Source organism: Stenotrophomonas sp. YAU14D1_LEIMI4_1, from assembly GCF_003086815.1.
Taxonomy (GTDB): domain Bacteria; phylum Pseudomonadota; class Gammaproteobacteria; order Xanthomonadales; family Xanthomonadaceae; genus Stenotrophomonas.
This window is the reverse complement of sequence record NZ_CP025997.1, coordinates 115,344-338,935: the sequence shown is the minus strand read 5'-3', so window position 1 is coordinate 338,935 and position 223,592 is coordinate 115,344. Positions and strand designations below refer to the sequence as shown.

The 223,592-nt window shown below is 67.1% G+C and carries 207 protein-coding genes, 1 tRNA gene, 2 pseudogenes and 2 riboswitches (2 of these 212 cut by a window edge); of the genes and pseudogenes, 91 read left to right on the top strand and 119 right to left on the bottom strand.

Features of this window, described 5'->3' with window-relative positions; translation table 11 throughout:
• Positions 1-630 carry the 5' portion of an ABC transporter ATP-binding protein gene (locus tag C1932_RS01485; protein WP_108760984.1) on the bottom strand. It extends 267 nt beyond the left edge of the window, so 630 of the gene's 897 nt are visible here — the first part of the coding sequence; it begins with the start codon at positions 628-630; its stop codon lies beyond the left edge, outside the window.
• A 203-nt stretch (positions 631-833) separates the two neighbouring features.
• Here C1932_RS01485 and C1932_RS01480 point away from each other — a divergent pair, with 203 nt between their 5' ends.
• The 5 genes from C1932_RS01480 to C1932_RS01460 all read left to right on the top strand — a co-directional run bounded on the left by C1932_RS01480 (position 834) and on the right by C1932_RS01460 (position 8,588).
• Positions 834-2,081, top strand: a complete 1,248-nt coding sequence (locus tag C1932_RS01480; RefSeq protein ID WP_108760983.1) for an efflux RND transporter periplasmic adaptor subunit — start codon at positions 834-836, stop codon at positions 2,079-2,081.
• Between the two features lie 104 nt (positions 2,082-2,185).
• Positions 2,186-2,875: an ABC transporter ATP-binding protein gene (locus tag C1932_RS01475; protein ID WP_099551499.1), complete on the top strand. Its 690-nt coding sequence runs from the start codon at positions 2,186-2,188 to the stop codon at positions 2,873-2,875.
• A gap of 14 nt (positions 2,876-2,889) precedes the next feature.
• Positions 2,890-4,047: an ABC transporter permease gene (locus C1932_RS01470; RefSeq protein ID WP_108760982.1), complete on the top strand. Its 1,158-nt coding sequence runs from the start codon at positions 2,890-2,892 to the stop codon at positions 4,045-4,047.
• A gap of 12 nt (positions 4,048-4,059) precedes the next feature.
• Entirely contained in the window at positions 4,060-5,376 is a 1,317-nt protein-coding gene (locus C1932_RS01465) for an ABC transporter permease (RefSeq protein WP_108760981.1), read from the top strand.
• A 386-nt stretch (positions 5,377-5,762) separates the two neighbouring features.
• Positions 5,763-8,588: a TonB-dependent receptor gene (locus C1932_RS01460; RefSeq protein ID WP_108760980.1), complete on the top strand. Its 2,826-nt coding sequence runs from the start codon at positions 5,763-5,765 to the stop codon at positions 8,586-8,588.
• A gap of 159 nt (positions 8,589-8,747) precedes the next feature.
• Here the strand turns inward: C1932_RS01460 and rarD are convergent, their stop codons facing one another.
• Positions 8,748-9,674 carry an EamA family transporter RarD gene (gene rarD / locus C1932_RS01455; RefSeq protein ID WP_108760979.1) on the bottom strand — a complete coding sequence of 309 codons (927 nt, stop codon included), beginning with the start codon at positions 9,672-9,674 and terminating at the stop codon, positions 8,748-8,750.
• A gap of 23 nt (positions 9,675-9,697) precedes the next feature.
• Entirely contained in the window at positions 9,698-10,603 is a 906-nt protein-coding gene (gene yedA / locus C1932_RS01450) for a drug/metabolite exporter YedA (RefSeq protein WP_108760978.1), read from the bottom strand.
• 427 nt (positions 10,604-11,030) lie between these two features.
• On the opposite strand from yedA, the gene C1932_RS19760 reads away from it, so the two are divergent.
• The 6 genes from C1932_RS19760 to C1932_RS01420 all read left to right on the top strand — a co-directional run bounded on the left by C1932_RS19760 (position 11,031) and on the right by C1932_RS01420 (position 16,872).
• Positions 11,031-11,174, top strand: coding sequence for a hypothetical protein (locus tag C1932_RS19760; RefSeq protein ID WP_159094476.1), 144 nt, complete (start codon positions 11,031-11,033; stop codon positions 11,172-11,174).
• A 68-nt stretch (positions 11,175-11,242) separates the two neighbouring features.
• Complete coding sequence (locus tag C1932_RS01445; protein WP_234412260.1) at positions 11,243-12,175, top strand: HEAT repeat domain-containing protein; 933 nt, start codon at positions 11,243-11,245, stop codon at positions 12,173-12,175.
• Between the two features lie 6 nt (positions 12,176-12,181).
• On the top strand, positions 12,182-13,108 hold the full coding sequence (locus tag C1932_RS01440; protein WP_108760976.1) for a HEAT repeat domain-containing protein: 927 nt from the start codon (positions 12,182-12,184) through the stop codon (positions 13,106-13,108).
• 765 nt (positions 13,109-13,873) lie between these two features.
• Positions 13,874-14,950: an ABC transporter permease gene (locus C1932_RS01430; protein ID WP_234412258.1), complete on the top strand. Its 1,077-nt coding sequence runs from the start codon at positions 13,874-13,876 to the stop codon at positions 14,948-14,950.
• Positions 14,951-15,170: 220 nt separating this feature from the next.
• Positions 15,171-16,505 (top strand): MFS transporter, encoded by a 1,335-nt coding sequence (locus C1932_RS01425; protein ID WP_108748172.1) that lies wholly within the window; start codon positions 15,171-15,173, stop codon positions 16,503-16,505.
• Positions 16,506-16,518: 13 nt separating this feature from the next.
• A complete protein-coding gene (locus tag C1932_RS01420; RefSeq protein WP_234412256.1) occupies positions 16,519-16,872 on the top strand; it encodes a hypothetical protein in 354 nt (117 codons plus the stop codon).
• 266 nt (positions 16,873-17,138) lie between these two features.
• Here the strand turns inward: C1932_RS01420 and C1932_RS01415 are convergent, their stop codons facing one another.
• The 4 genes from C1932_RS01415 to C1932_RS01400 all read right to left on the bottom strand — a co-directional run bounded on the left by C1932_RS01415 (position 17,139) and on the right by C1932_RS01400 (position 21,771).
• Positions 17,139-18,791, bottom strand: a complete 1,653-nt coding sequence (locus C1932_RS01415) for a M28 family metallopeptidase (RefSeq protein ID WP_108760973.1) — start codon at positions 18,789-18,791, stop codon at positions 17,139-17,141.
• A gap of 78 nt (positions 18,792-18,869) precedes the next feature.
• Positions 18,870-19,802 carry an MBL fold metallo-hydrolase gene (locus C1932_RS01410; protein ID WP_108760972.1) on the bottom strand — a complete coding sequence of 311 codons (933 nt, stop codon included), beginning with the start codon at positions 19,800-19,802 and terminating at the stop codon, positions 18,870-18,872.
• A 183-nt stretch (positions 19,803-19,985) separates the two neighbouring features.
• The gene (locus tag C1932_RS01405) at positions 19,986-20,282 is read right to left on the bottom strand and encodes a hypothetical protein (protein WP_108760971.1); all 297 of its coding nucleotides are present in this window, start codon (positions 20,280-20,282) and stop codon (positions 19,986-19,988) included.
• Between the two features lie 196 nt (positions 20,283-20,478).
• Positions 20,479-21,771 (bottom strand): tryptophan--tRNA ligase, encoded by a 1,293-nt coding sequence (locus C1932_RS01400; RefSeq protein WP_108760970.1) that lies wholly within the window; start codon positions 21,769-21,771, stop codon positions 20,479-20,481.
• A gap of 108 nt (positions 21,772-21,879) precedes the next feature.
• Here C1932_RS01400 and C1932_RS01395 point away from each other — a divergent pair, with 108 nt between their 5' ends.
• A complete protein-coding gene (locus C1932_RS01395; RefSeq protein ID WP_108760969.1) occupies positions 21,880-22,704 on the top strand; it encodes a hypothetical protein in 825 nt (274 codons plus the stop codon).
• Between the two features lie 79 nt (positions 22,705-22,783).
• On the opposite strand, the gene C1932_RS01390 is transcribed toward C1932_RS01395, so the two are convergent.
• From C1932_RS01390 to C1932_RS01375, 4 genes are all read right to left on the bottom strand, one after another.
• A complete protein-coding gene (locus C1932_RS01390) occupies positions 22,784-23,005 on the bottom strand; it encodes a CsbD family protein (RefSeq protein WP_108748166.1) in 222 nt (73 codons plus the stop codon).
• 202 nt (positions 23,006-23,207) lie between these two features.
• Positions 23,208-23,345, bottom strand: a complete 138-nt coding sequence (locus tag C1932_RS01385) for an entericidin A/B family lipoprotein (RefSeq protein WP_108748165.1) — start codon at positions 23,343-23,345, stop codon at positions 23,208-23,210.
• Positions 23,346-23,512: 167 nt separating this feature from the next.
• Entirely contained in the window at positions 23,513-24,433 is a 921-nt protein-coding gene (gene rocF, locus C1932_RS01380; RefSeq protein WP_108748164.1) for an arginase, read from the bottom strand.
• An 80-nt stretch (positions 24,434-24,513) separates the two neighbouring features.
• The gene (locus C1932_RS01375; RefSeq protein ID WP_108760968.1) at positions 24,514-25,272 is read right to left on the bottom strand and encodes a DUF3011 domain-containing protein; all 759 of its coding nucleotides are present in this window, start codon (positions 25,270-25,272) and stop codon (positions 24,514-24,516) included.
• 331 nt (positions 25,273-25,603) lie between these two features.
• Between C1932_RS01375 and C1932_RS01370 the strand changes: the two genes are divergently transcribed.
• Together C1932_RS01370 and C1932_RS01365 are read left to right on the top strand one after the other, a co-directional pair.
• On the top strand, positions 25,604-25,900 hold the full coding sequence (locus C1932_RS01370; protein ID WP_108760967.1) for a hypothetical protein: 297 nt from the start codon (positions 25,604-25,606) through the stop codon (positions 25,898-25,900).
• A 310-nt stretch (positions 25,901-26,210) separates the two neighbouring features.
• On the top strand, positions 26,211-26,972 hold the full coding sequence (locus C1932_RS01365; RefSeq protein WP_234412254.1) for a PHB depolymerase family esterase: 762 nt from the start codon (positions 26,211-26,213) through the stop codon (positions 26,970-26,972).
• Positions 26,973-27,018: 46 nt separating this feature from the next.
• Here C1932_RS01365 and C1932_RS01360 read toward each other — a convergent pair whose 3' ends face one another.
• The 6 genes from C1932_RS01360 to birA form a co-directional block, all read right to left on the bottom strand.
• Complete coding sequence (locus C1932_RS01360; protein WP_108760966.1) at positions 27,019-27,321, bottom strand: addiction module antidote protein; 303 nt, start codon at positions 27,319-27,321, stop codon at positions 27,019-27,021.
• A 63-nt stretch (positions 27,322-27,384) separates the two neighbouring features.
• Complete coding sequence (locus C1932_RS01355; protein WP_108763314.1) at positions 27,385-27,672, bottom strand: type II toxin-antitoxin system RelE/ParE family toxin; 288 nt, start codon at positions 27,670-27,672, stop codon at positions 27,385-27,387.
• A gap of 619 nt (positions 27,673-28,291) precedes the next feature.
• Positions 28,292-28,367, bottom strand: a tRNA-Thr gene (locus C1932_RS01350).
• Positions 28,368-28,419: 52 nt separating this feature from the next.
• Positions 28,420-29,274 carry an SPOR domain-containing protein gene (locus C1932_RS01345; RefSeq protein WP_108760965.1) on the bottom strand — a complete coding sequence of 285 codons (855 nt, stop codon included), beginning with the start codon at positions 29,272-29,274 and terminating at the stop codon, positions 28,420-28,422.
• A gap of 9 nt (positions 29,275-29,283) precedes the next feature.
• Complete coding sequence (locus tag C1932_RS01340; RefSeq protein WP_108760964.1) at positions 29,284-30,015, bottom strand: type III pantothenate kinase; 732 nt, start codon at positions 30,013-30,015, stop codon at positions 29,284-29,286.
• Complete coding sequence (birA, locus tag C1932_RS01335; RefSeq protein ID WP_108760963.1) at positions 30,012-30,977, bottom strand: bifunctional biotin--[acetyl-CoA-carboxylase] ligase/biotin operon repressor BirA; 966 nt, start codon at positions 30,975-30,977, stop codon at positions 30,012-30,014. The genes C1932_RS01340 and birA overlap by 4 nt, the downstream gene beginning before the upstream one ends.
• Before the next feature lie 131 nt (positions 30,978-31,108).
• On the opposite strand from birA, the gene C1932_RS01330 reads away from it, so the two are divergent.
• A complete protein-coding gene (locus C1932_RS01330) occupies positions 31,109-31,384 on the top strand; it encodes a hypothetical protein (RefSeq protein WP_108748150.1) in 276 nt (91 codons plus the stop codon).
• A gap of 8 nt (positions 31,385-31,392) precedes the next feature.
• Entirely contained in the window at positions 31,393-32,139 is a 747-nt protein-coding gene (locus C1932_RS01325; protein WP_108760962.1) for a M90 family metallopeptidase, read from the top strand.
• A gap of 155 nt (positions 32,140-32,294) precedes the next feature.
• Here the strand turns inward: C1932_RS01325 and C1932_RS01320 are convergent, their stop codons facing one another.
• The 5 genes from C1932_RS01320 to C1932_RS19755 all read right to left on the bottom strand — a co-directional run bounded on the left by C1932_RS01320 (position 32,295) and on the right by C1932_RS19755 (position 37,086).
• The gene (locus C1932_RS01320) at positions 32,295-33,719 is read right to left on the bottom strand and encodes a sensor histidine kinase (protein ID WP_108763313.1); all 1,425 of its coding nucleotides are present in this window, start codon (positions 33,717-33,719) and stop codon (positions 32,295-32,297) included.
• A gap of 25 nt (positions 33,720-33,744) precedes the next feature.
• A complete protein-coding gene (locus C1932_RS01315) occupies positions 33,745-34,428 on the bottom strand; it encodes a response regulator transcription factor (RefSeq protein ID WP_053520384.1) in 684 nt (227 codons plus the stop codon).
• A 71-nt stretch (positions 34,429-34,499) separates the two neighbouring features.
• Positions 34,500-34,874, bottom strand: coding sequence for a hypothetical protein (locus C1932_RS01310; protein ID WP_108748148.1), 375 nt, complete (start codon positions 34,872-34,874; stop codon positions 34,500-34,502).
• A 212-nt stretch (positions 34,875-35,086) separates the two neighbouring features.
• The gene (dusA, locus tag C1932_RS01305; RefSeq protein WP_108760961.1) at positions 35,087-36,082 is read right to left on the bottom strand and encodes a tRNA dihydrouridine(20/20a) synthase DusA; all 996 of its coding nucleotides are present in this window, start codon (positions 36,080-36,082) and stop codon (positions 35,087-35,089) included.
• Between the two features lie 548 nt (positions 36,083-36,630).
• Positions 36,631-37,086, bottom strand: coding sequence for a hypothetical protein (locus C1932_RS19755; RefSeq protein WP_159094475.1), 456 nt, complete (start codon positions 37,084-37,086; stop codon positions 36,631-36,633).
• A 28-nt stretch (positions 37,087-37,114) separates the two neighbouring features.
• On the opposite strand from C1932_RS19755, the gene C1932_RS01295 reads away from it, so the two are divergent.
• The 3 genes from C1932_RS01295 to C1932_RS01290 all read left to right on the top strand — a co-directional run bounded on the left by C1932_RS01295 (position 37,115) and on the right by C1932_RS01290 (position 38,357).
• Positions 37,115-37,423: a hypothetical protein gene (locus tag C1932_RS01295; RefSeq protein ID WP_159093926.1), complete on the top strand. Its 309-nt coding sequence runs from the start codon at positions 37,115-37,117 to the stop codon at positions 37,421-37,423.
• A 27-nt stretch (positions 37,424-37,450) separates the two neighbouring features.
• Entirely contained in the window at positions 37,451-37,591 is a 141-nt protein-coding gene (locus C1932_RS19750) for a hypothetical protein (RefSeq protein ID WP_159094474.1), read from the top strand.
• A gap of 292 nt (positions 37,592-37,883) precedes the next feature.
• Positions 37,884-38,357 carry an XVIPCD domain-containing protein gene (locus C1932_RS01290; RefSeq protein WP_234412252.1) on the top strand — a complete coding sequence of 158 codons (474 nt, stop codon included), beginning with the start codon at positions 37,884-37,886 and terminating at the stop codon, positions 38,355-38,357.
• A gap of 143 nt (positions 38,358-38,500) precedes the next feature.
• Here C1932_RS01290 and C1932_RS01285 read toward each other — a convergent pair whose 3' ends face one another.
• From C1932_RS01285 to C1932_RS01275, 3 genes are read right to left on the bottom strand one after another with little or no spacing between them, the layout of a single operon-like run.
• On the bottom strand, positions 38,501-40,894 hold the full coding sequence (locus tag C1932_RS01285) for a peptidoglycan-binding domain-containing protein (protein WP_108760959.1): 2,394 nt from the start codon (positions 40,892-40,894) through the stop codon (positions 38,501-38,503).
• Positions 40,895-40,935: 41 nt separating this feature from the next.
• Positions 40,936-41,535, bottom strand: a complete 600-nt coding sequence (locus C1932_RS01280) for a lysozyme inhibitor LprI family protein (protein ID WP_108760958.1) — start codon at positions 41,533-41,535, stop codon at positions 40,936-40,938.
• 25 nt (positions 41,536-41,560) lie between these two features.
• Positions 41,561-42,409 (bottom strand): DUF1311 domain-containing protein, encoded by an 849-nt coding sequence (locus C1932_RS01275; RefSeq protein WP_108760957.1) that lies wholly within the window; start codon positions 42,407-42,409, stop codon positions 41,561-41,563.
• A 267-nt stretch (positions 42,410-42,676) separates the two neighbouring features.
• Here C1932_RS01275 and C1932_RS01270 point away from each other — a divergent pair, with 267 nt between their 5' ends.
• Positions 42,677-43,078: a lysozyme inhibitor LprI family protein gene (locus C1932_RS01270; protein WP_234412250.1), complete on the top strand. Its 402-nt coding sequence runs from the start codon at positions 42,677-42,679 to the stop codon at positions 43,076-43,078.
• 110 nt (positions 43,079-43,188) lie between these two features.
• A complete protein-coding gene (locus C1932_RS01265; RefSeq protein ID WP_234412248.1) occupies positions 43,189-43,389 on the top strand; it encodes a hypothetical protein in 201 nt (66 codons plus the stop codon).
• A 69-nt stretch (positions 43,390-43,458) separates the two neighbouring features.
• Here the strand turns inward: C1932_RS01265 and C1932_RS01260 are convergent, their stop codons facing one another.
• The 3 genes from C1932_RS01260 to C1932_RS01250 all read right to left on the bottom strand — a co-directional run bounded on the left by C1932_RS01260 (position 43,459) and on the right by C1932_RS01250 (position 46,054).
• On the bottom strand, positions 43,459-43,911 hold the full coding sequence (locus C1932_RS01260) for a hypothetical protein (protein WP_108763312.1): 453 nt from the start codon (positions 43,909-43,911) through the stop codon (positions 43,459-43,461).
• A gap of 120 nt (positions 43,912-44,031) precedes the next feature.
• Complete coding sequence (locus C1932_RS01255; RefSeq protein ID WP_108760955.1) at positions 44,032-44,496, bottom strand: hypothetical protein; 465 nt, start codon at positions 44,494-44,496, stop codon at positions 44,032-44,034.
• A 103-nt stretch (positions 44,497-44,599) separates the two neighbouring features.
• Positions 44,600-46,054: a SulP family inorganic anion transporter gene (locus C1932_RS01250; protein WP_108760954.1), complete on the bottom strand. Its 1,455-nt coding sequence runs from the start codon at positions 46,052-46,054 to the stop codon at positions 44,600-44,602.
• 208 nt (positions 46,055-46,262) lie between these two features.
• Here C1932_RS01250 and C1932_RS01245 point away from each other — a divergent pair, with 208 nt between their 5' ends.
• Together C1932_RS01245 and C1932_RS01240 are read left to right on the top strand one after the other, a co-directional pair.
• On the top strand, positions 46,263-47,243 hold the full coding sequence (locus tag C1932_RS01245; RefSeq protein WP_108755126.1) for a cation transporter: 981 nt from the start codon (positions 46,263-46,265) through the stop codon (positions 47,241-47,243).
• A 109-nt stretch (positions 47,244-47,352) separates the two neighbouring features.
• On the top strand, positions 47,353-47,778 hold the full coding sequence (locus C1932_RS01240; protein WP_108760953.1) for an organic hydroperoxide resistance protein: 426 nt from the start codon (positions 47,353-47,355) through the stop codon (positions 47,776-47,778).
• A 196-nt stretch (positions 47,779-47,974) separates the two neighbouring features.
• Here C1932_RS01240 and mmsB read toward each other — a convergent pair whose 3' ends face one another.
• The 5 genes from mmsB to C1932_RS01215 are packed head-to-tail and all read right to left on the bottom strand — an operon-like array spanning position 47,975 to position 53,514.
• On the bottom strand, positions 47,975-48,865 hold the full coding sequence (gene mmsB / locus C1932_RS01235; RefSeq protein ID WP_108760952.1) for a 3-hydroxyisobutyrate dehydrogenase: 891 nt from the start codon (positions 48,863-48,865) through the stop codon (positions 47,975-47,977).
• Positions 48,862-50,037, bottom strand: a complete 1,176-nt coding sequence (locus C1932_RS01230; protein ID WP_108760951.1) for an enoyl-CoA hydratase/isomerase family protein — start codon at positions 50,035-50,037, stop codon at positions 48,862-48,864. Before C1932_RS01230 ends, mmsB begins: the two co-directional genes overlap by 4 nt.
• Positions 50,034-50,831 carry an enoyl-CoA hydratase gene (locus tag C1932_RS01225; RefSeq protein ID WP_108760950.1) on the bottom strand — a complete coding sequence of 266 codons (798 nt, stop codon included), beginning with the start codon at positions 50,829-50,831 and terminating at the stop codon, positions 50,034-50,036. The genes C1932_RS01230 and C1932_RS01225 overlap by 4 nt, the downstream gene beginning before the upstream one ends.
• On the bottom strand, positions 50,828-51,994 hold the full coding sequence (locus C1932_RS01220) for an acyl-CoA dehydrogenase family protein (protein ID WP_108760949.1): 1,167 nt from the start codon (positions 51,992-51,994) through the stop codon (positions 50,828-50,830). The genes C1932_RS01225 and C1932_RS01220 overlap by 4 nt, the downstream gene beginning before the upstream one ends.
• 14 nt (positions 51,995-52,008) lie before the next feature.
• A complete protein-coding gene (locus C1932_RS01215) occupies positions 52,009-53,514 on the bottom strand; it encodes a CoA-acylating methylmalonate-semialdehyde dehydrogenase (RefSeq protein WP_108751851.1) in 1,506 nt (501 codons plus the stop codon).
• Positions 53,515-53,628: 114 nt separating this feature from the next.
• Between C1932_RS01215 and C1932_RS01210 the strand changes: the two genes are divergently transcribed.
• Complete coding sequence (locus C1932_RS01210) at positions 53,629-54,996, top strand: short-chain fatty acyl-CoA regulator family protein (protein WP_108760948.1); 1,368 nt, start codon at positions 53,629-53,631, stop codon at positions 54,994-54,996.
• An 83-nt stretch (positions 54,997-55,079) separates the two neighbouring features.
• On the opposite strand, the gene C1932_RS01205 is transcribed toward C1932_RS01210, so the two are convergent.
• Both C1932_RS01205 and C1932_RS01200 read right to left on the bottom strand, forming a co-directional pair.
• Complete coding sequence (locus C1932_RS01205) at positions 55,080-55,517, bottom strand: hypothetical protein (protein WP_108760947.1); 438 nt, start codon at positions 55,515-55,517, stop codon at positions 55,080-55,082.
• Between the two features lie 43 nt (positions 55,518-55,560).
• The gene (locus C1932_RS01200; protein WP_108760946.1) at positions 55,561-57,453 is read right to left on the bottom strand and encodes a patatin-like phospholipase family protein; all 1,893 of its coding nucleotides are present in this window, start codon (positions 57,451-57,453) and stop codon (positions 55,561-55,563) included.
• Positions 57,454-57,595: 142 nt separating this feature from the next.
• Between C1932_RS01200 and C1932_RS01195 the strand changes: the two genes are divergently transcribed.
• The 4 genes from C1932_RS01195 to C1932_RS01180 all read left to right on the top strand — a co-directional run bounded on the left by C1932_RS01195 (position 57,596) and on the right by C1932_RS01180 (position 61,691).
• Positions 57,596-59,002 carry an FAD-binding oxidoreductase gene (locus C1932_RS01195; protein ID WP_108760945.1) on the top strand — a complete coding sequence of 469 codons (1,407 nt, stop codon included), beginning with the start codon at positions 57,596-57,598 and terminating at the stop codon, positions 59,000-59,002.
• Positions 59,003-59,087: 85 nt separating this feature from the next.
• Positions 59,088-59,305: riboswitch (cobalamin riboswitch) on the top strand.
• A 140-nt stretch (positions 59,306-59,445) separates the two neighbouring features.
• On the top strand, positions 59,446-60,117 hold the full coding sequence (locus C1932_RS01190; protein WP_108751847.1) for an epoxyqueuosine reductase QueH: 672 nt from the start codon (positions 59,446-59,448) through the stop codon (positions 60,115-60,117).
• A gap of 56 nt (positions 60,118-60,173) precedes the next feature.
• The gene (pncA, locus tag C1932_RS01185; RefSeq protein WP_108760944.1) at positions 60,174-60,800 is read left to right on the top strand and encodes a bifunctional nicotinamidase/pyrazinamidase; all 627 of its coding nucleotides are present in this window, start codon (positions 60,174-60,176) and stop codon (positions 60,798-60,800) included.
• Positions 60,801-60,986: 186 nt separating this feature from the next.
• Complete coding sequence (locus C1932_RS01180) at positions 60,987-61,691, top strand: NYN domain-containing protein (protein ID WP_108760943.1); 705 nt, start codon at positions 60,987-60,989, stop codon at positions 61,689-61,691.
• An 83-nt stretch (positions 61,692-61,774) separates the two neighbouring features.
• On the opposite strand, the gene purU is transcribed toward C1932_RS01180, so the two are convergent.
• Positions 61,775-62,626 (bottom strand): formyltetrahydrofolate deformylase, encoded by an 852-nt coding sequence (gene purU / locus C1932_RS01175; protein ID WP_108748124.1) that lies wholly within the window; start codon positions 62,624-62,626, stop codon positions 61,775-61,777.
• A gap of 60 nt (positions 62,627-62,686) precedes the next feature.
• A complete protein-coding gene (locus tag C1932_RS01170; protein WP_108760942.1) occupies positions 62,687-62,941 on the bottom strand; it encodes a DUF2798 domain-containing protein in 255 nt (84 codons plus the stop codon).
• A 122-nt stretch (positions 62,942-63,063) separates the two neighbouring features.
• Between C1932_RS01170 and C1932_RS01165 the strand changes: the two genes are divergently transcribed.
• On the top strand, positions 63,064-63,975 hold the full coding sequence (locus C1932_RS01165) for a LysR family transcriptional regulator (protein WP_108760941.1): 912 nt from the start codon (positions 63,064-63,066) through the stop codon (positions 63,973-63,975).
• A 6-nt stretch (positions 63,976-63,981) separates the two neighbouring features.
• On the opposite strand, the gene C1932_RS01160 is transcribed toward C1932_RS01165, so the two are convergent.
• The 3 genes from C1932_RS01160 to C1932_RS01150 all read right to left on the bottom strand — a co-directional run bounded on the left by C1932_RS01160 (position 63,982) and on the right by C1932_RS01150 (position 66,654).
• Complete coding sequence (locus C1932_RS01160; RefSeq protein WP_108760940.1) at positions 63,982-65,085, bottom strand: NADH:flavin oxidoreductase/NADH oxidase; 1,104 nt, start codon at positions 65,083-65,085, stop codon at positions 63,982-63,984.
• A gap of 302 nt (positions 65,086-65,387) precedes the next feature.
• Positions 65,388-66,206, bottom strand: coding sequence for an NAD-dependent protein deacetylase (locus tag C1932_RS01155; RefSeq protein ID WP_108760939.1), 819 nt, complete (start codon positions 66,204-66,206; stop codon positions 65,388-65,390).
• A 43-nt stretch (positions 66,207-66,249) separates the two neighbouring features.
• Positions 66,250-66,654, bottom strand: coding sequence for an acyl-CoA thioesterase (locus C1932_RS01150; protein WP_108760938.1), 405 nt, complete (start codon positions 66,652-66,654; stop codon positions 66,250-66,252).
• Positions 66,655-66,745: 91 nt separating this feature from the next.
• Here C1932_RS01150 and C1932_RS01145 point away from each other — a divergent pair, with 91 nt between their 5' ends.
• Positions 66,746-67,381 (top strand): LysE family translocator, encoded by a 636-nt coding sequence (locus tag C1932_RS01145; protein ID WP_108760937.1) that lies wholly within the window; start codon positions 66,746-66,748, stop codon positions 67,379-67,381.
• A 125-nt stretch (positions 67,382-67,506) separates the two neighbouring features.
• Here the strand turns inward: C1932_RS01145 and C1932_RS01140 are convergent, their stop codons facing one another.
• From C1932_RS01140 to C1932_RS01115, 7 genes are all read right to left on the bottom strand, one after another.
• Positions 67,507-68,046: a hypothetical protein gene (locus C1932_RS01140; RefSeq protein ID WP_234412245.1), complete on the bottom strand. Its 540-nt coding sequence runs from the start codon at positions 68,044-68,046 to the stop codon at positions 67,507-67,509.
• Positions 68,047-68,274: 228 nt separating this feature from the next.
• Entirely contained in the window at positions 68,275-69,024 is a 750-nt protein-coding gene (locus C1932_RS19985) for an RHS repeat-associated core domain-containing protein (RefSeq protein WP_234412243.1), read from the bottom strand.
• A gap of 176 nt (positions 69,025-69,200) precedes the next feature.
• Positions 69,201-69,332, bottom strand: a complete 132-nt coding sequence (locus C1932_RS20100; RefSeq protein ID WP_267895881.1) for a hypothetical protein — start codon at positions 69,330-69,332, stop codon at positions 69,201-69,203.
• A gap of 402 nt (positions 69,333-69,734) precedes the next feature.
• On the bottom strand, positions 69,735-70,754 hold the full coding sequence (locus C1932_RS01130) for a ribonucleotide-diphosphate reductase subunit beta (RefSeq protein WP_049433139.1): 1,020 nt from the start codon (positions 70,752-70,754) through the stop codon (positions 69,735-69,737).
• A 119-nt stretch (positions 70,755-70,873) separates the two neighbouring features.
• On the bottom strand, positions 70,874-73,258 hold the full coding sequence (locus tag C1932_RS01125) for a ribonucleoside-diphosphate reductase subunit alpha (protein ID WP_108751839.1): 2,385 nt from the start codon (positions 73,256-73,258) through the stop codon (positions 70,874-70,876).
• A 587-nt stretch (positions 73,259-73,845) separates the two neighbouring features.
• Positions 73,846-74,946 (bottom strand): cell division protein ZapE, encoded by a 1,101-nt coding sequence (gene zapE / locus C1932_RS01120; RefSeq protein ID WP_108755111.1) that lies wholly within the window; start codon positions 74,944-74,946, stop codon positions 73,846-73,848.
• Positions 74,943-75,614 (bottom strand): alpha/beta family hydrolase, encoded by a 672-nt coding sequence (locus tag C1932_RS01115; RefSeq protein WP_108751836.1) that lies wholly within the window; start codon positions 75,612-75,614, stop codon positions 74,943-74,945. The genes zapE and C1932_RS01115 overlap by 4 nt, the downstream gene beginning before the upstream one ends.
• Positions 75,615-75,657: 43 nt before the next feature.
• On the opposite strand from C1932_RS01115, the gene C1932_RS01110 reads away from it, so the two are divergent.
• Positions 75,658-76,515, top strand: coding sequence for a hypothetical protein (locus tag C1932_RS01110; RefSeq protein WP_108751835.1), 858 nt, complete (start codon positions 75,658-75,660; stop codon positions 76,513-76,515).
• 118 nt (positions 76,516-76,633) lie between these two features.
• Here the strand turns inward: C1932_RS01110 and C1932_RS01105 are convergent, their stop codons facing one another.
• The 3 genes from C1932_RS01105 to C1932_RS01095 all read right to left on the bottom strand — a co-directional run bounded on the left by C1932_RS01105 (position 76,634) and on the right by C1932_RS01095 (position 79,679).
• Positions 76,634-78,079, bottom strand: coding sequence for an ExeM/NucH family extracellular endonuclease (locus tag C1932_RS01105; RefSeq protein WP_108760936.1), 1,446 nt, complete (start codon positions 78,077-78,079; stop codon positions 76,634-76,636).
• A 285-nt stretch (positions 78,080-78,364) separates the two neighbouring features.
• Positions 78,365-78,883: a c-type cytochrome gene (locus C1932_RS01100; protein ID WP_108760935.1), complete on the bottom strand. Its 519-nt coding sequence runs from the start codon at positions 78,881-78,883 to the stop codon at positions 78,365-78,367.
• A gap of 181 nt (positions 78,884-79,064) precedes the next feature.
• The gene (locus C1932_RS01095) at positions 79,065-79,679 is read right to left on the bottom strand and encodes a TetR/AcrR family transcriptional regulator (RefSeq protein WP_108760934.1); all 615 of its coding nucleotides are present in this window, start codon (positions 79,677-79,679) and stop codon (positions 79,065-79,067) included.
• A gap of 158 nt (positions 79,680-79,837) precedes the next feature.
• Between C1932_RS01095 and C1932_RS01090 the strand changes: the two genes are divergently transcribed.
• The 4 genes from C1932_RS01090 to C1932_RS01075 all read left to right on the top strand — a co-directional run bounded on the left by C1932_RS01090 (position 79,838) and on the right by C1932_RS01075 (position 85,133).
• Complete coding sequence (locus C1932_RS01090; RefSeq protein WP_108760933.1) at positions 79,838-81,001, top strand: isovaleryl-CoA dehydrogenase; 1,164 nt, start codon at positions 79,838-79,840, stop codon at positions 80,999-81,001.
• Between the two features lie 10 nt (positions 81,002-81,011).
• The gene (locus tag C1932_RS01085; RefSeq protein WP_108760932.1) at positions 81,012-82,622 is read left to right on the top strand and encodes a carboxyl transferase domain-containing protein; all 1,611 of its coding nucleotides are present in this window, start codon (positions 81,012-81,014) and stop codon (positions 82,620-82,622) included.
• Between the two features lie 41 nt (positions 82,623-82,663).
• Positions 82,664-84,646 carry an acetyl/propionyl/methylcrotonyl-CoA carboxylase subunit alpha gene (locus C1932_RS01080; protein WP_108763310.1) on the top strand — a complete coding sequence of 661 codons (1,983 nt, stop codon included), beginning with the start codon at positions 82,664-82,666 and terminating at the stop codon, positions 84,644-84,646.
• 154 nt (positions 84,647-84,800) lie between these two features.
• Entirely contained in the window at positions 84,801-85,133 is a 333-nt protein-coding gene (locus C1932_RS01075) for an NHLP-related RiPP peptide (protein ID WP_159094473.1), read from the top strand.
• A gap of 38 nt (positions 85,134-85,171) precedes the next feature.
• Here the strand turns inward: C1932_RS01075 and C1932_RS01070 are convergent, their stop codons facing one another.
• A complete protein-coding gene (locus C1932_RS01070; protein ID WP_108760930.1) occupies positions 85,172-86,350 on the bottom strand; it encodes a putative peptide maturation dehydrogenase in 1,179 nt (392 codons plus the stop codon).
• Between the two features lie 92 nt (positions 86,351-86,442).
• Between C1932_RS01070 and C1932_RS01065 the strand changes: the two genes are divergently transcribed.
• Together C1932_RS01065 and C1932_RS01060 are read left to right on the top strand one after the other, a co-directional pair.
• Positions 86,443-86,781, top strand: coding sequence for an NHLP-related RiPP peptide (locus C1932_RS01065; RefSeq protein ID WP_108760929.1), 339 nt, complete (start codon positions 86,443-86,445; stop codon positions 86,779-86,781).
• A 410-nt stretch (positions 86,782-87,191) separates the two neighbouring features.
• On the top strand, positions 87,192-87,506 hold the full coding sequence (locus C1932_RS01060) for an NHLP-related RiPP peptide (RefSeq protein ID WP_108760928.1): 315 nt from the start codon (positions 87,192-87,194) through the stop codon (positions 87,504-87,506).
• A 322-nt stretch (positions 87,507-87,828) separates the two neighbouring features.
• Here the strand turns inward: C1932_RS01060 and C1932_RS01055 are convergent, their stop codons facing one another.
• Entirely contained in the window at positions 87,829-88,986 is a 1,158-nt protein-coding gene (locus tag C1932_RS01055) for a putative peptide maturation dehydrogenase (RefSeq protein ID WP_108760927.1), read from the bottom strand.
• Between the two features lie 155 nt (positions 88,987-89,141).
• Entirely contained in the window at positions 89,142-90,317 is a 1,176-nt protein-coding gene (locus tag C1932_RS01050) for a putative peptide maturation dehydrogenase (protein ID WP_108760926.1), read from the bottom strand.
• A gap of 133 nt (positions 90,318-90,450) precedes the next feature.
• On the opposite strand from C1932_RS01050, the gene C1932_RS01045 reads away from it, so the two are divergent.
• Positions 90,451-90,762 (top strand): NHLP-related RiPP peptide, encoded by a 312-nt coding sequence (locus C1932_RS01045; RefSeq protein WP_108760925.1) that lies wholly within the window; start codon positions 90,451-90,453, stop codon positions 90,760-90,762.
• A gap of 6 nt (positions 90,763-90,768) precedes the next feature.
• On the opposite strand, the gene C1932_RS01040 is transcribed toward C1932_RS01045, so the two are convergent.
• The 4 genes from C1932_RS01040 to aceB all read right to left on the bottom strand — a co-directional run bounded on the left by C1932_RS01040 (position 90,769) and on the right by aceB (position 97,641).
• Positions 90,769-93,297 carry a putative peptide modification system cyclase gene (locus C1932_RS01040; protein ID WP_108760924.1) on the bottom strand — a complete coding sequence of 843 codons (2,529 nt, stop codon included), beginning with the start codon at positions 93,295-93,297 and terminating at the stop codon, positions 90,769-90,771.
• Between the two features lie 15 nt (positions 93,298-93,312).
• Positions 93,313-94,353 (bottom strand): GGDEF domain-containing protein, encoded by a 1,041-nt coding sequence (locus tag C1932_RS01035; protein WP_108760923.1) that lies wholly within the window; start codon positions 94,351-94,353, stop codon positions 93,313-93,315.
• Between the two features lie 293 nt (positions 94,354-94,646).
• A complete protein-coding gene (gene aceA, locus C1932_RS01030) occupies positions 94,647-95,948 on the bottom strand; it encodes an isocitrate lyase (protein WP_108760922.1) in 1,302 nt (433 codons plus the stop codon).
• Between the two features lie 70 nt (positions 95,949-96,018).
• Positions 96,019-97,641 (bottom strand): malate synthase A, encoded by a 1,623-nt coding sequence (aceB, locus tag C1932_RS01025; protein ID WP_108760921.1) that lies wholly within the window; start codon positions 97,639-97,641, stop codon positions 96,019-96,021.
• Positions 97,642-97,751: 110 nt separating this feature from the next.
• Between aceB and C1932_RS01020 the strand changes: the two genes are divergently transcribed.
• Both C1932_RS01020 and C1932_RS01015 read left to right on the top strand, forming a co-directional pair.
• Positions 97,752-98,720, top strand: a complete 969-nt coding sequence (locus C1932_RS01020) for a LysR family transcriptional regulator (RefSeq protein WP_108748102.1) — start codon at positions 97,752-97,754, stop codon at positions 98,718-98,720.
• A 131-nt stretch (positions 98,721-98,851) separates the two neighbouring features.
• A pseudogene (locus tag C1932_RS01015) lies at positions 98,852-99,759 on the top strand (LysR substrate-binding domain-containing protein).
• A 231-nt stretch (positions 99,760-99,990) separates the two neighbouring features.
• Here the strand turns inward: C1932_RS01015 and C1932_RS01010 are convergent.
• From C1932_RS01010 to arfB, 5 genes are all read right to left on the bottom strand, one after another.
• A complete protein-coding gene (locus C1932_RS01010; RefSeq protein ID WP_108760920.1) occupies positions 99,991-101,247 on the bottom strand; it encodes an MFS transporter in 1,257 nt (418 codons plus the stop codon).
• Positions 101,248-101,367: 120 nt separating this feature from the next.
• Positions 101,368-101,994, bottom strand: a complete 627-nt coding sequence (lepB, locus tag C1932_RS01005; RefSeq protein ID WP_108760919.1) for a signal peptidase I — start codon at positions 101,992-101,994, stop codon at positions 101,368-101,370.
• A 167-nt stretch (positions 101,995-102,161) separates the two neighbouring features.
• A complete protein-coding gene (gene dcp, locus C1932_RS01000) occupies positions 102,162-104,318 on the bottom strand; it encodes a peptidyl-dipeptidase Dcp (protein ID WP_108760918.1) in 2,157 nt (718 codons plus the stop codon).
• 111 nt (positions 104,319-104,429) lie between these two features.
• Complete coding sequence (locus tag C1932_RS00995; protein WP_233614934.1) at positions 104,430-104,990, bottom strand: lysophospholipid acyltransferase family protein; 561 nt, start codon at positions 104,988-104,990, stop codon at positions 104,430-104,432.
• A gap of 46 nt (positions 104,991-105,036) precedes the next feature.
• Positions 105,037-105,468 (bottom strand): alternative ribosome rescue aminoacyl-tRNA hydrolase ArfB, encoded by a 432-nt coding sequence (gene arfB / locus C1932_RS00990; RefSeq protein ID WP_108748096.1) that lies wholly within the window; start codon positions 105,466-105,468, stop codon positions 105,037-105,039.
• A 134-nt stretch (positions 105,469-105,602) separates the two neighbouring features.
• Between arfB and C1932_RS00985 the strand changes: the two genes are divergently transcribed.
• On the top strand, positions 105,603-106,130 hold the full coding sequence (locus C1932_RS00985; protein ID WP_108748095.1) for a DUF2059 domain-containing protein: 528 nt from the start codon (positions 105,603-105,605) through the stop codon (positions 106,128-106,130).
• 82 nt (positions 106,131-106,212) lie between these two features.
• Here the strand turns inward: C1932_RS00985 and C1932_RS00980 are convergent, their stop codons facing one another.
• Both C1932_RS00980 and C1932_RS00975 read right to left on the bottom strand, forming a co-directional pair.
• On the bottom strand, positions 106,213-106,950 hold the full coding sequence (locus C1932_RS00980; protein ID WP_108760917.1) for a pseudouridine synthase: 738 nt from the start codon (positions 106,948-106,950) through the stop codon (positions 106,213-106,215).
• Positions 106,951-107,039: 89 nt separating this feature from the next.
• A complete protein-coding gene (locus tag C1932_RS00975; RefSeq protein WP_108763309.1) occupies positions 107,040-107,621 on the bottom strand; it encodes a class I SAM-dependent methyltransferase in 582 nt (193 codons plus the stop codon).
• A 231-nt stretch (positions 107,622-107,852) separates the two neighbouring features.
• Here C1932_RS00975 and C1932_RS00970 point away from each other — a divergent pair, with 231 nt between their 5' ends.
• From C1932_RS00970 to C1932_RS00955, 4 genes are read left to right on the top strand one after another with little or no spacing between them, the layout of a single operon-like run.
• The gene (locus tag C1932_RS00970; RefSeq protein WP_108760916.1) at positions 107,853-108,464 is read left to right on the top strand and encodes a PIG-L deacetylase family protein; all 612 of its coding nucleotides are present in this window, start codon (positions 107,853-107,855) and stop codon (positions 108,462-108,464) included.
• Positions 108,464-109,603: a glycosyltransferase family 2 protein gene (locus C1932_RS00965; protein WP_108760915.1), complete on the top strand. Its 1,140-nt coding sequence runs from the start codon at positions 108,464-108,466 to the stop codon at positions 109,601-109,603. The genes C1932_RS00970 and C1932_RS00965 overlap by 1 nt, the downstream gene beginning before the upstream one ends.
• Positions 109,590-110,195, top strand: a complete 606-nt coding sequence (locus tag C1932_RS00960) for an acetyltransferase (protein WP_108760914.1) — start codon at positions 109,590-109,592, stop codon at positions 110,193-110,195. Before C1932_RS00965 ends, C1932_RS00960 begins: the two co-directional genes overlap by 14 nt.
• Before the next feature lie 5 nt (positions 110,196-110,200).
• On the top strand, positions 110,201-110,986 hold the full coding sequence (locus C1932_RS00955) for a YaiO family outer membrane beta-barrel protein (protein ID WP_108760913.1): 786 nt from the start codon (positions 110,201-110,203) through the stop codon (positions 110,984-110,986).
• Between the two features lie 50 nt (positions 110,987-111,036).
• Here the strand turns inward: C1932_RS00955 and ubiB are convergent, their stop codons facing one another.
• Both ubiB and C1932_RS00945 read right to left on the bottom strand, forming a co-directional pair.
• Complete coding sequence (ubiB, locus tag C1932_RS00950; protein WP_108760912.1) at positions 111,037-112,692, bottom strand: ubiquinone biosynthesis regulatory protein kinase UbiB; 1,656 nt, start codon at positions 112,690-112,692, stop codon at positions 111,037-111,039.
• The gene (locus tag C1932_RS00945) at positions 112,689-113,324 is read right to left on the bottom strand and encodes an SCP2 sterol-binding domain-containing protein (protein WP_108760911.1); all 636 of its coding nucleotides are present in this window, start codon (positions 113,322-113,324) and stop codon (positions 112,689-112,691) included. The genes ubiB and C1932_RS00945 overlap by 4 nt, the downstream gene beginning before the upstream one ends.
• A gap of 365 nt (positions 113,325-113,689) precedes the next feature.
• Here C1932_RS00945 and ddlA point away from each other — a divergent pair, with 365 nt between their 5' ends.
• Positions 113,690-114,739 (top strand): D-alanine--D-alanine ligase, encoded by a 1,050-nt coding sequence (ddlA, locus tag C1932_RS00940; RefSeq protein ID WP_108763308.1) that lies wholly within the window; start codon positions 113,690-113,692, stop codon positions 114,737-114,739.
• Between the two features lie 124 nt (positions 114,740-114,863).
• Here ddlA and C1932_RS00935 read toward each other — a convergent pair whose 3' ends face one another.
• From C1932_RS00935 to oleC, 3 genes are all read right to left on the bottom strand, one after another.
• Positions 114,864-115,019, bottom strand: coding sequence for a DUF1328 domain-containing protein (locus tag C1932_RS00935; protein ID WP_107231440.1), 156 nt, complete (start codon positions 115,017-115,019; stop codon positions 114,864-114,866).
• A gap of 121 nt (positions 115,020-115,140) precedes the next feature.
• Positions 115,141-116,127: a 2-alkyl-3-oxoalkanoate reductase gene (gene oleD / locus C1932_RS00930; RefSeq protein ID WP_108760910.1), complete on the bottom strand. Its 987-nt coding sequence runs from the start codon at positions 116,125-116,127 to the stop codon at positions 115,141-115,143.
• Positions 116,124-117,782 (bottom strand): olefin beta-lactone synthetase, encoded by a 1,659-nt coding sequence (gene oleC / locus C1932_RS00925; protein ID WP_108760909.1) that lies wholly within the window; start codon positions 117,780-117,782, stop codon positions 116,124-116,126. The genes oleD and oleC overlap by 4 nt, the downstream gene beginning before the upstream one ends.
• 103 nt (positions 117,783-117,885) lie before the next feature.
• Here oleC and C1932_RS00920 point away from each other — a divergent pair, with 103 nt between their 5' ends.
• Positions 117,886-118,257, top strand: a complete 372-nt coding sequence (locus C1932_RS00920; protein WP_108760908.1) for a YkgJ family cysteine cluster protein — start codon at positions 117,886-117,888, stop codon at positions 118,255-118,257.
• Positions 118,258-118,308: 51 nt separating this feature from the next.
• Here the strand turns inward: C1932_RS00920 and C1932_RS00915 are convergent, their stop codons facing one another.
• The 4 genes from C1932_RS00915 to C1932_RS00900 form a co-directional block, all read right to left on the bottom strand.
• On the bottom strand, positions 118,309-119,199 hold the full coding sequence (locus C1932_RS00915) for an alpha/beta fold hydrolase (protein ID WP_108760907.1): 891 nt from the start codon (positions 119,197-119,199) through the stop codon (positions 118,309-118,311).
• Positions 119,200-119,338: 139 nt separating this feature from the next.
• The gene (locus C1932_RS00910) at positions 119,339-120,355 is read right to left on the bottom strand and encodes a 3-oxoacyl-ACP synthase III (RefSeq protein ID WP_108748081.1); all 1,017 of its coding nucleotides are present in this window, start codon (positions 120,353-120,355) and stop codon (positions 119,339-119,341) included.
• 102 nt (positions 120,356-120,457) lie between these two features.
• The gene (locus tag C1932_RS00905) at positions 120,458-120,775 is read right to left on the bottom strand and encodes a DUF4156 domain-containing protein (protein ID WP_087921159.1); all 318 of its coding nucleotides are present in this window, start codon (positions 120,773-120,775) and stop codon (positions 120,458-120,460) included.
• 164 nt (positions 120,776-120,939) lie between these two features.
• Positions 120,940-123,789, bottom strand: coding sequence for a pitrilysin family protein (locus C1932_RS00900; protein WP_108763307.1), 2,850 nt, complete (start codon positions 123,787-123,789; stop codon positions 120,940-120,942).
• Between the two features lie 394 nt (positions 123,790-124,183).
• Here C1932_RS00900 and C1932_RS00895 point away from each other — a divergent pair, with 394 nt between their 5' ends.
• Together C1932_RS00895 and C1932_RS00890 are read left to right on the top strand one after the other, a co-directional pair.
• On the top strand, positions 124,184-124,660 hold the full coding sequence (locus C1932_RS00895; RefSeq protein WP_108760906.1) for a hypothetical protein: 477 nt from the start codon (positions 124,184-124,186) through the stop codon (positions 124,658-124,660).
• Positions 124,661-124,729: 69 nt separating this feature from the next.
• Positions 124,730-125,209 carry a tRNA (cytidine(34)-2'-O)-methyltransferase gene (locus tag C1932_RS00890; protein WP_108751811.1) on the top strand — a complete coding sequence of 160 codons (480 nt, stop codon included), beginning with the start codon at positions 124,730-124,732 and terminating at the stop codon, positions 125,207-125,209.
• 163 nt (positions 125,210-125,372) lie between these two features.
• On the opposite strand, the gene C1932_RS00885 is transcribed toward C1932_RS00890, so the two are convergent.
• Entirely contained in the window at positions 125,373-126,536 is a 1,164-nt protein-coding gene (locus C1932_RS00885) for an acyl-CoA dehydrogenase family protein (RefSeq protein ID WP_108760905.1), read from the bottom strand.
• A gap of 315 nt (positions 126,537-126,851) precedes the next feature.
• Here C1932_RS00885 and C1932_RS00880 point away from each other — a divergent pair, with 315 nt between their 5' ends.
• The gene (locus tag C1932_RS00880; RefSeq protein ID WP_108760904.1) at positions 126,852-128,528 is read left to right on the top strand and encodes an electron transfer flavoprotein-ubiquinone oxidoreductase; all 1,677 of its coding nucleotides are present in this window, start codon (positions 126,852-126,854) and stop codon (positions 128,526-128,528) included.
• 64 nt (positions 128,529-128,592) lie between these two features.
• Complete coding sequence (locus C1932_RS00875) at positions 128,593-128,991, top strand: c-type cytochrome (RefSeq protein ID WP_108760903.1); 399 nt, start codon at positions 128,593-128,595, stop codon at positions 128,989-128,991.
• A gap of 11 nt (positions 128,992-129,002) precedes the next feature.
• Here the strand turns inward: C1932_RS00875 and C1932_RS00870 are convergent, their stop codons facing one another.
• The gene (locus tag C1932_RS00870) at positions 129,003-132,614 is read right to left on the bottom strand and encodes a transporter substrate-binding domain-containing protein (RefSeq protein ID WP_108760902.1); all 3,612 of its coding nucleotides are present in this window, start codon (positions 132,612-132,614) and stop codon (positions 129,003-129,005) included.
• Between the two features lie 75 nt (positions 132,615-132,689).
• Here C1932_RS00870 and C1932_RS00865 point away from each other — a divergent pair, with 75 nt between their 5' ends.
• The 4 genes from C1932_RS00865 (at position 132,690) to C1932_RS00850 (ending at position 137,214) form a co-directional block, all read left to right on the top strand.
• Positions 132,690-133,328 (top strand): response regulator transcription factor, encoded by a 639-nt coding sequence (locus C1932_RS00865; RefSeq protein WP_108748073.1) that lies wholly within the window; start codon positions 132,690-132,692, stop codon positions 133,326-133,328.
• A 359-nt stretch (positions 133,329-133,687) separates the two neighbouring features.
• Positions 133,688-134,470 carry a hypothetical protein gene (locus tag C1932_RS00860; RefSeq protein WP_108760901.1) on the top strand — a complete coding sequence of 261 codons (783 nt, stop codon included), beginning with the start codon at positions 133,688-133,690 and terminating at the stop codon, positions 134,468-134,470.
• 104 nt (positions 134,471-134,574) lie between these two features.
• The gene (locus tag C1932_RS00855; RefSeq protein WP_108760900.1) at positions 134,575-136,572 is read left to right on the top strand and encodes an XVIPCD domain-containing protein; all 1,998 of its coding nucleotides are present in this window, start codon (positions 134,575-134,577) and stop codon (positions 136,570-136,572) included.
• Positions 136,573-136,851: 279 nt separating this feature from the next.
• Positions 136,852-137,214 (top strand): glycine zipper 2TM domain-containing protein, encoded by a 363-nt coding sequence (locus tag C1932_RS00850; protein WP_108760899.1) that lies wholly within the window; start codon positions 136,852-136,854, stop codon positions 137,212-137,214.
• 55 nt (positions 137,215-137,269) lie between these two features.
• On the opposite strand, the gene betT is transcribed toward C1932_RS00850, so the two are convergent.
• Together betT and C1932_RS00840 are read right to left on the bottom strand one after the other, a co-directional pair.
• Entirely contained in the window at positions 137,270-139,243 is a 1,974-nt protein-coding gene (betT, locus tag C1932_RS00845) for a choline BCCT transporter BetT (RefSeq protein ID WP_108760898.1), read from the bottom strand.
• A gap of 62 nt (positions 139,244-139,305) precedes the next feature.
• Complete coding sequence (locus tag C1932_RS00840) at positions 139,306-140,406, bottom strand: hypothetical protein (RefSeq protein ID WP_234412237.1); 1,101 nt, start codon at positions 140,404-140,406, stop codon at positions 139,306-139,308.
• A 157-nt stretch (positions 140,407-140,563) separates the two neighbouring features.
• Between C1932_RS00840 and C1932_RS00835 the strand changes: the two genes are divergently transcribed.
• From C1932_RS00835 to pnuC, 3 genes are all read left to right on the top strand, one after another.
• Positions 140,564-141,691, top strand: a complete 1,128-nt coding sequence (locus C1932_RS00835; RefSeq protein ID WP_108760897.1) for a phosphotransferase — start codon at positions 140,564-140,566, stop codon at positions 141,689-141,691.
• A gap of 101 nt (positions 141,692-141,792) precedes the next feature.
• Positions 141,793-141,888, top strand: a riboswitch (TPP riboswitch).
• 72 nt (positions 141,889-141,960) lie between these two features.
• On the top strand, positions 141,961-144,141 hold the full coding sequence (locus C1932_RS00830) for a TonB-dependent siderophore receptor (protein WP_108760896.1): 2,181 nt from the start codon (positions 141,961-141,963) through the stop codon (positions 144,139-144,141).
• 8 nt (positions 144,142-144,149) lie between these two features.
• The gene (gene pnuC / locus C1932_RS00825; RefSeq protein WP_108763305.1) at positions 144,150-144,722 is read left to right on the top strand and encodes a nicotinamide riboside transporter PnuC; all 573 of its coding nucleotides are present in this window, start codon (positions 144,150-144,152) and stop codon (positions 144,720-144,722) included.
• A gap of 65 nt (positions 144,723-144,787) precedes the next feature.
• Here the strand turns inward: pnuC and C1932_RS00820 are convergent, their stop codons facing one another.
• Both C1932_RS00820 and C1932_RS00815 read right to left on the bottom strand, forming a co-directional pair.
• Complete coding sequence (locus C1932_RS00820) at positions 144,788-145,762, bottom strand: Dyp-type peroxidase (protein WP_108760895.1); 975 nt, start codon at positions 145,760-145,762, stop codon at positions 144,788-144,790.
• Between the two features lie 268 nt (positions 145,763-146,030).
• Positions 146,031-146,603, bottom strand: a complete 573-nt coding sequence (locus C1932_RS00815; protein ID WP_199911434.1) for an Ax21 family protein — start codon at positions 146,601-146,603, stop codon at positions 146,031-146,033.
• Between the two features lie 259 nt (positions 146,604-146,862).
• Between C1932_RS00815 and C1932_RS20095 the strand changes: the two are divergent.
• The 4 genes and pseudogenes from C1932_RS20095 to C1932_RS00795 all read left to right on the top strand — a co-directional run.
• A pseudogene (locus tag C1932_RS20095) lies at positions 146,863-147,102 on the top strand (helix-turn-helix transcriptional regulator); the annotation flags it as partial.
• 115 nt (positions 147,103-147,217) lie between these two features.
• Entirely contained in the window at positions 147,218-147,652 is a 435-nt protein-coding gene (locus C1932_RS19910) for a hypothetical protein (RefSeq protein WP_199912043.1), read from the top strand.
• An 82-nt stretch (positions 147,653-147,734) separates the two neighbouring features.
• Positions 147,735-148,115, top strand: a complete 381-nt coding sequence (locus C1932_RS00800) for a hypothetical protein (protein WP_234412236.1) — start codon at positions 147,735-147,737, stop codon at positions 148,113-148,115.
• Between the two features lie 66 nt (positions 148,116-148,181).
• Positions 148,182-148,496: a hypothetical protein gene (locus C1932_RS00795; protein ID WP_108760893.1), complete on the top strand. Its 315-nt coding sequence runs from the start codon at positions 148,182-148,184 to the stop codon at positions 148,494-148,496.
• A gap of 29 nt (positions 148,497-148,525) precedes the next feature.
• Here C1932_RS00795 and C1932_RS00790 read toward each other — a convergent pair whose 3' ends face one another.
• On the bottom strand, positions 148,526-148,900 hold the full coding sequence (locus C1932_RS00790) for a hypothetical protein (RefSeq protein WP_108760892.1): 375 nt from the start codon (positions 148,898-148,900) through the stop codon (positions 148,526-148,528).
• A gap of 506 nt (positions 148,901-149,406) precedes the next feature.
• Here C1932_RS00790 and C1932_RS00785 point away from each other — a divergent pair.
• Positions 149,407-149,781 (top strand): hypothetical protein, encoded by a 375-nt coding sequence (locus C1932_RS00785; protein WP_108760891.1) that lies wholly within the window; start codon positions 149,407-149,409, stop codon positions 149,779-149,781.
• A 14-nt stretch (positions 149,782-149,795) separates the two neighbouring features.
• Here C1932_RS00785 and C1932_RS00780 read toward each other — a convergent pair whose 3' ends face one another.
• The 6 genes from C1932_RS00780 to C1932_RS00755 all read right to left on the bottom strand — a co-directional run bounded on the left by C1932_RS00780 (position 149,796) and on the right by C1932_RS00755 (position 153,996).
• Positions 149,796-150,359 carry an Ivy family c-type lysozyme inhibitor gene (locus C1932_RS00780; RefSeq protein ID WP_234412234.1) on the bottom strand — a complete coding sequence of 188 codons (564 nt, stop codon included), beginning with the start codon at positions 150,357-150,359 and terminating at the stop codon, positions 149,796-149,798.
• A gap of 545 nt (positions 150,360-150,904) precedes the next feature.
• Positions 150,905-151,930: an NAD(P)H-dependent glycerol-3-phosphate dehydrogenase gene (locus C1932_RS00775; protein ID WP_108748051.1), complete on the bottom strand. Its 1,026-nt coding sequence runs from the start codon at positions 151,928-151,930 to the stop codon at positions 150,905-150,907.
• A 20-nt stretch (positions 151,931-151,950) separates the two neighbouring features.
• On the bottom strand, positions 151,951-152,469 hold the full coding sequence (gene secB / locus C1932_RS00770; protein WP_004153553.1) for a protein-export chaperone SecB: 519 nt from the start codon (positions 152,467-152,469) through the stop codon (positions 151,951-151,953).
• A 100-nt stretch (positions 152,470-152,569) separates the two neighbouring features.
• Entirely contained in the window at positions 152,570-153,007 is a 438-nt protein-coding gene (locus tag C1932_RS00765; protein WP_108748050.1) for a rhodanese-like domain-containing protein, read from the bottom strand.
• Between the two features lie 56 nt (positions 153,008-153,063).
• Complete coding sequence (locus tag C1932_RS00760) at positions 153,064-153,495, bottom strand: hypothetical protein (RefSeq protein WP_108751794.1); 432 nt, start codon at positions 153,493-153,495, stop codon at positions 153,064-153,066.
• Between the two features lie 33 nt (positions 153,496-153,528).
• Entirely contained in the window at positions 153,529-153,996 is a 468-nt protein-coding gene (locus tag C1932_RS00755; RefSeq protein ID WP_108760889.1) for a YiiD C-terminal domain-containing protein, read from the bottom strand.
• Positions 153,997-154,031: 35 nt separating this feature from the next.
• On the opposite strand from C1932_RS00755, the gene C1932_RS00750 reads away from it, so the two are divergent.
• The 3 genes from C1932_RS00750 to C1932_RS00740 all read left to right on the top strand — a co-directional run bounded on the left by C1932_RS00750 (position 154,032) and on the right by C1932_RS00740 (position 157,212).
• Positions 154,032-154,820, top strand: a complete 789-nt coding sequence (locus C1932_RS00750; RefSeq protein WP_108760888.1) for a uroporphyrinogen-III synthase — start codon at positions 154,032-154,034, stop codon at positions 154,818-154,820.
• A 103-nt stretch (positions 154,821-154,923) separates the two neighbouring features.
• Complete coding sequence (locus tag C1932_RS00745) at positions 154,924-155,904, top strand: uroporphyrinogen-III C-methyltransferase (RefSeq protein ID WP_108760887.1); 981 nt, start codon at positions 154,924-154,926, stop codon at positions 155,902-155,904.
• Between the two features lie 6 nt (positions 155,905-155,910).
• On the top strand, positions 155,911-157,212 hold the full coding sequence (locus C1932_RS00740) for a heme biosynthesis HemY N-terminal domain-containing protein (protein ID WP_108760886.1): 1,302 nt from the start codon (positions 155,911-155,913) through the stop codon (positions 157,210-157,212).
• 69 nt (positions 157,213-157,281) lie between these two features.
• Here the strand turns inward: C1932_RS00740 and C1932_RS00735 are convergent, their stop codons facing one another.
• Positions 157,282-158,577 carry an acetyl-CoA C-acetyltransferase gene (locus C1932_RS00735; protein WP_108748044.1) on the bottom strand — a complete coding sequence of 432 codons (1,296 nt, stop codon included), beginning with the start codon at positions 158,575-158,577 and terminating at the stop codon, positions 157,282-157,284.
• 93 nt (positions 158,578-158,670) lie between these two features.
• On the opposite strand from C1932_RS00735, the gene C1932_RS00730 reads away from it, so the two are divergent.
• Together C1932_RS00730 and C1932_RS00725 are read left to right on the top strand one after the other, a co-directional pair.
• Positions 158,671-159,558 (top strand): hypothetical protein, encoded by an 888-nt coding sequence (locus tag C1932_RS00730; protein ID WP_108760885.1) that lies wholly within the window; start codon positions 158,671-158,673, stop codon positions 159,556-159,558.
• A gap of 144 nt (positions 159,559-159,702) precedes the next feature.
• Complete coding sequence (locus tag C1932_RS00725; RefSeq protein WP_159094471.1) at positions 159,703-160,143, top strand: hypothetical protein; 441 nt, start codon at positions 159,703-159,705, stop codon at positions 160,141-160,143.
• A gap of 81 nt (positions 160,144-160,224) precedes the next feature.
• On the opposite strand, the gene C1932_RS00720 is transcribed toward C1932_RS00725, so the two are convergent.
• The 4 genes from C1932_RS00720 to C1932_RS00705 all read right to left on the bottom strand — a co-directional run bounded on the left by C1932_RS00720 (position 160,225) and on the right by C1932_RS00705 (position 164,065).
• Positions 160,225-160,860, bottom strand: coding sequence for a superoxide dismutase family protein (locus tag C1932_RS00720; protein WP_108760883.1), 636 nt, complete (start codon positions 160,858-160,860; stop codon positions 160,225-160,227).
• Between the two features lie 33 nt (positions 160,861-160,893).
• On the bottom strand, positions 160,894-161,463 hold the full coding sequence (locus C1932_RS00715) for a superoxide dismutase family protein (RefSeq protein WP_108760882.1): 570 nt from the start codon (positions 161,461-161,463) through the stop codon (positions 160,894-160,896).
• 93 nt (positions 161,464-161,556) lie between these two features.
• A complete protein-coding gene (gene ntrC / locus C1932_RS00710; RefSeq protein WP_108760881.1) occupies positions 161,557-163,011 on the bottom strand; it encodes a nitrogen regulation protein NR(I) in 1,455 nt (484 codons plus the stop codon).
• Positions 163,004-164,065, bottom strand: a complete 1,062-nt coding sequence (locus tag C1932_RS00705) for an ATP-binding protein (RefSeq protein WP_108760880.1) — start codon at positions 164,063-164,065, stop codon at positions 163,004-163,006. Before C1932_RS00705 ends, ntrC begins: the two co-directional genes overlap by 8 nt.
• A gap of 138 nt (positions 164,066-164,203) precedes the next feature.
• Here C1932_RS00705 and C1932_RS00700 point away from each other — a divergent pair, with 138 nt between their 5' ends.
• The gene (locus C1932_RS00700) at positions 164,204-164,485 is read left to right on the top strand and encodes a type II toxin-antitoxin system RelE/ParE family toxin (protein ID WP_108760879.1); all 282 of its coding nucleotides are present in this window, start codon (positions 164,204-164,206) and stop codon (positions 164,483-164,485) included.
• Positions 164,486-164,497: 12 nt separating this feature from the next.
• The gene (locus C1932_RS00695) at positions 164,498-164,794 is read left to right on the top strand and encodes a HigA family addiction module antitoxin (protein WP_108760878.1); all 297 of its coding nucleotides are present in this window, start codon (positions 164,498-164,500) and stop codon (positions 164,792-164,794) included.
• Between the two features lie 93 nt (positions 164,795-164,887).
• Here the strand turns inward: C1932_RS00695 and C1932_RS00690 are convergent, their stop codons facing one another.
• The 7 genes from C1932_RS00690 to glnA form a co-directional block, all read right to left on the bottom strand.
• Positions 164,888-166,933, bottom strand: a complete 2,046-nt coding sequence (locus C1932_RS00690; protein ID WP_108760877.1) for a TonB-dependent receptor — start codon at positions 166,931-166,933, stop codon at positions 164,888-164,890.
• A gap of 157 nt (positions 166,934-167,090) precedes the next feature.
• Positions 167,091-167,384 carry a hypothetical protein gene (locus C1932_RS00685; protein WP_108751784.1) on the bottom strand — a complete coding sequence of 98 codons (294 nt, stop codon included), beginning with the start codon at positions 167,382-167,384 and terminating at the stop codon, positions 167,091-167,093.
• 89 nt (positions 167,385-167,473) lie between these two features.
• Positions 167,474-168,628, bottom strand: a complete 1,155-nt coding sequence (locus C1932_RS00680; RefSeq protein WP_108760876.1) for an MltA domain-containing protein — start codon at positions 168,626-168,628, stop codon at positions 167,474-167,476.
• Between the two features lie 82 nt (positions 168,629-168,710).
• Positions 168,711-169,457 (bottom strand): N-acetylmuramoyl-L-alanine amidase, encoded by a 747-nt coding sequence (locus tag C1932_RS00675; RefSeq protein WP_108763304.1) that lies wholly within the window; start codon positions 169,455-169,457, stop codon positions 168,711-168,713.
• A gap of 113 nt (positions 169,458-169,570) precedes the next feature.
• Positions 169,571-170,998: an ammonium transporter gene (gene amt / locus C1932_RS00670; protein ID WP_108760875.1), complete on the bottom strand. Its 1,428-nt coding sequence runs from the start codon at positions 170,996-170,998 to the stop codon at positions 169,571-169,573.
• Positions 170,999-171,020: 22 nt separating this feature from the next.
• Positions 171,021-171,359, bottom strand: a complete 339-nt coding sequence (locus tag C1932_RS00665; RefSeq protein ID WP_164275288.1) for a P-II family nitrogen regulator — start codon at positions 171,357-171,359, stop codon at positions 171,021-171,023.
• A 318-nt stretch (positions 171,360-171,677) separates the two neighbouring features.
• A complete protein-coding gene (glnA, locus tag C1932_RS00660; protein WP_108760874.1) occupies positions 171,678-173,087 on the bottom strand; it encodes a type I glutamate--ammonia ligase in 1,410 nt (469 codons plus the stop codon).
• Positions 173,088-173,310: 223 nt separating this feature from the next.
• Between glnA and C1932_RS00655 the strand changes: the two genes are divergently transcribed.
• Both C1932_RS00655 and C1932_RS00650 read left to right on the top strand, forming a co-directional pair.
• Positions 173,311-174,105: an undecaprenyl-diphosphate phosphatase gene (locus tag C1932_RS00655; RefSeq protein ID WP_108760873.1), complete on the top strand. Its 795-nt coding sequence runs from the start codon at positions 173,311-173,313 to the stop codon at positions 174,103-174,105.
• Between the two features lie 72 nt (positions 174,106-174,177).
• The gene (locus tag C1932_RS00650) at positions 174,178-175,011 is read left to right on the top strand and encodes an META and DUF4377 domain-containing protein (RefSeq protein ID WP_108760872.1); all 834 of its coding nucleotides are present in this window, start codon (positions 174,178-174,180) and stop codon (positions 175,009-175,011) included.
• Positions 175,012-175,146: 135 nt separating this feature from the next.
• On the opposite strand, the gene C1932_RS00645 is transcribed toward C1932_RS00650, so the two are convergent.
• The 12 genes from C1932_RS00645 to C1932_RS00590 form a co-directional block, all read right to left on the bottom strand.
• A complete protein-coding gene (locus tag C1932_RS00645; protein WP_108760871.1) occupies positions 175,147-175,755 on the bottom strand; it encodes a YbhB/YbcL family Raf kinase inhibitor-like protein in 609 nt (202 codons plus the stop codon).
• 10 nt (positions 175,756-175,765) lie between these two features.
• Positions 175,766-177,844 (bottom strand): tetratricopeptide repeat protein, encoded by a 2,079-nt coding sequence (locus C1932_RS00640; RefSeq protein ID WP_108760870.1) that lies wholly within the window; start codon positions 177,842-177,844, stop codon positions 175,766-175,768.
• Between the two features lie 56 nt (positions 177,845-177,900).
• Positions 177,901-178,935, bottom strand: a complete 1,035-nt coding sequence (locus C1932_RS00635; RefSeq protein WP_108751775.1) for an alpha/beta fold hydrolase — start codon at positions 178,933-178,935, stop codon at positions 177,901-177,903.
• 7 nt (positions 178,936-178,942) lie between these two features.
• Positions 178,943-179,734 carry a lysophospholipid acyltransferase family protein gene (locus tag C1932_RS00630; protein ID WP_108760869.1) on the bottom strand — a complete coding sequence of 264 codons (792 nt, stop codon included), beginning with the start codon at positions 179,732-179,734 and terminating at the stop codon, positions 178,943-178,945.
• Positions 179,735-179,922: 188 nt separating this feature from the next.
• Complete coding sequence (locus C1932_RS00625) at positions 179,923-180,756, bottom strand: MBL fold metallo-hydrolase (RefSeq protein WP_108760868.1); 834 nt, start codon at positions 180,754-180,756, stop codon at positions 179,923-179,925.
• Positions 180,743-181,750 carry an NAD-dependent epimerase/dehydratase family protein gene (locus C1932_RS00620; RefSeq protein WP_108760867.1) on the bottom strand — a complete coding sequence of 336 codons (1,008 nt, stop codon included), beginning with the start codon at positions 181,748-181,750 and terminating at the stop codon, positions 180,743-180,745. Before C1932_RS00620 ends, C1932_RS00625 begins: the two co-directional genes overlap by 14 nt.
• Entirely contained in the window at positions 181,750-182,769 is a 1,020-nt protein-coding gene (locus tag C1932_RS00615; RefSeq protein ID WP_108760866.1) for a 3-oxoacyl-[acyl-carrier-protein] synthase III C-terminal domain-containing protein, read from the bottom strand. The genes C1932_RS00620 and C1932_RS00615 overlap by 1 nt, the downstream gene beginning before the upstream one ends.
• Positions 182,770-182,774: 5 nt before the next feature.
• The gene (locus C1932_RS00610) at positions 182,775-183,209 is read right to left on the bottom strand and encodes a hotdog fold thioesterase (protein ID WP_108748021.1); all 435 of its coding nucleotides are present in this window, start codon (positions 183,207-183,209) and stop codon (positions 182,775-182,777) included.
• Positions 183,210-183,218: 9 nt separating this feature from the next.
• Entirely contained in the window at positions 183,219-185,270 is a 2,052-nt protein-coding gene (locus C1932_RS00605) for a phospholipase D family protein (protein WP_108760865.1), read from the bottom strand.
• Complete coding sequence (locus C1932_RS00600) at positions 185,267-185,893, bottom strand: YceI family protein (protein ID WP_108760864.1); 627 nt, start codon at positions 185,891-185,893, stop codon at positions 185,267-185,269. The genes C1932_RS00605 and C1932_RS00600 overlap by 4 nt, the downstream gene beginning before the upstream one ends.
• Before the next feature lie 4 nt (positions 185,894-185,897).
• Positions 185,898-186,374 carry a histidine phosphatase family protein gene (locus C1932_RS00595; protein ID WP_108748018.1) on the bottom strand — a complete coding sequence of 159 codons (477 nt, stop codon included), beginning with the start codon at positions 186,372-186,374 and terminating at the stop codon, positions 185,898-185,900.
• Positions 186,375-186,426: 52 nt separating this feature from the next.
• On the bottom strand, positions 186,427-187,056 hold the full coding sequence (locus C1932_RS00590; protein WP_108748017.1) for a ParA family protein: 630 nt from the start codon (positions 187,054-187,056) through the stop codon (positions 186,427-186,429).
• A 122-nt stretch (positions 187,057-187,178) separates the two neighbouring features.
• Between C1932_RS00590 and C1932_RS00585 the strand changes: the two genes are divergently transcribed.
• Positions 187,179-188,663, top strand: a complete 1,485-nt coding sequence (locus tag C1932_RS00585) for an AAA family ATPase (RefSeq protein ID WP_108755042.1) — start codon at positions 187,179-187,181, stop codon at positions 188,661-188,663.
• Between the two features lie 617 nt (positions 188,664-189,280).
• Here the strand turns inward: C1932_RS00585 and C1932_RS00580 are convergent.
• A complete protein-coding gene (locus C1932_RS00580) occupies positions 189,281-190,186 on the bottom strand; it encodes an AEC family transporter (protein WP_108760863.1) in 906 nt (301 codons plus the stop codon).
• Positions 190,187-190,204: 18 nt separating this feature from the next.
• The gene (locus C1932_RS00575; RefSeq protein ID WP_108755040.1) at positions 190,205-190,840 is read right to left on the bottom strand and encodes a hypothetical protein; all 636 of its coding nucleotides are present in this window, start codon (positions 190,838-190,840) and stop codon (positions 190,205-190,207) included.
• Between the two features lie 165 nt (positions 190,841-191,005).
• On the opposite strand from C1932_RS00575, the gene C1932_RS00570 reads away from it, so the two are divergent.
• The 3 genes from C1932_RS00570 to C1932_RS00560 all read left to right on the top strand — a co-directional run bounded on the left by C1932_RS00570 (position 191,006) and on the right by C1932_RS00560 (position 196,553).
• Complete coding sequence (locus C1932_RS00570) at positions 191,006-194,692, top strand: indolepyruvate ferredoxin oxidoreductase family protein (RefSeq protein ID WP_108760862.1); 3,687 nt, start codon at positions 191,006-191,008, stop codon at positions 194,690-194,692.
• 181 nt (positions 194,693-194,873) lie between these two features.
• Positions 194,874-195,233, top strand: coding sequence for a helix-turn-helix transcriptional regulator (locus C1932_RS00565; RefSeq protein WP_070488755.1), 360 nt, complete (start codon positions 194,874-194,876; stop codon positions 195,231-195,233).
• A 33-nt stretch (positions 195,234-195,266) separates the two neighbouring features.
• Positions 195,267-196,553, top strand: a complete 1,287-nt coding sequence (locus tag C1932_RS00560) for a type II toxin-antitoxin system HipA family toxin (RefSeq protein ID WP_108760861.1) — start codon at positions 195,267-195,269, stop codon at positions 196,551-196,553.
• Here C1932_RS00560 and C1932_RS00555 read toward each other — a convergent pair whose 3' ends face one another.
• The gene (locus tag C1932_RS00555) at positions 196,554-197,168 is read right to left on the bottom strand and encodes a DUF938 domain-containing protein (protein ID WP_108763303.1); all 615 of its coding nucleotides are present in this window, start codon (positions 197,166-197,168) and stop codon (positions 196,554-196,556) included.
• Between the two features lie 771 nt (positions 197,169-197,939).
• On the opposite strand from C1932_RS00555, the gene C1932_RS00550 reads away from it, so the two are divergent.
• Genes C1932_RS00550 through C1932_RS00510 form a run of 9 tightly spaced genes read left to right on the top strand, consistent with a single transcriptional unit; the run spans position 197,940 to position 210,262 of the window.
• Positions 197,940-199,571: a TldD/PmbA family protein gene (locus C1932_RS00550; protein ID WP_199911993.1), complete on the top strand. Its 1,632-nt coding sequence runs from the start codon at positions 197,940-197,942 to the stop codon at positions 199,569-199,571.
• 31 nt (positions 199,572-199,602) lie between these two features.
• Complete coding sequence (locus C1932_RS00545) at positions 199,603-201,237, top strand: TldD/PmbA family protein (protein ID WP_108760860.1); 1,635 nt, start codon at positions 199,603-199,605, stop codon at positions 201,235-201,237.
• 21 nt (positions 201,238-201,258) lie between these two features.
• The gene (locus tag C1932_RS00540; RefSeq protein ID WP_108760859.1) at positions 201,259-202,593 is read left to right on the top strand and encodes a TldD/PmbA family protein; all 1,335 of its coding nucleotides are present in this window, start codon (positions 201,259-201,261) and stop codon (positions 202,591-202,593) included.
• The gene (locus tag C1932_RS00535) at positions 202,593-203,300 is read left to right on the top strand and encodes a DUF4159 domain-containing protein (RefSeq protein ID WP_108760858.1); all 708 of its coding nucleotides are present in this window, start codon (positions 202,593-202,595) and stop codon (positions 203,298-203,300) included. The genes C1932_RS00540 and C1932_RS00535 overlap by 1 nt, the downstream gene beginning before the upstream one ends.
• A gap of 13 nt (positions 203,301-203,313) precedes the next feature.
• Complete coding sequence (locus C1932_RS00530) at positions 203,314-204,297, top strand: MoxR family ATPase (protein WP_108760857.1); 984 nt, start codon at positions 203,314-203,316, stop codon at positions 204,295-204,297.
• Between the two features lie 7 nt (positions 204,298-204,304).
• Entirely contained in the window at positions 204,305-205,201 is an 897-nt protein-coding gene (locus tag C1932_RS00525; RefSeq protein ID WP_108760856.1) for a DUF58 domain-containing protein, read from the top strand.
• Positions 205,198-206,319, top strand: coding sequence for a BatA domain-containing protein (locus C1932_RS00520; protein WP_108760855.1), 1,122 nt, complete (start codon positions 205,198-205,200; stop codon positions 206,317-206,319). The genes C1932_RS00525 and C1932_RS00520 overlap by 4 nt, the downstream gene beginning before the upstream one ends.
• On the top strand, positions 206,316-208,457 hold the full coding sequence (locus C1932_RS00515) for a hypothetical protein (RefSeq protein ID WP_108760854.1): 2,142 nt from the start codon (positions 206,316-206,318) through the stop codon (positions 208,455-208,457). Before C1932_RS00520 ends, C1932_RS00515 begins: the two co-directional genes overlap by 4 nt.
• Positions 208,454-210,262 carry a hypothetical protein gene (locus C1932_RS00510; protein WP_108760853.1) on the top strand — a complete coding sequence of 603 codons (1,809 nt, stop codon included), beginning with the start codon at positions 208,454-208,456 and terminating at the stop codon, positions 210,260-210,262. Before C1932_RS00515 ends, C1932_RS00510 begins: the two co-directional genes overlap by 4 nt.
• 103 nt (positions 210,263-210,365) lie before the next feature.
• On the opposite strand, the gene C1932_RS00505 is transcribed toward C1932_RS00510, so the two are convergent.
• Together C1932_RS00505 and C1932_RS00500 are read right to left on the bottom strand one after the other, a co-directional pair.
• Positions 210,366-211,040: a hypothetical protein gene (locus C1932_RS00505; protein ID WP_108760852.1), complete on the bottom strand. Its 675-nt coding sequence runs from the start codon at positions 211,038-211,040 to the stop codon at positions 210,366-210,368.
• A gap of 37 nt (positions 211,041-211,077) precedes the next feature.
• Entirely contained in the window at positions 211,078-211,566 is a 489-nt protein-coding gene (locus C1932_RS00500; RefSeq protein ID WP_108760851.1) for a hypothetical protein, read from the bottom strand.
• 236 nt (positions 211,567-211,802) lie between these two features.
• On the opposite strand from C1932_RS00500, the gene C1932_RS00495 reads away from it, so the two are divergent.
• From C1932_RS00495 to C1932_RS00485, 3 genes are all read left to right on the top strand, one after another.
• Entirely contained in the window at positions 211,803-214,292 is a 2,490-nt protein-coding gene (locus C1932_RS00495) for a DEAD/DEAH box helicase (RefSeq protein ID WP_108751753.1), read from the top strand.
• A complete protein-coding gene (locus C1932_RS00490; protein ID WP_108760850.1) occupies positions 214,289-215,311 on the top strand; it encodes a ribonuclease H-like domain-containing protein in 1,023 nt (340 codons plus the stop codon). Before C1932_RS00495 ends, C1932_RS00490 begins: the two co-directional genes overlap by 4 nt.
• An 85-nt stretch (positions 215,312-215,396) precedes the next feature.
• Entirely contained in the window at positions 215,397-215,720 is a 324-nt protein-coding gene (locus C1932_RS00485; protein WP_108760849.1) for an I78 family peptidase inhibitor, read from the top strand.
• A gap of 72 nt (positions 215,721-215,792) precedes the next feature.
• Here C1932_RS00485 and C1932_RS00480 read toward each other — a convergent pair whose 3' ends face one another.
• The 3 genes from C1932_RS00480 to C1932_RS00470 form a co-directional block, all read right to left on the bottom strand.
• Positions 215,793-217,691, bottom strand: coding sequence for a M56 family metallopeptidase (locus C1932_RS00480; RefSeq protein ID WP_108760848.1), 1,899 nt, complete (start codon positions 217,689-217,691; stop codon positions 215,793-215,795).
• A 3-nt stretch (positions 217,692-217,694) separates the two neighbouring features.
• On the bottom strand, positions 217,695-218,081 hold the full coding sequence (locus C1932_RS00475; RefSeq protein WP_108751749.1) for a BlaI/MecI/CopY family transcriptional regulator: 387 nt from the start codon (positions 218,079-218,081) through the stop codon (positions 217,695-217,697).
• A 163-nt stretch (positions 218,082-218,244) separates the two neighbouring features.
• On the bottom strand, positions 218,245-219,351 hold the full coding sequence (locus C1932_RS00470) for an SDR family oxidoreductase (protein WP_108760847.1): 1,107 nt from the start codon (positions 219,349-219,351) through the stop codon (positions 218,245-218,247).
• 197 nt (positions 219,352-219,548) lie between these two features.
• Here C1932_RS00470 and C1932_RS00465 point away from each other — a divergent pair, with 197 nt between their 5' ends.
• On the top strand, positions 219,549-219,893 hold the full coding sequence (locus C1932_RS00465) for a hypothetical protein (protein WP_108747990.1): 345 nt from the start codon (positions 219,549-219,551) through the stop codon (positions 219,891-219,893).
• A 22-nt stretch (positions 219,894-219,915) separates the two neighbouring features.
• Here the strand turns inward: C1932_RS00465 and C1932_RS00460 are convergent, their stop codons facing one another.
• On the bottom strand, positions 219,916-220,980 hold the full coding sequence (locus C1932_RS00460) for a DNA topoisomerase IB (protein WP_108763301.1): 1,065 nt from the start codon (positions 220,978-220,980) through the stop codon (positions 219,916-219,918).
• 118 nt (positions 220,981-221,098) lie between these two features.
• Here C1932_RS00460 and C1932_RS00455 point away from each other — a divergent pair, with 118 nt between their 5' ends.
• Complete coding sequence (locus C1932_RS00455; RefSeq protein ID WP_108760846.1) at positions 221,099-221,488, top strand: I78 family peptidase inhibitor; 390 nt, start codon at positions 221,099-221,101, stop codon at positions 221,486-221,488.
• Between the two features lie 172 nt (positions 221,489-221,660).
• On the top strand, positions 221,661-223,592 hold the 5' end (the start) of the coding sequence (gltB, locus tag C1932_RS00450; protein WP_108760845.1) for a glutamate synthase large subunit. The gene runs 2,523 nt beyond the window's last position; the window shows 1,932 of its 4,455 coding nt (coding positions 1-1,932); it begins with the start codon at positions 221,661-221,663; its stop codon lies off the right edge, out of view.

Genomic DNA, 223,592 nt, shown 5'->3' with positions numbered 1-223,592 from the left:
TACCCGGCCGCCTTCCAGCACCACCACGCGCTGCGCCAGCGCCTCGGCCTCTTCCAGATAGTGTGTCGTAAGCAGCACGCCGCAGCCTTCGGCCACCAACTGCCGCACCGCCTGCCACATGCCCTGGCGGGCCTGGATATCCAGGCCAGTGGTGGGTTCATCCAGGAACAGCACGCGCGGCCGGCCGCAGATGGCAATGGCGAACTGCACGCGGCGCTGCTGGCCGCCGGACAACTGGCCATAGCGGCGCCGTGCCACGTCCTGCAGGCCGGCGCGCTGCAGCACTTCGGGCAGCGGCCATGGGTCGGGATAGCAGGCACGGGCCTGCTGCACCAGTTCGTCCACGCGCAGCATCGGCGGCAGGTTGGTGCTCTGCAGCATCACGCCCAGGCCAAGGCGGCTGGCGCGCTGCTGCGGATCACCGCCCAGCAGCTCCACCTGGCCGGCGTCGGCGCGGCGCAGGCCCAACAGCACGCTGATCGCGGTACTCTTGCCGGCACCGTTGCGGCCCAGCAGCGCCAGCACCTGGCCAGCGCGCACCTGCAGGTCGATACCGTGCAGCGCGGTGTGGTTGCCGTAGTGCACCTGCACCTGCTGCAGGCGGGCCAGCGACGGGGGAATCGGATCCATGGGCAGTGCCGGTAGCGGGGACGTTGCCATCCTGTGCCGCCGTGGTCACATCCGGCAGTTGCCGCCGTCAGGAACTTCCAATGACAGCTGTCACTGCCCCTGCCGCCGTGCCTGCCGTCATGCTGTGCCGCACGCTCCACCGCCGGAACCGCCGCTGTCCGCGCTTCCGGTCACACCCGCCCGAACGCCTGTGATGGAACGCAATGAACGCTTCTGCCGAATTGTTGAAAGAACTCCGTATCGACCGCGGCGCGCCGCCGCCCCCGCGCGGTGGCGGTGGTTCGCGCCGCTGGCTGTGGATCGTGCTGGCGCTGCTGGTGCTGCTGCTCGGGGGCGCGGCCTTCCTGCTGTTCGGCCGCGAACCGGCGGTGGAAGTGAGCACCGCCCCGGCCGTGGCCATCCAGCAGGGCAATGCCAGCAGTTCGGTGCTCGATGCCAGCGGCTACGTGGTGGCCCGGCGCATGGCCACGGTGTCGGCCAAGATCACCGGCAAGGTGCGCGAGGTCATGATCGAAGAAGGCATGCGGGTGGAGGCCGGGCAGATCATGGCCACCCTGGACCCGATCGATGCCGATGCGCAGCGCAGCTTGTCGGCGTCACAGGTGCAGGCGGCGCGTGCGCAGGTGGCCGGGCTTGAGGCGCAACAGCGCCAGGCCACCGCCGAAGCCAGCCGCCTGCAGGCCCTGGTGGGCCAGCAGCTGGTCTCGCGTTCGCAGTACGACCAGGCCGTGGCCCAGCGTGACAGCCTGCGCGCGCAGCTGGAAACGGCCCAGCGCAACGTCAAGGTCGCCAGCGACCAGTTGGCCATTGCCGATCTGGGCGTGGACAACAACATCGTGCGCGCGCCGTTTTCCGGCGTGGTGACCGCCAAGGCGGCGCAGCCGGGCGAAATCGTCTCGCCGCTGTCGGCGGGCGGTGGCTTCACCCGCACCGGCATCGGCACCATCGTCGACATGGATTCGCTGGAAATCGAAGTGGAAGTGGGCGAGGCCTTCATCGGCCGCGTGCAGCCGAAGATGCCGGTGGAAGCCACGCTCAATGCCTACCCGGAATGGAAGATTCCGGGCGAGGTGATCGCCATCATTCCCACCGCCGACCGCGGCAAGGCCACGGTGAAGGTACGGGTGGCGCTGAAGGTGAAGGACCCGCGCATCGTGCCGGAAATGGGCGTGCGGGTCAGCTTCCTGGAACAGGCGCAGCCGCAGGCCGCCGCCAGCACGGCGCAGGGTGTGCGCGTGCCGGACAACGCCGTGGTGCAGCGCGACGGCGCGTCGGTGGCGTTCGTACTGGGCGATGACAACCGCGTGCAGCAGCGCAGCGTGCAGGCCGGCCAGGCCATGGGCAAGGACCGCCAGCTGCTGAAGGGCGTGAGCGCCGGTGAAGCGGTGGTGCTGAGCCCGCCCGACACCCTGCACGACGGCAGCAAGGTGCAGCAGAAACAAGCGCAGTAACGGCCTGGCGCCCGCGTGGCGCCGCCGGCAACACCGCTCGACGCCTGCCCTCCGGCCTGCAGCCGGCGCGCATTCCTGTTTCCCGCCTCTGTGGAGAATCCCCGATGTCGACCCTGGTTTCACTGCGCAACATCACCAAGACCTACCAACGCGGCCCGGAAAAGGTGCAGGTGCTGCACGGCATCGACCTGGACATCGCCCGCGGTGACTTCGTTGCCCTGATGGGCCCGTCTGGTTCGGGCAAGACCACCCTGCTGAACCTGATCGGCGGGCTGGACAACCCCAGTGGCGGCGAGATCAGCATCGAGGGTGAACGCATCGACCAGATGAGCGGCGGCCAGCTGTCCACCTGGCGCAGCCACCACGTCGGCTTCGTGTTCCAGTTCTACAACCTGATGCCGATGCTGACCGCGCAGAAGAACGTGGAACTGCCGCTGCTGCTGACCCACCTCAGCGCGGCCCAGCGCAGGCGCAACGCCGAAATCGCGCTGACCCTGGTCGGCCTGGCCGACCGCCGCAGCCATCGCCCCAACGAACTGTCCGGTGGCCAGCAGCAGCGCGTGGCGATCGCCCGCGCCATCGTTTCCGACCCCACCTTCCTGATCTGCGACGAACCCACCGGCGATCTGGACCGGCAGTCGGCCGAGGAGATCCTGGGCCTGCTGCAGCAGCTCAACCGCGAACACGGCAAGACCATCATCATGGTCACCCATGACCCGAAGGCCGCCGAGTACGCCACCCACACGGTGCACCTGGACAAGGGCGAGCTGGCCGACGCCCCGCTGGCCCACTGACGGAGGCTGCGGCGATGAAATACTTCTCCCTGGTGTGGGCACAGCTGTTCCGCAGCCGTACCCGCACCCTGCTGACCCTGCTGTCGGTGGTGGCCGCGTTCCTGCTGTTCGGCATGCTCGATTCGGTGCGCGTGGCCTTCAATTCCGGCGGCAGCGTGGAAGGTGCCAACCGCCTGATCGTCGCCTCGCGCCTGTCCATCACCCAGTCGCTGCCGATCCGCCTGGAAACCCAGGTGCGGCAGGTGGCCGGCGTGCGCGACGTGGCCTATGGCATGTGGTTCGGCGGCATCTACCAGGACCCGAAGAACTTCTTCCCCAACTTCTCGGTGTCGCCCAACTACTTCGATGTGTACCGCGAACTGCAGATCGACCCGGCGCAGCTGGAAGACTGGAAGCAGACGCGCACCGGCGCCATCGTCGGCGAAACGCTGGCCAATCAGTTCGGCTGGAAGATCGGCGACACCATTCCGCTGCAGGCCACCATCTTCCCGCGCGGCGGCAGCAACGACTGGCCGCTGGAACTGAAGGGCATCTACCGTTCCAAGGACCGCGCACAGGCCGGCAACGAAGAACGCCAGTTGATGATGAACTGGAAGTACTTCGACGAATCCAACGACTACATCAAGAACCAGGTGAGCTGGTACACGGTCACCCTGGACAACCCGGACCATGCCTCGCGCGTGGCCCAGGCCATCGATGCGATCTCGGCCAACTCCGACCACGAGACCAAGACCCAGACCGAATCGGCGTTCCAGCAGGCCTTCGTCAAGCAGTTTGCTGACATCGGCATGATCGTGACCTCGATCATGGGCGCGGTGTTCTTCACCCTGCTGCTGCTGACCGGCAACACCATGGCCCAGGCCGTGCGCGAACGCGTGCCGGAACTGGCCACGCTGAAGACGCTGGGCTTCAAGGACAGCACCGTGCTGGCGCTGGTGATGGTGGAATCGGTGCTGCTGATCGGCCTGGGCGGCCTGATCGGCATGGGCCTGGCCGCGCTGATCCTGCCGGCCATCGGCCCGAAGAGCATGGGCCTGCTGCCGCCCCACGTCCCCACGCCCACCTGGCTGGTGGGGCTGGGCCTGATCGTGGTGATCGGCATCATCGTCGGCCTGCTGCCGGCGTTGCGCGCCAAGCGCCTGAAGATCGTCGACGCACTGGCCGGCCGCTGAGGAGGACACCCCATGAACAAGCTCAAGAAGTGGTTCGCCAACGCCTTCACCGTGCTGCTGCTGGCGGTGGGCCTGGTGCTGTGGATCGGCCTGCCCTGGTTCGGCGTGCTCGCCGTGGCGGTGCTGCTGGCGCTGTGGCTGCTGCTGACCCGTGGCGGACGGCTGGCGCTGGCCGCCACCCGCATCGGCGTGGCCAGCCTGCCGCAGCGCTGGGGCGCGTCCTCGGTGATCGTGGTCGGCATTGCCGGCGTGGTCGGCGTGCTGGTGGCCATGCTGGCCATGGGCGAAGGCTTCCAGGCCACGCTCAGCAACACCGGCGATGACACCACCGCCATCGTGCTGCGCGGCGGTTCGCAGGCGGAAACCAACTCGGTCATCACCCGCGAACAGGTGCCCACCCTGTCCACCCTGCCCGGCGTGGCGCGCGACGGCGAAGGCCGCCCGCTGCTGTCGCCGGAACTGTCGCAGGTGGTGAACCTGGTCTCGCGCGCCGACGGCACCGACGTCAACGCGCAGTTCCGCGGCGTTGGCCCGCAGGCCTGGGCCGTGCATGACAAGGTGAAGATCGTGCAGGGCCGCAAGTTCAGCGCCGGCCTGCGCGAAATCGTGGTCGGCCAGGGTGCGCAGGGCCAGTTCCGCGATATGGAAGTGGGCAAGACCCTCACCCTGGGCAACCAGAGCTGGACCGTGGTGGGTGTGTTCGCCACCGGCGATGCGCACGACTCGGAGCTGTGGACCGACGCCGATACGCTGGCCACCACTTACCAGCGCAGTGCCTGGCAGTCGATCAGCGTGCGTACCGAAGGCAAGCCCGGCTTCGAGCAGTTCAAGGCCGCCGTTGCCGCCGATCCGCGCCTGAAGCTGGATGTGGAAACCACCCGTGCGTACTACAGCAAGCAGGGCGGTGGCCTGACCAAGCTGATCGACATCCTTGGCAAGGTGATCGGCACCATCATGGCGGTGGGCGCGGTGTTCGGCGCGCTCAACACCATGTATGCAGCAGTGGCTACGCGTGCGCGCGAGATCGCCACCATGCGCGCGATCGGCTTCCGCAGCCTGCCGGTGGTGACCGCAGTAATGCTGGAAACCATGCTGCTGGCGCTGCTGGGCGGCCTGCTCGGCTGCGCCGTGGCGTGGCTGGTCTTCAATGGCTACAGCGTGTCCACGATCGGCAGCAACTTCAGCGCGGTGGTGTTCAAGTTCCACGTGTCGCCGGAACTGCTGTGGACCGGGTTGAAGTGGGCGCTGGGCATCGGTCTGGTCGGCGGCTTGTTCCCGGCGCTGCGCGCGGCGCGGTTGCCGATCACCACGGCGCTGCGCGAGACCTGATCAACGCACGGGTGTAGGTAGTGATGGATGTGAGCGGGCGAAGCGAAGGCTTCGCCCGTTTTTTTGGCGCGCCATCCACGCATGGCGTGGATCTACCGTTGCACACGCCATGCGTGGATGAACCACCGCACACCACGCACATTACAGATCACCCAACACCTGCCGCTATCGATGCCTCTGCGCATGCAAAACAGCGCGCGCGTGATGCTGCGCACATCCAGCCTGTGGATTGTTGGTTGCGATTCATCTTCGCGCGCATGTGACACGCCGGGACAAACAGTTACGAATGAAAACACTCTAGAATCGCGCCCCCCACGTTGGTTTGCAGCACCCTCCGCGCCCACAGAACGGGCGCATGTTTTTTTCTGAAACACGAGATTTCACGGATGTTCCTGAAGACCACCCCGCTGCGCAACGCGATCACCCTCGCGCTGGCCGCCAGCTGCACCACCCCCGCCTTTGCACAGGATGCAGGCGACAACACCACCAACCTCGACCGCATCGAGATCACCGGCTCGCGCATCCGCCAGGCCAGTGTCGAAACCGCCCAGCCGGTGGTTGCGCTGAACCGCGCCGAGATCGAGAAGAAGGGCTACGTCAACGTTGCCGACATCCTGCAGGACGTGACCGCTGCCGGTTCGCCGAGCATGAGCCGCGCCTCCTCGCTGACCTCCTCGCGCGACTTCGGCGGCATGTATGTCAGCCTGCGCAACCTGGGCCCGGAACGCAGCCTGGTGCTGATCGACGGCCGCCGCATGGGCGTCAGCGCCGGCGGTTATTCGGACCTGGCCTCCATTCCTTCGGCCATCGTCGAGCGCGTGGAAGTGCTGACCGACGGCGCTTCGGCGCTGTACGGCTCGGACGCCATCGCCGGTGTGGTCAACATCATCACCCGCAAGAACTTCGACGGTGGCGAAGCCAGCGTCTACGTCGGCCAGTACGGTGAAGGCGACGGCCAGAAGCGCTCCTACAGCGCTACCTTCGGCAAGACCTTCGACCGCGGCTGGTTCAGCGTGGGTGCCGAGCGCACCAAGGAAGACGAAGTGATGGGCGGCGCGCGCGAGTTCAGCCGCTACGTCAACGGCCCGCGCCACCCCAATGACGGTCTGAACGGCACCACGCCGTGGGGCAGCGTCACCGTCGGTGGCAAGGCACTGACCGTCGGCCCGGGCGGTGACCCGACCGATTCGGCGAACTTCCACACGCCGAACCCGGCCGATGGTGCCAACACCAAGACCAACATGAGCCTGCTGACCGGCCTGGAGCGCACCTCGGTGTTCGCCAACGGTGGCTTCTCGTTCACCGACAACCTGCGCCTGGTTGCCGATGCGATGTACAGCAAGCGCGAATCGACCAAGCACCTGGCCGGCTACCCGTACTCGGTCACCGCCGCGCAGTCGCGCAATGGCACCCGTGCCGCCCTGTCCAAGGACAGCGCGTTCAACCTGTGGGGCCAGGACGTGCTGTTCTCGCACCGCACCGAAGAGATGCTGCGCGGCACCGAAAACACCCTGGAAACCAAGCGCGGCAGCCTGGGCCTGGAAGGCAGCTTCGAAACCGGTTCGCGTTACTGGGACTGGAACGTCAGCTACACCTACAACCGCAATGAAGGCGAGCGCGTCGGCACCGGCAGCATGTACCAGCCGAACGTGAACCTGGCCGTGGGCCCGTCGTTCATCGAAAACGGCGTTGCCTACTGCGGCACCCGCGATGCGGTGATCGCCGGCTGCGTGCCGTGGAACCCGGCCGCGCCGATGGGCTACACCGGCCCGGGCTCGCTCAGCAACCAGGACGTGCAGGACTACCTGTTCGCCCGCTTCGTGGACAAGAGCCAGACCACCACCAAGGTGGCCAGCGCCAACATCTCCGGCTCGCTGTTCTCGCTGCCGGCCGGTGACATCATGGCCGCCATGGGCTTCGAGCACCGCACCGAAGAAGCACGCTACACCCCGGACCTGATGGTGCAGAACGGCCAGATTGCCGGCACCAGCGGCCAGCCGACCCAGGGCGACTACTCGCTCAACGAGGTCTACCTGGAACTGCAGGTGCCGCTGCTGGCCGACATGGCCTTCGCCCGTGAACTGTCGCTGGACGTGGCCGGTCGCTATTCGGACTACAACAACTTCGGTTCCACCACCAACAGCAAGTTCGGCCTGAAGTGGAAGCCGATCGACAGCCTGCTGGTGCGCGCCACCTACGGCACCGGCTTCCGTGCGCCGACCGTTGACGACCTGTACGGCGGCACCGTCAGCAGCCGCGATTCGTTCACCGATCCGTGCGATACCTCCTTCGGCACCGCCGCCACCAGCGCCACCGTGGCTGCACGCTGCAAGGCCCTGAACGTGCCGGCCAACTTCCGCCAGCTCAACAGCGATGGCAGCGTGGCCAGCAAGCCGGGCCAGCAGGCCACCACCGATTTCAATTCGGGTTCCAACCCGAACCTGAAGCCGGAAACCGCCAAGACCTGGACCGTCGGCCTGGTCTACAGCCCCGACTTCGTGCAGGGCCTGGACCTGAGCCTGGACTGGTGGAAGATCCGCATCGACAACGCCATCGTTGGCGAGTCGGCCACCAACATCCTGGAACAGTGCTACGTGCAGGGTTCGGACGCTGCGTGCGGCCGCTTCACCCGCGGCAGCAACGGCCAGGTCAATGCGCTGGACCGTTCGCTGGTCAACGCCGGCTACCGCGAAACCGCCGGCTATGACATCAGCGCGCGCTACCGTCTGCCGGAAACCGCGTTCGGCAAGTTCGCCGTCACCTGGAACACCACCTACACCGACTACCTGGAGCAGCGTAACGACAACGCTGCGACCACCCCGGTGGAACAGCTGACCAGCTGGGGCGGCAACTTCCGCGTGCGTTCGACCTTCAACCTGGACTGGCAGTACGGCAACCTGGGCATCGGTTGGACCGCGCGTTACTACTCCAGCATGAAGGAGAAGTGCTCCTACATGGACGAGTGCAACATGCCGGGCTTCAGCTCGGCCTACACCGATGCCTCGCCGACCAACAAGGTGGGTTCGAACACCTTCCACGACCTGCAGGTGCGTTACGCCCTGCCGTGGGATGGCACCGTTTCGCTGGGCCTGAACAACGTGTTCGACCACCAGGGTCCGATCATGTACAGCCAGCCGAACAGCAGCTTCGTCTACTACGGCGGCTTCGACATCGGTCGTTTCATGTACATGAAGTACCAGCAGCGCTTCTAAGCCTGCACCCGCGTTCCCGTTCCGGCCAACTCTCTCCTGGCCGGAGATGGAAGCAGAGCGGCGCCCCTCGGGGCGCCGTTCTTTTTTCCGCGGTCCCGGGGTCGGATCCCTTCGCCAAGCGAAGGGCTCTGACCCCATCGCTTTCCCAGGGTCCCGGGGTCAGAGCCCTTCGCGCTGCGAAGGGATCCGACCCCGCGCTGCGCGCATCGCCCGCACGTTCTCGGCCACGAACAGCACCAGCCCGGCCCAGATCACCGCAAAGCCGATCGCCTTGCCGGTATCGAACGCTTCATGGAAGAAGAACACGCCCAGCAGCAGCTGCAGGCTGGGCGCGATGTACTGCAGGATGCCGACCAGCGACAGCGGAATGCGCTTCACCCCGTAGGCAAAGCCGATCAGCGGCACCGCAGTGACCACGCCACCGAACACCAGCAGCAGATCGTTGCGCCAGCCCCAGCCGTGGAAGAATGCGCCGCCGTGGCCGTTCTCGGCCCAGATCGCAAAGGCCAGCGCCGGCAGGAACAGGTACAGGCTCTCCACGCCCAGGCCGGCCACCGGATCGACCGACACCAGCTTGCGCAGCAGCCCGTACAAGCCAAACGAGCAGGCCAGGCCCAGCGCGATCCAGGGCGGCGTGCCCGCATCGATGGTCAGCCAGGCCACGCCCACCGCAGCCATGCCCACCGCCACCCACTGCAGGCGGCGCAGCCGTTCCTTCAGCACCAGCACGCCCAGCAACACGTTCACCAACGGATTGATGAAGTAGCCCAGGCTGGTTTCGATCACATGGCCAGCGTTCACCGCCCAGATGTACAGGCCCCAGTTGAAGGCGATGGTCAGGCTGGACACGGCAAGGATCGGCAGCGCGCGCGGCTGCGCGGCGATCTTCTGCCACCAGCCCAGGCGTGCGCTCAGCAGCAGCCAGGCCACCACCAGCACGGTGGACCAGATGATGCGGTGGGCGATGATCTGGAACGAAGGCACCTCGTTGAGCAGGTGCCAGTACACCGGCACCAGCCCCCACAGCACGAAAGTGGAGGCGGTGACCAGCAGGCCGCGGCGTTGTTCTTTTTCGTCCATGCTCACTTCTTCATGCTCACTTCGTCAGTTCACTTGTTTCGGGTCCGGGCCATGGTCAGCACCACCACGCCCAGCAGGATGACCGCCATCGCCAGGAAATCGCGCCAGCCGAAGCGCTCGCCATTCAATGCCGCGCCCAGCAGCACCGCGATCACCGGGTTCACGTAGGCGTAGCTGCCGGCCAGCGCCGGGCGCACGTTGTGCAGCAGCCAGACATAGGCAGTGAAGGCCACGATGGAGCCGAACACGCACAGGTAAGCCATCGCCAGCAGGCCACCGGTATCGGGCAGGGTGGTCGGGCGTTCGCCCACGGCCAGGCCGATCAGCACCAGCAGCACGCCACCGCACAGCATCTGCCCGGCGGCGGTCATGAACGGGCCGGGCAGATCCAGCCCGCGCGCCCAGACCGAGCCGAACGCCCAGCCGATGGGCGCGATCAGCAGCAGCACCAGCCCTGTGGGCGAAGCGGTCAGGCTGCTGCCCGCGTTCAGCCACACCACGCCAACGAAGCCCACCGCGATGCCCAGCCACTCGCCGCGGCTGGCGTGCTGGCCACGCAGCGCGGAAAACAGCGCCATCCACAGCGGCACCGAGGCCACCGCCGTGGCCGCCAGGCCCGACGACACCTCGCGTTCGGCCAGCACCACCATGCCGTTGCCCAACACCAGCATGGTCACGCCCATGATGACCAGGTTGCGCCACTGCCGCAGGGTCGGCCGGGGCAGCTTCCAGAATACCCGCAAGGCCAGGTACATCAGCCCGCCGGCAATGATGAATCGGCTGCCAGAGACCATGGTGAGCGGCAGCGCGCCGCCGTGCAGGGCCTTGGCGATGCCAAGGTAGGTAGACCCCCAGACCACGTAGACCAGCAGCAACGCCAACGCAACAAGGCCGCCCCGGGGGGCAGCCGCAGAAGAAACAGGGGGAGCCGACATGACGCACCAGAAAGCCGGGGGAAGCCGGATTCTAGAGGGTTCGGCTGACGGAAATCACCCTGATCGTGGACCTGCGTATGTACGCCTACCAATCAGGCGGATTTTCCCGCGCCGGAGGTCTGAAGAAACCTGAAGCCTGACGCCGCTTCAGGGGACGGCACCGACACTGCGTGTGACGCATTGGAGCGCACCGAACGCAAATGCGACGGAGGTCAAGGAAGCAACATCGCTCAGTCACTGAAAACGGACATGCCCAGCGTGTGCTGGGCCAATGACCCAAAAAGGAGAATCATCATGATCTGTACACCTCCACCGCTTGCAATGCCGGTGGGGATCGCTGGCGCTTCCCTGCTGTACTCCCCAATCGAACCCGTTGTGATTGCCGTGGCAATCGTCATCGCTGTCATACCTGTCTGAGGAAAAGCCCATGCAACCGAAAGTACTGCCCATGCAGGCAAGGTCGGTGGGAATGCACGGTTCCTGCATCCTGATCGAAACATCAGGTACAGGCTGCGCGGCGGTCGGCATCGTTGTCGGCATCCTTATCAACCGGGGCATCCATCCGAACTGAACTACCACTCAGGGTGGGTCGGAGCGTCTGACCCACTCTCCGGAGACCACATGAGAAATCCTGGTCGAATGTTGAGCCTCGCTGATGATCCTTCAGCACTATCCGCACTGACTGGCATATTCAGAGAAAGGACGTCACTCCTAGATGTGCTGCGCGCCACAGGGCGTGCAGCTCGTATCCGACACTTTGGATCGCTTATCGAAGGAACCGGTGACGCGTCGACCAACCTTCGATTGATGCATTCAATATGCCGTCAGTTCGACGAAGAAATTCTGCATGACTTCTTCAAGAAGGAGTGTCGAAATCACATTGGCAGCCCCTTGTATGGCACCCCGGGAAGATTCTTCATAAAACCGCCACTTGCCGGCATGGTCATCTACAAGGACGAGTTCGTAGATGTGCACTACATAAGGAGCATGCCGCTGCTTGCCGTTGCGGAATCCCAACCCGGGGCAGAGACGGGAATCACCATCAATGGCGCGGACTCGCTAGTACTGTTCCTGGACACATGCAGTGTCGAACATCAGGTATACGACGCACGTGTCGGTGATGGCCTGGAAGCGCGGCTACACCCGCTGGCTCGCAGAAGATCGGCTTCTGGCGAACATCTATTTCTGGAAGGGGGAAGGCAGGGAATGCACCTGCTGCCCGGCTCGGGTTCAACATCCATGATCGTCTGTCTCTCCGCCGCGCCGAGGCCCGAGGTTACGCAGCACTTCTCGATACGCACCGGGCGACTGGCGGGTTACACAGCGGCGAACGTGACCGACTCGCGCCTGCAGATCATCGCGACCGCGCTGTCCAACATTCCCGGGGTGGGAAACAGCACCTCATTGCTGGACCTGTCACGTCATCCGACAACATTTGTTCGTTGGGGTGCAATCAGATCTCTCTACCAGATCGATCCCCGTGCAGCATACGCTCGACTGCGGGAGATGAGAGAAGGCGACGAGAACGAAGAGATAAGGACGCTCGCCACACGCTCACTGGAACAAGGATGAACAATCATGCCAATCCGAATTGAAGACCCTTCCCAGGATCGGATCAGTCTCTTGGATCTGGTTGACTACCTTGACGGCTCAGGGTTTGACCCGCGCGATCAGGAATCCATGGCTTCAATTTCCCCCATGCTCAGGAAGCTTGGAAACAACGAAACGTTTCTGAGCGAAATGATCTGCAATGAACTCAAGGACGCAAAGAACCTTCAGATCAATAACGACTATACACCACAGGTCCTGATGCTTCATGCCCCGCAGGCTTCTGGCCAGAGCTACTTCATTCGCGCCTGCTTCTGGCCAGGTCGCAATGACGAAGTGCTTGGTGCCAGCGGGGACCGAACGTTCTTCTACGGAGTCCCGCACGACCACAATTTCAACTTCTTGACGATCGGATATCAGGGACCGGGATACGAAAGTGACTACTTTGAGTACGACTATGCGTCGGTTTGCGGGATACCCGGTGAAAAGGTCGACCTGAAATTCATGGAGCGATCCCAGCTGCAGAAAGGCAGCATGATGCTGTACAGAGCATTCCAGGATGTTCACCAGCAGATGGCACCTGAGCGCTTCTCCGTCAGTCTCAACATCATGGAGCACTCTTTGAGAAGTGTGACGATGGATCAGTACGAGTTCGAGCCGACAACCGGCACGATCTCCCAGATCATCAACCGCTCCAGCGCTGCAGCCGTCTTCATGATTGCGGCGTCAGAGAAGAATGGGGAGTCGCAACAGCTGCTGCGGGACATTTTCAGAGGTCACGCGATAGATCGGGTAAGAATGGCTGCACTTGAGGCCCTTATCGCGAACTCGCCTTCTCGCGACGCTGCCAAGCGGCTGACGTCCATGGTGCAGACCAGGCATAGCGCATTCATGCGCTCCAGGGCCCGCCAACTTGCTGCCGATCTGGAACAAGGAGCAGGCGATGCTTCACGCTGAGCAACTGTGCAAGCAGTATGGCCAGAGGACAGTGTTGCGGAACCTCGATCTTAGCGTCCCCTCGGGAGAGATCGTTGGCATCATCGGAGCGAACGGCGTTGGCAAGACAACTCTGTTTCGTGTTCTCTGTGATCTTATCCCAGCCGACTCGGGGACCATCGTCCTTGGATCCGGAACACGAATGAACGGCGCTCCGTGCGCGGACCTGGGCTACCTGCCAGAGTCACGCAGTCTCTTCTCCGATGTCACCGTCGGAGCGACACTCGATTTTTGGGCGCGCCTGCGGGGTATACCAGGAAGATCGGTGGCAGGCGTCCGCAACTTTTGGCTTCAAAAAATAGGACTTCTAGACCGGTCATCTCATCGAGTTTCCAGCTTGTCCAAAGGAAATCTGCAGAAACTCCAACTCGCCGCGAGCATGCTCCATGAGCCGGCTGTTCTGATACTCGATGAGCCATTCTCAGGACTGGACCCCGTGAACCAGATTGCAGTTGCTGACCTGCTCATCCGTGCATCAGATCAAGGCGCGGCAGTTGTTCTCTCGGCACATCACATTGAGTTGCTTCAACGCCTAGCCAGCAGAATCTTGGTGCTGAGAGAAGGAAGGCTTCACCCTGCAACCTCTCGGGACCTTCATCCCCCTCGAGCCGACGCGTCTGGTCAAACGCAGCACTGCGAACCTCATCCGCATGGCCGCCGATCGGAGGGCAGCATATGCGGTTAGGAACGTTTTTCACGATCAGCCTGTTCGAGTTCAGGAGACACTTGGACGTCCGTGGCGAAATTGCAGGTCTGCTTCTACTCGCAGTGATCTCGCTGGTGAAGCTGGGTGGGGACGCAATTGTTGCCAGGGAATCTGCGGTCCCCATCCAAATTCACGCGGGGGGAACTCCAGCAGCGGGGCTGGGTGAGGGCCGTTTCCACTTCAATGACACGCGAGGAGATGCAGGGTCAGGAGAATATCCGGTACTTTCTTATGCTGCAGGCAACTACACCCTGCACATCGATCGACCGCCCGCATGGTTTGGCGAACTGCAACGAACTCTGGATACGTTGCATCGGCAGCGTTCAATGTCTCTACTGGGCGTCACCGGCGATCAGCTTCGCTGGGTGGACTCGCCAGTGTCGTTGCGAATCCAGGATTCCCAGGGAAACCCAATCCTCGCATCGACCTCCCTGACTGCGATCTCAATTGCAATGGTTGTACTTACAACGCTCGCCATTCTTGGCTGCCTTGGCATGATCTTCCAGGGCCTCTTGGGGGAGCGCTTTGGTCACGCTACGGAAATGATTCTTGGTGCTGCACCACCTGAGCTCTGGCTCGACTGCAAGGTTGCCGCGTCCATCCTCCACGGGTTGAAGACAGTAGCCGTCTATGGCACCTACGCTGCAATCGGGTGGATACTGATGTCAGGCTCGATAGGCGGAATCGCGGCGTTTCGTGAAGACGGTTGGAAGGTGATTCTCTGCCTGCTGGTGTTCTGCTTTCTAGGCTTGGCGCTCTGGAACTGGTTCTTCGCTGCCTGCGCTACTGCCATCCGTTCGCCCCATTCAGCATTCCGCAATACGCTCCCCGCGTTCCCGCTCACGATGATCATGATCGGATTTGCTGGACTGCGGACGCCAGAGGGCGCATTCATGCATGCAATGTCCCTGTTTCCATTTACGTCGATGGCAGCGATGCCGGTCCGGTTGATGTACGTGAATGTTCCGTTCTGGGAGATCGTTCTGTCTCTCATGCTTTTGGCCATCACAGCGGTGATATTGCGGCTCTGGGCAGGCAGAAACTTCAGAACTGCAATTGTTTGTCCGGCTGAGCCAACGCCTGCCACGATCGACTGACTCCGCCAGGATCCCCGTTACGCATCGCATACGACGATCTAGCTATGGTCCCTCCCCCCCGCCGCTGTCATCCTGTGCGGTCCCATGCCCTGCCCCGCCTGTTCCGGCACCTGGCGTTGACATGGGATGCAGTACCCAGGAGGCTGACCGCCAGCGCCCCGCGCGCGGCTGGCACCGATCTTTCCCGCACGGAAGCGCCGCATCGAGGATCCCCAACCGGATGAGCACCACGTCCCATTCCGCTGTCCCCAGCACCGACGGCGCCGCGCTGCGCCGGTCGATCTCCAATACCCTCAAAGGCTCCGCCGGCAATCTGGTGGAGTGGTATGACGTCTACGTGTACTCGGTGTTCGCCGTGTACTTCGAATCGCAGTTCTTCTCGCCCGAAGACAAGAACTCCACGATGTACGTGTGGGCGATCTTCGCCGCCACGTTCCTGATGCGCCCCATCGGTGCCTGGTTCTTCGGCCGCTTCGCCGACCGCCATGGCCGCCGCCTGGCGCTGACCGTGTCGGTCACGCTGATGGCCGTCTGCTCGTTCCTGATCGCCATTACCCCCACCGCGGCCAGCATCGGCATCTGGGCGGCGATCATCCTGCTGTTCGCGCGCCTGCTGCAGGGCTTCGCCACCGGTGGTGAGTACGGCGCCAGCGCCACCTACATGTCCGAGGCCGCCATTCCCGGCCGCCGCGGCTTCCTGTCCTCGTTCCACTACGTCACCCTGGTCGGTGGCCATGTGCTGGCCCAGCTCACCCTGTTCCTGATGCTGAGCGTCTGGGGCAAGCCGGAAATCTCGGAGTTCGGCTGGCGCATCGCCTTCGGCATCGGCGGTATCGCTGCCGTGGTGGTCTTCTGGCTGCGCCGTGGCATGGACGAGACGATGGAAGAATCGTCGATCGAGGCCGCGCGCGAAGGCAAGGCGAAGAAGTCCGGTTCGATGTACGAACTGTTCGTGCACCAGTGGCGCCCGCTGCTGCTGTGCTTCCTGATCACCGCCGGCGGCACCATTGCCTTCTACACCTACTCGGTGAACGGCCCGAAGATGATCCAGAGCGCGTTCGCCGCCGACGACCCGATGACCGCCACCCTGGTCAACCTGGGCGTGCTGACGTTCCTGATGGTGCTGCAGCCGGTGGGCGGCTGGCTGTCGGACATCATCGGCCGCAAGAGCCTGCTGGTGTTCTTCGGCGTGGGCGGTGTGCTGTACAGCTGGTACCTGATCACCCAGCTGCCGCACCAGCATGATGCCACCCTCGCCTTCCTGACCCTGGCGCTGGGCTTCGTCATCCTCACCGGCTACACCTCCATCAACGCCGTGGTGAAGGCCGAACTGTTCCCCGCCCACATCCGTGCACTGGGCGTGGGCCTGGGCTACGCGCTGGCCAATTCGCTGTTCGGTGGTACCGCGCCGCTGCTGTACCAGGGCGCGCTGAAGACCGGCCACGTGGACTGGTTCGCCATCTACGTGACCGCCACGATCGCGGTATCGTTGGTGGTCTATGTGTTCTTCCTTACCAACAAGGGCCCGAACTGGCTCGACGGCACCCGCAAGTAACGGTGCGGTTCTGATGGCAGCCACCGGTGCAATGCCGGTGGCTGCGGTTTACCCGGCCACCCCACTGATGTGGGTGGCCCTGGGTACGGCCCTGGCCACGACGGTGGCCTGGCTGCTGCGACGCCCACCCGCGCAGGCCCAATGGCCGCGTATCGGTTTCGGCATCGCCCTGCTGCTGTTCTGCCTTGCCCTGCTGGTGGCGCTGGCCACGGTGCTGGGCGGTGATGCCACGCCCATGAACCTGCAACTGCATCGCGGTGAGAATCCCGGCCGCGCGCTTGCGTCCGGTCCGCGGGCCGGCCTGTATGTAGTTGCCCTGTTCGCCAGCGCCTGGTGCGCATGGCGGCTGCTTCGCGGCCGCCGGTAACGGCGACGCGATTGATGGCGGCTGGGTAGAGTCGACTGGGTAGAGTCGACTGTTAGTCGACTGCCTTCCCGTCCGACGCATGAAACCCGCGCTTCGCGCGAAGTCGACTAACAGTCGACTCTACCGCAGGCGTCATTGCGCCGTTGCCGTATCACCGACGTCATGGCGCCGATGCCATATCGCCGACGACATGACGCCGATCCCATTTCACCGCCGTCATGGCGACGTGGTCATACCCACATCGCCACCGCCCATGCCCCGACCCATCAGCGGCGGGCGGCTTCGCTCTTCTCGCGGGCGCCGCGGAATTCGGACGCTTCTTCCCAGGTCGGCCAGCGGCGGCTGTTGGCCAGTTCGGCGCCTAGGTCGTACACCAACAGGGTATCGGCGGCGTGGCCGGCCGGGTCCCAGCTGGGGGTCCAGGCATCGCAGGCCTGGTGGTAGCAGTCGGCGAAGTACTTCTCGCGCAGCGCGCGGCCGGCTTCCACGCCGCCTTCCAGCTTGTCCAGGCCCGGGCCGATGGTGATGGCCGGCACGCCCAGGCGGGCGAAGGCGAAGTGGTCAGCGCGGTAGAAGAAGCCGGCTTCCAGATTGGGGTCCGGGCTGTAGCTGCGGCCGCGGGCCTTGGCGACGCGTTCCAGATCCCCTTCCAGCGACACGCGGCCCTTGCCCCACGAGGCAATATCGCGGGTGGCGCCATCGGGGCTGAACATTTCGATGTTCAGCACGGCGGCGGTCTTTTCCAGCGGTGCCAGCGGGTGCGCCGCGTAGTAGCTGGCGCCCAGCAGGCCCTTTTCTTCAGCAGTAAGGGCCACGAAGAACAGCGTGCGCTGCGGCTGCGGGCCGGCGGCGAACACCCGGCCCAGTTCCAGCACGGTGGCGACGCCGGTGGCGTTGTCGATTGCACCACGGCGGATGCGGTCGCCCTTGGCGTCGGGCTGGCCAATGCCGAAGGCATCCCAGTGCGCCGAGAAGATCACGGCTTCATCGCCGTGCTCGCCACCGGGCAGCTTGGCCACCACGTTGCGGGTCACCACCTGCTCGCGCTTCAGCGCGAATTCCGCGCTGAGACGGGCGTTGTCCAGCAGCACCGGGCGGAAGTCGGCCTGCATGGCCTTGCGCTTCTCGGCGTCGAAATCCAGGCCGGCGTCAGCGAAGATCGCCTCGGCCAGCGAGCGCTGCATCCAGCCGCGCAGCGGCGTGTGCTGGGCCATCGCTTCGGCGTTGCTGCGCTCGATGTCGAACAGCGGCGAGGTGCCCGAACTCTTCACCGTGGCCCAGCCGTAGGCGGCCGGCGCGGTCTCGTGCACGATCAGCACACCCTCGGCGCCTCGGCGCGCGGCTTCTTCGAACTTGTAGGTCCAGCGGCCGTAGTAGGTCACCGCCTTGCCGTCGAACGCACCCGGCGCATCGGCTTCGAAGTCGGCATCGTTGATCAGCACCACGGCGATCTTGCCGTGCAGATCCACATCCTTGTAATCGTTCCAGTGGCGTTCCGGCGCATCGATACCGTAGCCGACGAACACCAGCGGTGCGTTCTTGATCTGCACGCGCTTGCGCGGCTGCAGGCTCTGCAGGGTCACGTCTTCGCCGTTCACCAGCGCGCGGGTGCCGCCCTTCAGGGCCAGGCTGGCGTTGGCCGCGCCATCCAGCTGCGCACGCACCAGCGGTACCGGCTGCACCCAGCTGCCATCGGCGCCACCGGGCTGCAGGCCATAGCTGCGGAACTGTTCAATCAGGTACTGCACGGTGCGCTCTTCGCCTGCCGTGGCCGGCGCGCGGCCTTCGAACTCGTCCGAGGCCAACACACGCACGTGGCGCGACAGCGCCTGCGGATCGATGCCGCCACCGGGAAGATCATTGGCCGCATGGGCCAGGCCCCCGACAAACAGGCAGGATGACAGCAGCAACACGCGCATCGGATTCACGGCAATACCACGGCAGGAAGGGATGCCCTGAAGTGTAGCGTGACAGTGCGACGACGGCGTGCGTTGCGTTCAGCGACGCACGCGGTCCAGCCAGCAGGCCAGGCCCTGCGCGTTCAATTCGATATCCATGGCCAGCACCTCGGCCACCGCAGCCTGGTCCAGTGCGCAGCCATGCGCCTGCGCGCGTTCCAGGTACAGCGCCTGCAATGCCGCCAGCAGGCAGCGGTGGCGATCGGGCCGTCCATCGCATTGGCGGCCGATGGTGGCCATGGCATCGATCTGCTCGATCAGATCGGCGGCCAGCGCCGGCACCTGCTGCACCCGCCCGTAGTGGGTCAGGTACATCGCCTGCGGGTCGTAAGCCAGCATGCGCTGGATCGACGCCTTCATGGCCTCGGGATCGAACTGCACCGGCGAGGACGTCGGGAAGATGAAGGCGCCTTTGGCGCTGTCCAGTTCGCGGTAGGAAATACCGAAGGTATCGCCAGTGAACCAGCTGCGGCTGCGCGCATCCCACACACAATAGTGGTGCAGCGCATGGCCGGGGGTGTGCAGCAGCAACAGCTCGCGGCCGGCCAGATCGATGCGGTGGCCGTCGTCGGCCACCACCACGCGATGTTCGGCAATGGGCTCGATGCGGCCATAGCTGCGTGCGATTTCCTCGGCGCCGTACACCGCGGTGGCGCCGGCAATCAGCCGGGTGGGGTCGATCATGTGCGGCGCGCCGCGCGGGTGCAGCACGGCACGGGCATTGGGCAACTGCTGCATCAGCAGGCCGGCGCCGCCGGCGTGGTCCAGGTGCACGTGGGTCAGCAGCAGCCAGTCCACCGCTTCCGGACCCAAGCCGGCATCGGCCAACGCCTGCAGCATCGCCGGCACCGACAGTCCGGTACCGCAATCGACGAAGGCGGCGCGACCGTTTTCCTCGATCAGGTAGGCAGCATCGAACTGCGCCCGCTGGAAACCGGTATCGATGGTGTGGATGCTGGGGTCGGCGGTCATCGGCACGCACCTGGCAGAAGGCGGAACAGATGCCCATGGTAGGCCGCCGCGGGGGCGCGGTTCGATGCGGCTTTGGTCGGAGGGGTACGGGGGCCGGGGGTAGAGTCGACTGTCAGTCGACTTCGCGCGAAGCGCGGATATTTGGCAATGCCCTGCAGGAGCGCAGTCGACCAACGGTCGACGCTACCTTTCCAGGAACCTCGGCCGCAGCAGCAGTGCCAGCCCCAGCACTGCCAGGAACGCGCCGTAGGCGTACAGCACGGCCAGCACCTGCGGCCAGATCGGGCCGGCACCGGCCTGCACCAGGCCGATATGGTGGCCCCACAACATGGCCACGATGCTCAACAGGAAGGCCAGCACCAGGCTGGCGCTTTCGAACACGCGCCGCCGCAGGGTGCGCGGCTGGCGCGGGAAGAGCCAGTACAGGCTGCCCAGCAGCAGGAACCAGGGCAGGAACAGCAGCAGCGACAACCAGGCCATTGCAGACTCCCCCTATGTTTGCGTGTGGTACGTAGCGTTGAGCTTGTTCGACGGCCCTTCTGTAGAGTCGAGCCATGCTCGACTGGCGGATCAACAGCAGTCGAGCATGGCTCGACTCTACATCAGGGCGAAGTCGAGCATGGCTCGACTCTACATCAGGGCGAAGTCGAGCAAGCTCGACGCTACAAGGGCCACGTTACTCGTCGCGCAGCGCCGCCAGTGCGGCCAGCACGGCCTCTACGTCGGCTTCCAGCTTGAACAGCTCGCTCTGCAGTGCGTCGCCCTGCTCGGCCTGCTTCAGCACGGCAATCAGCTGGCCGGCATCACGCGGCGAATCGAAGCCTTCGCTCTGGATCAGCAGCGTGCCGTCGCCGGCGGTCAGCTTGAAGTAGAAGCGGCCGTCCTTCTCACGGTACTGCTTGAACAGCGGCGGGGCCACGCGGGCCACGCCGGCGTCTTCGCTGGCGATATCGCCGGCGCTGGACAGATCGCGCAGGCCCACGGCGTGGCGCAGTTCGTCCAGCAGCGGCATGGCCAGCTGTTCGCGCAGCTGCTGGCCACGGCGCTTCAGCAGCGCTTCGATCTTTTCCGGCTCGGCCATCAGCGCGTTGTAGCGCTCGCGCAGCGGCGACAGTTCGCTGTCGATGCGCTCGAACAGCTGCTGCTTGGCATCGCCCCAGCTGATGCCCTCGGCGAAGGCCTGCGCAAACGCGGCGGTCTGCTGGGCGCTGGCGAACGCCTGGTACATCTGGAACAGCGCCGAACCTTCGGTGTCCTTCGGTTCGCCCGGTGCGCGCGAATCGGTCAGGATCGAGAACACCAGCTTCTTCAGCTCTTCGCGCGGGGCGAACAGCGGAATGGTGTTGTGGTAGCTCTTGCTCATCTTGCGGCCGTCCAGGCCGGCCAGAGTGGCCACCTGCTCGTCGATCACCACCTCGGGCAACGGGAAGTACTCCTTGCCGTACACGTGGTTGAAGCGCTGGGCGAAGTCGCGCGCCATTTCGATGTGCTGGATCTGGTCACGGCCCACCGGCACCTGGTTGGCCTTGAAGATAAGGATGTCGGCGGCCATCAGCACCGGGTACATGAACAGACCGGCGCTCACGCCGGCATCTTCGTCCACGCCTTCCTCGCGGTTCTTGTCCACCGCCGCCTTGTAGGCATGGGCACGGTTGAGGATGCCCTTGCTGGCGATGGCGGTCAGGAACCACATCAGTTCGGTGGTTTCGCGGATATCGCTCTGCCGGTAGAACCACACATGTTCCGGGTCCAGGCCGCAGGCCAGCCAGCTGGCGGCGATTTCCAGGGTCGCGCGCTGGGTGCGCTGCGGGTCCTGGGCCTTGATCAGGCTGTGCAGGTCGGCCAGGAAGAAGAAGCTTTCGATATCCGGCGCGCGGCTGGCGGCGATCGCCGGGCGGATGGCGCCAACGTAGTTGCCCAGGTGGGGCGTGCCGGAGGGGGTGATGCCGGTAAGGACTCGGGTCGTCATGACTGCGTGCGGAAACCTTCGATGAACGGGGCCAGTTTACCGCGTGCCGGGCCAACCCCGTCGGGGCCGGCCGTGCGTTTGTTCACTCGAGCCCACCGGAGACCTGCCATGAAGCGCCTGCTGCCCCTGCTGCTGATCCTGCCCCTGGCCGGCTTCCGGCCTGCCCCGCCGCCGTCGGCCCCCTACCCGCAACAGCCGGTGCGGATGGTGCTGGTGGACCGCGACCGCGATACCGAACTGCGCAGCTATGCCGCCGACGGCCAGCAGTGGGTGGCCGGGGAACGCGGCCACCGCTACGCCGTGCGCCTGTACAACGACAGCCCGCGGCGGGTGCTGGTGGTGCTGTCGGTGGACGGCATCAATGCCATTTCCGGCGAAGATGCCGATCCGTCGCAGACCGGCTACGTGCTCGACCCGGGCCAGAGCGCGGACATCACCGGCTGGCGCAAGAGCCAGGACGAAGTGGCCCAGTTCGTCTTCAGCAGCCCCGGCGGCAGCTACGCCAGCCGCACCGGACGGCCGGACAACATCGGCGTGGTCGGCATGGCGGTGTTCAACGAGGCCTACCGCTGGCGGCCCACCCCGCGTCCGCCGCTGCGCCATCTGCCGCCGCCGGCACCGGCCGCGCCGGCCCCCGCCGCCGAATCCGCCGCGGCCGATGCCAGTGCCAGCCGCATGGAAAGCACCAGCGCCAGCAAGGCGCGCAGCCAGGCGTCGGCGCTGGGCACCGGCCATGGCGAGCGCGAGTACTCGCAGGTGCGCGATACCCAGTTCGAGCGCGCCAGCCGCACGCCCACCCAGGTGGTGCAGCTACGCTACGACAGCGCCCGCAACCTGCGCGCACGTGGCATCCGCCTGGATGCCCCATCGCGCCTGGTGCAGGAACCGCAGGCCTTCCCCAACCGCTACGTGCCCGATCCGCCGGCGCGCTGAGCGCACACAGCACGACGCCCGCACCATTTTGGCGCGGGCGTCGGGCTGTGGGGGACGCTCAGGTGTCTGAGCGCCGGACTTACCTGAAGTCCGGGTAATCCTTGCGCACGCTGTCCGAGAACTCGCTGACTTCCTTCTCGGCACGGTCCTTCGCCCAGCCATAGCGTTCCTGCAGACGGCCGGCCAGATACTCGGCGTTGCCTTCTGCCACATCGAAATCATCGTTGGTCAGATCGCCCCACTTGGCCTGGGCCTTGCCCTTCAGCTGCGACCACTTGCCGGAAATGATGTCTTTGTTCATTGCTGGAATCCTTGGTTGCAACGGCGTTCTTACCGTGGTTCCAGCTTCGCGCACTGCCTGTTGAACAGCGGTCAACCCACCATGAAAAGCATGCTCACCTGCTTGAATGGTTCACTACCCGGCGCGTTGCACGCCGCCTGTACGCGCGCACGAAAAAGGCCGGGACATGCCCGGCCTTTCCGTGTGTCGCACCACCGCAGGCTCAGTTGCCCTTGGCGGCATCCTCGACCTTTTCGCCAGCCTTCTGCACATCCTTGCCGGCGCCGGCAACGGTATTGCAGCCGGACAGCATGGCCACCGAGAACATCGACAACAGCATCAGGGCAACTACACGCTTCATGAGCTTCTCCTTGGGTTGGCCGCTACACCGCGCACATCGCGGGTCGGATTCTGTCGGTTGGCGGCGGTACCCGAAGGCACCGCCGTCGCTTGACGTGCAATCTGGCGGCAACGGCGTGGAGCGAGTGTGAACGGCGCAGCGGGCCATTCAGACTGCGGCAGGCAGGCTCAGTCGCGCATCAGGGTGGATTTGCCGAACAGGCTCTCCACCAGGTCCACGGCCAGCTCGGCAGTGGTGTTGTGGTTGTCCAGCAGCGGGTTCAGTTCCACGATGTCCAGCGAGCCCATGCGGCCGCTGTCGGCAATCATTTCCATCACCAGCTGCGCCTCGCGGTAGTTCACCCCGCCCGGCACGGTGGTGCCCACGCCGGGGGCGATGCTGGGGTCCAGGAAATCCACGTCGAAGCTGACATGCAGGTGGGTGTTTTCATCCACACCGGCCAGCGCGGCTTCCACCGTGCGCTTCATGCCGTTCTCATCGATGTAGCGCATGTCGTACACATCAACCCGGTGGGTCTTGATTAGGCGCTTCTCGTCCGGGTCCACCGAACGGATGCCGATCTGGTGCACCTGGGTGGGGGCGATGGCCGGGGCGCTGCCGCCCAGCCGGGTCAGTTCGTCCGGGCCCAGGCCGCACAGGCAGGCCACCGGCATGCCGTGGATGTTGCCCGACGGGGTGACATCGCTGGTGTTGAAATCCGAATGCGCATCCAGCCACAGCACGCGCAGGGTCTTGCCCTGCTCCCGGCACCAGCGCGCCACGGCGGTGATCGAACCGATGCCCAGGCAATGGTCGCCGCCCAGCATGATCGGCATGCGCCCGGCCTGCAGCTCGGCGTAGCTGGCCTCCATCAGTGCACGGTTCCAGGCCACCACTTCATCCAGGTGGCGGTAGCCGGCCACCGGCGCCGTCCACGGGTTGCGCGGGCCGTCCAGGTTGCCCAGGTCGCGCACGTCCACGCCACGCGCGGCCAGCGCCTCGGGCAGGCCGGCCACGCGCAGGGCTTCCGGCCCCAGCCGCGCCCCGCGATGGCCCGCGCCCACGTCGGTCGGCACGCCAATCAGGGTGACGGAAATGGGATGGGCCATGGGTGCCTCCTGCGAACGAAAAAGAAGCACAGTCTAGCCAGAGGCGTGTGACACCACTCGCGGCGGTGCAGCAGCGGGGGTCAGCGCCGGCGCACCGGGGTGAGGCTCTGCACCTGGCCGTTGTTGCGCAGCATGCACAGGAAGCGGCCATCGGCATATTCGATGATCAGTTCCTGGTAATCGCTGCCCACCGGCACCTGGGTGACCAGCGTGCCCTGGTCGCCCTTGCGCGCATTGCACGATCCCAGCGCGGCATCACCGGCGGGTGCGGCGCGGGGTGCGCTGGATGTGTTACGGAACACCGCCCGGCAGCCGCCACTTACCCAGACCGAATGCCGCGACAGGCCCCAGTTCACGCCCTGCTCGCAGCGGGTGCGGCTGAGCTGACGGCTCACTTCCACGGCGCCACGGGTGTTCATGTCGCAGGACACCTGGCGCTGGTCGGTGGATTCGCAGGTGACCTCGTTGGGCAACGCGGCATCGCCGTCGTTGTCGTGCCGGTGCGTGGGCGACGGCGGCGATGCTGCCGCGCTGTCGCTGACCTGGCAGATGCCGTTGGCCCCATTGCGGCCGGTGTAGCTGACCTGCGGCGTGCCATCGTCGCCGGTGCTGATGGACACCGTCAGCCCGCTCTGTGCATCGCGCGCTTCGGCGTAGCGGTCATTCACATGCTTCAGGGTGGTCTGCCGCCCCTGCACATAGACCGGCCCGCCCGCGTCGGCATGCACGTCGATGCCACCGGGGCAGCGGGCATTGAGGAAGGGCACGGCGGCCAGCGCCGGCGTCGTGAGCGCAACACCCAGCACAGCGGCAACAACAGACAGCGTCTTCAGGCGCATGGTCGGCTCCCGAGCGGGCCCGGAACGGGCAGATGGGCGGAGTATGCGGTGCAGGTGTCGGTGCGGATGTGAGTGCCCGCGTTTCGGCCCTCGGCGTCGGTCGCCGGCGCTGACGTGTCTCGCCTGCTGGCGGGGCCAGCGTTCGCCATCGCTGCGGTGTAGGGGAAAGCTGATCCTTGTAGAGGAGAAACTACGTTGTGCGACCCAGTTCTCGTACATGTCGACTTTCCCTCTTACCGGCCTTGCATCGCCGCGTGATCGTCCCGCTCACGGTAGCTACGGCGCACACCACAGGCATGCGCCGTGTCTTGCAGATGAAAGGAGATGCGCCATGCGCAAGCGACAGACCATGCACGGTAATCGGGTACTTCTAACCACGCTGCTGATTTTTGCGTGGTCCAGCGGGGTTTGGATGATGGCGGGGCTTCGCAGCCCCGCGCGTTTGGAAGGCTGGGTAGCCGGTTCCTACCTGCTGCTGTCGCTGGCGTTCATCGCCGCCATTCTTTGCTACAGGTCACGGCTTCGCAGAGCACCGCCTTTCACCAACCAGTCCTATGCGACGCGGCTGCTCACGCTGTCCTGGATGGCCTGCGCGGTGGGCGGCGCGGCAGCCATCGTAGCCAGGTGACCCTGGCTTCTGAGACCGAAGAAGAAGTCGGGTCGTCGATCACGGCTGCCCGCGCGTCCATCATTGGACGCGCGGGCCTGCATGTGGTGGTATGAAGGCACGCCCGCAGGGTTAAGTAATCTTTACACGCTCCCGGGTGCGATGCGCATCAGGCGTTTGATACGGCACGCCATTCAACGCATTCCTGAGCAGCGCGCATTCTGTCGTTTTTGCCTTGTAATCAGCGCTTTTAGCCAAAAACGTCAATTCAACTTTCCGATCAGAACGTGCGATTGCATCGTGAGAATCAATTGGCGCAGCCTCTTCCCGCGTGGGCTTCAACGAGGTGGCCGACAGCGAGGGCTTCATCGTGGTGTACCCGCGGCAGAACGTGACCGCCAATGGCGGGCGCTGCTGGAATTGGCAGTTGCCAGTGAACCAGGCGCGCGGCAGCGGCGAGGCGTCGATCCTGGCCGGCATTGTGGGCGCGGTGAAATCCGCTTACAGCGTCGACCCGCGACGGGTCTATGTGACCGGCATTTCCGCCGGCGGTGCGATGACCTCGATCATGCTGGCCTGCTATTCGGATGTGTTCGCCGCCGGTGCGGTGCATGCCGGTGGCATGTACAAGGGCGCGACCACGGTATCGGGCAGTGCCTATGCGCTGCTGGCCGGCAGCATCTACTCACCAGACAGCAACGGGCGGCTGGCGTGGCAGTGTTCGCGATCGCCGTCGCCGCGACCGCTGCCGGTGCTGGCATTCCATGGCAGCGCCGATACCACGGTGAACCCAGTGAACGGCCAGCAGGCGGTACGCCAGTTCCTGCAGACCAACGATCTGGCCGACGACGGCCTGGACAACGATTCGGTGGGCACCACGCCAACCAGCATCTTCAATGGGCAGGTACCGGGCGGGCATGCCTATACGGTCTACAGCTACCAGTACGGCGGCCGCACGCTGGTGCAGCACTACGTGGTGCAGGGCATGGGGCATGCGTGGAGCGGCAGCACGTCGGGGCTGCCGTTCACCGATCCGCAGGGACCGGATGCAACGTTGATTACCTGGTTGTTCCTGAGGGATCAGCAGCGTTGAGGCAACGCAACCGCTTGCGCTGCACACGCTGCGCCGGCGCGATTCATCACAGTGCACTCGCGTGCAATTGCACACCGAGTGCGCGTGTCACCTTGAGGATCGTGGCGAAGTCCGGGCTGCGCTCGCCCGACAGAGCGCGGTACAGACTCTCACGGGACAGGCCTGCGTCGCGGGCGACCTTGCTCATTCCCTGGGCACGGGCGATATCGCCAAGTGCCTTGGCGATGAATGCGGAATCGCCATCACTTTCGGCGATGCATGCGTCAAGGTAAGCAGCCATCTCTTCGGGCGTACGAAGGTGCTCGGCAACGTCGAACGTCGCCACTGCGGTCTTCTTGCTGGAACTCATGGTGTAGTGCTCCTGTCCGGCCTCGCCGGGCTCTACGGTTGTTCCGGTCGCAGCGCCTACGCCTTAAAGGTCGAGGGCCAGCGCCTTCGCTTTCAGAATGTCCCGCTGTTGGGAATTTTTGTCTCCGCCAACCAGCAGGATGACCAACGTCTTACCGCGCTGCGTGTAATACACCCTGTAGCCGGGTCCTACATCGATGCGCAACTCGGAGATACCGTCTGTCAGATTCCGGTGGTCCCCAGGGTTCCCCTCGCCCAGCCTGCGGATCCGGGCCAGAATTCGAGCACGTCCGGCCACGTCTTTCAGGTCGTCGATCCATGTCGCGAACTGGGAAGTGCGCTTGATCTCCACGGCAGAACTGTAGCCCATAGGCTACATGCGGTCAAGAGTCCTGCAATCGTCCCGTTGTCTCTTAAACTCGAGGACCGCCGGTGTGTTGATCACTGAACGTCGAGCGTGGACACGGAAATGACAAGTCGGTTGATTCACCGGAGCGAGCACGTCAGTCCCCGCTTTCATGCGGAGACGGAATGCACAGGATCGCAAGTTTGTTGCTCGGCATCTGCGCCATGGGTCTTGCAGGCTGCGCGACCACCACGCTGCCCAAGGGCGTTGCTTCATCGGGTTGTACCGACGTTGTTTCGGTACCTGTCGGTCCTCTCCGCTATTTCCACACCGCGTTCCTGCTGCCGGGTCGAACCGCTGTAGTCACCCCTCATCTGCACCGCCGTGCGCACACTGAGCGGAGCATCAGCCTGCAGATCGCGGCGGGGCTTGTGATCAGTGCTGACGCTGCTGGTGGACGGCACCATCCGGCTTGGAACGCCTTCCGGCGCGTCGATGCTGCAACGGTGCCAGCAGATCGGAAACGAGCTGATTCGGCTGCAGTAGGCCTAGGTGCGAAAAAGCCAGCGCACTGCGCTGGCTTTTGTGGCTGCCCCCGCTTCCGGTGCACATGGGCAACCCCAGGTGGTGCCGCTTATCCGAATCGAACGGATGACCTACTGTTTACAAGACAGTTGCTCTACCAACTGAGCTAAAGCGGCATGGGGTGCTGGGTGCTACGCCGGCGGCGCTTGGCGCGGCCGGGACCCGATTCTAGCGCAGTCGCGTGCAGTCCAGCGACCGTTGCTGTGCGGCGGCGCTGCGCTGCTGCACCTGGCCCGGCTCGCTGCCGCTGGCCAACTGCCCTTCCAGCCACCACTGCCCGGCTTCGCCACTGGCCACCAGGCGCGGCTGGAAGCCGACGGCCTGCACGGCAGCCATGCGGCGTTCGGCGCCTTCGCGGTTGCGGTACTGGCCCAGGGCAATGGCATTGGCCTCTTCGCCCTGGCCGATGATGTAGTAGTCGCTCAGCCCGGCGGCAACGATGCGCTTGACCGTGGCCTGTGCGTCATCGCGGCTGGCCGCGGCAGGCAGCAGTACGCGGTAACGGGCACTGCCGCTGGCGGCCGGCTGTTCGCGCAGGCGGGCGGGCGCCAGCAGGGAGCCGGCGCGGCCCTGCGCGGCCACGGCAGCGGCGCGGTCGGCAAACGGCCCCAGCGCGATGCAGCGTGGCGGCGCGGCCGGCTTTTCAGGCGCAAGCTTTTCCGGCGCAGGGGTTTCGGCGACCGGCGGGGTCGGTGCGGCGGGCTTGGCCACAGCGGCCAGCGGCACGGCGGCGGTTGGCTGCGGCTGCGGCGCGGCGGTCGGAGTGGGCGCAGCAGCCGGTGCGTCAGCAGGCGCCAGCGCGGCGCCCGGCGCGGCTTCGCGCGCTACCAGCGCTTCGGTCGGCGCGGCAGCGGTCTGTGCCACGGCCACCGCGTCGGTGCCGCCGGGCAGCCAGCGCAGTTCGGCCACGCCGCTGGGCGGCGTTGGCGCAGGTGCGCGCGTGGGTTCGGTTCGCAGCAGCCACCAGCTGGCGACCCCCAGGTTGAGGATGGCCAGTACGACAATCAGGGCACGGGTCAGCATGCGCCGATACTAGCCTGCTGCCGGGTGCACCGCCCAGCGGGCCAGGCCATCGAGCACCAGCGAGGGGTGGTAGTCGGCGCCCGGCAGCAACGGCATCAGTGCCGGTGCGCCGCCGCCATGCACCAGCAGCGCCGGCGGCATGCCCAGCAGCGCCTGTGCCTGCTGCGCACTGCGTTCGATCAGCGCAACCGCTGCGCCATCGCAACCCGACGCCAGCGCATCGGCGGTGTCGTTGGCGAATTCGCTGTAGTCGCCGCCGGTGGCCGGCAACTGCACGGCCCGCGCATGCAGGGCTTCGCGCATGGTGGTGGGCGATGCGGAAATGCGCCCGCCGTGGTGCTGGCCGTTGCCATCCAGCAGGTCCAGGGTGAGTGCGGTTCCTACGCCAACCACCAGCACCGGCCGTTGCGCGGTGGCCGCCGCCAGCAGGGCCAGGAAGCGGTCCACGCCGAACTTTTCCGGCTTCGCATAGGCAATGCGCACGCCCGCGCATTCGGCGCTGGTGCGCACCACACGCACTTCGTCGAAGCGGCGCTGCAATTGGTCCAGCATCGCAGCGGTGAGCGACGGTGCGGCCACGCTGGCAACGAAGGCGACGCGGCCGCTGGGCAGGCTGTGTTCGGGTTGCGCGGCCATGCCTTCTGCGCCGTGCGCCCAGGCCTGCACATCGCCGGCACGGTTGCCCTGCAGCGGCGCGAACTTGAAACGCGAATTGCCCAGATCGAACAACCAATCGCTCATGCCGCCCTCACGCTGACTTCGCCGGCGTGCAGCAGGCGCTCGCGGCCATCGATGCGCACGCGCAGGGCGCCATCGTCGGCCAGGCCCAGCGCGGTGCCGTACTGCCATTGGCCATCCAGTTCCACGCGCACTTCCTGGCCGGCCAGCATGTCCAGCGCGGCATAGCGCGGCAGGAACGGCGCCAGGCCATCGCGGTCGAAGGTTTCCAGCGCCGGCAGCAGGCGCGCCAGTACGGCGGCCACCACCTGGTTGCGGTCCACCACGGTGCCGGCCAGCGTATCCAGGTCCACCCACGGCTGGGTGATCTCGTTCCCGAAGGCAGGCGGCATATGCACGTTGATGCCGATGCCGATGACCGCGCGCGCCGGGCCGGCGTACTCGCCACCGCCTTCGGCCAACAGGCCGACCAGCTTGCGGCCGTCCACCAGCACGTCGTTGGGCCACTTCAGCTGCGCCTGGGTGAAGCCCAGATCGTGCAGCGCTTCGGCCACGGCCACGCCGGCCACCAGGCTCAACCCGGCCAGACGGCCCAGGCCACCTTCGAACAGGCGCAGCACCGACAGGTAGACATGGGCGGCCAGCGGCGAGGCCCAGCTGCGGCCACGACGGCCGCGGCCACCGGTCTGGCGCTCGGCCAGCAGCACGCTGACCCCGCGCACTGGCGCGCTGCAGCGCAGCAATTCGGCGTTGGTGGAGTCCACCGTCCAGGCCACCTGCAGGTCGTGCAGCAGGGCCTGGGCTTCGGCGGGCAGGCGGCTGCGGATGGCCTGGGGGTCGAGCAGCTCCAGCGCCCGGGTCAGGCCGTAGCCCTCGCCCGCGCGCCCCTGGATATCCACACCAGCGGCCCTAAGTCCTTGAATCCGCTTCCAAATGGCGGCCCGGGTCTGGCCCAGCTCACGGGCCAGGGCATCGCCGGACAGGCGACCGGCAGCGAGTTTGGCCAGCAGTTGGCGATCGTCCACGGCAGTTTCCGTCAGGTCAGGCAGGAATTATGCGGGAAAGGCCGGGCAGGCGCCCGCCGGGGGGCTTCCACGGCGGGGCCTGGTTCGGGCTATGATCGGGAACTCACCTCCCCTTAACGTGGATGTCGTCAATGCGCCGTTATGCCCATTGCCTGATCCTGCTGACGATGCCCTTCGCGGCGTCTGCAACGGCAGCGCTCGATGACAGCCGGGGTGCCTGTGTGTATTCGGCCGGGGATGCCGCTTCGCAGCGCGCGCCCAGCGCCGCACCCACCAGCGCGGCGGCCAAGCCGGCGCCGGTACGCCCTGCGGCCAGCACCACCACCGGTGGCGGCGGCGATGACGATGTGCTGCCGCGCATCCGCGCACCGAAGTGGCACAGCTACCTGCCGGGCATGTTCCGCTGATCAGGTCGTTGTTGCAGTGGCTGCGGCCGACGCCGCGGCCGATCGAAGATGCCCATTGGGATGATGCCTGCCAGCGCGCGGCCTGGCTGCGCGGTCTGGATGATGCGCGGCGCGCGCGCCTGCGCGTACTGGCCACGCGCTTCCTGCACGAAAAGACCCTGACCCCGGTCGGCGGGCTGCAGCTGCAGGTGACCGACGGCGTGCTGCTGGCGGCGCTTTGCTGCCTGCCGCTGCTGGAATTTGGCGAGGTGGGACTGCAGGGCTGGTCGCAGCTGATCATCTACCCCGATGCGTTCCGCGTGCACCGCAGCCACATGGATGCGGCCGGCGTGCTGCACGAATGGGATGACGAGCTGATTGGCGAAGCCTGGGACAGCGGTCCGCTGATCCTGTCGTGGGCCGATGTGCAGGCCGACCTAGCCGCGCCGCACGACGGCTTCTGCGTGGCGGTGCACGAGATGGTGCACAAGCTGGATGCGCTGGACGGGGCGATGGATGGCACCCCGCCTTTGCCGCGCGACTGGCAGCGCGAATGGGCGGCCACGTTCCAGCAGGCCTACGATGCCTTCTGCGCGCAGGTGGATGCAGGCGGGGAAACGTTGATCGACCCGTATGCGGCCGAGGCGCCGGAAGAGTTCTTCGCGGTGGCCAGTGAGTACCATTTTTCCGCGCCGGATCTGTTGGCCGAGGCACTGCCCGCGGTCGCCGCGCATCTGCGGCGGTTGTATGGCGCGCCGCCGGCGATGGTCGGGTGAACCATCGCCCAGCCGACGCGCGGGCCGCCGTGGGTAGAGTCGAGCTTGCTCGACTGCGTTGCCAGGAACAGTCGAGCAAGCTCGACTCTACGGGTGCCCAGGCCAAAGTCAGTCGAGCATGGCTCGACTCTACGAAGAAGCGGTAGCGGCGGGGATCACGGGCCCGGCGGCAGGCGTGCTTCGAAGCGGGCGCCGCCCAGTTCGCTGGAACGGGCCACCAGCAGCTCGCCGCGGTAATCCTTGATCAGGTCCTGCACGATCGACAGGCCGATGCCGTGGCCCTGCACGCGCTCATCGCCGCGCACACCACGCTGCAGCACCTTGCCGATGTCATCCGGGGCAATGCCGGGGCCATCGTCGTCCACCGCCAGCAGCAGGCCGGCGCGGCGCGCGTTCGGCGCCGGCAACGGCTGGGCGGTCAGCAGCACGCGGCGCTTGGCCCACTTGAAGGCGTTTTCCAGCAGATTGCCCAGCAGCTCCTGCAGGTCGCCCGGTTCGCCGTGGAAGCGCGCTGCCGGGTCGATGTCGAATTCGCACAGCACGCCCTTGGCGGCGTAGACCTTTTCCAGGCCACGCACGATTTCTTCGGCGTTGGGTTCGATCGGCAGCGGCGCAGAAAACAGCTTGTGCCCCGACGATGCCGCACGCGCAAGCTGGTAGGACACCAGGTTGTTCATGCGCTGCAGCTGCACGTCCAGTTCCTCACGCAGCGCATTGTCGCCGGCACCGCTGTCCATCTGCGTGCGCAGCACGGCAATGGGTGTCTTCAGGCTGTGCGCCAGGTCGGCCAGGGTATTGCGCTGGCGCTCGAGGTTCTCGCGCTCGCTTTCAATGAAGGCGTTGATGCTGTCGGTCAGCGGCTCCAGCTCGCGCGGGTGGCGTTCGCTCATGCGCTCGGTCTCGCCGCGCTGCACCTTGGTCAGCTCGGTGATCACCCGCCGCAGCGGGCGCAGGCTCCACTGCAGGATGACCGTCTGCAGCAGCAGCAGGATCAGGCCGATGCCGCCCAGGTAGAACCAGACGCGGCTGCGGAACACGCGCAGCTGCGCACCCAGCGCGCGCGAGTCTTCCATCACGTAGATGGTGTACGGGAACTCGGTGGCCGGGTCGGCGTCGGCGTCCCACACCAGGCCCAGGCCATAGCGGTACACCGAACCTTGGCTGCCATCGATCTGGATCATCGGCAGCGGGCCTTCGAACACTTCCTGGCGCGGCGCCAGCAGGCCACCGCCCACGGTGGGCAGCATGGGGCCTTCGGCGGACATGGAATTGCCCTTGCCGTCGGGCATCACCACCTGCAGGTACAGACCACTGCCGGGCACGTCGAAGCGCGGATCCGGCGGCTGTTCGCGGATGTACAGCGAACGGTCGCGGGTGAAGTCGATGCCGGCCGCATAGGCGGTAGCGTAGTTCTTCAGGCGCTCACGCAGGTTCGCCTTCGCCGTATCGGCGAAGGCGGCATCGAGCGCGTAACCGGCCAGGGCCAGGAACGCGACCAGCCCCACGGACGCGGCAAACGTCTGGCGCGCCTGCAGTGAGCGCGGCCGCCAGCGTCGGAAGAACCACAGACGGCCGGACATCATGCTATCGCCAGGGTGAGCCGGCTCAGCCCTCGTTGCGCGGAATCGCGAAACGGTAGCCGCGGCCGCGCACGGTCTCGATCGGCTTCAGTTCGCCGTCCGGGTCCAGCTTCTTGCGCAGGCGGCCGATGAACACTTCCAGCACGTTGGAGTCGCGGTCGAAATCCTGCTGGTAGATGTGTTCGGTGAGGTCGGCCTTGGAGACCAGTTCACCGGCATGCATCATCAGGTATTCCAGCACCTTGTACTCGTAGCTGGTCAGGTCCACGTTGCTGCCGCTCACGCTGACCGTCTGTGCCGCCAGGTCCAGGGCCACCGGGCCGCATTCCAGGGTGGGCTTGCTCCAGCCAGCGGCGCGGCGCAGCAGCGCGTTGACGCGGGCCAGCAGCTCTTCCACGTGGAACGGCTTGACCAGGTAATCGTCGGCGCCCTGCTTCAGGCCTTCGACCTTGTCCTGCCAGCTGGAACGGGCGGTCAGGATCAGGACCGGGAACTTCTTGCCTTCATCGCGCAGGGCCTTGATCAGCTCCATGCCCGACATCTTGGGCAGGCCCAGGTCGATGATGCCGACGTCGAACGGCACTTCGCGGCCCATGTAGAGGCCTTCTTCGCCGTCCTGTGCTGCATCGACGGCAAAACCTTCGCGCTTGAGCCGGGCTGCCAGGGTCTCACGCAGCGGGGCTTCGTCTTCGACCAGAAGGATACGCATGAACTCTCCCTAGTGTGCTGGGTGTGGCCCGCAGGCCTGTGGGTACGGGGTGATGCGGCAACTATCCCTGTTCAGGGGTTATCGCCGCGTAGTGATGACATATCCGACCGCGGCGTGCGCGGCTGTGAACGTGCCGGGGCGGGGTCGTCCATGTAGCGGACCCGGCCCCGGTCGTCCATGTATTTCACCCGGTTGATGTCACGACCATCGAACGGCACCCGCTCGGCGCCCAGGATGTGGCCGCCGGTGGTGCGCTGCACCCGGCGCACGGCGTCGGACAACGAGCGTTCGTCGCCACGGCCACCGCGGTCGCTGCGGTCCATCATCTCCGCCCGCCCCTGGTCGCCGCGCGGCGGCTGTTGCGCCAGCGCCGAAGACAGCGGCGCAGCAGCCAGCACCACGAAGGTGGCCAGGGCAAAACGGCGGTGGAAGGGAGCGGAAGACATCGAAGCGATCCTAGCCGAGCACGGCAATTTGTTCAAAAGTCGTAAATCCGGGGATCGGGCACCAGGCCCGACATTTACAAATCTTTTGCAAATTCTTGGTTTTGCGCAGTGAATCCGGTCTGAACTTTTCCGGGACCGCCTCCGCTTCGTTCATCTAAGTGAACATTCGGGACGAATCAACTCCGCTTGTCAAGTCAGGAATGTGACTGCAATCACGCTGCGGCGCGGTCGGCCTCGCGCTCGGTCACCGCCAGCGCCTGCTCGATCAGCGCCCAGTCGGCGCCGGGGCGGTGTGCGCCCTCGCTCAGCACCTGGCGGAACGCGCGGCCGCCGGGCTGGCCGTGGAACAGGCCCAGCAGGTGGCGGGTGATGTGCTTCAGCGCCAGGCCTTCGTCCAGGCGTGCCTGCACGTAGGGGCGCAGCGCGCGCAGCAGTTCGCCGCGCGGGCGCAGCGGCGCGCCGGTGTGCAGCGCCTCCAGCTGATGCAGCAGGTAGGGGTCGTGGTAGGCCGCGCGGCCCAGCATCACGCCATCGACGTGTGCGGCCTGGGCCTGCACCGCGTCCACCGTTGCCAAGCCGCCGTTGATGACCACCGGCAGCGCCGGGCGCTCCTGCTTCAAGCGGTAGGCCCAGTCGTACTTCAGCGGCGGCACTTCGCGGTTTTCCTTCGGCGAAAGGCCCTTCAACCAGGCGTTGCGCGCGTGCACCACCACCATCGCTGCACCGGCCTGCACCTGGCGATCGACGAACGCGGCGAACACCGCGTAGTCGTTGTCCTCGTCCACGCCCAGCCGGCACTTCACCGTCACCGGAATGTCCACCGCCGCGACCATGGCCGCCACGCACTCGGCCACCAGCTCCGGTTCGCGCATCAGGCAGGCACCGAAACGGCCGGCCTGCACGCGGTCGGACGGGCAGCCGCAGTTGAGGTTCACTTCGTCGTAGCCCCAGTCGGCGGCGATGCGCGCGGCCTGCGCCAGCAGGGCCGGATCGCTGCCGCCGAGCTGCAGGGCCAGCGGCTGTTCGCTGCCGTCGAAGCCGAGCAGGCGCTCGCGATCGCCGTGGATGACGGCGTTGGCGTGCACCATTTCCGTGTACAGCCGCGCGCCGGGCGCCAGCACGCGGTGGAACACGCGGCAATGGCGATCGGTCCAGTCCATCATGGGGGCGACGGACAGGCGGATGTCACTCAAATTCAACGATTTCATATACTTACCATCAATGCTGGCACCCGGAAGCGCCTCAAATTTCCCGATACTTCCCGTGTTTTCCCGCTCATCTGCACCATTGGTGTGCCAGGCACGCCTTGGCACAACACGGGCTGGCACACCGATGTCGACACTGCAGAACCGCAATGGCCCCTTGCGCGCTATGGTGCGCCGCAAGGGCCACAAAGACCAAACCTGGACCTTCCCTACCAAGACGGCCGACAAGACCTGGGCGGACCGCGTGAAGCGGGAACGCGCCTGCAGGAGAGCCTTTGCCAGATCCCGGCCAGGCAGCGCATCGGCGGCGACCACATGTCCGGCAAAGGGTCATTATCCCTGCTTGTTCGCCCGCGACCATGAACGTAGCGCTGGGCTACCTGTCGGAGCTGCTGAAACGGGCTGCCCACAAGAAGGGCGCGAAGCTGCTCGCGGACCCCGTCCCCGAGGCTCGGCCCGAGTCGTTGCACCGCGCGGTACTACAACCTGAGAAATCACCCGAGGACTCTGTAGCGCCGGTTGCTTGAGTGCCCAGTGCCGCGTCTGACTCTTCAGCGCACCGCCCAGCTCAGTAGCATGCGCGCCCTCAAAGAGGCCATCACATGGAACGGGACCGGTACTACTCGCTGCAGATCCTGCGCGGCCTGGCGGCCATGGCCGTCGTGGCTTTTTATTTGAGGGGGGCGATATCCAGTATCTGCCGGGGCCGGGGCTGCTTGACGGAATTGCCCTGTACACCGATGCCGGCGCGGATCTCCTTTTTTGTACTTTCCGGCTTCGTCTTGACCACCATCACCGCTGGCCACCGTCATGGGGCAACGGCGGCCGATGCACTCAGACATATCCACCTTGACGTAATGAATCTTGTCTTTGCTTGCGCGAAAAATGCACAACATGTTTAGATCGCGGCTCATGGATGGACACAAGAGAGTCGTTGTTGACATGTCACCCAGGAAGCCACGCCAACCGGTATTCAAGGCAATGGCAATGGCAGCTCTTTTCGTCATCACCCTTCCCGCATGCTCAGGAGCAAGGATGAATCCGGTTTATCCGCAATCGATGGTCGAGCCCATCAGCGTTCAAGCGCGCTCAGCAACCGAGATCGCACTGCGTTACAAGGTCCGGCCTGAGAGCAGCCACTACTCCGGCGGCGTGGATTACGAACGCGTCGGCGACACGTTACGCGTGGTCATTGGACGCTGCGCAGTGGGTGCCCCCTGCGAACCCATGGCCAGATCGGTGATCCCACTGGATGACACGTGGCAGGCGGAGGTACACCTCCCCTACGATGGATCACGGGTGGTCGTTGTGCATTCCGACGGTGAGAAACAGGTCTATCCCTGATCACCGTGCACACGCAGGAGGATACGGATGTCTGATCAAGAGAAGCAGCCGCAAGAGCGCGTGGTACTGGGCATCCATACGAACACGAAGCCCGGTGCGCCCCTGATTGATGGGCACGCCTGGCTCACCATCACCCGTGACGGCAAGACCGAGGCCTACGGGCTGTAGCCCGCAAACCATCCGCGCTTCGGTAATGAGACGACGCCGCCCGCCACCGACATCCGTCGCGGCATCGAGAACAACTTCGACGCAACAGCCAGCCGATATTACGCTTTGTCCTCCGAACAGTTGCGCGAGTTCGAGGCAGCATCGCGTGAAAAGGTAACCTGGGGTTATTCGAATACCTGCGCATCATGGGCCAGCGATACGGTGTATCGCGTTACCGGCGAGCGCGTAATCGCGTCCGAGATTGGTGGGTTGACCGACACCCCGCGGGAAATCCGCGAAAGCATCGACGCACTTGAGCGCCAGCAAAACACGTCCCGTGATGCCCCCCCGTGAACCTGTCGACGCACCGAAGGAACGCGGCTCGTCATCCAGCTCCCTTTCCATGGAAGGAGATCGAGAGATACTGCAGTCCATCCGCAAGGGCGTTGCTGGCATCGACCAGCAGCACGGCCGTGAGTTTGATCCAACCAGCGAACGCCTCTCCGCCAGCCTGCTGGCAACGGCCAAGAGCAACGGCCTGGAACGCGTCGATCACGTCGTGCTGGGTAATCCGCCTACCAACGGCTCTGGGCAGCGCATGTTCGTCGTGCAGGGCGAGCTCGACAACCCGGCACATCAGCGCGCATCGGTTGCGATCAGCGAAGCGATCAACACACCCGTGGAGCAGTCGCTCGCCAAGGCCGAGCAGATTTCGCAGGGACAGCAACAGATTGCCCAGCAAGAGCATGCCCAAGAGCAGACGCGAGCCGCGATGCGCATGGGGTAGGAGCAGTCCACCACTCATGCAGATGGCTGCCCTTTCCTTGCTTTCTGCGATTACGGCAGCAGCCTGGTTCGCGGCGTCTGCCGGTGGCTGCCCACGGCCGGCGCCAACCGGCCGTACCCAGCATTCGCCGCGGCCCCTCTACCCTATTGCACACGCCCCTTCACCTGCTCCTGCTGCTGGTCCTGCGCGCGCTGGTTGAACTGGCTGTCCAGTTCCGCGCTCTGCCGGGTGCTGGCTTCCACCGACTGGGAAACGGCCTGCTGGCGATCAACGAAGGCGCGCTGTGCGGCCGGGTCGCCCAATGCGCCCTGCACCGCGAACAGGCCGCTGCCATCGGGGCGCGCGACCACATGGTCGATCTGGCCCATGCCGGCCACCTTGCTCTCGTAGGCCAACTGGCCGGCGGCACGTTCGGTTTCCTGTGCGCTGCCGAACAGCGGGCACAGCCCGGCCTGCGCGCGTTGCTGCTGCAGCGCCTGCAGCTTTTCCAGGGCCTGGCTGAAACGCGGGTTCTCGGCATGGCCAGCGTCGCGCATGCTGGGCGCGGCCGGCGCAGCGGCAGGTTCGGTACGTGCCGGTTCGCTGCGCGCCGGATCGGGGGCGGCATGCGCCCCCGCCTTCACCGCAGCCGGGTCGGCCAGGCGGGCGAGGGTCAGGCGCCCTGCCTTGCCGTCGTCGTCCAGGCCGTTGCTGGCCTGGAACTGCTTCACCGCCGCCAGGGTGTCCTTGCCGAAGATGCCATCCACGCCCAGTGCCGTGCCGTCGGCCGCGGTGTAACCCAGCGCCGCCAGCTTGCCCTGCAGCGCCTTGACCTCATCGCCGCGTTCGCCCTTCACCAGCATGCCGTCGGCCATCGCCGCCGGCGCCGTGCTGCGTGCGGCCTGCGCGGCGTCGGGGCCCTGCGCATGCACCTTGCCGCCCAGGGTGATGCGGTCGTTGAGCATGTCGCCCAGGTAGCGGCGGAACTGCTCGGGTTCCACTTCGATGTGCGCGTGCACGGCCTTGGTGCCTGCGTTCGACTGCTTCACCAGCGGCGCGCCGTACTCGACGAAGTCGCCGTTCTTGTACGGCGAGGATGCCACTGCGCCGTGCAGCACCTGGCCAACCAGTTCGCGCCGTGGATCGCCGGCGGGGTGGCTGTAGATGGCGATGCCGTTGGTCGGGTCCTTCAGGAACTGCACGTAACCGGCCACCGGGTTGGGAATCATCACGTCGCGGTTGGCCAGGCGGTCGGTCAGGATCAGGTCCTTGCGCACCAGCGGAATACCGTTCCTGTCGCCGCTGGTGCGGATGTTCTCCATTTCGCCTTCCACCATGCCCGATTGGCGGTCGGCCTTGCTGGCATCGCCGGTACGCACGGCTTCGGCATTGGTGTTGGGATGGTGGATCTTCAGCAGGCGATAGGCCGCCTCCCCGCTCATGCCGTGTTCCAGCGTGCGGTTGCTGGTGACATTGCCGTACGGCTCGACCACCGTGATGCGGCCACCCCCAGGGGCAGCGGCCACGGCAGCAGCAGGGGCGGGTGCCTGCGCGTGGCTGCGCTCGGCTGCCGGCGCACGCGTCTGCGTACCCGCGCCCAGCGCAGCCAGCGTATCGCGGCCGGCCTTGCCATCTTCCTCAAGCCCGTGCGCCTTCTGGAACTGGCGCACCGCATGTTCGGTGTTGCCGCCGAAATCGCCATCGGGGTTCAGCGCCTTGCCGTCCTTGCCGGTGTAGCCGGCCTGCGCCAGCTTCTGCTGCAGGGCCTGCACTTCGGCACCACGCTCGCCCTGTACCAGCACGCCGTCGGCCATGGCTGCGCGCGCGGCATGGCCGCCACGTGGGCGATGCAGCGGCTCACCGAACGCCTGTTCGTAGGTCTTGCCCTGGTAGTCCTGCGGGTGGCGATTGACCTGCTCGTACCGCGCCAGCCCGACCAGATCCGCCTTTTCATTGAGCGTGCGTTCGCGCAGCGCAGGCCATTGCGTGGGTGAGCTTTCAAAGTGCCTTTGCACATTGTCGTGCTTGTAGTCCTGCACCGCGCGTACGATCTGTTCGTCGCTCAGTTCGGACAGCTTGTAATCGTCACCGTAGGCCGCCTTCAGGCCGTTGACGAACACACCGCGGGTCATGTTGCGGTACTGCACCGAGGTGCTCCACAGCGCGTCCTGCACCGCCGGGCCACGACCCTGCAGATCCACGCCCGCGTCCTTCAGGCGACCCAGCTGCTTGTCGTAGTACTGGTGCTGGATGAAGTCGTGCTGGTCACTGGCGAAGGCCCCCTTGTCGCGCTCGGCGACCTCTTTCCAGCGATCGTTGAAGGCCTGGGTGGCCGGCGTCAGGCCACGGAACTCTGCACCGTAGCGCGAGCCCGCCAGGTATTCGTCCACCCCGCCCACCGCGCTGGCGAACTGGTAGGTGCCATAGGACACGCCGCCGTGGTCGCCCCTGCCGGAGGAGATCCAGCCGGGCCCGCGATTGCTGGTTTCATAGCTGGCAGAGGTCTGGCCGCGATGCCAGCCGTCGATCGCCTTCTTTGCGTCGGTCACCACGTCCATGCTGCAGGTCTCCTTACGGTAAGCGGTTCGATGGGATCAGCTCAGGGCTGGTGGGTCGCAGCGTTCAACTGGTCCACGCGGTTGGCCACGCGGTTGATGCGGCAGGACTGTGCATCCAGCATCTGGCCCTGGCCGTCGGTAAGCGGGTCCCAGCTGCAGTGGCGATCGGTGTCGGACCACCAGGCGGCCTGCGCGTCCATCCAGTCGTCTTTTTCCTTGCTGTCAGGGCTGGCGACCTTCGTTGCGACGATCTGCGCCAGCCGGTCTTCCTGGTAGCGCAGTTCTTCATCGCCGCAGGCCTGCAGGGCCGGCGTCACGCCGTCGGAGGCATCCACGCAGGCGGTGTACTGCGGACGCAGCGTGGCCTTGTTGTACGAGTCATCCGGGCGCGCGGCCGGGAAGTCATCATCATCGGCATCCGCCGACGTGGTGGTGCCGGGTGCAGCGGGCGCTGACTGCGGGGCCGTGGCGGGTGCGCTGGTTGTCGCGGCCGTGGCCACGGGGGCAGCGGGCACGGCCGCGTCCGCACTGGTGTCCTTGCACGCCGCCAGGCCCGTGCCGACCGCCAGGGCGAGCACGAGCGCACCGGCATTGGCGGACAGCGCGCGACCGATGCACGGGAAAAGCGTCATTGCCTTCATTGCTCATTTCTCCTTGAAAACGGGATCACTGAAGACCCGGTGCCAGCGTGTGCGTCTGCAGCTCGACAACACGGTTGGCGTAGCGATTGATGCGGCACGACTGCGCGTCCAGCAGCGCACCCGCATGGTCACTGATGGGTGCGCAGCGCTTGTCGGTGTCTTGGGCCCAAAAGGCCTGCTCGTTCATCCAGCGGTCCTTGACCGGGCTGTGCGGGCTGGCCATCAGACGCGCCACCTGCAGGTCCAACTGCTTTTGTTGGTACGAAAACTCGGCGGCATCGCACGCCTCGAGCGTGTCATCCCTGCCGCGGGCATCCTGCACACAGCGGGTGTACTGCGGGCGCAGCGAGGCCTGGGTGAAGGAGGCATCGCGTGGGCGGATGTGCGCCAGCAGGGCATCGGCGCGGTAGGCCACGCGGGACAGCCGGCACTCCTGCGCGGCCTGCAGCGCAGGCACTGCGGCGTTGGCGGCCGCGGTGCAATAGTGGTCGGTATCGCGGCGCCACGCCGCTTCGGTGGCCGCGAAGGCCGCGTTGGCCTCGCCATCCAATCCCGCCACGAGGGTGCCGGTCGTCTCCTGCAGATGCTTCTGATGGTAGGCCAGTTCTTCCCTGCCACAGGCCTGCAGGGTGCCCGCGTGCTGCACGCCTTCCACGCAGCGGAAGTAGGCCGGCCGCAGGCGCCCGGCGCTGTAGGACGCATCGGGATAACGGGCGGCGGCGGGTGCCTGCGCGGGGGGCGACGCGGACGCTGCAGCCGACGCCGTGGGCGCTGCGGGTTGGCAGGCACCCAGTGCCGCGCACAGCAGCAGCGATGCCACGCGCCGGCCGAGCAGCACCTGTTCGTAGCCCGTGCGGAGTGTCGTTGCCAGCATCACCTGCGTCTCCCTGCGAGTGGACGGCAGCTGCCGTACCGGGCTGGGCCGTCCGTCCGCCCCATCACCCAGCCATGCTAAGGCAGCCTCCGCAGCAGATGCCTGACTGGATTCATGTTGCGTGAGGGCGGTCGCAGATCCCGGTTACAGGGGCAGCCGTGGCGGCGGTCGTCCCGCGTTGACGACCCGCTCCCCCCCCGGCCAGCCGGTATAGTTCGGCGCTCGCCATGGACTGGATGCGTAGAACAGATGAAGCAGCGCACGCGGATGAGCATGCCCCTGACCGCCCTGATGGTGGCCGCCCTGGCCATCGGCACGGCAAGCGCGGCACCGGCCGCCACCGGCCTGAGCCCGACCTTCACCGCCTGCCGCGACAGCGCTCAGGGTGCGATTGAACAGGCGGCGTGCCTGTCGGCGGAAAGCACCCGCCAGGACCAGCGCTTGAACCAGGCCTACACGCAGCTGCAGGCCCGCCTGAGCGGCGACAACCGCACCATGCTGGTGAATGCACAGCGCGCATGGCTGCAGTCGCGCAGCCGCGACAGCGAGCTGGATACCGCCCTGTATGACAGCTCGCAGGTGGGCAACCTGCAGGGTGAACTGAACGATGTGATGCGCCTGAGCGCACGCGCAGACCAGCTGCAGACGTACCTGCAACTGCTGGACTGAACCGTTGGCGGGCACGCCCTTCCCGATGCACACGGAAGTAAGGGGTGCCGGCAGCCGCCACGCGATCACCACCTTCCAGCAGCAAGGCCTGCCCGCCACTGGCATTGCCGATGCAGACCGTGCAGGCCAATGCACTGCACGACGAAAGCGCGTTGAACCGCAACACCGCACCGGTGTCCACCGCCGATGCCATGGGCCAGAGCGTGCAGGAAAACAGCGAGCGTGCACTGCAGGCAGGCGATCAGCAGCGCGAGCAGCAGAAGATCGACCAGCAGACCCAGCAGCACGGCCCGCGGGCCATGATGGCCTGAGCAACACCCGCACCGGGGGTTGCCCGGGGCGGATGCGGGTGGTCAGAAGAACGACCCGGCTTCTATCAGTTAGAGTTCCTGGGGGCGTTCCGGCTCCACAATTGGCGCGTGCTGCTCATAGTCCGTCTGCTTCCAGCCGCCGCCATCACCTGCCACCCACTGGAAGGTCCAGGTCTCAATGAAGCCGCCAGGGAGTTCGTTGGTGATGGTGTAGCGCTCCCCGGGTGCACCCGCCGGCGGCAGTGCGACCGGCGGGGCTGCGGCCGACACTGCCAAGGCGCCATTACCGACTTTCCGATGGCTCACGGTCAGCACGCCCAGATCCATTACGCGGCGTTCTGCATCAGGCATGTTGTCCAACCAATGTGCGATCGCCATCGCTTCGCTGGAGCCCGCACGATAATGCGAAACCTGTTCGATCACGAAGGAGGCAGGCGCCGCGCCTGCAACTGCTGACATTGCAGCCAAGCCAAGAGACAGTAGCGCAGAAGAGAAGTATGTTGCTTTTTTATGTGCGGTCATTGCTCGTTCCTTGATGGCGTGCATCATTGCACCGGCCCAGCGTGTGCTGGGCCCGCACGTTCCTCCATCAGAAAATTTGCAAACGCATGTCCCCGACTGCTTCGGGGGCGGATGCGGGGGTCAGCGCTTCCGCTGGGGCGCGGGCCCGACGCCCCGGCCGTGCCACTCGTAGTGGGTCTGCTTCCAGCGGCCGCCCTCGGTCGCCACCCACTGCAGTGTCCAGGTTTCGACCTGGCCCCCCTGCCGTTCATGGGTCAGCGTGACCTGCTCGCCGGGCGCACCCGACGCGGGCAGCGGAAACGGCGCGCCTTCCACCCACCGTGCGGTGTAGGTCGCCCCGTCCTGGCGCTGGCGCAGGGTCAGCGTTTCCGGGTCCATCATGCGGCGATTGGCGTCGGGCACACGGTCCAGCCAGTCAAGAATCGCCTTCGCCTCGGGCGTTCCCGCACGATGGTGGGACACGTGTTCGACAATGGTGGTCGTGGTGGCGGCGTCGGGCGCGGCGGCAACCGTGGCCGGCAGTGTGGCCAGGCCGAGGGCCAGCAGCAGTGGCAGCGAAGCGGTGTAAGCCTTGCGTGCAGTCATGGGTCGTCCTTGAAGGTGTGCGTGATGGCACACACCGATCATGGCCGCGGCGACGCCGGGTTTCAATCGGGGAGATTGCAGGTGCCCGCCGGCCGGGCCGCCGTCAGTGCGCGCCGCCGCGACCGCCCACCTGTTCGATCAGGGTCTGGCTGGCGGCGTTGAGGCCCACCACCGTTACCTGCGCGCCATGCGCGGCCAGCTTCTCCTGCGCGCGTTCCAGCGCCGCCACCGCGGTCAGGTCCCACAGGTGGGCCTCGCACAGGTCGATCTGCACCTTCGGCGCCACGTGCTGGTAATCGAAGGCCGCACCCAGCTGGCCGGCCGAGGCGAAGAACACCTGGCCGCGCACGCGGTAGACCTGTTCGTCGCCCACGGTTTCGTGCTGCACGTCCAGCATGCGGCCGACCTTGCGTGCGAAGAACAGCGCCGACAGCAGCACACCGCTGAGCACGCCCTTGGCCAGATCATGCGTGGCCACGGTGACCACCACGGTCAGCAGCATCACCGCCGACGAACTGCGCGGGTGCGTGCGCAGGTCGCGCAGCGAGCGCCAGCTGAAGGTGCCGATGCTGACCATGATCATCACCGCCACCAGCGCGGCCATCGGAATCTGCCGCACCAGGTCGCTGCCGTACACCACCAGCAGCAGCAACAGCACGCCGGCCACCAGGCACGACAGACGGCCGCGCCCGCCGGAGGTCACGTTGATGACCGACTGGCCGATCATCGCGCAGCCGGCCATGCCGCCGAGGAAACCGGTGAGCGTGTTGGCCACGCCCTGGCCGACGCATTCGCGGTTGCGCTCGCTGGGCGTTTCGGTGACGTCCTCGACGATCTGCAGGGTCATCATCGATTCCAACAGCCCCACCACCGCCAGGGTGGCCGACACCGGCAGCAGGATGCGCAGGGTTTCCCAGGTGAACGGCACATCGGGCATGAGGAAGTGCGGCAGGCTGTCGGGCAGCTGGCCCATGTCGCCCACGCTGCGCACGTCAATGCCGAAGCCGATGACCGCTGCGGTAAGCACCACGATCGCCACCAGCGGCGAGGGCACCGCGCGGGTGATGCGCGGCAGCAGGTAGATGATGGCCAGCGCTGCGGCGCACAGCACGTACACGGTGGGGCCACGGCCGATCAGTTCCGGCATCTGCGCCAGGAAGATCAGGATGGCCAGTGCGTTGACGAAGCCGGTGATGACCGAGCGCGATACGAAGCGCATCAGCGAACCCAGCTTGAACACGCCGGCCAGCACCTGCAGCACGCCGGCCAGGATGCTGGCGGCGAACAGGTACTGCAGGCCGTGGTCCTTCACCAGATCGACCATGACCAGGGCCATGGCGCCGGTGGCGGCGGAGATCATGCCCGGGCGGCCACCGGCAATGGCGGTGACCACGGCGATGGAGAACGCCGCGTACAGGCCCACCTTGGGGTCGACCCCGGCAATGAGCGAGAACGCGATGGCCTCGGGAATCAGGGCCAGGGCGACGACCATGCCGGACAGCAGGTCACCACGGATGTTGCCGAGCCATTGCTGGCGCAGGGGATAGGACGTTTGCATGGGAAAACTCCGCGCGCACGCGGGCGTGGCCACGTGGCGCTGCAGTGGAAAGACACGGGTTCCTGAGCCGGGCGCGCCGGCTGCCGAGGTGCGGCAAGGGTCAGGGTGGCGTGATCACTGCGGGCGCGGTCGATGCGTGGGAAGGGCCGCAGTCTACGGGAAGCGGCGCGGCGGGGATAGCGCGGGCGTGGCGGCAACGCGGCCGGGCATGGCCCGGCTCTACAATGGAAGCATGGCCGCCGACCGCCCACAGTTCTTCGATCCCAGCAGCGAACAGGGCGTGCTGCGCCTGTCCATCGCCGCCTCGCTGCTGCTGGCCGCGGCCGCCGTGGTGTTCGGGCTGCTGGCCAATTCCTCGCTGATCATCTTCGACGGCATCTACGGTCTGATCGACGTGGTGATGACCTGGCTGTCACTGCTGGTGACCCGGCTGATCGCCCTGTCCACCAATACCGATGCCCTGCAGTCGCGGTTGAACCAGCGCTTCACCATGGGCTTCTGGCACCTGGAGCCGATCGTGCTGGGGGTCAGTGGCACGCTGATGATCGGCGCGGCGCTGTACGCACTGGTCAATGCGGTGGATGCGCTGATGTCCGGTGGGCGGCATATCGCGCTGGGCCCGGCCATCATCTTCGCCGGCCTGTCCATCGTGGCCGAGGGCACGCTGGCGTGGTTCATCGTGCGCGCCAACCGTCGCATCGGTTCGGAATTCATTGCGCTGGACGCAAAGAACTGGGTGATCGCCGCCAGCATGTCGGCCTGCTACCTGGTCGCGTTCCTGGGCGGGGTGCTGGTGCGCGGCACCTCGCTGGCGTGGGTGGGGCCGTATATCGATCCGGCCATCCTGGCCTTCGTCTGCGTGCTGGTGATGATCGCCCCGCTGGGCACGGTGCGGCGGGCGCTGGCCGGCATCCTGCTGGTCACCCCGCCGGAATTGCAGGCGCACGTGGATGCGGTGGCGCGCGATGTGGTGGCCCGGCATGGCTTCGTCGAACACCGCAGCTACGTGGCCCAGGTGGGGCGTGGCGAGCAGATCGAGCTGTTCTTCGTGGTGCGCGAGGACGACCCGCCGCGGGCGCTGCTGGAATGGGACCGGCTGCGCGACGAGATCGGCGATGCGCTGGGCGATGCCTCGCCGGACCGCTGGCTGACCATCATGTTCACCACCGACCGCGAATGGACGATCTAGCACCGCAGGACGATCTATCAATATTTGCGGACGATTTGTCACCAAGCGTCCATGAAAAGCCGGCAAAGTAGCTCCATCGAAGCACCCACCCACTGACCAGGAGCATCCCATGTCCATCGAAAAGGTTCTGTACACCGCCCAGGCCACCTCCACCGGCGGCCGTGAAGGCCGTTCGGTCTCGTCCGACAACGTGCTGGACATCCAGCTGTCCACCCCGCGCGAGCTGGGCGGCGCCGGCGGCTCGGGCACCAATCCGGAACAGCTGTTCGCAGCCGGCTATTCGGCCTGTTTCCTGGGCGCACTGAAGTTCGTGGCCGGCCAGGCCAAGGTCGCCCTGCCCGCCGACACCACCGTGACCGGCAAGGTCGGCATCGGCCAGATCCCGACCGGTTTCGGCATTGAAGCCGAGCTGACCATCAACGTACCGGGCGTGCCGCGCGAGCAGGTGGAAGAACTGGTGCAGAAGGCCCACATCGTCTGCCCGTACTCCAATGCCACCCGCGGCAACATCGACGTGACCCTGATCGTTGCCTGATGCAACGCAGGGGTCGGATCCCTTTGCCACCGGCAAAGGGCTCTGACCCCAGCGCAGGACCTCAGGGGTCAGAGCCCTTTCGCGTTGCGAAAGGGATCCGACCCCGCAACAAAAAATGGGCGGATGCCGGTCGAAACCGGGCATCCGCCCATCCCACCTCGGGTGGGCCCCGGCACAGGGCCGGGGACGCATTCGCTTATTTATCGCTGGTAATGAGCTGCACCACGCTGGAGAAATCCAGCTTGCCGCGGCCGGCCTGGTGGTTCATCGAGTACAGGTTGCGGGCCACTTCGCCCAGCGGGATCGAGGCGCCAACGCTCATCGCCGCTTCCACGGCCAGGCCCATGTCCTTCAGCATCAGGTCGCTGCCGAAGCCGCCGCTGTAACCGCGCGACGCCGGCGCATTTTCCAGCACGCCCGGCCACGGGTTGCACACTTCGGTGGCCCAGCTGCGGCCGGTGCTGACCGCCATCATCTGCGACAGCACCTTCGGGTCCAGACCGTGCGCCACGCCCAGCGCGATGGCTTCACCGGTCACCGCCATGATCACGCCCAGCGCCATGTTGTTGCACAGCTTGGCGACCTGGCCGGCACCGCTGGCGCCCACGTGGAAGATGTTCTTGCCCATCGCCTGCAGCACCGGGCGGGCGCGCTCCAGCGCGTCCTCTTCGCCACCGACGATGAAGGTAAGGGTGCCGGCCTGGGCACCGGCGGTACCGCCGGAAACCGGCGCATCGAGCATCTGCAGGCCACGCGCGGCGGCGGCTTCAGAGACCTTGCGCGCACTGGCCGGGGCAATGGTGCTGCAGTCGATGACCAGCGCGCCGGCCGGAATGGCGGCCAGGATGCCATCGTCACCCAGGTACACGCCTTCGACGTGGCGGCTGGCCGGCAGCATCGAGATCACGACCTCGGCATCGGCCAGGGTCTCGCGCGCCGACGCGGCGGCACTGGCGCCGGCATCGACCGCCGCCTGCACGGCGGCCGGCACCAGATCGAACACACGTACGCTGTGGCCGTTCTTGACCAGGTTGGCGGCCATCGGGCCACCCATGTTGCCCAACCCGATGAATGCAATGCGGCTCATGCAAGGCTCCTTTCAGCCATGGGGGTACCCAGATCGGCCAGCGGATGCGCGGCGTTGGCCCAGGGGGAAACGAAGAAGGTGTCGGCCCAGGCGGTGGTGGCCTCGGCCAGGGTGGCCGGGTTCCACTGCGGGTTGCGATCCTTGTCGATCAGCAGCGCGCGGATGCCTTCGGCGAAATCGCCATGGGCGGCGCAGTGCAGTGCGGTGATGTATTCCAGGCGATAGACGCTGGCCAGGTCCTGGCCGGCGCTGTGCCGCTGCAGTTCGAAGGCCAGCCGCGCCGAACCGGGTGCACCGGCGGCCAGCGTCTTCTGCGCCGTCTGCAACCAGGCATCGTCGGTCTGCAGCGTGCGGATGCGATTGATGATCACGGGCAGATCATCGCCTTCGCACAGCGCATCGACCGTCGCGGCATTGGCCAGCAGCGGGCCAGTAGCGGCATCGCTGGCATGCGCCTGCAGCAGCTGGCTCAGGCGTTCGTGGTTGTGCGCGGCATCGGTCGACCATGCGACCTGCAGCAGCGCATCGAACACCGCATTGCGGCGTTCTTCGGCCACATGCACGTCGGCCAGGCCGGCATAGATGGCATCACCCGGATTCAGCAGCGCGCCGGTCAACGCCAGGAACAGCCCTGCCCTGCCCGGCACGCGCGGCAGCAACCAGCTGCCACCCACATCGGGGAACAGGCCGACGGTGATTTCCGGGAAGGCCAGCTTGGAACGCTCGCTGACCACGCGGTGGCTGGCGCCGGACATCAGGCCGATGCCACCGCCCATCACGATGCCATGGCCCCAGCACAGGATCGGCTTGGGATAGGTGTGGATGAGGTAATCGACGCGGTATTCGACGTCGAAGAATTCGGCGGCGTAGCCGTTGTCGCGGATATCGCGGTGGCCGGCGTCGCGGAAGGCAGCCATGCTCTTGTGCAGGCTGTGCAGGTCACCACCGGCGCAGAAGGCCTTCTCACCCGCACCCTGCAGCACCACCATCGCGATGCCATCATCCTCGGCCCAGGCGTTCAGCTGCTTCAGCAGCAGGTGCGCCATCGGCAGCGAGAAGCCATTGAGCGTGCGCGGTGCGTTGAGCGTGGCGAGGCCGATGCGCGTGCCATTGCCCGCCACTCGCTCCTCGAACAGCACCGGTGCTTCGTCGGCAGCGGTGTCGGTGCTCATGCGTTCTTCCACTGCGCGGCGCGCTTTTCCAGAAAGGCGCTCACGCCCTCGACCTGGTCGGCGGTGTCGAACAGATCGACGAAGGCTTCGCGCTCGGCCACCAGCGCCGCGGCGTGGGTGCCGGTGCGGGTGGACTGCACCAGGGTCTTGCAGGCGGCGATGCTGGTCGGGCTCTGCTTGCCGGCCTTCTTCGCCCAGTCCAGGGCCAGTGCCTTGGCTTCGCCCTTGCCGACCTTTTCTTCGGCCAGGCCAATCCGCAGCGCGGTCTCGGCGTTGATACGTTCACCCAGCAGGATCATGCGCTTGGCCCAGCCTTCGCCAACCAGGCGCGGCAGGTTCTGGGTACCGCCCGCGCACGGCAGCAGGCCCACGGTCGCTTCCGGCAATGCCACCTGGGCATGCTCTTCGATGATGCGCAGGTCGCAGGCCAGCGCGCACTCCAGGCCACCGCCCATGGCGTAGCCGTTGATGGCGGCAATCGACACGCCACGGAAGGCCGACAGCGCTTCGAAGGCTTCGCCAAAACGACGCGCGGCTTCGCGTGCAGCGGCCTTGTCGCCCGATGCGAACTGGTTGAGGTCGGCACCGGCGGAGAAGAACTTCTCGCCGTCACCGGTGATCACCAGGGCGTAGATCTCGCGGTCTGCGTTGAGCGCGCCCACCAGGTCGCGCAGCGCAGCCAGGCTGTGCACGGTCCAGGTGTGCGCCGGCGGGTTGTGCAGGGTCACCACGACGGTGTGGCCATCGGCCTCGACCTTCAGGCCCACGTGTTCCTGGGTACGCCAATCCTTCATCGCAGTTCCTCTTCGGTGTTGAGCAGGTGGCGGGCCACGATCACCCGCATGATCTCGTTGGTGCCTTCCAGGATCTGGTGCACGCGGCTGTCGCGCAGCAGGCGCTCGATCGGGTATTCGCGGATGTAGCCGTAACCGCCGTGGATCTGCAGCGCTTCGTTGCAGATTTTGAAACCAGCATCGGTGGCGAAGCGCTTGGCCATCGCACACCACACGTTGGCATCGCTGGCGCCGGCATCGAGCTTGCGTGCGGCCGAATGCACCATCTGCCGCGCGGCCACCAGTTCAATGGCCATGTCGGCCAGCTTGAACTGCAGGGCCTGGAAATCGGCCAGGGCCTTGCCGAACTGGCGGCGCTCGCCCATGTAGCGGCGTGCGGCATCCAGTGCGCCCTGCGCCGCACCCAGCGAGCAGGCGGCGATGTTGATGCGGCCGCCGTCCAGCCCCTTCATCGCCAGCTTGAAGCCGCCGCCTTCCTCTCCCAGAAGGTGGCTGACCGGCACGCGCACGTTTTCGAAGGTGATGCCGCGGGTGGGCTGGCTGTTCCAGCCCATCTTCTCTTCCTTGCGGCCATAGCTGATGCCCGGCAGATCGGCCGGCACCGCGATGGCACTGACGCCGCCAGCACCGGCACCGCCGGTACGCGCCATCACCACCAGCAGTTCGGTGGCACCGGCGCCGGAAATGAAGGCCTTGGAACCGTTCAGCACATAGTCGTCGCCATCGCGCACGGCGGTGGTCTTCAGTGAGGCAGCGTCGGAGCCGGCGCCCGGCTCGGTCAAGCAGTACGAGGCCAGCTTGCTGCCCGAGGACAGATCGGTGCCCCACGCATCGCGCAGCGCGTCCTGGCCCCACTTGGACACCATCCACGAGGCCATGTTGTGGATGCTGATGTACGCCGCGGTCGACGGATCGACGTTGGCGAGCTCCTCGATGACGACGGCGGCGTCCAGACGGCTCAGGCCGCTGCCGCCCACTTCCGGGTCCATGTACAGACCGCAGAAGCCCAGTTCACCGGCCTTGGCGACCGCCTCGCGCGGAAAGATGCCCTCCGCATCCCATCGCGCGGCGTGCGGTGCCAGTTCGGCCTGTGCGAAGTCACGCGCGGCTTCGCGGTACGCCTGCTGCGCTTCTTCCTGGTCCGTCGTCATCGAGTGGCTCATGGCTGCTCCCGCCCTTACTTCAGGCTGATGGTGGTGTTGACGCCGTGGCTCAGCGTCTCGTCATCGAACCAGCGTGCGGTGACGGTCTTGGTCTGGGTGTAGAACAGCACCACCTGCTTGCCGTACGGGCCCAGGTCGCCCAGCTTGGACGCGCGCGAACCGGTGAACGAGAACAGCGGCACCGGCACCGGAATCGGCACGTTGATGCCGACCTGGCCCACGTCGATGTCTTCCTGGAACTTGCGCGCGGCCGCGCCGGACTGGGTGAACAGTGCGGTGCCGTTTCCGTTGGGGTTGCCGTTGACCATCGCGATGGCGTCTTCCAGCGTTTCCGCTTCCAGGATCACCAGCACCGGCCCGAAGATTTCTTCCTGGTAGATGCGCATGTCGGTGGTGACACCGGCAAAGATGGTCGGGCCGACGAAGTTGCCCTTCTCAAAGCCATCCACCTGCGGCTTGCGGCCATCGAGCACCAGCTTGGCACCCTGCTCCACGCCCGAGGCGATCAGGCCTTCCACGCGCTCGCGGGCGCTGCAGGAAATGACCGGGCCGACATCGGTGCCGGCCACGGTGCCGCCGCTGACCTTCAGGGTCTGCGCCTTGGCCACCAGGTCCTGCACCCAGCCGCGTGCCTCACCCACCAGTACCAGGGTGGAGGCGGCCATGCAGCGCTGGCCGGCCGCACCGAAGGCGGCGCCGACCATCGCGTTGAGGGTCTGTTCCTTGTTGGCGTCCGGCAGCACCACGGCGTGGTTCTTGGCGCCCATCATGCACTGCACGCGCTTGCCGGCCAGCGAGGCACGGTTGTAGACGTGGGTGCCGACGCGGGTGGAACCAACGAACGACACGGCCTTGATGTCCGGGTGGTCGCAGATCGCATTGACCACTTCTTCGCCGCCGTGGACGACGTTCAGCACGCCCTTGGGAATGCCGGCTTCCAGCGCCAGTTCCACCAGGCGCATGGTTACCATCGGGTCCTGCTCCGACGGCTTGAGGATGAAGGTGTTGCCCGTTGCAATCGCCATCGGGAACATCCACAGCGGAATCATCGCCGGGAAGTTGAACGGGGTGATGCCGGCGCACACGCCCAGCGGCTGCATGATCGTGTAGGTATCCACGCCATTGGCCACGTTGTTGGCCAGCTCGCCCAGCTGCAGGTTGCCGATGGCGGCGGCGTGCTCGACCACTTCCAGGCCGCGGAACACATCACCTTCGGCGTCGGGCAGGGTCTTGCCCTGTTCGGCGGTGAGGATGTGGGCCAGCTCGCTCATGTTTTCGCGGATCAGCTGCTGGTACTTCAGGAAGATGCGCGCGCGGGTACCGATCGGGGTCTTGCGCCAGGTCTTGAAGGCTTCCTTGGCGGCGGCCACAGCGGCATCCACTTCGCTGGTGGTGGCGAACGGCACCTGCGCCAGCACGTCCTGGGTGGCCGGGTTGACCACGTCCTGCCAGTGGGAGGTGGCCGATTCGATGAACTGGCCATCGATCAGCATGCGGATACGGGGCGCTGCAACAGTCATGACGACAATCCCACGGGCTCGAAAGATGCTTGGCATTATTCACAGCACCCACCTCGATTTCCGGCCTGAATCCGCTTAATCTGGCCAACACGCCAGACGATTCCTGTTAATTCTGTGAATTTCCAGCCTTCCCAGCGCCAATTGGGCCTGCGCCTGTTGCGGCTGCGCGAGCAGCGCGGCTACAGCCAGGTGGATCTGGCCCGTGCCTTGGGCCTGTCGGCCAGCTACCTGAACCAGATCGAGCGCAACAAGCGCCCGCTGACGCCGGCCGTACAGCAGAAGCTGGGCGAGGTGTTGGGCGATGTTTCCGCCCTGTTCGACGACGATGAGCCCGCTGCACTGCAGGAGTCGCTGGGCGAGACCCTGCGCGATCTGGGCTTGGCCGATGTCAGTGCCACCGAGCTGCGGGCCCTGGCCGGCAACCTGCCGCAGGTCAGCCGCGCCCTGCTGGACCTGCACCGCCGCCACCTGGCCCTGCGCGAGCATGCCGCCGCGCTGGAATTCCAGCTGGGTGAACCCGGCGCCGGCAGCACCCTGCCGGCCGGCGACCAGGTGCGCGAGTTCTTCAACCGCATGCACAACCACATTCCCGAACTGGACGAACTGGCCGAGCGCCTGTTCGCCGAATGGGGGCTGGCACCGGGCCACGTGGCACCGCGCCTGCGCCAGCTGCTGGCCGACCGCCACGGCGTGCTGGTGGAAGTGGCCGCGCTGCAGGCCGGGCGCGAGAAGCGCCAATACGACGCCAGCAGCCGCACGCTGTGGCTGCCGGATTATCTGGAACCGGGCCAGCAGGCCTTCCAGATGGCGGCCGAGCTGGCCCTGCGCGGCTACCTGCCGCAGATTGATGCGGTGGTGGCGCGCGCAGGCTTCCACGATGACGCGCGTATCGCGCAGGCGCGGATCGGCCTTTCCAACTACTTCGCCGGTGCGCTGGTGATGCCCTACATGCGGTTCCTGCGCGCGGCCGAGGCCAGCAGCTACGACATTGAACTGCTGGCACACCAGTTCGGCGTGGGGTTCGAAGCGGTCTGCCACCGGCTGAGCACGCTGGCGCGGCGCAGTGCGCCCGGGCTGCCGTTCTTCTTCATCCGCGTGGACCGTGCCGGCAATGTGTCCAAGCGCCATTCGGCCACCGATTTCCATTTCTCGCAGGTGGGCGGTTCGTGCCCCTTGTGGATCGTCTACGAGGCGTTCAACCAGCCCGGGCGCATCCTTACGCAGACCGCGCGCATGCCCGATGGACGTCGCCATTTCTGGTTGGCACGGCAGGTCAGCAGCGGGCCGGTGGGGCATGGCCAGCCGCGCAAGACCTTCGCGGTGGCGCTGGGCTGCGACCTGCAGCATGCCGAGCGGCTGGTGTACTCGCTGGGGCTGGATGTGCAGAGCCCGGGCAATTCGGTGTCGATCGGGCCGGGCTGCCGGGTGTGCCCGCGCGAGGACTGCATGCAGCGCGCGTTCGTGCAGTTGCCGGGTAGGTGAAGAATGTCGCCGTTGGTAGGTGCCCACCTTGGTGGGCACGCTCTGGCCGTGCGCGAAATGCATCCACGCGTGGCGTGGATCTACTAATCCCAATACACGGTCAGCACGCGATGGCCGTCCGAGGGTACGGGGGCGTCGATGTGCTGGCCGTAGGGCCAGCCTTCGCCCACGCCGTCGCATTCCAGACCCTGCAGCCAGCCTTCTACGGTCTCGACGTCGGCGCGGGTGAGCACATGCACGTTCTCTGCGGCAGGCCATTCGCTGTCGTCTTCCAATGCGCTGCCCCAGTCCTGGTGCAGGCCTACATACACGCCTTCCACTTCGGGCTTTTCGGCAATCGCGGCCAGGCGCGCGTACAGTTCGGCAATCGGCGGACGGCCGAAACCCCATTGGTTGGGCGCGATGCATTCTTCGAAATCATTGCCTTCGAAGTACGCGGCCAGTGGCACCACCGGCAGGTGCTCCGGGTCGCGGGCATCAAGGCGTTCAAGCAGTTCCAGCAGTTCCTGGCGGGCAGACATCCAATGCTCCTTGCAGCATGAAGCACGATTGTATCGATCGCGCTCAGTAGATCGGTGTCACCTTCATCTGCGGCAGCGGGCGCGGTGCGCCGTCGGTCAAGTCCGGGCCCAGGTCTTCCCAGGTGCGGCCCTGTTCCACCATCAGCCCCCACAACTGCTGCGACGCCTGGCGCTTGTCTTCCGAACCCAGCTTGTACGACGGCGGCACCGGCTCACCCACGGCAACGGTGGAATACGCGGCGCGGTAGGCCAGCACCTGCTGCGCCGGATCGTCGGTGCGCGCCACTTCCAGCGTGTAGCGCTGGTAGGCCGAAGCCAGGTTGCGCCAGCGGATCCAGTAGTGGTTCTCGAACGAGAATGCGCAGAAGCGCGCGCCAGCCAGGCTGCCCTTGTCGGCAATGCGGGTCAGCACGTCCTGCGGCATGTCCAGGTTCATGCCGCCTTCGTCGCCTTGCAGGCTGACGTGCACGATGCGGTCGCGGTAGCCCGGCGCGCGCGCCTGCAGCAGGTCGCGCCAGTTCTGCATGGTGGCCACCACGGCGAACAGGAAGCGACCCAGCTCGCCGGCTGCCAGCGGCGTGGCGATGGACTGGTAGTGGCGCTGCCACCCATGGCGGTTGCCGGTGGGCAGGAACACCGACTTTTCCAGGGCTGCACGCGTGCTGCCGCCGTGGCTCACTTCTTCGGCGTGCTGCGGGTACACCAGGTTGATGGCGAACGTGGGCCAGCGCGGCATTGCCGCGTCGAACAGGTGGATGGGGAAGTTGCTGCTGATGCCGCCATCGGAGAACCAGCACACGCGGAAGGCGGTGATCACCGGGTCGCATGCCTGGCCGGCGCTGGTCAGCCCTTCCATGCTGTCGGCCACGTTGTGCTCCTGCGTGGCCGGCGCTGCCGCCGGTTCGCAGCGGCGCTCGCGGCGGGCCGGTTCGTGCAGCGGCACGGCGCTGATCAGCAGCGGGAAGCTGAGGCTCATGCGTGTGGCCACCAGCACCGGCAACTGCGCGCCCTGCGGCAGATGGTAGTACTGGCGCCCGTCCACCTGCAGCGACGCACCGGCCTGCTGCACCAGCCAATCCACCACGCTGGCCGGGAACAACTGGGCGAATTCCTCGCGCAGGAACCAGAACTGCGCCCCGCCCAACGGCAGGGTGCGCGGTTCGTTGTGGGACACGCAGGTGGTGATCATCTGCAGGCTGATGGCCTGCGGGCTTTGCGGTTCGCCGGCATAACGCGGTGCATCGTGCAGATCGGCGAAGGTGAGTGGGGCATCCAGCGGCTTGCCCGCCAACTGCTGCAGGCGCGCGTGCAGCCAGTCGGTCAGCGCCGGGGTCTGCGGATCGCGGCCCAGCCCGCTGCACAGGCCCAGCAGATTGCGCCGGGCGACACGGGCCACGCGCAGCGCTGCACCGGCCACACCGGCACCATAGGCGCACAGCAGCGACGGCAGCAGGGTGGCCGCAACACCGCTCCAACCACCGCCCCAGCCGCCCAGCGCCAGCAGCAGGGCCAGCGACACCAGCACTTCCAGCGGCGCGATGGTGAACACGGCCACGGCCAGGCACAGCAGCTTGCGCGGCCAGCGCGCCTTGCCGGTCAGCACCACCAGCAACCGGTACGCCGAACGCGCGCCGCGCGCCGGCTGGAACAACCCGTAGATGAAACCGCGCCGCGACAGCTGTGCCGACACCGCCGACAGCCCACCGTAGCCCGTCTCACCGGGCAGCGTTTCGCCGGCCTGCTGGCGGCGGTCGCCATACGCGGCCGCTGCAGCCACCGCCGCGGCAATCGCCCCGGCCGAGGTGCCGCCGATGCTCTTGAAGCGGTACTGCTGGGCCAGCGCCAGCACCGCGTTGGGATACACGATGCCGCTGGTGATGCCGCCTTTCATGACCAGATCGCAATATTTGTCCGCCACTGCCCTGCCCCCATGCATGCCGTCCGCCGCGTGGGTTCCAGTATGGCGCAGGGGCTTCTCAGGGCCTGAGAACCGCTGCGCAGTCAGCGCGATTCCCCCCTTGGCCGGGCGCCGTGCCGCATGCACACTGCGGCCAGGAAGCGGACTGCAGGGACTGCCCATGACCACCCGACGCGCCTTCATTGCCGGCTGCGGCGCCGCTGCGGCGGCCACCGCCTGTTCACCCGGGCAGGCACCCACTGGCAACGACATCAGCCAGCTCGAGCCCACCCCGCTGGCGGGCATCACCCGCATCGACGGACAGCGCTCACTGATAGACGCCCTGCAGCGCCACCGTGGCCCGGTCTGCGTGGCCGGTGGCCGCTTCAGCATGGGCGGGCAGACCAGCGCCAGCGGCGCCCTGCAACTGGACATGACCGGCCACAACCGGCTGCTGCGGCTGGATGTGCCGGGCAAGGTGGTGCGTGTGCAGGCCGGCATGCGCTGGCGCGACCTGCAGGCGCTGCTGGACCCGCACGACCTGTCGGTGAAGGTGATGCAGAGTTTCAGCAGCTTCACCGTGGGCGGCTCGGTGGGCGTGAACTGCCATGGCCGCTACGTCGGCAACGGCAGCCTGGCCGCGACGATCCGCGCATTGCAGGTGGTACTGCGTTCGGGCGAGGTACTGGAAACATCGCGCAGCCAGCATCCGGACCTGTTCGCGGCGGTGATCGGCGGCTACGGGCTGCTTGCCGTGGTGAGCGAGGTGGAACTGGACCTGGCCGACAACACACGCATGGCGCGGCACATGCAGCGCGTTGCGCTGGCGGACTACCCGCAGTGGTTCGCCGACAACGTGCCGTCGCGCGCCGATGCATTGATGCACAATGCCGATCTGCTGCCGCCACGTTTCGATGCCCCGGTAACGGTGACCTGGCGCCGCAGCAGCGCCGCGTTGACCGACACCCGTCGGCTGGTGCCGGTGGGCGACCGCTATGCCTACGAGCAGAACATGATCTGGGCAGTGTCCGAACTGCCGGGCGGCGCGCAGCTGCGCGACAGTTCGGTGGTGCAGAAGCAGCTGCAGCAGCCGCGGGTGATCCACCGCAACCTGGAAGCGAGCCTGGACGTGGCCTCGCTGGAGCCACGCACGCGCGCGATGTCCACCTACCTGCTGCAGGAGTACTTCATTCCGGTGCGGCAGTTCCAGGCGTTCGCCACGCGCATGGCGGCGATCCTGCAGCACCACCACGTGGACGCACTGAACGTGTCGATCCGGCACGCGCCGGCCGATACCACTTCGCTGCTGGCGTGGGCGCGCCAGGAGGTGTTCTGCTTCGTGCTGTACCACAAGCAGCGGCGGTTCCCCTGGAGCGACACCCTGGCCACCGGCTGGACGCGGGCGCTGATCGATGCCGCGCTGGACTGCGGCGGCAGCTACTACCTGCCCTATCGCCCGCATGCCAGCCGCGAACAGTTCCGCCGCGCCTACCCACAGTGGCAACGGTTCGTTGAAGCCAAGCGCCAGTACGACCCACAGATGCAGTTGGTGAATCATCTTTGGCAGCGCTACCTAGCGGCGCCGTAGCAACGGGGTCAGAGCCCGTTGCCTGGCAACGGGCTCTGACCCCAACCCCCTTGACCGGCGCCGCCAACGCGTCCACCGTGGGCGCGCCGAAGGTATCCCTCCAGGCGCTCACGCGCAGGGAGGGATTGAAACGGGAATCCGGTGAAGGCGCCTGACGCGCCCATTCCGGAGCTGCCCCGCAGCGGTGAATGGAAACGAAGCCTGCCAACAGCACTGGGCGCATGCCTGGGAAGCGGCAGGGAGTAGGTGGGCTGCGGCCCGTGTCCATCAGCCCGAATACCGGCCCCGGCCGGGGGACACGACCGTCCCCTGATTCGACCTGGACTCTCCGCGGGGAGGGTGCCGGGGCCATCGTCGTCCTGCGCGCGCGGGCGCTGTGGCCGCGTGCGTCCTGTTCACGGTGTCCGGCCCGATCCGTTCCCCACGCTGCCACGCACCCGACGATGACCGAGCTTCAACGCCCCACCCTGACCCTGCCCGCCGACGGCAAGCGCCTGCTGCTGCATTCCTGCTGTGCCCCGTGTTCGGGTGAAGTGATGGAGGCGATCACCGCCTCCGGGATCGATTACGCGATCTTCTTCTACAACCCCAACATCCACCCGGTGAAGGAATACGAGCTGCGCAAGCAGGAGAACATCCGCTTCGCCGAGCAGCACGGCATTCCGTTCATCGACTGCGACTACGACACCGACAACTGGTTCAGCCGCGCGCGTGGCATGGAAAACGAGCCCGAGCGCGGTATCCGCTGCACCATGTGCTTCGACATGCGCTTCGAACGCACGGCGCTGTACGCGCATGAGCACGGCTACGACACCATCAGTTCGTCGCTGGGCATTTCGCGCTGGAAGAACATGGCGCAGATCAATGACTGCGGCATCCGCGCCGCGTCGCGCTACGAGGGCCTGCAGTACTGGGACTACAACTGGCGCAAGGGTGGCGGCGCCAGCCGCATGGTGGAAATCAGCAAGCGCGAGCAGTTCTACCAGCAGGAATACTGCGGCTGCGTGTACTCGCTGCGCGATGCCAACCGCCACCGCCGCGAAACCGGCCGCGAGCGCATCAAGATCGGCCTGCTGTACTACGGGCAGGATGCGGAAGCGCCCAAGGGCGATTGACGCGCGCTTACGGGGCGGCCACGCTGGTCGCCCCCTTCTGTTGTAGTGGAACTGCCATGACCGCCCTGCCCGCCGATGTCGCCCTGCTGGTGATCGACCTGCAGCCGGACTTCATGCCCGGTGGTGCGCTGGCCTGCGCCGACGGCGATGCGCTGGTGGCACCGATTGCCGAGCTGCTGGCGCAGCGCCGCTACCGTACGGTGGTGGCCACCCAGGACTGGCACCCGGCCGGGCATGCCTCGTTTGCCAGCCAGCACCCGGGCACGCGTCCGTTCGAGACCATCCTGCTGCACGCGCAGCCGCAGACGCTGTGGCCCGACCACTGCGTACAGGGCAGCGACGGCGCCGCGCTGCACCCGGGCGTGGACTGGAACGTGGCCGACCTGGTCCTGCGCAAGGGCACCCGCCCGAAGGTGGATTCGTACAGCGCCTTCCGCGAAAACCACGGGCCCGATGGTGATCGCCCGGCCACGGGCCTGGCCGGCTGGCTGCATGAGCGGCGTATCCGCGAAGTGCACGTGTGCGGCCTGGCGCGCGACTACTGCGTGCTGTGGAGCGCACAAGATGCGGCCAAGGCCGGATTCCGGGTGAAGTTCCTGTGGGAGTTGACCAAGCCGGTGACCGATGCCAACGACGCGATGGTGCGCGAGGCCTTGGGCAAGGCGGGGATTGCTGCCATCTGAGGTGCGCCCGCCGGGCATGGCCCGGCGCTACCTGATCGTTCCGGTCGCCGTGTCGGATCTGCCGCTTGCGCGCCGCTTCCCACGGCAACACAATGAACCATCCAGCCCCTCCAGTACGCCCCCCTACAGATCGCGGGACGGCCGAACCAGGGGCTTTTCATTGGATGAAAGCGGGAAGGCAACGGCATGCCAACGGCAGTTCTCATAGATGGCGGCTACTTCGTCAAGCGATTCCGCCGCATTGAACCTCATAACGCCTACAACCCTGAACGTGCCGCCGAACTGGCACACCGTTGGGCGCTGGCGCATCTCACATCCTCGGGTTGCGACAGGCGCGATCTCTACCGCATCTTCTTCTACGATTGCCCACCCTTACGGAAACGGATGCACAACCCGATATCGGGCGCCTGCATTGATTACGCGCGATCACCCGAAGCACTGTTCAGGGTCGCCCTGCATGACGCCCTGAAGCAGAAGCGGAAAGTGGCCTTGCGACTTGGCCATCTCGCAGACTCTAACGCGTGGACGACCGACTCCAGAACGCTCGATGCCCTGCTGAAGGGCAAGCGCACATTCTCCGCGCTCCTGCCGAGCGAACTGCATCCGGAAGTTCGGCAGAAGGGGGTGGATATGCGTATCGGCTTGGATATTTCCTCGCTGTCGTTGAAACGACAGGTACGTCAGATCGTGCTTGTCGCTGGTGATTCCGACTTCATTCCAGCCGCCAAGCTCGCGCGGCGGGAGGGCGTGGATTTCGTGCTGGACCCGATGTGGTCATCGATTCCACCGGGTCTCCTGGAGCACATCGATGACGTTCGATCCACATGCCCCAGACCTGCCGTCAGGCACGACACATGGGGTGCGAAGACCTCTGCTGCGGGAAGCGATTAACCACATCGCCGGGCATGGCCCGGCGCTACCCAAGGTGACGGTCGGTAGCGCCGGGCCATGCCCGGCGGCCACGCAACCCGCTGTCAGCGGAACACCACCGTGCGGTGCCCGTTGAGCAGGATGCGGTGTTCGACATGGCGGCGCACGGCACGCGCCAGCACCTGCGATTCGGTATCGCTGCCCAGCCGCACCAGGTCGCGCGGGGTCATGGCGTGGTCCACGCGGGCCACGTCCTGTTCGATGATCGGGCCTTCGTCCAGGTCTTCGGTCACGTAGTGCGCGGTGGCGCCGATGATCTTGACCCCTCGCGCGTGCGCCTGGTGGTACGGCTGCGCGCCCTTGAAGCTGGGCAGGAAGCTGTGGTGGATGTTGATCGCACGGCCGGCCAGCGCGCGGCACAGCGTGGGCGACAGAATCTGCATGTAGCGCGCCAGCACCACCAGGTCGATGCGCTCGCGCTCGACCAGATCGATGATCTGCTGTTCCTGCACCGCGCGTGTTTCCGCGTTCACCGGCAAATGGTGGAACGGCACCTGGTAGGACGCGGCCAGCGGCGCGAAGTCGGCGTGGTTGGACGCCACCGCGGCGATATCCACCTTCAGCTGCCCGCTGTGCGCGCGGAACAGCAGGTCGTTCAGGCAATGCCCCTGCTTGCTGACCAGCACCAGCAGGCGCGCACGGCGGCGGCCGTCGTGCAGCTGCCAGTCCATGCCGAAATCGGCGGCGAGCGCGGCCATGGCGCCATGCACCGTGTCCAGCGGCAGGCCGGCGTCGCGGTCGAAGTGCACGCGCAGGAAGAAACGGCCGCTCTCTTCATCGCCGAACTGCTGGGCGTCGAGGATGTTGCAGCCGTGGTCGAACAGCAGCCCCGACACGCGATAGACGATGCCGGTGCGGTCGGGACAGGACAGGGTAAGAATGGAATCGGGTCGCATGGCCCAAGTTTAGGGCAGCACCCTGCGGCGGTGCACAATGCTGTCAGATGCAACCGATCTTCAGTGCGGATGCACCGTCAACGCCACCAGGCGCACCACCAGCGGGCGCACCAGCAGCACACCACAGAACGCCACCGGCATGGCCATCTGGTAGGCCGCCAGCACCCGCGCCAGATAGCCGCTGCCCAGACCGGCGTTGGCCGCGGTGATGACCAGGCACATCAGCAGCGCCATCAGGCTGGCCATGAAGAAGGCGAACACGAACGGGGTACTGCGGGCGTGCAGCTTCCCGCGGAAAGATCGGGGGTGGGCCATCGCACATCGCATCGGGTGAAGTGGGCCGGCAGGCTAGCGGTGCGACCGCCTGTGCACAGCCCCGCCGCGCTTGGTGCAGACCCAAGCCACGCTTGCTGGTTTCCGTGGCAAGCTGGCCGGTCATGAACCTGTTGCAGCTCATCCGCAGCTTCACCCGCACCGCGCAGACCGGCAGCATTGCCGCGGCCGCGCGCAGCCTGGGCATCAGTGCCACCGCCGTGGGGCAGAACATCCAGCGCCTGGAAACCCACCTGGGCGTGCGCCTGCTCAACCGCAGTACGCGGCAACTGGCTCTGAGCGAGGCCGGGGCGCTGTACCTGGCCCAGGTGCAGCACATCGAGGCCGACCTGGCCCGTGCGCAGGCGCTGGTGACCGCCGACGACATCGTGCCCAGTGGGCCGCTGCGCATTGCCAGCAGCCGCGCCTTCGGCCGCCATGTGCTGGCGCCGCTGCTGCCGTCGCTGCAGCAGCGCTACCCGCAACTGCAGCTGGAACTGCGCCTGAGCGATCGCGCGGTACAGCACGGTCCGGAAACGGTGGATGTCAGCCTGCGCATCGGCGCGCAGCTGGAAGATGGGCTGGTGGCGCGGCCGCTGGCGCGCATTCCATTCCTGTTCTGCGCCGCCCCGGCCTACCTGGCCGCGCACGGCATGCCGCAGGAACCGGCCGAGCTGCAGCAGCATCGCGGCCTGCTGCACCGCTTCCCCACCGATGGCCGGCCGCTGCGCTGGGGCCTGCGGCGTGGCGATGCGCGGGTGGACGCGGCGCTGCCGCCCAGCATGGTCTGCGATGACATCGACGCGCTGGCCGAGCTGGCCGCCGCCGGTGCCGGCATCACCCGGCTGGCCGCCTTCGTGGCCGACCCGTACCTGCGCGATGGCCGGCTGCAGACGGTGTTCGGTCCAGCCAGCGCGTGGCAACCGGAGCCGATGGAGGTGTTCTTCTGCGTAAGCGACCGGCGCGACTTCACCGCGCGCATCCGCGCCCTGTTCGAGCACCTGCAGGCCGGCCTGCCGCCGGCCTGGCAGGTATGACCGGCCTCAGCGCGGGCGGAACACGTTGCGTGCTTCGCGCGGTTCGCAGCGCAGGTACTGCGGCGCCGGTGCCACGCTGTCGCCCAGCGCGGCAGCGGCATGCCACGGCCAGCGCGGGTCGTACAGGATGCCGCGGGCCAGGGCGATGGCATCGGCCTGGTTGTGGCGCAGGATCGATTCGGCCTGTTCCGGCTCGGTGATCAGGCCCACCGCGATGACCGGCATGCGCAGCTTCTTGGCCTTGATGGCCGCGGCGAACGGCACCTGGTAGCCCGGGCCCACGCTGATCTTCTGGCGCTCGTCCAGGCCGCCGCTGGACACGTGCAGGAAGTTGCAGCCGCGCGCGTCCAGCACCTGTGCCAGGGCTTCGCTCTGCACCACGTCCCAGCCGCCTTCGACCCAGTCGTTGGCGGAAATGCGCACGCCCACCGACACCTTGTCCGACACCGCTTCACGCACCGCGTCGAACACTTCCACCAGCAGGCGCAGGCGGTTCGGCAGCGAGCCGCCGTAGCCATCGGTGCGGCGGTTGCTGAGCGGCGACAGGAACTGGTGCAGCAGGTAGCCGTGGGCGGCGTGGATTTCGATCAGCTCGAAGCCCAGGCGCTCGGCGCGCACGGCGCTGGCGGCGAAGGCGGCCACCACTTCGGCAATGCCGGCTTCATCCAGCGCCTGCGGGGCCGGGTCGTTGGCATGGAACGGCAGCGGCGACGGTGCCACGGTGGGCCAGCCACGGGCATCGTCGGCCGGCAGCTGGCGGCCGCCGTCCCACGGGCGAGCGGTGGAGGCCTTGCGGCCGGCGTGGCCCAGCTGGATGCCCAGCGGCATCGGCGACCAGCGCCGCACGCTGGCCAGCACCTGCGCCAGCGCTGCTTCGGTACCGTCGTCCCACAGCCCCAGGTCGGCATAGCTGATGCGCCCGCGCGGTTCCACCGCGGTCGCTTCCAGGATCAGCAGGCCGGCGCCGGACTGCGCCAGGTTGCCCAGATGCTGGGCATGCCAGTCGCTGGCTCGGCCATCTTCGGCGGAGTACTGGCACATCGGCGCGATCACGATGCGGTTGGACAGGGTAAGCGGGCCGAGGGTAACCGGCGAGAACAACTGGCTCAAGGCGATAGCGACATGCGGAGGGGGTGCGTATTGCACCGCTGCACGGCCTGCGGATCAACCGTCTGGATGGATCGCTGTTTCGCGGGGGGCGTGTGGTCGGTAGAGTCGACTGTCAGTCGACTGCTCTTGGCGCCGTGGCTGAACAGCCCGCGCTGCGCGCGGTAGTCGACTGTCAATCGACTGCTCCTGGCGCCGTGGCTGAACAGCCCGCGCTGCGCGCGGTAGTCGACTGACAGTCGACTCTACCGGGCCGGATGGCTGAATAGCCCGCGCTGCGCGCGGTAGTCGACTGACAGTCGACTCTACCGGGCCGGATACCCGCTGACGAAGCCGGCCAGGGCCTCGGCGCAGTCGCGTTCATCCTTGAACTGCAGCAGGTCGTCGGCGCGGGTACGACCGCGGTTCAGCGCCGCCACCGGCAGGCCGGCCTTGGCCGCGGCCTGCACGAAGCGGAAGCCGGAATAGACCATCAGCGAGGAGCCCACCACCAGCAGCGCATCGGCCTGCTGCAGGTGCTCATGCACCGCCGCTACCCGTTCGCGCGGCACGTTTTCGCCGAAGAAGACGACATCTGGCTTCAGCAGGCCGCCGCAGTACGGGCAGTCCGGCACCACGAACGCGGAAAAATCAGTCTCCAGATCCGCATCGCCATCGGGGGCGATACCGGCCTCCAGCGCGTCCCAGCCGGGGTTGGCCTCCAACAGGCGCTGCTGGAAATCCTCGCGCCCGCTGCGGCGTTCGCAGCCCATGCAGCGCACCAGGTCCAGGCGCCCGTGCAGATCGATCACGTTCGTGCTGCCGGCACGCTGGTGCAGGCCATCCACGTTCTGGGTCAGCAGCACCTGCAGGGTGCCGCGTGCTTCCAGCGCGGCCAGCGCCTGGTGGGTGCCGTTGGGCAGGGCCAGGCCGAAGCGCGGCCAGCCCAGCAGGCTGCGCGCCCAATAGCGCTGGCGGGTGGCCGCCTCGCCCATGAAGGCCTGGTAGGTCACCGGCGGGGTGCGCTTCCACTGGCCGTCGGTATCCCGGTAATCGGGAATGCCCGAGGCGGTGCTGCAACCGGCGCCGGTGAGCACGAACAGGCGCTGGGCGCGGTCGATGAAGTCGGTCAGCGGCGGGGTCATGCCGACCAGATGGGGGCGCGGCGGCGCCCCCGCAAGCGCCGGTTCAGACGGCCTCGGGCAGGCGCGGCACGGCGGTCGGCTGGCCGTCTTCGCCCAGCGCGATCATCACGAAGTGGCCGCGGGTACACAGCTTGCGCTCGCCGCTGTGCAGGTCTTCGGCAATCAGCTCCACTTCCACCTTCATCGAACTGCGGCCCACTTCCACGATGCGACCGATGGTTTCCACCATCTGGCCGATGCGGATGGGCAGCTTGAAATCGACCTGGTCGCTGCGCGCGGTCACCACCGTGCGGCGCGAATAGCGGGCGGCGGCCAGGAATGCGGCCTTGTCCATCCAGGCCAGCGCCTGGCCGCCGAACAGGGTGCCCATGTGGTTGGTGTGGTTGGGGAAGACGATTTCGGCCATGCGCACTTCGATGGGCGGCACAGTCTCGGGGATCGGGGTCATGGCGGGGATGTCGGTGTGTGATGCGGCAATTTTAAGCCAGGCCCCGTGCAGGCGGCGCTACACTTCGCCACGCCCACTGCCAGGACTGACCATGCCAGCCCCCTCCGACCTTGCGGCCTTCGCCCTCATCTCGCTGGGCATGGTGGTTACACCCGGGCCGAACATGATCTACCTGGTCTCGCGCTCGATCTGCCAGGGCCGCACCGCCGGCTTGATTTCGCTGGGCGGGGTGGCGCTGGGCTTCGTGTTCTACATGCTGTGCGCGGCGCTGGGCATCACCGCCCTGCTGATGACCGTGCCGCTGGCCTACGACACCCTGCGCATCGTTGGTGCGCTGTACCTGCTGTACCTGGTCTGGCAGGCGCTCAAGCCCGGTGGCCGGTCGCCGTTCGCGGTACGTGACCTGCCGCTGGACAGCCCACGCAGGCTGTTCGCCATGGGCTTTCTGACCAATCTGCTGAACCCGAAGATCGCGGTGATGTACCTGTCACTGCTGCCGCAGTTCCTGCACCCGGAAGGCCATGGCGGCGTGCTGATGCAGTCGCTGGTGCTGGGCTTCACCCAGATCGTGGTCAGTGTCAGCGTCAACGCCGTGATCGCGGTGATGGCCGGCAGCATCGCCGGCTTCCTGGCCGCGCGCCCGACCTGGCAGGCGGTGCAGCGCTGGCTGATGGGCACGGTGCTGGCCGGGCTGGCGGTGCGCATGGCGGTGGAAGGGCGGCGGTAGCCACACTTTGTAAAGTCGAGGACGCTGTGATGCCAAAGCAGGGGACCTTTTTAGAGGCTCCCTACTCGAAACTCCGTAGACCCTCGTGGGTTCGGAACAACGCCAACGCCTTGGAAAGCCCGCCCCTACTTGGCAAATTCGCCTCTGGGGTCGGCAACGACCCATTCAGCCAGTTGACGCCCCCACTCCGCGCGCCGCGGGCAAACAAGCGTCTGCTCAGCACGGCGAACGTTGAAGCGACAAAGGCGGAATCCCCCGATAGTCCTAGCCAGATCATCCTTCTCCGATTCACTACCTACCTCACCACGAATGTGTACGGACATCTCTGACTTCCGCGGGGATTTGATGTACACGTTGTAGCGCGTGGTCGATCCCACAGTGTCGCGGAACCCCTGCAAACGATAACCGTTGCTTATCAGCTCAATCTCGGGAGACGCACCAGATGGAACGCGCTCGGGCGCATCACCTTCGTAAATCGTCAGTATTTCCCGCCCGTCTCGCCTGACATCGTGAAGGCTAAAGTCAGCGGGCACAACATGGCCAGCTGATGTGCCGTTTGGCAAGCGCAGGCAGGCACCAAAAAGGAAATGATCGCAGCTATAGCTCCATAGATCGCGATCCTGGGCAGAGGCGGTGAAGGAAAGGACCAACAGGAAGATCATCATGTGCCAAATACCGCGCATCGCCTTACTTCTCCCGTCTGCGAACGTTTGATCCCGAGTCGATCATTCCATTGATGACATGATCATCAACCATCCCCGGAACCTTGTTCATGATCCCGTCGCCACGAGCGGGATCCGGCAAGCCGGTTTGCTTGTTGTAAAGATCGTCCACACCTGCCAGATGCGGCATTTCATGTTTGACAATACCTCGATCAAAGCGATCCTGGACGTTTATCTCACTCTTCTTACCCCCAAGCTCCGCCCCGTTGGATGAGAGGTTTCCCCCACTACCAGCTTCACCTCATTCCTCGCTGCACGTGGTGTGCTCCTGGAAATATCCGTAGCCTCCACCTTTACCTGGGTTTCGCGTCCTCCGACGTTGTAGGTTCCACTCATCGAGGCAACCTGATCTTTGAAGGTCGAGATGTTTTCGGGTGTAGCACCTGCGCCACTGAACTTGACGGGAAAACTGATCGTCACCGAGCCATCCTTCATACGGGTGACGATAGCTGTTCTGCCATCAGGATCCACGAACGAGTAAGGATTACTATTGGCATACCGATACCGGTTGAACTGCCCAACAGGCTGCTCATACGCCGTCACCGGATCCACCGACAGGAACACACCCAACTGCGGATCCATGTAACGCTGCTGCATGTAGCTCAGCCCGGTGGCCGCATCGCTCACATGTCCCGTATACCCCGGTCCGTCACTGACCTGCCCACCGACCACAGCACCGTAGGGCTCGTAGTCGTAGCGTTTGATCACGTTGCCGCTGGCATCGGATTCGGCAACAACAGAGCCCAATGCATCGGTGTGGATGTAGGTAACAGTCTGCGCGACTGCCGATGGTGAAAAACCAAAGCCGATCAGCAACACACAGCACAGCCGTGCGCTTGCAGCGCGCAGCTTTCGAGCTCGATTTTCAGGCTCCCTGTGGCGAGCCAATACACCACCTGCCGCTTTATCCAACCTTCGCATCTTTCCAATCCCTGAAAGAACCTTGAAGCAAGGTATGACATTCGGGAAACTCGAACAACCGATGATTTGGATCGTGATGCACGCTTGAGGCCTCAGCCGGCAGTCGATCTTCGGCTCCGCAAGTTGCTCAGATCGTGATTTGCCGCCGGCCGGGGCCCATGGCCGCCGAACAACCCTCATACAGCCGCGATCCCTCTGTGTTGCAGCCGGGCCAGCCGCATCAGGTTGTGGCTGGTCACCTTCAGCCCGATCACCACGTTGGCACGTACCAGGCCGATCGTACGCAAGCGAAGCAGTTTCGTGCGCACTCTACTTTCTGTTAGAACATCTGCAATCCGCAACGGGAACGCAGAGAATCTGAGATCCTCAAATCACGGTACCTTGGCGAGAGCAGAACAGGAGGTGGCGGCGATCGCAAAGCCCGCACGGCGTACGGATGCAGCATCCATTGCGTCATATCTCCCTGATGAGAGAAAAGTATTCCAATGCTGGCCATGTCCTTCACGTGATCAGCCGATACCTCTCACTCCCGCCATCTGACGATGGAATTTCATAACTTCTCTGTCAGCTCTGAGAAGGTTTGAACCAGAATCGAGATCAGAACCAGTACAGCAGGCAAAGAAAACCGCGATCCGTCAGGGATCGCGGCGACTTTGTTCAGTGATCGGCATTGCCGGGGTTTTTCGTTGCAACCGGGGTGACTGCTTCGATCAGAAGTTCATGTCGAAGGCGACTTCGCCCTGCACGCCCACCTGGTAGGCGGACACGCGGCGTTCGAAGAAGTTGGTCAGTTCCTGCACGTCCTGCAGTTCCATGAACGGCAGCGGGTTGCGCACGTTGTACTTCTTTTCCATGCCCAGCTTGGCGAAGTGCTGGTCGGCACAATGCTGCAGGTACTGGCGCATGTCGCGGGTGGAAATGCCCGCCACGCCGCCGGACAGCACGTCCTCGGCGAACTGCACTTCGCATTCGATGGCTTCGGCCAGCATGTCATAGACCTGCTGCTTCATTTCCTCGTCGAACAGGTCCGGCTCTTCCTCACGCACCACGCGCACCGATTCGAACGCGAAGTCCATGTGCGCGCTCTCGTCGCGGAACACCCAGTTGGTGCCCGAGGCCAGGCCCGGCAGCAGGCCGCGCGAACGGAAGTAGTACACGTAGGCGAAGGCGGCGAAGAAGAACAGGCCTTCGATGCACGCGGCAAAGCAGATCTGGTTCAGCAGGAACTGGCGGCGCTCGGCACGGGTCTCGATGCGCTTGAGGTCCTGGATCGAGTCGATCCACTTGAAGCAGAAGTCGGCCTTCTTCTTGATCGAGTCGATGTTTTCCACCGCGGCGAAGGCTTTGACGCGCTCTTCCGGGTCCGGCAAGTAGTTGTCGAGCAGGGTCAGGTAGAACTGCACGTGCAGCGCTTCTTCGTACAGCTGGCGCGACAGGTACATGCGCGCTTCGGGCGCGTTCAAGTGCTGGTACAGGTTCAGCACCAGGTTGTTGGACACGATCGAATCGCCGGTGGCGAAGAACGCCACCAGGCGGTGGATCAGGTGGCGCTCACCCGGCGACATCTTGCTGTGCAGGTCGGTGATGTCGATCTGGAAGTTGATCTCTTCCACCGTCCAGGTGTTCTTGATCGCGTTCCGGTACATGTCATAGAACTGCGGGTAGCGCATCGGGCGCAGGGTCAGTTCGAAACCGGGATCGAGCAGCATCTGCTTGGGCTTGTCGGCCATGGGTGTTTCCTTGAATTCTCGGGTCAAAACGCCGGGCATGGCCCGGCGCTACCTTGGTGTTTCCGTGGTGCAGCCGAGCATGAGTGCCGACCAACGGTCGGCACCTACGGCGCGGTGTGTTATTGGCACGCCTCGCAGGCTTCCGGGTTTTCCAGCGAGCAGGCCACCGCTTCGGTCGGGGTGTAGGTGCTGACCGTGGTCTTGGCGATCTTGGTGGCCGGACGCGAGCGCAGATAATAGGTGGTCTTGACGCCCTGCTTCCACGCGTACATGTACATGGACGACATCGCACCGATGTTCGGGCTTTCCATGAACAGGTTGAGCGAGGCCGACTGGTCGATGAAGGCGCCACGCTCGGCGGCCATGTCGATCAGCGAACGCATCGGCAGTTCCCATGCGGTGCGGTAGACCTGGCGCAGGGCTTCGGGAATCTGCGCCACGCCGGCGATGGAACCTTCGGCCAGCTTGATGGCATCGCGCATGTCGGCGGTCCACAGGCCCAGCTTCTTCAGCTCGTTCACCAGATAGCGGTTGACCTGCAGGAAGTCACCGGACAGGGTTTCGCGCTTGAACAGGTTGGACACCTGCGGTTCCACGCACTCGTAGCAACCGGCGATGGAGGCAATGGTGGCGGTCGGGGCAATCGCGATCATCAGCGAGTTGCGCAGGCCGTGTTCCTTGATGCGCTCGCGCAGGGCGTCCCAGCGCGCGGTGTCTTCGGGCACCACGTTCCAGGCGTCGAACTGCAGTTCGCCGCTGGCGGCACGGGTGTCGTTGAACGACGGGTGCTTGCCGCGTTCCTGGGCCAGCTCCGAGGAGGTTTCCAGGGCGTGGAAGTAGATCGTTTCGGCGATCTTCTTCGACAGGGCGCGGGCTTCGGCGCTGTCGAACGGCAGGCGCTTGCGGAAGAACACGTCCTGCAGGCCCATGCAGCCCAGGCCGACCGGACGCCAGCGCAGGTTGGCGCGGCGGGCGGTTTCGATCGGGTAGAAGTTCAGGTCGATCACGCGGTCGAGCTGGCGCACGGCCAGGCGCACGGTCTCGGCCAGCTTCTCGAAGTCGAACTCGTTGTGCTCGTCGAAGTGGTTGCCCAGGTTGATCGAACCCAGGTTGCACACTGCGGTTTCATCGTTGGACGTGACTTCCAGGATTTCCGTGCACAGGTTGGACAGGTGGATCACGTTGCCCGGACGCAGGGTCTGGTTGCTGGCGCGGTTGCACTTGTCCTTGAAGGTCATCCAGCCGTTGCCGGTCTCGGCCAGGGTACGCATCATGCGGGCGTACAGCTTGCGCGCCGAGATGGTGCGGTTGGCCTTGCCCTGCGCTTCGGCCTGCACGTAGGCCTGTTCGAAGGCTTCGCCGAACAGGTCGGTGAACTCGGGCACGACGCGCGGATCGAACAGCGACCATTCCTGGTCGGCCTCGACGCGCTTCATGAACAGGTCCGGCACCCAGTTGGCCAGGTTCAGGTTGTGGGTACGACGGGCTTCGTCACCGGTGTTGTCACGCAGCTCCAGGAAGTCCTCGATGTCGGCGTGCCAGGTTTCCAGGTACACGCAGGCCGCGCCCTTGCGCTTGCCGCCCTGGTTCACCGCAGCCACGGACGAATCCATGGTCTTCAGCCACGGCACGATGCCGTTGGAATGGCCGTTGGTGGACTTGATGAGCGAACCACGCGAACGCACGCGGGTGTAGCTGACGCCGATGCCGCCGGAGAACTTGGACAGCTGGGCGATGTCGCCGTACTTGGAGTAGATCGATTCCAGCGAATCCTGCGGCGAATCCAGCAGGAAGCACGAGGACAGCTGCTCGTGGGTGGTGCCGGAATTGAACAGGGTCGGGCTGGACGGCAGGTAGTCCAGGTTGCCCATGCGCTTGTACAGCGCCAGGGTTTCGGACACGTCCTCGCTCAGCGCGCTGGCGATGCGCAGGAAGAACTGCTGCGGGGTCTCGATCACCTTGCGGGTGTGCGGGTGGCGCAGCAGATAGCGGTCGTACAGGGTACGCAGGCCGAAGTAATCGAAGTTCAGGTCCAGCGAGATGTCGATGGCATCGTTGAGCTTGCGCGCGTTGGTCTGCACGAAGTTCAGCAGGCGGTCGTTGATCAGGCCCACTTCGTGGCCACGGCTGACCGACTGCGAGAAGGCGTAGATTTCCTGGCCCGACACTTCCTTGGCGATGTAGTTGGCCAGCAGGCGCGCCGCAAGGCGGCCGTACTCGGGCTCTTCACCGATCAGCAGGGCGGCGGTGCGGATGGACAGTTCGTCCAGTTCGCGGGTGGTGGCGCCGTTGTACAGGCCGGAAATGGTACGGGTGGCCACGCGCATCGGATCGACCGCGTGCAGGCCTTCGGAGGAACGCTGCACCGCGCGCACGATCTTGTTCAGATCCACCAGCTCGGTCGTGCCATTGCGCTTGGTCACGCTCATCGCGTTGGACGTCGGCGGCGACGTCAACAGGAATTCGCTTTCCTTTTCGATGGTGGCGCTGGATTCGGTGGTCACGGCGTATGTCCTCTTGGCGTGATTGGGGGTGCTCGATGCATCGGGGTGACGCGACCTGGGACCTGACGCCCCAGAGTGGCAGGAGGGCGTCGCAGGGATTGAGACCCTGCGCCTGCCACTGCCGGTGACGGTCGCGGAACGGTACTGCCGGGGACCCCGGCACTTGGGGTCGCTGCGACCGACGGCCACAAGATAGTGGGGGTAGAGGGGGCCGTCAACGCCAAATGTAGTGAAATCTGGTAATCCCTTGCGGCGCAAGGATCATGCCATCGGCGGCGCGTTTGGACGCTTCAGACCTGCTGGAACCGGCTGCGCAGTCAAGACCGAAAGGCGTCACAAGCGCGGTACAACGTGCTGCGGAAACGGAACAATGACAGCTTCACATGACAGTGATGAAGCTGGCTAGGGGCAACCCTGTGGATAGGTGGTGGGCAAGCCGGTATGGGGCGGCGGGAACCGTAGAGTCGAGCTTGCTCGACTGCTTTCCGCGCGGTGCCAAGAGCAGTCGAGCAAGCTCGACTCTACGATGCCGCGGCGGCCGGCGATGCCAGGACCGGGCGACCGGAGGCCGGCCAGCGGCACGGCCCTTACGCCCGGTGAGGGGTGCCCAGGTACTCGGCGCTCTGCATTTCGATCAGGCGCGAGGCGGTGCGCTCGAAGGCGCCCTGCAGGCGCTGGCCGCTGTACAGCTCGATGGGCGAGGTGCTGGCGGTGCAGACCAGGTTGACGTGGCGGTCGTACAGCTCGTCGATCAGGTTCACGAAGCGGCGCGCGGCATCTTCGTTCAGGCGGTCGAAGGCGGGAATGCCGCCCAGCAGCACCGTATTGAACTCGTGCGCGATCTCGATGTAATCCGACGGGCCGCGGGGGCCCTCGCACAGGGCGGCGAAATCGAACCAGGCAATGCTCTTGCCGCGGGCCCGCACCGGAATCTTGCGGCCCTCGATCTCGATGTTGCCGGCCTTGGCCGCCTGCCCACCGCTCAGCTCGGCCCAGCGGCTGCCCAGCCAGCCGTCGCTGTCGGCGGCCAGCGGCGCGCGGTACACCGGCGAACGGGTCAGCGCGCGCATGCGGTAGTCCTCGGTGCCTTCGGCATACAGCTCCACGCAGAAGCGCTGCAGCAGGCCGATGGCCGGCATGAAGCTCTCGCGCTGCAGCCCGTTCAGGTACAGGTTCTCCACCGCCGTGTTGGAGGTGGTGACCAGGGTAACGCCCTCGGCGAACAGGCGCTCCAGCAGCCGCGCCAGCAGCATGGCATCACCGATGTCGGTCACGAAGAACTCGTCCAGCACCAGCACGCGCAGGTTGCTGCGCCATTCCTGGGCGATCTTCGCCAGCGGGTCGCTCTGCCCTTGGTGCTCGCGCAGGCGCTCGTGCACGCTGCGCATGAAGCGGTGGAAGTGGGTGCGGTACTTCTGCTTGATCGGCAGGCCGTCGTAGAACAGGTCCACCAGAAAGGTCTTGCCGCGCCCCACCCCGCCCCAGAAATACAGGCCCTTTACCGGCTCGGGCTTCTTCCAGAACGAGGACAGGCGGTCCAGCCAGCCGTCTTCGGCGCTGTCCACCAGTCCCAGGTGGATGCGGTCCAGCTCGGCCAGGGCCGCGTGCTGGGCCGGGTCGTTCTGCCAGTCGCCGCGGGCCACGCCGGCGGCATAGCGCTGCGAGGGGGTCTGCACCGCCTCGTTCATGCCGCCGCGCCCAGCCAGTGCTTCACACCGTGGGTGAGTGCGCCGCGCAGGTCGATCAGCTTGCGGTGGAAGAAGTGGCTGGTGTCGGGCATGCGCACCAGCTCGTGCGGCGCGCCCAGGGTGTCCAGCCACTGGTAGACCGCCTGCGGATCGACGATTTCATCCTGTTCGCCCTGGATGACCAGCCAGCGGGCCGGCGGCTGCACGCCGTCGAAATCCCAGCGGCCGGCCGGCGGCGCGATCGAGATCAGCGCTTCCGGCTGCAGTTCAGCGGCCGCCTTCAGCGAAACGAACGACCCGAAGCTGAAGCCGGCCAGCCACAGGCGATCCTGCGGGCGCTGGCTGCGCACCCAGGCGGCCACGGCCTTCAGATCGTCCTGTTCGCCGTTGCCATGGTCGAAGTCGCCGGCCGAACCGCCCACGCTGCGGAAGTTGAAGCGCACCGTGGCGATGCCCTGCTCGCGCAGGGTGGTGGCGGTCATGGTCACCACCTTGTTGTGCAGGGTGCCGCCTTCGGTGGACAGCGGGTGGCAGACGATGGCCACGATCGGCTGCGCCGGCACGTCGGCCTTGGGCAGATCGACCACCACTTCCAGCGGACCGGCCGGGCCGTCCAGTTCAAGACAGGCGGTTTCGCCGGGAGCAACGGGGAACGAGGGATTGCGCATGGCAACATGATACCGTCCCCCGCCCCTGCCCTGTGCCTGCCCCATGCTCTATCTGTCCCTGGCTGTGATCTGCAGCGTGCTGGTGTCGGTGCTGTTGAAGCTGGCCGGGCGGCGCGCACTGGACGTGCCGCAGATGGTGACCTGGAACTACCTGGTGGCCGCCACCCTGACCGCCGCAGTGCTGCAGCCGCCGCTGGATGCGCTGCGCGCGCCGCATGCGCCGTGGGCCGCGCTGCTGGCGCTGGCGGTGGTGCTGCCGACCATTTTCCTGGTGCTGGGGCGCGCGGTGGCGGTGGCCGGCATCGTGCGCAGCGATGTGGCCCAGCGCCTGTCGCTGCTGCTGTCACTGGCCGCGGCCTTCCTGTTCTTCGGCCAGACCGCCACGCCGTGGAAGCTGGCCGGGCTGGCGCTGGGCCTGGTGGCCATGGTGGCGATCAGCCTGCGCCCGCGCGGGCCGGCCGTGGCCGCCTCGCCCGGCGGCTGGGGCTGGCTGCTGGGGGTGTGGGGCGGGTTTGCGGTGGTGGACGTGCTGCTGAAGCAGGTGGCGCTGTCCGGTACGCCGTCGATGGCGGCGGTGCTGGCCAGTTTCAGCGTGGCCTTCGTGCTGATGCTGGCGCTGCAGCTGTGGCGGCACTTCAGCGGGCGCAGCCGGCTGGCCTGGCGCAACCTGGGCGCCGGCGCACTGCTGGGCCTGCTCAACGGCGGCAACATTCTCTTCTATGTGCACGCGCACCAGTCGATGCCGGACAGCCCGGCCACCGTGTTCGCCGGCATGAACATCGGCGTGGTGGTGCTGGGCGCGTTGGTGGGCGTGTTCGCCTTCGGCGAGGCCACCACGAAGTGGAACCGCGCCGGCCTGGCGCTGGCGGTGCTGGCGATCGGCTTGATCGCCTGGGGTTAGGCGTGCCCGGGGTCGGATCCCATTCCAACGGAATGGGCTCTGACCCCTGCATCCTCCCAACAGCAGTCGAGCATGGCTCGACTCTACGGAAAGCCGCCGGGCGTGCCCCGGCGAATCCTTATTTGTCGAAGCCCAGCAGCAGCGGGTCGTGGTCGGAACTGCGCCACGGGCCCTGCACGTTGCGGCCCTGATAGCCGCTGGCGTCCTGTTCGTCGGCATTGCTGTGCCATTCGGCGGCGCCGGCCAAGCGCTGGGCCATGCTGGCGCTCAGCAGTGCGTGGTCAAGGCGACCGCTGTAGCCGTTGTAGACATAGCTGTAGGGGTGCTCGACCTTGGCCACCTTGAACGCATCCTGCCAGCCCAGGTCGTGCAGGGTGCGGATCGGGTCTTCCATCGCGTAGGCATTGAAGTCGCCCAGCAGCACGATGTCCTTCACCTTCAGGCGCGCGGCTTCGGCCTTCACCCACTGGTTGAGCTGACGCGCCGATTCCACGCGGGTGGCGTTCCAGCAGCCCTGCCCGTCGTTCTGGTCGGCGTCGGCACCACTGGCGTCGCGGCAGCCCTTCGACTTGAAGTGGTTGGCCACCACCATGAACGGTGCGCCCTTGCCCTGGAACGCCTGCGCCAGCGGCGCGCGGCTGTGTTCGGCGAACGGGCCATCGAGCTTGGTCAGCGGCCGGCCCAGCGGCTTGAACGCACCGCGCTTGTAGATGATGCCGACCCGGATCGGATTGGTGCCCGGGCCTTCGCCGGCGTCAACGAACGCCCAGTGCTGCGTGGCGGGCAGGCCGGCATTGAGCGCGCCGACCAGTTCGGCGATGGCCGACTGCGGACCGTAGCCGTCGTTTTCCAGTTCCATCAGCGCGGCGATATCGGTATCCAGGGCGCTGATGGTGGCCACCAGCTTGGCCACCTGTGCCTTGTGTTCGTCCAGCGTGCGCGCGCCGCGCAGGGTCGGGAAGCCGCCGCCCTGACCGTCGCCGTTGAAGAAGTTTTCCAGGTTGAACGCCGCGATCTGCAGGCTGCCGGGCACCTTCGGCACCGCCGGGCGCTGCAGCTCCGGCAGCTGCAAGGCGCCGTCCACCTGCAGGCGGGCACGGCCCTGCGCGTCGACGCGCACGGTGCCTTCCACGTTGCGCAGCTGCATGCCGGTGCGCAGCACCGGGTTGCCCGGCAGGTAGGCCACGCTGCCGGGGTCGCGGGCGTCGCTGCCGTCGTCCAGCAGCAGGCGGCGGCGCTGGTTGTCGGCCATCACCTGTTCACTGCCAGCGGTCCCCGGGGCGGCCACTTCGCTGGGCTGCCACAGGCGGCCATCGAAGGCCACGGTCAGCTCGCCGAAGCGTTCCAGGCCGTCGGTGCCAGCCAGGGTGAGCGGCGCGGCGATGCGCACGTGCTGGCCCTGCAGGGTGCGCCAGTCGGCCGGGGCCGCGGTAAGCACCACGGTGGCGCTGCTGCGCGGGGCCGGGCTGGCGGCCGGGGCCGGCGTGGCCTGCGGCTGGGCCTGGGCGAACACAGCGGCCGGCAGCAACAGGGACAGAGCAAGGGCGAGGGAACGGCGGCGCATCGACTCACGACTCCATGAATTGAGGCGCACAGACTAACCCTGAAATGCGAAACCCCCGCGACGCGGGCGGTTTTGGCCTTGGCCGGCAAAGCCGCTGGGGGGCGCGACAGGGGCAACCCGGGAAACCGGGGCAACCCGGGAAACCGGGGCAACCGGGGCAACCGGCGGGTAGAGTCGACTGTCAGTCGACTATCGCGCGCAGCGCGGGCGTTTCGGTGGCATTGGGAAGAGCAGTCGACCAACGGTCGACTCTACCGGGCGTTCCCCCGTTCGCCCATCCGGCCGTTATTTCAGGTTGCCCAGCATCCAGTCCACGGTGGCGTGGATCTGCTCTTCGGTCAGCGCCGGGTTGCCGCCCTTGGGCGGCATGATGCCGCCATCGGGGCCGGTGTAGCCCTCGATGGCGTGCTTGTAGAGGGTGTCCTTGCCCTGTGCCAGGCGCTGGTCCCAATGCGCGTGGTCCAGGGTGGGGGCCTGGCCGACACCGGTGGTGTGGCAGGCGGTGCACAGGTTGTCGAAGATGACCTTGCCATCGGTGGTGCCGCCATAGGCCACCTGGGCGGCGGCCTTGGCCAGCGCGGCAGCCTTGGCTGCGGCCTGCGCGGCCGCGCCGGTGCTGCCGGCGTACACCGCACCGGTGGGCGCGATGCGCTGCTCGGTGCGCTTGGCCGCCGTAGGCGACACTTCAGGCGGAACACGCGTGTGGATGTACGCGGCCAGCAGGATCAGGCCAAGGGTGATGGCGGCCAACAGGGCGATCACCATGGAAAAGCGTTTCAGGAACTCCAGATCGTAATTCCGCACTCTTCGTTACCCCTGGCTGGTAGTCGTAGGACCACGGCTGAGCGACTGCGTGTAGGGGCGAGTATAGAACGCGCTTTGCGCGCGACAACAGGCGCCCGTGCTGGTGCGGCGCAGCATGCGGCCGCACGCGGGTAGCGCCGGGCCATGCCCGGCGAACAGAAACCGTCGAGCAAGCTCGACGCTACGAAAGCGGGGCGCCGACGGCGCGCAGGCAGAAGCTGCAGATCGCGTCCACCAGCGCGTCTTCGTCGCGGTGTGCTTCTCGGCTGGGCGCGGTGGGGCCCACCATCGCTTCGGTGAACGCCCCCACCAGGCACGCGGCGGCGGCATGGGTGTCCTGCGCCGGCAGTTCGCCGCTGGCCACGCCTTCTTCCAGCAGGCGCAGGAACACATCGCCGAAGGCGCGGCGCCCGCGCATGCGCTCGGCTTCCACGTCCGGGTCCACCGGCTCGACGATGAAGGCATGGGCCAGCCCCGGCCCGGCCAGGGCGCGGCGCACGAAGGCGGAGATGGCCAGGCGCAGGCGCTCGCCCACCGGCCCCGGCGCGGCAGCAATGCGCTCCATGATCGCCACTTCATGGGCCACGGCCGCGTTCAGCACCTCCACGAACAGCTCGGCCTTGGACGGGAAATGCCGGTAGATCAGCCCGGTGGACATGCCGGCCTGGGTGGCCACGGCGGTCACCGGGGCGTTGCGCCAGCCGCCAGCGGCCACCAGCGCACGGGTGGCCAGCAGGATCCGTTCACGGGCCCCGGCCAGGCGTTCTTCCATCAATGCAGAGCGTTTGTAGGCCATGTTCTGATTCTAGTTTCAATTTTTGAATTTGTATTCACTTCTTCATCGAACCCCGCTACGCTGGGCCCGAATCGCCCGTGCGGGGCCTGCCTTCAACAGGCCCCGCTCCCCCTTCACGGGTGCGTCCATTCCCCACCTTCCCTCGTGGAGCCACCGCAATGCACGTGCCATCCCTGAACTTCGATCTTGGCGAAGAGATCGACCTGCTGCGCCAGAGCGTGGCCCATTTTGCCGCCGCCGAGGTCGCTCCGCTCGCTGCCGAGGCCGATGCCAGCAACCAGTTCCCGCTGGCGCTGTGGCCGAAGCTGGGCGAACAGGGCCTGCTGGGCCTGACCGTGGAAGAAGAATACGGTGGCACCGGCATGGGCTACCTGGCCCACGTGGTGGCGATGGAAGAGATCTCGCGCGCTTCGGGTGGCATCGGCCTGTCCTACGGCGCGCACTCCAACCTGTGCGTGAACCAGCTGCGCAAGAACGGCAGCGAGGAACAGAAGCAGCGCTTCCTGCCCGACCTGTGCAGCGGTGCGAAGGTGGGTGCACTGGCGATGAGCGAGCCGGGCGCCGGTTCGGACGTGGTGTCGATGAAGCTGCGCGCGGACAAGCGCGGCGACCGCTACGTACTGAACGGCAACAAGATGTGGATCACCAACGGCCCCGACGCCGACGTGCTGGTGGTCTACGCCAAGACCGACATGGACGCCGGTGCCAAGGGCATCACCGCCTTCCTGGTGGAAAAGGGCATGAAGGGCTTTTCCACCGCGCAGAAGCTGGACAAGCTGGGCATGCGCTCCTCGCCCACCTGTGAACTGGTATTCCAGGACTGCGAAGTGCCCGAAGAAAACGTGCTGGGTGCCATCGGCGGCGGCGTGCGCGTGCTGATGTCCGGCCTGGATTACGAGCGCGTGGTGCTGTCGGGCGGTCCGCTGGGCCTGATGGCCGCGGCCATGGACGTGGTGATGCCCTACGTGCACGAACGCCACCAGTTCGGCGAGGCGATCGGCAGCTTCCAGCTGATCCAGGCCAAGATTGCCGATATGTACGTGGGCCTGGGCGCCTGCCGCGCCTACGTCTACGCGGTGGCGCGCGCCTGCGACCAGGGCCGCACCACCCGCCAGGACGCCGCCGGCGCCATTCTGTATGCCGCCGAAAAAGCCACCTGGCTGACCGGCCAGGCGATCCAGATCCTGGGCGGCAACGGCTACATCAACGAATACCCGACCGGCCGCCTGTGGCGCGACGCCAAGCTGTACGAAATCGGCGCCGGCACCTCGGAAATCCGCCGCATGCTGATCGGCCGCGAACTGTTCCAGCGCACCCTGTAAGGCCACTGCGATGACCGTATTGAACACCCAGCTGCAACCGGGCAGCGACACGTTTGAAAGCAACCGCGCGGCCATGCAGGCCGTGGTCGACGATCTGCACGCCACCCTGGCACGCACCGCGCTGGGTGGCAGCGAGGCGGCACGCGCCAAGCACACCGCGCGCGGCAAGCTGCTGGTACGCGACCGCATCGACGCCCTGCTCGACCCGGGCAGCGCCTTCCTGGAAATCGCGCCGCTGGCCGCGCACGGCATGTATGAAGATGCGGTGCCCGCAGCGGGCGTGGTGGCCGGCATCGGCCGGGTAAGCGGCGTGGAGTGCGTGATCGTGGCCAACGATGCCACGGTGAAGGGCGGCACCTACTACCCGGTCACGGTGAAGAAGCACCTGCGCGCGCAGGAAGTGGCCGAGCAGAACCGCCTGCCCTGCATCTACCTGGTCGATTCGGGCGGCGCCTTCCTGCCCCTGCAGGACGAGGTCTTCCCCGACCGCGATCATTTCGGCCGCATCTTCTACAATCAGGCCAACCTGTCGGCGCAGGGCATTCCGCAGATCGCCTGCGTGATGGGCAGCTGCACCGCCGGTGGCGCCTACGTACCGGCCATGAGCGATGAAACGGTGATCGTGCGTGAACAGGGCACGATCTTCCTGGGCGGCCCGCCGCTGGTGAAGGCCGCCACCGGCGAAGTGGTAACTGCCGAAGAGCTGGGCGGCGCCGACGTGCACACGCGCATTTCCGGCGTGGCCGACCACATGGCCGACAACGACCTGCAGGCACTGGCGCGGGTGCGCGCGATCATCGCCCAGCTGAACTGGCGCAAGCCGGAACCGGCGATGGCCGTGCAGGCACCCGAAGAGCCGCTGCTGCCGGCGCATGAGCTGTATGGCGTGATTCCCGCCGACACGCGCAAGCCCTACGACGTGCGCGAAGTGATCGCGCGCCTGGTGGACGGCTCGCGTTTCGATGAATTCAAGCCGCGCTATGGCGCGACCCTGGTCACCGGTTTTGCCCATCTGAACGGCTACCCGATCGGCATCATCGCCAACAACGGCATCCTGTTCTCCGAATCGGCCCTGAAAGGCGCGCACTTCATCGAACTGTGCACCCAGCGCAACATCCCGCTGGTGTTCCTGCAGAACATCACCGGCTTCATGGTCGGCCGCAAGTACGAACAGGGCGGCATCGCCAAGGATGGGGCCAAGCTGGTGATGGCCGTGGCCTGCGCCAAGGTGCCCAAGTTCACCGTGGTCATCGGCGGCTCGTTCGGCGCCGGCAACTACGGCATGTGCGGCCGCGCCTATTCGCCCAACTTCCTGTGGATGTGGCCCAACGCACGCATCGGCGTGATGGGCGGCGAGCAGGCCGCCAGCGTGCTGGCCACGGTGAAGCGCGATGGCATCGAGGCCAAGGGCGGCCAGTGGCCGGCCGAAGAAGAAGATGCATTCAAGGCGCCCATCCGCGAGCAGTTCGAACAGCAGGGCCACCCCTACTACGCCAGTGCCCGCCTGTGGGATGACGGCGTGATCGATCCGGTCGATACCCGCCGAGTACTGGCCCTGGCGCTGTCGGCCAGCCTGAACGCCGCCCCGCAGCAGACGCGCTTCGGCGTGTTCCGCATGTAACCCATGCCATGACCGAGCACGCTCCCATGAAGCCCGTTGCCATGTTCACCAAGATCCTGATCGCCAACCGTGGCGAAATCGCCTGCCGCGTGATTGCCACCTGCCGTCGCCTGGGCATCGCCACCGTGGCGGTGTATTCCGATGCCGACCGCACCGCGCGCCACGTGCGCCTGGCCGACGAAGCCGTGCATATCGGCCCGCCCGCCGCCCGCGACAGCTACCTGCGCGCCGACGTGCTACTGGACGCGGCGCGGCGCACGGGTGCACAGGCCATCCACCCCGGTTATGGCTTCCTGTCCGAGAATGCGGACTTCGCCGATGCGTGTGCCGCTGCGGGCATCACCTTCATTGGCCCGCCGGCCAGCGCCATCCGCGCGATGGGCGACAAGAGCGCGGCCAAGGCGCTGATGGCCCAGGCCGGCGTACCGCTGACCCCGGGCTACCACGGCGACCAGCAGGCACCGGCCTTCCTGCGCGAACAGGCCGATGCCATCGGCTACCCGGTACTGATCAAGGCCAGCGCCGGCGGCGGTGGCAAGGGCATGCGCAAGGTTGAACGCAGCGACGATTTCGTCGATGCGCTGGCCAGCTGCCAGCGCGAGGCCGCATCGGCCTTCGGCAACGACCATGTGCTGGTCGAAAAGTATGTCGAGCGCCCGCGCCACATCGAGATCCAGGTGTTCGGCGATACCCACGGTGATGCGGTCTACCTGTTCGAGCGCGACTGCTCGGTGCAGCGCCGCCACCAGAAGGTGCTGGAAGAAGCACCGGCGCCGGGCATGAGCGCCGAGCGCCGCGCGGCCATGGGCAAGGCGGCCGTCGATGCCGCGCGCGCGGTGGGCTACGTGGGCGCCGGCACGGTGGAGTTCATTGCCGGTCCGGATGGCGATTTCTACTTCATGGAAATGAACACCCGCCTGCAGGTGGAACATCCGGTGACCGAGTTCATCACCGGCACCGATCTGGTGGAGTGGCAGCTGCGTGTTGCGGCTGGCCAGCCGATGCCGCTGCGCCAGGAGCAATTGGCCATCCACGGCCACGCCATCGAAGCGCGGCTGTATGCCGAAGATGCCGACCGCGGCTTCCTGCCGTCCACCGGCACCCTGCGCCGCCTGCGACTGCCGACGCCGTCGGCGAACGTGCGCGTGGATACCGGCGTAGAGGAAGGCGACAGCATCACCCCGTACTACGACCCGATGATTGCCAAGCTGATCGTCTGGGACGTGGACCGCGATGCCGCGCTGCGCCGCATGAGCCAGGCCCTGGCCGACTGCCAGGTAGTGGGCGTGACCACCAATGCCGGCTTCCTGCGCCGGCTGGTGAACACCGATTCGTTTGCCAACGCGAAGCTGGATACCGCGCTGATCGAACGCGAGCAGACCGCACTGAATGCAGTGGGCGATGCCGATGACGATCTGTGGCAGCTGGCGGCCGTCGCGGCCGTGGCCAGCGCCGCGCGTGCCGGCAGCGATGCGCGCGATCCGCATTCACCCTGGCAGGCGCAGGATGGCTGGCGCCTGGGTGCCGCCGCAGCGCGCGTGCTGCCGCTGCAGCAGGGCGAGCGCACGCGCACCCTGAAGGTGTGGGCGCAGGCCGACGGCTGGCGCGTGCAGTGCGATGACGCGGCGCCGGCAACGCTGATCGGCACCGCCGATGCACAGCAGCTGACGCTGCAGGTAGGTGGTCGGCGCCGGTCGGCGCAGCTGCTGCGCGACGGCGGCCAGCTGTTCCTGTTCGATGCAGCGGGCCAGCACCGCTTCACCCTGCACGATCCGGTTGCCGAATCGGACACTGCAAGCACCGATGCCGGCAGCCTGCTGGCACCGATGCCGGGCAGGATCGTGGCCACCCTGGTCCAGGCGGGCACCCAGGTGAAGCGCGGCACGCCGCTGGTCGTGCTGGAGGCCATGAAGATGGAGCACACCCTGCAGGCACCGGCCGATGGCACGGTGAAGGGGTACCGCGCCAAGGCGGGCGACCAGGTGGGGGATGGCGCGGTGCTGGTGGATTTCGAGGTGGGTTGAGGTTGGGTGGGCGCGTGCTCAGCTGGCCATGTTCAGCTGGGCCGACTGCCGTGCCCGCCGATCAGCTACTCCGCGTGCGGCGTAACCAGTGCTAACGTACTGGTCGGCCGGCCAGTCGGCCACCTTCCCATCAACAGCCAGAATGGAAGCACCCATGCCATTGCCAGCCTTGGAAGCCGACGTCGTGCGTCGTTTGATCGACCGACTGTCACACGACGATCTCTTTCGCGCCCAGTTCGTGCGGGATCCGGGTGATGCGCTGGTACAGGTAGGGTTTGATGCAGCACGCAACCCAGACGACTGGAAGGCCCTGAGCATGTGCTTCCTCGTTGGCGAGCTTGCGCCGAAGGAATCCATTCTTGCGGCCAGAGACGAGATCCATGCGTTGCTGACGTCTGCAATCAACCAGATCGTTCCGGCACTGGATGCGAATCCTGGACGCGCGCACGTTCTGAAGCCGTGGTCGTCCCGGACGCGAGCCGCCTGATTGTCGCGCAGGAAGCGCGACATACCGGCACGATGAGGTCAGTCGACCCGTTGCCAGACCGACTGCCGCGGATCCAGCTCGGCAGTCTGCATGGACGGTCCACGCCAACCAAATCCGGATACGGCCAACACCCCCTGACGGGAGCTGTCCAGGTCCAGTGCCTGCTCGATGCTGCGCTCATTGATCGCACCGGTAATGAACGCGGCCGCGCCACACTCGGTGGCTGCCAGATACAGCATCTGCGAAAGATGCCCGGCCTCCAGCGCAACCACGCGGTAGCCCTTGGCATGACGCCGATACTTCCAGAACGTGCGGTCGAAATCGGCGACGGTCAGTACCAGGCAGTGCGCATCCGCGAACCAATGTTGCTGGGCCACGCATTGCATCGAGAATGCATGCAGATCGCCCCCCGGCGCGGGCAGCGGCATCAGCTGGTTGCGGATCCCGTGGTAGCGGTACAGCCCTGCGGGAATGCCTTCCACGTTCTGCACCACCAGATACGCGTGGCAAGGGTGAAGACCGCCACCAGAAGGACTGTTGCGCTTCTCGAATGACAGCTCATCGCTGACATCCACAACGGCCTGCGCGCCAAACGTGCGGTGCAGCACCTGGGTGAACACCTCCAGGGTCAAGGGACGCGCGCTGTCGAAATTGCGGCAGGTAGCCCGTCGAGCCAGCAGATCATCCAGTGCTGTCCGTTCCGGCGCTGGCAGATCGATGGTCGACCCAGCGGGTTCTACTGCCTGGTGAATGGGTGGCGGGCCCAACACATCCAGCATGCCCGTTGCCGTGCCCACACCGGCGTCCTCGGTGTTCTTTACCGCATCGACGCCCTCCCAGCGAGTGAATGCATGCATCACGGCATTGAGCGGGTGCCAGTAGCTCTGGCGTATGGCCTCATCGCGCTGCCGATGCTCGACCAGGGTTGCGTCCGAGCACTGCCGGGTGATCACAAGCCCTCGTTCTACCAGGCCACGCAGCAACGGCTCATCCAGCGCGTGCTCGGCCCATTGCACTGGACTCAGCGTACCGAGCAGTTCCCGTTCTGCGGCCGAGACCGTGGTGGGTTCTGCCAGGTGCGGCGCCAGCGCAACCCAGTGCTGCTCGCGCAGCAAGCCATTGCCGCCAGCCAGCAAGCCCTCCAGGGCGAAGCGCACAACCTCGCGCGGCTCGAAGAAGAGGATTTCACAACGACGGATCTGATCAACAAGTGGCATGGACAAGAGCGAGGCGCAATCAATCCCCTTCTTTACCATTGCCTGCGGCCGGTGACTATACTGCCGGCCAACTTCGAACAAGGAATGGTGACATGGCCCTACCCTCGCTGGACATTGGCGTTGCACGTCGCTTGGTCGATCTACTGGCCACCGATGACGCGTTCCGCGCGCAGTTCTCTGCAAACCCGGGTGAAGCCTTGCTGGCAGTCGGATTCGATGCGCAGCGCCAGCCGGCTGAGTGGGAGGTGCTGCGCGTTTGTTTCGCTGTGCGCGAGCTGGCGTCGAAGGAAGTGATCGCCGCCGCACGCGATGAGATCAACCTGATGCTGACCTCGGGTATGGCCCAGTTGGTACCGGCACTGGATGCCGGCCTGGGAGGCGTCCACGTTCTGAGGCAGCCTGCACCGGGTTCCAAGGCCCGGGCTGCCTGATTCCGCACCAATGGGCCGGTGCCCGATGGACAGCGCGTCGTCGGGCGTCCAGGTCGGAAGCGGGTTGGCGCCAAGCATTTCGCGCCGTATGTAACCCCACCCGGACTTGAGGTGGGCGATACCCGTCCCCATCCCGGTTTCCCATCTGCTCGTGCGGCGGCGCGGTTGATCGATCAGAGTGGGGACTTATGTTCATTCCAGATCTGCTACAGCGGCTCGGAATCGTTGGTCGCTCGAGTCTGGGCCCGCCACCTCAAGCCACACCTGATGACCGATTGGTTTCGAGGCCGTCATGTGTTATCTCCTCTGGTGAGTGCGAGGTACAGCAACGTCGAATGTCCGCGCCGTCAATGTTGATCCGATCCGTGTGACGACCACCCCAAATTCAGACCACAAAGCAGGAAATTCCAATGACTCATAAGCGCCCCTTGACCGCCACCAGTGCAGTCCAATTGCTTGACCTTCTCTGCGCTGACGACACGTTCCGGACCCACTTTGCTGCGGATCCGACTGCTGCTCTCGCCGAGTACGGCCTGCAGAACATGACTGTCCCAGGCGCTTGCGCACTGCCGGGTGAGCTGGCGTCAAAGGAAGAATTTCTTGCGATCCGCCTGCAACTGCAGCAAGCCGTATCCCAGCGGGCAATTTTCAGCTTGCCACACTACTTCGAAGCTCGCCAAGGCCAGGCGTTGCTGGCCAACGTGGATCCGACACAAGCCGCCTGAATGGCGGAATCAGTGTCTCTGCCTTTCGCTTCCAAGTTGCGACAACAACGCAGCAGCACCAGGCGCATGGGTACTGCCCAGCAGTCTTCGCTCCTGGGAGGAACTCACTGAAATCCACGAACAATAAGCAGCCGTTACTAACTGCTACTCGGTCGCCATGAGTCCTCACTCGCTCCGTGCTGGAACCACTCAGAGGCGGTCAGTGCGTCGGACATTCGGAGTTCCGATGCACAAAGAAGGGGGCCGGCAATGCCGGCCCCTTTCTTTGTGTCACTGCGTCTTGTTGTACCAGACGTCCTGGCGGGTATCAGGACCAGCATTTTCATTCGCTCCAGATCCGCGCCAGCGGGTCGAATTCACTGGTGGCCTGACTCTGCGCACGCCACCCCAAGCCGCACATCATTATGGGACTTGACTCGATGCCATCCACCCCCAGCAACTCCTCCAAATCGATCTCATTGATGCCTGCAGTGACATAAGCCGCCAAGCCAAGCTCAGTGGCCGAGAGCATCCACTGCTGCGACAGATGACCTGCATCAAGCAAGACAGCACGATAGGCCTTGGAATGGTTCCGATATTTCCAGAAGCTGCGCGAGAATCGAGCGACCTGCACGATATGCACTGACGCATCGACGAACCAGTGCTGGCCGGACAAATAGCCGAGGACGGATTCACGAAGGCCTTCTCTATGGCTGGCGATTTCGCGCAATGAGTGCTCCACAGAATGATAGTGATACACTCCAGCCGCCAGACCTTCTACATCCAGTGAGATCACGTAGGTCTCCAATGGATGCAAACCACCTCCGGAAGGTATGTTCTTCTTCAGGAATTCAATCCCCGGACCTGGCCGAACCACCGCATGAGCCTTCATAGTCCGCTTCATCACCTGCGATAGCATTGGCAATGGCAATGCCCTGCTGCTATCGAAATTTCGGCAGGTAACGCGCAAACCCAGCAGTTCATCGCGCGCATCGGAGATCGTATCTGGCAGCCGGATGGCCGATGCGTCAGGCGCTGCTACCGAAGGTGGCGGTGGTCCAAACTTCATCAGAAGATCATCTGCGGTCACCAACTTGCTTTCGTGCATCTCCTTCGCGCTGTCGACGCCAGCCCAGCGCCCCATCCGATGAGCCAGTGCAGCCAACGGCCACCAGTTGGTTGACCGAACGTCTTCATCGCGCCCCTTGTGAGATTCCCACGCTGGATCGTCACTAATCAATATCCCGAGTTCGACCAATCGCATCATTTGGCTCTGATCCACGTGCACCTCAGTCACATCCACCCAGCGATCGGGCTCGAATTGGCCCAGAAGAATCAATTCTTCAGACGAGATATCAATCGGCGCGTCGAGATGGCCAGCCAGTGCATACCACTGCATTGTGGTCGCCAAACCAGCGCCTCCACTCATCAATAGCGGCATATCCAATGACAGTTCTGCCTTGGATTCGAACATGATGATGGAGCAACGGCGAACCTTCATATGAGAGTCCAATTAGCTCATGCGGAAATGCAGGCAGTATGGAGCTCCTCGACTACTAGTTCCATGACCCTCGGCCCCACACAAAGCAGTGCCGCGAGGAGGACTCCACTGCAGATCAACAGTGCAAAGAGCGAGTCGAGCGATGGCTTGATCGCCTAGTCCGCTTCCGGCGCCCCTTTCCAGATGTGACCGGCAGGATCAAGTTCCGTTGTTTCCATCGTGGAGGCACGCCAACCGAATCCGCAGACCGCCAGCACCCCTTCTCGCATGGGGTCCAATGAAAAGGCACGCTCGATTGCCTTCTCGTTGATTGCCGCTGTGATGAAGGCCCCCAGCCCCGCGTCTGTGGCGGCCAGATAGAGGGTCTGCGACAGGTGGCCGGCTTCCAGAGCAACAACCCTGTAGCTCTTGGCATGCTGGCGGTACTTCCAGAACGTACGGTCGAAGCGTGGCGCCAGCGCGATCAGCACATGAGCATCGGCGAACCAATGTTGCTGGCCGAGCACTCCCATCACGAACTGCCGATCAACGGTGATGTCCGTTGCTATCGGTTCCAGATGGTGGGTGTCGCCACGATAGTGGTACAGGCCTGGAGGCAAGCCTTCGACATTCTGGACGATCAGATAGGCCTCAACCGGGTGCAGTCCCCCACCCGACGGCACATTCTTCTTCAGGAACACCAGATCGTCGCTGACACGCTGTTCTCCGGTACTGCCAAAGACACGCTGCAGCATGCGCGACAGGGTCTGCAACGGAAGAAGACGCCCTGCATCAAAGTTTCGGCAGGTGGTTCGTCGCGCTAATAGCCCGTCGAATGCATCCGGTTCAGCACGGGGAAGGCGGATAGCTCCGGTCAAGCATCGCGATATGGTGGTGGACGGCGGTGCACCCAGGGTCTGTCGCATTTGTACCGCGGTCTCGGTTCGCGACTCACGCATGTTACTGACGGCATCAACACCATCCCAGCGCGAGAACGCATGCATCACGGCCGCAAGCGGGTGCCAATAGGTCGCGCGCAGCGCCTCGTCGGCACGACCCACCGCATTTTCAGGCTGGTCCTGCAGGAAAGCCAGGCCCGCTTGCACAAGTTCGCGCGCAACCGATGCATCTTCGCTGTCGTCATCGACGGACTGCCATGCGTTCGGGCTCAACTGCCCGAGCCAGTGCTGCTGCGCGCGACTGATTTCGACCGGCTCTGGCAAGTGCGGCGCCAGCGCGAACCAGGCGCGCGAACGGCGGAGGCCGTCCCCTCCACGAATCAGGTCTTCGAAATGGAACGTCGTCGTCTCCCGCGGTTCCATCATGACGATTGCGCAACGCCGGATCTGCATGGACTTTCCTGTTGGACACATCTGCCTTGTTATCGAACAGAACCGTCATTCCTTGATGGCCGTCTCAAATTCCTCAAGAAAGTCTTAAGGAGGCCGTCACTATGGAGGAGCTCCTCCTCACTCGAGATCCAACATGCCTTCCCTGAAGCTTGAACCTGCCGTCGCTTCTCATCTCGTCAACCTGCTCGCCACCGATGACGATTTCCGGGCTCGCTTCACCGCATCGCCGGAAGCGGCACTACTGGAAGCCGGCCATGTTCCGGCAGATCCGGCCGAACTGACCCAATTCGTCAACGAGTGCTGCTGCAACATCCACTTGGCAGACAAGAATGTCATCGTGCACGCGCTGCCGGAGATCGTCGGCATGCTCACTTCAGGCACTGCCTTCAACGTGCCTATGCTTGAGAATGGCTACAACGGCTCAGCGCCGCGCACGCTTCGCTGAGCGACGTCAACCAGAAGAAGGGGAGGCCGCAGCCCTCGGAAGCTGCGGCTTTTCAATGTCTTTGGCACGTTGAGCATCCCGCACGTCGAGGATGTTCAGACCCTGCAGACAGAACGCGCACTCAATCTCAGCGTAAGCCAGCCCAGGCCGGGCCCGTAACCAGCTCAGCTGCTGCTGCGCCAGGGTATCGAGCCGTGCCGCGCGCGCCGCGTGCAACGCGGCAACTCGAGTCTGCACTCTTGAACTCTTTCCCATGAAAGGATCAAGCACCTTCAGCGCCTCCAGCGGCTTGTTCTGATGGCGCAGATCTTCTGCGGCGATCACTGCATTGAACTCATGCACGACCAAGCTGTCCGGACGATTCCTCACTGCTGCAATGCGCGACTGCACGCGGTGAGCGATTGAGGTGTTTCCCAGCCTCAGAGCGACCAGAGCGGCAGCCTGCGCTGTCACGATGCGATCAATGACTTCTACCGCCGGCTGACCATCGATGCCGTCGAACGCGAGGCGACAGACTTCTTCCAGCAATGGGATCGCGCGCTGGCCTTTGCCCTCCTTGAGGTAGCTGACTGCCAGCGGGAGGTGGTACATGCTTCGTTCGAGTCCAGCCTTTTGCTGGCTTCGTTCCAAGCCGCGCGCTGCGGCGGCCAATGCGGCGCCGGTGTCACCCTGATCCAGGGCGACCGATGTGCGGGAGATATCGGCGTGGTAGTTGCCCGCATCGACTCGGTCCAGCAACTGGGTTGCCTTGCGGAAGTCGCCCCGCGCTGCAGCGACGGTGGCCTGCCGAGTCAGCGCCCCCTGCCACCCTCCGGCGGCCGCCAGTGCGAGCGCTCGGTCCGCCTCTTCGTAGCGACCAAGCCCGAGAAGGATGCGGCCGTACTGGTCCTGGCCAACTGCAAGCAGGTCGACCTGACTGGTTGCCACCCGCTGGGCCAAAGGCAAGGCGTCCTGCAGTCGGTTTTCGTTGTACAAGTTCATCGCAGCGTTGTTGCTGGCCGGCAGGTAATCCGGGTACATCTCCGCCATACGCAACCACGAATCTGTTGCGCGGTCTGGATCATTGATCTGCAACATCCAAGCACGAACGTAGAACGTTTCGCGGGCAGGCAGGTGGACCGTCCGTTCCGCGGCTTTTGCGAGCGCAGCGCCTGCTGAAGCAAAATCAGGAGTGGCGAAATGGCTGCGACTCTGACCCAGCCACGCAAGTGCGAACTGCGGATCAATGTCAGTTGCCTGGCGGTAGAATGCCAACGCCCCCTTGTAGTCGCCACGGACATAGCGCTTCTGCCCAAGGGCGAACGCACGCAATGCATCCATGCTGCCGGTGGTTACTTCAGGCAGGGCATGACTGTCGCGCTGGATCAGCGTCGTTTCTTCGCCCAGTGTGTCGCGCAGCTTTCGCGACACGTCATCCACTGCCGCCAGTACTGCACCTGGACGGGCATCAGCAGACACTACGGTAAGTGTTCGGAGGGTCGACGGCTCAACCACTTCAACGCTGAAGCGCGTACGCCCGCCCACATCGGTGGCTGATGGTACGAACAGCAGCCGAGCCCCGGCACGCATCGCTACGGCGGCGGCATCGCTGCGCTCGCGCACGCCGCCTTCCAGCGGCTTACGCATCATCTCCAACGTCCGTACGATGCGGTCATCACTGACGATATTGACGTAGCGCGACTGCTCCAGACTGATCCGGAATGCTTGGTCCAGCGCATCATCCAGCATTGGATTGCTGGTCAGGTTGCGCAGCCCAGCGAGCACCACCCAATCGCGCTCCGCGAACGCGATGGCCGGCTGCGGACGGGTCAGGAACCAGCCTCCGACCAGCAGGGCGGCAACCACTCCCACCTGCGCCGTCATCACCAGCGGCTGCCGCCAGAGCGGTATGTCCCGCGTTGCCTTGCCACTTTGCCGCGGGCGGCCGGGCGCCACCGTGGTCGGGTCCTGCAGGCCGAACACTTCCATCGACTGCGCCACGCCCTTGAAGCGCCAGCGCCCGTACGACTTCCACTTCAGGCCCTGCCCGGCGTCGCCCAGTTCGTGCACGGCACGGCGCGCCATCGATTCGGCGGCGGCCGACAGCAGCAATTGCCCGGGGCGTGCCAGCTGCATCAGGCGCGCGGCCATGGGCTTGGCCAGTCCTTCCACTTCCACCGGTTTGGCGCCCAACGCGATCGACTCGGCGCTGTTGTTCCACAACAGCACTTCGCCCACGTGCAGGCCCATGCGCGCGCGCAGCAGGATGGAGCGCTTGCCGCCCAGCGCCTGCAGCCCGCGCTGGTAATCCAGGGCGAAGCCCAGCGCATCCACCGGCCGTTCGAACAGCATGAACAAGCCGTCGGAGCGATCGATCTGCTGGCCGTTCCAGCGCTGCTGCAGGGCCATCACCAAGCGGTCGTGGTCCTGGAACAATTCGGCGGCGGCGGTATCGCCCATCCGCTCCACCAGCTGGGTGGAATCGCACAGATCAGTGAACAGCAGTGCCCGCAGTTGCGTGGTGTGCGGGGTCGACGTTCCGGTGTCGCCGTTCATCACCTGGGTCTCCGCTCATTGTCCGTCCGGGCCGTGGGCCCATCGCAGGCAGTTTCCGCCGGCGCGCTTGGCTTCGTAAAGCGCCCGATCGGCACCGGCATACCATTCGCTCCAGTCGGCCTCCGGTACCAGCATGCTGACGCCGATGCTGGCCAGGCTGACGTGCGGGGTGCCGTGGCCGCGTTCCAGCAGGCCGTGCACGGCGCTGAGGATGAACTCGGCGGCATGCTGGGCGGCCTCGCGGTCGGCGCGGCGCAGGATCAGGCAGAACTCATCGCCGCCCAGGCGGCAGGCCAGATCGTGCTCGCCGGCCATTGAACGCAGGATGTTGCCCATGCTCTGCAGCACCCGGTCGCCGGCCTGGTGGCCATGGCGGTCGTTGATCTGCTTGAAGTGGTCGCAGTCGATCAGCAGCAACGCCTGCGGCGGGCCGTCGGGGTGCGCGCGCGATTCCTTCAGGTACAGGGTCAGGCCGCGGCGGTTGTGCAGCCCGGTCAGTTCATCGGTACGCACCAGCTCGCGCGTATGGGTGAGCTGGTGGGTGGTGATGTACAGGTTGTCCAGCGCGGTTTCCAGGTCGTGGTTGCGCCGCCGCAGCTGGCTGATCAGCGCCTGTTCGTTGGCCAGTACACGCATGATCGTGCGGCGCAGGAACTGCGCCACCAGGCCGGGGTCGGCATCGACCAGGCGCTGGAAGGCATCCGGGCCCAGTTCCAGCACCGTGCAGTCGCTCATGGCGCGGGCGCCGGCGCTGCGGGCGTGGTTGCCCATCAGCAGGCCCAGTTCGCCGAAGAACTCGTGGCGGCCCAGGGTCTTCACCAGCAGGTCTTCGCCGAAGTCCAGTTCGACCTGGCCTTCCAGGATGACGTACATGCTCTGTCCCGGGTGCCCGCGCAGGAACAACCACTGGCCGGCCGGCAGCGGACGCGGCTGGGCAAACTGCGCGAACAGGGCCACTTCAGCGTCGGAAAGCACGGCATGCGTCATCCCGGCCATCGCCGCTGTGGCGATACCGGATGTCATGTCTGATGTCTCGGCTGAACCCCTGCCGGTCATTCCCTGCCGCCAGCGTCCCCTGGTGAGCAGCGGAGCATAGCACCGCTTGAAACTGTGCGCCGCTTCTCATTTTGCGTCAAATCGCCGCAGATCCCGGTGGGTTGCCCCGCGCAGCGCCTATTCAGCTGACGCAGTGCTCAGTTCGCTTACAACAACGCCGGCAGGTCCCCCGACCTGCCGGCGTCGTCTGGCCCTTCCCTGGCCACCCTGATCGGGGGTCGTTGGCGGGTGCCGGCCGGATTGCGCCAGTCGAGCAAGCTCGACTCTACGGACAGGGGCCGGCCGGATTCGGCTCAGGCCGCGCGCTCGCTGCGCCCGCCGTGGAACTGTTCTTCCTCGGTCGAGCCGGTCAGCGCGGTGGTCGAGGACTGCCCCTGCTGGATCGCCTGGGTCACTGCATCGAAATACCCAGTGCCCACTTCGCGCTGGTGCTTCACGGCGGTGAAACCACGCTCGGCGGCTTCGAATTCGGCCTCCTGCAGTTCCACGAAGGCGCTCATCTGGCGGCGCGCGTAGCCGTGGGCCAGGTTGAACATGCCGTAGTTCAGTGCGTGGAAGCCGGCCAGGGTGATGAACTGGAACTTGTAGCCATAGCTGCCCAGCTCGCGCTGGAACTTGGCGATGGTCGCGTCGTCCAGGTTCTTCTTCCAGTTGAAGCTGGGCGAGCAGTTGTAGGCCAGCAGCTTGCCGGGGAACTTCGCGTGGATCGCTTCGGCGAATTTCCGTGCGAATTCCAGGTCCGGCTTGCCGGTCTCGCACCACACCAGATCAGCGTACGGGGCGTAGGCCAGGCCGCGGCTGATCGCCTGGTCCAGACCGTTGCGGGTCTTGTAGAAGCCTTCCACGGTGCGCTCGCCGGTGGTGAACGGGCGGTCGTTGGCATCGATGTCGCTGGTCAGCAGATCGGCCGCCTCGGCATCGGTGCGCGCCACCAGCAGGGTCGGCACGCCCAGCACGTCAGCGGCCAGGCGCGCGGCGTTGAGCTTCTCGATCGCCTCGCGGGTCGGCACCAGCACCTTGCCGCCCATGTGCCCGCACTTCTTCACCGACGCCAGCTGGTCTTCGAAGTGCACACCGGCCGCACCGGCTTCGATCATCGCCTTCATCAGCTCGAAGGCATTGAGCACGCCGCCGAATCCGGCCTCGGCATCGGCCACGATGGGCTGCAGGAAATCGATCTCGTCCTTGCCTTCGGCATGGTGCAGCTGGTCGGCGCGCAGCAGGGTGTTGTTGATGCGCTTGACCACCGCCGGCACCGAATCGGCCGGGTACAGCGACTGGTCCGGGTACATCTGCCCGGCCAGGTTGGCATCGGCGGCCACCTGCCAGCCCGACAGATAGATCGCCTTCAGCCCGGCCTTGACCTGCTGCATGGCCTGGTTGCCGGTCAGCGCGCCCAGCGCATTGACGAACTCACGCTCGTGCAGCGAGGCCCACAGCTTTTCCGTGCCCAGCCGGGCCAGCGAATGCTCGATGTGGACCGTGCCGCGCAGGCGCACCACGTCGGCGGCGCTGTAGTTGCGCTGGATGCCTTCCCAGCGCGGGTGGGTGTCCCAGTCGTGCTGGATCTGTTCGGCAGTGGGCAGCGTGCTCATGTCTTTCTCCAGTTCGGTTCGTGCAGCGGGTGCAGCGGGGAAGGAAGCGGCGTGGGAGCGCGTGCAGCAGTCAGTCGATGCGCGCGTAGGCCGGCAGGGTCAGGAAATCGGTCAGGTCGTTGCTGCGGCTCAGTTCGCCCAGCAGGGTGATGGCTTCGGCAATGCGGCTGCCGCCGGGCAGCGCGCTGGTGTCGCCCAGTCGTGCCGGCAGCTGCGCCAGGGTGCTGTCGAGCAGGCCCAGGTCGATGGCGGTGCCATCGTCCAGCTGCTGCCCCGGCGTGTGCAGCCACTGCCACAGCTGGCTGCGGCTGATCTCGGCGGTGGCCGCGTCTTCCATCAGGTGATGGATCGGCACGCAGCCGTTGCCGTCCAGCCAGGCGGCCAGGTAGCGCACGCAGACTTCCACGTTGCCCTCGAAACCGGCGCGGGTGATGCTGCCCGGCGGCCGTGCGATCAGCTCGTCGCGGCCCACGCGCACGTCCTGGCGCAGCACGCTGTGCTGGTTCGGGCCGGGCATGTGTTCGTCGAAGATCGCCTGCGCCACCGGAATCAGCGCCGGGTGTGCGACCCAGGTGCCATCGTGGCCGGCGCTGACTTCGCGCAGCTTGTCGGCGCGCACGCGGGCCATGGCCTGCTCGTTGGCCGCGGCATCGTGGTTGATCGGAATCTGTGCGGCCATGCCACCCATCGCATGCGCACCGCGGCGGTGGCAGGTCTGGATCAGCAGTTCCGAATAGGCCTTCAGGAACGGCTGGGTCATGGTCACCTGGCCACGCTCGGGCAGCACCCGGTCGGCGTGGCGGCGGAAGGTCTTCAGGTAGGAGAAGATGTAATCCCAGCGGCCGCAGTTCAGGCCGACGATGCGGTCACGCAGCGCGTGCAGGATCTCGTCCATCTCGAACACGGCCGGCAGCGTTTCGATCAGCACGGTCACCTTGATCTGCCCGTGCGGCAGGCCCAGCATCCCTTCGATGTGCGACAGCGCGGTTTCCCACAGCGCGGCCTCTTCCATGCTCTGCAGCTTGGGCAGGTAGAAGTACGGGCCGCGATCCTTGGCCTGCAGCGCGCGGGCGTTGTGGAAGGCGAACACGGCCGCGTCGAACAGGCCACCGGCCAGCGGCTGGCCGTCCACGGCCACGTGCTTTTCGTCCAGGTGCCAGCCGCGCGGGCGCACGATCAGCACCGCCTGTTCCTCAAAGGGGCGCAGGGTGTAGTGCTTGCCGTTGGCGGCGGTGAATTGCAGATCGCCACGCACGGCGGCGGCCAGCGACTGCTGCCCGGCCAGCAGGTTGCGCCAGGTGGGCGAGGTGGAATCCTCGAAGTCGGCCATGAACACCTTGGCGCCGGAGTTCAACGCGTTGATGACCATCTTCGGGTCGGTCGGGCCGGTGATCTCCACGCGGCGGTCCTGCAGCGCGGCCGGCAGCGGGGCCACGGTCCAGTCGCCACTGCGGATCGCGGCGGTGTCGCTGCGGAAGTCCGGCAGGCCGCCCTGGTCGAAGAACGCCTGGCGCTCGCGACGGGCCTGCAGCCGCGCCTGCCGACCCGGTTCCACCGCGCGGTGCAGCGACACCAGCAGGGCCAGCAGCGGCGCCGGCAGCACGGTGTCCTGGCCCGCCACACGGGTCGCCAGGGCGATGCCGGGGGTGGCCTTGGCCGGGGTGGAGGGAACGGCGGAAGCGACGGCGGACATGGGGCAACTCCAGCGGTGGGGGAACGCCCCCAAAGTGCCGCCGCACCCCAGTATTTGGCAAAACAGTTTTTGCAATGCTTTACATAAAACGTGCTAATACTTGTGACGCCATGCCCACACGCAGCCCGCCAAGTCCGCGTTTTTCCTACAAATCCGACCGGCTGAAGCCACTGCGCGCGTTCTGCCAGACGGTGCGCCTGGGCTCGGTCTCACGGGCAGCTGAGGCGCTGTTCGTCAGCCAGCCGGCCATCAGCCTGCAGTTGCAGGCGCTGGAACGCGAGCTGGGGGTGCCGCTGTTCGAGCGCAGTGGGCGGCGCCTGGTGCCCAGCCGCGAGGGCCAGCTGCTGTACGAGATGGCGCAGCCGCTGGTGGAAAGCCTGGACGGGCTGGAGGCACGCTTCCGCGACAAGGTGCGCGGGATGGATGCGGGCGAACTGAACATCGCCGCCAACAGTTCCACCATCCTGTACCTGCTGCCGAAGATCGTTGAACGCTTCCGCCAGCACCATCCCGATGTGCGCCTGACCCTGCACAACGCGATCAGCGCCGACGGCACCGACCTGTTGCGCGAGGATGCGGCCGACCTGGCCATTGGTTCGATGACCGACGTGCCGGCCGACCTGACCTATGCGCCGGCCTACCGCTTCGAGCAGGTGCTGATTGCCCCGCACGACCATCCGCTAGCCAGCGGCGGCGAGCTGGAACTGGCCGACATCGCGCGCTACCCCTTGGTGCTGCCACCGAAGCGGCAGATCACCTACCGGCTGGTGGACCAGGTCTTCCAGCGCCACCGCATTGCGTACACGGTGGCGCTGGAAGTGGGTGGCTGGGAAGTGATCAAGCAGTACGTGGCGATGGGTATGGGCATTTCCATTGTGCCGGCACTGTGCCTGCACGAAAGCGATGGCGAGCGGCTGGCGGCGCGGTCGATGAAGCGCTGGTTCCCCGAGCGCAGCTACGGGGTGATCGTGCGCCGGGGCAAGGCGTTGTCGGCGCAGGCGCGGGCGTTCATCGACCTGGTGCAGCCGGAGTTGTTCAGCCCGCGCGATTACGACCAGAGCGGGCATTCGGAGCGGTAGGTTCTGCTCTTGGTAGGTGTCGACCTTGGTCGACACGGTAGATCCACGCCATGCGTGGATACGCTTGACCTACCGGGGGTCAGCGCCCGCCGCTGCGCGACGGGATCTGACCCCATGTATAGACTGGGCCGATGTCCATCGAACTCCGCCACCTGCGCTACTTCCTGGCCGTTGCCGATACGCTGCACTTCGGCCAGGCGGCCGAGCGGCTGGGCATGTCGCAGCCGCCGCTCAGCCAGCAGATCCGGCAGCTGGAAGAACTGATCGGGGCACGTCTGTTCGTGCGCAGCCATCGCCGGGTGCAGCTGACCCCTGCCGGCGAGCTGCTGCAGGAACGCGCGCGGGCCATCGTGCAGCAGGTGGAAAGCGCGGTGGAGGAGGTGCAGCGTGCGCAGCGCGGCGAGCAGGGGGAACTACATATCGGCCTGACCCGGGCCACGCCGCTGTCGCCGCAGATTCCGCGTTCGATCCTGCACTACCGCCAGCAGTACCCGCAGGTGCGGCTGCAGCTGAGTGAGATGAACACCCTGCAGCAGATCGATGCGCTGCTGGACGGCAGCCTGGACGTGGGCATCATCCGCAAGCGCACCTTGCCGCCGGAGCTGGTGGCGCACAGCCTGTTCGTCGATCCGTTGGCGCTGATCGTGCATGCCGACCACCCTGCCCTGCGCCGGCTGTCGGCCAGCGGCGCGCTGTCGCTGCGCGATTTCGCCCAAGAGCCCTTCGTGGCCTTCCGCCGCAGCGCCGGTGCCGGTATCCACGACCACATGATCGCGCTGTGCGCGGCGGCGGGGTTCACCCCGCGCATCGTGCAGGAGGCGGGCGAGGCGTCGACCTTGATCAGCCTGGCCGCTGCGGGTCTGGGGCGGCAATCCTGCCGGCGTCGTGCGATCACATCCGCGTGGAAGGCGCACGCTTCGTGGCGATGGCCGACGCCGGCGCGCATTCGGAAGTGCAGCTGGCGTGGCGCCGCGAAGGAGTGACGCCGTTGATCCGCAATTTCGCCGGCTTGCTGCGTGGCGCCTTCGCGGCGGAATGACCGCGGCCACCTTGTAGTGGTAGTGGCCAACCTTGATTGGCCCGCGCCAGAGTGCCGACCAAGGTCGGCACCTACCAGAGCGGACGCGCGCGGAACCCCGCTGGGGTTCAGGCGATCACCGGCTGCGGGGACGCCTTGTAGTGGTAGTGGCCAACCTTGGTTGGCCCGCGCCAGAGTGCCGACCAAGGTCGGCACCTACCAGAGCGGACGCACGTGGAACCTGGCGGGGGTTCAGGCGGTCACCGGCTGCGGGGCACGCTGCTGCAGCGCCCAGATGATGCCGCCGCCGAGCAGGGTCAGCACGCCGGTGAACAGGCACACGCCCAGCCAATCCCATGCGGCGTAGGCCAGCCCGCCCACGGCGCCCAGCACGCTGCTGCCCAGGTAGTAGGCAAACAGGTACAGCGCCGAGGCTTCGGCACGCATCGAACCGGCGCGGCTGCCGACCCAGCTGCTGGCCACCGAATGCCCGCCGAAGAAACCGAAGGTGACCAGCGCGATGCCCAGTGCCATGGTGGCCAGCCACGGCAGCATCAGCAGCACGATGCCGGCGCCGATCAGGCCGAAGGAAATGGTCAGGATGCGGCCCCGCCCATGCCGCATCGCCAGCTGGCCCATCCATGCCGAGCTGAAGGTCCCCACCAGGTAGACGCTGAAGATCAGCCCGACCACGGTCTGGCTGAGGTGGTATGGCGGCGCCAGCAGGTGGTAGCCCAGGTAGTTGTACAGGGTGACGAACACGCCCATCAGCACGAACGAGGTGGCGAACAGCCATGGCAGGCCGGGGTCGGCGAACAGCGTGCGCCAGCGCGACGGCAACTGGCGCAGGCCGCCGCGACGGGCCTGGAAGTGCCGCGACGGCGGTAGCTGCAGCCACAGCAGCACGGTGCTGGCCACCGCAATGATCGACACCGCGCCGATGCCCCAGCGCCAGCCCCAATGGTCGGCAATGATGCCGGCCAGCAGGCGCCCGCTCATGCCGCCAATGGCATTGCCGCCGATGTACAGGCCCATGGCCAGGCCCAGCGCGCGGCTGTCCATCTCCTCCACCAGGTAGGTCATGGCCACCGCCGGCACGCCGCTCAGGGCCAGGCCCAGCAGGGTGCGCAGCACCAGCATCGTGGTCCAGTCGTCCACCAGCGCGGTGCACAGCGACAGCAGCGCCGAGGCCATCAGCGCCGCGATCATCAACGGCCGGCGGCCCACCGCATCGGACAGCAGGCCGGCCAGCAGCATGGCCACCGCCAGCGTGCCGGTACTCAGCGACAGCGACATCGCGCTGCCGGCGGCGGACACGCCGAAGTGGCGGCTGAACTCGGGCAGCAGCGGCTGCACCGTGTACAGCAGGCCGAAGGTGGAAAAGCCGGCCAGGAACAGCGCCACCGCGGTACGGCGGAACGCCGGGGTGCCCTGCTGGATGCGGGTGTCAGTGCCGGAATCGAGGGTACGGGGGCGGGCGCTGTCGGCCGCCGCGGTTTCGCCAGTCATGGAATCGGGTGGCCGTGGGGGCGGCCAAGGTGGGGGTCAGGCGGCCAGCGTAGGCCGCCTCATCCAGTCGATCCATAACCTGATGGGTCAGGATTGATATGTGAAACGTATCAATTCAGCTTACAGCCGCTGCCACTCGAAGCCGTCGCCGCGGCGGTAGTACACCGATACCGCACGCCCGTAGAGGGCATCGGCATCGACGAAACCGAAGAAGCGGCCGTCGAAGCTGTTGCCGCGGTGGTCGCCCAGCACCAGCACCTTGCCGGCCGGCACCTGCAGGTCGGCGATGTCCGGGCCACCGCCCATGTCCAGGTCCAGCTGCGCCTGGCGCGGACCGAAGGCTTCGGTATCGGCCAGCCCGGCGATCTGCAGCGGATGGCCGTTGATGGTCAGGTGGCCGCCGTGCAGTTGCACATTGTCACCGGCCACGGCCACCACGCGCTTGATCAGTCGGGTGCCGTCGGCCGGCGAATCGAACACGGCCACTTCGCCGCGCTGCGGGGTGCCGGTGGCCAGCAGTTGCTGGTGGGTAAAGGGCAGGCGCAGGCCGTAGGCGCGCATGTCCACCACCACGCGGTCGCCGGGCTGCAGGGTGGGCTGCATCGAGCCGCTGGGCACCACGTAGTGGTTGGCCAGGGTGTCGCGGGCGGCGGCCAGCAGGCCCAGCATCACCAGCAGGGGCAGGGCTTCTTTCTTCAGCCAGACCAGTGCGCGTTGGGAAAAGGGAGGGCGGGCGACAGCATCCATGACAGGCTCCGGGTGGGTGGTAGGTGGATCAGACCACAAGCCGGCGGGAGAGGTTCCCGGTCGGGTCGGGCAAGGGGGTCGGATCCCTTTCCGCAGTGCGGAAAGGGATCCGACCCCGGTGCGGCGCAATAAAAAACGGCGGGGTTGCCCCCGCCGTTTTCTGTTTCTTATTTCAGCCCGCGGAACTTCAGCAGCGGTTCCACCGACGGGTCCTTGCCGCGGAAATCGCGGTACAGGGTCGACAATTCCACGCTGTTGCCGCGCGAGAGGATCTTGTCGCGGAACTCCTGGCCGTTGGCCGCGGTCAGGCCACCGTGTTCGGTGAACCACTGGAACGCGTCGTGGTCCAGCACTTCGGCCCAGAAGTAGGCGTAATAGCCGGCCGAATAGCCGCCGCCCCAGATGTGGTCGAAGTAGGTGGTGCGGTAACGCGGCGGCACCTGCGGCAGGTCCACCTTGAACTTCTTCAGCGCGCTGGCTTCGAAGGCGCCCACATCCTGCAGCGGGGCATCGGCCTTCTGGGTGTGCCAGGCCAGGTCCAGCAGCGCCGCCGACAGGTATTCGGTGGTGGCGTAGCCCTGGTTGAAGCTGCGTGCCTTCAGGATCTTGTCCACCAGCTCCTGCGGCATCGGCTCGCCGGTCTTGTAGTTCTTGGCGTAGTTGGCGAACACCTTCGGGTCCAGCGCCCAGTGTTCGTTGAACTGCGAGGGGAACTCGACGAAGTCGCGCGAGGTGGCGGTGCCGGCGATCGACGGGTACTTCACGTTGGAGAACATGCCGTGCAGCGCGTGGCCGAACTCATGGAACAGCGTGGTGACGTCGTCGAAGCTGAGCAGCGCCGGCTGGCCTGCGGCCGGCTTGGTGAAGTTGCAGACGTTGTAGACCACCGGCTTGGCACCGGTCAGGCCATCCTGTTCAACGAACACGTCCATCCAGGCGCCGCCGGATTTGGTGTCACGCTTGAAGTAGTCGGTGTAGAACAGGGCCAGCGAGGTGCCGTCCTTGTCGAACACTTCGTACACCTTCATGTCCGGGTTGTAGGTCGGAATGTCGGTGCGCGGTTTGAAGGTGATGCCGTACAGCTGGGTGGCGGCGTAGAAGACGCCGTTCTGCAGCACGTTGTCCAGTTCGAAGTACGGCTTGATCTGCGATTCGTCCAGATCGTACTTGGCCTTGCGCACCTGTTCGGCGTAGAAGTCCCAGTCCGAAGCGGCCAGCTTGAAGCCGCCGTTCTGCGCGTCGATCACCTTCTGGATGTCGGCCGCTTCCTCGCGCGCCTTGGCGGTGGCCGCCGGCACGGTATCGGTCAGCAGCTTCAGCGCCGCGGCCGGAGTCTTGGCCATCTGGTCGCCCAGGTTGTAATCGGCGTAGGTGTCAAAGCCCAGCAGCTTGGCCTTCTGCGCACGCAGCTGGGCCAGGCGCTGCACGGTCTGCCGGGTGTCGTTGGCATCGCCGCGCTCGGCGCGGGTTTCCGAAGCCTTCAGCACGGCGGCGCGCTGGTCGCGATCGCTCAGCGAACCCAGCACCGGCTGCTGCGTGGTGTTCTGCAGCGGCAGCAGGAACTTGCCGTCCAGCTTGCGGGCGCTGGCGTCGTTGGCCGCGGTGTTGATCGCGTTCTCGTCCAGACCGGCCAGCTTGGCCTTGTCGTCCACCACAACGGCGGCGGCGGCGGTGGCCGCAACCAGACGGGTGTGGAACTGGGTGGACAGCGTGGTCTCTTCCACGTTCAGCTTGCGCAGGCTGGCCTTGTCGGCGTCGGACAGCTGGGCGCCAGCGCGCACCAGACCGTCGTAGTAATGCTCGACCAGGCGCTTCTGCACGGGGTCAAGCTCCAGTGTGTCGCGCTGGTCGTACAGCGACTTCACGCGGGCGAAGAGCTTCGGATCGAGGTTGATCTCATCCTGGTGCGCGGCCAGCTTCGGTGCGATCTCTTCCTGGATCTTCTGGCGCGCGTCGGTGCCATCGGCCTGGACCAGGCCGAAGAAGATGCGCGACACGCGGGTGAGGGTTTCACCGCTGCGCTCCATCGCCACCAGGGTGTTGTCGAAGGTGGCCGGCTCGGGGTTGTCGGCGATCTTGCGCACGTCGGCCAGGTGCTGGCGCATGCCTTCTTCGAAGGCCGGCAGGTAATCGCTGTCCTTGATCTTGTCGAACTGCGGCGCCTGGAACGGCAGCGTGCTGGCGCTCAGCAGCGGATTGGTGGAGGCATCGGCCGGCTGCTGGGCCGGGGTCTGCTGGGCTTCGGACACGGGGGTGGACTCCTTGCCGGAACAGGCCGCCAGCGCCAGGCTGATGGCGGCGGCCAGGACTACGGTACGCGACATGTAGAACGCTCCTTGGGCGGGCGGTAGGGAATGACAGCCCTCCACCCTACTCCTGTCGCGGCCGCCCGGCATGTGCCGGACGTGGCGTGTATGCGGCCGCTGCGGGGCGTTTCAGACCGTGCCGCGGGTCTTGCCCATCCACGGGCGGTAGAACTCACGGATGGCCGCCATGTCGGCCGCATCATCGCCGGTGGGGGTGAACAGCGGGCCGATGCCGATGGTCTTTTCCGGGTAGTGGAAGTACGCCGCCAGGACCGGCACGTCGGCCATCCGCGCGATCTTCAGGAAACCGGCCTTCCAGTCCTTCACCGCCTTGCGGGTGCCTTCGGGGGTGATGGCAAACCACATTTTTTCGTTGTTGCGCAGCAGGTCCACGGCCTGGCCGACCGTGCCCTGCGGCGCACTGCGGTCCAGCGGGATCACCCCCAGCCGGTGCAGCAGCGGGCCCAGCGGCCACCAGAACAGCGAGGCCTTGCCCAGCACCTTCACCTTCATGCCCAGCGCGATCTTGGCCGCCATGCCCCACAGCCCGTCCCAGTTGGACGAATGCGGGGCGATGATGAAGACCAGGCGCGGAATGTCCGGCAGCGTGCCGGTCACCTTCCAGCCGCCCAGGCGCAGGGTGCAGCGCGCCAGCCAGCGCAGGAAGGCGTTGGGTTTGACCTGCGGCATGTTCGGCGGCACGGCCGGCAGCAACGGCGTCGGGTTGTTCAAGCAATCACTCCCAGTCACGTGATGAGCGCCCGCGCTTGATCTGCGCGCGCCCGCGTTTGGCGTCCAGACGACGCAGTTTCGAGCCCAGGGACGGCTTGGTGGCCTTGCGCGGCTTGGGCACGTTCAGCCCAGCCTGGATGAAGGCCGCCAGCCGCTCGCGCGCATCCTCGCGATTGCGATCCTGGGTGCGGAACCGTTGCGCATCGATGACAAGCACGCCTTCGCCGGTCATGCGCCGGTCGCGGCGCGCCAGCAGGCGCTCGCGCAGCGGCTCGGGCAACGAGGGCGAGCCGGCCACATCGAAACGCAGTTCCACCGCGGTGGAGACCTTGTTGACGTTCTGCCCGCCGGCACCGCTGGCACGCACGAACCGCTCGACGATCTCGCCGTCGGGGATTTCAAGCTGCGCGCTGATGGTGACCGGTCCACTGCCCATGCGCGCATTGTAGCGGCACCGGCGCCGCCGTGGCCGCCATCGCGCACCGTATGCCGCCGATCAGGTACCGAACACGCCGCCTTCGCCTGCGCAGCAGGTATGCTGGGTCTTCCATGTACCGCAGGAAGCTTCGCATGACCCGCCTTGTTCCCGCCCTGCCCGCGCGCCTGCGCCGCGTTGCCCTGCTGCTGGCCTTGGCCGCGTGCAGCAGCCCGGTCTGGGCCGCGCCGCCGACCGACAGCGACATCAACCGCCTGCTGGCCGCCTCGCGCGCGCAGACCATGCTCGACGCGGCGCTGCCGCAGATCGAAGCGATGCAGCAGCAGCAGTTCCAGCAGGCCACCGCGCAGCGCCAACTGACCGCCCAGCAGCAGGAACAGCTGCAGCGCATCCAGGCGCGCACCAACCAGACCCTGCGCCAGGCGCTGTCGTGGCAGCAGCTGCGCCCGATGTATGTCGATCTCTACAAGAAGACCTTCAGCAAGGAAGACGTGCTGGCCATGGCCGAGTTCTACGAGAGCCCGGCCGGCCAGAGCCTGCTGGACAAGACCCCGGCACTGATGCAGAACGTGATGGTGGCCATCCAGACCCGCATGCAGCCGCTGATCACCGATCTGCAGAAGGACCTGGAAGCGATCGTGAACGAGCCGGAAAAGAAATAACCCCATCGGGGTCGGATCCCTTTCCCAACGGGAAAGGGCACTGACCCCGGGGTACCACGCCGGGCATGGCCCGGCGCTACCTTCAGTCCACCTGCCAGCCGAACAGGTCCAGCGCCTTCTGGAAACCGGCATCCACCGGCGCACGCACATCCAACATGCCGCCATCGGGGTGCGGGAAACGCAGGCGCTCGGCGTGCAGCAGCATGCGATGCACGCCCTGCATGCGGAAGTTGCGGTTGTGGCGGCCGTCACCGTGGCTGGTATCGCCAATCAGGTGGTGCGACAGGTGCTTCAGGTGCCGGCGGATCTGCCGGAAGCGACCGGTCAGCGGCTGGCAGCGCAGCAGCGCATAGCGCGAACTGGCGAATTCGCCCACCGGCACGCAGAGCTCGCCGGTGGCCAGGCGCTGGAAATCGGTCACCGCCGGCTTCTTCACCGGCTTGCCAGGCCCACCATCCAGATCGTGGTCCACCTGCCAGGCCTCCTCGGCCGGCCAGCCGCGGCAGATGGCCAGGTAATCCTTGCTCACTTCACCGCCCATCAGCGCCTTGCCCAGCGCACTGGCGGTATCGCGGTCGAAGGCCAGCAGCAGGCAGCCACTGGTGGCGCGGTCCAGGCGATGCACCAGGAAAATAGGGCGACCCAGCTGCTCGCGCAGGCGGTCGGCCAGGAAATCATCTTCGCCGCGGGCCAGCTTGCTGTCATGGACCATCAGCCCGGCCGGCTTGTTGACCACGGCCAGCCGTTCATCCAGATGCAGCAGCTGCAGGGGGGCGGTTTCGGGGGCGGTTTCGGGGGCGGTTTCGGTATCGGTACTCACCGCCGGATTATACGGGGGCGCTCGCGTGGGGTCGGATCCCTTTTCCTGCGGAAAAGGGCTCTGACCCCATACCACGGCGGCAAGAGCCATCAGCCGTTGCGCACCGCCAGCAGTTCACCATTGCCCACCGGCACCAAGCTGGTACTGAAATCCGCATCCGCATCCAGCAACGCGCGCAGCGGCTGCATCTGTGCGGCGTGCGAGGTGGCGTTGTCCACCACCAGCAGGCCGCCGGGGCGCAGCACGCGGCGCAGCTGCGGCCACCAGCCGGCGTACTGTTCGCGGTCCGAATCAAGGAACAGCAGGTCCACGCTGGCGTCGTCCGCCGCGGCCAGCCAGACCCCGGCATCGTCCTGCACCAGGGTGATGCGCCCGCCCAGCCCGCTGCGAGCGAAGTTCGCGCGCGCCATCGCCACCTTGTCCGCAGCGTATTCCAGCGTGGTCACGTGGCCATCGATCGCTGCGGCGGCCTCGGCCAGCCACAGGGTGGAATAGCCATTGGACGTGCCGATTTCCAGCACGCGCCGGGCCTGGCCGAAACGCACCAGCACCGACAGCAGTTCACCGGTGTCGGCGGTGATGTTCAGCATGCGCCGGCCACGTTCGCTTTCGCGCGCATCGTTGTCGGCGCCGTGGCGCGCCAGTTCGTCCTTCAGTGCTGCCAGATCCATGTCTCGTCCTGCAGGGCGTGCCGCATTCGGCACGTTCAGATGATTGTCGCGCGAACGCAGCAGCAGCAGCGAGTGGCGCACCCCACGCGGTTTCTGCCACCGCGCTGTGATCCTGCGCGCTTTTCGGAAATGTTGCATGGATCGCCCGCATCTGCGCTGCGATAGTCCCGGCCCTCTCGGCGCACGCCCCGGCACACGCGCCTGTTTCCCGAATCCCGCAAGGACCCCGCCATGCCCCTGGATATTCTGGCGATCGGCGCCCACCCCGATGACATTGAACTGGGCTGCGGTGGCAGCCTGGCCAAACTGGCCCGCGACGGCGCGCGCGTGCATGCACTGGTGCTGAGCCGTGGCGGCCGCGGCTGCCACGACGGCGCCGATCGCAGCGGCGAATCGCATCGCGCCCTGCAGCAGCTGGGCGCCCTGCACGTGCAGCAGTGCGACTTTCCCGATACCTGCTTCCCGGCCTGCCGCAACGAGCTGATCGCGACCATCGAACGTGCCTGCGCCACCGTGGCACCGCAGCGCGTCTACACCATGTGCGGCCAGGACCACCACCAGGACCATCGCACCGTGCATGAGTGCTCGATCATCGCCTGCCGCGGCGTGGGCCAGGTGCTGTGCTACGAAAGCCCGAGCACGCTGCCGCAGTTCGCGCCACAGGTGTTCGAAGACATCAGCGCCCAACTGGAGCAGAAGATCCTGGCGCTGCGCGAACATGCCAGCCAGGGCGAACGCCAGTACATGCAGGAAAGCCATCTGCGCTGCCATGCGCAGTTCCGTGGCCAGCAGATCGGCCTGGGGCCGTGCGAAGGCTTCCTGGCCCACCGGATGGTGCTGTGATGAAGACGCTGCTGTTCCTGGCCATGTGCGTCTTCATTGGCGTGCGCCTGCTGGTGCATGCCGCGCGCCGGCCCAGCGCGCGGCTGCACAGCATCGACGCCATCGTGCCCGCCTACAACGAAGCGCCGTGCCTGGCGCGCTCGCTCACCGACCTGCTGCACAACCGCTACGTGGCGCGGGTGATCTGCGTGAACGATGGTTCCACCGATACCACCGCGCAGGTGCTGGACGCGCTGCAGGCGCAGTGGCCCGGGCGCCTGCTTGCGGTACACCAGGCCAACACGGGCAAGGGTGGTGCGTTGATGCACGGCCTGCAGCATGTCACCGCCGAACAGGTGTTCCTGACCGATGCCGATACACGCATCGACCCCCAGGGCGATGGCCTGGGCCACCTGCTGGCCGAGATCGAACGCGGCGCCGATGCTGTGGGCGGCGTACCTTCCTCCTGCCTGCGCGGCGCCGGCTTCCTGCCCCATGTGCGCGCCAGCCTGAAGCTGCCGATGATCGTGATCAAGCGCAGCTTCCAGCAGTGGCTGGGCGGCGCGCCCTTCATCGTCTCCGGTTCGTGCGGGCTGTTCCGCACCGCCGTGCTGCGCAAGGTGGGGTTTTCCGACCGCACCCGCGTGGAAGACCTGGACATGTCGTGGTCGCTGGTGGCGCAGGGCTTCCGCGTGCGGCAGAGCATCCGCTGCGTGGTCTACCCGCAGGAATGCAACACGCTGCGCGAGGAATGGCGACGCTGGCGGCGCTGGATCGTGGGCTATGCGGTCTGCATGCGCCTGCACCGCGGCCTGCTGCTCAGCCGCTTCGGGGTGTTCAGCATCCTGCCGATGCTCCTGCTGGCACTGCTGGGCGTGGCTGCTTCGCTGCATGTGTGGTTCGGTGCCGCGCAGGTGCACGGCCCGGGTGGGCTGGTGCTGGCGGTGATGCCGCTGGTGTGGATCGGCATCGTGATGTCACTGGCGGTGGTCAGCGCGGTGCACCACCGCAGCGCCTGGCTGGTGCCCGCCGCCGCGTTTTCCATGCTGTACGTGCTGCTGGCCTACGCCATCTGGCTGGTGCACGGGCTGAAGGGGCTGTGCACCGGGCGCGAGCCGGCACGCGACAAGCCGACGAGGTACCCGCATGTGGTGGAATGACCTGCAGGCGATGGCCACCGCGTTGGCCGCGATGTCACCTGCCATCGACCCGCAGGCACAGGTCTCGCCGCGTGCCATCGTGCAGGGTGCGGTGCGCATCGGCGCCGGTACACGCGTCTGCGATGGCGCCCATATCCAGGGCCCGGTAATGATCGGCCGCGACTGCGTGATCGGCAACCACGCGCTGCTGCGCGGGCCGTTGCAGATTGGCGATGGAACGCGCATCGGCTTCGCCAGCGAACTGAAGCACGCGCTGATCGGCCAGCAGGTCAGCATCGGCCCGCAGTGCTTCATCGGTGACAGCCGCATTGACGACCACGCCTATCTGGGCGCACTGGTGCGCACCAGCAACCATCGCCTGGATGGCGCCCACATCCGCGTGCATGTGGACGGCAACGTGCACGACAGCCAGCGCGGCAAGCTGGGCGCATGGATCGGCGCACGCGCCGCGCTGGGCGTCGGCGTGATCATCCTGCCCGGGCGCATCGTCGCTGCGGGCAGCCAGTTCGGCCCACGCATCACCGTGGAACGAAACCTGCCGCCGGGCCGCTACCGGCTGGCGCAGCAGCTGCATTCCCAACCCCTGGAGTAACCACCATGCGATTGATCTTCCGTGGCGCACTGCCGTGCGCTCTGCTGCTGGCCGTGTCCAGCGCCCACGCCGGCATCGACCGGGTTGCGCTGCAACTGGACCACGCCGACTACACCGATGGCTTCGGCCACCGCGATGTGCAGACCCTGGACGTGGCCGGGCGCAGTGGCGACAGCCGTTGGCACCTGGGCCTGGCCCATGGCGAGCGTGACTACGGCAGTGCCCGTTTCGGCGGCAACCGGGTGCAGGGCTCGCTGCACCACACCTGGTCGCCGCGGTTTTCCACCCGCACCGCGGCCACGGCGTCCAACGACGATCCGGTGTTCGTGAACCGGCAGATCCAGCAGGACCTGCAATGGAAGGTAACGCCGCAGACCGTGCTGAGCGTGGGCGGCAAGTACGCCGAATACCACGCCGGCGCCTACGTCAGCGGCTGGTCGATCGGGGCGTCGCACTACTTCCCGCGGGTGACCGCCTCGCTGCGGCATGAGCGCCACCGCCAGTCGAACGGCCCCGATGGCCACGGCACCACGGTGTCGCTGCGGCTGAAGGACAGCAGTGGGCGCGGCTCCACCCAGCTGTGGCTGGGCCAGGGTACCTCCGGGTATACCGCCGATGCGGACCCGCTGCTGCTGCGCGAACACGACAGCAAGCGCGTCTTCCTGCGCCGCAACCAGCCGCTGGGCCAGCATCTGATGCTGGAAGCCGGGCTGGGCAAGACCTGGCATTCAACGCGTCTGGATCGCTTCCAGAGCGTGCAGTCGCACCTGGGCCTGGGCTACCACTGGTAGCCACAGGGGGTTGGCAGCGTGCGCGCTGCCAGCCGATCAGCCATGCGGGCTCAGCGCCACCAGGCGCGGACCAGCGCAACCGCGCCCAGCACCGCCGCACCCAGCCCCAGCATGGGCAGGTCGCCCCAGTACCAGCCCGGCGGCCGCAGCACGTACAGCAGCGCGGCAATGGCCAGCAGGCCCACGCCGGTGATCGCCCCGACCGCGCGCTTCTGCAGCTTCTGCAGGCTGGCGTCCAGCGCCACCAGATCGCGCGAACGCATGGCCAGTTCGTGGCGGCCTTCCACCTGCTGGCTCAGCCAGGCATGCACCAGGCGCGGCATGTCCGGCGCGTGGGTCATGATTTCCGGCAGGCGCTTGCCGATCTCGCGCACCACCCGGCGCGGGCTGTAGCGCTCGCGCAGGATCTTCGCCAGCACCGGCTTGGCCACGGCCCAGATGTCGATCTGCGGGTCCAGCTGGCGGCCCACGCCTTCGATGTTCAGCAGGGTCTTCTGCAGCAGAATCAGCTGCGGCTGCAGGGTCAGCTGGTAGCGCTGGGCCACCCGGAACAGCTTCAGCAGCACTTCGGCCAGCGAAATCTGCGACAGCGGCCGGGTGAAGTACGGTTCGCACACCGAACGCACCGCCGCTTCCAGATCATCGATGCGCACGTTGTCCGGCATCCAGCGTGCCTGCACGTGCAGTTCGGCAATGCGGCGGTAGTCGCGGTTGAAGATGGCCATGAAGTTCTCGGCCAGGTAGTACTGATCTTCCTGCGAGAGCTGGCCCATGATGCCGAAGTCCAGCGCGATGAAGCGCGGGTTGTCGCGGCGCGCCGGATCGGTGTCGACCCAGATGTTGCCGGCGTGCGCGTCGGCGTGGAAGAAGTTGTCGCGGAACACCTGGGTGTAGAACACCCGCACGCCCTTGGCGGCCAGCGCCTTGCGGTCGATGCCGGCCTGGTCCAGGGCGACGATGTCGTCGGACGGAATGCCCCACACCCGTTCCAGGGTCAGCGCGCGTTCGGCGGTGTGGCTCCAGATCACTTCCGGCACGTACAGATCGTCGCTGTTTTCCCAGAAGCGGCGCAGCACGCTGGCATTGGCGCCTTCGCGCTGCAGGTCCAGCTCGGCGGCCAGGGTGTTTTCCACCTCGGCCACCACTTCGCGTGGACGGATCTTGTCGGCGCGCGGGTGGGTGCGCTCGACCAGGCTGGCCAGCGAGCTCAACAGCGCGATGTCGGCGTCGATCTGCTTCTCGATGCCCGGGCGCAGCACCTTCACCACCACCTGGCGGCCATCGGCCAGGGTGGCGGCGTGCACCTGCGCGATCGAGGCCGAGGCCAGCGGTTCGGTATCGAAGCTGGCAAAGGCCTCGCTGACCGGCAGGCCCAGCGCTTCTTCCACGATGCGGCGCGCGGTATCGCCGTCGAACGGCTTGACCCGGTCCTGCAGCAGGGTCAGTTCATTGGCCACGTCCGGCGGCACCAGGTCCCGGCGGGTCGACAGGATCTGGCCGAACTTGACGAAGATCGGGCCCAGGTCCTGCAGCGCCAGGCGCAGGCGTGCGCCACGCGACTGAGCGGCAATGGCGGCCGGTGCGCGCGGCACGAACGGCTTGGCCAGGCGCAGCCAGCGCTCGGCCGCGGTGCCCTGCAGCAGGTCGTCCAGGCGGTAACGCAGAATGACACGGCCGATGCGGTTGGCCCGCATCAGGGCCTTCATGCGGCACCCCGCAGGCGCTGCACGCGCACCTGCAATCGTTCAACGTCGTCGCGCAGCACGTCCACGTCATCGTGGAAGGCGTCCAGTTCGCCACGCGGCACCACGTCACGCGATTCTTCGGTGACGAATTCGGCGGCACTGTGGGCCAGGTCGATGGCGCCCTGGCGCGCGTGCTGCAAGGCGCTGCGCAGGGTGTTGGCCACCTGCACGCCCAGCACGTCGCCGAACACGCTCACGAACGGCTGCTGCCAGTCCGGATCGAAGCCCTTGGCCAGCTGCTGCAGGCGGCGCGCCAGTTCGGCATCGCCGGCCACGCGTACGCGGCCCTTGCCGGCGTCGTCGCCACGCCGCGCGTTGGCCAGCAGCGGCAACTGCGCCAGCACCCCGGCCAGGCTGCTGCGCACGGCCAGGTCGGCTTCCTGGGCGTCCACCGGGCCGACCCGCAGCTGGTCGCCGTCCACGCTGATGCGCATGGCCAGCGCCGGCGCTTCCAGGGTCAGGTCGATGTGCCGGCCGTGCAGGCTGGCCAGGGCGTGGCGGGTGTCCAGATCCAGCGCCAGGGCGCGGTTCAGGGCGATCTGCAGGGCGCGGCCAGCGACCGGCTTGAGGGACTTGAGCAGGGAAAGAGCCATCTGCGCATTCTACCTGCGCTGGTGGCGGGCTTGGGCCGGGCTGCCGCCCGGCGCCCTCGTAGAGTCGAGCCATGCTCGACTGAAGCAACTGCACATTGCGTGGGGAGTCGGGCCGGGGTGGGCAGGCGGGACACGCCGTCAACCCATCCATGGGGGCTCGTAGGCGCCATCCATGGCGCCTGCGGTCCCGCCTGCCCACCCCGGCCCGCCTCTGACAGTCTGCTGCGATCTGTCGGAGCAAGCGGGGTCGGATCCCGTTGCCGCGCAACGGGCTCCGACCCCATGGAGATTCATGTGGACCTCACCTGGTCGGCGCGGGAAGGTTCATGCTGTGGGTCCTTGTTGCACAGGACATCGCATTGCCCATGGCACGTACCCGGGTTGGCATCATTTTCGGCGGCACGTCTTCCGAACACGAAGTTTCGCTGCAGTCGGCGAAGAACATCCTCGATGCGCTGGATCGCCAGCGCTACGAACCGGTGCTGGTCGGCATCGACAAGCGGGGGCAGTGGCACCTGCTGCAGCCCGATGCGTTCCTGCTCAACGCCGATGATCCGGCGCGGATCGCGCTGCGCCCGTCCGGCGCCGCCTCGGCGCTACTGCCGGGTGCAGCACTGGGGCAGATCGACGTGGTGCTGCCGATCGTGCACGGCCCGCTGGGCGAGGACGGTGCGCTGCAGGGTCTGCTGCGCATGGCCGGCCTGCCGTTCGTGGGTTCGTCGGTGCTGGGTTCGGCGGCGGCGATGGACAAGGACGTGGCCAAGCGCCTGCTGCGCGATGCCGGCCTGCCCGTGGCACCGTGGGTGTGCATCCGCCGCCACCAGGCGGCCCAGGTGGATGTGCCCGCACTGATCGCACAGTTGGGCCTGCCCCTGTTCGTGAAACCGGCCAACCAGGGTTCGTCGGTGGGCGTGAGCAAGGTGAAGGATGCGGCCGGCTTCGCGGCGGCGCTGGAACTGGCACTGCGCCACGACCACAAGGTGCTGGTGGAATCGGCCGTGGCCGGTCGCGAGATCGAATGCGCGGTGCTGGGCAACGCGCAGCCGCAGGCCAGTGTGTGTGGCGAGGTGGTGGTGCATGACGAGTTCTACGCCTATGACACCAAGTATCTGAACGCGGCAGGTGCCGATGTAGTGGTGCCGGCGGCGATCGATGCCGACAGCCAGGCGCGTATCCAGCAGATCGCGCTGCAGGCCTATCAGGCGCTGGAGTGCGCGGGCATGGCGCGGGTGGATGTGTTCCTGGGCGCGGATGGGAAGATCACCATCAACGAGATCAACACCTTGCCTGGCTTCACCCGCATCAGCATGTATCCCAAGCTGTGGGGCGCGAGTGGGCTGGGCTACACCGCGCTGATCACGCGGTTGATCGAACTGGCGCTGGAGCGGCACGCGGCCGACAAGGCGCTGGTGTAACCCAGGGAACCCGCTTCTCGCGCTACATGCGGGACCCGCTTCTGTAGAGTCGAGCTTGCTCGACTGCTGTTGGAACAGTCGAGCATGGCTCGACTCTACAAGGATCGGTCGAGCAAGCTCGACTCTACCCGCGCTTGCGGAACATCGAGATCACCGCAAGGATCAGGAACACGACGAACAGGATCCAGGCGATGTTGCTGGCGGCGCCGGCAATGCCGGAGAAGCCGAGCACGGCGGCGATGATGGCGATGACGAAGAAAATAACGGCGTAGTGCAGCATGGCGCTCCTCGCGATGGGTCGGGCCGTGGATGGCGTGGGTCCATCCTCCCGATCCGGCGGTGTGCAACCGGTGACGGCCACTTCTGCGCGCGATGAAGCCTTCAGCGGCGTGATGCCGTCGTCACGAGGCCGCGTGCAGGCGGCGCAGCCCTTCTTCGATGCTGACTTGCGGCACGTAACCGAAATCGCGGCGCGCCGGTTCCATGCTGTACCAGTGCGGCGTGCACAGCTGTTCGGCCAGGAACCGGGTCAACGGCGGTTCGCCGGGCAGGCGCAGCAGCGGCCACAGGCGCTCGCAGACGGCGCCGATGCGGTAGGCGGTCTTGAAGCTGAGGGTTTTCTCCACGGCCGGGGCATTCACCGCCGCCAGCAGCTTGTTCAACAGCTCGCGCATCGGCAGCGGTTCGCCGTTGGAAATGAAATAGGCCTTGCCCGCACAGGCCGCGCCGGGGGCCAGCGCGTCGAACGCCAGGAAGTGCGCCAGCGCGGCGTTGTCGATGTAGGTGGTGTCGACCTTGTTGCTGCCGTCGCCCACCAGGCGCAGGCGGCCCTGGCGGGCACGCTGGGCCAGCCGCGGTACCAGCTGCAGATCACCCGGGCCCCAGATCAAGCGCGGGCGCAGCGCCACCGTGGCCAGGCTGGCATCGTTGGCGGCCAGCACGCGCTGCTCGGCAATCGCCTTGGTTGCCGCGTACGGGGCCTGGAAGTTTTCGCCGTACGGCACTTCGTCGGCGCCCAGCCCTTCCACCGGGTGGGTGGCGCGGTGGGTCACGCTGGGCGTGGAGGTGTAGACCAGGCGGCCGACGCCGTGCGCGCGGCAGGCGGCAATCACGTTGTCGGTGCCCACCACGTTGGCCTGGTGGTAGCTGTCATAGCTGCCCCAGGCGCCGGCCTTGGCGCCGTTGTGGAAGACCGCGTCCACCCCGGCCACCGCATGCAGCACGGCCTGGGGGTCGGCCAGGTCGCCACGGATCTGGCCCACGCCCATCGCCTGCAGCGCCGGGTAATGGCCACGGTTGAGCGCCAGCACCTGATGGCCGCGCTCAAGCAGGCCGCGGCACAGGGCCTGGCCAAGGAAGCCACCACCACCGGTAACCAGGATCTTCATGCACGCTTCTCCAATGCAGCGCTGGCCCAGACGGCCAGCTTTTCGCGGCCTATCTTGGCGTTGTGTCGAATGTCCACCGGGAAGCCCGGGTGGACCAGGAAGTGCTGCACGCCGGCAGCGGGCAAGTGCGTGGCCGCATGGGCGCGCAGCGCCTCCTGCAGGGCCGCGCCATCGCGGGTGCCGCGCTGCAGCTCCACGCACAGCACCGGCACCTGCGCACCGGCCGCGCCCACGCCCACCAGTGCGGTGCGGGCCACGCCGGGCAGCGTGTTGAACACCGGTTCCACCTGTTCGGTGTACAGCGGCCCGCGCGCGGTTTCCACGCGGTGGCTCTTGCGCCCACAGAACCACAGGCGGCCCTGCGCATCGAAGTAGCCGACATCGCCCATGCGGTGCACGATGCGGGTGCTGCCATCGGCCAGGGTTTCGGCAATCTTCGCCGCGGCGGTGGCCTGCGGGCGGTTGAAGTAGCTGTCTGTGGCAGTCGGCCCGGCCACGGTGATCTCGCCCACTTCGCCCACGCCCAGCACACGCGCCTGCGACCAGTCGGGCAGCGGGGCGTCATCGATGGCGATGATGCGCACTTCGTTGGGGGCCACCACGCTGCCCACGCAGGTGCCGGCGCCGGCTTCGGTGGCGGCACGGGTACGCTCCAGCTCGCGCCCTTCCACCACGGCCACCGGCAGGCACTCGGTGGCGCCATAGGGCGTCCAGAACTGCGCATCGCCCGGCAGCAGGCGGCGGATGGTGGCCACCACGTCCGGCGGCACCGGGGCGCCGGCGGAGGTGACCCGGGTGACCGAGGGCAGCGGCCGGCCATGGCGGGCCAACACGCGCATCAAGGCCGGCGAACCGAACAGCTGGGTCACGCCGAAACGCTGGATGGCATCGTGCAGCCGCGCCGGGTCGGCCTGCGCCGGTCGGGTCGGGTCCATGTCCGGAATGACCGAGGTCAGCCCCAGCGCCGGGTCGAACAGCGCGAACGGCGGGAAGGTCGGCAGGTCCACCCCGCCCGCTTCCATGCCGAAGGCGTTGCCCAGCAGTTCGATCTGGCCGACGAAGTGGCGATGGCGGTAGACCACGCCCTTGGGCACGCCGGTGGAGCCGCTGGTGAACAGGATCGCGGCCATGTCCTCGCCGTCGGTGGCGGCCAGCATCGGGCCGCTGGCGGCGCCGGCGCGCTCCAGCGCGGCCAGGGTGGTGCCGCCCCAGCCCAGGCGCTGGCCCACGGTCACCAGACGGGTGGCCGACGGTGCCCAGCGCAGCGCCAGACGGGCCACGTGGGCCAGGGGAATGCCGATGAAGGCCTCCGGCTGCGCTTCGTCCAGGCACTGCTTCAGCGCGCGCTTGTCGATGCCCGGATCGACCAGCACCGGCACCGCGCCCAGCTTGAACAGGGCGAACATCAGCAGGAAGAACTCCGGCGAAGGACGCACCATCACCACCGTGCGCACGCCGCGGCCGATGCCGTAGCCGGCCAGGCCGGCCGCCATGGCATCGCTGCGGGCGTCCAGCTGGCGGTAGTCCAGAGTCACGTCATAGGCAGCCATGCCGTTGCCGGCGCCGCGGCGGCCGGGGCAGCGGATGGCGATCTGGTCGGGGCGTTCACGGGCCAGTTCCGGCAGCCGCGCGGCAATATTGCAGGGTCGGTTCATCCGTTCATTGTCGCCGCTTACGGAATTTCTTGCGCGGCGGCCGACTTCGTGGAAAATCCGCAGCCTCGTCACCCATTCCACTGCCGCCCGAGGCGGCTTGACCATGCAACATCCCTGCATGACCTGCGGCGCCTGCTGCACCCAGTACCGCGTGGCCTTTCACTGGATGGAATCGGACGAGGTTACCCCCGGCGGGGTACCGCACCAGCTGACCGAAACGCTGGACCCGCACCGCCTGTGCATGCGCGGCACCCATTCCAAGCCGGTGCGCTGCGTGGCCCTGGATGCGCAGATCGGCGTGTATTCACGCTGCACCATCCACCCCAACCGGCCCAGCGTGTGCCGCGAGGTCGATGCCTCGTGGGAATACGGCAAGGCCAGCCCGCAGTGCGACAAGGCGCGCATTGCCTATGGCCTGGCCCCGCTGACCCCGGCGGACTGGGAAGGCAGCGACGGGAGCCCGATCGCGGCCTGAGGCCAGGGGTCGGATCCGTTTCGCAGAAACGGCTCTGACCCCGCGCACCGATCAGATCGGGTTGGTGTCCAGGAAGGCGCGGATCTTCGGCACCAGCACTTCGTGCTTGTCTTCCAGCACGTAGTGGTTGGCATCGTCGAACGCATGCACCTGGGCGGCCGGCAGTGCGGCCTGGAAGCCCTTCAGGAAGTGGTGGTCGAACACGATGTCGCGCAGGCCCCAGCCGATGAAGGCCGGGCGATCGGCGAAGGACGGCAGCGCCTGGCCGGCGCGTTCCAACAGCGACCAGCCCTTGTCGGCCGGCGACAGCGGAATGTCCTGCATGAAACGGATCGTGCTGATGCGGTTGGCGTAGCTGTTGTACGGCGCCACGTAGGCGCGGCGCACATCGGCCGGCATCTTCCGCTCCACGCCCAGCCACGAGGCACCGGACGAGAACGCATTGAAGGTGCGGATGATCCACTCACCGATCTTCCAGTGCCGGCCCAGCGCGATCTGCCACGGCATCTTCTTCGCCGCCGGCAGCGGGAAGGCCGCCGTGTTGAGCACCACCAGGCGCTTCACCTGGTCGTGGTGCGACAGCGCCCAGCCGAAGCCGATCATGCCGCCCCAGTCGTGCACGGCCAGGGTGACCGGGCCGGTGATGCCCAGGTGCTTCAGCAGCGCATCCAGGTCGTCCACGCGCGACTGCAGGGTGTACGCGTAGTGGCTGTCATCGGGCTTGTCCGACAGGCCCATGCCGATATGGTCGGGCACGATGCAGCGGTACCTGTCCGACAGGCCAGCCACCAGCGTGCGCCAGTAATAGCTCCACGACGGGTTGCCGTGCACCATCACCACCACCTCGCCATCGCGCGGGCCCTCGTCGAGATAGTTCATCGACAGGCCGGGGCGAACCTCGAAACGCTGCGGGTGGGCGGGGTAACCGGGAAGATCGCGCATGCGGAGCACCTAAGGAGAGTCGCGGCGCACTGTAGAGCCGAGCCATGCTCGGCTGCTTTCTCGTCCGCTGCTGAAGAGCCGCGCTGCGCGCGTGAGCCGAGCAGGGCTCGGCTCTACAGGAGATCGTGCAGCAGGCTGTTTACCAGACCACTTCGGCCATCGAGCAGTTCAGGCCCGAGCCGATGCCCAGAAGCGCGATGCGATCGCCCTTCTTCAGCTTGCCCAGCTGCTTGAGCTTGCTCAGCACGATCGGCACCGAGGCCGGGCCGATGTTGCCGTGCTCGCCGAAGATGGTCATCACCTTCTTCGGGTCGATGCCGAAGTTCTTGATGAACGCGGCGGTGTGCGGCTGGCTGACCTGGTGGATGACGAACTGGTCCAGTTCCTCCACGGCCCAGCCCAGGGCGATCTTGGCGGCGGCGAAGGTCTTCTGCGCCAGCTTGATGCCTTCGATCAGCAGCAGGCGAGTGTCGGTCACCATGCGGTCCAGGTTGCCCAGGCACAGCTGGTTCCACTCGGTGGCCGAACGGGTCACGCCACCCTTGTAGCGCGGGGCGTCGGGCACCAGTTCCGAGCGCGCCATCACCATGGCCGCGGCGCCCGAACCGGTGGTCAGGGCCGCCAGTTCGTTGCGGAAATCGTCGGCGGTGACGTCCGGGGCGGTCATGCGCTCCAGGGTCTTTTCGTAGACCAGGTTGGCGGTTTCGCCATCGACCACCAGCGCGTAGTCGATGTCACCGCGCTCGAGCATGCGCGCGGCGATATCCATGCCGTTGATGAAGGCCAGACACGCATTGGCCACGTCGAAGGTCATGCATTCGTCGCTGACGCCCAGGTTGCCCGACACGATGGAGGCCGTGGACGGCTCCAGGTAGTCGCGGCTGACCGAGGTGTTGACCAGCAGGCCGACCTGGCCGGCGGTGATGCCGGCATCTTCCAGCGCCTTGCGGCCGGCCATGGTGGCCGCGTCCGAGGCCAGCACGCCGGTGTCCCACAGGCGGCGGGCGTGGATGCCGGCGATATCGCCCAGCACGTCGGTGCGGATACCCAGGCGGTCCAGGGTCGGCTGCAGTCGGTCGTTGATTTCCTTGGTCGTCAACGTATGCGGCGCGTCGACGTGTGCGAGGCCGGCGATCGAGACATTCTTGAAGAGCATCGAGGTTAGCGCCAAGGCTCAGGCAAAAGGGGGCGCTATTCTATAACCCCCGCGCCTTCACCGCATCTTTACGAATTCAGCCATCCCCGTATGGTGAAGGATTCAGCGTGGCGGGCACTGGAACGCGGCGAAGCGCTGGCTGCCATCGGCCGGGGCGGCGGCGGCCTGCACGGCGTTGGCGCCGGCACTGGGGGCCTCGTTACGGGCCAGGGTTTCCAGCTCTTCCTGCACGCGCAGCGGGTTGCGGTTGTAGAAGCCGACCTTGCTCTTGACCGTTACCACCACCTCGCCCTTGGTGATGCAGCCGGCCGGAACCGGGCCTGCCGGCAGCACGCGGGTCGCCTTGCCGGCCGGTTCAATCGGCACCCAGGTGCAGGCGGTGACGGTAAGCAGCAGGGAAGAAAGCAGCAGAACGCGCATGGGCAGATCCTGGAAGGGTATGGGGCGATTCTGCCTGAACAGCCTGAATCGGGGGTAGCCGGGGATGGGTTCAGATCCCCCGGCAGGGGGCTCTGACCCCGGATGCACACTGGGGGTCGGAGCCCTCCTTGCAGGAGGGATCCGACCCCTGGCCGGGTCTTGCCTTATTTCTTCACCGGGTTGCCGTCGGCATCGATCACGGTCACCTCGCCCAGGTTCAGCGCGCGCACCGCTGCTTCGGTCTGCTTCAGGTCACCCACCACCACCCAGGTCAGCGCCTGCGGCTTGATCTCGGCCGCTGCCTGCTGCACCTGCGCCGGGGTCATCGCTTCGATCTCGGCCTTGCGGCGCAGCACGTAGTCGTCGGGGCGCTTGAACTGCACGATGTTGCCAATGGTCGAGGCCACGGCCGCGGCGGTTTCATACGCACCCGGCAGGCTCAGGGTCTGGATGTTGCGGATGCGGTTGACCTCTGCCTCGGTGGCCGGCTTGCTGCCATCGGCGAAGCCGGCGATCTCCTTGCGCATTTCCGCCAGCGCCGGGCCGGTCTTGTCGATCTGCACCGGCGCCATCGCCATCCACGGGCGCTGGCCCACGGTGTTGCTGGCCATGGTGCGGGCACCGTAGGACCAGTGCTTATCCTCGCGCAGGTTCATGTTCAGGCGCGAGGTGAAGTCGCCACCGATCACGCCGTTGGCAATGTCGAAGCGGGTCGAGCCGGCATCGCTGGACGGCGGAACCACCTGGCCGGCGAACAGGTTGGCCTGCACCGCACCCGGCTGGTCGATCAGGAACACGCGCGGTGCGCTGGGCACGGCAACGGCGGTGGTGGCCTTGACCGTGGGCGCATCGCCGCTGGCCTTCCAGTCGCCCAGCTGCTTGTCCAGCAGCGGCACGATCTCGGCCAGGGTGGTGTCGCCCACCACAATCAGGGTGCCGTCCTGCGGGCGCAGCCAGTCCCGGTGGAAATCGACCAGGTCCTCGCGGTCCAGGCTGGCGATGGCCGCCTCGTCACCGCTGCCGGTGAACGGAATCGCATAAGGGTGGCCCTTGCCGTACAGCAGCGGCGGCAGCACGCGCATGGCCACCGCATTGGGGTTGACCTTTTCCTGCTGGATGCCGGCGATCCACGAAGCCTTTACGCGGTCGATCTCGCCCTGCTCGAAGCGCGGTTCGCGCAGCAGGCTGGCATACAGCGCCAGCGACGGCACCAGGTTTTCCTTCAGTGCGGACAGTTCAACATCCACCGAATCCAGCCCGGCCGAGGCATCCAGGCTGGCGCCCAGCGCATCGGCGGCATCGGCGAAGGCCAGCGAACCCAGCTTGCCGGCGCCTTCGGTCATCAGGCTCATGGTGAAGTTGGCCGTGCCCGGCTTGCGCCCCTGGTCGGCGGTGAAGCCGCCCGGGAACTGGTAGCTGAACTGCACCACCGGAATCTCGTGGCGCTCGGCCAGCACCACCTGGGTGCCGTTCTTCAGGGTGGCGCGCTGCAGGGCCGGGAACTTCAACTGCGGGAATTCGCGGGTCTGCGGCACGCCTGCCTTGCGGTCGACCTGCTCGGGCAGGGTGCTGTACTTGCTGTCCACGGCCGGCACGTTGAACGGCTTGGGCGTGGCCGAGGCTTCTTCCTTCAGCGCCACGCGCTCGCCCGGTTCCACCACCAGGGTGTGGCTGCCCTTGTCCAGCCACTGTGCCCCCAGGCGCTTCAGATCGGCGGCGGTAGCCTTGTCGATGTTGGCCAGCGAGGTGCGGAAGCAGCCCGGGTCGCCGGTGTAGACCGCGCATTCGGCCAGCGCATCGGCCTTGCCGCCGAAGCCGCCAATGCGCTCGATGCCACGGATGAAGCCGGCGCGGAAGCCGGTCTTGGCGCGCGCCAGTTCATCGGCGGTCGGGCCGTCCTTCAGCAGGCGCTCGATTTCCTCGTCGATGATCTTCTCGATGCGGGCCGGGTCCTGGCCCTTCTTCACCGTGGCCATCACCATGAAGTTGGACCCCAGCTGCGAGGCGTAGGCGCCGGCGCTGATGTTGTCCACCAGCTTGTCCTGGTGCTGCAGGCGCTGGCTCAGGCGCGAGGACTTGGCACCGCCCAGCACTTCGGCCAGCAACTGCAGCTGGTCGATGTCGGCCGTGCCGACCTGGGCCACGTTCCAGGCGCGGTAGATGCGCGCCTGCGGTACCTTGTCGGTCATCACTTCGCGGGTATCGGCATCGCGCTTGGCCACGTCCACCTTCGGCTGCGCCATGGTCGGGCCGGCCGGGATGCTGCCGAAGTAGCGCGCCACCTTTTCCTTGGCGGTGGCCAGGTCGATATCACCGGCCAGCACCAGCACCGCATTGTTCGGGCCGTACCAGGTGCGGAACCAGGTCTTCACGTCATCCAGCGAGGCCGCGTTGAGGTCGTTCATCGACCCGATCACGCTGTGGTGGTACGGGTGGCCGGCCGGATACAGCGCGCGGTTCAGCTTTTCCCAGACCTGGCCATAGGGCTGGTTTTCGCCCTGGCGCTTCTCGTTCTGCACCACGCCGCGCTGCTCGTCCAGCGCGGCCTGGTCGATCGCCCCCACCAGGTGGCCCATGCGGTCCGATTCCATCCACAGCGCCATGTCCAGCGCGGTGGTCGGCACGTTCTCGAAGTAGTTGGTGCGGTCGGTATTGGTGGTGCCGTTCTGGCCGGTGGCACCGACCTGCTTGAACGGCTCGAAGTATTCGCCGTCGTGGTTTTCGCTGCTCTGGAACATCAGGTGTTCAAACAGATGGGCGAAGCCGGTACGGCCGGCCGGCTCGTCCTTGCTGCCCACGTGGTACCAGACGTTCACCGCCACGATCGGCGCCTTGCGGTCGGTGTGCACGATCACGCGCAGGCCGTTGGGCAGGGTGAACTGCTCGAAGGGAATGTCCACCTTGGCCGGCGCGGCCGGCTTGGCCGCCAGGGCGGTGGTCGGCGCAAGCGTGCCGAGGGCGGTGCTGAGGGCAACGGCGAGCAGCGCGGTGCGCGGGCGCAGGGCGAAAGACATTTCCAGATCCTTGGTCACGTTGGTGAATGCCGATCCTAGCGTGTGTCCCGCCCGCCCGGTATCGGCCAGCAGTCACTGCCCTGGGGGCGCCAGACCGCCCCGCCGTTGCGGTCACGTAAGCCGCGCCAGCGCGTCCGGACAGTGTCCACGGCCTGCCGAACGGACAGGTGTCCGCCCCGCGGACACTCCGAATACCGCAAAAAACCCTTTGAAATCAACGCTTGAAAGTTGGCACGGCGATTGCTGTGTAGTTCCTGCGCCAGGAAGGGCTTCAGATCGAAACTGACTGAACGCTGAACAAATAGAGAAAATCGAAAATTTCTCTTGCATGCCCAGAATTGGTGTACTACCTTACTACCACACCACCGCTCAACAACACTAAACAGGCCCCGTCATGAACGCCAAGACCATTGCCATCGCCATCGCCCTGATCGCCGGCACCGCGGTTGTTTCGTCGGTGCAGGCCTCCGAATCCATCAAGACCCTGGACACCGTGCAGGTGCGCCCGGCCGCCGACCAGCTGGCCCAGCAGGCCTGGGAACAGGCCAGCGGCATCCCCACGCTGGCAGCAGTGCAGGTGCGCCCCAGTGCGGACCAGCTGGCCGAACGCAACGGCTACGTGGCTGCCCCGGTCGCCGCTGCAATGCCGATCACCACCCTGGCCGCCGTCGAAGTGCGCCCCAGCCTGGAACAGCGCGTCGCCCTGGCCGCCGAACAGGAAGCACAGCGCTACGCCGCCACCCTGGCTGCCGCTGCCACCTCGGTGGCCAGCCAGGTGATCACCAACCTGCCGACCCTGCAGGTTCGCCCCAGCGCCGCCGATCTGCAGGCCCTGGCCAGCGAAACCGCCCAGGTGCTGCTGCGCCCGTAACCGGTGCCGCCCTGCCCCGCGCAGGGCGTGCGCCGTAGAGGCGGCAGTGGTGGCAGGTACACTGCACCGATGAATGCCGCGCCCCAGTTCCACGTGATCCTGTTCCAACCGGAAATCCCGCCCAACACGGGCAACGTGATCCGGCTCTGTGCCAACACCGGCGCGCAGCTGCACCTGGTCGAACCGCTCGGGTTCGCACTGGAAGACAAGCAGCTCAAGCGCGCCGGGCTGGACTACCACGAGTATTCGCGCCTGCAGGTGCACCCCGACCTGGACACCGCGCTGGCGCGCATCGCGCCGAAACGGTTGTTCGCACTCAGTACCCGGGCCAGCGTGCGCTACGACAGCGTGGCGTTTGAGGACGGCGATGCGTTCCTGTTCGGCCCCGAAAGCCGTGGCCTGCCGCAGGATGTGCTCGACGCCCTGCCCGACGGCCAGCGCCTGCGCCTGCCGATGCAGCCGGGCAACCGCAGCCTCAACCTGTCCAACACCGTGGCCGTACTGATGTACGAAGCCTGGCGCCAGCACGGATTTGCCGGCGGCGCGTGACGCGGCAGACCGATTGTGGTGGGTACGGACCGCCCCTGGTGGGTGCGGAACTTGGTCCGCACCAATGCTTGGTCGCTCGCGGAGAGTCTGTGCCAACCAAGGTTGGCACCTATCACCAAGGTCGGCACCTACCCGGTAGATCCACGCCATGCGTGGATGACGGTCAGAACGCGTTGATACCCGTCAGCTCGCGACCAATCACCAGCTGGTGCACGGTCTCGGTGCCTTCATAGGTAATCACCGATTCCAGGTTCAACGCATGGCGGATCGCCACGTGTTCGGTGGTGATGCCGGCCCCGCCCAGCAGGTCGCGGCATTCGCGGGCGATATCAATCGCCATGCGGCAGTTGTTCCACTTGGCCAGGCTGACCTGCTGCGGCTGCAGCTGGCCAGCTTCCTTCAGGCGCCCCAGCTGCAATGCCAGCAGCTGTGCGGTGGTGATGCGGCGGGCCATTTCGGCCAGCTTGATCTGCGCGCTCTGGGTGGCGGCCAACGGCCGGCCAAACAGCACCCGTTCCTTGGCATAGCCCAGCGCTTCGTCCAGACAGGCAATGGCCGAACCGATCGGGCCCCAGCTGATGCCGAAGCGGGCCTGGGTCAGGCAGCCCAGCGGCCCCTTCAGCCCCTTCACGTTGGGCAGGCGGTGGCTGTCGGGCACGCGCACGTCGTCGAAGTACAGCGCACCGGTCAGCGAGGCGCGCAGGCTCATCTTGTGCTTGATTTCCTGGCTGGTGAAACCGGCCATGCCCTTTTCCAGCACGAAGCCCTGGATGCCGTCCTCGGTCTGCGCCCAGACGATGGCCAGGTCGGCCACCGGGCCGCTGGTGATCCACATCTTGCTGCCGCTGATGCGCCAGTCGCCGCCGTCGCGGACCGCGCGGGTCTTCATCGCGGCCGGGTCCGAACCGCCATGCGCTTCGGTCAGGCCGAAGCAACCGATCAGCTCGCCACGGGCCATCGCCGGCAGCCACTGCCGCCGCTGTTCCTCGCTGCCGTAGGCGTAGATGGGGTACATGCACAGCGAGCTCTGCACGGAAACGAAACTGCGCAGGCCCGAGTCGCCGCGTTCCAGTTCCTGGCAGATCAGCCCGTAACTGACCGCGCCCAGGTCGCCACCGCCATACTCAGACGGCAGCGTCGCGCCCAGCAGGCCCAGTGCGGCGATCTCCGGCACCAGTTCGTCGGGAAAGCGCGCCTGGTCGAAGGCATCGCCGATGATCGGCAGCACCCGTTCGTTGGTGAAACGGGCCACGCTGTCCTGCACCGCGCGTTCTTCCTCGCTGAGCAGGGAACGGACATCGAACAGATCGTACGGATGCAAAGCCATGGCACTCACGCGCAGTCAGGACCGGGCCATTGTCGGTCATCCGCAAGCATCGCGTTTGGTAGCTGTGGACCTTGGTCCACGCGGAAGCGGGGCCGGGCGGTGAAACACTGTGCCAACCGGGGTTGGCACCTGCCCGGCCACGCGGATTACGCTGCACCGCAGCAATCATGACGTGAACATCGGCGATCTAGCTCGATCACGCGCGGCCCGGTACCCTGACACATTCAAACAAGCGTTTCGCACGTGGCAGCACGCGCGATTCCCAGGCACCGCCGGTGGCCCCGATGCCGGCACTACCCACGAGTCATGCATTCGATGAGCGCTGAAGCCAATGCCCTGCCCCCGCGTGAAGTAATGGAATTCGACGTGGTGATCGTCGGCGCCGGTCCTGCCGGCCTGGCCACCGCCATCCGCCTGCGCCAGCGCGCGATCGAAGCTGGCCGTGAACTGTCGGTGTGCGTGCTGGAAAAGGGCTCCGAGCCCGGCGCGCATGTGCTGTCCGGCGCGGTGATGGACCCGCGGGCACTGACCGAACTGTTCCCGGACTGGGCCGAACGCGGCGCACCGCTGAAGCAGAAGGTCACCCGCGATGAATTCCTGTTCCTCAGCGAGACCGGTTCGCGCAGCACGCCCAACGCGCTGCTGCCCGAATGCTTCCACAACGAAGGCAACTACATCATCAGCCTGGGCGAAGTGACCCGCTGGCTGGCACAGCAGGCCGAGGCGCTGGAAGTGGCGATCTTCCCCGGCTTCGCCGCTGCCGAAGTGCTGTACGGCGACAACGGTGAAGTGATCGGCGTGGCTACCGGCGACATGGGCATCGAAAAGGACGGCAGCATCGGTCCGGCCTTCGAGCGCGGCATGGCCCTGCATGCCAAGTACACGATCTTCGGAGAAGGCGCGCGCGGCCACCTCGGCCGCCAGCTGATCGCCCGTTACAAGCTGGATGAAGGCAAGGACCCTCAGGCCTACGGCATCGGCATCAAGGAGCTGTGGCAGATCGACCCGGCCAAGCATGAGCCGGGCCTGGTGGTGCACGCCGCCGGCTGGCCGCTGGACAACGACACCTATGGCGGCGCCTTCCTGTACCACGCCGACGGCGGCAAGGTGGCGGTGGGCTACGTGGTGGGCCTGGACTACAAGAACCCGTGGCTGAGCCCGTTCGAAGAGTTCCAGCGCTTCAAGACCCACCCGCAGATCCGCAAGCACCTGGAAGGCGGCACCCGCATCGGCTACGGCGCGCGCGCCATCACCGCCGGTGGCCTGATGTCACTGCCGAAGACGGTGTTCCCCGGCGGCGCGCTGGTCGGCTGCGAGGCCGGCTACCTCAACGTCAGCCGCATCAAGGGCAGCCACGCGGCCATCAAGACCGGCATGCTGTGCGCCGACGCCGCCTTCGATGCGCTGGTGGCTGACCGCCAGCACGACGAACTGAGCGCCTACCCGCAGGCGTTCGAAGCCAGCTGGCTGTTCACCGAACTGCAGCAGGCCAAGAACTTCAAGCAGTGGTTCAAGAAGGGCCAGACCGTGGCCACCCTGATGACCGGGGTGGAACAGTGGCTGCTGCCCAAGCTGGGCGTGCGCAACCCGCCGTGGACCCTGCGCCACAGCACCCCGGACCATGCCTGCCTGGAACCGGCATCCAAGCACACCCGCATTGCCTATCCCAAGCCCGATGGCGTGCTGACCTTCGACCGTCTCAGCTCGGTGTTCCTGAGCAGCACCAACCACGACGAAAACCAGCCCAGCCACCTGACCCTGAAGGACGCCAGCATTCCGGTGAAGGTGAACCTGGCCGAATACGCCGGCCCCGAGGCGCGCTACTGCCCGGCCGGCGTGTACGAGTTCGTTGGCGAAGCCGACAACGCGCGGCTGCAGATCAACGCGCAGAACTGCGTGCACTGCAAGACCTGCGACATCAAGGACCCGACCCAGAACATCGTCTGGGTGACCCCGCAGGGCGGTGGCGGCCCCAACTACTCGGGCATGTAACTCCCCAGGCTGCGACGGCGTGTCGCAGCCCGCGTCCACGCAGGGGCCGGTATGCTGCGGGGCCATGCGCGCGCTCGTTCTATCTGTTGTATTTGCCATGGCCCTGGCGGCCACCGCCTGCCAGCGCCCGCCGGCCGCGCCGGCCAGCCCCGAACGGGCGCGCCAGCAGGCCATGCAGCGCGCGTTTGAACTGTGCGCCGGCTGCCACACGGTGAAGGCCGGCGGCATCCATCGGTTCGGTCCCAACCTGCATGGGGTGCTCGGCCGGCGTGCCGGCAGCCTGCCCGGTTACGGCTATTCCGACGCCATGCGCCGCGCCGATTTCGTGTGGAGCGCGCAGACCCTGGACACCTTCCTGCAGTCACCCAGCCATATGGTGCCCGGTACGCGCATGTACAACGCGTTCCCCAGCCCGGAACGGCGCGCCCTGGTGATCGCCTACCTGCAGGAGCATGCCCAGTAGGTGCACTGCGTTCACTGAGCCAGCCGCTGCAGCTGCTGTTGCAGCAGGGCCATGAACTCGCTCACCTGCTGCAGCAACGGCCCCATGGGCGCCTCGTCGCCCTGCTGCAGTTGCTCTTCCAGGGCGCCGGCGCGCGCGGCCAGCCCCTGCGCGCCCACCGCACCCAGCGCACCGGCCATGCGGTGCAGGTGCTGCACCATCTGGGCGCGGTCGCCGTCGCGCAGCGCCGCGTGCAGATCGGCCATGTCGCGGGTCGTGGCGGCCAGCAGGCTGTCGCGCAACTGGGTGGCCACCTGCAGCGAACCGAAGCGCTGCTGCAGCGCCGCCAGATCCGGCAGCGCCAGCGATGCATCCACCACCTCACCCGGCGCATGGGTGGCGGCGGCCAGCTCGGCCGCATCCAGCCCGGCCGCCTGTGGCAGCCAGCGCAGCAAGGCCTGGCGCAGCGTGGCCAGCGACAACGGCTTGGCCAGCACATCGTCCATGCCCGCCTCGCGGCAGCGCCGTGCGTCGTCGTCCAGCACGCTCGCGGTCAGCGCCAGCACCGGCAGCCGCGGCTGGCCGTTGCGGCTCTCACGCTCGCGCAGCAGGCGGGCGAAGGCGAAGCCATCCATCACCGGCATGCGGCAGTCGGTGATCACCAGATCGAACGGTTCCTTCGCCAGCCGATCCAGGGCCTGCCGCCCGTCGTCGACCAGCACATGCGGCACGCCCAGCTGCTGCAGGCGCCAGGCCATCATCGCCTGGTTGGTCGGGTGGTCTTCCACCACCAGCACGCGCGCCGCCCGCAACGCCGGCGGCAGCAGCGCGGTCTGTTCCTGCTCGGCCAGCAGCGCAGCCACGTCTTCGGCGCGCGCCTCCACCAGCGCCACCTCCACGTCCACCCGCGTGCCTTCGCCCAGCACACTGTGCAGGCTCAGCTCACCGCCCATCTTGTGCACCAAGCGGCGGCAGATGCTCAACCCCAGCCCGGTGCCGCCATGCTCGCGCTGGATGTAGGCGCCGGCCTGGGTGAAGGGCGCGAACAGGTGCGGAATCTGGTCTTCGGCAATACCAATGCCGGTATCGGACACGGTCAGTCGCAGCGGCTGGCTGCCATCCTCGGCGGTGGCACCCAGCACATCCACCTGCAGGCGCACATGGCCCTGGGGGGTGAACTTGATCGCGTTGCTGAGCAGGTTGAAGACGATCTGCCGCAGGCGCACACCATCGACCTCGTGTGCCTGGGCCAGGCGCGGGTCGATTTCCACCTGCAGCTCCAGGCCCCGGGCCGTGGCCTGCGGCGAAAGCAACCGGCACACGCTGTCCAGCAGCGGGCGCAGCGGCATCGGCACCGGCGCCAGGCGCAGCGCGCCCGCTTCCATGCGCGAGTAATCCAGGATGTCGTCCAGAATCTGCCGCAGCATCTGCGCCGAATCCTCGATCACCGTGATGATGCGCTGCTGCTCCTGGTCCAGCGGCGAATGGGACAGCACTTCCAGCATGCCCAGCACGCCGCTCATGGGCGTGCGGATCTCATGGCTCATCGTGGCCAGGAAGCGCGACTTGGCGTCGGCCGCCTGCTCGGCTTCCACCTTGGCCGCGGCCAGCGCATCGGCCTGCGCGCGCGCCTCGCTTACATCCACCCAGTAGCCGCTCCAGGTCACCGCACCGGCCTCGGCGGCATACGGATGGGCCTGGCTGCGGACCCAGCGCTGACTGTCATCTTCGGTCAGCACGCGGAATTCGAACGACAGTGCAGCGAAGTGACGCGCGGCCTGCGCGGTGGCCTGCAGGATCGCGGCACGATCATCCGGCGCGATACGGCCCAGCAACGCCCCGGTCTCCTCCATCGCCTGCTGCCGCGTAATGCCGAACAGCGCCTGCACATCGCCGGCAATGAACGGGAAGGTGAGCGTGCCGTCGGCCGCGCGGCGGGCCTGGTAGACGATTGCCGGCAGGTTGTCGGTCACCTCGGCCAGGCGCTGCTCCACGTGGCGGCGCCCGGCCATTTCACGGCGCAGGCGCCAGTGGCCCAGGCCATGCACGGTGGCTGCGGTCAGCAGCACCAGCAGCAGCGGAATGATCCAGCGCAGCAACCCGCCCCAGTGCACGCCCTGACGGTATTCCACGGCCAGCCAGTCGCCACGCAGCGATTCGCGTTCGCGCGGGGTCATCTGCAGCAGCAGGCGGTCGAAGGTGGTGGCCAGGGCGGCATGGCGGTGGTTCACCGCCAGCGCCAACTGGTCGTTGAAACCTGCCGGTGCGGCAATCTGCAGGCGGCCGGGGAAGCGGTCGCGCAGCATGTGGTCAACCAGCGCCAGGTTGCCCACGTACGCATCTGCATCACCGTCCAGCAGCCGCTGCAGCGCCTGTTCGGCACTGCGCGCGGGAATGATGCGGGCCTGCGGCGCCTGCTGCAGCACATAGCCACGCACACGTTCGGGATCGGACAGCAGCACGCGCTTGCCCTGCAGGTCGGCCAGCCCCAGCAGCACCGGGCTGCCCTGCGCGGTCACGATCACATTGGGCACGCTGATGAAGGGCTGGCTGAACACCCAGTCGGGCCCCAGGTACTGCGAATCCAGCGGAATGCCCATCACCGCCTGCACCTCGCCGCGCTTGGCCTTGGCCCGCACTTCGAACCAGTCATGGCTGGGTTCGATCTGCAGGTTGGCGCCGGCCTTTACCAGCAGGCGCAGGTATTCGGCGGCCAGGCCCGTGGGCTGGCCGCCCGCGTCGGCGAAGGACAGCGGCGCCGCATTGGGCGGGAAGCCGATCTTCAGCGGCTCCTGCAGCACGCGCTTTTCGGCCTGGCTGAGGGCCAGCTGGGCCGATGCCGACCACTGCAGCGGCGGCAGCCAGCGCTGTAACAGCGCCTCCTGCTGCGAGGCGCTGCTGGCCGCCAGCGCCACATCCAGCGCTTCGGCCAGCGGCTGCTTGCCGTTGGGCACACCGAAATGCAGCCGCTCGGGCGGTAGATCGCTGGGCCGCAGCAGCACCACGCCCTGCAGTTTTTCCTGGGCGATCAGCTCGGTGGCGACATAGGCATTGCCGATGAACACGTCGGCTTTGTCGTCTCTGACCATTTCCAACGCGGCTTGCGTGTTGTTTGCGACAAGCTGTCGGGCACGCGGGAAGCGGGCACGCACCTGCGGCGCGGTCATGAAATCCTGCTCGATCACCACCCGCAGCCCGTCCAGATCCGGCGCCTCGGACGCGCGCAGATCACCCGGTCGGCCCACCATCGCCAGCGGCGCTTCGGCGTAGGCGCGGGTGTAGACCATGCATCGGGTGCGCTCGGCGCTCAGGGCGATGTTCATCACCACATCGATCTCGCCACGGCACGCCGCATCCAGCACTGCGTTCCAGTCCGGGTAGCGACGGAACTCCAGTTTGCTGCCCAGTTGACGGGTCAGAAGCGACAGGTAATCTGGCCCCAGCCCGGCCGGCCGGTCATCCTGCAGGAACTCGTAGGGCGGCCAGCCGCTGTCATACTGGCCGACAACCACCACCGGATGCGCGGCCAGGAACTGGCGCTGCAACGGGGTGAGCGGCAAGGGTCCGGGCTCGGCCTGGGCCAGCAGCGACAAGCCCAGCAAGCCCAGCAACAGGACCCATCCACGAACAGCGCCGTTCCGCATCTGCGACGATCTCCCTTGAACCCGCCGGGTACCGCGCTGCTCGCGGCCGGCACTGCCCGAAGGCCATACTAGAGCATGACCTTGCGCATCATCATCGCAGACGATCACCCCGTGGTCCGCATCGGAACCCGCGCGGTCATCGAATCCAGCGGCGTGGGCCGGGTGGTTGGCGAAGCCGACAATGCCCAGGCCCTGATCGCACTGCTGGCCAGCCAGCCCTGCGACCTGCTGGTCACCGACTATTCCATGCCCGGCAGCGCCCAGGCCGATGGCTTCGCGATGATCGGCATGATCCGCCGTCGCTACCCCGATCTGCCGGTGCTGCTGCTCAGCGTGTCCAACAACCTGGCCATCCTGCGCATGGTGCTGGACAGCGGCGTGCTCGGCCTGGTGGACAAGAGCTCGTCCATGGAAGAGCTGCCGCAGGCGATCCAGGCGGTCTACCGCGGCCAGTCCTACATCAGCCGCAGCCTGCGCGAGCGCGTGGAAGAGGCCGGCAGCTGGCGCATGCGCGAAGGCGACGGCAAGCCGCTGTCGCCGCGCGAAGTGGAAGTGCTGCGCCTGCTCGGCACCGGCATGACCGTGAAGGAAATCTCGCTGCAGCTGCACAAGAGCGTCAGCACCATCAGCCGGCAGAAAGGCGATGCCATGCTGAAGCTGGGGCTGAAGGGCGACGCCGAGCTGTTCGACTACCTGCGCGACGGCAAAATTTGAGAACTGCTTCACGGTTTCGCGGTGGCCGCCCGGTGCTGACACTGTGATCGACGCCACAGCTGTGCCATGATCCGCGCCGATGGGCTCTCCCATGCGAGGTCGAAGGAATCGACCGGCCCATCACCACGCTGCCCGACTGCGGGCGGCGCGCATTCTGCGTTGGCCATCCGGCCCGACGCCCGCACACCATGGAGAGGCGCATGACCCATTCCCCCCGATACGTCCCGGCTCCGGCCCGCCCGCGATTGCGCATGGCGTTGGCTGGCCTGGCCGTTTCGCTGCTGGCCAGCGCCTGCACTCCCTCGACCTCGACCGCGTCACCCCAGGGCGCCGCCGCGCCACGACAGGAAGTTGCCCCCATGCAGAGCTCCGCCACCGCCGCCGCGACCCCCGCCGCCGTTGCCACCCCGCCCGATGCCGGCAGCGTGCTGTACTTCATCTACCAGGTGGATGGCGACGGCGCCGTCTCCTACGAAGTGGCCAATGGCGCCGTGGCGACCTTCTGGTTCGGCCACAGCTACGACGTGGCCGGCACCCGTTACTACACCGGCTTTGCGTGGAACACGCCGCAGAAGTTCGGCAAGCCCGGCGAAGACGACGTGGGCCCGGAAAGCCGTGTCACCCTGTCCGAAGCCACCTTCACCCTGAGCGGTGACAAGCCCGACCGCCCCTGGGTGTTGAAGGGCGTCGAGCCGTGGATCGGTGCGATCGGCGCCTATGGCACCGCCCCGGACGTGGACGGCAAGCGCAAGCCGGTCGAACACCGCACCGCCGCTGGCAAGCTGGTGCTGGCCGTGCCCACCCGCAGCTTCAGCAACGGCACCAGCGTGGAAGGCTACGAGATCCTGGTGTTCAACCCGGACTACGAGACGTCCGAAGATGGCCAGGTCTGGGCCAGTGCCGGCACGGTGAACACCGGCGAAGACAATTCGGCCGCCTGCGACGACGGCGCGGTGATGCCGTGCATCAGCAACCAGGGCACGCTCAGCTTCAGCGCCGTGCCGGGCAGCGACCTGCCGGCCATCACCGTGGCCGCCACCGGCACCACCATCGATGCACCGGGGCAGACCCGTGCACTGGGTGCCGGCGATGCGCGCCGCTACCACTACGACGCGGCCCGCAAGGCCTACGTCGCGCAGTAACCCTGACACGCAGTACCTGTTGACCGACATGTTGATGACTCACGGATGAGTCCGGTTGGCGTAACGCGGCACAGGCCGCTCCATCAACCCCAGAGGAAAACGTCATGGCACAACGTGACTACAGCAGACAGGAAGTTCTCGACATCATCGAACAGGTGGCCCAGCGCAAGGGCATTCCCAGCGAAGACTTCCTGCGCTTTGCCCATATCGAGACCGGCGGTCAGTTCGACGAGCGCGCGCACAACAGCCGCACCGACGCCAAGGGGCTGTTCCAGTTCCTGCCGTCGTCGGCGCGCCAGTACGGCCTGAGTGGCCACGAGTACGACCCGACCCGCAACACCGAAGCGGCCGCGGACATGTTCCAGCGCAACCTGGCCGACATGGAAAAGCGCCACGCGCGTACCGGCCACCCCTACCTGTCCGGCGAAGCATCGCCCACCGGCCTGGACCTGTACCTGGCCCACCAGCAGGGTGCGGCCGGTTACGGCTCCATCCAGACCGCCATCGCCACCGGCACCTTCGGCGTGGTGCGTGATGGCCATGGCGAACCGATCAACATGCGCCCGCGCATCATGGGCCAGATCGGCAGCGACATCGAAGCGCTGACCGGCCACACCCGTGCGGAAATGCGCACGATGAACGACAAGGACCTGGCCAGCACCTTCGCCCAGTACTACGACCGCAAGTACGACGGCATCAGCATTCCGGAAAAGAACATCGCCGCCATCAGCGCCGATGCGCCGGCGCGCAGTGCACCGGTGCAGGCCGCCGCGGGCCCGACCCAGACCGTGCCGGCGCCCACCGCCGCCACCGTGTCGGCTGCCGCCGCTGCCAACCAGGACAAGCCGGGCATCGCCCTGACCGCCGCCTACGATGCCGGCGTGAAGTACGACGATGTGAAGTACGCGATCAACATCGCTTCCAGCCAGTACTACCGTGGCAACGGCATCACCGGCAAGAACGTTGACCAGGGCTACGTGGACTGCTCCGGCTGGGTCGGCACGATGCTGAACAAGACCCAGGACGAGATCAACCAGAAGGCCGGCCACGCCGTCTATGGCGATGCCGACAAGATCAAGCTGGGCTTCGCCGGTTCCGGGGGCATCGTGCAGCAGGCCTACAAGGATTCGGGCGTGCTGCTGCAGCGCGACGACATCCTGAAGCCGGGCGCGCTGCAGGAAGGCATGGTGATCGGCCTGGACACGGCCAAGACCAAGCACGAGCACTGGAACGGCATCGACCACATCGTGATGGTGGTGCGCGACCCCAACACCGACAAGCTGCTGATCAGCCAGTCCACCGGCAAGCTGGGCGTGCACACCATGCCGGTGGAGGACTACCTGAAGCAGGTGGAAAACCACCCGAACTGGAAGCTGTTCGCCTCCGACCCGCTGCACAAGGCGCGCGACCTGCTGGAAAACCGCAGCCAGACCCAGCAGCACGAACAGGGCAAGGAAGCACCCGCACAGGCCACCGCCAGCGCAGCGCGCAGCGAGATCCACCGCAATGGCGACCACAGCGAAGGCGTGCGCAAGGCGCAGGAACAGCTGGGCCACCTGGGCTACGTGGGCGCCGACGGCAAGCCGCTGTTCGAGGATGGCAAGTTCGGCCGCAACACCGAAGCGGCCGTGCGTGAGTTCCAGAAGGACAACGGCCTGGCCGTGGACGGCATCATCGGCCCGAAGACGCTCGATGCCATCAACGATGCGCGCGAACGTCCGCTGCTGAACGACGAACGCCACCCGCGCAACCCGATGTACAACCAGGCCGTGCACGGTCTGGAGCAGTTGCCGCCGGGTACGTTCAAGGACCGCCACGCGCTGGAAGCCACCGCCGCCACGCTCACCCGCGACGCCCATGCCGCCGGTCTGCAGCGCATCGATTCGGTGGTGCCCAGCATGAACGGTGAACGTCTGTTTGCCGTGCAGGGCGCGATGGGCGACCCGGCCGCCGTGCGTGCCTCGGTCGATGCCAAGGCCGCCAGCGAACAGAGCGTGGCCCTGAGCAGCGGTGCCGTGCAGGGCGCACCGAACGTGCTGCAGCAGCAGGACGATCAGCAGCAGGAACAGGTGCGCCAGAACCAGCGCGCGATGGGGCACTGAGGCCGGTGGTGCCGGCTTCGGGTCAGAGCCCTTTCCTGCGGAAAGGGATCTGACCCTGGGGTCGGATCCCGTCCGCCGGACGGGCTCCGACCCTGCTGTTCAGCTTTCTGCTTTCAGGCGGGCTTCATGGCGCATGACGCTAGATGAATGCGCACGCCGACCGGGTGGCCCACGCAATGTTCCGGCAATGTCCGAAGCCCAGCGTGGTACCTGCGGCAGCCACGGCGCCCAAGCGCCTTCCCTGCCACGCGTGGCATGCCCCCAACTGGAGACCCGAACATGTTCAATGCGTCCTCACTCAGCTTCCGCAGCCTCGGCCTCGCCCTGGCGCTGCTGGCCGGCTTGGCCGTGGTCGGCGATGCCAGCGCCCTGTCACGCAAGGACAAGCGCACCGTGGTCGGTGCGGTGGTGGGCGGCGTGGCCGGTCACCTGATCTCCAACGGCGACCCGACCGCCACCGTGGGCGGTGCCGTGGCCGGTGGTGCCATCGGCAACCTGACGACCAAGGATCGCCACGACGATCGTCGCTACGACCGCCGTTATGACCGTCGCTACGGCCATGACCGCGGCCACGACCGCCGTTACTACCGCCACGATGATCGCCGCTACCGCCACGACCGCGGTCGCCACCGCGGCTGGTAAGCACCCTTGGTAACACCCGGAACGCCGGCCGCAGTAACGGCCGGCGTTCTGCTGTTCAGCGCACGTGGTCCAGAAACTGACGGTGGCGGGCGTACTGGTCCAGCACATCGTGGATCAGCTGCACGCGCGTCCAGCCCATCACGTCATAGTCCTGCCCGCCCTCGCGCAGATAGACCTCGGCGCGGAAGTAACGCCCGGCCTTGGCGGCACGGCGCGGGTCCTGCAGGGTGAAGCTGGGCGGCTCGTACGGCTGCGGCCGCACCGAGTAGAAGAAGTCCATTTCCTGGCCATGGCCGACCTGCAGCCAGGCGCGGCCATCCTCGCCCAGGGTCACCTCGACCTCCAGCTCCTGCCGGCGCAGTTCACCGGCCACGTCCTGCAGGGCCGGCATCACCTTCTGGTCGATGAAGCGCAGCACCTCGGCCTGCACCGGGTTGTGCGCCAGCAGCCGCAGGCGCGCGCGCCAGTCATCACTGGTGCCGGGCAGGATGCGTGCGTCGCGGATGATCGAGCGCTTGGTGGCATCCAGGCGCATCGCCTTCAGCAGGCCCCAGCACATCAAGATCATCACCAGGGTGAAGGGGAACGCGCTGGCGATCGTGGCCGCCTGCAGTGATTCCAGGCCACCGGCAAACAGCAGCGCCACCGCCAGCGCACCCACCAGCAAGGCCCAGAAGATGCGCTGCCACAGCGGTGATTCCTCCTCACCCTTGGAGGTGAGCATGTCGATCACCAGTGCACCGGAATCGGCCGAGGTGACAAAGAACAGGCCCACCAGCAGCACCGCCAGGCACGAGGTCGCCATCGTCCACGGCAGGTGGCGCAGGAATTCGAACAGCGCCATCGAGCTGTCGCTGGAAACGGTCTGCACCAGTTCCTGTACCCCTTCGGCGCGCACCATGAACAAGGCGGTGTTGCCGTAGATGGTCATCCACAGGAAGGTGAAGCCTAGCGGCACCAGCAGCACGCCCACCACGAATTCGCGCACGGTGCGGCCACGCGAGATGCGCGCGATGAACATGCCCACGAACGGCGACCAGGCGATCCACCAGCCCCAATAGAACAGCGTCCAGCCGCCCAGCCAGCCGGTGGGCTCGTAGGCGTACAGGTTGAAGGTCATCGAAAACAGCTGCGACACGTACATGCCGGTGTTCTGCACCAGCACCTGCAACAGGTGCACGGTGGGCCCGCAGACCAGCACGAAGGCCAGAAGTGCCGCTGCCAGGATCATGTTCAATTCCGACAACCTGCGCACGCCGCTGTCCAGGCCCGCCACCACCGAACCGGTGGCCACCAGGGTGATGACGGCGATCAGCACCACCTGTACCAGCGTGCTTACTTCCAGCCCGAACAGGTAATTGAGGCCCGAGTTGATCTGCATCACGCCCAGCCCCAGCGAGGTGGCCAGGCCGAAGATGGTGCCCAGCGCAGCGAAGGTATCCACGGTGTGGCCGATCGGCCCGTGGATGCGTTCACCGATGAGCGGGTACAGCGCCGAGCGCACGCGCAGCGGCAGGTTGTGGCGGAAGCCGAAGTACGCCAGCGCCAGCGCCACCACCGCGTAGATCGCCCAGGCATGCACGCCCCAGTGGAAGAAGGTGATGCGCATGGCCTGGCGTGCCGCCGCAGCCGATTCCGGCGTGCCGGTGGGCGGGGTGGCATAGTGCATGATCGGTTCGGCCACGCCGAAGAACATCAGGCCGATGCCCATGCCGGCGGCAAACAACATCGCGAACCACGAGGCATAGCTGTAGTCGGGGCGGCTGTGGTCCGGGCCCAGCTTGATGCGGCCATAGCCGCTGACGGCCACGCCCACCACGAACACCAGGAAGCCGGCGACGGCCAGGATGGTGAACCAGCCGGCATCGTTGGCGGTCCAGGTCTTGGCGGCGGTGAACCAGCGCGTGGCCAGGTCAGGGGCGAACGCGGCCAGGGCCAGCAGGGCGATGACGATCGCCGCGGTGGGAATGAATACCTGCGGCAGGATGCGCTGCCTGACGGGGGTGGGGTGCGGAGCGGAGCTCGGCATGTCGTCCTCCGTGAACGGAAATGCGTGAAGGGAATACGCGGCGGACCGCGATGAAGGGCGTCCTAGAAGTAGAAACCGATATTGAGGTTCAGGCGTGAGTGCCAGCGTGAGGGCCCTTGCGGGTCCAGGCCGATGCCATCGCCGCCGGCGAACCACATGTTCTTGCCGGCGATCCAGTCGATGTAGGTCAGCATCATGCCCTTGCCCAGGCTGCAGCCGGTGACGTTCTGCCACGACGAGCGCATGCCCGTCTGGCGTTGCAGCGGGCGGGTCATGCTCAGGTTGTTGTAGCAGGTGATGTCATCCAGCCAACGCTGTTCGCCAAACGAGTAGGCCACGTTGACGCTGGGCACATCGGCCTTGCGCGCGATCTGGAACGGTGCCTGGAAAGCCGACAACGCGATCGTCGCGCCCGGCACATCGTAGTGGTAGCGCGCCCATTGCAGCTGGGTGGTCCAGCCATCGCGCGACCATTGCGCATGCACGGCCATGCCGTGGTGATCATGATGGCGGCGCGTTTCCACGTTCTGCACCGAACCGCTGAACGCCGACGCACCCAACAGCAGGGTTCCACCGTGCCAGTCACGGTCATGTTCGTAGCGCAGGTTTACCCGATCGCGCTCGCGGTAGGGCAGCTCCGGCGTTCGCGCCACATCGAACGAGTAGCGGTCGTAGCGCGCCGCGTCGCCGTACTCATCGCCGGCAAACCAGCCGACATGCCACAGGTGGTGGCCGCTGCGATGCTGCAGCAGCAGGCCGGGATCGTAGTCATCCTCGATGCCCAGGTAGTAGCCGGAGCCGAACCAGAAACTCTGCGACACCGTGGGCAGCAGGCCGAACGGCACCTGCTGGATACCCGCACGCAGATCGGTGTCTTCGTTGAACTGCCAGCCTGCATAGGCATGGTGGACCGCATCGAAGCCGTCATACCAGCGGTACTGCGCCGAGAAGAACAACGGCCCGGCACCGGCATCGATGTCGGCACGCAGCAGTTCCAGCTGCAGCCCGCTGGTGGGGCCGTAATCCAGCCACCCATAGTTGAAGCGGGCGGCGCCGCCTGCGTCGAACCACGGTTCCGCATTGGGATCGTGGGGCTGTGCCAGCGCCTGGCCGGTCGATACGCACGCCAGTGCGCCAAGAAAAATAGAGAAAAAACATCGCACGATTGCGTCCCGGTGCCTCCCTGTTTCCAGAATGTAAGCCTGCCAGTTTAACCAGCACGGGTATGCGCCCTCTTCACCGGGCCAGCGCAGGAACGCGGCACGGGCGGTACCATGAACGCGCTGTGCTGCTGCCCATCCGATCTGCGAACGCGCCACCATGACCGATACTTCCCGCCGCGTGCAGGGCCTGAACAACGATGAGGTCGCGGCCGACTGGCCGGCGATTTCCGCGCAGGACCTGGCCTGGTTGGGGCAGCGCTATACCCAGCTCGGCCCTACTGCCACGCTGCAATGGCACAGCCCGCGCCCGCTCTCGGCTGCGGCGATCGCGCGCGGCGAACACGGCGCCGTTTTCATCAAGCGCCACCACCACAGCGTGCGCAGTGCCGCCGTGCTGCAGGAAGAACACCGTTTCATTGCCCATCTGGCGGCGCGTGATGTACCGGTGGTGCAGGTGCTTGCTGCAGACAACGGGCAGACCGCGCTGGAGCAGGGCCCCTGGACTTACGAACTGCACGCGGTGGGCGCCGGCGTGGACCTCTATCGCGATGCACCTTCGTGGTCCCTTCTGACCGACATCGCACAGGCGCAGGAAGCCGGCCGCATGCTGGCCCGGCTGCACCATGCCGCGGGCGATTACCAGGCGCCGCAGCGCGCTACCCATATCCTGGTGGCACGCGACGATCTGATCCGCGTACACGATCCCATCGCCGCGCTGCAGGCCAGCCTGCCTGATCGCCCCGGCCTGGCCCGCTACCTGGCGCGCATTCCCTGGCAGGCGCAGCTGCGCGAGCACGTGCTGCCTTGGCATGCCGGCCTGGCCGAGAAGCTGCAGCACGAGCCGCGGCTGTGGGCGCACAACGACTGGCACGTCTCCAACCTGCTGTGGGGCAGCGACGGTCAGATCGCCACCGTGCTCGATTTCGGCCTGGCTTCGCCCACCAGCGCGCTGTTTGACCTGGCCACGGCCATCGAGCGCAATGCGGTGGCTTGGCTGGAGCTGCAGCGCGGCGCCGACGCGGTGCGCAACGATATCGCCCTGGCCCTGCTGGCCGGCTACCGGCAGGTGCTGCCGCTGTCGGCCGAGCGCGTGCACCTGCTGGCCGACCTGCTGCCGATGGTGCATTTCGACTTCGCACTGTCCGAAGTGGAGTACTTCGAAAGCATCACCGGCTCCACTGCCAATGCCGACGTGGCCTGGCAGCCGTTCATGCTGGGCCACCCGGCCTGGTTCCATACGGCGGCCGGGCAAGCCCTGCTGCAGGCGCTGCACGCTGCGGCATAGCGGCCTACAAGCCTGGGGTCGGATCCCTTTCCACGGGAAAGGGCTCTGACCCCCGCCCCGTGCCCGGGCTCGCAAATCCGTACGGTTTGTAGTGAAATGGTCACCTGAAGCGGGGGTGCCTGGATCTGCCAGGCTGAGAGAGTCCCTTGGAACCTGATCCGGTTTGCACCGGCGTAGGGAGCTTTGAGCAGCTGTCGCACCCCCGTTCCCTGGGCCCGTGCGTCCGTGCGCCGTCGCTTCGTCTCCCTTGCTGTCAGAAGACGAACCGAATGAACCGCTGCCTGCGCCCCACCCTGCTCGCCCTGGCCCTGTGTGCCGCCCTGCCGCTGCATGCCAGCGAGGCCGCCACCGATGCCGCCGACACCTCCGATCGTTCGCCCACCGATCTGGCCGCCGTGCGCGTGCAGGCCGGCAAGCCGGCCTCTGCCAGTTCGCACGCCAATGCCTTCGGCGGTGGCAGCTGGAAAGACACCCCGGCATCGGTGAACGTGCTCGACCGCAGCTACCTGGAACAGCGCCAGGTGCGTTCGCTGTCCGAACTGGCCAGCAACGATGCCTCGCTGGGCGATGCCTATGCCCCGGTCGGCTACTACCAGAACGTGGCCATTCGCGGCTTCGCGCTGGATGCGGCCACCGGCTATCGCTTCAACGGCCTGTCGATGGCCGGCGAACAGCGGCTGGCGCTGGAGAACGTGGAATCGGTGGAAATCCTGAAGGGTGAAGCCGGCCTCGCTGCCGGCGTGATGGCCCCGGGCGGCATCATCAACTACGTAGGCAAGCGCCCGGCCGAAGTGCGCACGGTCACCCTGGGCACCGATTCGGAAGGCTCGCGCTACGCCGCCGTGGACGTGGGCCACTGGCTGACCCCGCGCTTCGGCGTGCGCTTCAACGCCGCCTGGGATGCCAGCGATTCGTATATCGAACACCTCGATGGCCGCCGCAATTTCTATTCGCTGGCCGCCGACTGGCTGATCGGCGAACGCGGCAAGCTGGAACTGGATGCCAACTACCAGACCAGTTCGCAGCGCTCGGCATCGGGCTACCAGCTGCTGGGGGCCAGCGAACTGCCGCGCGGCGTGGACCGCGACCACCTGCTGGGCTACCAGCCGTGGCAGATGCCGGTGGGCATTGCCAGCACCAACATCACCGTGCAGCACACCTACGATTTCAGCAGCAGCTGGCAGTCGCGCGTGGCGTTTGGCCACAGCCGCACGGTGATCGATGACAACGTGGCCTTCGCCTACGGCTGCTACTACGCCGCGCAGTGCGCCGACGGCAGCGTGCCGGGCAACTACTTCGCCCCCAATGGCGATTACGATGTCTACGATTACCGCAGCCCCGACGACACCCGCCGCAACCAGCAGGCACGGGCCGAGCTGCGCGGGCGCTTCACTACCGGCAGCGTGGGCCATGAGCTGACCCTGGGCGGCGAGACCTATCGCCGCACCGTGGACCGCCGCCCCAGCGTGAACGAGTACGTGGGCACCACCAACTACCACGACGGCCAGGTGCCGGTGTTCGACCCGTCGCCGTTGCAGCCGGGCCCGTCCGCGCGGCGCCTGGACAGCCGCCAGAACGCCTTCTTCGCGCTGGACCGGCTCAGCTTCGGTGACGACTGGCAGTGGCTGGCCGGTGGCCGCTACGTGCGCCTGGACGAGCGCGCCTACGACAAGCGCGGCAACCCGCAGCGACACAGCCGCCTGTCGCGCTTCCTGCCGCAGACCGCACTGGTGTGGAAGGCCACCGACCAGCTGAATGCCTACGCCAGCTACGTGCGCGGCATTTCGCTGGGGCAGGAAGCGCCGTTCTGGACCAGCAACGCCGACACCTTCCTGCCGGCGGTGGAATCGCGCCAGCTGGAAGCGGGCGTGAAGTACGCGCCGAACGAGGCGCTGAGCGTGGGCGCGGCGGTGTTCCGCATCAGCCAGCCCTACCAGTACGCCAAACCCGACGACAGCGATGTGGGCTTCACCTTCGTGCAGGAAGGCCAGCAGACCCACACCGGGCTGGAGCTGACCGCCAACGGCCAGCTGACCGATGCGCTGCAGGTGGTGGCCAGCGCCAGCGTGCTGCGCGCACGCGCACGCGATGCCGGAACGCCGGCCTATGAAGGGCACCAGCTGGTGAACGTGCCGAAGGTGCGCGCCAGCGTGCACCTGGCCTATGCGCTGCCGTTCGCACAGGGTCTGCAGGTGACCGGGGGCTGGCGCTATGCATCGGCCAACGTGGCCCGTGCCGATGGCGCGGTGCGTGCGCCGGACTATTCGGTGTTCGATGCCGGCCTGCGCTTCCAGCACCGCCTGCACGAACGTGCGGTCACTTGGAACCTGTCGGTGGACAACGTGTTCAACCGCTTCTACTGGCGTGACACCGGCAGCAGCGCCGGTGATTACTACCTGTTCCCCGGTGCGCCGCGGCAGGCGCGCCTGTCGGTGACGTTCGCGCTGTGAACGGGCCCCTGCTCGAGTGGACCGCCGCGCTGTGCAGCGTGCTGGGCGTCTGGCTGATGGCCAGGCGCCGGCTGTCGGCCTGGCCGGTGGGGCTGCTGTCGGTAACGCTGTACGGGCTGGTGTTCGCCGAAGCCAAGCTGTATTCGGACACCCTGCTGCAGGTGATCTTCGGCGGTTTCCTGGTCTACGGCTGGTTGAACTGGCGCCAGCATGCCGCCGATGAAGGCAGCATCCGCATCGTGCCGCTGGCGCGCGGCAAGCTGCTGCGCGACCTGGCCATCGGGGTGTGCGGCGGCGTGGCACTGGGCGCGGTCATGCACAGCTTCACCGATGCCGCACTGCCGTGGCTGGATGCCCTGCTGACCGGACTCAGCCTGGTCGGCCAGTGGTGGCAGGCACGCCGACATGCGGCGTGCTGGTGGGTGTGGATCGGCGTGGACGTGGTGTACGTGGGCACGTACCTGTTCAAGTCGCTGCAGGTGACCGCCGCGCTGTACGTGTTCTTCCTGGGCCTGGCGGTGTTCGGCCTGCGCGCGTGGCAGGCCGCCGCGCGCGCACCGCAGGTCGCCTCGGCCCCGTAGAGTCGAGCTTGCTCGACTGCCCAGGTGCGCCGGGCCGCGCGGCTTCTTCCACGCATGGCGTGGATCTACTCGGCCAGGTCGGCCAACACCTTGCGCGAGGGCGCGAAGAAGGTGACGCCGGTGACCGCCTTGGAGAAATCCAGGATGCGATCGTGCAGCGGCGCCGGATTGCCGATGAACATGCGTTCCAGCATCTGCTCGATCACCCACAGCCGGCGCGTGTAGCCGATGAAGTAGGTGCCGTACTCGTTGTGGCCCGGGCGCGCGAACGGCATGTTGTCGCGCAGGATCTCGTGCTCGCCGTCGGCATCTTCGATGGTGCACAGCGTCTTGTGCGACTTCTGCGCATCGGCCGGCGCATCGTCCAGTTCCATGTTGTCGTGCTTGGTGCGGCCGATGATGGCTTCCTGTGCTTCAGTCTTCTGCGCGCGCCAGGCCTCCAGGTTGTGCAGGTACTTCTGCACCACCACGTAGCTGCCACCAGCATGGTCGGGGTCTTCGTCGCCGACGATGGTGGCCTCCGGCAGCGACAGCCCCTCCGGGTTGGCCGTACCGTCGACGAAGTCGAGCAGGTCGCGGCCGTCGAAGTAACGGAAGCCGGCCACTTCATCCACCGTTTCCACCGCATCGCCGAAGGCCAGCAGCAGGTTGCGCTCGAAGGCCACGATCAGGTCCTGGGTGCGCGCGCGGATGTGGTACAGCAGATCACCCGGGGTGGAAACCGCGGTGTGGGTGGCGCCCTGGATCTGGCGGAACGGCTTCAGCTCGCGCGGCGGCGTGCTGCCCACCAGCGGTTCCCACACGCGGTGGCCGATAGCCACGTTGCAGGTGAATGTGCGCTCGATCTCGCGGATGGCGGTGTTCTTGATCAGATCGTCGGTGCTGCCCAGCACCTGCCGCACCGTGGCGATGGATTCGGCATCGTCCTTCACCTTCAGCACCAGGAAGGCCGCGCAATGGGTCAACGGCGCGGTGATCTGCTGCGGCTCGTTGTCCAGCGTGTGGTTCAGGGCGGTGATCGGGGCGGGCTGGGAATTCATGGAACATCCTGCTGGCTTGAGGCGGCGATGATAGCCGAACCACCCGAGCACAGCTGCAGTAGAGCCACGCCATGCGTGGCTGAGGAGAGCATCCACGCATGGCGTGGATCTACTGCAAAGCATCCACGCATGGCGTGGATCTACCGTTGGGCGACGCGGCGCGTCCAGGCAAAAAAGAAGCCCGGCACAAGGCCGGGCTTCGGATGGCATGCGGGAGAGAGAGAGAGAGTCACATGCCACTTACACGCACTAACGACAGAGCGATGTCTTACCAGCTGAAGCGCGGACCCACGAACCACTCGCGGTCGCCCGCCTTGGCCAGCTTCACTTCGCCGCTCAGGCCCCAGTTCTGGTTGAACTTGGCGGTGGCGCCGACGCGGCCGTAGAACTCGCCTTCCGGATTGATGCCGTGCTTCTTGCTGTAATCCTCGTAACCGGCCAGCGCATAGCCTTCCAGGTACGGGTTGAACGCGGTACGCAGACCCACTTCGGTGGAGTAGCCGTTGAAGTCCAGGCCGTGCTTCAGGTCGAACTTCTGGTACGCAACACGAGCCACCAGGTCGGTGTTCGGTGCGATGCCATAGTTGTAGCCGGCACCGATGCGCCACTGGGCGACATCGTTCTTGAAGGTGTCGGTTTCCTGCTTGCTGTAGTCACCGAAGACCGAGAAGTTCGGGTGCACTGCAACCGAGCCCTTCACGCCCCAGCCATCGGCGTCGCCGCCCTTGGCATCGGTGTTTACGTAACCGCCTTCAACATAGTTGTACGACAGGCCATCGGCAGCCGATGCAGCGAACGGAAGGGCAGCCAGCAGACCCAGGGCAAGCAGCGAATTCTTGATCATCGGGACACACCTTTAATTATTTTTGGTTTCGCCGGCCGCCTCCCGGGAGAGGGAGAGAGGAGGCGGTCGACAGGTGTGAATTATCCGTTTGCTGGTGAAATCGACCCTGAATATTGAACTGACCAGTACATGAATGAGGTTCCCGTTCAGGGAACTTGTGGCGGTTTGGTCGGCCTCGCACGAACTACCTAAAAATCCTCATGAACTTGCGGATTCCATGCAATCCGCAGCGATTTAACGTTAAATCCTCATCAGAGTGAGGATTGCGTGCCGCAGCCAGACTCGACCTTCGAAGACAGAACTGCATGATCGTAAGGACCAAGCGTTGAAGATTCGATTGGAAAACGCCGCTGACCTCGGCCCGTTGGTCAAGGCGGTGCGCGAGCACCAAGGGCTACGCCAAGATGCCACTGCGGAAGGAATCGGGGTGAGCGAGAATTTCCTGAGCAAGATCGAGCGCGGCGGTACCACCGTGCAGTGGGGCAAGCTGTTTACCGTGCTGGATGAGCTGGGCTTGCATGTGGAGATCGACGTGCCGGACGCGGCGCTGTCGCCCGCGGGCAAGCGTCACCAACCGGCAGGACGCACCCGCGACACCGCGGCAACGAGTGATGCACGCAGTGCTCTACGCCGCTTTCCAGGCGCTTGCCCTGTGGCTTCTCTGGACCGGGCAGAAATCAAACGCGAAGGCGCAATGGCGCAAGGTCGGTGTGCTGTTGCTGCTGGTCTTTGCGGGGACCGTGGGCATCAGCGTTCTGCTCAAGTGGATGGCCCAATCGCTGGCGTTGTTCACTGTCGCCACGGCCAAGCAGTACGCCATTGAGGTCTCGATATCGCTGCTGTGTCTATGGGGAATGGCGGTGTTGATCGCGTTGATCAACGTCATCGGTACTTCCATCAAGCGCTTTCATGAAACCTGCAACGCCGACAACTGGAAGAAGGTGGCGCCTGCGGTAGGCGGTGCACAGCCCGGCGTGATGATCGTCGCCCGCTGTCTGCTGTCCTTCGCCAGCGCCCTGATGCTTTCAGGGCTTTGGCTAAGATAGGAACGTTGTCCCCGCTGGCGGCCGACCGGCTTGCCCGGCTGAACCACACGGCTGATCCCCCACGCGCGTACAAGGACGACCCGTGCATCCCCTGTTGCAGTTCCTGCTGAGCGCACTGGCCGGGGTGGTGTTCCTTCACTACCTGGTGGGGCGGGACTACTGGCGTGGCTTTGGCTGGTTGATCGGCCGCTGGGATCCCAACCTGGGCCACGCCAGCGAAGATGCACTGATCACCTCATCCCACCGCATGATGGCGCTGATGGCGGCATTGCTGCTGGGCTGGGCCATCGCCGGGCCTTCCCCGTACCGTGACAACTGGGAAATGGAAGTGATGGGCCTGGCTGCCGGCATGCTGGCGACCTATGTGGTGATCATTGCCAGGGTGTCGGTGCGCGCGGCAGGTTCACGGCGCCAGGCCGCGCGGGGTTCAGTTCAACCCTCGCCTTCCAGCTGTTTCAGATAGCGGTCGGCCCATGCCAAAGGTCAGGCCGGTTAGGCTTGTCGCCCATGCAGACGGAACCGCAGCATCATGCAGATCAAGCCCCTACGCAGCCCCATGGACGTCGTGCGCGACTGGGCAGAGGAACTGTCGATGAAACGCGGGCGTTCAGCGCAGGAGCTGCGCGAGAGCGGTCTGGGCGCGCGTGATTTCAGCCATGCGCGCCGTGTTGAACTGCGAAGTCGCAGTGGCTTCTTCATGGCCGTGCCGCTGTCCTTCTGCGTGATCGAGGAAACGAAGGGCGTGGCCGTCTTCAGCGAACACGATGGCTATCTGGAATTCCGCCTGGACGAGGACGACGAGGTGACCGAGATTGTCGAAGACCGCTACGTGCACGCAGGCTGAGTGCGGCCCAGCCATTCGAACAGCGCCGCTTACAGCCGACCCAACGCGCGGTAGCGGGCTGTTCCCTGCGTAACCAGCTGTGCCAGTTCGTCCATCAGCACCGGATCCCATGTGTCGAAGTCGAAGTTGAAGCAGGACTTGCCCTGCATGCGCTTCTTCAACGCCGGGCTGATGTCGGCCAGCAGCTCGGGAAATTCATAGACCGGCATGAAGTGGAAGGCGTGCTTGCGCCCGGACACTTTCACCGCACCGAAGAACTGCGGCTTGCCCTTGGCATCGGGGTGCGGACCGTTGGCGTAGAAGTGTTCGGGGCTGTCGTGCACCACCTGCAGAGAACCGGCGGCGTCGCGCAGCAGGCCGCGCAGTGCGGCGAACAGGTCGACAGGCGTTGTGGCATCCGTCATGGGTCGAGCCCCTATCGGAACAACGTGGAGGAACGGTGCGGCGGTTGGCGCCCAGCGTAGCACTGCAGAGCTGTCGCAACTGGCACTGGATGGTGCGCAGCACGGGGGCGTGATCAAGACCGTTGTCGCATATCGGCACTGGGCGGCGTTCGCCTGCGTCACTTGTTGCCGCAGGGGTTTGGGCGGCATGGAAGACTACGCAGGCGCGTCGCACCGTGGTGCGATTGCAACTTGTCTGATGGGCGCAGCGCGGCTGCGCGGGTAGACAAGGTGGGCCACCAGCGCACCGGTGGCCGGGCCTCGAAAACCCGTGCTTCTGCTTGATTACGCTTGCCAGCCGGCGTCGCCTAACGTGGCGCCGGCTGGCAATCCGTCTGCCGGCCATGGCGGGCGGAGCGTGGAGGCCTTGTGCCTGCCGGTATAGCAGAAGCCCCGGTTTTCGAGCCACGTCTCCGCCCGCCACCTTTGTGTGGCGGCCACCGTTCGTCCCGCACGGAGCCCCAGCCATGACCACCCCGGAATTCCCCCGCCTGCACCCGCACCGCGCTGCCGCCAGCGCCGACCAACCGGCCACCGCCGACACCGCTGAACTGCCCAGCGCCTTCGTTGCCGCGCTGCGCCGCATCGGCCAGGGCGCGGCCGCCGATGGCCAGCCCTGGCCCGAACGCCAGTTGATGCCCGGCCGGCAGCAGGCACTGGCCGACGCCGAATGCGCGTTGTCCGGCCTGCGTGTGGGCCTGGAAATGCTGTTGGCCGCCGAGCGTATCCGCCAGAACGGCCCGCCCAGCGATCACCCCGGCGACCGCGTGGTGGAAGGACTGATGATGGCCTGCCTGGCGATGACCGCGCAGATCAGCACGCGCCTGCGCCCGGACGCATAGACCGGGCCACCCGCTTACCGGCAGTCCTCGTCCTCGCCGGCCAGGGTTGCCGGGTCCAGCGGCCGCAGGTGGGCGATGCGCTGGCGCTGTTCGTCGTTGGGCGCGCCCAGCCAGCGCACCTTGCAGCGCGCGGCCAGCCGGCCCACCATGCGCCCCTGCTCGGGCGAGTACAGCACCGCCAGCGCGGTACCGGGGCACTGGTGGGCCTGGCAGGCGGTGTAGAACCACCAGGCGCCGTCCTGCAGCTGCACCGGCTGACCCGGTGCGCTGGGCCCACTGAGCAGGCGTTCGCGCAGCGGCGCGATGCCGGGCTCGCTGGATTCGGCATCGGCGGTCTCCTGCATGAGCGCGTCGAACGCCGCCAGCAGCCGGGCGTCCTTGCGCCCGCAGTCGTCCACCGTGTTGCCGCCCACCAGGGTGAAGAAGTAGGTGGCCAGCGGGTTGTCCTGGCAGCTCAGTTCGCCGCCGTGGGTTTCGCCTTCGGGCTCGCCTTCGTTGTCCCACACCGACGGATCCACGCCGTCTTCAATGGACGGTTCGGGCTCGGATGCGGGTGCGGGTGCGGGTTCGGGTGCCATCGGCGTGGGTGCAGGCGCAGACTCTGCCTGCGGTGCCGGTGCAGGCGCCGGCGAACACGCGGCCAACAGCGCGATGAGCCATGAGATGGCGAGATTCCTGGACTTCATTCCCTGTCCGTGTCGTGATGTAAAGCCGCGATTGTAGATCCACGCCATGCGTGGATGGGCCGCGCGCGCCGATGCGCTGTGCCAAGCAAGCTTGGCACCTACCAGGAGCGGGTTCCCGCTCGTTGTAGATCCACGCCATGCGTGGATGGGCCGCGCGCGCCGATGCGCTGTGCCAAGCAAGCTTGGCACCTACCAGGAGCGGGTTCCCGCACGTTGTAGATCCACGCCATGCGTGGATGGGCCGCGCACGGTGATGCACTGTGCCAAGCAAGCTTGGCACCTACCAGGAGCGGGTTCCCGCACGTTGTAGATCCACGCCATGCGTGGATGGGCCGCGCGCGGTGATGCGCTGTGCCAAGCAAGCTTGGCACCTACCAGGAGCGGGTTCGCGCGCGCGACCCAAAAAAAACCCCGGCGCTGGGCCGGGGTTCTTCAGATCACTTGAACAGGGTATCCGGGTATTCCGGTTTCTGTTCCCGCGCCAGCAACGCGCGCAGGCCTTCTTCAGGCGTCTGCTCGCCGTGCAGCACGGCACGCACGCGGTCGGAAATGGGCAGGTCGATGCCATGACGGCGCGCCTGTCGCATCACTTCGTCGGCGGTCTGCACCGATTCAACCACCTGGCCGATTTCGCGCACGGCATCCTGCAGCGTCTGCCCACGGCCCAGGGCCAGGCCCAGGCGGCGGTTGCGCGACAGATCACCCGTGCAGGTCAGCACCAGATCACCCAGACCGGCCAGACCCATCAGGGTTTCCGGCTTGGCACCGATGGCCGCGGCCAGCCGCAGCATTTCGTTCAGGCCGCGGGTGATCAGGCCAGCACGGGCATTCAGGCCCAGCTGCATGCCATCGGCCACGCCGGTGGCCACGGCCAGCACGTTCTTCATGGCGCCACCCAGTTCGGCACCCACCATGTCATCGCCGGTGTAGGCGCGGAACGCCGGGCCATGCATGGCTTCGGCCACCGTCTGCGCGAACTCGGGCACGTCGCCGTGCACGGTGATCGCCGTCGGCAGGCCCTGGGTCACTTCCTTGGCGAACGACGGCCCGGTGACCACGGCCAGCGGCACGTCGTCACCCAGGATCTCACGCGCTACTTCGTGCAGGAAGCGGCCCGAACCCGGTTCGAAGCCCTTGGTGGCCCAGGCCACGCCGGCACCGGCCGGTCGCAGCGGCGCCAGCGCGCGCACGGTTTCATTGAACGCGTGCGACGGGGTCACCACCAGGATCCAGGCGGCATCCTGCAGGGCGGCCGCCATGTCGGTGGTCGCGCGCAGGCTGTCCGGCAGCGGGATGCCCGGCAGGTAGCGGGGGTTTTCATGGCGCTGGTCGATGGCTTCGACCACGGCGGCATCGCGCCCCCACAGCACGGTCGGGTGACCGTGCCGGGCGAGCAGCGTGGCCAGCGCGGTTCCCCAGGAACCGGCGCCAAGCACGGCGACTTTGTCAGCGGTATCGCTCATCCGTGACGTCGTAGCCAAGCTCAGGCGTTGCCGGCCGGCTCGGAATCAGCCAGCGACGGCGCGTCGCCCTGTTCCTGGCGCTGGCGCAGGGTTTCGGCGTACAGGCCTTCGAAGTTGATCGGCTGCAGGAAGAACGGCGGGAAGCCGCCGGCCTGGATCAGGTCGCTGACCAGCTGGCGCACGTACGGGAACAGGATGTTCGGGCACTGGGTGCCCAGCAGCACGTCGATCGACTGCGGGTCCAGGCCGACCAGGCCGAACACGCCGGCCTGCTTCACTTCGGCCACGTAGGCGGTGCGCTCACCGGCCTGGCAGGTCAGGGTCACGGCCAGCACGACTTCGAAGGCGTTTTCGCCCAGACGCTGCACCTGCTGGTTCAGGTTCAGCTGCAGCTCCGGCTGCACCTGGTCATTGAAGATGGTCGGCGCGTTCGGCGACTCGAAGGAAACGTCCTTGACGTAGATCTTCTCGACGGTGAAAGCGGGGCCGGTAGCGGCATCGACCGGCGCAGCGGCGCCGTTGGTGATCTCTTCGGACATTTCCTGTAACTCCAGATGAATGCAATGAAAACGTAGGTCGAACTACAGCGATGGGGGCGACAGGTGGCCCACACAAGGCCAATGCCGCCACCACGTTCGATCAGTTGCGACCCTTGACCAGCGGCAGTTCGGCCTGCTGCCAGGCGGGAATGCCGCCGTCGAGCACGAACACTTTTTCGAAACCGGCCTTCTTCAGCGCCTTGGCGGCGGTTTCCGAAGCGTTGCCGCTGCGGCACACCAGCACCACCGGGCTCTGCTTGGCGTTGGCCACCAGCTTGTGCTCCGGACCGAACGCGCTGGCCTGGGCCTGGCGGCTGCCGGCGATGTGGCCCTTTTCGAAGTCGCCACTGGCCGACAGGTCGACCACCACGGCACCGCCGGCATTCATCAGCTGGGTCAGTTCAGCCGGCTTGATGCCCTTGAAGCCCCGGAACAGGCGGCGGACCTCGGTGACGATGATCGCCACGGTCAGGCCCACCAGGGCTGCGGACAGCATCGGGTTTCGGCCGGCAAAGGCCAGCAGCTCTTCGTAATTCACTCAGATCACGGGTCTATAAGCGGGGGCCGATTGTCGCACAAGCCGCACGCTGGCCGTCACTGCCCCTGCCAGAGGTCCGGCAGGCCGGCCGCCTGCCACCAGCGCTTGGCTTCCGGGTCCCAGCGCCAGCGCTCGGTCACCACCACGGTGCGTTCGGCCTGGGTGTTCTGATTGATCACCCCGATTTCCACCCGGCGCTCGACCTGGCCGCCGTCCAGCGAAGCCGAGCTGCGCTCGCGGTAGGACGACACCCGCAGCTGGGCGTAGCGGTTCAGCTCGAACTGGGTGGGCGGCTTGTCCTTGCGCAGCTGCGGGTCCAGGTAGGCGATGGCGTCGTCCATCGTGCCCCAGCGGATGGTGGCCCCGTAGGCGATCTGGGTTTCTTCCAGCAGCTTGCGCTGCTTGCGGGTCAGGTCGTCGGCGGCGGCGCCGGCAACGGCGCTGACCAGCAGCAACGAACACAACAGGATCTGGATCAAGCGGCGCATCGGTGGGTTCCCCAAGGACGTCAGCCTGACATCCTACCCTTTGGCGAAGGCAACGAAGCGACCACTGAATTCAGCCGCCGGCCGGCCATCGGCGCCGGGCTGGGTGGCGACGATGCTGATGCGTGCCTTGCCGCGCTGGCGGAAGGTGGACAGGAAGGTGTCCCAGGCACTGCTTTCGGCGGCGGCCGCATGGGCGTGCAGGTCCTCGTAGACCGGCGCCAGGTAGCGCAGGTTGCTGTCGGCCACGTAGACCTCGGCGTCGTGCCCGGCCAGGCGCAGGCGCAGGCTGACCAGGGCCCAGCCGGACAGGGTGAGCACCGAGGCCAGGCTGCCGCCGAAGGCATTGCCCTTGTCGTTGACGTTGGCCACCAGCGGCGCGGTGATGCGCAGCACGCCGTCGGCATAGCCATCCAGACGGATCTGCATGGCGCGCACGGCCGGCATGCAGTCGAGCACGTCCTGCAGGGAGGCCAGCGAGGAAGTCAGGGCATCAACGGACATCGGAGCAGCAACCACGACAACGAAGGGCCCGCATAATGACGTCAATGCCCGACCATACGATACCCACTGGCTGGACCCTGATATCCCTGCGCCCGCAGGGGCAGCATGCCGGGTTGCGCCGCGCCGCAGCCCGCTACGGCGGGACCACGCTGGCGTTTTCGCCGTGGCGGCTGCGGCGCTTGCAGGGCGCGGCGGTGGAACAACGGCTGAACCAGGCGCTGGCCTGCCCGCGGGTGGTCTTCACCAGCCCGGCGGCGGTGGCGGCGGCAGCGGCGTGGGTGGACCTGCCCGCCGCGCAGCGCGGCCCGTGGCTGACCGTGGGCGCCTGCACCGCACGTGCATTGCAGGCGCTGGGCGTGGCCGACGTGCAGGCACCGCAGCGGATGGACAGCGAAGGGCTGCTGGGCCTACCCGCCCTGGACAACGTGCAGCGGCTGCAGATCGGCCTGGTGACCGCCCCCGGCGGCCGCGGCCTGATTGCCGCCCAGTTGCAGCAGGCCGGCGCGCAGATCCTGCGTTCGGACGTGTACGAACGCGTGCCGCTGCGTCTGCCGCGCCGTGCCTTGTCGCGCCTGGCCCAGTCGGCGACACCCTGGCTGCTGGCCGTCAGCAGTGGCGAAGCGTTGCAGCGGTTCTGGCAGCAATTACCACCGCACTGGCAGCAGCAACTGCGCCAGCAGGCCACCGTGCTGGCCGCCAGCGAGCGGTTGGCCGCGCAGGCGCAGGCACTGGGCCTGCAGCGCGTGGTGCGCAGCGAAGGCCCCACTGTCGCGCAGATGACCGCTGCCGCACACACCGCACTCACCGCCCCGGCAGCGAACTGAACAGGCGCCGGGCACACGCTTGCTGCGCTGATCGCCAACGGTGATGCTGTGTGCAACGCCGCCGGCCGGGCCCACCCGGGCGCGCCGCCGACAAGGAAGCCTGATGAACGACACTACGCCCCCTGCCGCCCCCCGTTCCCCTGCCCGCTGGCTGCTGGCCAGCGCCGTGGTGGTGGGCCTGGCGGCCGCCGGCTACGGCGCCTGGTACTTCTGGCAGCACCAGCAGCGCGAACAGCAGGCGCAGGCGCAGACCGCCGCCGTGCAGTTGCAGGGCCTGGAAGCAGCGGTGGACGCCCTGCGCCGCGACCAGCGCGCCAGCAGCCAGCGCCTGCAGGATGCGGCGGCCACCAACCGCGTGCTGCGCGACGAGATGCTGGGCCTGTCCCAGCGCAGCGCGCTGCTGGAAGAAAACCTGGCCAAGCTGACCGAGAGCGCCAACCTGGGCCGCCAGGCGGTGCAGCGCGACGAGGCCGAGCTGCTGCTGACCCAGGCCGCGCAGCGCCTGGCCTTCGCCGACGATGTGGATGGCGCGCGCCGCCTGTACGGCCTGGCCGCCACCGCGCTGGCCGAACTGCCCGACAGCGATGGCCTGAACCTGCGCCAGGCGCTGGTGCAGGAACGCGAAGCCCTGGATGCACTGGGCGATGGCCCACGCGTGCTGGCCCTGCAGCGCTTGGATGCGGTCTCGCAGGCGTTGCAGCGCCTGCCTTCGCAGGTGAAGACCACAGCGCCCGTGGCGCCGGTCGCGCGGCCCTGGTGGCAGGCGGCCATCGCGGCCTTCGTGGATATCACCCCCAGCCGCCTGCAGGGGCCGCTGACTGCCGGCGAACGTGCCAGCGCCGAACAGGCACTGGAACTGGAACTGACCCTGGCCCGTGCCGCCATTGAGCGCGGTGATGGCCGCGGCCGCGATGCCGCGCTGGCACGTGTGGACCAGTGGGCGCAGCGCCGCTGGCCGGATTCACCAGCCCTGCGCGCGCAACGTGCTGAACTGCAGGCCCTGCGCCAACTGCCGCTACAGGCCGATGGCAACGTACTTGGCAGCACGCTGCGGCAGCTGCGCACCCAGACCGACCGGAGGTAAGACCGTATGAAGCCCGTGCAATCCCTGGTCGTGCTGTTGCTGGCCGTGGCCATCGGCATCGTTGCCGCGCAATGGCTGGGCGCCGAAGACCTGAACCGCTATGGCGAGGTAATCCTGCGCCACGGTGGCTACGACTACCACAGCAACCTGCCCAAGGTAGCGCTGCTGGCGGTGATCGCCGTGCTGGTGCTGTGGCTGCTGTGGAGCCTGATTGCCGCACCGTTCCGTGCCTGGGGCCGCTACCGCCGCAAGCAGGGCCGGGTGCGCCTGATCGATGGCCTGCAGGCCTATGAACACGGCCAGTGGCAGCGCGCGGAAAAGCTGCTGGACGGTGCCGCGCAGGATTCGGAAGTGACGGCGATCGCGCTGGCCAACGCGGTGCGCAGCGCGCAGGCGCGGGCCGACGGCGCCGGCGGTGAAGCGCTGCTGCAGCGGCTGGGCGAGCGCGATGCCACGCTGCACGCGCTGTTGCGCGCCGAACAGCTGCTGGCCCGCGATCTGCCGGTGGATGCGATCAATGTGCTGGACGTGGCGGCGATCCAGCCGCTGCCGCCGCGTGGCCTGTGGCTGCGCACCGAAGCGCTGGCCCGCTCTGGCCGCGCCCACGAGGCTTACGGCCAGCTGGGCGCGCTGCGCCAGAGCAAGGTGCTGCCCAGCGAGGCCGCCAGCGAACTGGAAGCCCGGCTGGCCGCGCAGGCGCTGCTGGAAGCGGCCGATGTGAACGCGCTGGCCGCGCAGTGGGAAACCACGCCCAAAGCGCTGCGGCCGACGCCCGATGTGGTGGGTGCCTATGCCACCCGCGCGGTGGCGCTGGAATGGGACGAACCCGCCCTGCTGGCGCTGGAACAGGCACTGGACCAGCGCTGGGACGACGAACTGGTGGCGCTGTACGGCCGCCTGCCGGTAGACCGACTGGCCACCCGCCAGGCCAACCTGCAGCGCTGGCGCAACGTGCATGCGGATTCGGCGGCCTTGCGCCTGGCCCAGGGCCGGGTGGCGCTGGCGAAGCAGGATTGGGCGGCGGCGGAAACCTTCCTGCACGAGGCCGTGGCCGCCGGTGCCGGTGCGCCGGCATGGGAAGCACTGGGTGAAGCCTTCGCCCAGCGTGGCGAACCTGCACTGGCCGCGCAGTGCCTGGGCAACGCCCTGCGCCTTCAGCGCGGCGAGGACAGCGTGGCGCTGGCGCGTGACGGCACCGCCGAGGCACCGCTGCGGGCCACGGTGGAAGAGCAGCCTACGGCGGTGCAGCCGCCGGTGTATGACGCGAACGAAGAACGCGACGCGTTCGGCAACCCGCGATTGCCGTGACCATCGACGCATCGCGCAACGAAAACGCCGCCCGATGGGCGGCGTTTTCAATTCCAAGGTTGGATGCGCTCAGCGTTCGACGATCGCCACCACGCCCATGCCGCCGGCGGTGCAGATCGACACCAGGGCACGGCCGCCGCCACGTTCGGCCAACTGCTTGGCGGCGGTGGCGATCACCCGGGCGCCGGTTGCGGCGAACGGGTGGCCGGTGGCCAGCGACGAACCCAGCAGGTTGATCTTGTCCGGATCGATGCGGCCCATCGGTGCATCCAGGCCCAGGCGGTTGCGGCAGTAATCCTCGCTCTCCCACGCGCGCAGGGTGCACAGCACCTGGGCGGCGAAGGCTTCATGGATTTCGTAGATGTCGAAATCCTGCAGGGTCAGGCCATTGCGCTTCAGCATTTCCGGCACGGCCACGGTCGGCGCCATCAGCAGGCCTTCGCCGTGCACGAAATCCACCGCCGATACGTGCGCATCGCGCAGGTAGGCCTGCGGCTCGTGGCCGTGCGCGCGTGCCCATTCTTCGCTGGCCAGCAGCACGGCCGCGGCGCCATCGGTGAGCGGGGTGGAATTGGCTGCGGTGAGCGTGCCACGGCCGGACACCTTGTCGAACGCCGGCTTCAGCGTGGCCAGCTTTTCCAGCGAGGTATCGGCGCGCAGGATGTTGTCGCGCTCCACGCCGCGGAACGGTGCGATCAGATCATTGAAGAAGCCGCGCTCATAGGCGGCGGCCAGCTTCTTGTGCGACGAGACGGCCCACTCGTCCTGCGAATCGCGCGAGATGTTCCATTCCTTGGCCATGTCCTCGCAGTGGTCGCCCATGCTCTTGCCGGTGCGCGGCTCGGCCACACCGGGGAACTCGGGCTTCAGTTCAGAGAACTTGAACCCCGAGGTGAGGGCACGGATCTTGTCGCCGGTGGTCTTGGCCCGGTTGGCGGCCAGCAGGCGCGCGCGCAGCTTCTTGCCGTAGACGATCGGCACGTCGGAGGTGGTATCGGAACCGCCACCGATGCCCGATTCGATCTGCCCCAGGGCGATCTTGTTGGCCACGGTGATGATGCTGTCCAGCGAGGTGCCGCAGGCGCGCTGCAGGGTGATGCCCGGGGTCAAAGGCGACAGGCCCGAGGACAGGGTGGCCTCGCGGCCCAGGTTCCAGTCGCTGGAATGCTTGATGACCGCACCCATGGCCACTTCACCCAGTTGCTGGCCATGCAGGCCGAACCGTTCGACCAGCGCGCCCAGCGTACGTACCGACATGCCAAGGTTGCCGACATCCGAATACGCGGTGTTCTGGCGGCAGAACGGAATGCGGACGCCACCGAGGATGGCGACGGGACGAGCGTTGGGCATGGAGATACCTGGCATGGATGAGGGTGTCTGCAACATGGCCTGCACGACAGAGCAGGCATAATGGGGCCAAGTGTAGCTGCCGCCCTGTGATGGGCCAACCGTGGAACCATGAGCAAAACCGACCCCGCGATGAACGCCCTTGGCGTGCTGGCCCTGGAACTGGCCGGCGGAGAAATTCCTGGCCAGGCGGTCCTCAGCGCCGAACAGGCCGGCGAACTGGCCGAACGTGTCGGCCGCGATCTTTCCAAGCTGGTGCCGCAGGTGGCCGAGCTGGACCTGGTCTTCGCCGCCGCCCATTTCGACCCGGCCGAAGTACTGCGCCCGGGCTGGCCGATCCACCGCCGCCTGGAAGAACTGCAGATGCGTGCGCCCGGCAGCAACCAGGGCCCGCGTCTGCTGGCCTTCGGTGCCGATGCGCAGGGTGATGTGCCGCTGCCGTTCCAGGCCGATGCCACCCTGGTGGGCGGTGGCCTGCGCGTGGTGCCGTTCCTGCTGACCGGCACCGATGCGGCCACCATTGCCGCGGTGGCCAATGCGCTGGAAGAAACGCTGCTGGCCAACGGCATGGCCCATGCCGATACCGCGCTGATGGCGCAGAAGGGCTTCGGCGCCCGGGTCGAGCATGCGCGCTATTTCACGGTGAATGACCTGGCCGCGATGATGTCGATGCAGTACGACAACCAGGGCCTGGCCGCACTGTGGCCGCTGATCGAGACGGCGATCCTGGCCCCGGCCGAGGAAGAGTGGCTGGACGCGGCGCCGGAACCGCTGCTGCGCTATGTGCAGGGCGAGGCGCGCATGGCGCTGTTCGACCCGGCCGGCTGGTGCGCGTACTACAACCATGGCAAGGGCGATTGTGATCGCCTGCAGGGCATCTACGAACAGTTCCTGATGCGCCAGCGGCAGATGGCCGCGGTGCTGGAGGCACACGGCGTGCCGGTGCTGTTCGTGCACTGCGAAGCCGGCCAGGACGCGCGCGCGCTGCTGGCGCGCTGATCTTCGGGGATACCTTCCGCCGGGCATGGCCCGGCGCTACCGTGCCCGGGCGCGTCTGCGCGAAGGGCCAGTCGAGCAAGCTCGACTCTACGGAAGCGGCGTTCCGCCGGGCATGGCCCGGCGCCACATACAGGAGTTCCTGCGATGACCGTTTCTGCTTGCCGACGTGCCGTCTGCCTGCTCGGGCTGGCGCTGAGCGGGTTGGCCCAGGCCAGCGCCCCGGTGCGCACAGGTGATGACAATCTGCCGCTGGAGTACACCAGCGTGGCAGCGTTCGCTGAGAAGCTGCCGCAGCGCAAGGACATCGAGCGACTGCAGGCGCAGACGCCGGCCGGCATGGTCGTGCTGCAGACGAGCAAGGAAACGGTGGAGAACGACCCCGACTACACCGCCACCACCTGGGTGTTGTTCACCGCGCCACATCCATTGGCGCCCTCGGTGGTGCGCATGCGCACGGCGATCGGCTGGGATCGCGAACATCCGTTTCGTCGCACCCGCAAGATGGCCACCCTCTGCGAGGGCAGCACGGCCGCCTGCGATGCAGTGGCGGTGCAGGCCAGGAAGTTGGCCGCGGCGCCGTTGTAAGGCGACCGGATTCAATCCGCCGGGCATGGCCCGGCGCCACCGCAATGAAAAACGCCGGCTTGCGCCGGCGTTTCTGCTTTCTTACGGGGCCTTCTGGATGACCGCGCATGCCAGGCGCGCGCCGGCGTTGCCGGTCGGCTGGGTCTTATAGTCGTCGGCGTCGGCGTGGACGATCAGGCCGCGGCCGATGATGTCGAAGTCATCACCCTTGCCGATGTTGACGTTGCTGGACACCGGGCCATCGATGGTGGCCACGCCCTTGTCGTCGGCCTTGATGTTGGGCATGTCGCCGCCGTGGTGCGGGGCGGCTGCCACACTGCCGTGGTCCTGCTTGCCCGGGTTGAAGTGGCCGCCGGCGCTCATGCCGTCCGGCGCGCTGCAGTCACCCTTTTCATGGATGTGGAAGCCGTGCTCGCTGCCCGGCTTCAGGCCACTGATCTGGCCGCTGACATGCACCTTGCCGTCGACCACCTTGAAGGTGACGCTGCCCTTGGTTTCATTGCCCTGGGTCGGTGCCAGTTCGGCGCTGGCCGTAGCATCGGTGGCGGCGGCAGCAGCCGCGTCGGCAGCCGGGGCACTGGCCGGATCGGCCGGTGCTGCCGAACCTTCGGCCGGGGTGGTGGCCGGTGCTTCGGCTTCCGGCGTGGCCGGCTGGCTGCAGGCCGCCAGGCCCAGGGCGGCGATGGCCGCGAACAGCGAAGTGTGGATCAGACGCATGTGAATCTCCTTGGTGAGGGTGCCGGCGGGCGATCAGCGGGTAACCCGGATCACGCCGCAGGCGATGCGGACGCCGGCATTGCCGGCGGGCTGGCTGCGATAGTCATCGGCGTTGGCATGCACGACCAGTGCACGACCGGCGATATCGGTGGCGGCGCCTCCGCCTAGGGTAACGCCCTTCAGGTGCACATCGACGTTGGCGCGGCCCTGTGCATCGGCCTGCAGGTTGTCGATGTCACCCAGGTGATGCTTGCCACTGCCGGCGCGACCATGCGCGGTGCCGCCGGGGTTGAAATGATTGCCGGCACTGCTGGCATCGACCGCACTGCAGTCGCCGCGTTCGTGGATGTGGAAGCCGGCCTGCTGCATCGGCTGCAGCCCACCGATCAGCCCGGTCAGGTGCACGCCGCTACTCTCCGGCTTCAACACCAGCCGACCGCTGACGATGCTGGCCGAGGCCGGCGCCAGGTTCGCTTCGGCCTGCTGCGCGGTGCTGATCACGTTCGGCGGCGGCGGCGTGGGCTGCGGCTTCTTTGACGCGCTGCCACAGGCAGACAGCAGCACGGCGGCGGACAGCGGCAGAAGGGCATGTGAGAGACGCATCGAAGACTCCTTGCAGGTAACACTACGGACGGCATCGTCCATGACGGATCAACGGTTCGGCAAGCGGGCGCGAGCAGGGTGTGCAGATTCCGTTCAATGGCTGCCGCGGCGGCGGCCGGCACCCAGCTTGCGGGTGAGTGTGTTGCGACCCAGCCCCAGGCGTGCGGCGGCCTCGGCACGGCGGCCGTGGGTGATCTGCAGGGCGGCCTCCAGCAGGGCGTGGTCCACCCGATCGCGCACCTGCGCATGCAGGCCTTCGGCCCCTTCCTGCAACTGCCGGCGCGCCCATTCGGACAGCAGGGTTTCCCATTGCGCCGGATCGGCGCCCGCTGCGTGGCCACTGCCGCGTCGCTGGCGGGTGCGGTTCAGCGCGGTGTCCACGTCGGCCACGCCGATGGTCTCGGCGGCGGCCAGCGCGGCCATGCGCCAGCAGACATTTTCCAGTTCACGCACGTTGCCGGGCCAGTCGTGTTCGCGCAGCGCCTGCACGGCGGCAGCGGTCAGCCGCTTCGGCGGCGTGTCCAGCTTGTGCGCGGCGGCGGCCAGGAAGGTGCTGGCCAGCTGCGCGATGTCTTCGCGGCGCTCGCGCAGCGGTGGCAGCTGCAGCCGCACCACATCCAAACGGTGCAGCAGATCGGCGCGGAACTTGCCCTGCGCGACCAGCCCTTCCAGATCCTGGTGGGTGGCGGCGACCACGCGCACGTCCACATGGATCAACTCGCGGCCGCCGACCCGGAAGAATTCGCCCTGGGCCAGCACACGCAGCAGGCGGGTCTGCAGTGGCAGCGGCATGTCGCCGATTTCATCCAGGAACAGGGTGCCGCCGTTGGCCTGCTCAAAGCGGCCGATATGGCGGCGCTGGGCGCCGGTGAAGGCGCCGGCTTCGTGGCCGAACAGTTCGCTTTCCAGCAGCTCGGCGGGAATGGCGGCGGTGTTGAGCGCCACGAACGGACCCTGCGCACGCGGCGATTCACGGTGCAGCGCGTTGGCCACCAGTTCCTTGCCGGTGCCGGTTTCGCCGGTGATCAGCACCGCCAGCGGTGCCTGCGCCAGGCGGCCGATGGCACGGAACAGCGCGCGCATGGGCGGGGTGTCACCCACCAGCTGCGGCGGCTGGTCGCTGGGCGCTTCGTTCACCGGGGTTGGCGCGGCCAGGGCCGGGGCTACCGCCGGCAGCACGCGCTGGGCCAGCGCCACGGCATCGTCCAGATCGAAGGGCTTGGACAGGAATTCGTGGGCGCCACCGCGGAACGCACCGGCGGTGCTGGCCACATCGGTGTAGGCCGACATCACCACCACCGGCAGCTGCGGCAACGCGGCCTTCAGCTTGTCCAGCAGCACCAGGCCATCGTCGCCGGGCATGCGTACATCGGTGAACAGCAGTGCCGGCGGCGGGTTTTCGGCCAGCGCTTTCAGCGCCGCTGCCGCGCTGTCGAAATCGTCGACCTGGTAGCCGGCTTCACGCAGTGCGGTGCACAGCACGAAGCGCACGGCGCGGTCATCGTCGACCACCCAGATGCGCTGCGCGGAAAGAGAGACGTCAGACATCGCGCGGGGCCTCCTCGGCCGGGGCGGTGCCGTTGCCGATCGGCAGCAGCAGGGTAAACACGGTATGGCCGGGGCGCGAGCGGTAGGTCAGCGTGCCGCGATGCTCGCGGGTGACCTGCTGGGCCAGCGCCAGGCCAAGCCCGGTGCCCTCGGCGCGGCCGCTGACCAGCGGCAGGAACAGGTGCTCGGCCAGTTCTTCGGGCACGCCACGGCCGTCGTCGGCAATTTCCAGGCGCAGCGCCAGCGTGTGCAGTTGTTCGGCAATGCGCACGCCATGTTCAACGCGCGTGCGCAGGGTGATGCCCCCGGCGCCGGCCTGGATGGCGTTGCGCACCAGGTTCCACACGGCCTGGGTGAGACGGTCGGCGTCGCCGGCGAATTCGGGAATGCTGGGGTCGTAGTCGCGCTGCAGGCGCACCGCCCAGCCGGCCTCGCTTTCGGCCAGGCGCAGCACGCGCTCCAGCGAAGCGTGGATGTTCAGCGGCGCGTGCGGCGCGGCCGGTGCCGGCGACAGCAGCTGGTCGAGCAGGCCATTGAGGCGTTCGATTTCCGAGCCGATCAGTTCGATCAGTTCGCGTTCGCTGGCATCGCGCTGGGCCGCGCGGCGCGCCAGCAGCTGGGCGGCGCCCTTCAGCCCGGCCAGCGGGTTGCGCAGTTCGTGGGCCAGGCCCTTCAAGGCGGCGCTGAGCGCGCTGGGCAGGGCCTGGGTCGGGTCCAGCCCGGGAAATTCATCCACCGGGTGCGCTTCCAGCAGCCAGCCGCCGTCATCGCGGCGGCTCATCCAGCCTTCGGCAAAGCGCGCGCCTTCGCCCGGTACCGCCAGCGCCAGCCGGTTCAGGCGCAGGCTGTCGCGCTCGTCGCGGGCCAGGAAATGGGCCAGCGCCTCGCCCTGCACTTCCAGTGCGGCCAGCGGCTGGCCCAGCAGGCGGCGGACGCTGACGCCCAGCCAGCGAGCGAAGGCCGGGTTGCAGCCGATGATGCGGCCATTGGCCCCGGCCCAGGCCAGCGGCGTGCCGAGGGCATCAAGGGACGGCGGGGGTGCGGGGTCGGACATTGCACCAATGTAGTGCAAAACAGAGCCAACCACCGGATTGCACTGAATACGTCACCTGTCGTCATGCATGGGAATTAACAGCGACGCTTGCCGAGCGGATACTAACGCCATACGATACTACCGCAAGACGTTAGTACCATGCCTATCCAATCGTTTGCCTGCAAACGCACGCGGGCACTGTTTGATGGCGAGCGCGTCCCGAGATGGCGCCAGGTCGAAGCCGCCGCTCTGCGCAAGCTGGCCATGCTCCATGTGGCGGCCGACCTGCGGGATCTCCGCATACCGCCCGCCAATCGCCTGGAATCTTTGTGCGGGAACCGTTACGGGCAGTACAGCATCCGTATCAACGATCAGTTCCGATTGTGCTTCGTGTGGACCAGAGAAGGCCCTGCCGAAGTTGAAATTGTCGATTACCACTGAGGAGCCGCGCACATGCGAACCGTCCCCTACCCCGCTCCAGGCGAGATCCTGCTGCACGAGTTCCTGAAGCCACTTGGCATCACCCAGTACCGATTGGCCAAGGCCATTGGCGTGTCGCAGCGCCGGATCGGCGAGATTGTTACGGGCCAGCGCGCCGTAACGGCAGACACTGGCCTGCGCCTGTCGCGCTACTTCGGCGTCTCTGAAAAGTTCTGGATCGGTCTGCAGGCCGACTTCGATGCGGCGATGACCAAGGAGAAGCTGGCTGAGGTCCTGGCGCGGATCGAGCCTTACAACGCGGTGGCATGAACCTGTCCGGGGTCGGATCCCTTTCCGCAGGAAAGGGCTCTGACCCCTGCCGCAGGTCGAGCAAGCTCGACCATTACCGGATGCATGGCCGGGTTACAGCTTCATGTTCAGGCCGACGAAGACGCTGCGGCCGGGCGCGGGCGAGAACATCGGGCGGGCGCTGTCCCAGAAGAAGCTGTCGTACCAGGCGTAGGCGTATTCGCGTCCGGTAACGTTCTTCAGCTGCAGGTCCACGCTCCAGCGCGGGTTGATCTGGTACGCGGCGCTGAGGTCGAGCACGGCGAAGCCACCGAACTTGCCGGCCACGTTGCGCTCTTCCAGGTAGTAGTCGCCCTGCGCGCGTGCCTGCAGGCCCAGCCGCAGTGCGTCGCTGGCCTGGTAATCCACGCCCAGGTTGCTGATGTGGCGTGGCGTGGCGGCCACTTCGCGGCCTTGCAGGGAAACACTGGCATCGCGGTCGTCGCGGGTGATCTTCGCTTCCTGGTAGGCATGCGAGGCCCACACGGTCCAGTCATCGCCCAGCTGCAGGCTCAGCTGCGCATCCACGCCGCGGCGGCGGGTCTTGCCCAGAGTGACCGTGGTACCGGTGGCCGGCATGTTGGACACCTCGTTTTCCGCATCCTGCTGCCACACCGCCAGACGCGCCTGCGCGCCCTGGAACGGCTGGAATTTCAGGCCCAGCTCCATGCCGGTGTTGGTGGACGGCTGCATCGGCGCCTGGCCGGGGGTGAGATAGGCCGGTGCGGTGGACCCGGTGAGCACCTGGAAGGTGCGGCCCCAGTTGGCGTAGACGTGCGTGTTGGCACTCAGGCTGTGGATCACGCTCAGCTTGGGCTGGCCGATACTGCCGTAATCCTGCAAGCGGCCGGTGCTGCCATCCATCAAGCGGGTGCGGCCGCTGAAGCGGTCCACGCGGTAGGCCGGCACGATCTTCCACGCGTCGTGTGGCTGGTAGATGGCCTGCACGTAGGCGCCCCAGTTGTCGAAACTGTGGCGGTCGTTGTTCTGCACCCGCGCCGGCGCCACGCTGAAGTCGGTGGGCTCGGCGTAGCTGTAGCGCTCGCGGATGTAGCCGTTGTCCTGCTGTTCGTAGTTCAGGCCAGCTTCGACGGTGAGCACGGGCGCGGCCTGCCAGGTAAGCGTGCTGATCAGGCCGGCCTGGCGTTCATCCCACACGCGGCGCTGGCGCGGCAGGTTGCCGCTGGGCAGATCGCTGAAGGTGACGCGGCGGTCGTCCTCGTAGCGGTTGTAGTACAGACGGGTGCCGAAGCTGAGCGCGTCGCTGAGCGCCAGATCCAGATGCGCGGCGATCTGCCGCATGTCACGGTCATCGCCATCGTTTGCATTGCGCAGGTCGCTGCCACGACGGTGCGTGCGCAGTTCCTCGGCGGTCATGAAGCCCGGTTCGTCGGCTTCGTGGTGGTAGGCGCGCGCGGTCAAACCCACGCGCAGGCCGTCTTCCAGCGAACCGTAGAACCACTTGCCGCCCAGCGCGTACTTCTTCGAGGTGTCGTGGTCGCGGTAGCCATCGCTGGCCTGCTGGCCGACGAAGTAGTTCTGCGCGAAGCCGTTGCTTTCGCGGCTGATCGCCAGCTGCGCATCGCGGGTGTTGTAGCTGCCGTAGGCGAGCCGCGCGTCGGTGTAGTTGCCGCCCTGACGCGTGCCGAAGTTCACGTTGCCGCCGATGTTGTGCAGCCCGTAGCGCGGGTCGTTGGTGCCGCGCACTACTTCGATGTAGCTGATTTCCAGCGGGAACAGCATGTCGATGAAGCGCTGGTTGCCGCTGTTGACGTTGCTGGGAATGCCGTCGATCAGGGTCTTGATGGCGTTGAGGTAGCCCTCGCCGTTGAAGGCGCGGAAGCTGACCTTGCCCGATTCGGCACCCTGCCGGGTTTCGGTGAGCTGGATGCCGGGCATCTGCCCCAGCAGTTCCCAGCTGTGCGAGACGTTGCGGTCTTCGATCTGGTCTGCGCCCAGCACGTCCACCGAGGTCAGCACCTGGTGGGCGCTCAACTGGCCTTCGCTGTGCTGGTGCACGTCGACCTTGCCCAGGGTGAGCGCGGCGTCGGCCGATTGCGCGAAGGCATCGGGGGCGAAGGGAGCGGCCGCGAGGGCAGCGACCAGGGTGGGGGTCTTCATGGGGGGCGGAAGGGGGCGGGCAAAATGTAATTCTATAACATTTCGCCCACGCTCTTTGTAGAGTCGAGCCATGCTCGACTTCGCACCTGCCGTTGCCGAGAGCAGTCGAGCAAGCTCGACTCTACAAGGGCGGTGGAGCGGGTATCGCGCGGGTGGCTTACACCGGGTAGCCGGTGGCTTCGCGGGCCTTCTTCCAGGCGCTTTCAAATTCACGGGCGCTGATTTCGTCGTCTTCGTCGAAATCCAGGAACGAGACGGGCTGGTCGGCCAGCACGAAGCGGTCGTCGCTCTGGCCGTGCTCGTCGGCCCAGACCAGCTTGGTGCCGTAGATTTCCACCTGGCGCACGATCTTCTCGCCGCGGGCTTCCATCAGCACGTTGCCCTTGCCCAGGCCCGATTCGGCCCAGTGCTTGTAGTACTTCTTGGTGGTGTGGCTTTTGACGTTCTTCATTGCGGGGGCCGGACAGTTCGGATGGCGCCATTATCAGGCATCCGGGGGCAGAGCCCTTTCCTTCGGAAAGGGATCCGACCCCCGCTGGTTCAGTTCGGCAGCGCGGCGCCCTTGGGCCACAGCAGCCAGATGCGGCCCTGCTGCTTCATCTCGCCGGCCAGCTTGCCGGCGGCGTCGCCGCTGCCCCAATAGAGGTCCGCGCGCACCTCGCCGGCAATCGCACCGCCGGTGTCCTGCGCGGCCACCGGCCGCACCACCGGGCTGCCATCCGGGCGCGTGGTGGACAGCCACAGCAGGCTGCCCAGCGGCACCACGCTGCGGTCCACCGCCACGCTGTAGCCAGCGGTGAGCGGAACGTTCAACGAGCCGCGCGGGCCTTCCGGGCTGTCGGGGTTGCGCACGAAGAACACGTAACTGGGGTTGCTGCGCAGCAGCTCGGGCACGCGCGCCGGGTTGGCCCGGGCCCAGGCGCGGATCGCGTCCATGGTCACGTCTTCCTTCTTCAGCGCGCCCTGGTCCACCAGCCAGCGGCCGATGGCGCGGTAGGGGTGGCCGTTCTGTTCGGCGTAGGCCAGCCGCACCTGGCTGCCATCGGCCAGGCGCACCCGGCCCGAGCCCTGGATCTGCAGCAGCTGCAGGTCCATCGGGTCGGTCAGCCAGGCCAGCACCGGGGCCTTGGCGCCCTTGCTGGCGATGGTGCCGGCATCGTCGTAGGGCTTGAGTACCTTGCCGTCCAGGCGGCCGCGCAGGCGCTTGCCCTTCAGTTCCGGGTACAGGCTGTCCAGCTGCACCACCACCAGGTCGTCGGGCGTGCCATACACCGGCACGGTGGCGGTGGCAGTGCGGGTCAGGCTGCCGCTGTAGATGGGTTCGTAGTAGCCGGTGATCAGGCCCTGTTCGCGGTGGCCGCCGGCGCGCAGTGCATACACCTGCAGATCGCGCTGCAGGAAGGCGCGGATCGCGGCCGGGTCCTTGTCGGATACCGTGGCTGCGGTCGTGCAAGGCTGGGCCCAGACCGCATCGTTCTTCAGGCGGCTGCAGCTGCTGCGCCAGGCGCTGAAGCCGGCCAGCAGGTCGGCATCGGAAACGGCCGGCAACGCATTCCAGTCGGCCTTGGCGTAGGTGGCGGCAGCCGGCGGGGCGGCCGGTGCGCCCGGGCCGGTGCCGGTGGTGGCACAACCAGCAAGCAGGGCAACGGCCAGGAGGGTGAGGAGCGCGCGCGGTGACGACGTAACAGTGATCATCGTCGCAATGTAGTGGGCCCGATGGTGGCCCGGCAACCTTGCGCACGGGTAGCGCCGGACCACGCCCGGCGGGTGTTCAGGCTTACGGCGTCTGCAACAGCAGCGAATGCAGGATGCGCGCGTCTTCAGCGTCCAGCGTCTTCGGCAGATCGTCACTGCCACGGAAACGGCGATGGAACGCGGCGACAGCCGCTTCGCGATCATCCAGCGGGTAGCCGAAACGAGCCAGCGCGTTCCACGCATCGAAGCCGCCCGGTGCGGGACCATCGCTGGCGCGCGGCCACACGCCGAAACCGGCGGCGGCCAGCTGCTGCCACGGGAAGAAACGGCTGGGATCGGCCTTGCGCGTGGGTGCCAGATCGGCGTGGCCGATCACCTGCCGCGGCGGAATGTTCAGGCGCGTGGTGAGATCACGCAGCAGGACGATGAGCGCGTCGATCTGCGCTGCGGTGAACGGCGTCTGCCCGTTGTTGTCCAGCTCGATGCCGATCGATGTGGAGTTCAGATCGGTGAGCGTACCCCAGCGGCCTGCGCCGGCATGCCAGGCGCGGCGTGCATCGGCCACCAGCTGGTAGCGATGGCCATCGGCGCCGATCAGGTAGTGCGCGCTGACCGGGCCGCCGCTGTTGGCGGTGCGCAGCGTGTGCAGGCTCTGCTGCACCGATTCCTGGTCGGTGTGGTGGATGACGATGGCCACCGGGCCACGCGCATTCTGGTTGGGTGATGGCACCCACGTAGCCAGCGGGTTGCGGACATCCTGCGGTGTGGATGCGCAGGCGGCCAGCAACAGGCAGGCCGAAAGCAGGAGGGACGGGCGAATCGGGTGCATGCCCCGATTGTGCGTGATCAGGCGCGAGGATGCATGCCCATGGAGTACGCCGTAGATCCACGCCATGCGTGGATGCTGTGGCGGGCGACCTTCGCAGGCCGCCCGCCGTTGCATCAGGCCTCGTAGGCCGATTCACCATGCGAGGTGACATCCAGGCCGGTACGCTCGGCCTCTTCGGTCACGCGCAGGCCGACCACCACCTTCACCAGCAGCAGGATGGCCGCGGTCACCACCGCCGACCAGACCACGGTGAGGCCAACGCTGACCACCTGCACCCAGACCTGGTGGCCGATATCCAGATCGGCCTTGGTGCCGCCCAGCGACTGCGCGCTGAACACACCGGTGAGGATGGCGCCGACGATGCCGCCCACGCCGTGCACACCGAACACATCGGCGGTGTCGTCCACCTTCAGCAGGCGCTTCAGGCCGGTAACGCCCCAGACGCAGACCACGCCGGCCACGAAGCCGATCACGATCGCGCCGAGCGGGCCAACGGTGCCGCAGGCCGGGGTGATGCCGACCAGGCCCGCCACCGCACCCGACGCTGCACCCAGCGCCGACGGCTTGCCCTTGGTGATCGCTTCCACCAGAGTCCAGCCCAGCACTGCTGCCGCGGTGGCCAGCACGGTGTTGAGGAAGGCCAGCGAAGCGACGGTGTCGGCGGCAGCGGCGGAACCGGCGTTGAAGCCGAACCAGCCCACCCACAGCAGCATCGCGCCGATATAGGTGAACGGCACGTTGTGCGGCTTCAGTGCGGTCTGCCCGTAGCCCAGGCGCTTGCCCAGGAACCAAGCGCCGACCAGACCAGCCACGCCGGCGTTGATGTGCACCACGGTGCCACCGGCGAAATCGATTGCGCCCATTTCACCCAGGTAGCCACCACCCCAGACGATGTGCGCCATCGGGATGTAGCTGAGGGTGAACCACAGTGCCGAGAACAGCAGCACCGCGCGGAACTTGATGCGTTCGGCGAAGGCGCCGACGATCAGTGCGGTGGTGATGCCGGCAAAGGTGGACTGGAAGGCGACGAACAGGTAATCGGGCAGGCCCTTGATGGGCGTGTTGCCGACCGAATCCGGGGTGAAGCCCTTCAGGAAGGCGAATTCGGTGAACGAACCGAAGAACGGGTTGCCTGCGCTGAACACCGCGCTGTAGCCGTAGGCCACCCACAGCAGCAGCACCAGCGAGAACACCACCAGGATCTGGCTGAGCACCGACAGCACGTTCTTCGAACGCACCAGGCCGCCGTAGAACAGGGCCAGGCCCGGCACCACCATCAGCAGCACCAGCAGGGTGGAAGTGAGCATCCAGGCCACATCGCCGTGGTCGAACGCCGGCGCAGCCGCTTCGGCGGCCGCCGGTGCGGCCGCAGCCGGGGCCTGCAGCGGTTCAACGGCCACGGTTTCATTGGCCAGCGGGGTAACCTGGGCCTGGGCATGGGCAGCGCCCGGCCAGACGCCAGCGGCCAGTGCGCTGAGCAGCATCAACAGGCACACCAGATGGAACCGGGCTTGCCACCCGGCGAGAAGGCGCATCTTCATGGGGGAATCTCCGGAAGGGGGCTTACAGCGCGTCGGCGCCGATTTCGCCGGTGCGGATACGGATGACCTGCTCGACGGCGGTGACGAAGATCTTGCCGTCGCCGATCTTGCCGGTGCCTGCCGAACTCTGGATCGCTTCGATCACCGCTTCGGCACGCTCGTCGGTAACCACGGTTTCGATCTTGATCTTGGGCAGGAAATCGACGACGTACTCGGCGCCGCGATACAGCTCGGTATGGCCCTTCTGGCGGCCGAAGCCTTTCACTTCGGTCACGGTGATGCCCGACACGCCTGCGTCGGAAAGGGCCTCGCGGACCTCGTCGAGCTTGAACGGTCGGATGATGGCGGAGATCAATTTCATGCGCATGTCCCGATGGTGGATGGGGCCACGGCGCGGTTGCGCGGTGGCATCAGGCAACCACGGGCCATCGATGCGATGGCCGTGGCTGTTGCACCGGACACGAACGGGGCCGGGACGGCCGTGCCTCTCTCCTTGCACGGCCGACACGGGAGGGAGGGCGGCCCATGTCGCGTGTCCGGTCTCTCTTGCCCCTGGATCAGCGGACCAACGGTCCGCTCTACCAAGGCGGGCACGGGGCCCGCCATGCGGCTCCCCAGCCGCGAAGATCGGAGGCGATGGCGACGGGTGGGAGGGGTACCCGCCGCCATCGCCGCCCAATCAGTTGGCGTAGTACATCTGGTATTCCAGCGGGTGGGTGGCCGCGCGGAACTTGGTCACTTCCTGCATCTTCAGCGCGATGTAACCGTCGATGAAGTCATCGCTCATCACGCCGCCGGCCTTCAGGAACTCACGGTCCTTGTCCAGCGCTTCCAGGGCCTGGTCCAGCGAGGAGCAGACCTGCGGGATCAGCTTCTCTTCTTCCGGCGGAAGGTCGTACAGATCCTTGTCGCTCGGTGCGCCCGGGTCGATCTGGTTCTTGATGCCGTCCAGGCCGGCCATCATCAGCGCGGTGAAGGTCAGGTAGCCCGACTGGATCGGATCGGGGAAGCGCATTTCAATGCGGCGCGCCTTCGGGTTGGACACCCACGGAATGCGGCACGAGGCCGAACGGTTGCGGGCCGAGTAGGCCAGCATGACCGGGGCTTCGAAGCCCGGCACCAGGCGCTTGTAGCTGTTGGTGCCCGAGTTGGCGAAGGCGTTGATGGCCTTGGCGTGCTTGAAGATGCCGCCGATGTACCACAGCGCCAGCTGGCTCAGGCCGCCGTAGCCGTCGCCGGAGAACAGGTTGGTGCCGCCCTTGGACAGCGACTGGTGCACGTGCATGCCGCTGCCGTTGTCGCCGACGATCGGCTTGGGCATGAAGGTGACGGTCTTGCCGTTGCGGTGCGCCACGTTCTTGATGACGTACTTCATGCGCAGCAGTTCGTCGGCCTTCTGCACCAGGGTGCTGAACTTGGTGCCGATTTCGCACTGGCCGGCGGTGGCCACTTCGTGGTGCTGCACTTCCACTTCGATGCCGACCTGTTCCAGCGTCTTGCACATTTCAGCGCGCAGGTCGTGCAGCGAATCGGTCGGCGGCACGGGGAAGTAGCCACCCTTCACGCCGGGGCGGTAGCCGCTGTTGGTGCCGTCCATCTTGGCGCCGCTGTTCCAGGCCGCTTCTTCCGATTCCACCTTGAAGAAGGTGTTGCCCATTTCGTTGGCGAAACGCACGGCGTCGAAGATGAAGAATTCCGGCTCCGGGCCGAAGAACGCCGATTCGGCGATGCCCGACGACTTCAGGTAGGCCTCGGCGCGCTTGGCGATGCCGCGCGGGCAGCGGCCGTACGGCTGCATGGTGGCCGGGTCGAGGATGTCGCAGCTGATCACGATGGTCGGATCGGCGTAGAACGGATCGACATAGGCGCTGGCCGGGTCCGGCAGCAGGACCATGTCCGATTCGTTGATGCCCTTCCAGCCAGCGATGGAGCTGCCGTCGAACATCTTGCCCTCTTCGAACAGCGACGGCTCGACGATGCTGACCGGGAAGGTGACGTGCTGTTCGACGCCACGCATATCCACGAAACGCAGATCGACGAATTCGATCTGGTTGTCCTTGATCAGCTTCTCAACGTTTTCCACGGACATCGGTACGACCTCGGGTGGGAATGAATGCCTGCTGAGATACAGCAATGACCGTGCCAACTTTTCCATGGCCGCAACTGCTTGATTTGCAATGGCGCGCCCCAGTGGGGTGCATGACCGCGCGCACCAAAGGGGTGCACGGCGACCCGCACGCACCCGTTTGGTGCGGCAGGGATGGTCTATTCTCTCGGGCTTGTTCCCGCCACCGAACGTGCCTGCCCTGCCCATGTACGACCTGCTCTCCGCCCTGCTGCTGGGCATCCTCGAAGGCCTGACCGAATTCCTGCCGATCTCCAGCACCGGCCACCTGCTGATCGCCCAGCACTGGCTGGGCCCGCGTTCGGATTTCTTCAACATCATCATCCAGGCCGGCGCGATCGTGGCGGTGGTGCTGGTGTTCCGCCAGCGCCTGTGGCAACTGGCCACCGGGCTGGGCCAGCGCGAGAACCGCGACTACGTGTTAAAGCTGGGCGCCGCGTTCCTGGTGACCGCGGTGGTCGGCCTGCCGGTGCGCATGCTGGGCTGGGAGCTGCCGGAAACGGTCAGCCCGGTGGCCTGGGCGCTGATCATCGGTGGCATCTGGATGCTGCTGGTGGAGGCCTACACCACGCGCCTGCCCGACCGCGACCAGGTGACCTGGACCGTCGCCATCGGCGTGGGCCTGGCGCAGGTGGTGGCCGGCGTGTTCCCCGGCACCTCGCGTTCGGCCTCGGCCATCTTCCTGGCCATGCTGCTGGGCCTGAGCCGGCGCGCGGCCGCCGCTGAATTCGTCTTCCTGGTGGGCATTCCCACCATGTTCGCCGCCAGTGCCTACGCGTTCCTGGAACTGGCCAAGGAAGGCAAGCTGGCCAGCGAGAACTGGACCGACGTGGGCGTGGCCTTCGTTGCCGCGGTCATCACCGGCTTCGTCGTAGTGAAGTGGCTGCTGGGCTATATCAAGTCGCACCGCTTCACCGCGTTCGCGTTCTACCGCATCGCGCTGGGCGCGGCGCTGCTGCTGTGGTTGCCGTCCGGCAGCTGAACGGCGCCAAGGCAGGCCAACCCCCTGCCCGGCCGTGATCCGTTTGCATCCGGGTTCCCAAGGAGATCCACCATGAAGCGCACCGTTACCCTGCTCCTGCCGCTGGCCCTGCTGGCCGCCTGCAGCCAGACCCCGACCACCGCACCGGCCGGCACCGGCGGCGATGACCTGGCCCCGGCGGCCGCCAAGGCCGGCGACCAGAAGGCCGTGGCCCATCTGGATGCGCAGCGCCTGCAGAGCCAGCACTGGCGCCTGCAGCAGGCCACTGGCGCCGACGGCGCACGCATCGATGCACTGTTCGCCCGCAGCGACGCGCCGGTCACGCTGGATTTCGCCGACGGCCGCGTGTCGATCAGCAATACCTGCAACCGCATGGGCGGCAGCTACACCCTGGCCGAGGGCAAGCTGACGATCAGCCCGATGGCATCCACCCAGATGGCCTGCACCGACGCCGCAGTGATGGCGCTGGATGAGGCCGTGTCGAGCCGCCTGCAGGGTGAACTGAAGACCGCCCAGGGTGCCGACGGCAGCCTGACCCTGACCACCGCCAAGGGCGACGTGCTGGTGTTCGCGGCCGAACCCACCGCGGAAACGCGCTACGGCGGGCCGGGCGAAACCGTGTTTCTGGAAGTGGCAGCGAAGACCGCCAAGTGCTCGCACCCGCTGATTCCGGACTACCAGTGCCTGCAGGTGCGTGAAGTGAAGTTCGACGACAAGGGCCTGAAGCAGGGCACCCCGGGCGCGTTCGAGAACTTCTACGGCAACATCGAGGGCTACACGCATGAAGACGGCGTGCGCAACGTGGTGCGGGTGAAGCGCTACGCAGTGAAGAACCCGCCGGCCGATGCACCGTCGCAGGCATACGTGCTGGACATGGTGGTCGAGTCGGCCATCGAGAAGAAGTAAGTAGAGTCGAGCTTGCTCGACTGCTTCTCATGCAGTCGAGCATGGCTCGACTCTACAAGGGGCCGAGTCGAGCATGGCTCGACTCTACGGGGGCCCAAGTCGAGCAAGCTCGACTCTACGGGCGCGCGCTCGGGCTTACAGCGCGGGGTTCAGCGTGTAGGTGCCGTGCAGCGCGGCTTCGGCCAGCACGTGGCCGTGCATGCCGCGGTAGGCGTCGGCCGCGGTGAAGCGCTGCGGCAGGTCCAGGGTCGCTACGTCCAGGGCGAACACGCGGAAGAAGTAGCGATGCACGCGCTCGTCGTTGAACGGCGGGTACGGGCCGTCGTAGCCCAGGTAATCGCCGGCCATGTCCGGATTGCCGGCAAACCAGCCGGTGAAATCGTTCACGCCCTGGCGGCTGCCGACCGGGCCGGTGGGCGCGGTCTTGCCCTTCACCACGAAGCCATCGCTGCAGCTGCCTGCGGCGATCTCGTGCACGTCGGCCGGAATATCGGCCATCACCCAATGCACGAAATCGCCGCGCGGCTGGTCGCGCGGCACGGTCATGTCGCTGCGGCCGACGGTTTCCGGCACGGTGGGAACATCCGGGTCCACACACACCAGCAGGAAGGAACGGGTGCCGGCCGGCACCTCGCTCCAGGCCAGGTGCGGGTTGCGGTCCGGCGCAAAACCGTTGGCATCGCCGGCGGCGAATTCGCGCGGCACCGGGGCGCCGTTGACCAGGCTGTGGCTGCTCAGTTGCATCAGGCTCTCCTTATTCTTCCGGGTAACCCAGGCGCACCGCGACCGGGGTGAGCTGTGCGAAGGCGGCGCTCATCACGTCGCGGTAGGCGCGCCAGTGGCCCGGCGGGAAGCGCGGTGCACCCAGCTGCTGGGCCACCGGCATCGGCCGCTCGAACAACTGTTCCAGCATGGCTGCCATCGCGCGCGGATCATTGCCGATGGCATCGATGCGCAGCAGCACGTGCGGGTACAGATCGTCCTCGTGCAGGCTGGCCACCTGGGCCAGCGCACGCGCCAGCCACTCGGCGGCCTCGGCCAGCGAGGTCATCGCCAGCGGCGCGGCCGAGCCGTAGGCCACCCAGTCCAGCAGCATGTCGCGCGGGTCGCGCAGCACCACCAGCAAGCGGCCCTGCGGCAACTGCGGGCGCAGCGACCACAGCAGCGCGTTGTCCCACCACAGCAGCCAGTCGATGATGGTGTCGTCTTCCACGCCACGCGCCGGCAACTGCTCGCGCCAGCGCTGCACCAGGCGTTCCGGGGTCAGCACGCCCGACGCCAGGTCCTGCAGGGTGTGGTAGTTCTGGAAGGCATCGTCGGGCGGGGTGTTGGTGTAGCGATCGCTGCGCAGCACCGGGCTGGCGGCAGCCAGACCCGTGGCAACCCGTTCCACGCCCGAACCCGGTGCGCCCCACAGGAAGATCGGCGCCGAACCGCTCTGGCGCGTTGCCTCGTCAATCTCGGCCAGCGCCGGCCAGCTGGGCGGCGCCTTGGCCTGCGGCGGCAGCGGCAGGCGCTGCGGGGCCTGCTCGGTCTGCAGGGCCAGCCAGGTGCGCAGGGCATCGGCCGGCTTGCCGGCGCGGTCCTGTACTTCGCCCAGCCAGGTACGCAGGTCGCTCTGCGCGCCCTCGCCTGCCTGGCCGATCAGCGCCTGCACACGGGCAATGGCGGCGTCGGGGTCACGCTGCATCAGGCCGTCGATCAGGCGGGTTTCGGCACTCACCCGGCCCGGTTCCAGCGCCACGATGCGTTCGGCCACCGCTTCAGCCTCGGCGTGCTGGCCGGCCATGTCGTGCAGGCGCATGCGTGCTTCCAGTGCCGGCAGGTGCGCAGGCATGGCGGCGATCCAGCGCTCGACCACGGCCACGGCGGCATCGCTGCCCACTTCTTCCACGGCCAGGCGGGCCAGCCACGGGTCGTGCAGCGAAGCATTCGCCTCCAGCACCGCGTCCAGGCGTGCGCGCGCTTCTTCCTCGCGACCCAGTCGCTGCCAGGCCATCAGCAGCAGCTGCAGCACCTGGCGGTCTTCGGGCTGGGAATCCAGCAGCGGCAGCAGGTGTTCCAGTGCCTGCAGCGGCTGGCCGATGCGCAGCGACAGTTCACCGGCCAGGCGGCGCATCGGCGGCACATCCAGCGACGGCTGCTGCAGGGCGACCTGCATGGCTTCGGCGGCGGCGTCCAGGTTGCCCTGGCGCAGCGCCAACTGCACCACCAGGCCATGCAGCGAGGTGATGGCCGGGTTCAGCAGCAGTACGCGGCGGAAGGCCTGTTCGGCGAAGGCCAGCATGTCCTTGCCCAGGTAGGCAAAGCCCAGCGCGTACAGCACGCGCGGGTCATCCGGCAGGGCCTGGCTTGCGGCCGACAGCAGGGCCAGCGCGCGGTCGGCATCGCCGCGGCGCAGCGCCACCATGCCATCGATGGTCAGCAGTTCCGGATGATCCGGCTCCAGCCGGCCGGCCAGGGTGGACAGGCGCTGCGCTTCATCGAAGTCGTTGCGGCTGATGGCCAGGTGGGCCTGCATCAGGTAGGCCGGGAACGCGTTCGGGTTCAGGTCGGTGGTGCGCAGCAGCGCATCGTCAACACCGTCGAACTGGCGCAGGGCCAGCAGCAGCCCGGCCTGCTGCAGGTGCAGCTGGGCGTCGTCGGGGGCCAGTTGCAGTGCCTGCTGCAGCGCGTCCAGCGCGGCCTGCGGCTGGCCCTGCTGCTGCAGCGCAAGCGCCAGCCAGCGGTGGGCCTGGGCCTGGCCCGGTTCGTCGTGGGTCCACGCCTGGGCCAGCTGCACGGCCTGGTCGGCCTGGTTCTGGCGCAGCGCCTGGATGATCTGGTCTTGCATGGCGGTCCGGTTCAAGTGCAAACCCGCATTGTAGCGGGCCGCGCGGTGCTGCCGGTTCAGCCGCCCAGTACCCGGCGCAGGCGTTGGGCCACCCAGCGTTCGGAAAAGCCATCGCCACGCCAGTTTTCCAGGAACCCGCAGTGGCCACCCCAGCACGCGGTTTCCAGCCGGGCCTGCTGCGGCAACTGCCAGTTGCCGAAGGTGGAGTACGGAATGACCGGATCGTCCTGGGCCATCAGGATATCGGCCGGCACCTGCAGCGTGGACAGGCGATCGCCGGCGATGGAATAGCCGTCGAAATAGGCCTGCAGCGAGCCGAAATCGGTATGCCGTTCCACCAGCCAGGCGGTGAGCGCGCGGATGTCCAGCTTCAGCACGCGGTCGTCGCAGTCGCTCAGTTCGGGGAACAGATCGCGCTTGCGGCGCAGCGAGCCGGCCCACTTGCGGCGGAAGTACCAATCGTACATGGCCGGGCCGTTCTCGATGCTTTCCATGGTCAGGGCCGGATCCAGCACCGGACAGACCGAGGCCACCTGCAGCAGCGGCACGCCGGCGGCGGGCGCGCGCAGGGCCAGGCGCAGCACGAAGTTGCCGCCCAGCGAATAGCCGGCCGCCACCAGCGGCAGCCCCGGCCAGCGCCGCGCGATATCGCCGGTGGCCTGCACCACTTCGTCGATGCGGTTGGAATGGAAAATGCCGGGATTGAGGTGGTGGGTGTTGCCGTGGTCGCGGAAGTTCAGCCGCACCACGTCGAAGCCTTCTTCGATCATGCGCGCGGCCGCCATGCGCATGTAGCTGGATTCGGCGCTGCCTTCCCAGCCGTGCAGCAGCAGGGCCATGCCCTTGGGCTCGCGCCCTTCGATGTAGTTGTGCCAGCCCTGCAGGCGCACGCCATCGCCGCCGTCCAGGATCAGTTCTTCACTGACCGCACCGGTGGCGGCCAGCAGCAGCAGGCCGCGCTGCAGGCGCATGCGGCTGGAACTGAGCATGGACTGCAGGTGCGGGTTGCGCAGCCAGCGCGGCGGCTGGTAATCGGCCGCAGTGAGCATCGGCGGTACAGCCGACAGGGACGGTGGCGGGTCTATGGCCACCGCCGCCTTACGCCGTTTCCATGGCCGCGACGATGCGCGCGCGCGAGGTTTCGGCGATGCGCCGGCGGCCTTCCAGGTCCTGCGCACCGATCGGCGCCAGGAAGTGCACTTCCGCGCGCCGCGCCGGTTCACCCAGCAGGCGCAGGAAGTTGGCGAAGAAACTTTCGCCGGGGCCGAATGCCACGATGGTCTGCGCGTTGCCGTGTGCGCCGTAGATCAGCGCCACCGGCTGCACCGGCACGCCGGTTTCGACCGCGGCCTGGAAGATGCGCGCATGGAACGGGCCCACTTCGTGGCCGCCACGGGTACGCCCTTCCGGGAACACACCCACGCCCTTGCCTTCGCGCAGGCGCTCGGCCATCACCTGCATCACGCCACCGAGCGATTCGGTGTTGCCGCGCTGGTGGAAGATGGTCTGGCCACGCGCGGCCAACCAACCCACCACCGGCCAACTGGCGATTTCGCGCTTGGCCACGAAGCCCATCATGCGCTGGCTGTGCAGAATGCTGATATCGACCCAGCTGACGTGGTTGGCGACGAACAGCACGGCGCCGGGCAACGGCTCGCCCACCCGTGACAGGCGGAAGCCGAAGATCCACATCAGGCCGCCCTGCCACAGGTTCACCACCTTGGCGCCCAGCCGGACCTGGCCGACACGGATATCAGACCACGGCGGAAGCATGCCGATCAGGGTCAGCGGCAGGAACACGAAGATATGGACCAACAGCAGCGGTACGCGGTACAGGTAACGGCACACACGCGCCACGCCGCCGCGGGGGGCCGGAGTGGGGGAAGTCATCCGCGAACGATACCGGAGGGCTGCCATCGCTGCCAGCCGATTTTCGGCCATAAGTCCTATTGACGGGGGCCATGGGCAGGAACACGGTGTCCTGTTGACGGCGCCGTATGGCGGTGGGGTGGAGCTTGATCGACGGCTTCTGGCGCGGAATCAACCGGGCCGCGAAGGGCAGTCGAGCAAGCTCGACTCTACAGTCGCGCGCGCGGCCGCCACTGCCCGCAATGCGCCGGCACCAGTTGCAGGTCATCCACCTGCCGGCCGACGTGCTGCAGGCGCTGCAGGGTCTGGCGGTAGGCGCCGGTGTGGCCCAGCAGGGCGGTGACCAGGCGCGGCGGCGGCACGCCATCGGCGATGGCGCCACTGGACCACGCTGCATCGGCCACCAGGAACACCGGGCGGCCGTCGGCCCCTTCAAACAGCAGCCCGTGCTGGCCCACCGCGTGGCCGGGCAGCGGTACTGCCAGCAGGCTGCCATCGCCCAGCACGTCGCGCCCCTTGCCGAAGGCGGCGAACGCAGCAGGCAGGTCCACTTCCGGCAGTTCCTCCAGCCAGCGCATGCGCGGGGCGGCATCGCGGGTCAAGGCGGGCAGCAGGCCCACGCTGAGCGCGCGCAGGCGACCGCGCGCGGCCTGGTCCTGCCAGGCGGCGCGCGAACACAGCAGCGGCACGCCGGGAAAATCGAGCACGCCACCGACGTGGTCGCCATGCAGGTGCGACAGCACCACCTGGTGGATCTGGTCGGTGCCGATGCCACGCTGCTGCAGTTGTGCGCGCACGCTCTGCCCGGGGGCCAGGTGCACCGGCGTAACCCACCGGTACAGGCGCTCGGGAAAGCGCTCAGTGGCCTGCAGGAAGGCGTCGGAATAGCCGGTGTCGAACAACAGGTAGCCGCGCTGCGGGTGGCGCAGCAGTGCCACCAGCGCGGGGAATTCGCAGCGATGCCAGCTGGCCCCTTGGCGCACCGCCCGCTGCCGGTGCACGCAGTGACCCGCTTCCAGCAGTTCCCACTCAAAGCGCAGCATCGCGTCCTCCGCTGCGGTGCCAGTGGTCGGCGAACTGCTGCAATGCGGCCTGCACGCCCACCTGCGGCTGGTAGCCCAGATCACGCCGCGCGGCGCTGATATCCAGGGTCTGCGAATAACCCAGCACGCCCACGCCGTAGCGGGTCAGGCGTGGTTCGGGGCAGCCCGGGCGCAGCCGGGCCAGGGTCTCGGCGACGCCGGCGGCAGCCAGCGCGACGCGGCGCGGCACGTTGCGCAGCTGCACCTGCAGCCCCATCGCCTGGAACAGCCCCTGCACCAGCGCGCGCACGGCCACCGGTTCGCCGGCGCTGATGTTGTAGGCGCGACCGGCGCATGCGTGGCCGGCGCGCAGGGCGCAGCGCACCGCCTGCACGGCATCGTCCACCGGAGTCACGTCGATCATCGCGCGGCCCGCATGGATCAACGGGAAGCGGCCAGCGGCGGCCACGGCCAGCAGGCGCGGCAGGATGGCGCGGTCGCCTGGCCCGAACACCGCGCGCGGGCGCAGGACCACCGTGTGCAGGCCCTGCCCTGCGGCGCTGGCCACGGCCTGTTCCGATTCCCACTTGCTGCGTGCGTAGTCGGTGATCCAGCGCGCCGGCGGCTGGAACGCTTCGCCCACGTTGTACTGGTCGGCGAAGCGGAAATAGATGCTGGGCGAGCCCAGGTGGACGAAGCGGTCCACGCCGGCGGCCTGTGCGGCCTGCAGCAGGCGCTGGGTGGCCAGCACATTGGCACGCTGGAAGTCTGCCGCCGGGCCCCACGGCTGGGACAACGCCGCGCAGTGCACCACGGCCTGGCAGCCCTGCAGCAGGGGCTGCAACGGCGCCTGCGCCAGATCGCCGGGCCAGGCTTCGATGCCCTCCAGTGCAAGCGGCTGCAGGCGGGCCAGATCGCGGCCACTGGCGCGTACCTGCCAGCCGTCGCGGGCCAGCGCGCGTGCCACGTGCTGGCCGATGAAACCGCTGGCGCCGGTGACCAGGACGCACGCCATCAGTAGCGCAGCACCGCGCCGCCCAGGGCCAGGCCGGCCCCGGTACCGATCAGCAGGGCGTGCCCGCCGCGCACCAGGCGGCCATCGAGCAGGGCCTGGTGCAGGGCCATCGGCAGCGATGCCGCCAACTGGTTGCCCTGCTCGGCCAGGATGCGCACCAGCCGCTGCGGCGGCAGGCCCAGCACGCGCTGCAGGTGGTCCAGGGCCTGGCCGCTGGCTTGGTGCGGCACGATCACATCGCAGCCCTGCAGGTCGATGCCGGCGCTGGCCAGCAGGTCCTGCAGGAAGCCCGGCAGGCGCCGCGCCGCCTCGCGGTACAGCGCGCGGCCCTGCATCTGGAAGTAGTGCGCGGCACGGTAGGCCTCAGGCGCATCGTGCAGCCGCATGCCGGTGCCGCAGGTCGGCACCTGGCACAACGCGGCGCCATCGCCGTAACTGCGCAGGCGCGTGGCCAGCAGGGCCGATGCCTGGTCGTCGCTGGCACGTTCGACCAGCACCGCCACGGCACCATCGCCGAACAACGGCGCGGTCAACGGGTCATCGGGGTCGAGCCCGGCACTGGGAACATCACTGCACACGATCAGCACGCGCCGGTAGCGCTGCAGCGCCAGCAGGCTGCCGGCCATTTCCAGCGCCACCACGAAGCCCAGGCAGGTGGCATTCACATCGAACGAAGGCACACCGCTGTCGCCCAGCCCCAGCGCACGCTGGATCAGCACGGCCTGGCAGGGAATGGCCTGTTCCATCACCCCGCACGCGGAAATGATGCAGTCGATGTCGCCCAACCCCAGCCCGGCCCGCTGCAGCGCATCGCGCGTGGCCTGCGCACCCATCCACGAGGCACGCTCGTCTGCCTCGGCATGGGCGCGGCTGGCCACGCCACTGTGGCGTTCGACCCAGCCCGCCGGCTTGTTCCAGCGCTGGTCGAACACGGTCGAGGCGATGCGCCGGCGCGGCAGCCAGGCACCGCTGGACACGATGCGCAGCGGCAAGGCTGCGCTGGAAGGCACCGCGGCCACCGGGTTCAGCCGTGGCCTGCTGCAACCACCGCCAGGGTCAGGCGGGACACACACACCAGCTTGCCCTGCTCGTCTTCAATGCGGATTTCCCACAGCTGGGTGCTGCGGCCCACGTGCAGCGCACGCGCCGTGCCAGTGACGGTGCCCGAGCGCACCGCGCGCACGTGGTTGGCGTTGATTTCCAGGCCCACGCAGATCTGCTTGGCGGTATCCACGCACAGGTTGCCGGCGCTGCTGCCCAGGGTTTCGGCCAGCACTACCGAGGCGCCACCGTGCAGGATGCCGTACGGCTGGCGGGTGCGTTCGTCCACCGGCATGGTGGCCTGCAGCCAGTCCTCACCGGCGGCGCTGAAGACGATGCCCAGCGACTGGATGGCGGTGTTGCGGCTGAGCGCATTCAGCTGGTCGATCGAGACGGCTTCGCGGAACACCTGCGGCATGGGGCACCTTCAGAGAATGGGAACGAGACCGGCGCCGAATGCGGTCAGCATGCGCACCAGCAACCACTTCGGGCCGACGTTGACTTCCGGGAAGTCACCCACGGCCACATAACACGTATGGAAATCCGGGCTCTGCCGCGGCAACGGCTGCGGGCAGTCGGGGCCGGGCTGGAACTCGTAGTCGGTGGCATAGCGCCACGGCCAGAAATCGAGGATCGGCAAGGCTTCGGAGGCCTTGCCCACGCTGTAGTTCAGCCCGGACAACACCGGCGGCTTGGTACGCGGCGCCACCGTCCATGCGTTCTGCGGGTGGGTGTCGCGCAGGATGCTCTGCGCCAGCTGTTCGGCGAACACCGGATCGTCGATGATCACCGCGCCTTCGGTGTTGTAGTTCTCGCTGCGCGGGTCGAAGTTGTGGGTACCGACCACGCCGATGCGGCGGTCGACCACCAGCGACTTCGCGTGCAGGCCCATGCGCGCGCCCTTGCGGGTCACAGGCAGGGGCTTGTTCACGGCCTTGCTGCCCAGGAACGAGGGGCGTGTTTCGGTACGCAGCAGGCGGGTTTCCACCTCGCTGCCGGCGGCGCGACGGCGCGCACGGCCGTTTTCGTAGGCACTGCCCAGCCGCGGGTTGACCCGGCGCACCGGCTCGCTGTCCACCTGCGGCGCCGGCGGCGCATCGTTGCCTCCGGCATTGCTGCCGGCCGCGCTGCCACCGATCAGGGTGCTGCGCCCGCTCGCTTCAGTGCCCGTGCCGGCAATCGGGTCGGGCAGCAGGTTGCGGTAGTCCACCGGCGCGTCCAGCGGGAACGGCTTGTATTCGAAGATGTTGAAGCCCAGTTCGCGCATGTTGCGCCGCTTGTACTTGTATGACAGCGCATAGACGATGGGGTTGTCGGTGGCCGCCAGGCTGTTGCTGGACACCACGATGCGCGGCGGTTCGGGCCGCTTGCGCAGGTCGCGGAACAGCGCCTGCGCCGGCTTGGACAGCACCAGGTACGGGGTCTGCAGGATCACTTCCTTCTGCGCACCGGCAATCAGGCTGTCCAGCTGCGGTTCGGTCACGTGCTGGCCGGCCAAGGGTGCATCGGCGCGCTCGCGGCGGTGCTTGCGCGGCAGGTCGGCCACGTAACGCACCGAGGCCACCGGTAGCGCGGTGTCCACGAAGCTACGGGTGACGAAGCCCTGGTCGTTGGCCTCCTCGCTGACCCGCTCCACCCGCTCGGGGCGGCGGAACTGCGCGGGCGGCAACGTCGGCACGCCCTCGTTGAGCAGGGTACGGCCGACATCGTTCAGGCGCTCGGCCGGCACGCTGCGCGGGGCACGCCAGAACGCATCGAAGTTGGCGGCCATGGCGCGCGCTTCGGGGCCGGCGATCAGCACATCGCGGTCGCGGAAGTTGTATTCGCGGTCCCAGTCGTAATAGTCGTCCTGGTAGTTGCGCCCGCCCACCACACCAATGGCATCGTCGATCACCAGCAGCTTGTTGTGCATGCGCTGGTTGAAGCGGCGGAAGCAGCACAGCACGCTGCCGGCGTAGTCGAAGTAGTTCAGCCGCGCCTTGCCGAAGGTCGGGTTGTACACCCGCAGCTGGAAGTTCTGGTGGGCGCCGGACAGCGCGCCCAGGATCTGCAGGTCGGAGATCGCCGACAGCTGGTCGATCAGCACCCGTACCTTCACCCCGCGCCGGGCGGCGGCCAGCAGTTCGTCGATGACCAGGCGCGCACTGTCGTCCTTGTCGAAGATGTAGGTCTGCAGGTCGATGCTGCGGGTGGCGCTGCGCATCAGGTTCAGGCGCGCCACCAGCGCACCTTCGCCCTCGTCCAGCAGGGTGGCGTAGTGCCGCGGCTGGGTATCGGTGGATTCACTGAAGGCACGGCCGGCCAAGGCGCGCAGCGGTGAATCCTGCGCGCAGCGGTCGGCACGCTGGCAATCAATCTGGGCCGAGCGCGCCTGCACGGCGATGGCTTCGGCACGGTCACGCTGGGCGTGCGACAACGACGCACACCCGCTGCCCAGCAACACCGTTGCCAGCGCTACCACGCGCAACAGGAAATTCACGGTTTGGACGCCTCGCTCAGGCGCGCGCGCAATACGAAAGTCACTCGGTCACTCAAGGCAAGCTGCCAGCTGTCCATGCCGTACCGGCCTCGTTGCACGGTACCGCGGCTGACGACATCGCAATCATAGCCGGGTCGGCCACATTCCGCCTTCTCTACCTGCAGCGATTCAGGATGGCTGACGCCGCGCAGGGTCAGCCGGCCCTGGATCTCACCGCCACGTTCCACCGTCTCCGGCCAGTACGGCAGCGAGTCGAATTCGACGAAGGGATAGCGCCCGGCATCGAAGAATTCCGGCCCGCGCATCCAGCCCGTGTAGCGTTCCTTGCCGGGAATTTCCACGGTGCGGGTGAACATCTTCAGGTGCACCTGGTGGCGACCGTCGGACAGCACGTCCACCCGCCCTTCGAAGTGCGGAAACACCCCTTCGATGCGCTGGCCCAGCCGCGAGCGCACCTCGAAGCCGATCTGCGAGCGTTCCAGGTCCAGCAGCATCGTGCGCCGGGCTTCGCTCACCACCGGCGGCAGGGAGGTGGGGGTGGAGGGCGCCGGGCCCCCGGCCCAGGCTGCGCCGGGGAGCAGCAGCCAGGCCAGCAGGCAGCGGCCCGGTAACGCCAGGCTCATGGTTTCACGGCCACCAGAACGCGTTCAGGCTGGCCACACCGGGCTCGATGCTGGCCTCGCGGGGGAAGCCCAGCACCGCCACGCCCGCCGGCGGCATGCCCCGGTAGTCGCTGCTGGTGCCTTCGGTCATCAGCGCCACCAGCCGTTCCAGGCCGGGGTTGTGGCCGACGATCAGCAGCCGGTCCAGGTCGCGGCGGTCATCCACCAGCGCCGCCAGGGTGCCGGGGGTGGCCTCGTAGACACTGTCTTCCAAGCGCTTTTCGACGTAGCCGATGGCCGCCATCACCGCTTCCAGCGTTTCGCGGGTGCGCCGCGCCGGCGAGCACAGCACACAGTCGGGCAGCAGGTTGTTGTCCTTCAGCCACTTGCCGGCGGCTTCGGCCTCGGCCAGCCCCACCGGCGACAACGGTCGGTCAAGGTCAGCCTGGCCAGGGGTGGCCGGTTCGGCATGGGCATGGCGCAGCAGGATCAGTTCACGCATTGCAGTTTTCCATTGGCCTACGGGAGTGACACAGGAAGGAAGAACACCAGCCTTACAGCTTCAGCCAGGCCAGCAGGGGCTCCCAGTCGGCCTGGTGCTCGCGCACCTGCGCCGAACGGTAGTCGAACAGACTGCGGCCCAGGCCGGTCATCACCACATAACTCTGGCTGTCTCGCAGCTGCGTGACTACCGGGTAGGGCCATTCGGCCAACATCTGCAAGGCCTGCTGCGAGGTCTGGGTCCACGGCTTGGTACGGTTCAGCACCAGCCCCACCGGCAGCTTGCGGCTGTGCACGCGCGGGTTGCCAGCCAGGCTGTTGAGGAAGCCGACGATGGCTTCGATGTCCAGCGCCGAGGGCAGCACCGGCACCACCACGGCATCGGCGGCATCAAGGAAATGGGGGATATCGTCGGCCAGCGCGCCGGCCGGTGCATCGATGATGACGGTATCGGTGCCGTCGGGCAGCTTCTGCGCCCACTGCTTCTTCCGGTACACATCGATCGGCAGCACCGCGCTTTCCAGCCCGGCCCGGCGCTGGGCCCAGCGCGTGCTGGAGCCCTGCGGGTCGGCATCGGCGATTACCGTGGCCCTGCCCTGCAATGCCGCGTATGCGGCCAGGTGGGTGGCGACGGTGGTCTTGCCCACCCCGCCCTTGGAACCGGCCACCAGGATCGTCTTCATGCCAGCCTCGCTTCCGGGTATGTGCCCCGAGCGTACACCGGCGCCCGTGACGGAAGGTAGCGCTGTGCTGAACCCCGGCCCCGGCCTTTGCTATCGTGGCGCCCCCGAAGGATCGAACCCGCATGAGCGAACTGCAGGACCTGAGCGCGCTGATCCGCGCCAACACGCCCCTGATCGTGATCGAGACCCAGGATGAGGGTCGCATCGTCGAACTGTTCCGGCAGACGCTGATGCACGTCTGGCGTGCCCTGCACCGCTGGTCCATCACCGAGGGCCTGCGCCGCATCGACCTGGAACGCGAGGACGAGGCGGTGGGGCCGCCGGACGCCAGTGCGGCGCTGCAGATGATCCGCCAGGCAGAACAGCGCGGCATCTACCTGCTGCTCGATTTCCACCCCTACCTGGGCTATGCCAGCCACCAGCGGGCGTTGCGCGACCTGATCCAGCGCCGCCACAGCCAGCCGCACGTGCTGGTGCTGATCGGTGCGAAGGTGGAACTGCCGGCCGAGCTGGAAGCCCTGGCGGTGCGCTTCAACCCGCGCCTGCCCGACGCCAACGCGCTGCTGAAGATGCTGCGCGAAGAGGCCGATGCCTACGCCCGCGAACACGGCGGCCGCCGCGTGGAAGTGGACAGCGAGGCGGTGAAGAAGATCCTGAAGAACCTGCAGGGGCTGAGCCTGGTCGATGCGCGGCGCATTGCCCGGCAGCTGATCTACGCCGACGGCGCGCTGCGCGACGACGACCTGCCGCAACTGGCGCGACTGAAGTTCGAGCTGCTGAACCGCAGCGGCCACCTGTTCTTCGAACACGACAGTGCGCGCTTCGGCGATGTGGCCGGTGCCAACCGGCTCAAGCGCTGGATCAACCAGCGCCGGGTGGCCTTCATTGCCGGGTCTGCGCCGGCCGGGCTGGACCCGCCGCGCGGCATGCTGCTGCTGGGCGTGCAGGGGTGTGGCAAATCGATGCTGGCCAAGGCCACCGCCGCCGGCTTCGGCGTGCCGCTGCTGCGCCTGGACGTGGGCGCGCTGTACAACAAGTACCACGGCGAAACCGAGGCCAACCTGCGCCAGGCGCTGGCCTCGGCCGAGCAGCTGGCGCCGTGCGTGCTGTGGATGGATGAAATCGAGAAGGGCCTGGCCAGTGGCGGCGAGGACGGCGGCGTATCGCGCCGCGTATTGGGCTACCTGCTGACCTGGATGGCCGAGCGCAAGGCCCCGGTGTTCATCGTGGCCACCGCCAACCAGGTGCACGAACTGCCGGCCGAGCTGCTGCGCAAGGGCCGCTTCGACGAGATCTTCTTCGTCGATCTGCCCGCGCCGGATGTGCGGGTGGAACTGCTGCGCCTGCATCTGGGCCGACGCCAATTGAATCCCGATGATTTCGCGTTGCCGGCGCTGGCCGCAGCCGCGAACGGGTTCTCGGGTGCCGAGATCGAGCAGGCGATCGTGGCCGGCCTCTATTCGGCGCATGCCGAGGGCCGTCCGCTGGATACCGAGCTGCTGATGACCGAGCTGCGGGCCACGCGCCCGTTGTCGGTGCTGATGGCCGAACAGGTGGCGGCATTGCGCGAATGGGCGTCGGGTCGGACGGTGTCTGCGGACGACTGAAGGGTTATCGGCCAACGGCGCAGCCCCTCGTGGCTGGCGGTGGGTCGCCAACGGCGGGTCATGCGTTTGGCCGCGCGGGCAGGCCGCGCGGGGGACGCCGTGAATCCATCCATGGAGGCTTGTCAGCCGCATCCATGCGGCCGACACCCCCGCGCGGCCTACCCGCCCGACCCCTGACACTTTCCGTGTGCTGTCAGCCACGGAGAAGAAAAAGAAGAGCAAGAGCAAAAGCAGAAGCGGGTCGCTTCGCTCGCATCCACGCATGGCGTGGATCTACCGTGTCGACCAAGGTCGACACCTACCAGAGCGGAATGCCGTTCCGGCAGATCACAGGAATCTGTCGAAGGCGGGGTGGGTCCGGTTGCGGGGGTGTCCGCGGCATGGGTCCGAGGCATGCCTCGGGCGGGTTGGGCAGGACGCCCAACCCCGGTCTTGCCGTGTGCGCAGGAAAGCGCAAACGAGCAAGCCGCGGCCAAGGCTGCAGGGACGTACTTGCGCCGTCCCCCGCAACCGGACCCACCCCGCCATCCCACGGATACCCAGCTTTTGCCGTTGCTTCAGTCGAGCATGGCTCGACTCTACAGCGGGTGCAGGGCTGCAAGCCTTGCCGCACAACCTCACCCCAGTGCCCACATCCATGCCGGCAGGGTGACCAGCGACAGCACGATGCCGTAGCCCACCAGCGCGGCCGCCAGCCGCGGCGCCAGGCGGTGCGAGATCGCCAGCGCGGCGGCGGTGATCATGGTCGGCATGGCCGATTCGATTACGTTGGCCTGCAGCATCAGGCCCTGCATGCCCAACAGCCACGACAGCGGCAGGGCCAGTGCCGGCAGCACCATCAGCTTCAGCAGCAGGCCCACAGCCAGCGGCTTCAGCTCTTCGCGGCGCAGGCGCAGTTGGATCGACAGGCCCACCGCCAGCATCACCAGCGGCAGCATCGCATCGGCCAGCTGCTTCAGCGCGGTGCCGATCCAGGCCGGCGGCTGCGCCGGCATCAGCAGCAGGGCGAAGACCAGTGCCCACAGCGGCGGAAAACGTGCGATCCGCCCCAGTACCTGGCGCGCGGAGGGCGGCCGGTCGCCACTGTAGCGAGCCAGCACCAGCAGACCGAACGTCGACAGCAGCAGGAACGTACCGAACTGGTCGTACACCACCGCGTACGGCAGCGCCGCGTCACCCAGCAGCGCGCGCACCATCGGGTAACCAATGAAGCTGGAATTGGCCAGCGCCACGCAGATCAGCAGCACGGCGTGCACATCGCGGGCGAAACCGAACACGCGCGTGGCCAGGCTGACCAGCGCCCAGGTGGCCAGCATCAGCAACCAGGGCGTGGCCATCAGGCCCAGCAGGCTGGCATCCAGGTGCAGGCGCGGCACGTAGGTCAGCACCGCGGCCGGCAGGCAGACGTACAGCACCACCTTGTTCAGCGTTTCCGGCGCGGTTTCCGGCAATGCGCGCAGACGCGCGAACAGCATGCCCAACCCCAGCATCGCCAGGATCAGTGCGAACGCATCAAACGCCATCGGCGGGATTCAGCGGGTTCAGGGCCAGGCCGGCGGTGCGGCGGCCCAGGCCTGCTGCACTTCGGCCAGGCTGGCCCGTTCGTCGTCGCGCCAGCCCGGCAGCAGTTCGGCGTAGCGGCTGCTGTCGCTCCACTGGGTGGGCTCGGTGCGCACGGCAGCGGCATACCACTTCACCGCTTCCTGCTGCTGGCCGGCGCGCCACAGCGCCAACGCGAAGGTGGGCGGCACCCAGCTGGGGTTGGTGTACTGGCTGCTGGTGGCCGACAGCCACTGTTCCAGCGCGCCCAACGGCTGGCCCTGGCGCATCAGGTCCCAACCGTAATTCCAGCGTACGCCCCGGCCTGCAGCGCTCTGCGGCGTGGTGTCGGCCAGCGCGTCGCGATAGAGCTTTTCGCCCAGCTCGGTGCGGCCCATGCCGATCGCCACCGATGCCAGCTGAATGTTGGCTTCCAGCACCTTGCGGCCGCGCTCGCGCTGCTTCATCAGCTGGGCCACCAGTTCGTCACCTTCACCCTGGGCGACCACCATCGGTGCAGCCGCGGCGTCGGTGTCGAAATAGAACTCCTGCGGCGCTGGCAGCGCCGGCGCGGCCCATGCATTGGCCACGCCCAAGGCCAGCACGGCGCTGGCCAGCCACTTCAATGAAACGGACATCAGACTTCCCCCTGGTTGAAACAACAACCCCCCACACCCCGATCCTAACCCCAGCACTGCTGCCGATGCGAGTGCCGGGCCACCACGCCCCCACTGTTACAATCCGCGCCTTTCCCGCCCTGCCCCGCGCAGGGCCGGTGCCAGCCGATCCTCACCGGGCCAGCCATGACCAGTACCGCGCAACTCACTTCGCCCTCTTCCGCCGACCTGATCGACCGTGATTACACGCTCGACCACAAGTACACCCGCAACGAGGGGCGGATCTACCTGAGTGGCGTGCAGGCGCTGGTGCGGCTGCCGCTGATGCAGCGCCTGCGCGATGCCGCCGAAGGCATCGACAGCGCCGGCTTCGTCAGTGGCTACCGCGGCAGCCCGCTGGGCGGCTTCGACCTGGAACTGTGGCGCGCACGCAAGCACCTGGAAGCGGCCAAGGTGAAGTTCACCCCCGGCCTGAACGAAGATCTGGGCGCCACCATGGTCTGGGGCACGCAGCAGACCAACCTGTTCCCCGGCGCCAACGTGCAGGGCGTGTTCGGCATGTGGTACGGCAAGGGGCCGGGCGTGGACCGCTGCGGTGACGTCTTCAAGCACGCCAACGCCGCCGGCACCTCCCGCCATGGTGGCGTGCTGGCGCTGGCTGCCGATGACCATGCCTGCCGCAGCTCGACCCTGCCGCATGGCAGCGAGGACGAGTTCGTCAGCGCGATGATGCCGGTGCTGAACCCGGCGGGCGTGCAGGACATCCTGGACATGGGCCTGCTCGGCTGGGCCATGAGCCGCTATACCGGGCGCTGGGTGGGCTTCAAGACCATCGCCGAGACGGTGGAATCCTCGGCCTCGGTGGAGGTTGATCCGCTGGCCCGGCGCATCGTGCTGCCCGAAGACTTCGACATGCCCAGCGGCGGACTCAACATCCGCTGGCCAGACCCGCCGCTGGACCAAGAGATGCGCCTGCACCGCTATGCGGTGAAGGCCGCGCAGGCCTTTGCCCGCGCCAACGGCATCGACAAGGTGGTGATGGACGCACCGCGCGCGCGGCTGGGCATCGTCACCACCGGCAAGAGCTACCTGGACGTGCTGCAGGCGCTGGAATACCTGGGCCTGGACGAAGCGGCCTGCGCCGACATCGGCATCCGGGTGTACAAGGTCGGCATGACCTGGCCGCTGGAGCCGGAAGGCATCGCGCGCTTCGCACAGGGCCTGGAAGACATCATCGTGGTGGAGGAGAAGCGTGCCTTCATCGAGCGACAGATGAAGGAGCAGTTCTTCAACTGGCCGGCCAGCTGGGGCCAGCGCCCGTCCATCGTCGGCAAGTACGACGAGAGCGGCGAGTGGATCCTGCCGTCCACCGGCGAACTGACCCCGGCGACCATCGCCGGCGTGATCGGTCGCCGCATCCAGAAGTTCTTCAACAACGAATCGATCGAGCAGCGCCTGCAGTGGATGCAGGAAAAGGAAGCCGAGCTTGCGTTGCCGCGCGCCAGCTTCCCGCGCGTGCCGCACTACTGCTCGGGCTGCCCGCACAACACCTCCACCACCGTGCCGGAAGGCTCGCGTGCGCTGGCCGGCATCGGTTGCCATTACATGGTGACCTGGATGGACCGCAGCACCGACACCTTCACCCACATGGGCGGCGAAGGCGTGACCTGGGCCGGGCAGGCGCCGTTCACCGATACCCCGCACGTGTTCCAGAACTTGGGCGATGGCACCTACTTCCACAGCGGCTCGCTGGCGATCCGCCAGGCAGTGGCCGCCGGGGTGAACATCACCTACAAGATCCTCTACAACGATGCGGTGGCCATGACCGGCGGCCAGCCGGTGGACGGCCCGCTGAGCGTGCCCGACATCGCCCGGCAGATGCGCGCCGAAGGCATCCACACCATCGTGGTGCTGTCGGACAACATCGGCAAGTGGACCGGCCAGCGCGAGCATTTCCCCAGCGATGTGGAGTTCCACGACCGCAGTGAACTGGACGCGGTGCAGAAGCGCCTGCGCGAGGTGAAGGGCGTTTCGATCCTGATCTACGAACAGACCTGCGCCACCGAGAAGCGCCGCCGCCGCAAGCGCGGCAAGCTGGAAGATCCGCAGAAGCGGGTGCTGATCAATTCGCTGGTCTGCGAAGGCTGCGGCGACTGCGGCAAGAAGAGCTTCTGCGTGTCGGTGCTGCCGAAGGACACCGAGTTCGGGCGCAAGCGCGAAATCGACCAGTCCAACTGCAACAAGGACTATTCGTGCGTGAACGGCTTCTGCCCCAGCTTCGTGACCGTGCACGGTGGCCAGCCGCGCAAGGGCAGCAAGCGCGATGCCTCCACGCTGCTGGACAACCTGCCGGCGCCGACCGTGCGCGGCACGCTGGAACAGCCCTGGAACATCCTGATCACCGGCGTGGGCGGCACCGGCGTGGTGACCATCGGCGCGCTGCTGGGCATGGCCGGCCACCTGGAAGGCAAGGGTGCTTCGGTGCTGGACCAGACCGGCCTGGCGCAGAAGGGCGGCGCGGTGACCACGCATATCCGCATCGCGCGGCGCCCGGACGATATCCACGCCGTGCGCATTGCCGCCGGCGAGGCCGACCTGGTGCTGGGCTGCGACATGGTGGTGGTGAATGACTACTGGGCGCTGTCGAAGGTGCGCGCCGGCCGCTCGCAGGTGGTATTGAACACCTACGAAGCGATGCCGGGCACCTTCACCACCCGCCCGGACATGCAGTTCCCGGCCGCCGACATCATCGCCGGCGTGCGCGTGGCGCTGGGCGGCCAGAAGCCGCTGCTGCTGGATGCCACCCAGTTGGCCACCGCGCTGCTGGGCGATGCGATCGCCGCCAACCTGTTCATCCTGGGCTACGCCTGGCAGCAGGGCCTGGTGCCGCTGTCGTTCGATTCGCTGATGCGTGCCATCGAACTGAATGGCGCCGCCGTGGCGATGAACCAGCAGGCCTTCGCTTGGGGCCGCCTGGCCGCGGTCGACCCGCAGGCCGTGCAGCAGGCTGCCGGCCTAGTGCGCAACCGCCACACCGACACCGAAGCCACGCCCGGCCCGCTGCACCCGCTGCCGCCGGGCGAATGGGAAGGCAACGAATGGGGCGCCACCGCCGCGCCGCGCAACACCGGCGACGAACGCGAACTGCGTGGCCTGCCCTCGCACGGTGGCGACGTCGCGTTCCTGCCGCTGGACGATGCGCGCCTGTCGCGTTCGCTGGATGAAATGATCGAACGCCGTGCCGCGTTCCTGGTCGACTACCAGGATGCGGCCTATGCCGCGCGCTACCGCGAGCTGGTGGCACGCGTGCGCGCGGCCGAAGGTGAGCGCATCGGCGGCTCCACCGCGCTGACCGAAACCGTGGCCCGCTACCTGTTCAAGCTGATGGCCTACAAGGACGAGTACGAAGTGGCGCGCCTGTATACCAGCGGCGATTTCCAGCGCCGCCTGCAGCAGCAGTTCGAGGGCGACTACCAGCTGCGCTTCCACCTGGCGCCGCCGTTGTTCGCCAAGAAGGACGAACAGGGCCGCCTGCTGAAGAAGGAATACGGCCCGTGGATGTTCAAGGCCTTCGGCCTGCTGGCCAGGCTGAAGTTCCTGCGTGGCGGCCGCTTCGATGTGTTCGGCCGCACCGAAGAGCGCCGCATGGAACGCCAGCTGATTGCGGATTACGAGGCGACGGTGCAGATGCTGCTGGAGGGGCTGGAGGACGACCGCCTGTCGCTGGCGGTGGAGATTGCCAGCGTGCCCGAGCACATCCGCGGCTTCGGCCACGTCAAGGAAGCCCATTTCGCGCAGGCCAAGGCGCGGGAAGCGGCGCTGCTGGCGCAGTGGCGCAACCCGAAGGCGCTGCATATCGTGCAGGTGGCGTAACCGGCAGCAGGGCCCTACCGGCCCTTGGCCGACTGCCCGGAGGGATCTAGAGCCGGAGGCGCTGGCGAGCAATGCCAGCGAACGTCGACATTTCAGAAATTGTCGCCGTTCAATGACATTCTTGAAATGTTATCGAACGGCGACTTTTGATTAAATGTTGCCGAGCGCATACATTCCACCTATGGACATCCTGCGAACGTCCCGAGACCTGGGCTTGGTCATCCGCCAGCGTCGCAAAGCACTCCGTTGGGATCAGGCCCAGTTGGCCGAACGCGTAGGCGTCAGTCGGCAATGGGTCATCGAAATGGAGAAGGGCAAGCCGCGGGTGGAGCTGCAACTGGTGCTGCGGACGCTCAACGTCCTCGGCCTGATACTGGCTACGGGCACTGTCGAGGGAATGGCCTCCTCCGCTGCATCGTCGGAAATGCCTCTGGAACTGCCTGATATCGACACTATCGTGGATGGCAACGGGCTGCGCCCGGATGAGCACCGCGCGACTGCCATGACGTTGGGGCGTAGAAAGCCCCACAAGGCCGTCTGACAGCCCCTTCCTCCCGGACATCGTGCCTCCCGCATGGACCTCAACGTACTCCTTTCCAACAGACTGGCTGGATACCTGGGACAGGATGCACATGGCCATCCGACATTCCGGTATGCAGACAGTTGGCGCCAGACGCCGGGCGCCTATCCCTTGTCACTTGCACTTCCATTGACAGAGAACAGCGCGCCCGCTGCCACGCTCTCTGCGGTCCTGTGGGGGCTGCTGCCCGACAACGAGGCCCTTCTGCAGCGATGGGCTTCCCGGTTCCATGTTTCGTCCCGCAACCCGGTCGCGTTGCTGTCACATGTCGGTGAAGACTGTGCCGGCGCGGTCCAGTTCGTACGAGGCGAACGGCTCGCCGCCGTACTTGCCGGTGAGGACGATCGGCAGGAGCCGCTGTCCCTCCATGAGGTCGCCCAGCGCCTTCAGCGGATCCGAGTGGACCAGATTGCAGCGCGGCAACCCGACGATGTCGGCCAGTTCAGCCTGGCCGGGGCGCAACCCAAGATCGCCCTGATGCAGCGCGACGATGGAGGTTGGGCAATTCCGGCCGGTCGCATCCCCACCACGCATATCCTCAAACCCCCCAGTGGCGACTACGACGGATTCGTGGAGAACGAGGTCTTCTGTCTGCGCCTGGCCAGTCAACTCGGCATGTCGGCTGCGTCCACTGAAATGATGTGCTTGGAGGATGCACAGGCCATTGCGGTGACGCGCTTCGACCGCGTACGAACAGCGCAGGGTTGGCAACGCGTTCACCAGGAAGACTTCTGCCAGGCGCTGGGTGTCATGCCACACATCAAGTACCAGAATCAGGGCGGACCGGGGCCGGCCGATCTGGCGCGCGTGCTTTGGGAACATTCCAGCAAGCCGAGAGCGGATGTCGAAAGACTGCTGCAGGCACTGCAGTTCAACTATCTCATTGGCGGCACTGACGCGCATGCCAAGAACTATTCGCTGCTGATCGGCGCACAAGGAAACGTTCGCCTTGCCCCGCTGTATGACATCTCAAGTGCACTGCCCTATGCACATGTGCAGCAACGCAAGATCAAGATGGCCATGAAGATCGGCAGTCATTACCGCTGGTGGGATGTCCGCTTGGCGGATTGGGAGGCCACCGCTGATGGAATGAAGCTGGACCCGCAGAAATCACTGTCGGGCCTGTTCGACATGGCAACACAGCTGCCCGGCATCGCCCGGGCATTGCTCGCGGGGCTGCAGGCAGAGGGCATGCACCACCCGGTTCTGGAACGTATGGTGGACGGTATCAGTGCAAGCTGCCAGCGCTGCCTGCGGCAATTCGAACAATCCGCTAGCTGATCACCCCAACCGCCACAGCAGCAGTCGGTTGTTGGCCGGCATGGCCACGTCGCGCAGGCGGGTGAAGCCGTTGTCCGCGGCCAGCGCCTGCACGGCTTCCACATCGCGGATGCCGCTGCGCGGGTCGCGCGCCTTCAGCCAAGCATCGAACTGCGCATTGCTGTCGCTGGTGTAGCGGCCGCCGTAATTGAACGGGCCGTACGCCGCAAGCAACGCGCCGTGGCGCAGCAGCGGCGGCAGGGCGGCAAACAGCGCCTGCACATGCTCCCAGCCCATGATGTGCAACGTGTTGGCGCTGAAGGCGGCGTCGAAGGTGCTACCTACGGGCAGTGCCAGACCCGGCGCAGGCGGCAGTTCCACCTGCAGCGCCAGCGGCGGCAGCAGGTTCAGCAACGCGGCCTCGGCGCGCCAGGCCTCGATGCCCGGCAGATGGTCGGGGTGATCGCTCGGCTGCCAGCGCAGCCACGGCCAGCGCTCGGCGAAGAACGCGGCATGCTGGCCCGTACCACTGCCGATCTCCAGCACCCGGTGGCGGTCGCCCATCCACGGGTCGAGCGCCGCGGCGATCGGTTCGCGGTTGCGTTCGCAGGCTTCTGAATACGGCTTGCTCGACATCAGGGCGGGGTCCAAGCGGAGTCGGCCCATTGTGCACGAGGGGGGATTGTTGGGCAGGGCTTGCAGCCCTGCACCTGCTCAACGCAACAGCAACAGCAACAGCCTGCATTCCTTGGGTTGGCGGGGTGGGTCCGGTTGAGGGGGACGCTGCAAGTCCCCCTCCGGGGCCCGGCCCAGCCGCTGGCGGCTGTGCGTTCGGGCGCTTGCGAAGCAGTGCCTCGCAAGCAAAGCGCCCTCACCCATGTAAGCTCGGTCGCCGCATCCATGCGGCTCACGCCCCCTCAACTGGACCCACCCCGCCTTCGACAGTTGGCTGCGTTCTGTCAGGACAGCTCTGGGGGTCAGATCCGTTTTCCGAAGGAAAACGGATCTGACCCCATTTTTATGTATCGATATCTGACAGATTGTGTCGACCAAGGTCGACACCTACCAACAGCCGCGGGGAACTGTCAGAGGCGGGGCGGTGTCGGATTGCGGGGTGTCAGCCGCATGGATGCGGCTGCCAAGCCTCCATGGACGGATTCACGGCGTCCCCGCAATCCGACACCGCCCCGCCCACCCACGAATGCCGCTCTGGCTCTGGCTCTGGCTCTGGCTCTGGCTTTGGCCGTTGCCGTTGCATTGAGCAGTGCAGGGCTGCAAGCCCTGCCCAAACCCTCCCCACCCATGACTGCAGTCACTTGCCGCCATGCCCCGCGCTGGCGAAAGTCGGAGAGTTGACGTGATCGGCCTGGCCCGTTGCCAGCCGCACGGAAGTGAGAGAGAGACGCTGTGCAACGACGTGAGTTCCTGGCATTTTCCGGTCTGGGCCTGGCGGGCCTGGTGCTGCCGCATTCGCGGCTGATCGCGGCCGAGCAGCTGCTGGCCCCGGTTGATACCGCCCAGCGCAGGCGCTTGGCCGAGGTGGCCCTGTCCGCCGCCCGCACGGCCAAGGCCAGCTACTGCGACGTGCGCATCGGCCGCTACCTCAACCAGTCGGTCATCACCCGCGAGCACCAGGTCGGCAACGTGACCAACCGGGAGTCGTCCGGCGTGGGCGTGCGGGTGATCGTCAATGGCGCCTGGGGCTTCGCAGCCACCCACCAGCAGACCGAGGCCGCCGTGCGCGGGGCCGTCGAACAGGCGGCCGCCATCGCCCGCGCCAACGCGACCATCCAGACCCGCCCCGTGCAACTGGCTCCCACCCCGGCCGTGGGCGACGTGCGCTGGCAGACGCCGGTGCGCAGGAACGCCATGGCCGTACCGATCCAGGACAAGGTGGAACTGCTGCTGGCGCTCAACAGCGCCGCGCTGGATGCCGGCGCCGACTTCATCAACTCCACCCTGTTCCTGGTCAACGAGCAGAAGTACTTCGCCTCCAGCGACGGCTCGTTCATCGACCAGGACATCCACCGCATCTGGCTGCCCTTCACCGCCACCGCCATCGACAAGGCCAGCGGCAAGTTCCGCACCCGTGCCGGCCTGTCCTCGCCGATGGGCATGGGCTACGAATTCCTCGATGGCGATGCACGCGGCAAGGTGCAGCTGCCCGGCGGCATCACCGCTTACCGCGATTCCTATGACCCGGTCGAGGACGCCATTGCCGCCGCCCGCCACGCGCGCGAGAAGCTGAAGGCGCCCTCGGTCAAGCCCGGCAAGTACGACCTGGTGCTGGACCCGTCCAACCTGTTCCTGACCATCCACGAAAACGTCGGCCACCCGCTGGAACTGGACCGCGTGCTGGGCTACGAGGCCAACTACGCCGGCACCAGCTTCGCCACGCTGGACAAGCGCGATGCCGGCTTCCGCTGGGGCAGCGACATCGTCACCTTCTTCGCCGACAAGACCCAGCCGGGCAGCCTGGGCGCTGTCGGCTACGACGACGAAGGGGTGAAGACCCAGCGCTGGGACCTGGTGCGCGACGGCGTGCTGATCGATTACCAGGCCACGCGTGACGAGGCCCACATCCTCGGCCGCGAGGCCTCGCACGGCTGCAGCTATGCCGATTCGTGGTCCAGCGTGCAGTTCCAGCGCATGGCCAACGTCTCGCTGGCACCGGGCAAGGCAGCGCTCAGCGTGGAGGACATGATCAAGGACGTGGAGAACGGCATCTGGATCCACGGCCGCGGCTCCTACTCCATCGACCAGCAGCGCTACAACGCGCAGTTTGGTGGCCAGCTGTACTACCAGATCAAGAACGGAAAGATCACCGGCATGGTCGAGGACGCGGCCTACCAGATCCGCACGCCGGAGTTCTGGAATGCCTGCACCGCCATCTGCGATGAACGGGATTTCCGCCTGGGCGGTTCGTTCTTCGATGGCAAGGGCCAGCCCGGCCAGGTCTCGGCGGTCTCGCACGGATCGTCCACCACCCGCTTCAACGGCATCAACATCATCAACACCGCGCGCAGTCTCGGCGCCTGAGTCTTCCCATCCTTCGACGTGGAGAGCAGCCTTGCAAAGACGTGACTTCCTGGCCCTGACCGGGCTTACCGCGGGTGGCCTGATCGTGCCCTCGTTCTTCGGCAAGGCCATTGCCGCCGAGCAGCTGCAGTCCAGCCTGGACCCGGCGCTGAAGAAGCGCCTGGCCGACGCCGCCCTGCAGGCCGCGCGCAGCGCCGGCGCCACCTACTGCGACGTGCGCATCGGCCGCTACCTGCGGCAGTTCGTGATCACCCGCGAAGACAAGGTGCAGAACGTGGTGAACACCGAGTCCACCGGCGTGGGCATCCGCGTGATCGTCAACGGTGCCTGGGGCTTTGCCGCCACCAATGCGCTGGGCACCGCCGACGTGGCCCGCGCCGCGCAGCAGGCCGCCGCCATTGCCAAGGCCAACGCCGGCGTGCAGACCGCACCGGTGCAGCTGGCCAAGGCACCGGGCGTGGGCGAGGTGAGCTGGAGGACGCCGATCCGCAAGAACGCCATGGAGGTGCCGATCAAGGAAAAGGTCGACCTGCTGCTGGACGTCAATGCCGCGGCGATGGGCGCCGGTGCCAGCTTCGTCAATTCGATGCTGTTCCTGGTGAACGAACAGAAGTACTTCGCCTCCACCGATGGTTCCTACATCGACCAGGACGTACACCGCATCTGGGCGCCGATGACAGTGACCGCCATCGACAAGGCCAGCGGCAAGTTCCGCACCCGCGAAGGCCTGTCCGCGCCGATGGGCCTGGGCTACGAGTACCTGGACGGCGCCGCTGCCGGCAAGGTGCTCACCCCCAACGGGGTGGTGAACTACGGTTCGTCCTACGACATGAAGGAAGACGCCATCGCGGCCGCCAGGCAGGCGCAGGAGAAACTGAAGGCGCCGTCGGTGAAGCCCGGCAAGTACGACCTGGTCCTCGACCCGTCGCACACCTGGCTGACCATCCACGAATCGATCGGCCACCCGCTGGAACTGGACCGCGTGCTTGGCTACGAAGCCAACTACGCCGGCACCAGCTTCGCCACCCTGGACAAGCGCGAACAGCACTTCCAGTACGGCAGCGAGCAGGTGAACATCTTCGCCGACAAGACCCAGCCGGGCAGCCTGGGCGCGGTTGCCTATGACGATGAAGGCGTGAAGTGCAAGCGCTGGGACCTGATCAGCAACGGCAAGCTGGTGGACTACCAGACCATCCGCGACCAGGCCCATATCCTGGGCAAGACCGAATCGGACGGCTGCTGCTATGCCGATTCCTGGTCCAGCGTGCAGTTCCAGCGCATGGCCAACGTGTCGATGGCACCGGGCAAGACCCCGCTCAGCGTGGCCGACATGATCAAGGACGTGGAGAACGGCATCTACATCATCGGTGACGGTTCGTTCTCGATCGACCAGCAGCGCTACAACGCGCAGTTCGGTGGCCAGTTGTTCTACGAGATCAAGAACGGGCAGATCACCCGCATGCTGGAAGACGTGGCCTACCAGATCCGCACGCCGGAGTTCTGGAACGCCTGCACCGCCGTGGCCGACGAGCGCGACTACCGCCTGGGCGGGTCGTTCTTCGACGGCAAGGGCCAGCCAGGCCAGGTTTCGGCGGTCTCGCACGGTTCGTCCACCGCGCGCTTCAACGGCATCAACGTCATCAACACCGCACGCAGCCTCGGCTGACCGGTCAGGAGCCCTTACACCATGAGTATCTTCACCGAAGCCCAGGCCAAGGCCATCCTCGACAAGGTCATCGCCCTGTCCAAGGCCGATGAGTGCAGCGCCGTACTGGTCGGTTCGCTCAACGGCAACATCCGTTTCGCGCTGAACAACGTGTCCACCAGCGGCATTGTCGACAACACCGAACTGGCCGTCACCGTGGCCTTCGGCAAGCGCGTGGGTACCGCCTCGATCAACGAGTTCGACGATGCCGCGCTGGAACGCGTGGTGCGCCGCGCCGAAGACCTGGCCCGCCTGGCCCCGGAAAACCCGGAATTCATGCCGGCCATCGGCAAGCAGAGCTACCGCCCCAGCCCGACCTTCAGCGAATCCACCGCGGCCATCGACCCGGCCTTCCGGGCCAAGGTCGCGGCCGATTCGATCGCCCCGTGCCGTGGCAACGGCCTGATCGCCGCTGGCTTCCTGGAAGATGGCCAGGGCTTCTATGCCACGGCCAACAGCAATGGCAACTTCGGCTACCAGCGCACCACCAGCTTCGACTACACCTGCACCGTGCGCACCGAAGACGGCCGCGGTTCGGGCTGGGTCGGCCGCAACCTGAAGGACGCCGCCGACTTCAAGGCCGAGCAGGACATCCGCATCGCCATGCGCAAGGCCACCGAATCGGCCGAGGCCAAGGCGCTGGAACCGGGCAAGTACACGGTCATCCTGGAGCCGGCAGCGGCGGCGGGCCTGATCAGCTTCATGATGAACTTCTTCAGCGCCCGCTCGGCCGACGAAGGCCGCAGCTTCCTGTCGAAGAAGGGCGGCGGCAACAAGCTGGGCGAGCAGGTGTACGACCCGCGCGTGAGCATGTACGCCGACCCCTGGCACCCGGAAGCGCCGGTGCTGCCGTGGGATGGGGAAGGCATGCCGCGCGAGCGCATGGCCATCATCGAGAACGGCAAGGTAGCCAACCTGGACTACTCGCGCTTCTGGGCGCAGAAGCAGGGCAAGACCGCCAAGGCCACGCCGGGCAACCTGCTGATGAGCGGTGGCGAGAAGAGCACCGCCGAGCTGGTGCGCGGCACCCAGAAGGGCATCCTGGTCACCCGCACCTGGTACATCCGCATGGTCGACCCGCAGACCGTGCTGCTGACCGGCCTCACCCGCGACGGCACCTTCTACATCGAGAACGGCCAGATCAAGCACCCGGTGAAGAATTTCCGCTTCAACGAATCGCCGGTGATCATGCTCAACAACATCGAAGAGCTGGGCAAGCCGGTGCGCGTGGCCGGTGATGAATCCAGCTTCGTGATGATGATCCCGCCGATGAAGCTGCGCGATTTCACCTTCACCTCGTTGTCCGACGCGGTCTGATGGATCGCCGGGCCTGCCTGCGCTGGTTGGCCGCTGCCGCTTCAGCGGCGGCGCTGCCAGCGTGGGCGCAGGCGGGCCCGCGCAGTTCCCGCTACGACTTCTGGTTCACCCGCCTGCAGTACGATTCCGGCGATTGGGACGTGGACGCGCGCATGCCGTCCAACCTCATCACCTCGTTGATCGACTACACCTCGTTGCGCGTGGACCCGCAGGAGCACGTGGTGGCCCTGGCCGATCCACGCATGCTGGAAGCCCCCTTCTGCTACCTGGCCGGCCACACCCTGGTGGAGTTCAACGCTGCCGAACGGCAGAACTTCGTGCGCTACGTGCGCAACGGCGGCTTCGTCTTCGTCGATGACTGCAACCATGACATCGATGGCCTGTTCGCCACCTCGTTCGAAGCGCAGATGGCGCGCCTGTTCGGGCCGAAGGCACTGCAGAAGCTGCCCAACAGCCACGCGCTGTACCGCAGTTTCTTCCGTTTCCCCGAAGGCCCACCCGCCACCAGCTTCGAACTGAACGGCTGGGGCGACGACCTGGTGCACGACTACCTGAAGGGCATCGAGGTCGATGGCCGCCTGGGCGTGCTCTACAGCAACAAGGATTACGGCTGCGAGTGGGACTACGACTGGCGCAACAAGCGCTTCCTGGCCGAAGACAACACCCGCTTCGGCGTCAACATCGTGATGTACGCACTGAACAACTGATCGGAACACCGCCATGACCCAGCCCGACCTCGATTCCCTGCTGCCGCGCCTGCATGCGCTGCGCGATGCCCTGGCCCAGGCCGTGGTGGGCCAGAGCGCGGTGGTCGAGCAGCTGCTGATCGGCCTGCTGGCCGGCGGCCACTGCCTGCTGGAAGGCGCGCCCGGGTTGGGCAAGACCCTGCTGGTGCGCTCGCTGGGGCAGGCGCTGGAACTGCAGTTCCGGCGCGTGCAGTTCACCCCCGACCTGATGCCCAGCGACATCCTCGGCACCGAACTGCTGGAGGAAGACCACGGCACCGGCCATCGTCATTTCCGCTTCCAGCAGGGCCCGATCTTCACGAACCTGCTGCTGGCCGACGAACTCAACCGCACCCCGCCCAAGACCCAGGCGGCGCTGCTGGAAGCCATGCAGGAACGCACGGTCAGCTACGCGGGAACGACCTATGCACTGCCCGCGCCGTTCTTCGTGCTGGCCACGCAGAACCCGATCGAGCAGGCCGGCACCTACCCGCTGCCCGAAGCACAGCTGGACCGCTTCCTGCTGCACGTGCTGGTGGATTACCCCAGCGAAGACGAGGAACGGCAGATCCTGGAACAGACCACCGGCGGCGCCAGCGCAGCGGTGCCGAAGGTGATGGATGCCGAGGCGGTGATCGCCCTGCAGGCGGCCGTGCGCCAGGTACACGTGAGCCCCGACGTGCTGGCCTGGATCACCCGCCTGGTACGCGCCAGCCGCCCCGGCGACGGTGCGCCGGCGGCCATCAACCAGTGGGTGAAGTGGGGCGCCGGCCCGCGTGCCGGGCAGTCACTGGTGCTGGCAGCCAAGGCCCGCGCACTGCTGCAGGGCCGTTTCGCCGCCACCCGCGAGGACGTACAGGCGCTGGCCGCACCGGTCATGCGCCATCGCCTGCTGTTGTCCTTCGCCGCCGAAGCCGAACAGAAGCGCGCCGACGACGTGGTTGCAGCGCTGCTGCAGGCCGTACCGTTCCCCGGTTGATCCCCGCGTGAGCGCCGCCATTCCGCTGACCCTGCCGCCGGACCTGCGTGCGCGCCTGCGCACGTTGCGGCTGTCGCCGCGCCTGGCCAGCGGCGCCAGCGGCATCGGCCAGCACGCCAGCCGCAGCCGCGGTGCCGGCCTGGAGTTTGCCCAGTACCGCGCCTACGAGCCGGGCGACGCGCTGCGCCAGATCGACTGGAAGCTGTACGCCCGCTCGGACCGCTTCTTCGTGCGCGAATCCGAACGCGAGAGCCCGATCACGGTCTGGCTGCTGCTGGACGCCACCGCCTCGGCCGGCCAGGCCGACCGCGCCGCGCCACAGCGCACGCGCCTGGACCACATGCGCGGCATTGCCGCGTGTGTGCTGGAACTGGCCCTGCAGCAGGGCGACCGCTTCGGCCTGCTGGCAATCAGCGGCGTTGGCCTGCAGCTGGTGCCGGCCGCCAGCGGTGCACGACAGCGCGATCGCATCCATCTGCAACTGCATGCCCTGCAGGCCCGCGGCGCGTGGCCGGTGGCCGAGCGCCTGCGGCCGCTGTGGGAGCGGGTGCGCCCCGGCGATCTGCTGCTGGCCCTCGGCGACGGCTTCGACGAAGCCGGAATCGCCTTGCTGGAACAACTGGCCGGCGCGCGCCGCGAAGTGATGCTGCTGCAGATCCTGACCGCCGACGAACGCGACTTCCCGTTCGACGTCGGCCATCGCTTTCGCGATCCGGAAACCGGCGACGAACTGCTGGGCGATGGCGCAGCAATCCGCAGCGATTACCTGCAGCGCTTCGCTGCCGCACGCACCGCCCTGCAGTCACGCCTGCAGGCCAGCGGCATCGCCAGCGCCACCGGCTGGCTCGACCAGCCGCTGGACCAGCCACTGCAGGCCCTGTTCGGCCGCCGGGGCAGCGCATGAACCTGCTGTTCCCGCTGGGCCTGGCCGCACTGGCTGCCTGGCTGCTGCCGCTGCTGATCCACCTGGCCCGCCGCCATCCGTACACGCCGCTGGATTTCGCGGCCCTGCGCTGGCTGCGCGCGCAGATCCGCCCGCGCCAGCGCATCCGTTTCGATGACTGGCCGTTGCTGCTGGTGCGCCTGCTGTTGCTGGCCGCGCTGGCCCTGCTGCTGGCGCGGCCGGCGTTGTCCGGCCCTGCGCCGGTGCCCGCCGCCTGGACGGTGGTCGCCCCTGGGTTGGATGCGGGCGCCTTGCGCGGTGGTGCCGACGCTGCGAACTGGCATTGGCTTGCGCCCGGCTTCCCGGCCATCGAACAAGCGCCAGTACCCGGCAACGCCGCCCTGCCCAGCCTGCTGCGCGAACTGGACGCGCAGCTCCCTGCAGGCACCGCGTTGATCGTGCACGTGCCCGATCCGTTGCCCGGCCTGGATGGCGCACGGGTGCAGCTGTCACGCGACGTGCAATGGCATACGCATCCGCTCGCGCTCACCGCGGAGCGGGCCCAGGCAGCGCCACCGCGGCTGCGCGTGCAGGCCGATGCACCCAGCGCGGCGCAGCACTGGTTGAACGCACTGCAGCGCGCGTGGGGCGTGCAGACAGTGCCGGATACGTTGCCTGCCGATGCCCTGCCCGCGCGCGGCGAAACCGCTGTGTGGACCCGGGGCGACGCGCTGCCCGCTCGCTGGCAGGCGTGGCTGGGCGACGGCGGCCAGGTGCTGACTGCCGCCAAGCCGGGCGCAAACGCCAGTGTGCTGTTGCGCGACGCCAGTGGTGCCCCCCTGCTCTGGCAGCAGCGCGTCGGCCGCGGCCGTCTGCTGTCGCTGCCCGCTGACTGGGATGCCGCCAAGACCCAGGCACTGCGCGATCCGCACCTGCCGCGTGCCCTGCTGCTGGCGCTGCAGCCACCGGCGCCACCGCGGCTGGGAAATGCCCTGGACCAGGCGCCACAGCGCGCGGCACTGCCAGCCGCCACAGCGCCAGTGCGCGAGCCCACCGCGTGGCTGTTGCTGGCCATCGTGCTGCTGTTCGCGCTGGAACGCTGCATGGCCAGCAGCGCGCGGCGCAGGACGGCGGCATGAAGACACTTCAACTCGCATGGCGCCGCGCCCGACGCCGACGCGCGCTCATCACCCTGCTGCTGGGACTGCCTTGGGCGTTGGCCGCCGCCACGTTGGCCCTGCGCCTGGGCGGGTTCGACGTCGCCTGCGTGGTCGCCACGGTCGGCCTGCTCGCCTGCGCCGCGCTGGCCACCGCACACGCGCGCCGGCTGGACCGGCACTGGCTACAGCGGCAACTCGACACCAGCGGCAGCAGCGAAGACAGCGCCGACCTGCTGTTTGCCGATGCTGCCACGCTCAATCCGCTGCAGCAGCGCCAGCGCACGCATGTGCTGGCCACCCTGGAACGGGCGATGCCGGAGCTGCGTCCGCGCTGGCCGCGCGGCGCGCTGCTGCTGTGCTGGCTGGGCGGCCTGGCCATCGCGCTGCTGGCGCTGGGCTGGCCGCGTGCCGGCGCGCGCCCGCAGCCTTCGCACGCGCCGGCAGCAGGCCGGCTGGCCCCCGCGGGACCGCTGCACCTGCAGTCCAGCCGCCTGCGCGTGGACGCGCCGGCCTACACCGGGCAACCGACCCTCACCCAGAATGCCCTGGATGCCAAGGTCGCCGCCGACAGCCGGCTGTCCTGGTCACTACGCTTCGATCGCGCCCCGGCCAGGGCTTGGCTGCAGTTCCACGATGGCCGGCAATTGCCGCTGCACGAGCAGGATGGCCACTGGCTGGCGCAGGACGTTGCGCGCGCGCCCGTGCTGTACCGCGTGGTGAGCGAACCGGCGCTGGCCGAAACCCGCCTGCACCGGCTGGACGTGGTGGCCGACCGGGCGCCCAGCGTGCGGGTGCTGGAACCGGCATCCAGCCTGGTGCTCGGCACGCCCGGGCAACGCCAGTGGACGCTGCGCTTCGAAGCCAGCGATGACTATGGCGTCGCTGCGGGGGCAACGTTGTCGATCACCACCACCCAGGGCAGTGGCGAGAACATCACCTTCGCAACACGCCGCGTGGCGCTGACCGGCAGCGGCGAAGCCAGCGCACGGCGCTTCGCCCATACGCTGGATCTGGCTGCATTGGGCGCGCAGCCCGGCGGCGATGTGATCGCGCAGCTGGAAGTCCGCGACAACCATGCACCCCGGCCGCAGACCGCGCGCAGCAGCAGCGTGATCCTGCGCCTGCCGAGTGCGGAGGTGGCACTCACTGCCGAACTGGAAGGCCGCATCAAGAAGACCCTGCCGGCCTACTTCCGCAGCCAGCGGCAGATCATCATCGATGCCGAGGCATTGATCCGCCAGCGGCGCGCCCTCGCTGCCGATGCGTTCGTGACGCGCAGCGATGCCATCGGCGTGGACCAGCGCATCCTGCGCCTGCGCTACGGCCAGTTCCTGGGCGAGGAGAGCGAAGGCGCAGCGAAGCCACCACCGACCAGCGATCTGCCCACCAGCGATGCGCCCACCGCCGACGCGCACGATCACGATGACCACGGCGACGATCACGACCATGGTCACGGCGGCACGGCCAGCACCGCCGATACGCCGCCGGTGTTCGGCAGTGGCACCGACGTGCTTTCCGAATATGGACACACCCACGACCACGCCGAAGCGGCCACCCTGCTGGATCCGCAGACGCGGGCCACGTTGAAGGCCGCGCTGGACCAGATGTGGTCGGCCGAAGGCGAGCTGCGCCAGGGCCGCCCCGAGCAGGCACTGCCCTTCGCCTACAAGGCGTTGGCTTTCATCAAGCAGGTGCAGCAGGCCGAGCGCATCTACCTGGCCCGCGTGGGGCCGGAGCTGCCGCCCATCGATGAAAGCCGCCGGCTGGGCGGTGACCGCGCCGGGCTGGCCAGCCGTGAACTGCCGTTGGCGGCACGCACGCCACCGGACCCGGCCATCGTCGAAGCCTGGCAGCGGCTGGGTGATGGCGATGGCACCGCCGACCTGGATGCACTGGTCAGCTGGCAGCAACGCAATGCCGCTTTCCTGCCCGATGCACTGGACCTGGCCGCCGCCATCGAGCAACTGCGTATCGAGCCAGGCTGCAAGGACTGCCGCCAGCGCCTGCGTGCGCAACTGTGGCGCGCCCTGCAGCGCCCGCTGCCGCAGGTGATGCGGCGCACGGCCACCGATGCGATGGGCCAGCAGTATCTGGATGCACTGGAGGCGCAGCCATGACGGCCACCGCGTTGAACCTGTGGCTGGCCGTCGCCCTGGCCATCATCGTGGTCGTGGCCAGCGTGCAGCAGCTGCGCACGCCCACCGCGCATCGCGGCCTGCGCGCGGTGCGTCTGGGTCTTCAGGGCATTGCCGCAGTGCTGCTTTATCTCTGCCTGTTGCCGCCCAGCGCGCAGCAGCCCGGGGGCGGCCTGGTCGTGCTCACCGCAGATGCCGCCGCCGCGGGTGCCGTGCCGGCCAGTGAAGGTCCAGTGCTGCTGTTACCGGAAGCCGCCGACGTACTGGGTGGCCAGCGTGTGCCCGACCTGGCCACCGCGCTGCGCAGGCATCCTGCCGCCACGCTCACGCTGGTCGGCGCCGGGCTGGCAGCCCGCGATCGCGATGCCGCGCTGCCGGCCAGTGTGACGTGGCGGGCAGCTCCTGCGCCGCGTGGCTGGATCGCGCTGCAGCCCCCGGCCGATGCGGCGCCCGGTGCCCGTTTCGAGGTACACGCGCAGGCGCGCGGCGTCACCGGCGGGCGCGCCGAACTGCTGGACCCGGCCGACACCGTGGTTGATCGAGCGACGTTGGGCGCCGATGGTCGCGTGCGCCTCAGCGGCATCGCCCGTGCGCCCGGCCGCAGCGTGTTCCATCTGCGCCTGCTGGATGCGCAGGCCCATGTGCTGGACAGCGTGCCGGTGCCGCAGCAGACCGTTGCGGCGCCGCCGCTGCGCCTGCGGGTGCGCGCCAGCGCGCCGGGGCCGGAGCTGAAGTATCTGCGCCGCTGGGCGACCGATGCCGGCCTGCAGGTGCAGGTCCAGGCCGACACCGGCGCCGGTCTCAGCGTAGGTGACGGTGCGGTGCCGCTGGACGCCGCCAGTCTGGCGCGCAGCGATCTGTTGCTGCTGGACGAACGCAGCCTGGCAGCGTTGGGCGCCGGGCAGGTGTCCGTGCTGCGCCAGGCCCTGCGCGAGGGGCTGGGCGTACTGGTCCGTAGTAGCGGCGCGCCGTCGGCCAGCGCACGGCAGCGCCTGCGCGATCTCGGCTTGCCGGTGCAGGGTGATGGCGGCAGCCATGCCGTTGCACTGCCCGGCGATGGTGACAGCGCGATGCTGGCCGCGCGCCGGGGTCCATTGGCCGCAGGCACCCTACCCAGTGCCGAAGGCGAGATCGCCGACCGCAGCTCGCACACGGCCGCACTGCCCGCGCTGGAAGCACTGGCCCTGCAGTCGCCCGGCAGCAATGCACTGCTGCACGACGAGGCTGGTGCAGCCATCGGTGGCTGGCGCAGCGTTGGCAAGGGACGCATCGGCCTGTTGCCGCTCACCGATACGTGGCGCTGGGTGCTGGCCGGTCGCGATGATCGCCACGGCGAACTGTGGAGCACGGTGCTGGCCAGCGTGGCCCGCGCGCAGCGTAACGGCGACGCGCTCTGGTCACCGCAGCCGCAGGCCTGGCTGGGCGAGCTCGTCGCCCTGTGCGGCGTGCAGGCACCGCTGCAGGCCTTCGATGCAAAGGATGCAGGCGTGCCACTGGTCGTTGACGCCGCCACAGCGTCGCAGCGCTGCGCCGGCTGGTGGCCGCGTGAAGCAGGCTGGCAGCGGCTGCAGCATGGCGACGCGGCGGTATGGCGCTATGTGTTCGACGCGAAGGACGCCGCCGTCCTGCACCGCCAGGCGATGATCGATGCAACGACGCAGGCACTGGCAACCACCGTGCCGGTCGGCGCGCAGGCGATGCAGCCGGTGGCCGGCCCACGTTGGCCATGGTGGCTGGCGTTCGTCCTGTGCGCTTCGCTGCTGTGGTGGCTTGAACGGCGCAGGTGAACGCCGGGGTCGGATCCCTTTCGCATGCGAAAGGGCTCTGACCCCATCACGTGGATCGCAGACAGCATCCACGCATGGCGTGGATCTACCGGGGCCGGATCCCTCAGCGTTTTCCCGCGCGCCGGTACACCCCGTCGAACCGCACGTTCATGCCGCCACATTCGCTGTTGTCCGACACCACCAGCACATCGCCCAGCAGCTGCGCGTGCACGCTGCAGGTGTCCTCGACGAAATCCACCTGGCTTCCGCGCGGCGTGGCCGACGCGTTCACCGCACCGATGTGCGGCCCACCCGGCCGTTCTTCCAGCGACGGATTGGCCGACGGCCAGTAGGCATCGCCTTCCACCTGCAACTGGCTGCCACGCACGCGGATCTGCAGCCCGTTGTCGCCGTCCTTCCAGTCACCCGCCCATCCCTGCAGGGTCGGCGTCACCTGCGGCACGGGCTGCAGCTTGCTGCGATCCACCCACCCCGCGCTGCCGCCCACCTTGTTGGGGAAGAACGCGCAGCGGTATGCACCCAGGTCGCGGCCGGTCACCACCGTATCGCCACGCACCACGTAGCTGCGCTGGCGGCACGCGGCCTCACCCTTTTCCGGGCAGCCGTCCAGATCGCGCAGCAGGTACAGACGCGGCGTACCCACCACCGTGGCCACGGCGAAGTCCGACTGCTGCGAGGGGAAGGCGCCATTGCGGCATGAACCGTCGTCGGCCAGTTCGCTGGCCAGCGCCAACGACGGGCCGCACAGGGCAATCAGGAAAAGGGAACGCAGCAGCATCCAGGCAGCCTCGGAAAGAAAGACGGCAGGATAGCGCCTAGTCCTGTGGCGGTGCGCCACAGCCGTCCTGCTGCTGGCAGAACTGCAATGCGCGGCGCTGCTGGTCGGCACTCAGTTCCGGCGGTGGCCGTGCAATGGCCGACTGGATCTGGTCCGGGCCGCCGGTCAGCTTGTTCAACCCGCGGCCTGCGGCGAGCACGCCCTTGACCACACCCATCATGATGTAGCCCCCACCCAGGCTGACCTGCTCGGGCGTAGGCGGTTCCTGCCAGTCGCGGCTGAAGCGGTTGTCGCCGAACTTCACCGGGTTCTTGAAGCGGTACAGGTCCAGCGGCTGATCGTCTTCCGGCTTCAGCGCGCGTACTTCGCCCAGCGTGGTCACGCTGTCCTGCGCCGGTGAGGATGCTGGCGTTGTCTGCGCGGTGGTCTCGGCCGGCGGCGCAGGCAGCTGCTGCGCATGCGCGGTGACGGCCAGCATCATGCCGGCCAGAAGTGCTCCCTGCAGTGTCCGTCGTGCCACAGCCATTGCCCTGTCGGATGTGTCCAGTCTGCGAGCATACGCATGGTGGCTTCAGATTTTGTTGGCGAGCCGTGCAGGCGTTCAGTGTCAGGCGCGCTTCCAGGCGCGCTGCGCTGGGCTGGAAGACAGTGGCTGCGGGGCCCCGGCACTGAATGGTTTACTGCATCCCGGCCCGCGGTCTCACACCCTGAGACCCATCTGTGGTGCCATGTGACCCCTCGCAAATCGTCACCCCGCTTCCCATGGCCTACGAACTCGCCAAGCGCACTGCCGATGCCGAGCAGAAGCTCGCCACCCGCGATGGCCTGCCGGCGCGCGATGGCGCGCTGCTCAGCGCCCGCCTGCAGCGCCGCTACCACGACCGCATTACCGGCAGCTTCGCCATTCCCGGCCGCGAGGGCCGCTACGCGCCCATTCCCGAGTCGGTGCCGCCGGCCCTGGCCGCCGCGCTGAAGGCGCGCGGCATCGAGCAGCTGTACAGCCACCAGGCCGAAGCGTGGAATGCCAGCCAGCGCGGCGAACACGTGGCCATCGTCACCCCCACCGCCAGCGGCAAGTCGCTGTGCTACACCCTGCCGGTGGTCAGCGCGGCCATGCAGGACAAGGCCAAGGCGCTGTACCTGTTTCCGACCAAGGCGCTGGCCCAGGACCAGGTGGCCGAACTGCTGGAACTCAACCGCGCCGGCGACCTGGGCGTGAAGGCCTTCACCTTCGACGGCGACACCCCCGGCGATGCGCGCCAGGCCATCCGCCTGCACGGCGACATCGTGGTGTCCAACCCGGACATGCTGCACCAGGCCATCCTGCCGCACCACACCAAGTGGGCGCAGTTCTTCGAGAACCTGCGCTACATCGTCATCGACGAAGTGCACACCTACCGCGGTGTGTTCGGCAGCCACGTGACCAACGTGCTGCGCCGGCTCAAGCGCATCTGCGCGTTCTACGGCGTGCAACCGCAGTTCATCCTGTGCTCGGCCACCATCGGCAACCCGCAGGCGCATGCCGAAGCCCTCATCGAAGCCCCGGTCACCGCCATCACCGAATCGGGCGCGCCCAGCGGGCCCAAGCAGGTGCTGCTGTGGAACCCGCCGGTGATCAACCCGGACCTGGGCCTGCGGGCCTCGGCACGGTCGCAGAGCAACCGCATCGCCCGCATCGCGATCAAATCCGGGCTGAAGACCCTGGTGTTCGCGCAGACCCGGCTGATGGTGGAAGTGCTGACCAAGTACCTGAAGGACATCTTCGACCACGACCCGCGCAAGCCACCGCGCATCCGCGCCTACCGCGGCGGCTACCTGCCCACCGAGCGCCGCGAGACCGAACGGGCCATGCGTGCCGGCAACATCGACGGCATCGTCAGCACCTCGGCGCTGGAACTGGGCGTGGATATCGGCAGCCTGGACGTGGTGATCCTCAATGGCTACCCCGGCAGCGTGGCCGCCACCTGGCAGCGCTTCGGCCGCGCCGGTCGCCGCCAGCAACCCGCACTGGGGGTGATGGTGGCCAGCTCGCAGCCGCTGGACCAGTACGTGGTGCGCCATCCGGACTTCTTCGCCGAAGCCTCGCCCGAACACGCGCGCATCGCCCCGGACCAGCCGCTGATCCTGTTCGACCATATCCGCTGTGCCGCCTTCGAACTGCCGTTCCGGGTCGGCGATGGCTTCGGCCCGATCGATCCGGAAGTGTTCCTGGAAGCGCTGGCCGAAACCGAGGTGATCCACCGCGAAGGCGAGCGCTGGGAATGGATCGCCGACAGCTATCCGGCCAACGCGGTCAGTCTGCGCGCGGTGGCCGATGGCAACTTCGTGGTGGTCGACCGCAGCGATGGCCGCCAGCAGATCATCGCCGAAGTGGATTACTCCGCCGCCGCGCTCACCCTGTACGAAGGCGCCATCCACATGGTGCAGTCCACCCCGTACCAGGTGGAAACGCTGGACTGGGAAGGCCGCAAGGCCTACGTCACCCGCACCCACGTGGACTACTACACCGACAGCATCGACTTCACCAAGCTCAAGGTGCTGGACCGCTTCGACGGTGGCGTGGCCGGCCGCGGCGATTCGCACCATGGCGAAGTTCACGTGGTGCGCCGCGTGGCCGGCTACAAGAAGATCCGCTATTACACCCACGAGAACATCGGCTACGGGCCGGTGAACCTGCCCGACCAGGAACTGCACACCACGGCGGTGTGGTGGCAGTTGCCGCAGGCGCTGCTGCTGCGCGCCTTCGCCAGCAAGCAGGATGCGCTGGATGGTTTCCTCGGCGCGGCCTATGCGCTGCACATCGTCGCCACCGTGGCGGTGATGGCCGATGCGCGCGATCTGCAGAAATCGGTCGGCAATGGCGATGGTGCCTGGTTCGCGATTGCCGACCAGAGCGGCCGTGGCCAGCTGCGCGGCAGCAATGGCGATCCCGGCGTGGTGGAACTGCTGCAGGAATTCGTGCCCACCGTGTACCTGTACGACAACTTCCCCGGCGGCGTTGGCCTGAGTGAGCCGCTGTGGCAGCGCCAGGCCGAGCTGGTGCAGCGCGCGCGCGAACTGGTGCAGCGCTGCGACTGCAAGGCCGGTTGCCCGGCCTGCGTGGGCCCGGTGCTGGCCGCGCAGGAAGAGGACGAAACCTCGCCGCGTGCGCTGGCACTGCGCGTGCTGGACCTGTTCGATGCACACGCCTGCCAGCACGTGCCGGATGTGGTGGTGACCACGCGCGACCCGATGGAGCTGCTGGCGCCGTGAGCCTGAGCCTGGACAAACTGCGCCTGCTGCGCAGACAGGCCGGTGACCCGAAGGCGGGCACGCCGGCCGTGCCCGAGGCACCGCCCGCCGCACCGCCGCCGGTGGCCGCCAACGATGCACGGCAACCTGCGGCCGAACGTTCGGTGTTTGCGTGGGTGGAACAGGAGATCCGCCACAAGCCGACCGGCGCGGCCGCACCTGCCACGGCATCCGCACCGCTGCGTCGTCCGGAGGTGGGCAGCCTGCATCGCCTGCTCGGCCTGCGCACACGCGGGGGGGCTGCGCCAGCGCGCGCCAGCGCGCAGGATCGGCAACTGCCCGGCGAGGAAATCGCGCCGGGCCTGTTCCTGATCGAATCGCTGCAGCCACAGTCGATTCCGGCGCAGCCGCTGTCCTTGGACTTCGCCCGCCGCGATGGCCAGTACGTGGCCGCACGCGACCTGCTGTTCTTCGATACCGAAACCACCGGCCTGGCCGGCGGCACCGGCACCCGCGCCTTCATGATCGGCGCCGCGGACTGGCATGCCTGCCCGCAGCGCGGCGAAGGCCTGCGCATCCGCCAGCTGCTGATGTCCACGATGGCCGCCGAAGAGGCCATGCTGGCCACCTTCGCCGGCTGGCTGCAGCCGTCCACGGTGTTCTGCAGCTACAACGGCCGCAGCTACGACGCACCGCTGCTGAAGGCACGCTATCGCCTGGCCCGGCAGCGCGATCCGATCAGCGCGCTGGACCATGTAGACCTGCTGTATCCCACGCGCCGCCGTTATCGCGGCAGCTGGGAAAACTGCAAGTTGTCCACCATCGAACGCCAGCTGCTGCGGGTGGTGCGCGAGGACGACCTGCCCGGCTCGGAGGCACCCGGTGCGTGGCTGCGCTACCTGCGCGGTGGCGACGCCCTGAACCTGCGCCGGGTGGCCGACCACAACCACCAGGACGTGGTGACCCTGGCCCTGCTGCTGCAGCGGCTGGTGCGCGAGGAACAGCGCGAGCGCGAGACGCTGGCGCTGGTCGGGCAGTAACGCGGCGCGGATTCAGGCAGCGTTGACACAGCTGACACGCGCAGCAGCGACACTGCCGGTTATTCCATCCTGCGGAGTCGTGCCCATGCGTTCTTCTTCCCTGTTGCTGCTGGCCGCCATCCTGCCGTTGGCTGCCTGCAGCCACGCCGGCGGCAACAGCACCACCGATACCGGCAGCCTGCCGGCCAAGGTGTCCGATGGCCCGCAGGAGTGCCGTCCCGAAGCGCTGGAAGCGTTCACCGGCAAGACCGCCGATGAGGCCACCATCAAGAAGCTGGTGGCCGACAGCGGCGCGCGCAACGCGCGGGTGGTGAAGCCGGGCATGGCGGTCACCATGGACTTCCGCCAGGACCGGGTCACCGTGCAGGTGGACGCGCAGAACAGGATCGAGCGCGCCAGCTGCGGTTGATGTAATCGCGCCAGCGCTACCGGACGCGATCGATCCGGTAGCGCCGGGCCATGCCCGGCGAGCGAAGCGGTCCTACAGCTGCTGGGCCTTGCCGCTGGCCATGGCGCGGGCGATCACCTGCTTCACCTGCGCCGACGCCTGCGCCTGCAACTTGGCCTGGCGTTCGCCCAGTTCGGCCTGCTGGCTGCCCAGCGCGGACTGGCGCAGGCCCAGCTGGGCCTGCAGGTCGGCCAGCTCGCTGATGTCGCGGCTGCGTGTGTCCTGCAGGTCCTGCATGGCACGACGCACTTCGGCATCGGCCGCGCGGGCAATCGCGGCATCGTCGGTCACACCGCGTGTCGCCCGTGCCGCCTCGGCCGCAGCCTCACGGTTGATGTCGGTGGCGCGCACGGACTTGCTGGCCGCCTGCGTCGCCACGCGGGCGATTTCACGCGCATGTACCGCCTGCCTGCGGCCCAACTCGCCCTGCTGGCGCCCCAGCGCGCCCTGCTCGCGGCCCAGTTCACCCTGCTGCCGGCCCACTTCCGCCGATTGCGCGTAGACGCGCTGCAGCGGTTGGATCAGCGCCGGGTCACGCACGGCGTAGCGCTTGTTGCCCTCGCGGAACCACAGCACCGGACCTTCGCGGCCGACGTCGCGGCGGGCCTGCTTGATGTCGTCGATGGTGGCGCTGGCGTAGCTGCGGCCGTGGTCGATCAACACGTGGCCACGCTCCATGTCGTTGCCCAGGTGCAGCTGGCCGACGGTGGTGAAGCTGTCGTCATCGTCTTCATCGACCGGCGGGGCCGGCGGTGCGGGCGGCGCGGCGGGAGCGGCCGGCGGTGCCGGCACGGCGGGCAGCGCGCGCGCCGGGGCGGCAGGCGCCTTTGGTGCAGCGGGCGCCACTACCGCAGCCGGCGGCGACGGCGGGGCGGGCGGTGCCGGCGGCACCGGGGCAGCCACCAGCTGCATCGGCGCCACGCTCAGCGCCAGTACCAGGGTGGTCAGCGCGGCCGCCAACACGCGTGGGCAGGACCGGCGCGGCTGCAGCGAAAGCAGGCGGCGCTTCAGGCTGGTGGTGCTGGGTGCAGCGCTGGCCACGCCCAGATGCGGCGCGGGTGCCACACCCAGCTGCAGCAGCAGGCGGCCATAGGCATGGCGGCTGGCACCGTGCTGGCCGACCACCGCCGCATCCACCGCTTCCTCGCGGGCCTGGGCATATTCGCGCACGGCCATGCGCAGCAGCGGATGGAAGAAGAACAGATGCTGGGCCAGGGCCGGCAGCAGCCCCCACTGCAGGTCGCGGCGCTGCAGGTGCTGCAGCTCGTGGGTCAGCGCCAGGTCCAGCGCGTCGCCCTGCAGCGCATTGGCACCGGCGGGCAGCAGCAGCACCGGGCGCAGCGGCCCGACCAGCTGCGGTGCGTCCACCTGCGCGCTCATCCACAGGCGCGGTGCACGGCGCAGGCCATGGGCATCGGCCGCCAGTTGCAGCGCCTGCACCAGGGCGGCGTCTTCGCAGGGGTGCGCGGCGGCCAGCAGCGCGCGGCACTGCCGCCATTCGCCGAAGGTGCGCCACGCCATCAGCAGCACGCCGGACAACCACAGCGCGGCCAGCGCCAGTGCCCACACGGCCAGCGGCGATGCGCCGGTACCGATGGACGCGGCGATGTCGTGGGTCTGGTCGATCGGCGCGGCGGCCAGCAGCTGCGCCGACGCTTCGGGCGCAAGCGGATAGATCGCATCGGCGGCCAGGTCGGTGGTGGTCATCGCCACCCCGGCAGGAGCCGGCAGCCAGGGCAGCTGCAGCGGTTGGCTCCAGGCCAGGCCGAACACGGCCTGCAGCGACACCAGCCACCACAGGCGGCAGCGCGTGGCCGCCGACAGCGACGGCAGCCGCTTGCACACCAGATACACCAGCCCCACCAGCAGGGCAGTCTGCAGGCTGGTCCAGCCCAGCCGTTCCAGCAACGCGATCAGCATCGTGGTATCCATGGCTCAGCCCTCGTGGCGACGCGATTGAAGTTCGGCGACCAGCGCTTCCAGCTCGGCCAGTTCGTTGTCACTGACCTGCTGGCGCTGCGACAGATAGGCCACGAACGGCGACACCGAACCCTGCAGGGTGTTGTCGACGAACTGGGCCACCGCGCCCTGCAGCACGCTTTCCGGGCCACGGGTGGCCTGGTAGCGGTAGACACCGTCCTGTTGTTGGCGCTGAAGATACCCCTTCGCGCGCAGGCGCTCCATCATGGTCAGCACGGTGGAACGGGCCAGCCCGCGGGCCTCGCCGTAACCACTGGCGACCTCGCCGACGCTGGCCGGCGCATGTTCATCGATGTACTGCAGCAGGGCCAGTTCCTGGTCCCCGATGGTCTTGCCGCGCATGACACCACTCCATTGACTACACGTGTAGTTACTGTCGGCGTGACGACACGTGTAGTCAACCCCCCGGAAGTCATGGGCCGACGAACGGTAGGGGGAGTGAGCGGGGTCAGATCCCTTTCGCTTGCAGAAGGGATCTGACCCCATGCGTCAACGTTGGTATTCGCTAGCCGCGCGGCCCGCCCATCACCGGCAGGATCGCGCCGCTGATGTAGCTGGCGCACGCGGGCGACGCCAGAAACACATACGCCGGCGACAGCTCCTCCGGCTGCGCGGGCCGGCCCATGTCGCTGTCCTTGCCGAATTCGGCCACGTCCTGCGCCTGCTTGTCGGCCGGGTTCAGCGGTGTCCACACCGGCCCCGGCGCCACGCAGTTCACCCGGATGCCACGCGGCAGCAGTTGGCTGGCCAACGCCTTGGTGAAGGCATGGATCGCGCCCTTGGTGGCCGAATAGTCGATCAAGGCCTTGCTGCCGAAGATGCCCGTTTCCGAACCCGTATTGATGATGCTGGCGCCTTCGCCCAGGTGCGGCAGCACCGCGCGCGCCATCTGGATGTAACCGCCGATGTTGGTCTGCAGGGTTTCCTGCAGGTGGGCGTCTTCCAGGTCTTCCAGACGCTGGCAATGCAGCTGGAACGCGGCGTTGTTGACCAGGATGTCGATGCCTCCGAAGGCTTTGGCCACCTGCTTCACCGCCTTGTTGCAGAAGCGCGGATCGCGCACGTCGCCGGCGATCACCACACAGCGACCGCCTTCGCGTTCCACATGCTGGCGGGTCACGTCCGCATCCTCGGCCTCGTCCAGATGCAGCACCGCCACATCGGCGCCTTCGCGGGCGAACAGCACCGCCACCGCGCGACCGATGCCGGAGTCACCGCCGGTGATGATCGCGCGCATGCCCTGCAGTTTGCCGCTGCCCACGTAGTCGGGGGCGAGGAAGCGCGGCGCCAGTTCCAGCGCATGTTCGTGGCCGGGCTTGGGCAGATGCTGGGCCGGCATGGTTTCCGGCTGCTTGCGCGTGCCGGCCTGGGTGGCCGTCTTCTTCGCCGCCTTCTTGGTGGCGCGCGCATCCTTGGCCTTCTCCTGGTCCTGCAGCCGCCGCTGCCGCGACGCCACGCGGGCCGCACGCGGATCGCTGGCGGCGGCCTTGCGGGTGGCGGTCTTCACCACGCGCGGGCGATCGCTGTCGGCAACCGGCTTCGTCGCGGTGCTGCCTTTGCGCACTTTGGGCGATGCCTTGCGGCGGGCGGGCAATGTCTTGGTCGTGGCCATGCAGGTCTCCTCGGGAGGGAAAGGGGCCGCCAGCCGAAGGCCGGCGCTACCGGGGGCGGCGGGCGCCGCTCGTGCAGTGTCCCTACCGGGGCGGTTGGGCGCAGTGAGTGCGTTGTATCCATCGCGTGCACGGCTTCATTCCGCCACCACGCCTGTCGTCGCACCCTGCGGCAACGACACACATCAGGAACGTCCCCATGAAGCACGCCATTGCCACCGCCGCCGTCTGCTTCGCCCTGGCGGCCTGCAGCAGCAGTCCGGTCGCCCAGATCCAGCCCATCGACGGCGTGATTTCCGGCCAGTGCCACACCGACATGGTGCGCGGCGCGGTGGGGCTGGCTGCCTCTGACATGACCGTCGAACGCGCCCGCGTGGACAGCGACAGCCTGAACGTGCAGGTCACCCGTGGCAGTCGCGAACACAGCGGCAACACGGCCAGTGGCAATGCCGATCCGGCGGCGGGCGCGGCAAGCGAAGGCGGTGATCGCCTGACCATCGAGACCGGGCGCACCAACAACATCACCGCCATTTATTGCGGGTAACAGCCGTCGAGCAAGCTCGACGCTACGGGGCCCTCGCGCCTCCCCGCCGGGCCAACCGCCGTGCCCGGCGCAGCACTTTCAGCGTGGCCTGTTCCCACTGCCGCGGGCCGCGCAGGCCGGCCAGCGAGGCCAGCTCGCCGCGCTCCCAGCCGGCAAACACGCACGGGTCGATATAGGCCTTGCGGCACACGGCCGGCGTGTTTCCCAGCCGGGCCGCTACCTGGCAGACGACCTCGCGCTGCGCCTTGGCCAGCGCACGCTGGCTGGCCGGTTCGGGCAGTTCGGTGGCGGCGAACGCCTGCACCGCCGCCAGCGTGCCGCCCCAGGTGCGGAAATCCTTGGCGGTGAAGTCTTCGCCCATCACCTCGCGCAGGTAGTCGTTCACCGCGCCGGAATCCACCGGCTGCAGCGCGCCGTCGTCATCGCGGTACTGGAACAGCGCCTGCCCGGGCAGCTGCTGGATGCCGCGCACCAGCGTGCCCAGGCGCCGATCGCCCACCACCACCTCGTGCAACTGCCCCGATTTGCCCCGGAAGCGCATGCGCACGCGGCCACCGCGCAGCAGGTCCAGGTGGCGGTTGCGCAGCGTGGTCAGCCCGTAGGATTTGTTTTCCTGCGCATAGCTTTCGTTGCCCACCCGCACCAAGGTATCGGCCAGCAGGGCCACCACCACCGCCAGCACCTTGTCGCGCGGGAAGCCGGGCTGCTTCAGGTCGCGCGCCAGGCGCCGGCGAAGGGCCGGCAGCGCTTCGCCGAAGGCGATGACGCGGTCGAACTTGCCGGCGTCGCGCACGGCGGCCCAGTCGGCGTGGTAGCGGTATTGCTTGCGGCCGCGCGCATCGCGGCCGGTGGCCTGCAGGTGGCCGTTGGCATGGGCGCAGATCCACACCGCGGTGTAGGCCGGCGGAATGGCCAGCGCGCGGATGCGCTGCAGCGTGGCGGCGTCGCGCAGCGCGTGGCCGTCTGCATCGCGGTAGCTGAAACCCTTGCCGGCGCGGCGCCGGCTGATGCCCGGCTGGGTGTCATCGACATAGCGCAGGCCGGCGGCGCGTGCGGCCTGGCGTTCGGGGGTGGGGGCGTTGGGCATGGCTGGCAGCATGGCCAGCGCCGTGCAGCCGACGCGTCAATAACGCAAGACAAACACGTGAGGGTGGGTTCGCGGCTATGCTCGGGGCATACCCTTCCATCCCTTTCTGGAGTCATTGATGTCGTTCCCGATCCGCGCCCGATCCCTGTCCGCCCTGCTGCTGCCGGCCGTGCTGGCCTTGACCGCCTGCCAGGCGCCGTCGATGGACGAGCAGGATGCGGCGACCGCCCATGCCCAGCAGGCCGCCGAAGCGGCCAAGGCCCCGGCCGATGAAGCCGGCAAGGCCACCGAAGCGCCGCCGGCCGGCACCTGCGATGCCAGCCAGGTGCAGAGCCTGGTCGGCCAGCCCTACACCGATGCGGTGGGCAAGCAGGCCCAGGAAGATGCCGGCGCCAGCCAGGTGCGCGTGCTCAAGCCCAACGACGTGGCCACCATGGAATTCCTGGGTGATCGCCTGAATGTGGAAGTGGACGCCAAGGACGTGGTGAGCGGCGTTCGCTGCGGCTGAAAAACCCCTGCGCTGGCAGGCACTTGCCAGCGCGTTGGTTGCACGCGCAACCGTGTGTTGCGGCGTTGCAGCAGCTGTGATCTAGTCGAGGCATCCGGTGGCCTCACGATGCGCTCCAGGGAATGAGCGGGCACGAGTGTCCCCGCTCATTTCATTTCGCATCGAGGTAGAGATGGCCCCCCGCAACCGCCAAGGGCTTTACGACCCGCGCTCCGAGCGCGATGCCTGTGGATTCGGCATGGTCGCCCAGCTTGACGACCAGCCTTCGCGTCTGCTGGTCGACACCGCCATTGCCGCGCTCTCGCGCATGACCCACCGCGGCGGCGTCGCCGCTGACGGCCTGACCGGCGACGGCTGCGGCCTGCTGCTGCGCCGCCCCGATGCCTTCCTGAAACTGCTGGCCAGCGAGGCCGGCATCGCCATCGGCGCACGCTTCACCGCCGGCCTGGTGTTCCTACCGCACGATGAAGCGGCCGCCCAGGCCTGCCGCGCGCAGCTGCAACAGCAGATCGAAGCGGTGGGCTGCAAGGTGGCCGGCTGGCGCCTGGTGCCAACCGACGACAGCGTGTGCGGCCAGCTGGCGCGCGACACGCTGCCGCGCATCGAACAGGTGTTCGTCGATGCCGGTGTCGGCCAGGACGATGCCGGATTCGCGCTGGCCCTGTTCCTGGCCCGCCGCCGCAGCGAACAGCAGCTGCGCGAGCACGCCGATTTCTACGTCACCACGCTCACCCCGAACGCGATCAGCTACAAGGGGATGGTGCTGCCGGACAAGCTCAGCCGGTTCTACACCGATCTGCAGCGGCGCGAACTGGCCTCCAGCGCGATCGTGTTCCACCAGCGCTTTTCCACCAACACGCTGCCGCGCTGGCCGCTGGCGCACCCGTTCCGCATGCTCGCCCACAACGGCGAGATCAACACCATCGAAGGCAACCGGCGCTGGGCGCAGGCGCGCAGCAAGGTGTGGAAGACCCCGCGCTTTGATATCGCCGAGTTCGATCCGGTCATTTCCATGCACGGCTCGGATTCGCAGAGCCTGGACAACATGCTGGAACTGATGGTGTCCGGAGGCATGGAGCTGATCCAGGCGCTGCGCATCCTGGTGCCGCCGGCCACCCAGTCGCTGGAATTCAAGGACCCGGACCTGGCCGCGTTCTACGAGTTCTACGGCCTGAACAGCGAACCCTGGGACGGCCCGGCCGGCATCGTTGCCTGCGACAGCCGCTACGCGGTCTGTACCCTGGACCGCAACGGCCTGCGCCCGGCGCGCTGGATGCTGACCGCCGACCGCCACTTCCTGGTCGCTTCCGAAGCCGGTGTGTGGGAAGTGCCCACCGAGCGCGTGGTGCGCAAGGGCAAGCTGGGGCCGGGCGAGATGATCGCCATCGACCTCAAGCGCGGCGACCTGCTCGATTCGGAAGCCATCGACCGCATCAACCGCGGCCGCGCGCCGTACAAGCAGTGGCTGCAGCAGGGTGTGACCTACCTGCAGACCGAACTGATCGATCCGTCGCTGGTGGAAGAGCCCTTCGACGAAGGCACCCTGCGCAGCTACCACAAGCTGTACCAGCTCAGCAGCGAAGAAGTGGAGCAGGTGCTGCGGCCGCTGGCCGAAACCGAGCAGGAAGCCACCGGCTCGATGGGCGATGACACGCCGATGGCGGTGCTGAGCCAGCGCAGCCGTCCGCTCTACGACTACTTCCGCCAGGCCTTCGCGCAGGTCACCAACCCGCCCATCGATCCGCTGCGCGAAGACTGCGCGATGTCCCTGTCCACCCAGCTGGGCAAGGAGACCAACATCTTCCATGCCGGCCCGGAGACGGTGAACCACGTCATCCTGAATTCGCCGGTGCTGAGCCAGCGCAAGCTGCGGCAGCTGCTGAAGATGGACCAGTACGTGCAGGCCAACCGCCTGCTGGATCTGTCCTACAGCGAAGACGAGGGCCTGCGCGCCGGCATCGAACGCATCTGCAGCGAGGCCGAACAGGCCGCCCGCGAGGGCATGGTGATGCTGCTGCTGTCCGACCGTTACCCGGTGGCCGGGCGGCCGATGGTGCACGCGCTGCTGGCCACCAGTGCCATCCACCACCACCTCTCGCGCCTG

Excerpts from the sequence above, each read along its gene's own strand:
- C1932_RS00700 (WP_108760879.1), top strand. The coding sequence starts at position 164,204 with ATGCCTATCCAATCGTTTGCCTGCAAACGCACGCGGGCACTGTTTGAT.
- C1932_RS01225 (WP_108760950.1), bottom strand. The coding sequence starts at position 50,831 with ATGAAGGATTGGCGTACCCAGGAACACGTGGGCCTGAAGGTCGAGGCC.
- C1932_RS01240 (WP_108760953.1), top strand. The coding sequence starts at position 47,353 with ATGTCCATCGAAAAGGTTCTGTACACCGCCCAGGCCACCTCCACCGGC.
- C1932_RS01080 (WP_108763310.1), top strand. The coding sequence starts at position 82,664 with ATGTTCACCAAGATCCTGATCGCCAACCGTGGCGAAATCGCCTGCCGC.
- C1932_RS00715 (WP_108760882.1), bottom strand. The coding sequence starts at position 161,463 with ATGCGTCTCTCACATGCCCTTCTGCCGCTGTCCGCCGCCGTGCTGCTG.
- C1932_RS01285 (WP_108760959.1), bottom strand. The coding sequence starts at position 40,894 with ATGGACGTGGTGACCGACGCAAAGAAGGCGATCGACGGCTGGCATCGC.
- C1932_RS00535 (WP_108760858.1), top strand. The coding sequence starts at position 202,593 with ATGGATCGCCGGGCCTGCCTGCGCTGGTTGGCCGCTGCCGCTTCAGCG.
- C1932_RS00760 (WP_108751794.1), bottom strand. The coding sequence starts at position 153,495 with ATGCGCCGCTTGATCCAGATCCTGTTGTGTTCGTTGCTGCTGGTCAGC.
- aceA (WP_108760922.1), bottom strand. The coding sequence starts at position 95,948 with ATGAGCACGCTGCCCACTGCCGAACAGATCCAGCACGACTGGGACACC.
- C1932_RS00975 (WP_108763309.1), bottom strand. The coding sequence starts at position 107,621 with ATGGATCTGGCAGCACTGAAGGACGAACTGGCGCGCCACGGCGCCGAC.
- lepB (WP_108760919.1), bottom strand. The coding sequence starts at position 101,994 with ATGGATGCTGTCGCCCGCCCTCCCTTTTCCCAACGCGCACTGGTCTGG.
- C1932_RS01375 (WP_108760968.1), bottom strand. The coding sequence starts at position 25,272 with ATGCGCCTGAAGACGCTGTCTGTTGTTGCCGCTGTGCTGGGTGTTGCG.
- C1932_RS00970 (WP_108760916.1), top strand. The coding sequence starts at position 107,853 with ATGCCCCTGGATATTCTGGCGATCGGCGCCCACCCCGATGACATTGAA.
- C1932_RS01255 (WP_108760955.1), bottom strand. The coding sequence starts at position 44,496 with ATGACTGCACGCAAGGCTTACACCGCTTCGCTGCCACTGCTGCTGGCC.
- C1932_RS01400 (WP_108760970.1), bottom strand. The coding sequence starts at position 21,771 with ATGACGACCCGAGTCCTTACCGGCATCACCCCCTCCGGCACGCCCCAC.
- C1932_RS01200 (WP_108760946.1), bottom strand. The coding sequence starts at position 57,453 with ATGCATGGGGGCAGGGCAGTGGCGGACAAATATTGCGATCTGGTCATG.
- C1932_RS00730 (WP_108760885.1), top strand. The coding sequence starts at position 158,671 with ATGAGCAAAACCGACCCCGCGATGAACGCCCTTGGCGTGCTGGCCCTG.
- C1932_RS01215 (WP_108751851.1), bottom strand. The coding sequence starts at position 53,514 with ATGACTGTTGCAGCGCCCCGTATCCGCATGCTGATCGATGGCCAGTTC.
- C1932_RS01340 (WP_108760964.1), bottom strand. The coding sequence starts at position 30,015 with ATGAGCGATTGGTTGTTCGATCTGGGCAATTCGCGTTTCAAGTTCGCG.
- C1932_RS00705 (WP_108760880.1), bottom strand. The coding sequence starts at position 164,065 with ATGTCCGACCCCGCACCCCCGCCGTCCCTTGATGCCCTCGGCACGCCG.
- C1932_RS00680 (WP_108760876.1), bottom strand. The coding sequence starts at position 168,628 with ATGATCACTGTTACGTCGTCACCGCGCGCGCTCCTCACCCTCCTGGCC.
- C1932_RS01315 (WP_053520384.1), bottom strand. The coding sequence starts at position 34,428 with ATGCGTATCCTTCTGGTCGAAGACGAAGCCCCGCTGCGTGAGACCCTG.
- C1932_RS01155 (WP_108760939.1), bottom strand. The coding sequence starts at position 66,206 with ATGACCCCGCCGCTGACCGACTTCATCGACCGCGCCCAGCGCCTGTTC.
- C1932_RS01090 (WP_108760933.1), top strand. The coding sequence starts at position 79,838 with ATGCACGTGCCATCCCTGAACTTCGATCTTGGCGAAGAGATCGACCTG.
- C1932_RS00790 (WP_108760892.1), bottom strand. The coding sequence starts at position 148,900 with ATGACGGATGCCACAACGCCTGTCGACCTGTTCGCCGCACTGCGCGGC.
- purU (WP_108748124.1), bottom strand. The coding sequence starts at position 62,626 with ATGCGACCCGATTCCATTCTTACCCTGTCCTGTCCCGACCGCACCGGC.
- C1932_RS01075 (WP_159094473.1), top strand. The coding sequence starts at position 84,801 with ATGCCATTGCCAGCCTTGGAAGCCGACGTCGTGCGTCGTTTGATCGAC.
- C1932_RS01070 (WP_108760930.1), bottom strand. The coding sequence starts at position 86,350 with ATGCCACTTGTTGATCAGATCCGTCGTTGTGAAATCCTCTTCTTCGAG.
- C1932_RS00655 (WP_108760873.1), top strand. The coding sequence starts at position 173,311 with ATGTACGACCTGCTCTCCGCCCTGCTGCTGGGCATCCTCGAAGGCCTG.
- C1932_RS00590 (WP_108748017.1), bottom strand. The coding sequence starts at position 187,056 with ATGAAGACGATCCTGGTGGCCGGTTCCAAGGGCGGGGTGGGCAAGACC.
- C1932_RS01410 (WP_108760972.1), bottom strand. The coding sequence starts at position 19,802 with ATGACCGCCGACCCCAGCATCCACACCATCGATACCGGTTTCCAGCGG.
- C1932_RS00645 (WP_108760871.1), bottom strand. The coding sequence starts at position 175,755 with ATGCAACTGAGCAGCCACAGCCTGGTCAACGGCGCCCCGGTGCCGCGC.
- C1932_RS01055 (WP_108760927.1), bottom strand. The coding sequence starts at position 88,986 with ATGAAGGTTCGCCGTTGCTCCATCATCATGTTCGAATCCAAGGCAGAA.
- C1932_RS00820 (WP_108760895.1), bottom strand. The coding sequence starts at position 145,762 with ATGAATTCCCAGCCCGCCCCGATCACCGCCCTGAACCACACGCTGGAC.
- C1932_RS00855 (WP_108760900.1), top strand. The coding sequence starts at position 134,575 with ATGGCACAACGTGACTACAGCAGACAGGAAGTTCTCGACATCATCGAA.
- C1932_RS00920 (WP_108760908.1), top strand. The coding sequence starts at position 117,886 with ATGCAACATCCCTGCATGACCTGCGGCGCCTGCTGCACCCAGTACCGC.
- C1932_RS00600 (WP_108760864.1), bottom strand. The coding sequence starts at position 185,893 with ATGAGCCTGGCGTTACCGGGCCGCTGCCTGCTGGCCTGGCTGCTGCTC.
- pncA (WP_108760944.1), top strand. The coding sequence starts at position 60,174 with ATGACCGCCCTGCCCGCCGATGTCGCCCTGCTGGTGATCGACCTGCAG.
- C1932_RS00520 (WP_108760855.1), top strand. The coding sequence starts at position 205,198 with ATGAACCTGCTGTTCCCGCTGGGCCTGGCCGCACTGGCTGCCTGGCTG.
- C1932_RS19910 (WP_199912043.1), top strand. The coding sequence starts at position 147,218 with ATGCACGCAGTGCTCTACGCCGCTTTCCAGGCGCTTGCCCTGTGGCTT.
- ubiB (WP_108760912.1), bottom strand. The coding sequence starts at position 112,692 with ATGAAGGCCCTGATGCGGGCCAACCGCATCGGCCGTGTCATTCTGCGT.
- C1932_RS00640 (WP_108760870.1), bottom strand. The coding sequence starts at position 177,844 with ATGCAAGACCAGATCATCCAGGCGCTGCGCCAGAACCAGGCCGACCAG.
- C1932_RS00830 (WP_108760896.1), top strand. The coding sequence starts at position 141,961 with ATGAACCGCTGCCTGCGCCCCACCCTGCTCGCCCTGGCCCTGTGTGCC.
- C1932_RS00895 (WP_108760906.1), top strand. The coding sequence starts at position 124,184 with ATGAACGCCAAGACCATTGCCATCGCCATCGCCCTGATCGCCGGCACC.
- aceB (WP_108760921.1), bottom strand. The coding sequence starts at position 97,641 with ATGTCCGCCGTCGCTTCCGCCGTTCCCTCCACCCCGGCCAAGGCCACC.
- ntrC (WP_108760881.1), bottom strand. The coding sequence starts at position 163,011 with ATGTCTGACGTCTCTCTTTCCGCGCAGCGCATCTGGGTGGTCGACGAT.
- C1932_RS01245 (WP_108755126.1), top strand. The coding sequence starts at position 46,263 with ATGGCCCGGCTCTACAATGGAAGCATGGCCGCCGACCGCCCACAGTTC.
- C1932_RS01320 (WP_108763313.1), bottom strand. The coding sequence starts at position 33,719 with ATGTCCGGCCGTCTGTGGTTCTTCCGACGCTGGCGGCCGCGCTCACTG.
- C1932_RS00565 (WP_070488755.1), top strand. The coding sequence starts at position 194,874 with ATGGACATCCTGCGAACGTCCCGAGACCTGGGCTTGGTCATCCGCCAG.
- C1932_RS00735 (WP_108748044.1), bottom strand. The coding sequence starts at position 158,577 with ATGCCAGGTATCTCCATGCCCAACGCTCGTCCCGTCGCCATCCTCGGT.
- C1932_RS01265 (WP_234412248.1), top strand. The coding sequence starts at position 43,189 with ATGCAGACCGTGCAGGCCAATGCACTGCACGACGAAAGCGCGTTGAAC.
- C1932_RS00470 (WP_108760847.1), bottom strand. The coding sequence starts at position 219,351 with ATGGCCACGACCAAGACATTGCCCGCCCGCCGCAAGGCATCGCCCAAA.
- C1932_RS01045 (WP_108760925.1), top strand. The coding sequence starts at position 90,451 with ATGCCTTCCCTGAAGCTTGAACCTGCCGTCGCTTCTCATCTCGTCAAC.
- C1932_RS01105 (WP_108760936.1), bottom strand. The coding sequence starts at position 78,079 with ATGCGCCGCCGTTCCCTCGCCCTTGCTCTGTCCCTGTTGCTGCCGGCC.
- C1932_RS01465 (WP_108760981.1), top strand. The coding sequence starts at position 4,060 with ATGAACAAGCTCAAGAAGTGGTTCGCCAACGCCTTCACCGTGCTGCTG.
- C1932_RS01065 (WP_108760929.1), top strand. The coding sequence starts at position 86,443 with ATGGCCCTACCCTCGCTGGACATTGGCGTTGCACGTCGCTTGGTCGAT.
- C1932_RS01415 (WP_108760973.1), bottom strand. The coding sequence starts at position 18,791 with ATGCGCGTGTTGCTGCTGTCATCCTGCCTGTTTGTCGGGGGCCTGGCC.
- C1932_RS00835 (WP_108760897.1), top strand. The coding sequence starts at position 140,564 with ATGACCGATACTTCCCGCCGCGTGCAGGGCCTGAACAACGATGAGGTC.
- C1932_RS01145 (WP_108760937.1), top strand. The coding sequence starts at position 66,746 with ATGCCAGCCCCCTCCGACCTTGCGGCCTTCGCCCTCATCTCGCTGGGC.
- C1932_RS00910 (WP_108748081.1), bottom strand. The coding sequence starts at position 120,355 with ATGCTCTTCAAGAATGTCTCGATCGCCGGCCTCGCACACGTCGACGCG.
- C1932_RS00650 (WP_108760872.1), top strand. The coding sequence starts at position 174,178 with ATGAAGCGCACCGTTACCCTGCTCCTGCCGCTGGCCCTGCTGGCCGCC.
- C1932_RS01445 (WP_234412260.1), top strand. The coding sequence starts at position 11,243 with ATGTTGAGCCTCGCTGATGATCCTTCAGCACTATCCGCACTGACTGGC.
- C1932_RS01150 (WP_108760938.1), bottom strand. The coding sequence starts at position 66,654 with ATGACCCCGATCCCCGAGACTGTGCCGCCCATCGAAGTGCGCATGGCC.
- C1932_RS00785 (WP_108760891.1), top strand. The coding sequence starts at position 149,407 with ATGACCACCCCGGAATTCCCCCGCCTGCACCCGCACCGCGCTGCCGCC.
- C1932_RS00495 (WP_108751753.1), top strand. The coding sequence starts at position 211,803 with ATGGCCTACGAACTCGCCAAGCGCACTGCCGATGCCGAGCAGAAGCTC.
- C1932_RS01295 (WP_159093926.1), top strand. The coding sequence starts at position 37,115 with ATGAATCCGGTTTATCCGCAATCGATGGTCGAGCCCATCAGCGTTCAA.
- C1932_RS00540 (WP_108760859.1), top strand. The coding sequence starts at position 201,259 with ATGAGTATCTTCACCGAAGCCCAGGCCAAGGCCATCCTCGACAAGGTC.
- C1932_RS00725 (WP_159094471.1), top strand. The coding sequence starts at position 159,703 with ATGACCGTTTCTGCTTGCCGACGTGCCGTCTGCCTGCTCGGGCTGGCG.
- C1932_RS01170 (WP_108760942.1), bottom strand. The coding sequence starts at position 62,941 with ATGGCCCACCCCCGATCTTTCCGCGGGAAGCTGCACGCCCGCAGTACC.
- C1932_RS01165 (WP_108760941.1), top strand. The coding sequence starts at position 63,064 with ATGAACCTGTTGCAGCTCATCCGCAGCTTCACCCGCACCGCGCAGACC.
- C1932_RS01480 (WP_108760983.1), top strand. The coding sequence starts at position 834 with ATGAACGCTTCTGCCGAATTGTTGAAAGAACTCCGTATCGACCGCGGC.
- C1932_RS00905 (WP_087921159.1), bottom strand. The coding sequence starts at position 120,775 with ATGCGCGTTCTGCTGCTTTCTTCCCTGCTGCTTACCGTCACCGCCTGC.
- C1932_RS00740 (WP_108760886.1), top strand. The coding sequence starts at position 155,911 with ATGAAGCCCGTGCAATCCCTGGTCGTGCTGTTGCTGGCCGTGGCCATC.
- C1932_RS00460 (WP_108763301.1), bottom strand. The coding sequence starts at position 220,980 with ATGCCCAACGCCCCCACCCCCGAACGCCAGGCCGCACGCGCCGCCGGC.
- C1932_RS00750 (WP_108760888.1), top strand. The coding sequence starts at position 154,032 with ATGACGTCAATGCCCGACCATACGATACCCACTGGCTGGACCCTGATA.
- C1932_RS01330 (WP_108748150.1), top strand. The coding sequence starts at position 31,109 with ATGCGCCGTTATGCCCATTGCCTGATCCTGCTGACGATGCCCTTCGCG.
- oleD (WP_108760910.1), bottom strand. The coding sequence starts at position 116,127 with ATGAAGATCCTGGTTACCGGTGGTGGTGGCTTCCTTGGCCAGGCCCTG.
- C1932_RS01385 (WP_108748165.1), bottom strand. The coding sequence starts at position 23,345 with ATGAAGCGTGTAGTTGCCCTGATGCTGTTGTCGATGTTCTCGGTGGCC.
- C1932_RS00860 (WP_108760901.1), top strand. The coding sequence starts at position 133,688 with ATGCAGAGCTCCGCCACCGCCGCCGCGACCCCCGCCGCCGTTGCCACC.
- C1932_RS00575 (WP_108755040.1), bottom strand. The coding sequence starts at position 190,840 with ATGTCCGTTTCATTGAAGTGGCTGGCCAGCGCCGTGCTGGCCTTGGGC.
- C1932_RS01360 (WP_108760966.1), bottom strand. The coding sequence starts at position 27,321 with ATGAGTTCCAGCAAGAAGACCGCAGTGGCGACGTTCGACGTTGCCGAG.
- C1932_RS00755 (WP_108760889.1), bottom strand. The coding sequence starts at position 153,996 with ATGTCCGTTGATGCCCTGACTTCCTCGCTGGCCTCCCTGCAGGACGTG.
- C1932_RS00690 (WP_108760877.1), bottom strand. The coding sequence starts at position 166,933 with ATGAAGACCCCCACCCTGGTCGCTGCCCTCGCGGCCGCTCCCTTCGCC.
- C1932_RS00850 (WP_108760899.1), top strand. The coding sequence starts at position 136,852 with ATGTTCAATGCGTCCTCACTCAGCTTCCGCAGCCTCGGCCTCGCCCTG.
- C1932_RS00625 (WP_108760868.1), bottom strand. The coding sequence starts at position 180,756 with ATGCTGCGCTTTGAGTGGGAACTGCTGGAAGCGGGTCACTGCGTGCAC.
- C1932_RS00620 (WP_108760867.1), bottom strand. The coding sequence starts at position 181,750 with ATGGCGTGCGTCCTGGTCACCGGCGCCAGCGGTTTCATCGGCCAGCAC.
- C1932_RS00885 (WP_108760905.1), bottom strand. The coding sequence starts at position 126,536 with ATGGCTTTGCATCCGTACGATCTGTTCGATGTCCGTTCCCTGCTCAGC.
- C1932_RS01440 (WP_108760976.1), top strand. The coding sequence starts at position 12,182 with ATGCCAATCCGAATTGAAGACCCTTCCCAGGATCGGATCAGTCTCTTG.
- C1932_RS01035 (WP_108760923.1), bottom strand. The coding sequence starts at position 94,353 with ATGACCGGCAGGGGTTCAGCCGAGACATCAGACATGACATCCGGTATC.
- C1932_RS00935 (WP_107231440.1), bottom strand. The coding sequence starts at position 115,019 with ATGCTGCACTACGCCGTTATTTTCTTCGTCATCGCCATCATCGCCGCC.
- C1932_RS01050 (WP_108760926.1), bottom strand. The coding sequence starts at position 90,317 with ATGCAGATCCGGCGTTGCGCAATCGTCATGATGGAACCGCGGGAGACG.
- C1932_RS00530 (WP_108760857.1), top strand. The coding sequence starts at position 203,314 with ATGACCCAGCCCGACCTCGATTCCCTGCTGCCGCGCCTGCATGCGCTG.
- C1932_RS00960 (WP_108760914.1), top strand. The coding sequence starts at position 109,590 with ATGTGGTGGAATGACCTGCAGGCGATGGCCACCGCGTTGGCCGCGATG.
- ddlA (WP_108763308.1), top strand. The coding sequence starts at position 113,690 with ATGGCACGTACCCGGGTTGGCATCATTTTCGGCGGCACGTCTTCCGAA.
- C1932_RS00665 (WP_164275288.1), bottom strand. The coding sequence starts at position 171,359 with ATGAAATTGATCTCCGCCATCATCCGACCGTTCAAGCTCGACGAGGTC.
- amt (WP_108760875.1), bottom strand. The coding sequence starts at position 170,998 with ATGAAGATGCGCCTTCTCGCCGGGTGGCAAGCCCGGTTCCATCTGGTG.
- C1932_RS01420 (WP_234412256.1), top strand. The coding sequence starts at position 16,519 with ATGGCAGCCACCGGTGCAATGCCGGTGGCTGCGGTTTACCCGGCCACC.
- C1932_RS01470 (WP_108760982.1), top strand. The coding sequence starts at position 2,890 with ATGAAATACTTCTCCCTGGTGTGGGCACAGCTGTTCCGCAGCCGTACC.
- C1932_RS00945 (WP_108760911.1), bottom strand. The coding sequence starts at position 113,324 with ATGGCTCTTTCCCTGCTCAAGTCCCTCAAGCCGGTCGCTGGCCGCGCC.
- C1932_RS01310 (WP_108748148.1), bottom strand. The coding sequence starts at position 34,874 with ATGTCTTCCGCTCCCTTCCACCGCCGTTTTGCCCTGGCCACCTTCGTG.
- C1932_RS01425 (WP_108748172.1), top strand. The coding sequence starts at position 15,171 with ATGAGCACCACGTCCCATTCCGCTGTCCCCAGCACCGACGGCGCCGCG.
- C1932_RS00560 (WP_108760861.1), top strand. The coding sequence starts at position 195,267 with ATGGACCTCAACGTACTCCTTTCCAACAGACTGGCTGGATACCTGGGA.
- C1932_RS01230 (WP_108760951.1), bottom strand. The coding sequence starts at position 50,037 with ATGAGCACCGACACCGCTGCCGACGAAGCACCGGTGCTGTTCGAGGAG.
- C1932_RS00480 (WP_108760848.1), bottom strand. The coding sequence starts at position 217,691 with ATGGATACCACGATGCTGATCGCGTTGCTGGAACGGCTGGGCTGGACC.
- C1932_RS00720 (WP_108760883.1), bottom strand. The coding sequence starts at position 160,860 with ATGCGTCTGATCCACACTTCGCTGTTCGCGGCCATCGCCGCCCTGGGC.
- C1932_RS00515 (WP_108760854.1), top strand. The coding sequence starts at position 206,316 with ATGAAGACACTTCAACTCGCATGGCGCCGCGCCCGACGCCGACGCGCG.
- C1932_RS00870 (WP_108760902.1), bottom strand. The coding sequence starts at position 132,614 with ATGCGGAACGGCGCTGTTCGTGGATGGGTCCTGTTGCTGGGCTTGCTG.
- C1932_RS01190 (WP_108751847.1), top strand. The coding sequence starts at position 59,446 with ATGACCGAGCTTCAACGCCCCACCCTGACCCTGCCCGCCGACGGCAAG.
- C1932_RS01095 (WP_108760934.1), bottom strand. The coding sequence starts at position 79,679 with ATGGCCTACAAACGCTCTGCATTGATGGAAGAACGCCTGGCCGGGGCC.
- C1932_RS00880 (WP_108760904.1), top strand. The coding sequence starts at position 126,852 with ATGAGCGCTGAAGCCAATGCCCTGCCCCCGCGTGAAGTAATGGAATTC.
- dcp (WP_108760918.1), bottom strand. The coding sequence starts at position 104,318 with ATGTCGCGTACCGTAGTCCTGGCCGCCGCCATCAGCCTGGCGCTGGCG.
- C1932_RS01205 (WP_108760947.1), bottom strand. The coding sequence starts at position 55,517 with ATGTCTGCCCGCCAGGAACTGCTGGAACTGCTTGAACGCCTTGATGCC.
- betT (WP_108760898.1), bottom strand. The coding sequence starts at position 139,243 with ATGCCGAGCTCCGCTCCGCACCCCACCCCCGTCAGGCAGCGCATCCTG.
- C1932_RS00890 (WP_108751811.1), top strand. The coding sequence starts at position 124,730 with ATGAATGCCGCGCCCCAGTTCCACGTGATCCTGTTCCAACCGGAAATC.
- C1932_RS01250 (WP_108760954.1), bottom strand. The coding sequence starts at position 46,054 with ATGCAAACGTCCTATCCCCTGCGCCAGCAATGGCTCGGCAACATCCGT.
- rocF (WP_108748164.1), bottom strand. The coding sequence starts at position 24,433 with ATGGCCCATCCCATTTCCGTCACCCTGATTGGCGTGCCGACCGACGTG.
- C1932_RS00675 (WP_108763304.1), bottom strand. The coding sequence starts at position 169,457 with ATGCACCCGATTCGCCCGTCCCTCCTGCTTTCGGCCTGCCTGTTGCTG.
- C1932_RS19985 (WP_234412243.1), bottom strand. The coding sequence starts at position 69,024 with ATGCGAAGGTTGGATAAAGCGGCAGGTGGTGTATTGGCTCGCCACAGG.
- C1932_RS00465 (WP_108747990.1), top strand. The coding sequence starts at position 219,549 with ATGAAGCACGCCATTGCCACCGCCGCCGTCTGCTTCGCCCTGGCGGCC.
- C1932_RS01220 (WP_108760949.1), bottom strand. The coding sequence starts at position 51,994 with ATGAGCCACTCGATGACGACGGACCAGGAAGAAGCGCAGCAGGCGTAC.
- C1932_RS01370 (WP_108760967.1), top strand. The coding sequence starts at position 25,604 with ATGCGCAAGCGACAGACCATGCACGGTAATCGGGTACTTCTAACCACG.
- C1932_RS00965 (WP_108760915.1), top strand. The coding sequence starts at position 108,464 with ATGAAGACGCTGCTGTTCCTGGCCATGTGCGTCTTCATTGGCGTGCGC.
- C1932_RS00995 (WP_233614934.1), bottom strand. The coding sequence starts at position 104,990 with ATGCCGCAGGTCAAACCCAACGCCTTCCTGCGCTGGCTGGCGCGCTGC.
- C1932_RS00500 (WP_108760851.1), bottom strand. The coding sequence starts at position 211,566 with ATGGCTGTGGCACGACGGACACTGCAGGGAGCACTTCTGGCCGGCATG.
- C1932_RS01020 (WP_108748102.1), top strand. The coding sequence starts at position 97,752 with ATGCCCACACGCAGCCCGCCAAGTCCGCGTTTTTCCTACAAATCCGAC.
- glnA (WP_108760874.1), bottom strand. The coding sequence starts at position 173,087 with ATGTCCGTGGAAAACGTTGAGAAGCTGATCAAGGACAACCAGATCGAA.
- C1932_RS01110 (WP_108751835.1), top strand. The coding sequence starts at position 75,658 with ATGCTCTATCTGTCCCTGGCTGTGATCTGCAGCGTGCTGGTGTCGGTG.
- C1932_RS00780 (WP_234412234.1), bottom strand. The coding sequence starts at position 150,359 with ATGGCACCCGAACCCGCACCCGCACCCGCATCCGAGCCCGAACCGTCC.
- C1932_RS01270 (WP_234412250.1), top strand. The coding sequence starts at position 42,677 with ATGAGCATGCCCCTGACCGCCCTGATGGTGGCCGCCCTGGCCATCGGC.
- C1932_RS01475 (WP_099551499.1), top strand. The coding sequence starts at position 2,186 with ATGTCGACCCTGGTTTCACTGCGCAACATCACCAAGACCTACCAACGC.
- C1932_RS01195 (WP_108760945.1), top strand. The coding sequence starts at position 57,596 with ATGACCACCCGACGCGCCTTCATTGCCGGCTGCGGCGCCGCTGCGGCG.
- C1932_RS01280 (WP_108760958.1), bottom strand. The coding sequence starts at position 41,535 with ATGAAGGCAATGACGCTTTTCCCGTGCATCGGTCGCGCGCTGTCCGCC.
- C1932_RS00915 (WP_108760907.1), bottom strand. The coding sequence starts at position 119,199 with ATGCGCGATCTTCCCGGTTACCCCGCCCACCCGCAGCGTTTCGAGGTT.
- secB (WP_004153553.1), bottom strand. The coding sequence starts at position 152,469 with ATGTCCGAAGAGATCACCAACGGCGCCGCTGCGCCGGTCGATGCCGCT.
- C1932_RS00695 (WP_108760878.1), top strand. The coding sequence starts at position 164,498 with ATGCGAACCGTCCCCTACCCCGCTCCAGGCGAGATCCTGCTGCACGAG.
- C1932_RS01140 (WP_234412245.1), bottom strand. The coding sequence starts at position 68,046 with ATGATGATCTTCCTGTTGGTCCTTTCCTTCACCGCCTCTGCCCAGGAT.
- C1932_RS00900 (WP_108763307.1), bottom strand. The coding sequence starts at position 123,789 with ATGTCTTTCGCCCTGCGCCCGCGCACCGCGCTGCTCGCCGTTGCCCTC.
- C1932_RS01040 (WP_108760924.1), bottom strand. The coding sequence starts at position 93,297 with ATGAACGGCGACACCGGAACGTCGACCCCGCACACCACGCAACTGCGG.
- yedA (WP_108760978.1), bottom strand. The coding sequence starts at position 10,603 with ATGTCGGCTCCCCCTGTTTCTTCTGCGGCTGCCCCCCGGGGCGGCCTT.
- C1932_RS00595 (WP_108748018.1), bottom strand. The coding sequence starts at position 186,374 with ATGCGTGAACTGATCCTGCTGCGCCATGCCCATGCCGAACCGGCCACC.
- C1932_RS00775 (WP_108748051.1), bottom strand. The coding sequence starts at position 151,930 with ATGAGCGATACCGCTGACAAAGTCGCCGTGCTTGGCGCCGGTTCCTGG.
- C1932_RS01405 (WP_108760971.1), bottom strand. The coding sequence starts at position 20,282 with ATGGCCTGGTTGTCGCTGCTGCTGTTCCTGCCCTGGTTCCTGCTGCTG.
- zapE (WP_108755111.1), bottom strand. The coding sequence starts at position 74,946 with ATGAACGAGGCGGTGCAGACCCCCTCGCAGCGCTATGCCGCCGGCGTG.
- C1932_RS00585 (WP_108755042.1), top strand. The coding sequence starts at position 187,179 with ATGAGCGAACTGCAGGACCTGAGCGCGCTGATCCGCGCCAACACGCCC.
- C1932_RS00795 (WP_108760893.1), top strand. The coding sequence starts at position 148,182 with ATGCAGATCAAGCCCCTACGCAGCCCCATGGACGTCGTGCGCGACTGG.
- mmsB (WP_108760952.1), bottom strand. The coding sequence starts at position 48,865 with ATGAGCCGCATTGCATTCATCGGGTTGGGCAACATGGGTGGCCCGATG.
- C1932_RS00985 (WP_108748095.1), top strand. The coding sequence starts at position 105,603 with ATGACCCGCCTTGTTCCCGCCCTGCCCGCGCGCCTGCGCCGCGTTGCC.
- C1932_RS00745 (WP_108760887.1), top strand. The coding sequence starts at position 154,924 with ATGAACGACACTACGCCCCCTGCCGCCCCCCGTTCCCCTGCCCGCTGG.
- C1932_RS00570 (WP_108760862.1), top strand. The coding sequence starts at position 191,006 with ATGACCAGTACCGCGCAACTCACTTCGCCCTCTTCCGCCGACCTGATC.
- C1932_RS00580 (WP_108760863.1), bottom strand. The coding sequence starts at position 190,186 with ATGGCGTTTGATGCGTTCGCACTGATCCTGGCGATGCTGGGGTTGGGC.
- C1932_RS00630 (WP_108760869.1), bottom strand. The coding sequence starts at position 179,734 with ATGACTTCCCCCACTCCGGCCCCCCGCGGCGGCGTGGCGCGTGTGTGC.
- oleC (WP_108760909.1), bottom strand. The coding sequence starts at position 117,782 with ATGAACCGACCCTGCAATATTGCCGCGCGGCTGCCGGAACTGGCCCGT.
- C1932_RS00875 (WP_108760903.1), top strand. The coding sequence starts at position 128,593 with ATGCGCGCGCTCGTTCTATCTGTTGTATTTGCCATGGCCCTGGCGGCC.
- C1932_RS01060 (WP_108760928.1), top strand. The coding sequence starts at position 87,192 with ATGACTCATAAGCGCCCCTTGACCGCCACCAGTGCAGTCCAATTGCTT.
- C1932_RS01390 (WP_108748166.1), bottom strand. The coding sequence starts at position 23,005 with ATGAACAAAGACATCATTTCCGGCAAGTGGTCGCAGCTGAAGGGCAAG.
- C1932_RS01275 (WP_108760957.1), bottom strand. The coding sequence starts at position 42,409 with ATGCTGGCAACGACACTCCGCACGGGCTACGAACAGGTGCTGCTCGGC.
- C1932_RS00505 (WP_108760852.1), bottom strand. The coding sequence starts at position 211,040 with ATGCTGCTGCGTTCCCTTTTCCTGATTGCCCTGTGCGGCCCGTCGTTG.
- C1932_RS00955 (WP_108760913.1), top strand. The coding sequence starts at position 110,201 with ATGCGATTGATCTTCCGTGGCGCACTGCCGTGCGCTCTGCTGCTGGCC.
- C1932_RS01395 (WP_108760969.1), top strand. The coding sequence starts at position 21,880 with ATGAAGCGCCTGCTGCCCCTGCTGCTGATCCTGCCCCTGGCCGGCTTC.
- C1932_RS01085 (WP_108760932.1), top strand. The coding sequence starts at position 81,012 with ATGACCGTATTGAACACCCAGCTGCAACCGGGCAGCGACACGTTTGAA.
- C1932_RS00485 (WP_108760849.1), top strand. The coding sequence starts at position 215,397 with ATGCGTTCTTCTTCCCTGTTGCTGCTGGCCGCCATCCTGCCGTTGGCT.
- C1932_RS01460 (WP_108760980.1), top strand. The coding sequence starts at position 5,763 with ATGTTCCTGAAGACCACCCCGCTGCGCAACGCGATCACCCTCGCGCTG.
- C1932_RS01180 (WP_108760943.1), top strand. The coding sequence starts at position 60,987 with ATGCCAACGGCAGTTCTCATAGATGGCGGCTACTTCGTCAAGCGATTC.
- C1932_RS19750 (WP_159094474.1), top strand. The coding sequence starts at position 37,451 with ATGTCTGATCAAGAGAAGCAGCCGCAAGAGCGCGTGGTACTGGGCATC.
- dusA (WP_108760961.1), bottom strand. The coding sequence starts at position 36,082 with ATGAAATCGTTGAATTTGAGTGACATCCGCCTGTCCGTCGCCCCCATG.
- C1932_RS00685 (WP_108751784.1), bottom strand. The coding sequence starts at position 167,384 with ATGAAGAACGTCAAAAGCCACACCACCAAGAAGTACTACAAGCACTGG.
- C1932_RS19755 (WP_159094475.1), bottom strand. The coding sequence starts at position 37,086 with ATGACGAAAAGAGCTGCCATTGCCATTGCCTTGAATACCGGTTGGCGT.
- C1932_RS01130 (WP_049433139.1), bottom strand. The coding sequence starts at position 70,754 with ATGGCCGACAAGCCCAAGCAGATGCTGCTCGATCCCGGTTTCGAACTG.
- C1932_RS00510 (WP_108760853.1), top strand. The coding sequence starts at position 208,454 with ATGACGGCCACCGCGTTGAACCTGTGGCTGGCCGTCGCCCTGGCCATC.
- C1932_RS19760 (WP_159094476.1), top strand. The coding sequence starts at position 11,031 with ATGCAACCGAAAGTACTGCCCATGCAGGCAAGGTCGGTGGGAATGCAC.
- C1932_RS01115 (WP_108751836.1), bottom strand. The coding sequence starts at position 75,614 with ATGCGCAATCCCTCGTTCCCCGTTGCTCCCGGCGAAACCGCCTGTCTT.
- C1932_RS00865 (WP_108748073.1), top strand. The coding sequence starts at position 132,690 with ATGACCTTGCGCATCATCATCGCAGACGATCACCCCGTGGTCCGCATC.
- C1932_RS00555 (WP_108763303.1), bottom strand. The coding sequence starts at position 197,168 with ATGTCGAGCAAGCCGTATTCAGAAGCCTGCGAACGCAACCGCGAACCG.
- arfB (WP_108748096.1), bottom strand. The coding sequence starts at position 105,468 with ATGGGCAGTGGACCGGTCACCATCAGCGCGCAGCTTGAAATCCCCGAC.
- C1932_RS00475 (WP_108751749.1), bottom strand. The coding sequence starts at position 218,081 with ATGCGCGGCAAGACCATCGGGGACCAGGAACTGGCCCTGCTGCAGTAC.
- C1932_RS00455 (WP_108760846.1), top strand. The coding sequence starts at position 221,099 with ATGTCGTTCCCGATCCGCGCCCGATCCCTGTCCGCCCTGCTGCTGCCG.
- C1932_RS01010 (WP_108760920.1), bottom strand. The coding sequence starts at position 101,247 with ATGACTGGCGAAACCGCGGCGGCCGACAGCGCCCGCCCCCGTACCCTC.
- C1932_RS01345 (WP_108760965.1), bottom strand. The coding sequence starts at position 29,274 with ATGCTGACCCGTGCCCTGATTGTCGTACTGGCCATCCTCAACCTGGGG.
- C1932_RS00610 (WP_108748021.1), bottom strand. The coding sequence starts at position 183,209 with ATGCCGCAGGTGTTCCGCGAAGCCGTCTCGATCGACCAGCTGAATGCG.
- C1932_RS01260 (WP_108763312.1), bottom strand. The coding sequence starts at position 43,911 with ATGACCGCACATAAAAAAGCAACATACTTCTCTTCTGCGCTACTGTCT.